Source organism: Lysobacter sp. GCM10012299 (genome assembly GCF_042649405.1).
Classification (GTDB): Bacteria; Pseudomonadota; Gammaproteobacteria; order Xanthomonadales; family Xanthomonadaceae; genus Lysobacter_J.
The window spans coordinates 222,144-443,692 of record NZ_JBHRZC010000001.1 but is presented as its reverse complement, the minus strand read 5'-3'; the positions used below and the strand labels follow the sequence as shown (position 1 = coordinate 443,692).

Here is a 221,549-nt window from a genome sequence, read left to right as displayed (position 1 = left end):
GCAACATGCCGGTCAGCGTGATCGACCGCGAAGGCAAGAAGCGCCAGGGCAAGGTCCTGCAGGTGCTGGGCTTCATGGGCCTGGAGCGCCTGGAGACCGAGGAAGCCGAGGCCGGTGACATCGTCGCCATCTCCGGCGTCGCCGACCTGTCGATCTCCGACACCGTCTGCGCCCTGGACTTCCCGGAAGCGCTGCCGGCGCTGACCGTCGACGAGCCGACCATCTCGATGACCTTCCAGGTCAACAACTCGCCGTTCGCCGGCAACAAGGAACTCAGCGGTGGCAAGTTCCTGACCAGCCGCCAGCTGCGCGAGCGCCTCGAGCGCGAGACGCTGCACAACGTCGCGCTGAAGGTCGAAGAAGGTTCCGACCCGGACAAGTTCCTGGTCTCCGGCCGTGGCGAGCTGCACCTGTCGGTGCTGATCGAGAACATGCGCCGCGAAGGCTTCGAGCTGGCCGTGTCGCGTCCGGAAGTGATCATCAAGGAAATCGACGGCCAGATGATGGAGCCGGTCGAGCAGCTGGTGGTCGACATCGAAGAGCAGCACCAGGGCGGCGTCATGGAAAAGCTGGGCATCCGCAAGGGCCAGCTGAAGAACATGGAGTCCGACGGCAAGGGTCGCGTGCGCCTTGATTACATGATCCCGGCCCGTGGCCTGATCGGTTTCCAGAACGAGTTCCGCACCCTGACCCAGGGCTCGGGCCTGCTGTTCCACGTGTTCGACCATTACGGTCCGAAGGAAACCGGCGCGATCGCCAAGCGCCAGAACGGCGTGATGATCGCCAATGCCGCCGGCACCACCCCGGCCTACTCGCTCGGACCGCTGGAAGAGCGCGGCCGCCTGTTCGCCGCCGAAGGCGACCAGGTGTACGAGGGCCAGCTGATCGGCATCCACTCCAAGGACAACGACCTCACGGTCAATGCCATCAAGCCCAAGCCGCTGACCAACATGCGCGCCTCGGGCAAGGACGACGCGATCAAGCTGACCCCGGCGATCAAGTACTCGCTGGAGCAGGCCCTGGACTTCATCGAGGACGACGAGCTGGTCGAAGTCACCCCGAAGGAAATCCGCCTGCGCAAGAAGTTCCTGACCGAGTCGGACCGCAAGCGCGCCTCGCGCGCTGCCTGAGCCACGTCGTAACCGTGCCGGGCTTCGCCTCGCCATGACCGACGCGCAGCACCACTACAACCCGGATCCGCACGCGCATCCGGGATTGCATGTGATCGCGATCTTCGAGGCCGCCAAGGGCCTGCTGGCATTGCTGGCAGCCAGCGGCCTCGAACTTCTCGGGCCGGCGCCCCTGCTGCGCTGGCTGCACGAGCTGATCGCCCGCTTCCAGCTCGACCCCAACGAAGGCGCCCTGGCCTGGTTGAACAAGGTCATCAACCCCGACGGCGTGCACCTGGCCGCCGCGGTGGTCCTGTTCTACGGCCTGCTGCGCATGCTCGAGGCCTGGGGCCTGTGGCGCGCCAAGGCGTGGGCCTCCTGGCTGGGCTGCATCAGCGCCGCGATCTACCTGCCGCTGGACGTCTACGCCGTGTACCACCACCCGGGCTGGACCTCGTGGGCGGTGCTGGCCGTCAACTTGATCGTCGTCGCAGTGCTGGCACGCGACCTCGTAAAGCGTCGCCAATAGGGCCTGACGGCGGTTCAGTTTCGCGTATGCTCGGCGACGGCCATCCGCGACCGGGGAATCGCAATGCGCTCTTTGCCTGTAACGAAGACGTTGTCCGTGGCGATGCTGATCGCCCTGTTGCCTGCCTGCCAGCGCGCCAACGCGCCTGACGCGGGCGCTGCCGCATCCAAACCAGCGGTCGCGGTGGCATCGGCAAATGCCGGTCCCGCGCCCGCTCGCTTCGCCTTCGCCGAGGTCGGCATTGCCGAGCTGCAGGCACGGATGGAACGCGGCGAACTCAGCAGCCATGCGCTGACCCAGGCCTATCTCGACCAGATCGCCGCCATCGACGATGCCGGCCCGCGACTCAACGCGGTGATCGAGACCAATCCTGACGCACTCAAGGAAGCCGACGCGCGCGATGCCGAGCGCAAGGCCGGTCGCATCCGTGGACCGCTGCACGGCGTGCCGATCCTGCTGAAGGACAACATCGACGCCACGCCGATGGTGAACTCCGCCGGCTCGCTCGCCCTGGCCTCCAACCATCCGCGCACCGACGCATTCCTGGTGGCACGCCTGCGCGAATCCGGGGCGGTGATCCTGGGCAAGACCAACCTCAGCGAATGGGCCAACTTCCGTTCCTCGCGCTCGAGCTCCGGCTGGAGCGCGCGCGGTGGACAGACGCGCAACCCGTACGCACTCGACCGCTCGCCGTGCGGCTCCAGCTCCGGCAGCGGCAGTGCCGTCGCCGCCAGCCTGGCCGCCGCCGCCATCGGCACCGAGACCGACGGCAGCATCATCTGCCCGTCCTCGGTCGCTGGCCTGGTCGGCATCAAGCCGACGGTCGGCCTCGTGAGCCGCAGCGGCATCATCCCGATCTCGCACAGCCAGGACACCGCTGGCCCGATGGCGCGCAGCGTCGCCGACGCGGCGGTGCTGCTGTCGGCGATGGTCGGCCGCGACGATGCCGACCAGGCCACCGCCGAAAGCACCGGCCGGGCGATGTTCGACTACCACGCCCGGCTCAATGCCGACGGCCTGCGCGGCGCGCGGATCGGCGTGCTGCGCAAGGCCATGGGCTACCACCCCGATGCCGACGCCGCACTCGAGCGCAGCATCGAGGCGATGCGCAAGGCCGGCGCCGAAGTCGTCGATGTCGAAATCGCCGGCGCGGGCAGCTGGAACGAACCGGAAATGGACGTGCTGCTGTACGAGTTCAAGCACGGTGTCGACGGCTACCTGTCGCGCAGCGGCGCGCAGGTGACTTCGCTGGCCGGCCTGATCGACTACAACCGCAAGAACGCCGGCAAGGAAATGCCCTACTTCGGCCAGGAGCTGTTCGAACGCGCACAGGCCAAGGGTGCGCTCGACGAGATCGGCTACATCGAGGCACGCAGCAAGGCCCGTCGCCTCGCTGGTGCCGAGGGCCTGGAAGCAACGCTGACGGCGAACAACCTCGACGCCGTGGTGGCACCCGCCACCGCGCCGGCATGGCTGATCGACCCGGTCAACGGCGACCACTTCCTCGGCGAAGGCTACGGCGTCGCCGCGGTCGCCGGCACGCCCAGCATCACCGTGCCGATGGGCGACAGCTTCGGCCTGCCGATCGGCATCATCTTCATGGGCCCGGCCTGGAGCGAACCGCGCCTGATCGAACTGGCGTATGCGTTCGAGCAGAAGACCAAGGCGCGCAAGCCGCCGAAGTTCCTGGCAACGGTGGCGCTGGGAACCAGCAAGGGCTGACAACTCGTCGTCCCGGCGAAAGCCGGGGCCCACCTTGAACTTGCCCGTCATTCCCGCGAAGGCGGGAATCCCACGTTGCCCGTCATTCCCGCGAAGGCGGGAATCCATGGACGTCGCACGCTTCGCAAGCGGAAAGGGCAAATGGATCCCGGCTTTCGCCGGGATGACGGTGACAAAACTGACAGGCTGCCGGCCTGGATCCCGGCGTACGTCGGGATGACGGTGAGGGCCTTCGCCCCTGCCCTTACGCCGGCGCCGCGATCTGCGCCTGCTTGCGCACGATCAGCATCGCGATCTCCAGCGCCTGCTCGTAGTTCAGGCGCGGATCCACCGTCGACAGGTACGCCCGCTCCAGATCGCTCTCGGTCAGCTCGCGCGCGCCACCCAGGCACTCGGTGACATCCTCGCCGGTGAGCTCCAGGTGCACGCCACCCAGGCGCGTGCCGGCCGCGGCGTGCAACTCGAACGACTGCTCCAGCTCGCTGCGGATGTTGCGGAAGCGACGCGTCTTGTAACCGTTGCTGGTGCTCTCGGTGTTGCCGTGCATCGGATCGCACACCCACAGCACGCGACGACCGTCGCGGCGCACCGCATCCAGCAGCGGCGGCAGCTTCTCGGCGATGCCGCTGGCACCCATGCGATGGATGAACGTCAGGCGGCCCGGCTCGTCTTCGGGGTTGAGCAGGTCGATCGTGCGCAGCAGCTGGTCCGGCGTCACCGACGGACCGACCTTCAGCGCGATCGGGTTGCGGATGCCGCGGAAGTATTCGGCGTGGGCGCCATCCACCGCAGCGGTGCGCATGCCGATCCACGGGTAGTGCGTGCTGAGGTTGAACCAGCCCCAGTGGCGCGGCACCTGCCGCGTCAGCGACTCTTCGTACGGCAGCAGCAACGCTTCGTGCGACGTGTAGAAGTCGACGCGGTTGAGGTTGTGCACCTCCGAGCCCGACAGCGTCTCCATGAAGCGCACCGCATCGCCGATCGCGGTGACCATGCGCCGGTATTCCTCGGCGAGCTCGGAATGGCCGACCCAGCTGAGGTTCCAGTATTCGGGGTGGTGCAGGTCGGCGAAACCGCCGTCGATCAGGGCGCGGACGAAATTCATCGTCATCGCCGAACGTGCATGCGCCTTGATCATCCGGCGCGGATCGGGCGCGCGCGCGGCGGCGGTGAATTCCGGAGCGTTGACCATGTCGCCGCGGTAGCTCGGCAGCGTCACTTCACCGATCGTCTCGGTGTCGGTCGAACGCGGCTTGGCGTACTGGCCGGCGAAACGGCCCACGCGCACCACCGGCTTGCGCATGCCGTGGACGAGCACCAGGCTCATCTGCAGCAGCACCTTGAGGCGGTTGGAAATCACGCCGGAGTTGCAGGCAGAGAAACTCTCGGCGCAATCACCACCCTGCAGCAGGAAGCGCTTGCCTTCCTGTGCCTCGGCCAGCTGCTGCTTGAGCGAGAGGATCTCCCACGACGTCACCAGCGGCGGCAGGTCGCGCAGTTCGGCCAGCGCCGACTCCAGTGCGGCCGCGTCCGGATACTGCGGCAACTGCATCGCAGTACGGTTGCGCCACGACTGCGGATTCCAGTCGGCGGGCAGGTTCACGGCACGGAGGTTGCGATCGGGGCTGGGCATGACACGGAATGCTGCAATGCGGCGAACCACTATGGGCGCTAGTCAGGCGCCCTGCAACCGTTACAGCGGCAACAGTGGACTCGCGGCGGCGGAACGCCGCGCCAAAGGCCTACCTGCGACGGAACGCCGCGTAGCCGGCCCAGATCGCCAGCAGCACGAACCAGACCAGGCTCCAGGTCGGCATCGACAGGCCGAGGAACGTCCAGTCGACATTGGCGCACTCGCCCGAGCCGGTCATCACCTTGCGGATCACGCCGGTGATCGGCATCGCATCGAGCATGTAGTCCAGGCCCGGACCGCACGACGGCACCTGGTCCGGCGGCAGGTGCTGCAGGCGAACGTGGTTGCCGGCGACCGCGATGCCGGCCAGCGCCGCCAGCAGCGCCGCGACACCGTAGCCACGACGACCGCCGGCACCCTTGGGCGCATGCAACGCACCGAGCAGGAACACCAGCCCCATCGCGAAGAACGCCACGCGCTGGAAGATGCACAGCGGGCACGGCTCGAGACCGTCGTGGAGCTGGAGGTAGAACGCGAAGCCCAACAGGCCGGCGCAGGCGAGGAAACCGATCAGGAACTGGATGCGGAACGAGCCGCGCAGGATGGCATTGGTCATGCCGCCAAGCTTAACGGCGATGCCTTTGCGCAACCAGTCGGCCTGGCGTATCGAGTACACCGCTCGTCGCAGCACTCCCCTGCCCAGACATCGTCATTCCCGCGAAGGCGGGAATCCGAGGACGTATCCCCCAAAAGCAAAAACCCCGGCACCAGGCCGGGGTTCTGCTAAACACTTTGCGCGCGGGAATTACTCCGCAGCGGCTTCCGGACGGTCGACCAGCTCGACGTAGGCCATCGGCGCATTGTCGCCAGCGCGGAAACCGCACTTGAGGATGCGCAGGTAGCCGCCCGGACGGGACTGGTAACGCGGGCCCAGGGTGGTGAACAGCGTGCCGACGGCTTCCTTGTCGCGCAGGCGCGAGAAGGCAAGGCGGCGATTGGCAACGCCATCAACCTTGGCCAGGGTGATGAGCGGCTCGGCAACGCGACGCAGCTCCTTGGCCTTGGGCAGGGTGGTGCGGATGAGGCCGTGCTTGATCAGCGAGGCCGCCATGTTGGTGAACATGGCATCGCGGTGTGCACTGGTGCGGCTGAACTTACGGCCGGCTTTCTGGTGGCGCATGGTCGTGATTCCTGATGAATGTTGATTCGTTGAACTTCGCTGTCGCCATCCAGGCGTTGACACAATGGACTGCGGGTGGCCCGAACCGACCCTCCGTGGCCGGCTTGCCGCGAGCCTTCAGGCTCGTCGGTTCACACTTCTTCAAAGCAAACTACTTGCAAGAACACAGGCCGCACCCGAAGGTGCGGCCTGTCTGGAACCGAGCGTTACGCTCAGCCCATCATGCCGTGCTGGGCGATGCCAGCGGGCGGCCAGTTTTCCAGCTTCATGCCGAGCGAAAGGCCGCGCTGGGCGAGGACTTCCTTGATCTCGGTGAGCGACTTCTTGCCGAGGTTCGGCGTCTTGAGCAGCTCCACTTCGGTCTTCTGGATCAGATCGCCGACGTAGTAGATGCTCTCGGCCTTGAGGCAGTTGGCCGAACGCACGGTGAGCTCGAGGTCATCGATCGGACGCAGCAGGATCGGGTCGATGCCGCTGGTGGCCGGCTTCGCCGCACCGCGATCGCGGTGGGTGAAGTCGCCGAACACCGACAGCTGGTCGGTGAGGATGTCGGCCGCGGTGCGGACGGCTTCCTCGGCGTCGATCGTGCCGTTGGTCTCGATGTCGAGGACCAGCTTGTCCAGGTCGGTGCGCTGCTCCACGCGGGCCGCTTCAACGGCATACGCGACGCGGCGGACCGGCGAGAAGCTGGCGTCCAGCATCAGGCGACCAATGGCGCGGGTTTCCTCGTCCGGGCGACGACGAGCGGCGGCCGGCTGGTAGCCGAAACCACGCTCGATCTTCAGACGCATGTTGAGCGCGGTGTCCTTGGTCAGGTGCGCGATCACATGCTCGGTGTTGAGGATCTCGACGTTGTGGTCGGTCTTGATGTCACCGGCGGTGACGATGCCGGGGCCCTGCTTGGCGAGCGACAGGGTCGCCGACTCGCCGGTGTGCATGCGGATGGCGACGTCCTTGAGGTTCAGCAGAACCTCGAGGACATCCTCCTGCAGGCCTTCGACCGTGGTGTACTCGTGCAGCACGCCATCGATCTCGACTTCCGTGATTGCGAAGCCCGGGATCGACGACAGCAGCACGCGGCGCAGCGCATTGCCGAGGGTGTGGCCATAGCCACGCTCCAGCGGCTCGATCACGACCTTGGCACGGTTGCCCGTAAGGCGTTCGATCTGGGGGCCGCGCGGGCGCAGCACCTGGTTTGCGGTAACCGTCATGTTGTGGCGTCTCCTGGATTACTTCGAGTACAGCTCGACGATCAGCGCTTCATTGATGTCTTGCGGCAGGTCAGCACGATCCGGAACAGCCTTGAACACACCCGCGAACTTCTTGCTGTCGACTTCAACCCACGACGGCGAGAGGTCCATCTGCTGCGCCACGGTCAGGGATTCCTGCACGCGGAGCTGCTTCTGGGCGCGTTCGGCCAGCGCGATCGCGTCGCCAGCCTTGACCTGGTACGAAGGCAGGTTGACCGACTTGCCGTTGACCGTGACGCCGCGGTGCGAAACCAGCTGGCGGGCGGCCGGACGCGTCACCGCAAAACCCATGCGGTAAACGACGTTGTCCAGGCGGGTCTCGAGGAGCTGCAGCAGGTTTTCACCCGTGTTGCCCTTCTTGGTCGAGGCCTTCTTGTAGTAGTTGCGGAACTGACGCTCCAGCAGACCGTAGATACGCTTGACCTTCTGCTTCTCGCGAAGCTGGGTGGCGTAATCGGACAGCTTGCCCTTGCGGGCGGTCGGGCCATGCTGGCCGGGCTTCTGCTCGAGCTTGCACTTGGAATCAAGTGCGCGAGCGGACGACTTCAAGCCGAGGTCGGCGCCTTCGCGACGAGCGAGCTTACAGGTGGGACCAATATAACGAGCCATTTTTCTTCAGCTCCTCAGACGCGACGCTTCTTCGGCGGACGGCACCCGTTGTGCGGGATAGGCGTCACGTCGATGATGTTCATGATCTTGTAACCGACGTTGTTCAGCGAACGAACGGCGGACTCACGGCCCGGACCCGGACCCTTGATGCGCACTTCCAGCGACTTCACGCCGTAGTCGAGCGCAGCACGGCCTGCCTTTTCGGCAGCCACCTGGGCGGCGAACGGGGTCGACTTGCGGGAACCGCGGAAACCCGCGCCGCCCGAGGTCGCCCACGAGAGCGCGTTGCCCTGGCGGTCGGTGATCGTGATGATGGTGTTGTTGAAAGAAGCGTGGACGTGGGCGATGCCGTCGGTGACGACGCGCTTGATCTTCTTCTTGGTTTTGGCAGCAGCCGGCTTAGCCATGGTCTGTGTCCCTTACTTCCTGATGGCCTTGCGCGGGCCCTTGCGGGTACGTGCATTGGTCCGGGTGCGCTGGCCGCGAAGCGGCAGGCCGCGACGGTGACGCAGGCCGCGGAAGCAGCCCAGGTCCATCAGACGCTTGATGGCGATGCCGATTTCGCGACGCAGGTCGCCCTCGACAACGTACTTGCCGACTTCGGCGCGCAGGCGCTCGACTTCCGGCTCGGAAAGGTCACGGATCTTGGTGGTGGCGGTGACGCCAGCCGAGACACAGACCTTCTTGGAACGGGTACGGCCGATGCCGTAAATGCTCTGGAGCCCAACCCAGACATGCTTCTGGGCAGGCAGATTGACGCCCGCAATACGCGCCATAACGCGATCTCCAACTGATTGGCGGCCAGGACGGATTAATCCCGGCGGAGTGAACTGGAAAGTATACTAAGGTCTCGGGTTAATAGGAAGCCCTACCGCGCCCGAAGGCGCAGCAAAGCCCGGCATGGGGAGTGTGCCCATGCTCCGGCGACGAATCTGGACTGGATGGGACCAGGCGGTGAGCTGCCCTGCCCCACCCCCGCGCGCTACTCTGGCGCGCGGAACGGTCCGGATTCACCCGCGCGCGAGACCGCCGCGCGAGCCGCCCTTCAAGTTCGCCTTCTTCAGCAGGCTCTCGTACTGATGCGACATCAGATGAGCCTGGATCTGGGCGATGAAATCCATGACAACCACGACCACGATCAGCAGCGAGGTGCCGCCGAAGTAGAACGAGGTGCCCAGTTCGGTACGCATGACCTCCGGGAGGAGGCACACGAGGACCAGGTAGATCGCGCCGGCCGCCGTCAGGCGGGTCAGCACGCCGTCAATATAGTCGGCGGTCGACTTGCCGGGACGGATGCCCGGGATCAACGCACCCGACTTCTTGAGATTATCGGCCGTTTCCTGCGAGTTGAACACCAGCGCGGTGTAGAAGAACGCAAAACCGACGATCAGGCCCGCATACAGGATCATGTGCAGCGGCTCGCCCGGGTTCAGCCACTGGCTGACGCGGTGGAGCGTCGAACCGGTGTTGCCCTGGCTGAACCAGTTCGCCGCCGTCGCCGGGAACATCACGATGCTCGAGGCGAAGATGGCCGGGATCACGCCCGACATGTTCAGCTTCAGGGGCAGGAACGAGGACTGGTTCTGGTAGGCGCTGCGACCGCCGCTGCGGCGGGCGTAGTTGACCGTGATCCGGCGCTGGCCGCGCTCGACGAACACCACGAAGTAGGTGAAGCCGATGACGATGGCCACGACCGCGATCGCGACCAGGGCGCTCATGTCGCCGTTGCGGATCTGCTCGAACATGCCGATGACGGCGGCGGGCAGGCCCGCGACGATGCCCGAGAAGATGATCAGCGAGACGCCGTTGCCGATACCCCGCTCCGTGACCTGCTCACCCAGCCACATCAGGAACATGGTGCCGGCGGTCAACGCGATCACCGCGGTCAGGATGAAGCCCGGACCCGGGTTGTAGACCACCGCGATGCCCTGGCTGGCGCCGCCGGCCTGCAAGGCCGTGGCGATACCCCAGGCCTGGAACACGGCCAGCGGGATCGCACCCATGCGCGACCACTGGTTGATCTTGCGACGGCCCGACTCGCCTTCCTTCTGGATGGCCTTCAGGCTGGGCACGATCTGCACCAGCAGCTGCACGATGATCGATGCCGAAATGTACGGCATGACATTGAGCGCGAACAGGCTGAAGCGATGCAGGGCACCACCGGAGAACATGTTGAACATGTCCACGATCGTGCCCTTCTGGGTCTCCATCAACTGGAGCATCGCCTCCGGATTGACGCCCGGCACCGGGATGTAGCAACCGATGCGGTAGACAATCAGGGCACCGACGACGAACAGCAGGCGCTGACGGAGCTCGGTGAACTTCCCGAGCCCGCCACCGATACCGGCAACTGCATTGCTACCGCTGCGCGCCATCTAGTCCTTACTCCCCGACCTTGCCGCCGACCGCTTCGATAGCGGCCTTGGCGCCGGCCGTAGCGGCCACGCCCTTGAGTACGAACTTCTTGGTGATCTCGCCCTTGTTGACGATCTTGGCCTGCTTGGCGGTGCTGGGCACCAGCTTGGCGGCCTTGAGCGCTGCGAAGTCGATCTCGCCGGCTTCCAGCTTGTCCAGCTGGTACAGCATCACTTCGGCGGTGTCCTTGAGCAGCTTCGAACGGAAGCCGATCTTGGGCAGGCGGCGCTGCATGGGCATCTGGCCGCCTTCGAAGCCAGCCTTGATCTTGCCCTTGCCGGAGCGTGCGAACGAGCCCTTGTGGCCGCGGCCGCAGGTCTTGCCCAGGCCCGAACCGATACCACGGCCGACGCGGGTGCGCTCCTGGCGGGCGCCTTCAGCGGGTTGCAGAGTGTTGAGACGCATGTCGATTACTCCTCGACCTTGACGAGGTAGTGCAGCTGATTGATCAGACCGCGAACCTGCGGGCTGTCCTTCAGTACACGCACATCGTTGAGCTTGTTCAGGCCCAGCGCACGCACCGACAGGCGGTGACGCGACTGGGTACCACGCAGACCCTTGACCAGGCGCACCGTGACGGTGCCGCCGGTGGTGGCTTCACTCTTAGCCATGGTTCAGTTCCTCCACCTTCTTGCCACGCTTGGCGGCAATCTTCGCCGGCGAGTGCATGTCGCCCAGGCCCTTGAGGGTGGCGCGAACGAGGTTGATGGGGTTACGCGAACCGACGGCCTTGGCCAGCACGTTCTTCACGCCCACCGCTTCCAGGACAGCGCGCATCGCGCCGCCGGCGATCACGCCGGTACCTTCGGAAGCCGGCTGCATGAACACGCGGGCTGCGCCGTGGCCGGCCTTGACCGAGTGCCACAGGGTGCCGTTGTTCAGGTCGACGTTGCTCATGCTCTTGCGGGCATATTCCATCGACTTCTGGATGGCGACCGGCACTTCGCGTGCCTTGCCGTAACCGAAACCGACCTTGCCGTTGCCGTCGCCCACCACCGTCAGTGCGGTGAAGGTGAACTGGCGACCGCCCTTGACGGTCTTGCTGACGCGGTTGACCGCGATCAGCTTCTCGATCATGCCATCGTCGATTTCTTCGCGGTTGCGGTCGCGATCACGACCCCGCGGTGCACGTTGTTCTTCTGCCATTTCGAATACTCGTTAGTTGAAGGATTTGCGGCGTGGCCGCTTATGGTTGTGATTTACAGCGGGTGTTTCGCCAGCCCGGAAACCCGAAGCCGCGCCCGACACAGACCCGTGTCGGCGGGGAAAGTTCTGGGTGGGGCCGAAGCCCCACCCATTCAAGCTTAGAACTGCAGGCCGCCTTCGCGAGCTGCATCGGCCAACGCCTTGATGCGGCCGTGGTAGCGGTAGCCCGAGCGGTCGAATGCGACCTTCTCGATACCGGCAGCCTTGGCCTTCTCGGCGATCGCGCGACCGACCTTGATGGCGGCGTCGGAGTTCTTGCCGTTCTTCAGGCCTTCCTTGACGTCGGCCTGGACGGTCGAAGCCGAAGCCAGGACCTTGGAGCCGTCGGCGGTGAAGACCTGGGCGTACAGGTGCTGACCGGTGCGCAGCACCGTCAGGCGCGGCACGCCGAGCTCGCGGATGTGCGAACGGGTGGACTTGGCGCGGCGCAGGCGAGCAATGTTCTTGTTCATTTCTATGTCTCCGAAAGCTGAAGGACCGATTAGGCCTTCTTGGCTTCCTTGCGGATGATGACTTCGCCGGCGTACTTGACGCCCTTGCCCTTGTACGGCTCCGGCGGACGGAAGCCGCGGATCTTGGCCGCAACTTCACCGACGCGCTGCTTGTCCGCGCCCTGGACCACGATCTCGGTCTGGGTCGGGGTGGCGATGGTGATGCCTTCCGGCGCCGGGAACAGGACCGGGTGCGAGAAACCGAGCGCCAGGCTCAGGTCCTTGCCCTGCATGGTGGCACGGTAGCCGACGCCGACCAGCTCGAGCTTGCGCTCGAAGCCTTCCGACACGCCCTTCACCAGGTTGGCGAGGATGGCGCGCAGGGTGCCGGTCAGCGGGATCAGCGCAGCGTCTTCGGTCGAGAACACGGCGTGGCCGTCTTCAACCTTGACCGTGATGGCGGCGGGCTTGGCGACCGACAGGGTGCCCTTCGGGCCCTTGGCGCTGATCGACTCAGCCTGGATGTTCAGCTCGACGCCCTTCGGGAGGGCAACCGGCTTCTTGGCAACTCGGGACATGTCTATTCCTCCCTTAGGCCACGAAGCACAGGACTTCACCGCCGACGCCCTGCTGGCGCGCCTGCGCATCGGTCATGATGCCCTTCGAGGTGGAGATGATGGCGATGCCGAGGCCGCCCAGGACCTTCGGCAGCTCCGACTTGCCGCGGTACTGGCGCAGGCCCGAACGGGAGAAGCGCTCAAGGCGCTCGATCACCGGCTTGCCCTCGTAGTACTTCAGCGAGATTTCGAGTTCGGACTTGCCAGCGCTGACCGGGGTCACGCGCGAGTCCAGGATGTAACCCTCGTCCTTGAGCACCTTGGCGATGGCCACCTTGATGTTGGACGACGGCATCTTCACCGTCTGCTTGCGAACAGCGGCCGCATTCTTGATGCGGACCAGCATGTCGGCGATGGGATCAGTCATGCTCATGATTAATTACCTATGAGTAGCACCGATATCCGCGGGATTGCGAATTCAGTTGTATGCCCGTGAGGGCGGCAAAACAGATCGAATCGGGAGAATCCCCCAAACGACCGGCACCCCGCCCTTCCGGCCGGAGTGCCTTGGAACGAGCGAGCCGGCAAGTCTAGCAGACTTGCCGGCGCGTTTTGTTACCAGCTGGCCTTGCGCAGACCCGGAACGTCGCCGTTCATGGTCGCCTTGCGCAGCATGTTGCGGCCGAGGCCGAACTTGCGGTAGACGCCACGCGGACGGCCCGAGAGCGCGCAACGGGTGCGCTGGCGGCTCGGCGAGGAGTCACGCGGCAGCTTCTGCAGCTTGACCACTGCATCCATCTTGTCCTCGTACGAGGCCGTCTGGCTGGAGATGATCTTCTTCAGTGCTTCGCGCTTGCTGCCGTGCTGCTTGGCAAGCTTGGCCCGCTTGATCTCGCGGTTGACCATGGAGGTCTTAGCCATTGTGTCAGTCCTATGGGATCAGTTACGGAACGGGAAGCGGAAGGCTTCCAGCAGTGCCTTGGCTTCGGCGTCGGTCTTCGCGGTCGTGGTGATCGCGATGTCCATGCCGCGCAGGGCGTCGACCTGGTCGAAGTCGATTTCCGGGAAGATGATCTGTTCCTTCACGCCCATGTTGTAGTTGCCACGGCCGTCGAACGAACGACCCGACACGCCGCGGAAGTCACGCACGCGGGGCAGCGAGATGTTGATCAGGCGGTCCAGGAACTCGAACATCTGGGCGCGGCGCAGGGTCACCTTGCAACCGATCGGCCAACCGTCGCGGATCTTGAACGAAGCCACCGACACGCGGGACTTGGTCACGATCGGCTTCTGGCCAGCGATCTTGGTCAGGTCGGCAACGGCGTTTTCCAGGATCTTCTTGTTGGTCGCGGCTTCGCCGACGCCCATGTTGATCGTGATCTTGGAAAGGCGCGGCACTTCCATCGGGTTCTTGTAACCGAACTTCTTGGTCAGCGACGGGACGACTTCGTCCTTGTAGAACTTTTCAAGCCGGGTGGTCATATCAGCATTCCTTAGGCGTCAACCGCCTCACCGCTGGAGCGGAACACACGCAGTTTGCGTCCATCCTCCAGCACCTTGAAACCGATGCGCTCGCCCTTGCCGGTGGCAGGGTTGAAAAGCATCACGTTGGAAATGTGGATCGGCGCTTCGCGCTCGACCACGCCGCCAGGCTGTCCAGCCTGCGGGTTCGGCTTGGTGTGGCGCTTGACGATGTTGATGTTCGACACGACGACCTTCTCGCCGAGTACGCGCACAACGTCGCCCTTCTTGCCCTTGTCCTTGCCGGCGGTGACGATCACCTGATCGCCCTTGCGGATACGGTTCATATAAATTCCTCCGCTCAGAGCACTTCAGGAGCGAGCGAGACGATCTTCATGAACTTCTCGGTACGCAGCTCGCGGGTCACAGGCCCGAAGATGCGGGTACCGATCGGTTCCTGCTTGTTGTTCAGGAGCACGGCGGCATTGCCGTCGAAGCGGATCAGCGAACCGTCCGGGCGACGAACGCCCTTGCGGGTGCGGACCACGACGGCGTCATAGACGTCGCCCTTCTTGACCTTGCCACGCGGGATCGCGTCCTTCACGGTGACCTTGATGATGTCGCCGATGCCGGCGTAACGGCGCTTGGAGCCGCCGAGCACCTTAATGCACATCACTTCCTTGGCACCGGAATTGTCGGCGACGTCGAGGTAGCTTTGCATCTGGATCATGGTTCAGCCTCCTCTTATTCGGCCGCGCGGCTGACGATTTCAACCACGCTCCAGTTCTTGGTCTTGGACATCGGAGCAATCTCCTTCACTCGCACGATATCGCCTTCCTTGCAGGCGTTATCGGCGTCATGGGCGTGGAGCTTGGTCGAGCGACGGATGTACTTGCCGTACAGCGCGTGCTTGACCTGGCGCTCGACGAGCACGGTGACGGTCTTGTCCATCTTGTTGCTGACGACCCGGCCTTCAACCGTGCGCAGCGCCTTGTCTGTATTGTTGTCGGTCATTGCAGGGTCCTTACTTCTTCTCGCCGAGCAGCATGTTGACGCGAGCGATCTCGCGGCGCACACGGCGTGCATCGTGGGTCTTGGCGAGCTGGCCAGTGGCCTTCTGCATGCGGAGGGCGAAGCCCTCCTTGTGCAGCTCGACCAGGTGGGCCTTCAGTTCGTCGGCCGACTTCTCGCGAAGTTGCTTGAGTTCCATTAGCGCACCGTCCGGGTAACGAAAGTGGTGGTCACCGAGAGCTTGGCGGCGGCCAGACGGAACGCTTCACGCGCAATGTCCTCGGCAACACCTTCGATCTCGTAAATCATGCGACCAGGCTGGATCTGTGCGACCCAGTACTCGACGTTGCCCTTACCGGAGCCCATTCGGACTTCGATCGGCTTCTTGGTGATCGGCTTGTCGGGGAACACGCGGATCCACATCTTGCCGCCACGCTTGACGTAACGGCTGATGGAACGACGTGCTGCCTCGATCTGGCGCGCGGTCAGCTGACCGTGCGCCGTTGCCTTAAGGCCGTATTCGCCGAAGCTGACGGCATTGCCGTTCCAGCTCAGGCCCTCATTGCGGCCCTTGTGTACCTTGCGGTACTTGGTTCGCTTGGGTTGCAACATGGCGGATTACCTCTGTTCGCGGGCCGAACGGCCCGGACGGTCGCTGCGATCACCGCGGTCACCACGGTCACCGCGATCGCTGCGCGGCGAGTCGTCCTGCTTTTCCTGGCCGACCTGGGAGAAATCGAAGATCTCGCCCTTGTAGACCCATACCTTGATGCCGATGATGCCGTACGTCGTCTTGGCTTCAGCGAAGCCATAGTCGATGTCGGCACGCAGCGTGTGAAGCGGAACGCGACCTTCGCGGTACCACTCCGAACGCGCGATCTCGGCGCCATTCAGACGGCCGGCGACGTTGACCTTGATGCCGAGGGCACCCAGGCGCATCGCGTTGCCGACAGCGCGCTTCATCGCGCGACGGAACATGATGCGGCGCTCCAGCTGCTGGGCGATCGACTCGGCGACCAGCTGCGCGTCGAGTTCCGGCTTGCGGACCTCGGTCACGTTGATGTGCGCCGGAACGCCCATCACCGTGCTCACTTCCTTGCGCAGCTTCTCGATGTCCTCACCACGCTTGCCGATCACCACGCCCGGACGGGCGGTGTGGATCGTCACGCGGGCGTTATTCGCCGGACGCTCGATGAAGATCTTGGAGATGCCGGCCTGGGCCAGCTTCTTGCGCAGCAGGTCGCGGACCTTCAGGTCCGCCGCCAGGAACTCGGCGTACTGCTTCTTGTTGGCAAACCACTTGGAATTCCAATCCTTGGAGATGCCAAGGCGGATGCCAGTCGGATGTACTTTATGACCCATTGTCTGACTCCGCCTTACTTGCCCGCGCCAACAACCACAGTGATGTGGCTGGTGCGCTTGAGGATGCGGGTGCCGCGGCCCTTTGCACGCGCCATGAAGCGCTTCAGTGCGGGACCTTCGTCAACCATGATGGTCTTGACCTTGAGCTCGTCGATGTCGGCGCCCTGGTTGTTCTCGGCATTGGCGATGGCGGACTCGACGACCTTGCGGATCATCTGGGCAGCCTTCTTGTCCGAGAACTTCAGCAGGTTGATGGCGCGCTCGGCCGAGAGACCACGAACCTGGTCAGCGACCAGACGGGCCTTCTGCGGGGAGATGCGCGCGGTGCGCAGGATGGCTTTCGCTTCCATGGTCATCTCCTTACTTGCCCGACTTCTTGTCGCCGCCGTGACCCTTGAAGGTACGGGTCAGGGCGAACTCGCCAAGCTTGTGGCCAACCATGTTCTCGTTGACGAGCACCGGAATATGGTTCTTGCCGTTGTGCACGGCGATGGTGAAACCCACCATCTCCGGCAGGATCATCGAACGACGCGACCAGGTCTTGATCGGCTTCTTGTTGTTACCCGCGGTCTCGACCTTCTTGATCAGATGGTGGTCGACGAACGGGCCTTTCTTCAGTGAACGTGCCATGGCCGATTAGCTCCTGCGATCGCGCACGATGAACTGCTGGGTGCGCTTGTTCTTGCGGGTCTTGTAACCCTTGGTCGGAACACCCCACGGGGTGACCGGGTGCGGGTTGCCCTGACCAGCCTTGGCCTCACCACCGCCGTGCGGATGGTCGACCGGGTTCATGGCCGCACCGCGAACGGTCGGACGGACGCCGCGCCAGCGCTTGGCGCCAGCCTTGCCCAGCTTCTCGAGGTTGTGCTCGTCGTTGCCGACTTCGCCGATGGTGGCGCGGCACTCGGCCGGCACCTTGCGCATTTCGCCGGAGCGAAGACGCAGCGTGGCGTAGCCCTGCTCGCGGGCGATCAGCTGCACGCCAGCGCCTGCGGCGCGGGCCAGCTGGGCGCCCTTGCCCGGCTTCATCTCGATGCAATGCACGGTGGAACCGACCGGGATGTTGGTCAGCGGCAGCGTGTTGCCGACCTTGATCGGGGCGTCACGGCCCGCGATCACCTGGTCACCGTCCTTCAGGCCCTTGGGGGCGATGATGTAACGGCGCTCACCGTCGACGTAGCACAGCAGCGCGATGTGAGCGGTGCGGTTCGGGTCGTATTCGATGCGCTCGACGCGCGCCGGAATGCCTTCCTTGTCGCGCTTGAAGTCGATGATGCGGTAATGCTGCTTGTGACCACCGCCGACGTGGCGGGTGGTGATCCGGCCGTGGTGGTTACGACCGCCGGTCTTGCCCTGCTTCTCGACGAGCGCCGCGTGCGGCGCGCCCTTGTGCAGGCCCGGGGTCACCACGCGAACCGCGCTGCGGCGGCCGGGGGAGGTGGGCTTGAAAGTCATCAATGCCATGGGTCTTTCCTCAGGCCTTGGCCATCACGTCGATCGACTGGCCTTCGGCCAGCGTCACGTACGCCTTGCGCCAGTCGCCGCGGCTGCCACTGCGGAACTTGAAGGACTTGTTCTTGCCCTTCACGTTGACCACGTTGACTGCCTCGACCTTGACTTCGAACAGCTTTTCCACGGCGACCTTGATGTCGGCCTTGGTAGCGTCCGTCGCGACTTCGAAGACGTATTGGTTGGAAACTTCCTGCAGACGTGCGGTCTTTTCGGACACGCGCGGCGCACGGATGATGTTGTAGAGCTTGGCCTCGTTCATGCCAGCCACTCCTCGATCTTCTTGACGGCGTCGGCGGTGACCACGACCGAATCGGCGCCGACGAGGCTGACCGGATCCAGGCCCTGGACGTCACGCACTTCGACGTACGGGAGGTTGCGGGCCGAGAGGTACAGGTTCTCGGAAGCATCCTCGGTGACGATCAGCGGACGCTTGCCGACTTCCAGGCCCTTGAGCTTGGCGATCAGGCCCTGCGTCTTCGGAGCGTCGAGGTCGAACGACTCGACGACCATGATGCGGCCCTGGCGGTTCAGCTCGGACAGGATCGCGGCCATCGCGGCGCGGTACATCTTGCGGTTGACCTTCTGCGCGAAGCTGCGCGGCTTGGCCGCGAAGGTCACGCCGCCGCCGACGAAGATCGGAGCCGTCAGCGCGCCATGACGCGCACCGCCGCCCTTCTGCTTCTTCGACTTCTTGGTGGTGCCGTTGACTTCCGAACGGGTCTTCTGCGCCTTGGTACCGGCACGACCGGCATTGCGGTAGGCAACGACCACCTGGTGGACCAGGTCTTCGCTGAATTCGCGGCCGAAGATCGCGTCGGAGACCGACAGCGTCTTGGTGCTGTTATTGATGGCGAGTTCCATCGTCATCTCTCCTTATGCCTTGCTCGAGGGACGCACGATGACGTCGCCGCCCGGCGCGCCCGGCACCGCACCCTTGATCGCGATCAGGCCACGCTCTGCGTCGACCTTGACCACTTCCAGGCGCTGCGTGCTCTGGGTAACCGCGCCCATGTGGCCGGCCATCTTCTTGCCCGGGAACACACGGCCCGGCGTCTGGCGCTGGCCGATGGAGCCCGGCGAGCGGTGCGACAGCGAGTTACCGTGCGTCGCGTCGCCCATGGTGAAGTTCCAGCGCTTGATCGTGCCCTGGAAGCCCTTGCCCTTGGTGACGCCCTGGACGTCGACCAGCTGGCCGGCTTCGAAGATGTCGGCCTTGATCTCGCCGCCGATTTCGAAACCGTTGATCTGGTCGTCTTCAACACGCAGTTCCCACAGGCCACGACCGGCTTCAACCTTCGCCTTGGCGAGGTGACCGGCTTCGGGCTTGTTGATGAGCGCAGCGCGGCGCACACCGACAGTCACCTGCACGGCGCTGTAGCCGTCGGTTTCCTGGGTCTTGATCTGGGTGATCCGGTTCGGGGTGGCCTCGATGAGGGTCACGGGAACCGACTTGCCGTCTTCAGTGAAGAAGCGGCTCATGCCGGCCTTGCGACCGACGATGCCCAACGAATATTTCTTCGCGGTCATGGTGGTGGCCTCAGGTCAGCTTGATCTGCACGTCAACGCCAGCCGCGAGCTCGAGCTTCATCAGCGCGTCCACGGTCTTGTCGTTGGGGTCAACGATGTCCAGCACGCGCTTGTGCGTGCGGGTCTCGTACTGGTCACGCGCATCCTTGTCGGCATGCGGCGAAACGAGGATGGTGTAGCGCTCGATCTTGGTCGGCAGCGGGATCGGGCCGCGCACTTGCGCGCCGGTCCGCTTGGCCGTTTCGACGATCTCGCTGGCCGAGCGGTCGATCAGGCGATGATCGTACGCTTTGAGCCGGATTCGGATCTTTTGGTCCGCCATGACGGAATTCCTTACGTTAAAAGAGCGACGGGCCGGCTTCTGGGTGTGCCGAACCCCTGGAATACGCAAACACCCCGGAGCTGCACCCTCGCTCCGGAGCTTCCCTGCCTCAAAAAACAAGGCAGACCGGTTTCCCGATCCGCCCAGACGGTGGAGTAGAACGCACGAAGCGCCCCGTTTAGCGTTCCTTGGAAGCCCGAGGGCCCAGAACGTACGGAGCGTTGCCGTGCGACATGTCCATGTCTGGCGAATACGAGGCGCGTCCTGCACCTCATTTCGCTGGTTGCGGGGCCTTCTTGAAGGAAGGTCCGCAGTGGTCGTGCATTCTAACCGGATATCCACAGGCTGTGCAAGCACGAACCGGGACACCGGGAAAAGGGGGCATCAGCCCCCCTCTCCCATCAAGCCTGGACCCCGGCTTCCGCCGGGGTGACGAGCTGACAAAACCGGGCGCGCTTGCGCGCGCCCGGGTCAATTCGTTACTTGATGATCTTCGCCACGACGCCGGCGCCGACGGTGCGGCCGCCTTCGCGGATTGCGAAGCGCAGGCCTTCGTCCATCGCGACCGGGTTGATCAGCGAGACGACCATCTTGATGTTGTCGCCCGGCATGACCATCTCGACGCCTTCCGGCAGGGTCACTGCGCCGGTGATGTCGGTCGTGCGGAAGTAGAACTGCGGACGGTAGCCCTTGAAGAACGGGGTGTGACGGCCGCCCTCGTCCTTCGACAGCACGTACACCTCGGCTTCGAACTCGGTGTGCGGGGTGATCGAACCCGGCTTGCACAGCACCTGGCCGCGCTCGACGTCGTCACGCTTGGTGCCGCGCAGCAGCAGACCGGCGTTGTCGCCTGCCTGGCCCTGGTCGAGCAGCTTGCGGAACATCTCGACGCCGGTGACGGTCGTCTTCTGGGTCGGACGGATACCGACGATTTCGATTTCGTCGCCGACCTTGATGATGCCGCGCTCGATACGGCCGGTCACCACGGTGCCGCGGCCCGAGATCGAGAACACGTCTTCCACCGGCATCAGGAACGCCTTGTCGACGTCACGCTGCGGTTCCGGGATGAAGGTGTCCAGCGCGTCGACCAGCTTCAGGATCGCCGGCACGCCGATCTCCGACTGGTCGCCTTCCAGCGCCAGGCGGGCCGAACCGTGGATGATCGGGGTGTCGTCGCCCGGGAAGTCGTACTTCGACAGCAGCTCACGGACTTCCATCTCGACCAGCTCGAGCAGCTCGGCGTCGTCGACCATGTCGGCCTTGTTCAGGAACACGACGATGTACGGCACGCCGACCTGGCGCGACAGCAGGATGTGCTCGCGCGTCTGCGGCATCGGGCCGTCAGCGGCCGAGCACACCAGGATCGCGCCGTCCATCTGCGCCGCACCCGTGATCATGTTCTTCACGTAGTCGGCGTGGCCCGGGCAGTCCACGTGTGCGTAGTGGCGGTTCGGGCTCTCGTACTCGACGTGTGCGGTCGAGATCGTGATGCCGCGAGCCTTCTCTTCCGGCGCCGCGTCGATCGCGTCGTACGCCTTGAACTCGCCACCGAAACGCTCCGCGCCCACCTTCGTCAGTGCCGCCGTCAGCGTCGTCTTGCCGTGGTCGACGTGACCGATCGTGCCCACGTTCACGTGCGGCTTGGTGCGCTCAAACTTACCCTTGGCCATGATTGTCTCTCTTTAAAGTTTATTGCTTGTTCTGTGGTAACGAGGCGCCGGCGAGGGCCGGCGCCACGGGGACTTCAATTAACCGCCCTTCTTCATCACCGCATCGGCGATGTTGTTCGGGGCTTCGGCGTAATGGTCGAATTCCATCGTGAACGTCGCGCGACCCTGGGTCAGCGAACGGATCGTGGTGGCGTAACCGAACATTTCACCCAGCGGCACCATCGCGTTGATGGTCTTGCCCGACGGCGTGTCGTCCTGGCCCTGGAGCAGGCCGCGACGACGGCTCAGGTCGCCCATCACGTCGCCGACATACTCTTCCGGCGTCACGACTTCGACCTTCATCATCGGCTCGAGCAGGACCGGATCGGCCTTGCGGAAGCCTTCCTTGAACGCCATCGACGAGGCGAGCTTGAACGCCATTTCCGACGAGTCGACGTCGTGGTAGGAACCGAACACGAGCTTGACCTTCACGCCCACGACCGGGAAGCCGGCCAGCGGACCGCTGGTGATCGTCTCGCGCAGGCCCTTCTCGACCGCCGGGATGAACTCCTTCGGAATCACGCCGCCGGTGATGTCGTTGACGAACAGGAAATCGTTCTCGACATCCTCGTTGGCGCGGTCGGCTTCGTTCATCGGCGACAGCTCGATGACGACGTGGCCGTACTGGCCCTTACCGCCCGACTGCTTGGCGTGCTTGTAGTCCGACTTGACGTCCGACTTGCGGATGGTCTCGCGGTACGCCACCTGCGGCTTGCCGACGTTGGCCTCGACATTGAACTCGCGACGCATGCGGTCGACGATGATGTCCAGGTGCAACTCGCCCATGCCGGCGATGATGGTCTGGCCCGACTCTTCGTCCGTGCGAACGCGGAACGAGGGATCTTCCTGCGCCAGACGGCCCAGGGCCATGCCCATCTTTTCCTGGTCGGACTTGGTCTTGGGTTCGACCGCCATCGAGATGACGGGCTCCGGGAAGACCATGCGCTCGAGGGTGATGACGTGGTCCTGCGCGCACAGCGTGTCGCCGGTGGTCACGTCCTTCAGGCCCACGGCTGCGGCGATGTCGCCGGCGCGGACTTCCTTGATCTCGTCACGCTGGTTGGCGTGCATCTGCAGGATGCGGCCCACGCGCTCCTTCTTCGACTTGACCGGGTTGTACACCTGGTCGCCGGAGTTGAGCACGCCCGAGTAGACGCGGAAGAAGGTCAGCGATCCGACGAACGGGTCGGTCATGATCTTGAAGGCAAGCGCGGAGAACGGCTCGGTGTCGAGCGCCTTGCGGGTGTCTTCCTTCTCGTCTTCGTCGATGCCCTGGACCGGCGGACGGTCGGCCGGCGACGGCAGCAGGTTGATCACGCCGTCGAGCATGGCCTGCACGCCCTTGTTCTTGAAGGCCGAACCGCAGAAGACAGGCACGATCTCAACGCGCAGGGTGCGCTCGCGCAGACCGGCAACGATCTCCACTTCGCTCAGCTCGCCTTCGTTGAGATACTTGTCCATCAGCTCTTCGGACGCTTCGGCGGCGGCTTCGATCATGAAGCTGCGCGCGGCCTCGGCCTTGGCCTGCAGGTCTGCCGGGATCTCGCGGTACTCGAACACGGTGCCCTGCGAGGCGACATCCCAGTGGATGGCCTTCATCTTGAGCAGGTCGACCACGCCCTCGAAGCCGTCTTCGGCGCCGATCGGCACCTGCATCGGCACGGCGTAGGCGCCCAGGCGCGAACGCAGCTGCTCGACGACCTTGTCGAAGTTGGCGCCGGTACGGTCCATCTTGTTGACGAAGGCCATGCGCGGCACGGAGTACTTGTTGGCCTGGCGCCACACGGTCTCGGACTGCGGCTGCACGCCACCGACGGCGCACAGCACGAACACCGCACCGTCGAGCACGCGCAGCGAACGCTCGACTTCGATGGTGAAGTCGACGTGGCCAGGGGTGTCGATGATGTTGAAGCGGTGCTCAGGCAGGGACTTGTCCATGCCCTTCCAGAACGCGGTCGTAGCGGCCGACGTGATGGTGATGCCGCGCTCCTGCTCCTGTTCCATCCAGTCCATCGTCGCGGCACCTTCGTGCACTTCGCCGATCTTGTGGCTGACACCGGTGTAGAACAGGATGCGTTCGGACGTGGTGGTCTTGCCGGCATCGATGTGGGCCATGATGCCGAAGTTGCGGTAACGCTCGATGGGAGTGGTGCGAGCCACGGGACCCTCTCGTAAGTTTTCGAATTCCAGATGGCCGGACGCCGCCTCAAAGGCGGCCTCCGGTTCGCATGGCGGCTTTCTCGCCGCCGCGGCAGCACATGTCGTGCTGCTGAGTGGGACGACCCCCTATATGGGGGCGTCCGGCTCAGATCACCAGCGGTAGTGGGCGAACGCCTTGTTCGCTTCCGCCATGCGGTGGGTTTCTTCGCGCTTCTTGATGGCGCCGCCGCGGCTTTCCGAGGCGTCGATCAGTTCGGCAGCCAGCTTGCGCGGCATGGTGTTCTCGCCGCGCTTGCGCGCCGACTCGATCAGCCAGCGCATGGCCAGCGCCATGCGGCGCGAGGCACGGACTTCGACCGGCACCTGGTAGGTGGCACCGCCGACGCGACGCGACTTCACTTCGACCGCAGGCGAAACGTTGCCCAGTGCCTTCTCGACGAGCTCGAGGGCATTGGGGTTCTTCTCGCTGATGACATCCATCGCGCCGTAGACGATCTTCTCGGCGACCGACTTCTTGCCGCTCTGCATGACCATGTTGATGAAACGGGCGATCGTCTCGCTGCCGTGCTTGGGGTCCGGCAGGACCGAACGCTGAGGGGTGGAACCTTTACGCGACATGGTGCGTACCTATTCTCGTGATTCTTGTACGGAGACCGGAACGGTCGTCCGGCTTAGGACTTCGGACGCTTGGCGCCGTACTTGGAGCGGCTCTGGCGACGCTTGGCGACACCGGCGGCATCGAGCGAGCCACGCACGGTGTGGTAGCGCACGCCCGGCAGGTCCTTGACGCGACCGCCGCGGATCAGCACGACCGAGTGCTCCTGAAGGTTGTGGCCTTCGCCGCCGATGTACGAGATGACCTCGTAGCCGTTGGTCAGGCGCACCTTGGCGACCTTGCGCAGAGCCGAGTTCGGCTTCTTCGGGGTCGTGGTGTACACGCGGGTGCAAACGCCACGACGCTGCGGGCAGTTCGCGAGCGCCGGCGAGGCACTCTTGTAGGTGGTCGCCTGCCGCGGCTTGCGGACCAGCTGATTGATCGTCGCCATCTGGAACTCTTTGAAGAAGGCCTGGATTGGCCTTTCGTGGAAAAACGAACGGCACGCCGGGGCAACCCGGCATACCGAGACGAAAAAGTATAGCCCGCGTCAGACGTTTCCGTCAACGCGAGCTAAACCGTGTGTTCCGCCCGGGCCGCCGTAGGCAGCCTGCGAGGTCGGAACTTCACTGCGATCCCGCCCATCCTGGGCCGAACACGAGGCGCATCCTGCATCCTCATTTCGTGATCTGGACGGCCCCACGAGGGGGCTGTCGGTATTTCCGTAATTGTAACCGGAGTTGGCCGCCCAAGCCAAGCCGGGGCAAGCCATTCCGGGGCGGGACCAGGGCGGGAAAACCCGCCCTGCCCCTCTTTGCTGCTTACGAGGCGCTCGAGTCGCCTTCGACCTCGGCCACTTCCGCGGCGACCGGCTCGATCGCCGAAGCGACCGGGGCCGACAGCGCTTCCATTTCCGAGTCGGTCAGGCCCGACGCGTTCTTGCGGCGCAGCGTGTGGTACGCCAGGCCGGTACCGGCCGGGATCAGGCGGCCGACGATCACGTTCTCCTTCAGGCCGCGCAGACCGTCACGGGTGCCGCGGACGGCCGCCTCGGTCAGGACGCGGGTGGTCTCCTGGAAGGAGGCCGCCGAGATGAACGACTCGGTCGCCAGCGAGGCCTTGGTGATGCCCAGCAGGACCGGCTCGTAGCCGGCAAGGATCTCGTTGCGACCGGCCAGGCGGGCGTTCTCTTCGATGAGACGCTGACGCTCGACCTGCTCGCCGTTGAGGAACTTGCTGTCGCCCTGGTCGGTGATCTCGACCTTGCGGAGCATCTGGCGAACGATCACCTCGATGTGCTTGTCGTTGATCTTCACGCCCTGCAGGCGGTAGACGTCCTGGATTTCCTTGGTCAGGTACACGGCCAGCGGCTCGACACCGAGCAGGCGCAGGATGTCCTGCGGGCTCGGCTCGCCGTCCACCACGGTCTCGCCCTTCTCCACGTGCTCGCCTTCGAACACGATGATCTGGCGGTACTTGGGGATCAGCTCTTCGTGCTCGTTGCCGTCGGTGTCCTTGATGATCAGGCGCTGCTTGCCCTTGGTGTCCTTACCGAAGGAGACGATGCCCGAACGCTCGGCCAGGACCGCCGGGTCCTTGGGCTTGCGCGCTTCGAACAGGTCGGCAACGCGCGGCAGACCGCCGGTGATGTCGCGGGTCTTGGACGCTTCCTGCGGGATCTTGGCGACCACGTCGCCCACGCCGACCGGCGCGCCGTCCTGCAGGTTGACGATCGAGCGCGGCGGCAGCAGGTACTGCGCCGGCAGGTCGGTACCCGGGATCGACAGGTCCTTGCCGTTCTTGTCGACGATGCGGACGATCGGACGCAGGTCCTTGCCCTGCGAGCCGCGACGCTTCGGATCGGTGATCTCGCGCGAGGCCAGGCCGGTCAGTTCGTCGGTCTTCTCGATCACGGTCACGCCATCGACGAAGTCGATGAAGCGAACGAAACCGGCGACTTCCGACACGATCGGGTGGTTATGCGGATCCCAGCTGGCCACGGTCTGGCCGGCCTTGATCGCAGCGCCGTCCTTGACGTTGACGGTGGCACCGTACGGCAGCTTGTAACGCTCGCGCTCACGGCCGTGGCCGTCGAGCACCGACAACTCGCCCGAACGCGACACCGCGACCAGGTGGCCGCCGGCGTGGTCGACGTGCTTGAGGTTGTTGAACTTGATGGTACCGGTGGTCTTGACCGTGACGTTGTCGATGGCGGCGGCACGCGAAGCGGCACCACCGATGTGGAACGTACGCATGGTCAGCTGCGTACCCGGCTCACCGATCGACTGCGCGGCGACAACGCCGACCGCTTCGCCGTGGTTGACCAGGTGGCCGCGACCGAGGTCGCGACCGTAGCAGTGCGAGCACACGCCGAAGGAGCTGCGGCAGGTGATCGTCGAACGGACCTTGATCGACTGGACGCTGGCGTCGTCGAGCTTCTGCACCCAACCCTCGTCGAGCAGGGTGTTGCGGGTGACGATCGGCTCTTCGTCGTTGCCCGGCAGGAACACGTCCTCGGCCACGACGCGACCCAGCACGCGGTCGCGCAGCGGCTCGACCACGTCGCCGCCTTCCACGATCGGGGTCATGGTCAGGCCTTCCAGCGTGCCGCAATCGTCCTCGGTGATCACCACGTCCTGCGCCACGTCGACGAGGCGACGGGTCAGGTAACCGGAGTTCGCCGTCTTCAGCGCGGTATCGGCCAGGCCCTTACGAGCACCGTGGGTCGAGATGAAGTACTGGAGGACGTTCAGGCCTTCGCGGAAGTTCGCGGTGATGGGCGTCTCGATGATCGAGCCGTCCGGCTTGGCCATCAGGCCGCGCATACCGGCGAGCTGTCGGATCTGGGCCTGCGAACCACGGGCGCCGGAGTCGGCCATGATGTAGATCGAGTTCATCGACTTCTGGTCGATGGTCTCGCCCTTGGCGTTGAGCACCTTCTCGGTGCCGATCGCGTCCATCATCGCCTTGGCCACGCGCTCGTTCGTGCGCGACCAGATGTCGACGACCTTGTTGTAGCGCTCGCCGGCGGTGACCAGGCCCGACTGGTACTGCTCCTGGATTTCCAGGACCTCGGCTTCCGCCTCGGCCAGGATGCCCTTCTTCTCGACCGGGATCAGCATGTCGTCGATGCCGATCGAGACGCCGGCGCGGGTCGCGTAGGCGAAGCCGGTGTACATCAGCTTGTCGGCGAACACGACCGTGTCCTTCAGGCCGAGCATGCGGTAGCAGGAGTTGATCAGTCGGCTGATGTTCTTCTTGGTCAGCTCGACGTTGGCCAGCGCGAACGGCAGGCCCTCCGGCAGGATCTCGCGCAGCAGGGCGCGACCCACGGTCGTGTCGACGATCGAGGTCTTCTGCTCGCTGGTGCCGTCCTCGTTCTTCACCGTCTCGGTGATGCGGACCTTGCACTTGGCGTGCAGCTGCACGACGCGGTTGTCGTAGGCGCGCTTGACTTCGGCGACGTTGGCGAACGCCATGCCCTCGCCTGCCTTGTTCTCAAGGCCGCGGGTCATGTAGTACAGGCCCAGCACGACGTCCTGCGACGGCACGATGATCGGCTCGCCGTTGGCCGGCGACAGGATGTTGTTGGACGCCATCATCAGCGCACGCGCTTCCAGCTGGGCTTCCAGCGAGAGCGGCACGTGGACGGCCATCTGGTCACCGTCGAAGTCGGCGTTGAACGCGGTGCAGACCAGCGGGTGCAGCTGGATCGCCTTGCCTTCGATCAGCACCGGCTCGAACGCCTGGATGCCCAGGCGGTGCAGCGTCGGTGCGCGGTTGAGCAGGACCGGATGCTCGCGGATCACCTCTTCGAGGATGTCCCACACCTCGGCCTCTTCGCGCTCGACGAGCTTCTTGGCGGCCTTGATGGTGGTGGCCAGGCCACGGCGCTGCAGCTTGGCGAAGATGAAGGGCTTGAACAGCTCGAGCGCCATCTTCTTCGGCAGGCCGCACTCGTGCAGGCGCAGCGTCGGGCCGACCACGATGACCGAACGGCCCGAGTAGTCGACGCGCTTGCCCAGCAGGTTCTGGCGGAAGCGACCCTGCTTGCCCTTGATCATGTCGGCGAGCGACTTGAGCGGGCGCTTGTTGGTGCCGGTGATGGCACGGCCGCGACGGCCGTTGTCCATCAGTGCGTCAACCGACTCCTGCAGCATGCGCTTCTCGTTGCGCACGATGATGTCGGGCGCATTGAGTTCGAGCAGGCGACGCAGGCGGTTGTTGCGGTTGATGACGCGGCGGTACAGGTCGTTGAGGTCGGAGGTCGCGAAGCGGCCGCCGTCCAGCGGAACCAGCGGACGCAGGTCCGGCGGCAGGACCGGCAGCACGGTCATGACCATCCACTCCGGGCGGTTGCCCGACTCGAGGAAGGCTTCGACCAGCTTGATGCGCTTGGTGAGGCGCTTGAGCTTGGTTTCGCTGTTGGTCGAGGAGATCTCTTCCTTCAGCTGGACCATCTCCGACTGCAGGTCGATCGTGCGCAGCAGCTCGTAGACGGCCTCGGCGCCCATGGCGGCCTCGAAGTCGTCGCCGTGCTCCTGGCGCGCCTGCAGGAACTGCTCTTCGGTCAGCAGGTTGCCGCGCTCGAGCGCGGTCAGGCCCGGCTCGGTGACGACGTACGCTTCGAAGTACAGGATGCGCTCGATGTCACGCAGGGTCATGTCCAGCATCAGGCCGATGCGCGAGGGCAGCGACTTGAGGAACCAGATGTGCGCGACCGGCGAGGCCAGGTCGATGTGGCCCATGCGCTCGCGACGGACCTTGGCCAGGGTGACCTCGGTGCCGCACTTCTCGCACACCACGCCGCGGTGCTTCATGCGCTTGTACTTGCCGCACAGGCACTCGTAGTCCTTGATCGGACCGAAGATGGCGGCGCAGAACAGGCCGTCACGCTCGGGCTTGAACGTGCGGTAGTTGATCGTTTCCGGCTTCTTCACTTCGCCGAACGACCACGAACGGATCAGGTCGGGCGAAGCCAGCGCGATCTTGATCGCATCGAAGTCGATGGTCTGTCGCTGCTGGTTGAACAGATTCAGAAGGTCTTTCATGGTTTTCTCCGGGAATCGGGAATAGAGATCGGGGAAGCGTCAGATCGGGCTTGTGGGCGGGAACCGGTCGCTTGCGCGGTGGCCGGTTCCCTTCCCTTTCGCCCTGAGTTTCCTCAGTTCTCTTCCAGCTCCATGTTGATCGCGAGCGAGCGGATTTCCTTCACAAGCACGTTGAAGGACTCCGGCATGCCGGCGACCATTTCGTACTCGCCGTCGACGATGTTCTTGTACATCTGGTTGCGGCCCTGCACGTCGTCGGACTTCACCGTCAGCATTTCCTGCAGGGTGTAGGCCGCGCCGTAGGCTTCCAGCGCCCAGACTTCCATCTCACCGAAGCGCTGGCCACCGAACTGCGCCTTGCCACCCAGCGGCTGCTGGGTGACGAGCGAGTACGGACCCGTGGAACGGGCGTGCATCTTGTCGTCGACCAGGTGGTTCAGCTTCAGCATGTGCATGTAGCCGACCGTGACCGGACGCTCGAACGACTCACCGGTGCGACCGTCGAACAGCATGGTCTGGCCGCTGGTGGGCAGGTCGGCGAGCTCGAGCATGCGCTTGATCTCCGACTCGGCGGCACCGTCGAACACCGGGGTTGCCATCGGCACGCCGTCGATCAGGTTCTTGGCGAGCGTCAGCAGCTCCTCGTCGCTGAACTGGGTCAGGTCGACGCGGTCACCGGCGATCTTGGTGTCGTGGTTGTAGATGTCGTCGAGGAACTGGCGCAGCTCGGAGACCTTCTGCTGTGCTTCCAGCATGCGCTGGATCTTCTGGCCCAGGCCCTTTGCGGCCCAGCCCAGGTGCACTTCGAGGATCTGGCCGATGTTCATACGCGACGGCACGCCCAGCGGGTTCAGGACGATGTCGACGGTCTGGCCGTCGGCCGCGTACGGCATGTCCTGCACCGGCACGATGGTCGACACGACACCCTTGTTGCCGTGGCGGCCGGCCATCTTGTCGCCCGGCTGGATGCGGCGCTTAACGGCGAGGAACACCTTCACCATCTTCAGCACGCCCGGTGCGAGGTCGTCGCCCTGGGTGATCTTGCCGCGCTTGTCGGCGAAGCGCTTCTCGAACTCGGCCTTGTGGACCTCGATCTGCTTCTGCGCGCGCTCGATGGCTTCAACTGCTTCCTCGTCCTTCATGCGCAGGGTGAACCAGTCCTTGCGGGACAGGCCTTCCAGCACCAGCGAGGTGACGGTGTCGCCCTTCTTCAGGCCACCGCCGCCATTGGCGACGCGACCGATCAGCTGGGTGCGCAGGCGGTCATAGATGGCCGCTTCGAGGATGCGGAACTGGTCGTCGAAGTCCTTCTTGACGCGACGGATCTCGTATTCCTCGATCTGGCGCGCGCGCTTGTCCTTCTCGATGCCGTCGCGGGTGAAGACCTGCACGTCGATGACGGTGCCGTCCATGCCCGGGGGAACGCGCAGCGAGCTGTCCTTAACGTCGGAGGCCTTCTCGCCGAAGATCGCGCGAAGCAGCTTCTCTTCCGGGGTCAGCTGCGACTCGCCCTTCGGCGTGACCTTGCCGACCAGGATGTCGCCGGCACGCACTTCGGCGCCGATGTAGACCACGCCCGACTCGTCGAGGCGGTTGAGGGCCTGCTCGGAGACGTTCGGGATGTCGGCGGAGATTTCCTCCGGTCCCAGCTTGGTGTCGCGGGCGACGCAGGTCAGCTCTTCGATGTGGATCGTGGTGTAGCGATCCTGCTCGACCACGCGCTCGGAGAGCAGGATCGAGTCCTCGAAGTTGTAGCCATTCCACGGCATGAACGCGACCAGCATGTTCTGGCCGAGCGCGAGCTCGCCGATGTCGGTCGACGGACCGTCCGCCAGCACGTCGCCGCGCGCAACCACGTCACCGACGTTCACCAGCGGGCGCTGGTTGATGCAGGTGTTCTGGTTGGAGCGGGTGTACTTGATCAGGGTGTAGATGTCGACGCCGGCATCGGTCTCGCCAACGATTTCCTTCTCGTTGACCTTGACCACGATGCGGCCTGCGTCGATCTGCTCGATCACGCCACCACGACGGGCATTGACGGTCACGCCCGAGTCACGCGCCACGGCGCGCTCGATGCCGGTACCGACCAGCGGCTTCTGCGCACGCAGCGTCGGCACGGCCTGGCGCTGCATGTTGGCGCCCATCAGTGCGCGGTTGGCGTCGTCGTGCTCGAGGAACGGCACCAGGGCCGCAGCGACCGACACGGTCTGCATCGGCGAGACGTCCATGAAGTGGATCTCGCTCGGCGGACGCAGCATCGACTCGCCCTGGAAGCGGCAAGCAACGAACTGGGCGGTGATGTTGTTGTCGTCGTCGGTCGGTGCATTGGCCTGGGCGATGACGTACTCGTTCTCTTCGATCGCCGACAGGTACTCGACGGCGTCGGTGACGCGGCCGTCGATGACCTTGCGGTACGGCGTCTCGAGGAAGCCGTAGCGGTTGGTGCGGGCGAACACGGCGAGCGAGTTGATCAGGCCGATGTTCGGGCCTTCCGGCGTCTCGATGGTGCAGACGCGGCCGTAGTGGGTCGGGTGCACGTCGCGGACTTCGAAGCCGGCGCGCTCACGGGTCAGGCCGCCCGGGCCGAGGGCCGAGACGCGACGCTTGTGGGTGACTTCCGACAGCGGGTTGTTCTGGTCCATGAACTGCGACAGCTGCGAGGAGCCGAAGAACTCCTTGATCGCGGCGGCCACCGGCTTGGCGTTGATCAGTTCCTGCGGGGTCAGGCCTTCGGACTCGGCCATCGACAGGCGCTCCTTGACCGCGCGCTCGACGCGGACCAGGCCGACGCGGAACACGTTCTCGGCCATTTCGCCGACCGAACGCACGCGACGGTTGCCCAGGTGGTCGATGTCGTCGACCGTGCCGCGACCGTTGCGGATCTCGGTCAGCACGCGGATCACGTCGAGGATGTCGGACGTGGCGCCGTTGGCGTTGCGCAGGCGCACCGACTCATCGTCCTTGCGCTCGGCAAAGTACTTGGCGTCGTAGAGCACCGAAGCGCCTTCGGTTTCCTTGCGGCCGAGGCGACGGTTGAACTTCATCCGGCCCACGGCCGACAGGTCGTAGCGCTCGAAGGTGAAGAACAGGTTGTGGAACAGGTTCTGCGCGGCGTCCTTGGTCGGCGGCTCGCCCGGACGCATCATGCGGTAGATCTCGACCAGCGCTTCCAGCTGCGTCTTCGACGGATCGATGCGCAGGGTGTTGGACAGGTACGCGCCGCGATCGAGGTCGTTCACCCACAGGGTGCCGACCGCGTCGATGCCGGCCTTGCGGAACGAGGCCAGCTGGTCTTCGTTGATCTCGTCGTTGGCCGTGGCCAGCAGCTCGCCGGTCTTGGAATCGACGACGTCGTGCGACAGGATGCGGCCGACCAGGTAGCTGTCCGGCACGGCCAGGGCGGCAATACCCGAGGCCTCCAGCTGCTTGACGTGGCGCGCGGTGATGCGCTTGCCGGCCTCGACGATGATCTTGTCGCCGTCGGCCAGGTCGAAGTCAAGCGTTTCACCACGCAGGCGCTCGGAGACCAGCTCCCACTGCACGCCCTCGGGCATGATGTGGAAGGTGTTGATCTCGAAGAACTCGCGCAGCATTTCTTCGTTGTTGTAGCCCAGTGCGCGCAGCAGCACGGTCACCGGCAGCTTGCGGCGACGGTCGATACGGGTGAACAGCGCATCCTTCGGGTCGAACTCGAAGTCGAGCCAGGAACCGCGGTAAGGAATGATGCGGGCGCTGTACAGCAGCTTGCCCGAGCTGTGGGTCTTGCCGCGGTCGTGGTCGAAGAACACGCCCGGGCTGCGGTGCAGCTGCGAGACGATGACGCGCTCGGTGCCGTTGACGATGAAGGTGCCGTTGTCGGTCATGAGCGGGATCTCGCCCATGTAGACCTCCTGCTCCTTCACGTACTTGATGGCCTTGGTCGACGACTCGCGGTCGTAGATCACCAGGCGCACGGTCACGCGCAGCGGGGCGCCGTAGGAGAGGCCGCGGTTACGGCACTCGCGCTCATCGAACGGCGGATCGCCCAGCTTGTAGCCGACGTATTCCAGCGCGGCGTTGCCGCTGTAGCTGGAGATCGGGAACACCGACTTCAGGGCCGCGTGCAGGCCGCGGTCGGCGCGCTTGGCCGGGTCGATGTTTTCCTGCAGGAACTCGCGGTACGAGTCGACCTGGATGGCCAGCAGGAAGGGAATTTCGAGGATGGATTTGCGCTTGCCGAAATCCTTGCGAATTCGCTTCTTTTCGGTGAACGAGTAGATGGCCTTGGAGGCCGTCGTCATGGAAGCTGTGGTCATGGTGAGCTACCGCCTCGGAGATTTTCGGTGGCTTGCCTGCGCGGCAAGCCGGGGGATCAAAATTGCCAGTGGGAAGTCGCTGGTATTGCCGGCACCAGCACGCCTTCTCCCGCTACTTCCGACTGTCAACTCGTTGGGTAACGCGTTGTTCCTGCCGCTCCCTGGAGGCACTCCTCCAGGAACGGCCAAAGGCCGGGGACTTTCGTCCCCAGCCTCAGGTGGTCGCCAATACTTCGCTCTTAACCAAGAGCCGGCGACACAAGTACTGAATTACTTCAGCTCGACCGATGCGCCGGCAGCCTCGAGGTCCTTCTTGAACTTCTCGGCTTCGTCCTTCGAGACGGCTTCCTTCACGGTCTGCGGAGCACCTTCGACGAGGTCCTTCGCTTCCTTCAGGCCCAGGCCGGTGATGGCGCGGACGGCCTTGATGACTTCGACCTTCTTCTCGCCGGCAGCCTTCAGGATGACGTTGAACTCGGTCTGCTCTTCGACGACGGCAGCGGCAACGGCCGGGCCAGCAGCGACGACCGGAGCGGCGGCGGAGACGCCGAACTTCTCTTCGATCGCCTTGACCAGCTCCATCACCTCGAGAAGGGTCTTCTCGGCAATGGCGTCGACGATCTGTTCGTTGGACAGGGACATGTTATTAACCTCTGGAAATTGATCTTACGAATCGATTTGTAAAGCGAGCTTCGAGGGGTTCCGGCTTACGCCGGTTCCGCCACTGCTTCGGCTTCGGCGTCGGCAACATCGCCACCGCCCTGCTTGTCGGCCACGGCCTTGACGGCGCGGGCGAACATCGTTGCCGGCTCGTTGAGGACGCGGGCCAGCATGGCCAGGGCCTGTTCGAGGGTCGGCAGCGAAGCGAGGACTTCGACGTGGCTGGCCGGATAAACCTGGCCACCCATCGCGACGACCTTGGCCTGCAGCTTGTCGTTACCCTTGGCGAATTCCTTGATCAGACGACCGGCAGCGCCGGGTTCTTCCATCGAGAACGCATACAGCAGCGGACCGGTGAGCACGTCTTTCGCGCACTCGTACTCGGTACCGACAACGGCGCGCGAAGCCAGGGTGTTCTTGACAACCTTCAAGAAAACGCCGGTTTCACGAGCCTTCTTGCGCATCGCGGTCATCTGACTGACCGTGGTGCCCGCGTACTCGACAGCAATCAAGGAGTGGGCCTTGGCGGCGACTTCTGCCAGCTCGGCTACTACTTCTTGCTTCTGGGACAGATTGAGAGCCATTGCACTCCTCCAAATGAACTCCGCTTACGGCTCCTGCCGCTTGCGGTCCTGGGCGATACCGTCCCTGGCATCGGGGATGCGCGAACATCCCGGTGGTGGCCACTCCAGAAAGATTTCCAGAAGGCACCATCTACGCAGGCCGACCCGAACGAGTCCGGATTAAGCAGCCCCGCTTCCACCGACGGCGATTCCCTGCCATGTCGAGCATCCATGCCCGTCGCCGGTAGGCGCTGACCGCACCTGCGGTCTTTGACGGCTATCGCTTCGGGTTTGCACCCTCGGCGATGCCCTCAAAATTTCGCCTCGTCATTCCCGCGCAGGCGGGAATCCAAGGACTTGGTTCTTGCTTCCGCGGACTGAGGCCGAAGCCTCACGTCCTTGGATCCCCGCCTTCGCGGGGATGACATTACTTGAGGGTCAGCGTGCCCTGGTCCACGGCGACGCCGGGGCCCATGGTGGTGCTGATCGAGATCTTCTGCAGGTACTGGCCCTTCGCGGACGACGGCTTGGCCTTGATCAGGTCGAGCAGCAGCGCGGTCAGGTTTTCCTTCAGCGAGGCGTCTTCGAACGAAGCCTTGCCGATGGTGCAGTGGATGATGCCGGCCTTGTCGGTGCGGTAACGCACCTGGCCGCCCTTGGCGTTCTTCACGGCTTCAGCCGGGTTCGGCGAAACGGTGCCGACCTTCGGGTTCGGCATCAGGCCACGCGGGCCGAGCACCTGGCCCAGCTTGCCGACGACGCGCATGGCGTCCGGGGTGGCGATGACGACGTCGTAGTTCAGGTCGCCGGCCATCATCTTCTCGGCCAGGTCGTCCATGCCCACGGCTTCGGCGCCAGCGGCGATGGCTTCGTCAGCCTTCGCACCGGCGGGGGCGAACACCGCCACGCGCACCGACTTGCCGGTACCTGCCGGCAGCACGGTCGAACCGCGAACCTGCTGGTCGGACTTCTTCGCGTCCACGCCCAGGCGCACGGCGACGTCGACGGACTCGACGAACTTGGCCTTGGTGGCGGTCTTCACGATCTTGAGTGCGTCGTCGATGGCGTAGGTCTTGCCCGGGACAACTGCGGCCTGGATGGCCTTTTCGCGCTTGGTCATTGCCATGTCTTAACCCTCCACCACCAGACCCATGCTGCGGGCCGAACCCGCAATCGTCTTCACCGCTGCATCCAGGTCGGCTGCCGTGAGGTCAGCTTCCTTCTGCTTGGCGATCGCTTCGAGCTGGGCGCGGGTGACCTTGCCCACCTTCTCGGTGTTCGGGCGCTTGGAGCCCGAGGCGACGCCGGCGGCCTTCTTCAGCAGCACCGAAGCCGGGGTCGACTTGGTGATGAAGGTGAAGGTACGGTCCGAGTACGCGGTGATGATGACCGGGGTCGGCAGACCCGGCTCAAGCTTGGAGGTCGCGGCGTTGAAGGCCTTGCAGAACTCCATGATGTTCAGGCCGCGCTGGCCCAGGGCCGGGCCGACGGGCGGCGACGGGTTGGCCTGGCCGGCCTTGACCTGCAACTTGATGTAACCGACTACTTTCTTAGCCATTTCTCTCTCTCCGGGTGCAAGCGCCTGGACTTCAGGCTCCCCATCGCGCCGGGAAAATCACGTGTCCCGACATCACGTTGTTAGCAAGTTGTTCTGCAGCACGCCAACGGCCGCCATGCGGCGGCCGGGGCTTCTGGATCGCGCTGAAAGCGGCGAGCCAGTAAGTATATCAGCTATTTAGCGCCGGATGCCAGACCCGGCGCCCGACCGGGTCAGGCCTTCTCGACCTGCCCGAATTCCAGCTCGACCGGGGTCGAGCGGCCGAAGATGAGCACGGCCACGCGCAGGCGGCTCTTCTCGTAGTTGATCTCTTCGACCACGCCGTTGAAGTCGTTGAACGGCCCGTCGATGACGCGGACCATCTCGCCCGGCTCGAACAGCACCTTGGGCTTGGGCTTCTCGACGCCTTCCTGCACGCGCTGCAGGATCATGTCGGCCTCGTGGTCGGCGATCGGCAGCGGGCGGTCGGCGGTGCCGCCGATGAAGCCCATCACCTTCGGGGTTTCCTTGACCAGGTGCCAGCTCTCGTTGTCCATGCGCGGGATGCCCGCTTCGTCATGGGTCGCGATCTGGACCAGGACATAGCCCGGGAAGAACTTGCGCTCGGAACGGCGCTTCTGGCCGGAGCGCATTTCCACGACTTCTTCGGTCGGGACCAGCACTTCGCCGAAACGCTCCTGCATGCCGTCGCGCACGATACGGTCACGCAGCGCCTGCGCCACGGACTTCTCGAAGCCCGAGTAGGCATGTACCACGTACCAACGCTTATGCACTTCGCTCATTTCTTCAGCGCCCCAGCAGGAACTTGACTGCGGCCTGGATCACCACGTCGAAACCGGCCAAGATCAGGCTCAGCACGGCGACGGCAATCATGACCACCCAGGTGGTGCGCATGGCTTCCTGGCGGGTCGGCCAGACAACCTTGCGCAGCTCGAAGCGCGATTCAGACAGGAATTCGCGGGTTTGCAGGCCCTTGGAGCTGGTCAGGAACACACCCGCACCCAGGACAAGGCCGCCAGCGACGGCCAGGGCGCGCAGCGCGCCGGCCCACTGGTCGAAATAGATGTAGGCGGCCACGCCCGCGGCGACCAGCAGCACGGCAAGTGCGTACTTGACGATGTCGCCGGCGGAGGAGGATCCGTGTTGTTCGACCTTGCTGTTCATCCGATCCATCGCGCGGCGGTGAGGCCACGTCTGTAGGTGGTACGACCCGACCACGGATGACCGGGGCTGTGCGGAAGCGCCCGCATGTAGTGGCACGCCAGGAGGGACTCGAACCCCCAACCTGCGGTTTTGGAGACCGCTGCTCTGCCAATTGAGCTACTGGCGTACATCGATAAAGCTTAACGGATTTGCCTGAAGCGGGTTGGACCCGGATTCAGCACCGAAGTTCAGACTCCCTTAGACGGCGACGGCGAGCCGTTGCCGACTCGCCGGGAAGTCCAACAACATCTACGGCAAAACTGACGTCCCTGGATCCCCGCCTTCGCGGGGATGACGAGCTGACAAAGCCGGGCGCGCTTGCGCGCGCCCGGGTCAATTCGTTACTTGATGATCTTCGCCACGACGCCGGCGCCGACGGTGCGGCCGCCTTCGCGGATTGCGAAGCGCAGGCCTTCGTCCATCGCGACCGGGTTGATCAGCGAGACGACCATCTTGATGTTGTCGCCCGGCATGACCATCTCGACGCCTTCCGGCAGGGTCACTGCGCCGGTGATGTCGGTCGTGCGGAAGTAGAACTGCGGACGGTAGCCCTTGAAGAACGGGGTGTGACGGCCGCCCTCGTCCTTCGACAGCACGTACACCTCGGCTTCGAACTCGGTGTGCGGGGTGATCGAACCCGGCTTGCACAGCACCTGGCCGCGCTCGACGTCGTCACGCTTGGTGCCGCGCAGCAGCAGACCGGCGTTGTCGCCTGCCTGGCCCTGGTCGAGCAGCTTGCGGAACATCTCGACGCCGGTGACGGTCGTCTTCTGGGTCGGACGGATACCGACGATTTCGATTTCGTCGCCGACCTTGATGATGCCGCGCTCGATACGGCCGGTCACCACGGTGCCGCGGCCCGAGATCGAGAACACGTCTTCCACCGGCATCAGGAACGCCTTGTCGACGTCACGCTGCGGTTCCGGGATGAAGGTGTCCAGCGCGTCGACCAGCTTCAGGATCGCCGGCACGCCGATCTCCGACTGGTCGCCTTCCAGCGCCAGGCGGGCCGAACCGTGGATGATCGGGGTGTCGTCGCCCGGGAAGTCGTACTTCGACAGCAGCTCACGGACTTCCATCTCGACCAGCTCGAGCAGCTCGGCGTCGTCGACCATGTCGGCCTTGTTCAGGAACACGACGATGTACGGCACGCCGACCTGGCGCGACAGCAGGATGTGCTCGCGCGTCTGCGGCATCGGGCCGTCAGCGGCCGAGCACACCAGGATCGCGCCGTCCATCTGCGCCGCACCCGTGATCATGTTCTTCACGTAGTCGGCGTGGCCCGGGCAGTCCACGTGTGCGTAGTGGCGGTTCGGGCTCTCGTACTCGACGTGTGCGGTCGAGATCGTGATGCCGCGAGCCTTCTCTTCCGGCGCCGCGTCGATCGCGTCGTACGCCTTGAACTCGCCACCGAAACGCTCCGCGCCCACCTTCGTCAGTGCCGCCGTCAGCGTCGTCTTGCCGTGGTCGACGTGACCGATCGTGCCCACGTTCACGTGCGGCTTGGTGCGCTCAAACTTACCCTTGGCCATGACAGTCGACTCTCGCTTGTAGGACGGAATTACGTTGGTGGATCGCTTGTAGTGGTGCTCACGAAAGGAATCGAACCTTCGACCTCCTCCTTACCAAGGAGGTGCTCTACCGACTGAGCTACGTGAGCAGATTGTGCCTAGCAGGTGGGACGTCGCGGCGTTCAATGGAGCGGGAGACGGGAATCGAACCCGCACCATCAGCTTGGAAGGCTGAGGTTCTACCGTTGAACTACTCCCGCGCCGGAACCTACCTGCTTGGGTACTGCGCCGATGGTTGGTAACGCCACCGGTTTGTTGCCTGGTACTGCTGGCCTTGCGACCTGCTGGCCTTGCGACCTTTCGACCACGTGAACTGGTGGAGGGAGGTGGATTCGAACCACCGAAGGCGTAAGCCAGCAGATTTACAGTCTGCCCCCGTTGGCCGCTTGGGTATCCCTCCATTCGACCACCCTCCGCAAATACGCTGCGAGGGGTGAAGAGCCAGCAATTTTGACGACGGTTGCGCGGCATGTCAACGGGGATTGAACGCGAAAGTGCGAACACGGCAATCGCCGTGCCATCGCCGCGCAGGCCAGGCGCTCAGCGCGCGCTGGCGGCCGGGGGCATCGCCAGGGCGTCGTCTGAATAGATCGCCACGTGTGGCACGCCGTCGGCGCCGATCCAGCCCCGGAACATGCCTTCGGTGTTGAACGGCATGGCCACGGCGCCGTCGGCGCCCAGCACGATCGCGCCGCCGTCGCCGCCCATGGCCGGGATTTCCTTGTTGATCACCGCCGCGCCGGCCTGCTGCGCCGATTCGTGCAGGTATTCCATGCGCGCGCAGATCTCCCGGGCCGCCGACACGCGGATGTAGTACTCACCCCAGCCGGTGCCCGACACCGCGCAATGCGCATTGGCGTAGGTGCCGGCGCCGATGATCGGCGAGTCGCCGACGCGGCCGTAGCGCTTGTTGGTCATGCCGCCGGTCGAGGTGCCTGCGGCCAGATACCCCTTGGAATCAAGGGCCAGCGCGCCGACGGTGCCGAAGTGCTTTGCTGTTTCCAGGTCGGTGGAGGCCTTCTTGGCCGCCTCCTCGCGCAGGGCCTTCTGCAGCTGCTGCCAGCGCTTCTCGGTGCGGAAATAGGACGGATCGACCAGCTCGATGCCCTGCTCCTCGGCAAAGGCCTCGGCGCCGTCGCCGACCATCATCACGTGCTCGGAATGCTCCATGACCGCCCGCGCCAGCAGGATCGGATTGCGCACCCGGTGGACGCCGGCCACGGCGCCGGCGGCCAGGGTCTTGCCGTCCATCAGGGAGGCGTCCAGCTCGTTCTTGCCGTCGTGGTTGAACACGGCGCCCTTGCCGGCGTTGAACTCGGGGTCGTCCTCCAGCACGGTGATGGCCGCGGTGACCGCGTCCAGCGCCGGCTTGCCGGCCACCAGCGCCTCATGGCCCTTGCGCAGGGCCCGCTCGAGCGCCGCGCGGGCCCGGGCCTCGCTTTCCGGGGTCATCCCGCTGCGCTCGACCCCTGCCCCGCCATGGATGACCAGGACGGTGCCGGTTTTCCCGGCTGCCATCGCGGCAGGAGCGGACAGACAGAGCGCCAGGACGGCGAACAGGCGATGTAAACGGATCATGGAAGAGCCTCGAAGGGTGTTTGCTGTGCAGGTGGTAACGCGAACGTTGGAAATGGTGGCCTAGCGCGCCAGGCCGGCGGGGCTGCCGGCGGCACCCGAGGGCGCGGCCTGGCAGACCTCGCGAGTATCAAGCTTGCCACCTGCAGATGACCTACCGGTTCGGCGGCGGGTGATTCGTTCGAACGAAGGGCAAAAATGAAAATGCCCCGCTTCGGCGGGGCATTTTCTTTGGTCCGACCGTTGAATCAGACGTTGAAGCGGAAATGCAGCACGTCGCCTTCCTGGACGCGGTATTCCTTGCCTTCCAGGCGCAGGCGACCGGCGTCGCGGGCACCGGATTCGCCCTTGTACTTGATGTAGTCGTCATACGCGATGGTTTCGGCGCGGATGAAACCCTTCTCGAAGTCGGTGTGGATCACCGCCGCGGCCTGCGGCGCGGTCGAGCCGGACTTCACCGTCCACGCGCGGACTTCCTTCACGCCGGCGGTGAAATAGGTCTGCAGGCCCAGCAGCTTGTAGGCAGCGCGGATGACGCGGTTCAGGCCCGGCTCGTCGAGACCGAGATCGGTCAGGAAGGCGTCGCGGTCGGCATCCTCGAGCTGGCTGAGCTCTTCCTCGATCGCCGCGCACACCGGCACCACCTCGGCGCCCTCGCCCACTGCGCGCTCGCGCACGGCGTCCAGGTGCGGGTTGTCGTGGAACCCGTCCTCGAGGACGTTGGCGACGTACATGACCGGCTTGAGGGTCAGCAGGAACAGGTCGCGCACCTGCAGGCGGTCGTCTTCCGACAGGCCCAGCGCGCGCGCCGGCTTGCCCGAATCGAGACCGGCGCGGACGCGGCCGAGCACTTCGACGCGGATCTTGGCGTCCTTGTCGCCGGTCTTGGCGGTGCGCTCGGCGCGCTGCAGCGCCTTCTCAACGGACTCCAGGTCGGCCAGGGCCAGCTCGGTATCGATGGTCTCGATATCGGCGATCGGGTCGACCTTGTTGTTGACGTGGATGACGTCCGGGTTCTCGAAGCAGCGCACCACGTGGGTGATCGCGTCGACCTCGCGGATGTGGGCGAGGAACTTGTTGCCCAGGCCTTCGCCGCTGGCGGCGCCGGCGACGAGGCCGGCGATGTCGACGAACTCGACCGCGGTCGGGATGCACTTCTGCGGCTTGACGATCTCCGACAGCGCGATCAGGCGCGGATCGGGCACCGGCACCACGCCGACATTGGGTTCGATCGTGCAGAACGGGAAGTTGGCCGCCGCAATGCCGGCCTTGGTCAGGGCATTGAAGAGGGTCGACTTGCCGACGTTAGGCAGGCCGACGATGCCGCATTTGATGCCCATGACGCTTTCTCGCTCTGTTGCAGTGCCGGCAGCGCCGACACCAGGAATGGGGGTGGAACTCAGGCCCGCGGCGTGTGCAGCCGCTTCATGGCCTCGTTGAAGTCGCCGCTGACTGCCAGCGGCAATACGTCCTGGGCATCGTCGATGGCGCGCAGGATCATCGCCTCGTCGGCGCTGCCGGGACGGCCGAGCACCCAGGAGGTGACGCGATCCTTGTGGCCGGGATGGCCGATGCCGATGCGCAGGCGGTGGTACTTGCCGTGGCCGAGCAGCTGGCTGATGTCGCGCAGGCCGTTCTGGCCGCCGTGGCCGCCGTCGAACTTGATGCGGGCGACGCCGGCATCGAGGTCGAGCTCATCGTGGCAGACGAGCATCTGTTCCGGTTCGATCTTCCAGTAGCGCAGGGCCGCGGTGACCGACTTGCCGGACAGGTTCATGAAAGTGGCCGGCTTGAGCAGCCAGACCGGCTGGCCGGCGATGTCGACCTTGCAGGTCTCGCCGAACAGCTTGGATTCCAGACCAAAGCGGCCGCCCAGGCGTGAAGCCAGGGCGTCCACAAACCAGAACCCGGCGTTGTGCCGGGTCCGGAGGTGTTCGGCGCCGGGATTTCCCAGGCCGACAATGAGGCGCAGACCAGCAGCCATCAGAGAATCTCACGCAGTGGCCTGCCCGCGATCGCGGGCAGGCGCACGGGACGTGATTACTTCTCGTCCTTCTTGGCGGCCTTGGTCGCCGGCACTTCGGCCGGGGTCTCGGCCGAGGCTTCTTCGGTTTCGACGCGACCGTGCTTGGCCATCACGACGGCGACGTCGTGTTCCTTGCCCAGCTTCAGTTCCGGCAGCTCGACGCCCTTGGGCAGCTTGATGTCCGACAGGTGCACCACGTCGCCGACGGCCAGCTTGGCCAGGTCGACTTCGATGAACTCCGGCAGGTCCTTCGGCAGGCAGCTGACGGTGACTTCGTTGAGCTCGTGGGTGATGACCACGTCGGCGGCCTTGCCGGCCGGCGAGGTTTCCTGGTTGAGGAAGTGCAGCGGCACGGCAGCCTTCAGCGCCTGGTTCAGGTCAACGCGCTGGAAGTCCAGGTGCATGATGATCTGCTTGAACGGATGGCGCTGCATGTCACGCAGCAGGACCGGCTCGGCCTTGCCGTCGATCTCGAGGGTCAGGATCGAGGAGTAGAACCACTCGTTCTGCTGGGCCAGCCAGGTCTTCTCGTGGTCGAGCTGGATGGGCTGCGGCGCGGCGTTGCCGCCGTAGACGATGGCCGGGATGCTGGCGGCATGACGAAGACGGCGGCTCGCACCCTTCCCTTCGACGCTGCGGCCAGTGGCCTTGAGGATGTGTTCAGACATTTGGATTACTCACTTTTACTGCAATGAACCCGTCTCGCGACGGGGATGAACGCTCACCCGCGACCAGGTGAGCGGCGTTGCGGCAACGACCGGAGCCGTCGCCGCGAATTCTTCAGTCGACTGGTTAGTCGACTGCTCTCAATCTACATACAACGAGCTGACCGATTCGCCGAAGGCAACGCGGCGGATCGTTTCAGCCAGCAGTTCGGCAACGCTGAGCTGGCGGATCTTGTTGCAGGCCCTGGCCGCGTCGGACAGGCGGATGGTGTCGGTCACCACCAGCTCGTCGAGCTGCGACTTGGTCACGTTGTCGATCGCCGCGCCCGACAGCACCGGATGGGTGCAGTAGGCGGCGACCTTGAGCGCACCGCGCTGCTTGAGGGCAGCGGCGGCGGCGCACAACGTACCGGCGGTGTCGACGATGTCGTCGACGAGAACGCAGGTCTTGCCTTCGACGTCACCGATGATGTTCATCACCGTCGACACGTTGGCGCGCGGGCGCCGCTTGTCGATGATCGCCAGGTCGGCGTCGTCGAGGCGCTTGGCGATCGCGCGGGCGCGGACCACGCCGCCCACGTCAGGCGAGACCACCACCATGTTGTCGGTGCCGTGCGCGCGCCAGATGTCGGCGAGCAGCAGCGGCGAGGCATACACGTTGTCGACCGGGATATCGAAGAAACCCTGGATCTGGTCGGCGTGCAGGTCCACCGTCAACACGCGATCGGTACCGACGGCGCTGAACATCTTGGCCGCCACCTTGGCCGTGATCGGCACGCGCGACGAGCGCGGGCGGCGATCCTGGCGGGCGTAGCCGAAGTACGGCACCACTGCGGTCACGCTGGCCACCGAGGCGCGCTTGAGCGCGTCCACCAGCACCAGCAGTTCCATGAAATTCTCGGCCGTGGGCGCGTTCGTCGGCTGAATGACGAACACTTCCTGGCGGCGCACGTTTTCTTCGATCTCGACCTGCACCTCGCCGTCCGAGAAACGGCTGACGAGTGCCTTGCCCAGGCGGATGCCCAGTTCCTTGCACACCGCGTCGGCGAGCGGGCGGTTGGCATTGCCGCTGAAAATCAGCAGGTTCCGATCGTTTTGCACAGTGCTCTCCGCTTCGCTCTGACCGTGGCGGTTAATCCGGGGGCGTCCACACCGCAAACGCCGGAGCGGGCCGCTATGAATTGGCAGGGGCGGTAGGATTCGAACCTACGGATGCCAGGATCAAAACCTGGTGCCTTGGGCCTCTTGGCGACGCCCCTGCATGAGGTACATGAGGTACATAAGGTCTTGGGGACTGCAGCCGGGAATGAGCCGGAGCCTGGCGGCTACTACTCTCTCCCCGCTCCTTCCCACCTGCTTCGCGCCTCCAGCAGCGGCGAGCGCGAGGCTCCCGTTGCCAGCCAGGCCCGAAGACCCTGCGGTAGTGCCACCAGAGCCGCCTCGGCGTCCTCGCGTGATGCGAATTCGACGAAACAGCCGCTGCCCGACCCGGTCAGGCGCGGCGAACCGATCTGCGAAAGTGCTGCAAACACCGCCTCTACGGCGGGTTCGCGCACACGCAATACCGGCTCGAACGCATTCCCGAGCGGCACACCCGAAACGAAGTCCGCTATTGTCGCGGGCGCGGCATCACGCGTCAATTCAGGGGCACGGAAAAGCGCTGCCGTGGGCGCATGAACGCCGGGGTCGGCGAGCACATACCAGGCCGGCGGCAGATCGATCGGGGCGAGCTGCTCGCCCACCCCTTCGGCCCAGGCGTTGCGGCCGCGCACGAACACCGGCACGTCGGCACCCAGTTGCAGCCCCAGGTCGGCCAGCCGGTCCTCGCCCAGAGCGGTCCCCCATAGCGCGTCGAGGGCCACCAGCACGGTCGCCGCATCGGACGAACCGCCGCCGAAGCCGCCACCGGATGGAATGCGTTTTTCGACGATGATGTCGGCACCATGCGAGGTGTTAGACGCCGATTGCAACAACTTCGCGGCTCGGACCGTCAGATCGTCGGCCTCGGCCACGCCGGGCGCGCTGGCGCCGTGGCGGCGGATCTGGCCGTCATCGCGGACCCGCACGCGGATCGAGTCGCCCCAGTCGAGCAGCCGGAAAACGGTCTGCAGGAGGTGGTAACCATCGTCTCGGCGGCCGGTGATACGCAGGAACAGGTTCAGCTTGGCCGGGGCCGGCCACAGCGACCAGCCGCTTCCGGCGCCCCCGTCATCCGTCCCCGGGCTCATTGCGGGCCGAGCGACCACTGATCGACGATCAGCCGAACCTTGGCCTGGCCGCGGGTAGCCACCAGCCGGGCCGGCATCACCGGGCCATCGGCGGCCGGCTGCCAGTCCTGGTATTCGATCAGCCAGCCGGCCTGCTGCAGGCGCGACGGCAGGTTGCCGGCGCCGTATTCGATCTTCGCCGGCCCGTACTCGGCGCTCGCCGCGCCGATGCCGCGCACCCAGTCTGCGAGGGCGCGCACGGGAACGTCCCAGCCAGTGGTGGCCTGCAACATGGATTCGACGTCCGCGCCCTCGCGCGGGCCGCCTTCGACACCTTCCAGGCGTGCACCGGTGGCGTCGCCACTCAGGCGCCAGCTCTGGCGGGTCACCGGCGCGCTGAGCGAGATGGAATAACCGCCCTTCGTCTCCTGCCAGTCGATGCGGCCGCTGCCACCCTGCTTGCCGTTGGAGACGGCGATGCGGCCGGTGAGGGTCCAGTCGTCGATCTCGCCGCGGCGCTGGTCGTTGGCCTGCGCCTGGACCGGGTCGACCGGCACGGACGGGGCGCGGGTCGGGCTCGACACGCAGCCGGCGAGCATGGCCATCGACAGGGCCGCTACACAGACAGAAATCCTCATGCGCCCGTCTTCTCCAGCGCGCGCAGCAGCGAGCGGTTGTCCGGGTCGAGCTTGCGCGACTGCTCGAAGTACTTGCGTGCCTCGTCCTTGCGACCGGTCACCCACAGCACTTCGGCCAGGTGCGCGGCGATCTCGGCGTCCTTCTGCAGGGTCAGGGCGCGGCGCAGCTCGACCAGCGCTTCCTCGTTGCGTCCGATGCGGTAGAGCACCCAGCCGTAGCTGTCGACGATCGCGGGATTGTCGGGTTCGGCGGTGCGGGCACGCTCGATCAGCTGCAATGCTTCCTGGTAGCGCGTGGTGCGGTCGGCCAGCGTGTAGCCCAGCGCGTTGAGCGCTGCGACATTGTCCGGCTCGGCGACGAGGATCTTCCGCAGGTCGGCCTCGGCCCGCGCGATGTCGTCGTGCCGCTCCCAGCTCAGGGCGCGGGCGTAGAGGATTTCCGGGTCGTCCGGGAACGCAGCGAGGCCGCGCGCATACACGTCCGACTCGCCCGGCTGGTCCTTGTCCTTCTCGCGCAATGCCGCCTCGAGAAGGTAGGCGTCGCGACGGGATTCGTCGTCGGCCGCGGCATCGGCCTGCAGCTCGCGCAGCAGCTTGTAGGCCTCGGCGTCGCGGTCGAGTTCGTGCAGCACATTGGCGCTGCGCAGGCGCGCGGCCCAGCGCTGTTCGCCACCGGGCACGCCGCGGTACCACTCCAGCGCTTCGTCGAAGCGATCGAGGAACTCGGCCATCTGGCCCAGCAGCAGGCGGCGCTGCGGATCGGGCTGCGCGGCGCCGGCGCGCAATTCGTCGTAAAGGCGCGTCAGCGACTGCTTGTCTTCGCTTTGCGCCAACAGCGCGGCGCGCAGGGCGTAGGTCTGGTCGTCCTGGGGGCCCTTGGCGAGCACGGCTTCGGCGGCCTGGTAATCACCCAACCGGTGGTATTCGTCGGCGATTGCACGGCGCAGGTCGCGGTCGTTGCCGGCCTGCTCGGACAGCGAGGCCAGCAGCTTGCGCGCCTCGTCTTCCTTGCCCGCTTCGCGCAGCTGGCTGGCACGCAGCAGGCCGACGCGGGCCTCGCCGGGGAAGCGCTCGACCACTTCGGCGACGATGCGCTCGACCAGCTCGGGCTGTTCCAGCCCCTGTGCCAGGCCACCGAAGGCCAGCCAGGCCGGGAGCTTGTTGGGAATCTTGCCGTCCTTGACCAGCCGCTCCAGCAAGCGCGCCGACTGCTTCGGATCGCGGGCGCCACCGCTGAGCACGCCCAGCGCCTGGCGCCAACCGCTGTCGCCCGGGGCGGTCAGCAACTGGGTCAGGTATTTGCGGGCAGCGCGCTCGTCACCGCGGCGGATGGCCAGGACCGCTTCGGCGGCGGCGAGGTTGAGGCCCTCGCCGCCCTGCTTGCGCCACAGGTCGAGCGCCTCGGCGGCGCGCTTGTCGTCCTTGGCGAGCAGGGCGATGCGGGTGGCGCGCTCGGCCAGGGCGACGTCGTCGGCGGCGCGGGCGGCGTCCAGGTAGGACTTGGCGGCCTCGTCCAGGCGCCCGGACTGCAGGGCGAACTCGCCGGCCAGCAGCGGCTCCAGCGAGGCGGCGGTGGGGTCGGCGACCGGGCCCGGTTTCGCGGCTTTCTCCGCGGCGGCCAGCGGTTGGGCGGCCAACAGGGCCGCGAGAATGAAACACTGCGTGCGCAAGGCAACGGGCATCGATCAAGCCTGCAGGTCAACCTGGAGGGGACGGGGCCGGTAGAATGTCGGCCTCCGCGGTAGCCAGCAGCTTATCGCAAGCACCTGAACGGAAGAGGCCCCAGTCGGCGCAGCCCGGCGCGTTTGAAATGAGTTTGTACGTACTAGGCATCAACCACCAGACCGCGCCGGTCAGCCTGCGCGAGCGCGTCGCGTTTTCCGCCGACAGCGTGCCGGCGGCGCTCGAAGCGCTGCGCGCGTTGCCGCAGGTCAGCGAGGTTGCCCTGCTGTCGACCTGCAACCGCACCGAGTTGTACGCGGTGGCCGACGACGACGGCCAGGCCCTGGCCGACTGGCTGGCCACCCACCCCGATGAGGTCGGCGACCTGCATGCCTACCTCTATCGCCATCGCGACGCCGATGCGGTGCGCCACCTGTTTCGTGTCGCCACCGGGCTGGATTCGCTGGTGCTCGGCGAGCCGCAGATCCTGGGCCAGGTGAAGGACGCCTGGGCCACGGCGCGCACGGCCGGCAGCCTCGGCAGCCAGCTCGACCGCCTGTTCCAGCACGCCTTCTCCACCGCCAAGCGCGCCCGCACCGATACCCGCATCGGCGCCAATCCGGTGTCGGTGGCGTCGGCGGCGGTGCGCCTGGCGCAGGAATCCTTCGCCCGCCTCGAGGACTCGACGGTGCTGCTGATCGGCGCCGGCGAAACCATCGAATTGGCCGCGCGCCATCTGGTGCAGGCGCGTGCGAAGCGCCTGCTGGTGGCCAATCGCACGCTGGCCCACGCGCAGGAACTGGCCACCCGCCACGGCGGCGTCGCCCTGCCGCTGAGCGAGCTGGACAAGCACCTGGGCGAGGCCGACGTGGTGATCTCGGCCACCGCCAGCCGCGATCCGATCCTGCGCAAGGCCAATGTCACCGCGGCGCTGGCGACTCGCCGGCACCGGCCGATGCTGCTGCTCGACCTGGCCGTGCCGCGCGACATCGCCGCGGACGTCGCCGAGCTGAAGGACGTGTTCCTGTACACCGTCGACGACCTGGAACGGGCGATCGAGGACAACCGCCGCAGTCGTCGCGAAGCGGCGACCGAAGCCGAGGCCATCGTCGAGTTGCAGGTGGAGCGCTTCACCGAAACGATCGCCGCCAGCACCCGCACCGCGCCGCTCAAGCGCCTGCGCGCGCATGGCGAAACCGCCAAGGCCGATGTGCTGGCCAGGGCGCAGCAGCAACTGGCCGCAGGCCAGGACCCGCAGGACGTGCTGAACTTCCTCGCCCACACGCTCACCAATCGGCTGCTGCACGCGCCGACGGTTGCATTGCGCGAGGCGGCACTGAGCGGGAACGTCGAACTGGCGCGGGCGGCAGAAAAGCTTTTCCCCGAAAGCGAACCCGGTGACGGCAAGGACGAGCAGCGCGAAGCCTAGCGACGGTCTCCGCCGCGGCACTGCCTGCTCCCTTCCACCACACCCGGTTCGTCCATGACCCCTACCCTGCGCCGCAAGCTCGAAGCCCTCGTCGAACGCCGCGAAGAACTCGAGCGGCTGTTGTCCGACCCGGGCGTCATCGGCGATGCCGACCGCTTCCGCAAGTTCTCGCGCGAGTTCTCCCAGCTCGAGCCGGTGGCGAATGCCTTGTCCGCGGAGGCGCAGGCCAAACGCGACCTGGCCGCTGCCGAGGGCATGCGCAGCGATCCGGAACTGGCCGAGCTGGCGGAAGAGGAAATCGCCGCCGCCAATACGCGCCTGCAGCAGCTCGAAATCGAACTGCTCGCCCACCTCGTGCCGAAGGACCCGCGCGACGACGGCGACATCTACCTGGAAGTCCGCGCCGGCACCGGTGGCGACGAAGCGGCGATCTTCGCCGGCGACCTGTTCCGCATGTATGCGCGCTATGCCGAGCGGCAAGGCTGGAAGGTCGAGATCGAATCCAGCAGCCCGGGCGAACACGGCGGCTTCAAGGAAGTCATCGCACGCGTGGAAGGACGCGGCGCGTACTCGCGTATGAAATTCGAATCGGGCACCCACCGCGTGCAGCGCGTGCCGGCGACCGAGTCGCAGGGACGCATCCATACCTCGGCGGCGACGGTGGCGATCATTGCGGTCGAGGCCGAAGGTGAGCCGATCGAGATCAACCCGGCCGACCTGAAGGTCGACACCTTCCGCTCCAGCGGTGCCGGCGGCCAGCACGTCAACAAGACCGAATCGGCGATCCGCATCACCCACGTGCCCAGTGGCGTGGTCGTCGAATGCCAGACCGAACGCAGCCAGCACGCCAACCGCGACAAGGCAATGAAGCGCCTGGTCGCGATCCTGGCCGAGGCGCAGGCGGCCAAGGCCGCCGCCGCGCAGGCCTCGCTGCGCAAGCTCCAGGTCGGCAGCGGCGACCGCAGCCAGCGCATCCGCACCTACAACTTCCCGCAGGGCCGCATCACCGACCACCGCGTCGAGGGGCTCACGCTCTACGACCTGCCCAACGTGATCGAGGGCAGCATGGACGAACTGCTCGGACGCCTGCAGCACGAACACCAGGCCGACGAACTGGCGCGACTGACGCACGACGCCTGAGGGCGGCGCCGGCTCCTGCGGGTTGTCTACAATCGACCCCACTTCGTGCCGAAGGATTCGCCATGCCCCTCGAGATCAAGCGCGCCACGCTCACCGACCTCGACCAGCTAGCACCGCTGTTCGACGCCTACCGCATGTTCTATGAGCAACCGCAGGATGCGGCACTGGCACGGCAGTTCCTGCACGAACGCATCGAACGCGACGAGTCCGTCATCCTGCTGGCCACCAATGACGGCACAGCGGTCGGCTTCACCCAGCTCTACCCCACGTTCTCGTCGGTGCGCGCCGCGCGCGTTTGGGTGCTCAACGATCTCTATGTCGACCGGGGCGCACGCCGGCAAGGTGTGGCGCAGGCGCTGCTGACCGCCGCGGCGATGTTCGCGCGCGATGACGGCGCGATCCGCCTCGAGCTGGAAACCACGCCCGACAACCGCAGCGCCCAGGCCCTGTACGAGTCTGGCGGCTGGCAGCTCTACGACGGCACGCTTCGCTACCACCTGGCCCTGGCCTGAGCCGTGCACAACGATCCGCGCATCGAATTGCGCCGTGCGCTCGAGCGCAATCCCGGCGATGCCTATGCCTGGATCATGCTGGCCGAGCATGAGCTAGACCGCGGCGATGCCGTCGCCGGCGGGATGGCCGCGCAGCGCGCACTCGCACTGCGGCCCGGCCACCCCGAAGCACTGGCGCGACTGGGGCGCGCGCAATGGCTGCAGGGCCAGCGCGGCGATGCCGTCGCCAGCCTGCGTGCCGCTGCGGCCCACGCACCCGACCATCCCGGCATCGCGGTCTGGCTGGGGCATGCCCTGGAGGACACCGGCGAAGCCGAGGCCGCGTCGCAGGCCTACGCGCGTGCGCACGCATTGGCTCCGGACGAACCGCAGCTGGCCGCCTACCTGCTGGCATGGCGACGCAAGCTGTGCGACTGGCGCGACCTCGACGCGCTTGCGCGGCAGGTCCGCGATGCGGTCAACAACGCGCGCGCATCGGTGGAACCGTTCGCCTTCCTCAGCGAAGACGCCAGCGCGCAGGAACAACTGCAATGCGCGCGACTGCGTGCGGCCGAAGTGGCCGCCAGCGTTCGCCCGCTGCCGCCACCGCCGCCGGTGCCGGTGGACGCACCGCTGCGCGTCGGATTCCTCTCGAACGGATTTGGCGCGCACCCGACAGGCTTGCTGACGGCGGCCATGTTCGAGCAGCTCAAGGCGCTGGGCGAACTGGAGATCCACCTGTTCGCGCTCAACCGCGACGACGGAAGCCCGATCCGGCAGCGCCTGCTGGCGGCCGCGCACACGCTGCATGACGTATCGATGCGCGCACACGCGCAGGTCGCCATGGCGATCCGCGCGGCCGGCATCGACGTGCTGTTCGACCTGCGCGGCTGGGGCGGTGGCGGCGCGCCGGAAGTACTGGCGATGCGTCCGGCCCCGGTGCAGGTGAACTGGCTGGCCTATCCGGGCACCTCGGGCGCGCCGTGGATCGACCACGTACTGGCCGATCGCTTCGTGCTTCCGGAAACAATGGCGAACGACTTCAGCGAAGCCGTCACCTGGCTGCCGCGCTGCTTCCAACCGTCCGACACCACCCGCGCGATCCTGCCGCCACCGTCGCGCGCGCAGTGCGGGCTGCCGGAACGTGGCGACTACGGCGAAGGCGTGGTGTTCTGCTGCTTCAACAACAGCTACAAGCTCAACCCGCGCAGCGTCATGCGCGCGTTGACGGTGCTGCGCGAAGTCCCCGGCAGCGTGCTGTGGCTGCTGTCCGGCCCGGGCCACGCCGACGAACGCCTGAAAGACGTCGCACGCATGCAGGGAATCGACCCGGCACGACTGGTGTTCATGCCCAAGCAACCGCATGCCGAATACATGGCGCGCCTGCAGCACGCCGACCTGTTCCTCGACACCGAACCCTACAACGCCCACACCACGGCATCGGACGCACTGTGGGCAGGATGCCCGGTGCTGACGCGACCGGGCGAGACGTTCGCGGCGCGCGTCGCCGGCAGCCTCAATCACCACCTGGGCATGACGGAGATGAATGTCGTCGACGATGCGGCGTTCGTGGCACGCGCGGTGTCGTTTGGAAGGGATCCGCACGCGCTGGCTGCGCTGAAGGACGAACTGGCGCGCCGGCGAAGCGAGAGCGGACTGTTTGACATGCGTGGATTTGCGCGTGACTTTGCCGTCGCGGTGCGTGGGATGGCTCGCCGCGCGTAGGAGCAACGTCCATGGGTTCCCGCCTTCGCGGGAATGACGGGTTGATACCGAAGACTGGGCAATGACACGGCGGAGCGTCGGCCGACGGGTCGGGGATTGATCCGCAGTGGGCCATGGATGGCCCACGCCCCGCCTTCGGACAGGATGTCCGACGAAGGGGCGGAGCAATCCCCGACCCGGCGGACGACGCCGCAACGAAGCAAGCACTCCCGCACCTGAGGCAACCACCGCCGTCACACAGCGGATCGGTTAGGCTCGCCGCCATGACTGCCCAACTTGACCTTATCCCCCTGAATCTTTGCGTGCTGACCGTATCGGACTCACGCACCCTCGCCGAAGACAGCTCCGGCGACTACCTCGTGCAATCGCTGACCGCCGACGGCCACCGCCTCGCCGACCGCAAACTGCTGCCCGACGACCGCTACCGCCTGCGCGCCGTCGTCTCGCAATGGATCGCCGACGACGACATCGACGGCATCCTCGTCACCGGCGGCACCGGCTTCACCGGCCGCGACTCCACCCCCGAAGCCCTGCTGCCACTGCTCGACAAACAGATGCCCGGCTTCGGCGAACTGTTCCGCGCCATCAGCTACGACGAGATCGGCACCTCCACCGTGCAATCGCGCGCCTTCGCCGGCCTCGCCAACGGCACCTTCGTCTTCGCCCTGCCCGGCTCCACCTCGGCCTGCCGCACCGCCTGGGAAAAGATCATCCGCAACCAGCTCGACGCGCGCACCAGGCCCTGCAACCTGGCCACCCTGCGCCCGCGCCTCAAGGAACGCTGACCCGCAACCCGATCGATGGGTTCAACCACCGGAGCCAGACCATGCCGTTGGACACCACCCTGCAACTGCTGGCCAGGGCCCGAGGCCTCAGCGCAGCCGACATCGCCACCGCCATACCCCGCGCCGGCGTCGCCACGGTGAGCGCTTGGCTGCGCGGCGACAAAATGCCCGGCAAGGAACAACTCGACGCCCTGGCACGCGCCTTCGGCGTACCGGCCGGCGCGCTGCTCGCCGAACTGGCCAGCACCCTCGACCCCGCCCGCACCCAGGGCGAACACGACCTGCTCAACGCCTATCGCGCCCTCACCACGCGCCAGCAAGGCGCACTGTTGGAAGTGGCGCGCGGCATGGCCGGCAGCGACAAAGCCAAACCACGTCGCAGGAGCAAGTGATGGGCGACCTCAAGCGCAAGGAATACGAAGCCCGGCTCGAGCCGCTGCAGATCGAACTGGCCAACATGGCGCGCTGGCTCAAGCACACGGGCCGTCGCCTGGTGGTGCTGTTCGAAGGCCGCGACACGGCCGGAAAGGGCGGCGCGATCAGCGCGATCGCTGAACACCTCAACCCGCGCCAGTGCCAGGTGGTCGCACTGCCCAAGCCGACCGAGCGCGAAAGCGCGCAGTGGTATTTCCAGCGCTACGTGCCCTACCTGCCCGCGGCCGGCGAAATCGCCCTGTTCGATCGCAGCTGGTACAACCGCGCGGGCGTCGAGCAGGTGATGGGGTTCGCCAAGGACGCACAGGTGAAGGCCTTCCTTCGGCAGACGCCGACGTTCGAAAAACTGCTGGTCGACGACGGTGTGCTGTTGTTCAAGTACTGGCTGTGCTGCGACCAGGACGAACAGGAACAGCGCTTCCTCGAGCGCCTCGACGACCCGCTCAAGCGCTGGAAGCTGTCGCCGATCGACTTCGAAGCGCGCAAGCGCTATGACGCTTACACGCAGGCGCGCGAAGCCATGCTCAAGGCCACCCACAGCAAGCATGCGCCGTGGACGCTGGTCGACTTCAACGATCAGAAGCGTGGACGGCTGACTTTGATCCGCGACCTGCTCGACCGGCTGCCGGATACGCATGTCGGCGAGGAGTCGATCGTGTTCGAGCCGTTGGCGGGGAAGGCGAAGAAGGAGCGGTTTGGGGTGATCAAGCCGATACGGTCGGTTAAGGGGTAGGCGGACGGCTCCCCGGGTGCGCTTTGCTTACCCGGGCTACTCCGGGCTACGCGATGGTGAAGGTTTCGCCGGCTTCGGTGTCGAGGGCGGGAAGGCGCTCGAGGTCGTCCACCTGCGCGGTGGCCGGGCCTTGCCGCAGCCATGCGGCGAGGCGGTCGAGCGCAATGTCGTCTCCGGCCGCGAGCACTTCCACGCGGCCGTCCGGCAGGTTCCTGGCGAATCCGCGCAGGCCCAGCGCCAGCGCCTGGTCGCGGGTCGAGGCGCGGAAGAACACGCCCTGCACGCGACCGCTGACGATGAAGCGCGCCGCGCTCATGACTTCTTCGCGGCGTCCGCAGGCTGCGCCTGCGGGCCACCGGCCTTGGCGATCGCCGCCTCGATGTCGTGCGCGGTGACCGGGCCGAGGAACTTGTCGGCGATCTTGCCGTCGGGACCGATCAGGAAGGTCATGGGCAGACCGCGCGGCGTCTCGAATGCCGCCGGCGGATTGAACGTGTCCACGATGGCGACCGGATACGACACCGGGTGCTTGGTCAGGAAGGCGCGCATGTCGGCCGGGGCAATTTCCTCGTACGCCAGGCCCAGCACTTCGACGTGCTCGCGCATGGCATCGAGCGCCGACAGCTCAGGCATTTCCTTCAGGCAGGGCTTGCACCACGTCGCCCAGAAATTGACCACGACCCACTTGCCGCGATGTTCGGCCAGGTCGTAAGGCTTGCCGTCGACGGTGGCGATCTTCAGTTCGGGCGTGTCGGACGGCGCCGCCGGCTTGGCTGGCTCAGCCGGTGCCGCCGGAGCAGCGGGCGCGGCCTCGGGCTTGGCCGGTGCCTGCGCTTCCGGCGCGGGCGCGGGCTTCTGGCAAGCGGCGAGCAGCAGCGTGGCCAGGACCGTCGCGGCGCAGGCCTTGGCATGGATGGAAACGTGCAGGCGGCTCGGCATCGGACTAGACCTCTTCGGAATGAATGGTGGAGGCGCGGCGCTTGAGCAGCTCGCGCAAGGGAATGCGTAGTTCGTCGAGCACCGAAATGGCGGAACGACCCAGCGCGTCGTCCCGGCACGGCAATATCGCCTCGGCGATCGGGATGCGCAGGTTGCAGGCTTCGTAGAGCTCGGCCAGCGTCAGTTCGTCGAGGTCGCGGGTGAGCAGCCACTCGCCGTCCTCGGCGCGGCGCACGACATTGATCTCGTCGAGCTGGGCCAGCATCTGCTGCACCAGCGCATCGGTGAGCATCGGCTCGAGCTGCTCGATGTCGACGATGTGCAGGCCGTTGCCTTTCCGGCGCGCCTCGTTGAAGCGCCCGAGCAGGCGCAGCAGGCCGTATATCTCGTGCCCCAGCGGCAGGCGCATGCTCGCCGGCTGGTAGCGGAACGCCGACATCGACGAGGCCAGCGACGCACCGAGCAGGATCGCCACCCAGCTCAGGTAGATCCACAGCAGGAAGATCGGCACGAATGCGAGCGTGCCGTAGATCTTCGAGTACGAACCGAAGTTGCCCAGGTACAGGCCGATGCCCCACTTCACGAACTCGAAGCCGAACGTGGCCAGCATCGCGCCGGCGATGGCGTGGCGCCACTGGATCGTGCGGTGCGGCACCACCCGGTAGATCGCGGCGAAGGCCAGCAGCTCGATGGCGATCGGCGTGAGGCGCAGCATCAGCTTCTGCAGGATGTGGCCGGCCTCGGTTTCGAACATCGACATGGCGAAGAACCGCGCCGAGATGGCCAGGCTTGCCGCGGCCATCAGCGCGCCCAGGGTCAGCACGGTCCAGTAGACCAGGAAGCGTCCCACCTTGGGCCGCCCGGACTTCACCCGCCAGATCCGGTTGAACGTCGCTTCCACGCCGTTGAGGGTGATCAGCAGCGACACCACCAGCGCGATCACGCCGGCCGCAGTGAGCTGGCCGGCGTTGGCCGAGAACTGCTTCAGGTAGGACTCCACCGAGCGGGCGGCGCTGGGGACGAAGTTGGAGAAGATGTAATCGCTGAGGCGATCGCTCCATTCGCCGAAGACGGGAAACGCCGACAGCACGCCGAACACCACCATCGACAGCGGCACCAGCGCGAACACGGTCGTGTACGACAGCGCGCCGGCGGCCTGGAACAGGTTGTCGTCGAGGAAGCGCTTGGCGAGGAAACGGAAGAACGTGCCCGCACGTGCGCGGTCTCGCGCGCGCTCGCTCCAGCGGTTCAAGGTGTTCAGTGGCTCCATCGGGCGGAGGGTAACCGATGCGCGGGGAGCGCGGGGTCACGGGGCAGCGGATGTGGGAGCCGCTCCACCGTGGTCCGTGCACTTCCTCTATCCTTCCCGCTTCACGGGATGCCCGCCTCACGAAGCAATGCGATGACCGAGATTCTGGTGCTCTATTACAGCCGCGGCGGTTCGGTGGCGCGCCTGGCCCGGCAGATCGCGCGCGGCATTGGCGAGGTCGAGGGCGTCTCCGCGCGCATCCGCACCGTGCCGCCGGTGGCGGCGGTGACGCAGACCGCGGCCCCGCCGGTGCCGGACGATGGCGCCCCGTATGTCGAGGCCCGCGACCTGGTCGAGTGCGCCGGCATCGCACTGGGCAGCCCCACCCGCTTCGGCAACATGGCCGCTCCGGTCAAGCATTGGTTCGACGGCCTTGGCGCCGAATGGGCCAGCGGCACGCTGGTCGACAAGCCCGCGGCGGTGTTCACCTCCACCGCGACGATGCATGGCGGCCAGGAATCGACTCTGCTGACGATGATGGTGCCGCTGCTGCACCACGGTTGCGTACTGGTCGGCATCCCGTACACCGAGCCGGCACTGACCAGCACGCGCAGCGGCGGCACGCCATACGGCGCCAGCCACGTCGCCGGCAGCAGCGACGATCCGCAACCGACGGACGAGGAAGCGCAGCTGGCGCGTGCGCTCGGCCGGCGCCTGGCGACGCTGGTCGCGAAGGTGGCGGCATGAACGCGCGGCAGGTGCTGGTCGCCGGACTGCTGGCGCTGGCGGCGTTGTTCGTGGCCTGGTTTGCACCACAGCCCTCGGCGCGGGTCGCGCTGGCGGTGTTCGCGCTGCCGCCGGTGCTGCTGGCGGCGGTGGCACTGCGGGGCAGCCGCAAGGCCGCCTTCTGGGCCGGCGTGTTCGCGCTGGGCTGGTTCAGCCATGGCGTGATGGTGGCCTGGTCGCGCCCGGGCGAGCGCGGCTATGCCATCGCCGAGATCGTGCTGGCGCTGGTGATCATCCTGGCCGGCAACCTGCCCGGGCTGCGGGCGCGGTTCGCGCGCAAGCGCTGACCGTATAATTCCGCCATCTCCCCCAGCGCGCGTACCAACGATGGATCAGCTCTGCATCGTCACCACCGGCGGCACGATCGACAAGATCTACTTCGACGACAAGTCGGACTACCAGATCGGCGAGCCGCAGATCGGCGGGATCCTGCGCGAGCTGGGCGTGGCCTTCCAGTTCAACGTGATCCCGATCCTGCGCAAGGATTCGCTGCACATCACCGCAGAAGACCGCCAGCTGATCCGCGCCACCATCGCCGCGCAGCCGGCGCGCCACGTGCTGATCACCCACGGCACCGACACCATGGTGGAAACCGCCAAGGTGCTGTCGAGCCTGGGCGACAAGGTGATCGTGCTGACCGGCGCGCTGAGCCCGGCGCGCTTCCGCGGTTCCGATGCCGAGTTCAACGTTGGCTGCGCGGTCGGCGCGGTGCAGTCGCTGCCGCCCGGCGTCTACATCGCCATGAACGGCCGCATCTGGGATCCGACCAAGGTGCGCAAGAACGTCGCGGCGAATCGCTTCGAAGCGAACTGATCGCCTAATTTCCTGGCCGCGGTGGCAATGGCGGGATGGCCACATCCAGCGCCGCCCTGGCGTTGAGTATCCCGGCCCCGATCGGCTTTGACTTTCGCGCCTTCGTGGCGGTAGCCGTGGCCTTGAGCAACGCCTCGACCTCGGCCGGCGACTTCGGTGTACGCGACACGGACTGGATCATCGCTGCCACGCCGCTTACGTGCGGCGCCGCCATTGAGGTCCCGCTGGCGTAGCCGTAGCTTTCGCCTTCGGGCACGGTCCTGCCGCTGTTGACGGTCGACAGGATGCCCATGCCAGGTGCTGCAATGTCGATGCCGGCCCCGTAGTTCGAGAAGTTCGCACGCCGGCCCCGCCGATGGGTAGCAGCGACTGCAATCACGTTCCTGCAGTTGGCCGGGGAGTGGTCGGCAACGTCCTGCGCGGCGTTGCCAGCGGCGACGACGACCGTCGTACCGCGTGCGACGGCGCCGTTGATGGCGGATTGGAATGTGGCGCTGCAGTTGCCACCAACACCGAGGCTGAGGTTGATGATTTCGGCCGGGTGGGCATTGGCTGGCACTCCCTTGACGGCGCCACCGGAGGCCCAGACGATCGCATCGGCAATGTCGGACCGGTAGCCGCCGCACGTGCCCAGCACCCGCACCGGGACGATCCACGCGCTGCCTGCAACACCCGCCACGCCCTTGGCGTTGCCGGTCACCGCGGCGATCGTGCCTGCGACATGCGTGCCATGCCAGCTGGAGTCCAGCGCCGGCATCCCTTCCTCGCACTGTCCCGCCTGTTCCCAGTCGCCCGGGTCGGAGGCATCGCCGTCGCGCCCGTCACCGTCATTGGCGACGCGGGTGCTACTGATGAAGTCGTAACCCGGACGCACGTTCTCATCGAGATCGCTGTGGCGGGTGATGCCGGTATCGATCACCGCCACCACGGTGCCGCTACCGTCATTGAGGCGCCAGGCCTTGTCGGCGTTGATTCCGTAGGCACCCCTGAGCCCCCACTGCATGCGCAAGCGCGGGTCATCGGCTTCCCAGGTCGGCCGGTACAGGCGATCGACTTCGACGTACTCCACGTCCGGGTCGCTGGCGATCTGCCGCATCAATGAAGCGGCCTCGGCCCGATCCAGCAAACGGCTCGCACCGACCAGTTCTGCGCCGGTGGCGATGCGCCGCACGTGAGTGAGGACCATGCGGTTGCCACGCCTGCGTCCCTGCGGTGGCACGGCGGAATGAAGCGAACGCGCCATGGCCGCCGGATCGGCCAGGGCGGCACTGCCATCCCGGTACTTGACGATGAAGCGGTCATAGCGACCGCTCGCCTCCATACCGGAAATATCGACGCGCGTGTGCTGTGCAGTCGCCGGCGAGGCGGTGACAGACAGCGCGACGGCAACGGCAGCGAACAGCGATCGCACACGGTTAGGACGTGGTGGTTGGAAAGACATCGTGGAAATCCCCTGGCTCGAACAGCGAAATGGACGAGCGGCCCCACACCGCTGGAGACGAATGTAGCGACGCAGGCCATTTCCCCAACACGGGGGATGCACGCGAACTTGCGCCGGGGATGTTGTGTGATGTGCGTCGGAAAAGAGGGCAACGTCCATGGGTTCCCGCCTTCGCGGGAACGACGGGCAAAAAAAGACGAAGACCGGGAATGCGGCCGGCACGCACAAAAAAGCGCCCCGGCAAGAACCGGGGCGCTTAAGTGTGCGCGCAACTGACTTCCATCAACTCAGAACGTGACGCTCCAGCTGTTGATGTAGCCGGTATCGCCGCCGGCGTTGTCGTTGACGCGCAGCTTCCACGTGCCGTTGAGCGGTTCGCTGGAGAGATTCAGCGTGACCGTCTTGTTGACGTTGTCGGCACTGCCGCCGGTGCGGTTGTGGATGTTGTAGAGCGAACCATCCGGCGCGACCAGGTCCACCTTCAGGTCGCCCTGGTAGGTGTGGACGATGGCGACCGTCACCGACGCGTTGCTCGGCGCGTTGCCGGTGCGGCCCGACACCGTGATCGGACTGTCGACGGTGGCGTTGTCGCTGATCGTGAAGTCCGCGGTGTTGCTGTAGGTCTGCGTACCGCCGCCACCGCCGGTGGTGTAGCTGCCGGTCAGCGACAGTCCCGAGTACGCCGCGTAGCCACGCACCAGCACGTAGTACTTGCCGGCCTGGGCGGTGGCGATGTTGCAGGTCTCGGCGTTGCTGCTGCCTTCGGACTTGCAGTCGAACGTGGTCGTGGTCGGCGCGCTGCCGAACTTCACGTACAGATCGGCATCACCCGTACCGCCGGTGGTGACGAACTTCAGGCCAGTGGCGCCGGCCGGCACGTCGAGCGAGTACAGCTTGTCGCTGCCGGCGGCACCGCTGACGCCGGTCACGGCGACGCCGTTGGTCAGCGGCGTGGCGGTCGGTGGCGGCGTGGTGCCGTTGGTGGCGTCGACCACGGCCTTGGCATTGAGGATGCCCGGACCGATCGGCTGCGACGGCGTCGACGGGAACGCGGTGACATTGCCCTTGATCAGCGCCTCGACCTGCGCCGGCGTCTTCGGCGTGGTCGCCACCGACTGGATCAACGCCACGACGCCGGCGACATGCGGGGTCGCCATCGAGGTGCCGTTGTAGGACGCGTACGTCTCGGCGCCCGGCGTGGTGGCACCGGCATTGAGCGTGGACAGGATGTTCGAACCCGGCGCGGCGATGTCGATCAGCGAGCCGTAGTTGGAGAAGCTCGAACGTGCACCGGTGCTGGTGATCGAGGCCACCGCGATGACGTTGTTGCAGTTCGCCGGCGAAGCGTTGGAGACGTTGGTGTTGTCGTTGCCGGCGGCGATGACCAGGGTGGTGCCGCGACCGACCGCGCCGTTGATCGCGGTCTGCGTGGTCGTACCGCAAGCGCCGCTGCCGCCGAGGCTGAGGTTGATCACTTCGGCCGGGTTGGCATTGGCCGGAACGCCGCTGACGGTGCCGCCGGACGCCCAGGTGATCGCATCGGCGATGTCGGAGTCGTAACCGCCGCAGGTGCCCAGTACGCGCACCGGGACGATCTTGGCGCCATAGGCAACGCCGGCAACGCCCTTGGCGTTGTTGGTCACCGCGGCGATCGTGCCGGCGACGTGGGTGCCGTGCCAGCTCGAGTTCTGCGCAGCGTGGGTGCCACCGCACTGGTTGGCGGTGACCCAGTCGCCCGGATCGCTCGGATCGCTGTCGCGGCCGTTGCCATCGTTCGACACCGAAGTGTCGATGATGAAGTCGTAGCCCGGCAGGATGTTGGCGCTGAGATCGCTGTGGCTGGTGATGCCGGTATCGAGCACGGCGACCACGGCACCGCTGCCGTTGGTGACGTCCCAGGCCTGGTTGGCCTTGATGCCGTAGGTGCCCGAGTAACCCCACTGCTCGCTGTAGCGCGTGTCATTGGGCGTCAGCAGCGGCTTGTTGATCTTGTCGACCTCGACGTACTCGACGCTCGGATCGGCCGCGATCTGGCGCATCAGCGTCTCGGCCTCGACGCGGTCGAGCTTGCGCGCGGCGCGCACGACATCGGCGCCCGTGGCGATGCGGCGGACGTGCGTCAGGCCGACGGCCTTGCCGGCCGAGCTGATCGCGCTGCGCATCGTCGCGGTGTTGGTCTGGGCGGCGCTGCCCTCCCGGTACTTGACGATGAAACGGTCGTTGCCGGCGTCGGACTGCAGGCCGGAGAGATTGATGCGCGCCTGCTGCGCCAGCGCCGGTGCGGCGAAGCTGGCGGAAATGGCGATCACGGTGGCTACGGAGAGTGCGTGCATGCGGATGCGACGCGAGTGACGATCGGACATCTGATGGAACCCCCAAAGGCAGGAAACTTCGTGATGGTCGCGTCCGGTCCATGGAAGCGGATCCCATCGCCGCGAATGCGTCGCAGCGAGATCACCACGCCGGGGCCGGGCACGTTCGGCGGTCCGCCACGTCGAGGTGGCGGCCGTTTGATGCCGGGTCCTGCGCCCCGAAGTTGCGGAAAACCGCGCGACGAGGCCGAGAGCAGCCCCCTCCGCTCTCAAACCAGCTCAACGCAGTGGCACATCGACCCCCTACCGTCAATCGAATGAACAGGATCGGCAAAGGACGCGAAATGAGAACGTCATCGCGTTCAGCTTTTCAGGCTGCGCGTTCAGGATCGCTGGTGGGTTGCCGGCAAGAGCCAACGTCCATGGATTCCCGCCTACGCGGGAATGACAGTCGCTGGGTTCCCGCCTACGCGGGAATGACGGGCAAAAGTCGAAGACCGGGCAATGACATGCCGAAGCGACGTTCGGCGGGTCGGGGATTGATCCGCAGCGGGACATGGATGTCCCGCGCCCCGCATTCGGACAGGATGTCCGACTAAGGGGCGGAGCAATCCCCGGCCCGCCGGACGGCGCCACACCGACGCCGACGCCTTGAAGGCACCTCAGAACATCCCGGTTTCGAGACGCGCCGCTTCCGACATCATGTTGCGGTTCCACGGCGGATCGAACACCAGGTCGACGTCAGCCTCGGCCACCGTCGGGATCATCTCGAGCTTGTCGCGCACGTCGGCGACGAGGATGTCGCCCATGCCGCAGGCCGGCGCGGTCAGCGTCATCCGCACTTCCACCCGACGCTTGCCGGGCTGCTCGGGATGCGCCTGGATGCTGGCCTCGTAGACCAGGCCCAGGTCGACCACGTTGATCGGAATCTCCGGATCGAAGCACGTGCGCAACTGGCGCCACACCAGTTGCTCGACCGCCTCGTCGTCGGCCCCTTCCGGCAGCTCCAATGGCTCCGGCGGCTCCTTGCCGATGGCATCGGCGTCCCGTCCCGCGACACGGAACAGATTGCCTTCGACGAACACGGTGTAGCTGCCGCCAAGGCCCTGGGTGATGTAGCCGATGCTGCCGGCAGGCAACGTCAACTGTTCTCCCTGGGGGACCATGACAACGGCGCAATCGCGCTCGAAACGGACGGGTTCGCTGCTGCGGGAATACATGCCGGATAGATTGGGGTGCCGCGACCCGGCACAAGGTCCGCGATTCTACCGTGTACGGCACCGCGTACGGCCGGAGGGCACGGCCTAATGGCATGGCCGCCCGGCTATGCTGTTGCATTGACCGTCCCCTGAGTTGTCGATGACCCCACCCTCCCCGCCTGCCCGCCGCGTCTCGTGGTTTTCGTGGTTGCTTTTGCTGCTGGGCGCCTGCGGGTTTGCCGCGGTGTGGGTGCTGCTGAGCCTGTACACCGGCCGCCAGAACGGCTGGATGGCCGTGCTGGGCGCGCTGGACATCGCCCTGATGCTGCGCCTGGGCGGCTGGCGCCCCGGGCCGAAGCGGCTGCTGGCGGGGGTACTCGCGACCGCCGCGGTAGTGATCGCCGCCAACTGGTTCATCACCGCCACCCAGCTCGGCGCGATGCTGGGATTCCCGCCGTGGGATTCGGCGATGCGACTGGGCGTGCACCATGCCTGGATCCTGGTGCAGCTGGCCAACGGGGTGGCTGACCTGGTCTGGATCGGGGTGGGACTGGTGGTGGCGGGGTGGCTTTCGCGGTGAGGGTCCCCGACCCGGGTGCGCTGCGCTTACCCGGGCTACGTCAGGGGGATTCGTCGAGGCAGGTGGCGAATACGGCTACGGCTTCGTTGATCTCGGCTACCGACAGGGCGCCGTAGCCGAGCAGAAGTCCGGCGCGGTCGGGCGGATCGAGGTAGTACGGGCGGATCGGATACAGGCCCAGTCCGAGGCTGCGCGCTCGCGCGATGAAGGCTTCGCCCTGCTCGGCGCTGCGGCCCTTGAGCCAGACCACCAGGTGCATGCCGGCGCGCGAGTCGTTGATCTGCAGTCGTCCCCGACTGCAACGCTGCAGGCCGTTGAGCAGCGCCGCGCGGCGTTCCTTCAATGTTTTCCAGGTGCGGCGCAGGTGGCGTTCGAAGCCACCGTCGACGATGAACCGCGCCAGCGCGGCCTGCTCGATGCCGCACGAGCCGAAGTCGTCCTGCCATTTGGCATTGACGTAGTCGCCGCGCAGGCCCGGCGGCACCACCAGGTAGCCCAGTCGCAGCGACGGGAACATCACCTTCGAGAACGTGCCGACATAGATCACGCGGGCGCTGTCGTCGAGCGAGCGCAAGGCCGCCAGCGGCCGCGCGTCGTAGCGGAACTCGCCGTCGTAATCGTCTTCGAGGATCCAGCTGCCGTGGCGCCGGGCGTAGTCGATCAACGCCAGCCGGCGCTGCAGCGACAGCACCGCGCCGCTGGGAAACTGATGCGACGGCGTCACGCACACCAGCTTCGGCGCCGGCACGGGCAGGTCGTCGCAGACCAGGCCCTGTCCGTCTACGCCGACGGTGCGCACCTTGGCGCCGTGGATCTGCAGGGCTTCGCGCATCGCCGAGTAGTGCGGCTCTTCCAGCACCACCTCGTCGCCCGGATCGAGCAGGACCCGTGCAGTCAGTGCGACGGCCTGCTGGGTGCCATGGACGATGACCACGTCTTCGGGCTGTGCCTGCACGCCGCGGCGGCGGCCGAGGTAGTCGCATACCGCCTCGCGCAGCGCCAGCAGCCCCTGCGAGGCCGGATAGGTCGGCGGGGTGTAGGCGGCGGCGTGCGCCAGCTCGCGTGCCCAGGCGCTGGTCAGCGCCGGATTGGTCAGCGGCACGCCGTACTGGAAGGCGTAGCGGACGCCCGGAACGGCGCGGCCCGGAATGCGCAGGTGGTCGTGGATGACGCGGGCGCGGCGGGCGAACTGCGACTGCGCCGGCAATGGCGCATCCACCGGATGCATCGGCCGCGCCGACTGCACCGGTGGCGTGACGTAACTGCCCGATCCGACCCGACCGTCGACGAAGCCTTCGGCGCGCAACTGGTCATAGGCGGCCAGCACCGTGTTGCGCGAAACGCCCAGTTCGCGCGCCAGCTGCCGGGTCGCGGGCAGCCGCGCGCCCTGGCTGACCCGCCCGGCGAACACGGCGCTCTTGAGGGCACGGGTCAGCTGCGCGTGCAGCGGACCGCTGCCGTCGAGTTGCAGGTGCATGACCGGCCTCCTGGAGGGGCATGGCGGATTGGCCCCATTGAAGCCCCGTGAATTGGACCTTGCCAGTGCCACTTTGCCACGGCTCCATAGGGCCAATCCCGTGCGAATGGACCCGACCACCATGAAAGCCCCCGCCCGCGACCACACTTCACCCACCGCCACCACCTGGGAACGCCCTGCTGCCTGGGCCTGGATCCTCCTCGGCGGCCTGACCGTCGGCGCCTTCGACCTGCTGTTCGCGATGCTGTGGTGGGCGCCGCTGGGCACCTCGCCGGTGCGCATCCCGCAGTCGGTCGCGGCCTGGCTGATCGGCCGCGATAACGCGTTCGCCGGCGGTGCCGCCACGGCCCTGTTCGGTGCAGCGGTGCACTTCTACCTGATGACCGCGATCGTCGCGATCTACCACGTTGCCAGCCGCAGCCGGCCATGGCTGCAGCAGCATCCGCTGCGCAACGGCATGCTGTATGGCGCGCTGTGCTACGTGCTGATCCACGTCATCGCCGTGCCGATGTTCTCGGCCGCGCCGCCGCGCCGGTTCCTGCTGGACTGGTCGGTCGCCTGCCTGCTCGCGCACATGCTGCTGGTGGGCGTGCCCTGCGCGTTGTTCGCGCGCAGGTGGCACAGCGCGGGCGACTAGCGCCCGCTTGATTGGCGTGCGCGGTCAGGGTCGGCGAAAGGAGCCTGCGAACTCGCCGTTCGCCAGTCGTTCCGGAGAGTTGCCCGCAGCATCCTGGGCGCGCATGTCCGCGCCTCCGGCACGAAGCGCCTCCAGCACCTCCTTGCGCCGGAACAGCGCCGCGTACATCGCGGCCGTCTGGCCGGCGTCATTGCGCTGATCCGGCGCACAGTCGGCGCGCAGCAGGCGCTGCGCTATCGCCAACTCACCCTTGAATATCGCGCCCATCAGCGCGGTATTGCCGCGGTTGTCCTGCGCACACGGGTCGGCGCCAGCGGCGAGCAACTGCTCGACCGCCGCCGCATGTCCGTGGTACGCGGCCAGGATCAACGCTGTGTAGCCCTTCTCGTCACGCACGTCGAGGTCGTAGCCGGCGCCGATGAACTCGGCCAGCATGGCCTGGTGGCCACTGCGCGCGGCATCGAAGTAGTAGCTCCGCAGCTGAGTGCGCACCTGCGCAGCCTGCGACGATTGCGTGTCGCCGACGTTGCCCTCTTGCGCGCAGACGCTGCCCGAAACAGCCAGCGCCAGGGCAAGACCCAGGAACCGCGGGAACGGGAAGGTTCGCACGGTCGCTCAGTCCTGTAACGCAGAGGCCAGTTCGCGGACGCGGGAGATATCGCCCTTGGCGACGCGACTGACGCCGGTGCCGTACTCCGGATCGGCCTTGTACAGGAAGGAGAGGATGATGTGCTTGCTCTCGTCGTCGGTGCCGGCCAGTGATTGGCCGAAGCTGCGAATGAGGTCCTTCTTCTCCTTTGCGCTGAAGGAGCGGTACAGGTCGCCGGCCTGCCTGAAGTTCTGCTCGCGCTGGATCTTCGCTTGCTGCGTGCTGCCGCTGAGCGGCAATTGGCTCAGGCGCGCGCTGGCGTCCTGGGGCCGTGGCTCCTGCCGGCTCGGCTCGTAGTTCACGCCGCTGGTGGTGCGCCCGAAGTTGCCGGACCCGTCCTGGTTGATGTTGTTGACGGCCATCTTCGGTCGATTGACCGGCAGTGCCAGCCCGCTCGCGCCAAGTCGATAGATCTGGGTGTCGGGATAGGCGAACAGCCGTCCCTGCAGCAAGCGATCCTCCGACGGCTCGATGCCCGGCACCAGGTTCGCCGGCGACAGTGCGACCTGCTCGGTTTCCTGGAACACGTTGTCGACGTTGCGGTTGAGCACCAGCTCGCCGACCTTCCGCTCCGGCACATCGGGCCAGACCTTGGTGGCATCGAGCGGGTCGAAGTCGAACTTGGCCAGGTCGGCCGGCGCCAGCACCTGGATCATCAGGTCCCAGCGCGGGTACTCGCCACGATTGATGGCCGACACCAGGTCGTTGGTGAGGTGGCTGTAGTCACGCCCCTGCACCTGCACGACCTGCTCCGGATCCAGGTTGCGGATGCCCTGCAGGGACTTCCAGCGGAACTTGACGTAACTCACTTCGCCGGCCGCATTGACCAGCTTGTAGGCGTGCACGCCGTTGCCGTCCATGAAACGGTAGCCGGCCGGGGTGCCGTCGTTGGAGTACAGCCGGGTCAACGTGTGGGTCGACTCGGGCACGTGCGAGAAGAAGTCGAAGCGGCGCGAGTCGTCGTCCAGGTTGGTGCGCGGATCGGGCTTGACCGAGTGCACCATGTCCGGGAACTTGATCGCGTCGCGGATGAAGAAGGTCGGGAAGTTGTTGCCGACCAGGTCCCAGTTGCCCTCGCCGGTGTAGAACTTGACGGCAAAGCCATGCGGGTCGCGCAGGGTCTCTGGCGAATGGATTCCGTGCGCAACCGAGGAGAATCGGACGAACACCGGCGTCTTCGCGCCGGGACGGAACACCTGGGCCTTGCTCAGCGCGGACAGGTCCTGCGTCGCCACGAACTCGCCATGGGCGCCGGTGCCGCGGGCGTGGACCACGCGCTCGGGAATCCGCTCACGGTCGAAGCGCTGCAGCTTCTGCACGAGTTGCACGTCCTGCAGCAGCGTCGGCCCCGTAGCTCCAGCCGTCTGCGAGTTCTGGTTGTCGCCAACCTTCGCGCCGTTGTCCAGTGTAAGCACCGGCTGTGCGCTGGCTGCCTGGATGAGGACCGCCTGCAACAGCAGCAGTGCGATGGTCGAGTGTCGTCCCTGTCTCATGAAGCGTCCTGACTCTGCTTGGAAGCCGGCAGCATTGACCAGTTTCGACACAAAAAGAAATCACTTCTTCGGATCGAAACCATTCCAATCGCCAATGACTGGGAAGTACTTCACGACGCACTTTTCACGTAGGAAACTTCAGCTACTTTTACTATTGACAGGGCTTTTCTGAGTCACACGCTCGAGTCTGTTGCGCCACTTTCCCCCTCATTTCCGATTGCCTTCACGTTCCGATCGGTCTCGCGCGGCACGAGCAAGGCACCCACTTCCTTCGACACGCTGCGCAGGTGCACGTCCGACTGCGGGAACGGCATCTCGATGCCGGCATCACGCAACGCGGCGTGGACACGCGTCATCAGGTCGCTGCGGATGTTCGTCCAGTTCTCGAAATCGTACGTCCAGGCGCGGATGGCGAAGTTCAGCGAGCTGGCGCCCAATCCGGTGAACAGCACCACCGGTGCCGGCGACTTCGCGACATGCGCGGTTCCGGTGGCGACCTTGGTCAGCAGCGCGATCACCTCCGACGGCTCCGAGCCGTAGCCCACGCCCACGTCGATGTCGACGCGCCGGCTCATGTCGAGCAGGGTCCAGTTGGTCAGCTTCTCCGACAGCAGCGTGCCGTTGGGCACCACCACGTCGGCGCCGTCGAAGGTCTTGATGGTGGTGGCGCGCATGCCGATCTCGCGGACGCGCCCAGCGGTGCCGGTGATCTCGACCACGTCGCCCGGCTGGATCGGCCGCTCGAACATCAGGATCAGGCCGGAGACGAAGTTGTTGACGACGTTCTGCAGGCCGAAGCCGATGCCGACGCCGAGGGCGCCGAACAGGAACGCGAGCTGGCTGACCTTGAAGCCCGCCGCGGCCAGCGCCACCACCAGGCCCACCAGCAGCAGCGCGTAGTAGCTCAGCGAGGCCACCGAATTGCCGACGCCGCGCGGCAGCGACATCTTCGGCAGCACCTGCTCCTGCAGCAGGAAGCGGACCGTGCGCGCGGCCCAGTAGGCGATGAACACCGACACCGCGAACACCAGGATGTGGCCCAGGCTGAGCGAGATCTCGCCGAGCTTGACCGTGTAGGTCAGTATCGATTCGACCACGCCGTAGATCGGCCGGAAGATGCGGAACCGGCTCATCGCGAACGCGATCCAGCCGACGACCGCGGCAAGCTTCAGCAGCTTGTTGATGGCCTCCAGGATAGGCGCGGCATGTTCGCGGGCCAGTCGGAACCGCGACGCACTGCGTCGCGCGATCATCAGTTGCAGCAGCGTGTTGAACACGTTGACGCTGGCGTACAGCACCAGGCCAAGGTAACCGCTGTCGATGACGCCGGCGGTCAGCATCTCCGCCAGCGAGACGTTGCCGACGATGTTCGACACCGCCGATGCAAACAGCAGCAGCGTCCCGCCCCAGGCGATCGCATGGATCAAGCGGGTGACCCGTGCCGCCGGGTCGGACTCGTGCAGGTGGCGACGTGCACGCCATAGCAGCCACAGCATCAGCAACATCGCCACGACGGTCAGGCCGAGGTAGTACCAGCGGTAGATCAGCGCGTTGGCGAGGAACAGGAAGCCCAGGCGCTCCAGCAGGTACAGGCCGGTGGCGACGAACGGCCACGGCCCGAGCAGGCGCTTGCTGCTGGGCGGCAGCAGTCGCAGCACCGGAACCAGCGCGATCAGCATCGCGACCTGGTGCGCCAGCAGCGGCGCATCGGGTTCGAACACCAGCACGCCGATCATCGACAACAGGATCCACGCCGACAGCGGGCGACGCAGGACGCGATCGGAGGCCTCGCTCTCCAGCCCGGTCGGTGCCCGCTTCCGTACCCGGAAGCTCAACCAGATCAGCAGCGGCAGCAACAGCAACTGCAGCCAGCGCAGGGCACGCTGGTTGCCCAGGTCGGCGGCACCGTACTGGGTGAGGAAGCGACTCTCGATCTGCAGCCCGGTGCGAATGGAGTCGAGTGCGGGTTCGGAGTCGCCCGGGGCGTTCTTGGCCGCCCACAGCGGCGGCGCATCCAGGCGCACCAGGCGACTGTCGATGTAATCGATGGCGCTGTTGACGGCCTTCTGGCCTGCCTCGATCCGCTCCTCCACGGCGTTGCCGCGACGGCCGAGTGCGATCTGCTTCTCGAGCGGCGCCGACAGCGCCTGCTCGGCCTGTTTCAGGTTGGCCACGACCGAGACAATCCGGTTGTCGAGCGCGTTGGCCAGGCTGCCGGCCTGCGCGGCGAGTCGGGTCGCCTCCCAGTCGGCGCGACGGCTGGAGATTTCAGCGGCATCGTCGGCGAAGGGCGCGCTGGCCTGGCGCAGGTCGTTCTGCCAGCGCGCGTACTGGCGCGCATCGAACTTCCAGTGCCGGTCCAGGCTCTCCAGCCGCATCACCGGCAGGGCGCGCAGATCGGTGGAGACGAAAAGCTTGGCTTTCTCGTTGACCGAGTTCTCGATGGCCGCCAGGCGCGGCGCCAGCTCGCCGGTGAGGTCGGCCGAACGTGCCCGCAGCATCACGTCCTGGGCAAAGCGCTCGTCGTCGTCGGCGCGGCTCGGGATGTCGGCAACCGGAATGGCCGCCGGGCCCTTGTCCTTGGCTTCGACCAGGGTCGGTGCGGTCTGCGCATGCACCGCCGGAAGGGCGGACATGGCCGACAGGCACAGGACGCAGGCAAGCAAAGCGGAAATACGCGACATCGTGGCTCCAGGCCATGTGGCTGCGGCAGAGCAAACCCCAGTGGCGCGGCATCGTCAACGCTTCATGCCGCCACGCATCGCACTTTCACGCCGCCATCACGGGGGGGGCGATCAGCCGGATCGTGATGCCCTCGCCTGGCCCGGCGTGATTCCGAAGCGCCGCTTGAACAGTCGCGTGAAGGCGTGCAGATCGACGAAACCGTGCTGGAACGCGATCCGGGCAATGTTCACCTGCGGCGGCGATTCGGCCAGCGCGGCGTGGCAGCGCTGCAGCCGAATCTCGCGCAGGCAGCCGAGCACCGTCAGCGATTGCGCAGAAAACAAGCGGTACAGCGATGTGCGGGAGCATCCCACCGCGGCGGCAACCTCGTCGACGGACAGGTCGTGGCGACGAAAATGCGTCTGCAGGTACTGCTGCGCCTTCGCCAGCAGGATGTCCTGGCCGCTCGCGCAATCGCCCGCGGCAGAAGCCGGCGCGCGCAGTGCCATGACCGTCAGGTCGACCATGCTCGACAGCATCCGTGCGCGCGCGTGCTCCGGCAGTTCGCCGCCGCGCGCAGCGAGCAGCCGCAGTTGTGCCTTGAGCGCGTTCGACAGGACCGGGTCGTCCACCGGGGTCACCGCCTCTCCGGTCCGGCAGTCGGCGCCGTCCGCCAGTGGCAGGTCGGCATGGCTTGGCAACTGCAGGCACAGGTCCGAATGTGCCGTCCATTCGGCGTCCTTGACCAGGCTGGTATCGAGCAGGAACAGGTCGCCCTGCCCGACCTCCTTCCATCCCGATCCGGCGCGGGCGCTGATTCGTGCCTTGCCCGACAGCAGGAAGACCAGGCGGATGCGTCCTTGCGCCGGCTTGAATGGCCGCACCCGCGCCGCCATCGCGCGGCTGTGCAGGAAGCGTGTGTCGCCGTCGCCCCAGGCGCTGTACTCGCCGACGAATCGGTTCGCAGCGTCGGCGTCGCCCTGCAGTAGCAGATCCCAGTTATAGCGCTCGCGGGAAACCTGGCGCCACTGGTCGAGTGTGAAGCGCCCGGACCCACCCGAATTGCTACCGCCTTGTGCCATCGAACTGCCGCGGACTCCCGTCGCCAGCACCGATTAGCGCAGTTCGTGGGCCGTGCCTGCTTGTCCCCACGCGCCATCGGTTTGCCATCACGCGACAATCATCGACGGATGCGTATCTGCCTCGCTGTTGCAACTGCTGTCGGTGCGCCGCGTTGACCGGACCCCTGATCCGCATCACTGCCCTCACCCAGTACCGCGAACTCGTTCGCGCGCTTGGCGGTGATCCCGAGGTGCTGCTGCGCCGGTTCAACATCGCGCCTGAACTGCTGGACGTGCATTACGCGATGGTGCCGATGCTGTCGCTGGTGCACCTGCTCGAACGGACCGCGTCGGAACTGGACTGCCCGGATTTCGGCCTGCGCCTGGCGCAACAGCAGGACTGGAACATCGTCGGTCCGGTGGCGCTGATCGCGCAGAACTCGCCCGATGTCGGCGCGGCGCTGGACGACTTCGCCCGATTCATTGGGTTCTACAGCGCCGGCACCATCTTCGAGCTCGACCGTACGACAGAACCGGATGCGCCGCGGCTGACCTACCAATTCGAGCTTGGCAGGCCTGCCGGGCCGAGCCGGCACACGGTGGAGCGCGCCCTCGGACTGATGCATCACGTCGTGGGAATGCTGCTGGATGATCGCGCCTTCCACGCCCGCACGGTGCTCTGTCGACACGATCCGGCACTGCCGCAGGTGCTCTATCGCAAGTACTTCGGAACCCGGGTGCTGTTCGGCCAGGAGACCAATGCCCTCGTCCTGACCCCTGCGCAGATCGCCCGCCCCATCGATCGCCACAACCGGATGATGCGGGCGTTCCTGGTCGACTTCATCAGCCGCGAGATGGACCAGCAACCGCGCAACGTGCGCGAACAGACCGTCGAATCGATCGATCGCCTGCTGCCGACCGGCCGCTGCTCGCTGCTCAGCGTGGCCGAGCAACTGGCAATGCATTCGCGCACCCTGCAACGGCAACTCGCCGACGACGGCCTGACATTCGAGGCATTGCTCGACTCGGTGCGCCGCGACCGCGCCCAGAACTACCTGGCCGAGCCGGCCATGCCGATGACCCAGATCGCCGGCCTGCTCGGTTTCCGCGAGCAGAGTTCGTTCAACCGGGCCTGCCGGCGCTGGTTCGGGCAGGCACCGCAGGCCCGGCGGCAGGCCCTGCTCGCGGCGGCACCTTGACCGCAGCGCACGGGGGGCATCTCATCGGCTCCAGTCCGGGAACCTTTCGCCTGCTACCGCGTCTGCGCAGTTGCAGCGCCCCCGATCAGGAGACATCGCGACCATGTCACCCGCCGGCACCCTGAGGTCGATCGACTACGCTTCGCTGGCCGACGGCGAGCTGGCGGCGCGCGTCCAGCGCGGCGACCGCGAGGCCTTCCGGCAGATCATGCAGCGCTGCAACCAGCGCGTGTTTCGCATGGCCCGCAGCGTGGTGGGCAACGATGCGGAAGCCGAGGACGTCGTCCAGGAAGCGTACCTGCACGCCTTCGAGCACATCGCGACGTTCCGCGGCGAATCCTCGCTGACCACCTGGCTGAGCCGGATCGTCCTCAACGGCGCCCAGAGCCGGCTGAGGCAGCGCCGGTCTCGTCTTGCGCGCCGAGACGGTGAAAACACGCCTGCATCGCGCCCGGCGCCTGCTGCGCGCGGCGTTGAACGACACCCTGGCGGCCTCGCTCACCGATGCGTTCCCGTTCCTGGGATCACGCTGCGAACGGATGACCGCGCGGGTCATGGCCACGTTCGAGGGCGCGCAATCGCCCGACCATCCACCCACCGACTGAAGAGGACCACCCCATGTTGAAAGCAGCCCTGATTATTTTTGCGATTGCCGCGATGGGCGGCCTGTTCCTCGCGTCGCACGTACTGCGTGGCCGACTGGCGCCCTGGGCGGTGTCCGTCCTGCACGCGTTGCTGGGGGCCACCGGACTGGTGCTGGTGATCATGGCCGTGGGCCAAGGCGGTGCACCGGCACTGGCGACAGCGGCCCTGGCCATCCTGGTGCTGGCAGCGCTCGGGGGGTTCTATCTCGCGTCGATCCACCTGCGCAACAGGGTCGCGCCCAAGGCGGTCGTGTTCGTGCACGCCGGCGTGGCCGTTACCGGCTTCGTGGTGCTGATCTGCGCCGCGCTCGGCCTGTGAATCATCCACTGCATCCGGCGCTGGTCCACTTTCCGGTGGATGGGCGGGAAACTGGTCTACGTGCATGGCATCGGCGTGCGACGCGGCTGACGCACGCTGCGGCCCATTCACCGACGCCCTGAAGAATTGGCTCCGTTGATCCGACGTCGAGTGGTTCTCCAATCCACTGTTTCAGGCCGATAGCGTGGTGCCATTGGCGCGTGGCAGCGCGCGCCGCACCAGCGAGACGGTCATGGCCCTGCGCTATCACGCACTTTCCGCTTCGGCACCCTTGCCGCCCCCGGGCGATGGGCAATGGCTCCAACTGATCGCAGGCGGCGACGAAGCCCTGCGTTTGCCGCGCGACTGGATCTCGCTGTTGCTGCCATTGCGCGGTGATCTGCAGCTGCAGAGCAGCGATTGCCAGTGGCTGCTTCGCAACGGCCAAGCGCAGCTGTGGTGCGCAGGACCACTTTCGGCGCAGGCCGCGCGAGGCTCGCTGTGGCTGTGCCTGGCCGGCCATCCCGACGCCTGGGCGCGGCACTTCGGCAATGCCCATGCGCTGCACGAACAACTGCCCTGGCAGCACTCGGCACCGCGCCTCCTGCGCCGGCAGCTGGTGCGCCTCGCACGCCGCCTCCGCGACGGCCAGTCCGCGGGCGCCGACTCACTGGCGGTCGTGCTGGGCGACCAGCAACTGGCCATTGCCGCGCGCCTGCCGCGCTGCCGCGGTCGCAACAAGCCGCACCGGCGCCAGACCCTGCTGCGCCTGCTGCACGTGCGCCACCTGGTGCGCTGCCATGTCGACGCCGATGACGAATCGGAATCAGCCATCGACCTGGCGTGGCTGGCCGAGCGCGCCCATTACTCATCCGGCCACCTGATCCGCATCCACCGCGAAGTCTTCGGCGAAACGCCATCGGAGTACGTGGCGCGGCTGCGCAGTGCGCGTGCCTGGCGGCTGGTACGGGAAACGGCGATGCCTGTCGGCGAGATCACGCAGGCGCTCGGATTCGAGAGCCAGAGCGCGTTCTGCCGCGCGTTCAAGCACACCTTCGGCATGACCGCGACGCAGGCGCGCCGGATCCCGGCCCATGCGTTCCAGATGCCTGTCGAGGCGACGCCATGCGCGGCCTGAACGACACGATCGACCCATCGGTGCAGCGCGCACTGACGTGGATGCTGCTTGGCGGCCTGTGCGCCGGCACGCTCGACATCCTGTTCGCCACCGGCTTCTGGGCCCTGCGCGGCGTGGCGCCACAGCGCATCCTGCAGAGCGTGGCCGCCGGCGTGCTCGGCAAGGCCAGCTTCAGCGGCGGCACTGCGAGCGCGATGCTGGGCCTGGGGCTGCACTACTTCATCGCCATCGCGATGGCCAGCGCGTACGCGATGGCGGCACGCGACGTCACCGCGCTGCTGCAACGCCCCTGGCGTTACGGCGCGCTGTACGGACTGGCGCTGTATGCGCTGATGAATTTCGTGGTCGTGCCGCTGTCGGCGGCGCCGCGCGCGGGCGCACCGCTGCCGCTGTGGACCGCGTCCAGCATCGTCGCCCACATCGTGCTCGTCGGCTGGCCGTGCGCCTGGTTCGCGCGCCGCGCCTGGCTGGGCGCCTGGGGATCGCCGCCGCTGGCGACGATGCTCGAACGCCCCGGCTGATCCCGCATCGCTTCACGCCTGGCGCGCATTGATGCTGGCGTCAGCGGAGACCGGACGCGCCCCGGTCCCGCCCCCAACGCAACGGAGACTGCAATGAACCCCATCGCACCCGGCCTGCTCGTCCTGCTCACCCTGGCCACCGCACCGGCTTACGCACACGGCAACAAGTGCAAGAAGGTCCACGCCGACCTCGTCGAAGTGTCGTCCACGGAAGGCTGCAATCCCGGCCTGGCCTCGTGCTTCCTCGGCGAAGTCGACGGCAACCACGGCCTGCGCGGCGTCACCCACTTCAACGGCGACGCCGGCGCCGCCGGCCCGGCAACCTCGCCCGGTTTCATTTCCTACAGCGGCCCGTTCGAGTACCGCCTCGAGAAGGGTTCGCTGACCATGCGCGAAACCGGCGTCACCACCTCAGGCCCAGCCCCGGGCGTGGTCACGGCGTACCAGAAGATCGTGTCCGGCACCGGTGAATTCGCGGGCGCCACCGGTTACGTATTCGTCAGTGGCCTGAAGGATGGCAACGGCATGATCGAAACGTTCATCAATGGCGAGATCTGTTTCCAGAAGTGATCGGCCAGAAACATTCCCTCACCCCAACCCTCTCCCGCTCGGGAGAGGGTTCCTTTTAGCGGGTCGGAGAGCAGCGTCCATGGATTCCCGCCTTCGCGGGAATGACGGCTTGAAGGCGAAGACCGTCAAGCGAGCTTAGTGGCCGCCGCCGTCCAACGCCTTCAACTCGCTCACCAGCGCGCTCGCCATCTCCGCACCATCGCCATAAAGCATGCGCGTATTGTCCTGGTAGAACAGCGCATTCTCGATGCCGGCGAATCCCGTACCCTTGCCGCGCTTGATGACGATCGTGTTCTTCGAATTGGTCACGTCCAGGATCGGCATGCCGTAGATCGGCGACGCCGGGTCCGTCTTGGCCACCGGATTGACCACGTCGTTCGCACCGATCACCAACGACACATCCGTGTTGGCGAACTCCGGATTGATATCGTCCATGTCCGCGATCAGATCGTACGGAACGCCCGCCTCGGCCAACAGCACGTTCATGTGGCCCGGCATGCGCCCCGCCACCGGATGGATCGCGAACTTCACCTTGACCCCGCGCTCCATCAACTTCTGGCTGAGCTCCCAGATCTTGTGCTGCGCCTGCGCCACCGCCATGCCGTAGCCCGGCACGATCACCACGCGCTCGGCGTACGCCATCATCGCCGCGACATCACCGGCCTCGATCGGCTTCTGCGTGCCGCTGATCTCCTGCGCCTGCCCGCCGCCACCGAAGCTCGAGAACAGCACGCCGTGGATCGGCCGGTTCATCGCCTTGGCCATCAGCTGCGTCAGCAAGGTACCGGCCGCACCGACCATGGTGCCGGCGATGATCAGCGCCTCGTTGCCAAGCACATAACCTTCGAACGCCACCGCCAGACCGGTCAGCGCGTTGTACAGCGAGATCACCACCGGCATGTCGGCGCCGCCGATCGGCAGCGTCATCAGCACGCCCAGCGACAGCGCCAGCACGAAGAACGCGATGATCACCGATGTGCTCAGCGTATGGACGGCGATGGCGCCCATGACGATCATCGCCACGAACACCGCCAGGTTGAACAACTGTTGCCCCGGGAACACCACGCGCTTGTCGAGCCGCCCATCGAGCTTGGCCCAGGCGATCACCGAACCCGACAACGACACCGCACCGATCGCCGCACCGACCACGGCCAGCACCAGCGAGGTCATCGACGGCGCCTTGCCCTCGCCGGAGAAGCGCAGCAACTCGACCGCACCGATCGCCGCCGCGGAGCCACCGCCCATGCCGTTGTAGAGCGCGACCATCTGCGGCATGTCGGTGATGGCGACCTTCTTGCCCGACACCCACGCCAGCCCCGTGCCGATGCCGAGCGCCAGCACGATCAGCGCCAGGTTGTGCAGGCCCGGCAGCAGGAATGTCGCCACCGTGGCGATGACCATGCCCAGGCCGGCCCAGCGGATGCCACTGCGCGCGGTGACCGGCGAGGCCATGCGCTGCAGGCCCAGCAGGAACAGGGTGGCAGCAACGAAGTAACTGGCGGCGGCGATCCAGGCGAACGTGTTCTGCATCGCGCCGCTCATGCCTTGCCTCCGCTGGCGCCCGGCTTGCGGCTGGCCTTGAACATTTCCAGCATGCGCTCGGTGACGACGTAGCCGCCGGCGGCGTTGCCGGCGCCCAGCAGCACGGCGACGAAGCCAATCGCCTTCTCCAGCGTCGTGTCGGCATGGCCGAGCACGACCATGGCGCCGATCAGGACGATGCCGTGGATGAAGTTGGAGCCGGACATCAGCGGCGTGTGCAGGATCACCGGCACCCGCGAGATGATCACGTGGCCGGCGATGGCCGCCAGCATGAAGATGTACAGCGCTACCAAACCGTCGCCCATCATCCCTACCCCATCTCGATGTCTCCCGCATCATAACCGTGGATGAACGCGGCGCCAGCGGCGGCGGCGGCTGTCAACCGGAGCGGCCGGCAGGCGTTGTCTCCCCCGAAGGACGGGCCAAGACGGTCCGCCAGACGGGAGAGACCGCAATGAGGCATGCAGCACTGAAACGCACGCTGTCGGCTGGACTCGCTATCACCCTGCTGCTCGCCACCGCCGCGGCATTCGCCGGCGACCGGGGTGACCGGGTCGAACGGCGCCTGGACCGCAAGGGCGACCGCATCGACGCCCGCCTGGACGCCCGCGGCAACCGCATCGACCAGCGCCTGGACCGCCGCGCCGCCTGGCAGGACGCGCTGGGCCACGACCGTCGCGCCGCCCGCCTCGACCGCAAGGGCGACCGCATCGAACAGCGCTTGGACCGCCGTGGCGACCTCGCCGATGCGCGCTGGGACCGCCGCGGCAATCGTTTCGACGCACGCTGGGACCGTTGGCATTAAGCCGGGCCCCGTATGCTGCGACGCGTGAGCCGCGAACCCGACGACGACGTGCTGGCCGACACCCCGGCGCAGGCACATGTGCGCGCCGCCTCCAGCGAGGAGGCGGTCGCGCGCTTGCCGGCGACGCTGGAGGAATTCCTCGCGGGCGTGGGCACGCGCGCGTTCCGTTTCGCCGAACTCGGCCTGCGCCAGCGCGACGACGCCCTCGATGCCGTGCAGGACGCGATGATGAAGATGCTGTCCTACCGCGACCGGCCCGCCGACGAATGGACGCCGCTGTTCTGGAGCATCCTGCGCAGCCGGATCGTGGACGTGCAGCGCCGCCGCACCTTCCGTTTGCGCTGGCTGATGCCGACACCGGCTTTCGACAAGGATGGGCGTGACGACAGCACCCTGGACTGGGCCGACGACGGCCCCGATCCGTCGCGCACGTTCGACGGCCGCGAGGCCTACGCAAAGTTGTCCGAGGCGATGGCGAAGCTGCCACGCCGCCAGCGCGAGGCCTTCAGCCTGCGCATCCTGGAAGAACTCGACGTCGCCACGACCGCGCAGGCGATGGGTTGCAGCGAAGGCGCGGTGAAGACACACCTGTCGCGAGCACGCGAAGCGTTGCAGCGACAACTGGAGGACTGGCGATGAGCCACGAGCAGAACGATCACGACTTCGACCAGGCCATGCGCCGGCTGCACGCGCAGGCGGTCGACCAGGTCTCGCCGGCGACTCGCGCGCGCTTGCGTGTCGCCCGCCAGACGGCGACCACGCCCGCGACAGCGCGCGAGCCTCGCCGCGGCTGGGTGCTGGCAACGAGCTTCGCCGCGGTGTCCGCGCTGGCGATCGGCATGCTGCTGCGACCGTCGCTGCAGGCCCCTGCGGTCACCTCGCCTGCGCCCACGGTGGCCGCGGCGAGCACCGCTGCCTACGACGCCGACACGGCCCTGGCCACGCTCGACGAAAACCCCGACCTCTACCTCTGGCTGGCCTCGAACGACGACGCCATGCCGGCATTGGACCCGTGACATGCGGAGCACCGACATGCGTACCGTTTCGCCCCTTTCCCGAATGACGCGCGTCGCCGCGGTGCTGGCGCTGCTGGTCGCCGCCTCGCCGGTATTCGCAGCCGATCCCCCGAAGGACGCGGCCACCGTACCGGCCAAGCCGCTGCCGACCTGGGAGCAGCTCACCCCGGCCCAGCGCGAACAACTCATCGCCCCCGTGCGCGAGCGCTGGAACAACCAGCCCGAGGAGCGCCAGCGCATGCTCGAGCGCGCCGAACGTTGGCAGGAGATGACACCCGAGCAGCGCAAGCAGGCCCGCCACGGCATGAAGCGCTGGGAGCACATGAGCCCGGAGCAGCGCGAGCAGATGCGGGCCCTGTACGCCAAGATGCGCGGCATGGACGAGTCGCAGCGCGCCGCACTCAAGGCGCAGTTCCGGGCGATGACGCCCGAACAACGCCGCGCCTGGGTGCAGGCCAATCCCGCCCCGCCCGAGAAGGACGGGCCGCCGCGACGCTGAGCCAGGCCGGGCCCGGAGTGCTGCCACAGTCGCCAACGGGCGCGCTCGTGCTCTAGGATGCAGCGATCAGGTTCTGGAGCAGGGCATGGCGGGCATCACCATTGGCGTTGCAAGCGAAACCGCAAACGGCGAACGCCGTGTCGCGCTGACACCGGAAACCTGCAAGAAACTCGTTGCCCGCGGTGCGCGGGTGCGCGTGCAGCGCGGCGCCGGTCGCGCGTCCAGTTTCGACGACCAGGCGTACGCCGATGCGGGCGCCGAACTGGCTGACGACGCTGCGTCGGCATGGAACGAGGCCGATGTCGTGCTGTGCGTGCAGCCGCCGGCTGCGCAGGCACTGAACTCGCTGCGCCAGGGCACGGTCCTGGTAGGACTGCTGGCACCGCAGGGCGATGCCGCCCGCGGCGAAGCCATCACCGCGCGCGGACTGCTCGCCTTTCCGCTGGAACGATTGCCGCGCACGACGCGTGCGCAGGCCATGGACGTACTCAGTTCGCAGGCCGGCATGGCCGGTTACAAGGCGGTGCTGATCTCCGCGCAGCTGGCACCGCGCTTCTTCCCGATGCTGACCACCGCCGCGGGCACGATCCGTCCCTCGAAGGTGCTGATCGTCGGCGCCGGCGTCGCCGGCTTGCAGGCCGTGGCGACGGCCAAGCGCCTGGGCGCGCAGGTCGAGGGATTCGACGTGCGCCCGGAGACGCGCGAGCAGATTGAATCGCTGGGCGGCAAGTTCCTCGACCTAGGCGTCAGTGCCGCCGGCGAAGGTGGCTACGCACGCGCCCTCACCGACGAGGAACGCGCCGAACAGCAGCGCCGCCTTGGCGAGCACCTCAAGGGCATCGACGTGATCGTCTGCACGGCGGCGGTCCCGGGCCGTCCGGCACCGAAGATCATCACCGCTGCGATGGTGGCCGGCATGAAGCCAGGCAGCGTGATCGTCGACCTCGCCGCCGAAACCGGCGGCAACTGCGAACTGACGCGTCCCGGAGAAACGATCGAGAGCAACGGCGTCACCGTCGCCGGCCCGCTCAACCTCGCCAGCAGCGGCGCGGTGCATGCCAGCGAGATGTACGCGCGCAACGTGCTCAACTTCGTCAGCCTGTTCGTGACCGAGGAGGCCTCACGCGAAGGCCGTCCTGCGATCGACTGGAACGACGAGTTGCTGGCGCGCACGGTGTGGCCGGAGCGCGCGGCGCCACAGGCGTAACCGTCGTCATCCCGGCGAACGCCGGGACCCATTTTGACTTTGCAGAGCCAACGTCCTTGGATCCCCGCCTTCGCGGGGATGACGGGGACACGTTGCTTGCCGCAGACCGTGCAACAAATCGCCAGAGCGTTGTCCGCAGGGGCGGGGATTGCGGAGCAGCGGGACATGGATGTCCCGCGTCCCGCGTAAAGACAGGATGTCGTCCGCGGGACGTAGCAATCCCCGCCCCTGCGGACAACGCCGCTCCGAAGCAGCGTCAACGTCAAGATGGATCCCGGCGTTCGCCGGGATGACGGTGAGGGGCCCGGCGTTCGCCGGGACGACGGGGTCAGCGCGCGACCGGTGCCCGGTCGAGGTGGCGGCGCACCTGTCGCATCGCTTCGTCAAAGGCAGTCCGCTCGGCACCGATCGTCAGGCGTCCTGCGGTGGCCAGCGCCGCCAGGTCCTCGGGCGAGGCCGCCAGCATGCGGATGCCGCGACGGTTGACCAGCAGGAAGCGCGACGTCAGCGGGCTGATCCAGGCGATCTTGGCCGCGACCGATTCGCCCTGCAGGTCGGTCAGGCGCACCCAGTCGCCCACTTCCAGCGAGCGCATGCGTTCGGCCAGGATCTGGTCGTGGGTCATCGTGTCGGTGCCGCCGGCGAGCCACAGCTTGCGCTCGTTCTCGCTGGCGTCGTCATCAGGCATGGTCAGCTGCGGCGGCGGACGGCGCCGGCGCGGCGTGTCCGGCGTCGCCAGCGCACGCACCAGTCCCGCCATGCCGTGCTGCGCGGCGCTGTCGTCGAGACCGGAACTGGCCAGGCATTCGACGATCGCCGGCTGCAGGGCCAGCAGCTGGTCGGCAAGCTCGCGGCCGCGGTTTTCTTCGGCCATCCGGTCGGCCATCAACAATGCGTCGCCCAGTGCGATCGCCTCGGCATGGCGGCGCGGGTCGGCACCATCGCGCAACAGCGTCTGCACGAGGTGGTGGCGCCACGGCATGGCCAGGAAATCGGCCACGGCCTGGGTCAGCTCCGGCTCGGCCAGGCGTTCGGTCAGGGCCACTTCGGCCTGCTCGCGCGCGGCACCCAGCCGCTCGCGGCCATAGGTGGCCTTGGCGGCGCGCTGCTCCTGCAATTCGATGCGGCGGCGCTGCTGCGACAGCAGTGCGTCGAGCTCGGCATGGGCCAGTTCGAATACCGCCAGGTCTTCGTTGTATTCGGCGACGATGCGCTGCGAGATCTCGGTGGCGCGATCGAGCAGTTCCCGGTCCTGCGCGGTCTCGGCGTCGTTGCCTTCGCAGGCTTCGGTGATCGCATCGAGCAGGCGGCGCGCCGGGTGCTCGCGCTTGACGAACACGCCGTTGTCGGTGAGCGCCACCTTGACGTAGGGCAGCACCAGCCTTGCATACAGGCGGCGGGCGCGGTCCTGCAACGCGTTGTGCTGGAACAGTGAATCGAACAGCAGCGCGACCAGGTCGATCGCGTCCTCTTCCTCGGAACTGAAGCAGGCCTGCGCCGGATCGAGGCCGAGGCGGCGCGCGCCGTCCTGCAGGTGGTCGCGGATGGTCTCGCCAAGGCGGCCCGACACGGCCAGCGCCCGCGCGAACGCGTCCGGCGGCTCGGCCTGCAGCAGCGAGGCAACACTGATGATTTCATCGACGCGCATTTCACGGCGCGGGCCGTTGGAACGAGCGGCAGCGGCGCCGAGCGCCGCGGCGGCCTCATCCTTGGGCAGGGATTCGCGCCAGGCGTGCAATTGGCTGCGCAGTTCGGCCAGCTCGCTGGCCATGGCGGCGATGTCCTGGTTGGACATGGGCGTGGACAGCGTCCGACCGAAATTGCCGGCTGCCGAGGCGTGCGCGAAGTTCGGCGCGCCACCGGGGACGCCGTAACCATCGCCGCTGCCCGGGAAGCCCGGCGCTGCGGCGTAACCGTCGCGTCGGGGCTCTTCACTGCGCGGGCGGGCGGTCGCCGCCGCCGGCGCGGCACTGCCGCCGTAACCGGAGGTGGCCAGGAGCGTGTTGACGCGCGCGTAGAGCTCGCCGAGCAGGCGCACCAGGTCCTGTTCGTAGTGACGGAACAGGCGCGCGCGCAGCGTGTCGGGGACCTGCGCTTCCAGGAAGGTCTGCGAGAACGCCGCGACCAGGCGGTCCGGACCGATCGGATTGACCCCCATCGGTACCCGCATCGATTCGGACAGGGTCAGCAGGCGGCTTTGCAGGGTATCGAGCGGACGGGCGAAGCGTGCCACCAGCGCCTCGTTCAGGCGGCCGCTGGCAAGCTCGTATTCCAGCTGCTGTTCGTCGACCAGCCGCAGCTGGACCTCGCCGCCGCTGCGGATGCGCAGCGCGCGGAAGTCATCGAAGCCCTGCGCGATCTGCTGGCGATACCGCATGACATGCGACGCCTGCTGCTGGCGCAGCATCCACAACGCCGCCTGCTCTTCGTAGAAACTGTTCTTGCCGTCGGTCTTGAGGGAAGCGAGCTTGAGCGCGTCCTCGATCGGACCGTACAGGGTGCCCGGCAGCCCGCCGAGCGCCTCAAGGGTCTGACGCTTGATCTCCTCAAGCATGCGCATCGGATCGGTACGCGTAGCTTGAGCGACGCCGTGCGGATAGCCGGACACTGCTTGTTCCCCTGTTGCGTGGACCGAACCTGCCGTGCACCGGCAGTTGGTAGGCGCATAGTGGCAAGATACGACCTCGCCTTGCAGGCCCACTTTGAGCAATTGTGACTGATGTCGCGAAACACACCTGACCCATCCCAGGGTTTCGACCCGGCCCTCGCCACCCTGGACGCCCGCCGCTCGGTGCCGCCGAAGCAGCTCGGCGAACCCGGCCCCGACGCGGACACATTGATGCGCCTGTTGCGCTCGGCCGTGCGCGTGCCCGATCACGGCAAGCGCGTGCCGTTCCGCTTCATCAGCTTCAGTGGCGATGCCCGCCATGCCTTCGGCGAACGCCTGGCGCAACGCAGCCGCGAGCGCGACCCGGAGGCCAGCGAGGCGGTGATCGAAAAGGATCGCACCCGGTTCTCGCATGCGCCTTTGGTGGTCGCCGTGATCGGACGACTGGGCCCGGACGAGAAGATTCCCGAGTCCGAACGCTTCTCCACGGCCTCCTGCGTCTGCTTCGCCCTGCTGCAGGCCGCGCAGGCATTGGGCTACGGCGCGATCTGGCTGACCGGTTGGCTGGCCTATGACGCGCAGGTCGCGCAGTGGCTGGGCCTGGACGAGCACGAGCGCGTGGTCGGCTTCGTCCATATCGGCACGCCGAAGCTGGACGCGCCCGAGCGCGAGCGCCCCGACCCGGCCGAACTGCTCAGCGCGTGGTCGCCGACATGAGCGCAACGCCCGCACCGGGAACGCTCTACCTCGTGGACGCCAGCATGTATGTCTTCCGTGCCTGGCACTCGATGCCCAACGAGTTCCACGACGCCGACGGCTGGCCGACCAATGCCGTGCATGGCTTCGCCCGCTTCCTGCTGGAGTTGTTTGACCGCGCACGCCCGCAGCACATCGCCATCGCCTTCGACGAAGCGCTGGACTCGTGTTTCCGCAACGAGCTGTACCCGGCCTACAAGGCCAACCGCGAGTCGGCGCCGGAAGAACTCAAGCGCCAGTTCGTGCATTGCAAGGCGTTGTGCAGCGCGCTCGGCCTGGCCGTGCTGTCGCATGGCCAGTACGAAGCCGACGACCTCATCGGCAGTGCCGTGCACGTGGCGCGCGGCAATGGCTTCCGCTCGGTCATTGTTTCCGCCGACAAGGACCTGTCGCAGTTGCTCGGCGACCACGACGAACAGTGGGACTTCGCCCGCGGCCAGCGCTGGAGCGCGGCCGGCGTGCCCGAACGCCATGGCGTGCAGGCGCGGCAGATCGCCGACTACCTGGCGCTGACCGGCGACGCCGTCGACAACATCCCCGGCGTGCCCGGCATCGGCGCCAAGACCGCGGCAGCATTGCTGGCCCACTTCGACACGCTCGACGCTCTGCTCGCCCGCGTCGAGGAAGTGCCGTACCTGCGCCTGCGCGGCGCCGCCAGCGCGGCCGCCAAGCTGCGCCAGCACCGCGAACAGGCGCTGCTGTGCCGCCAGTTGACCACCATCGCGCTGGACGCGCCGCTGGGCGACATCAACCTGCAGTTCGCACGCGGCAACGGCGACAGCGCCGGCCTGGGCGCGCTGTGCGAGGCGCTGCGCTTCGGTCCGATGACACGGCGACGGCTGTACCAGTCGGCCGGCCTGGACTTCGCGGCGTCACAGGCCACGGCATAGCATTCAGCAAAACACGACAGGCAGGTCATGAACGAACAGGCACAAGAACCGCTGGAGACCCTTTACGAAGGTCCGTGGCTGCGCATGCGCAGGCGCGGCCGCTGGGAGTACGTCGAGCGCACCAACGGCGATGGCATGGCGGTGATCGTGGTGGCGGTGACGCCGGATGAAAACGTGTTGTTCGTCGAGCAGTTCCGCGTGCCGCTGGGCGCGCGCACGATCGAGATGCCGGCAGGACTGGTCGGCGACGACCATGCCAGCGACACGCTCGAGGCGGCGGCCCGGCGCGAGCTGATCGAGGAAACCGGCTGGTCGGCGCAGCGCGTCGACGTGCTGCTGGTCGGCCCGACCTCGGCGGGCATGAGCAACGAGCGCATCGCCTTCGTCCGCGCACGCGGGCTGAGCAAGGTCGGCAGTGGCGGTGGCATCGACAACGAAGACATCACCGTGCACGAAGTCCCGCGCGCGCAGGCACCGGCATGGCTGATGCAGAAGCAGCGCGAGGGCTTCGAGCTGGACCTGAAGCTGTGGGCGGGGTTGTGGATGATCGAGCACAACCCCGACGGGACGGCGGCGACCTGACCACCGTTCGTCCTGAGCGTAGGCGCATCGCGCCGAAGTCGAAGGAAGCGTAGGCGCATCGCGCCGAAGTCGCAGGACCGACAAAGCCGCTGCGCCACCGCACCGGGCACCCTTCGACTTCGGCCTGCGGCCTACGCTCAGGGCGAACGGTGATCGGTGGCGCGGACACGCATCCGTCAGTCCCGCATCTCCTCCAGCTCCATCCCCTTGGTCTCGCGCACCGACGTCAGCACGAATACCAGCGAGCCCAGCGCGAACAGCGCGTACAGCCCATAGGCGAACGAAAGCCCGATTTCCGCCAGCGACGGGAAGCTGCTGGTGATCACGAAGTTGGCGATCCACTGCGCCGACGCGGCCACCGCCAGCGCGATCGCGCGGATGCGGTTGGGGAACATCTCGCCCAGCAGCACCCACACCATCGGGCCCCAGCTCAGGCCAAAGAACACCACGTAGGCATTCGCCGCGACCAACGCGACCATGCCCCACGGCTCGGGCAGGCTCAGCTCGGCGCCGCTGCCGGTCGCCTGCGAGAAGCACCACGCCATCAGCGCCAGCGTCACCGCCATGCCGGCCGAGCCAATCGTCAGCAGCGGCTTGCGCCCGATCCTGTCGACCAGCGCGATGGCGACCAGCGTCACCAGCACGTTCACCACCGACGTCACCACGGTGATCGTGAACGAGTCGGCCTCGCTGAAGCCCACCGAATGCCACAGCGTGGACGAGTAATAGAAGATCACGTTGATGCCGACGAACTGCTGGAACACCGACAGCGCGATGCCGATCCACACCACCGGCAGCAGGCCGGCGCGCGGGCCACGCAGGTCCTTCAGGGTGGGACGGTATTCCGAGCGCAGGCTGTCCTGGATGTCGGTGACCTTCTGGTCGAGCGCGGCCTCGCTGTTGAGGCCCAGCACCTGGCGCAAGACATCGCGCGCTTCACGCGGACGACCTCGCGCGACCAGGTGGCGCGGCGATTCCGGCACGCCCAGCACCAGCGCGCCGTAGATCAGCGCCGGCACCACCGCGACCAGGAACATCCAACGCCATGCCTCCAACCCGAACCACAGCTTTCCGGCAGCGCCGCCGGCCAGTCCCGCCAGCCAGGAATCGCTGAGCAGTGCCATGAAGATGCCGAGCACGATCGCCAGTTGTTGCAGCGAACCCAGGCGGCCGCGCACCGCCGCGGGCGACACCTCGGCGATGTAGGTCGGGGCAATGACCGATGCCACACCGACGCCGACACCGCCCATCACGCGCCAGAACATCAGGTCCAGCACGCCGAACACCAGCCCCGAGCCGAGCGCACTGACGGCCAGCAGCAGCGCCGCCACCTGCATCGTGCGCACGCGACCGAAGCGATCGGCCAACGGGCCTGCATACCACGCACCCAGGGCGGAGCCGAGCAGCGCGCAGGACACGGCGAAACCGGTCTGCGCCGCGCCGAGGCCGAAGCCACCGCGGATGGCATCGACGGCACCGTTGATGACCGCGGTGTCGAAACCGAACAGGAAGCCACCCAGTGCAGCGGCGGCGGATATCAATACGACCCGTGCTGTGACGTGTTGTTGCTCGGACTCGGCAATCGCGCTCATTCGTATCCCCCGGGCCGCCCGACGGCGGCATCCGGGCGATTCTGCGCGAGGAGGGGGCGGGCTGTCCTTGAATACGTATGCAGCCCGGGCCCCTCAGGCGAAACGGTCGGTTGCCGTCACCAGCGCATCCACGTTCTCGGCCTCGAACGCCGAATGCCCCGATGCCGGCGTGATCACCAGATCGCTCTTCGGCCAGGCCTTCTTCAGGTCCCACGCATTGGCGACCGGGCAGACCACGTCGTAGCGCCCGTGCACGATCACGCCGGGGATGTCGGCGATGCGGTGCGCGTCGCGCAGCAGCTGGTCATCGACCTCGAAGAACCCGCTGTTGACGAAGTAGTGGTTCTCGATGCGCGCAAACGCGAGTGCGAACTGCGGATCCTCGTGGCTGGCGGCGAAATCCGGATCGACGTGCAGGAAGCTCGTTGCGCCTTCCCACACACTCCAGGCCTTGGCCGCGCCCAGGCGCGTGGCCTCGTCGGACGACGTCAGTCGACGATGGAAGGCGCTGATCAGGTCGTGGCGCTCGACCACCGGGATCGCGGCGAGGTAGTGCTCCCACGCATCCGGGAACAGGCGCGAGGCGCCGTCCTGATAGAACCATTCCAGCTCCCACCGGCGCAGCATGAAGATGCCACGCAGCACCAGCTCGGTGACGCGCTGCCGATGTGCCTGCGCATAGGCCAGCGCCAGCGTCGAACCCCACGAACCACCGAACACCTGCCACTTGTCGATGCCAAGCTTGCCGCGCAGCTGCTCGATGTCGGCGACCAGGTTCCAGGTGGTGTTGTCGACGAGGTCGGCGTGCGGCGTCGAGCGGCCGCTGCCGCGCTGGTCGAACAGCACGATGCGGTACTTGGCCGGGTCGTGGAAGCGCCGCATCTTCGGGCTGCAACCCGCACCCGGACCACCGTGCAGCAGCACCACCGGCTTGCCATCGGGATTGCCGCACTGCTCGAAGTAGAGCGTGTGGCGGCCGTCGACCTGCAGGGTGCCGCTGTCGAAGGGTTCGATATCGGGATAGAGCGTGCGCATCGCGAGGCCTCACGTGGGGAGCTGCAATTCTAGGCCAGTTGACCGCGTAGCCCGGGTAAGCGCAGCGCACCCGGGATCAACGTGCCCACAACGCCTGGCCCCGGGTGCGCTTCGCTTACCCGGGCTACGGGTGGCGGCCGGAGGTTACGCGGTCGCGTGATTCCCAGTCCTGCGCGGTCTCGACGTTCTCGAAGCCTTGCGCCAGCATCAGCTCGCGCACGGCGGGGCCCTGGTCCCAACCGTGCTCCACCAGCAGCCAGCCGCCGGGTGAAAGACAGCCAGGTGCGTCGGCCACGATCCGGCGGATCGCATCGAGTCCATCGTGGCCGGACGCCAGCGCACCGCGCGGCTCGAACCGCAGGTCGCCCTGCTGCAGGTGGACATCGTCGTCGGCGATGTAGGGCGGATTGCTGGCGATCAGCTCGAAGCGCTCGCCGGCCAGCGGCGCCAGCCAGTCGCCATGGCGGAACCCGATGCGTGCCAGGCCGAGCATGCGCGCGTTCTCGCGCGCCACCGCCAGCGCCTGTTCGCTGACGTCCACCGCCACCACGTCCGCCAGCGGTCGCTCATGAGCCAGTGCCAGCGCGATCGCGCCGGTGCCCGTGCCGAGGTCGGCGATGCGCAGCGGCCGGCCGCCCGGCAGTCGCTCCAGCGCCAGTTCGACCAGGCGTTCGGTTTCCGGACGGGGAATGAGCGTCGCCGGCGTCACCTGCAGGTCGAAGCGCCAGAAGCCGCGCTGGCCCAGCAGGTAAGCCACCGGTTCGCCGGCCAGCCGGCGCGCCAGCAGGTGTTCAAAGGCATCCACGCGCGCCGGCTCCGGCACGTCCTCGCCATGGCTGTACAGCCAGGTCGCCGACACGCCCAGGGCGTGCCCCAGCAGGCGCTCGGCCTCGGCACGGGCTTCCTCGCCGGGCAGTCGCGCGGCGGCCGTGGCCAGCAGCTGGGCCACGCTGGCGCTGCCTGAAGGGCCGGCGGTCGGGATGGGCGATTTCATCATCGAGGCATTGTCGCGTGCGGGGCCCCGGCAGCGCGAGGCGCGCGCCTTGACGCTGGCGGAAACATCCGCACCTCAGGATGGATAAGCGCCGCCTATCCGCCAGACCTTCCATAGGCAACGCCTATTGAATCAATTCCATCAATCAACTTGATGGATTAACACGGTATCCCTACTCTTTCCCCATCGCTTCCACCCACCCCGCATAAGGAATCCCCTGATGTCGCTGATCAACACCCAAGTGCTTCCGTTCAAGGCCACTGCCTACAAGAACGGCGAGTTCGTCGAAGTCACCGACGCCACCCTGAAGGGCAAGTGGTCCGTGGTGTTCTTCTACCCGGCCGACTTCACCTTCGTCTGCCCGACCGAGCTGGGCGACCTGGCCGACAACTACGCCGAGTTCCAGAAGCTGGGCGTGGAGATCTACGGCGTGTCGACCGACACCCACTTCACCCACAAGGCCTGGCACGACACCTCCGACACGATCAAGAAGATCCAGTACCCGCTGATCGGCGACCCGACCGGCGTCATCACCCGCAACTTCGGCGTGATGATCGAAGAAGCCGGCCTGGCCGACCGCGGCACCTTCGTGATCGATCCGGACGGCAAGATCCAGATCGTCGAGATCAACGCCGGCGGCATCGGCCGTGACGCGTCCGAGCTGCTGCGCAAGGTCAAGGCTGCCCAGTACGTCGCCGCCCATCCGGGCGAGGTCTGCCCGGCCAAGTGGCACGAGGGCGAGAAGACCCTGAAGCCGTCGCTCGACCTGGTCGGCAAGATCTGAAGCCGTTCCGAATAGCCCCTCTCCCGCGTGCGGGAGAGGGGTTGGGGTGAGGGCCGCAGTGCCCTCCCCTGTCCGCCCCCGCGGACCCGGCCGGCCAGATGCCCGCCAGTTTTCCTTTTTTGGATGTCGCGACGTTCGGGCAGTTCTCCCTCCCTCCCCTGCCCGGGCGCTCGCGGCGTTCATCTCCGACAAAGCTGCCCCGAACACACGATGGAGCCGTCCCCCATGTTGGATGCCGATCTCAAGACCCAGTTGCAGGCGTACCTGGAGAAGGTCACGCAGCCGATCGAGCTGGTCGCTTCGCTCGACGACGGCGAAAAGTCGCGCGAGCTCGAAGCCCTGCTGCAGGACGTCGCCTCGCTGTCCGACCGGATTTCCTATGCGCGTCGCGATGACGATGCGCGCAAGCCCTCGTTCGCGATCAACCGCGTCGGCACCGATGTCGGTGTGCGCTTCGCGGGCATCCCGATGGGCCATGAATTCACCTCGCTGGTGCTGGCCCTGCTGCAGGTCGGCGGCCACCCGTCGAAGGCTGCGCCGGAGCTGCTCGAGCAGGTCCGCGACCTCGAAGGCGAGTACGTGTTCGAGACCTTCATGTCGCTCTCGTGCCAGAGCTGCCCGGACACGGTGCAGGCGCTGAACCTGATGAGCGTGATCAACCCCAACATCCGCCACGTCGCCATCGACGGCGCGCTCTACCAGGACGAGGTCGAGCAGCGCCAGGTGATGTCGGTGCCGACCGTGTTCCTCAACGGCCAGCCGTTCGACCAGGGCCGCATGACCATCGAACAGGTCCTGGCCAAGCTCGACACCGGCGCTTCGCAGCGCGATGCCGAGAAGATCAGCGCCAAGGAAGCCTTCGACGTGCTCGTCGTCGGCGGCGGTCCGGCCGGCGCGGCCGCGGCGATCTACGCCGCGCGCAAGGGCATCCGCACCGGCATCGCCGGCGAACGTTTCGGTGGCCAGGTGCTCGACACCATGGCGATCGAGAACTTCATCTCGGTGACCTACACCGAGGGCCCGAAGCTGGCCAGCGCGCTGGAACAGCACGTGCGCGAGTACGACGTCGACATCATGAACCTGCAGCGCGCGAGCAAGCTCATTCCGGCCAGCGAGCCGGGTGGGCTGATCGAAGTGCAGCTGGACAACGGCGCGTCGCTGAAGTCGCGCAGCGTGGTGCTGGCCACCGGCGCGCGCTGGCGGCAGATGAACGTGCCCGGCGAAGAGCAGTACCGCAACAAGGGCGTGGCCTACTGCCCGCATTGCGATGGTCCGCTGTTCAAGGGCAAGCGCGTGGCGGTGATCGGCGGCGGCAACTCCGGTGTCGAGGCCGCGATCGACCTGGCCGGCATCGTCAGCCACGTCACCCTGATCGAGTTCGACAACCAGCTGCGCGCCGACGATGTCCTGCAGCGCAAGCTGCGCAGCCTGGCCAACGTCACCGTGATCACCAGCGGCCAGACCACCGAAGTGCTCGGTGACGGCCAGAAGGTCAACGGCCTGGTCTACAAGGACCGCGTCGGCGGCGATTCGCATCGCGTCGAGCTGGAGGGCGTGTTCGTGCAGATCGGCCTGCTGCCCAACAGCGAATGGCTCAAGGGCACGGTGGCGCTGTCGCCGCGTGGCGAAATCGAGGTCGATGCATTTGGCCGCACGTCGGTACCGGGCGTGTTCGCCGCCGGCGACGTCACGACCGTGCCATACAAGCAGATCGTGATCGCGATGGGTGAAGGCTCGAAGGCGGCGTTGAGCGCGTTCGACCACCTGATCCGCACCAGCGCACCGGCGGAGACCGCCAGCGCGGTCGCCGCCTGAGCTGGAGAAAGCGTCATTCCCGCGAAGGCGGGAACCCAAGGACGTTGCTTACCGCTTGAGCAAAGGCAAGGTCCATGGATCCCCGCCTTCGCGGGGATGACGGTCCGAGTAGGGTCGAGGATTGATGTAGCCGTTGTAGATCAAAAGCTGTCCGTCGCTCTCAAGCCGCCGCTCTGCAAGACGTGATGGAGAAACACCCTTGAACCTGCGCGACCTCAAGTACCTGGTGGCCCTCGCCGATCACAAGCACTTCGGTCGCGCGGCCGCGGCCAGCTTCGTCAGCCAGCCGACGCTGTCGACGCAGATCAAGAAACTCGAGGACGAGCTCGGCGTCGCGCTCGTCGAGCGCGCGCCGCGCCGGGTGATGCTCACGCCGGTCGGGCGCGAGGTCGCCGAGCGCGCGCGCAAGGTCATCGCCGACGTCGACCAGATGGCAGAAATTGCACGGCGCAGTCAGGACCCCGAGGCCGGCACGGTCCGGCTGGGATTGTTCCCGACGTTGGGCCCGTATCTGCTGCCGCACGTGGTGGCGCCATTGCGCCAGCGCTTCCCGCGCCTGGAGCTGCTGCTGGTCGAAGAGAAGACCGACCAGATCCTGGCACGCCTGCGCGACGGCCGCCTCGATGCCGGACTGCTCGCATTGCCCATCCACGACGACCAGCTGCACGTGGAAGTCCTGTTCGATGAGCCATTCCTGCTGGCGGTGCCGCATCAGCACCCGATGGCCGACCAGGACACGCTCGACATCAACGACCTCGACAACCAGCACCTGCTGTTGCTCGAGGAAGGCCACTGCCTGCGCGACCAGGCGCTGGACGTGTGTCACATGGCCGGTGCCGGCGAACGCGACGGTTTCCGTGCCACCAGCCTGGAAACGCTGCGGCAGATGGTTGCCGCCGGTGTCGGCATCACCTTGCTGCCGATGCTGGCGGTGCAGCCGCCGGTGCCGGTCTCGTCCGACATCCACCTGTTGAGTTTCCGCGGCGAAGCGCCGCACCGGCAGATCGCCATGGTCTGGCGTCGCAGCTCGGCAATGGGCGACTTCCTGATGCAGCTCGCGGGCGAGTTCCGCAAGTTGCCGGCCTCGTTGCTGGTGCCGCCGAAGACGCAACCCGCGCAATCGCTGCCCGCGTGAGTCACTCCAGACCGGTCTGGCCCAGCCGATAGCGCGTGAGCACCGTGCCGACCGCAAGCATGGTCGCGATGAGCAGGGTCGACACCACGTGCACGCGCGGCTTGCTCGACAGCATGCACCCCACCATCAGCCCGATCCCCGCCAACTGCACCAGCCGGAACGGGATCAGCAGCGGCCGCAGGCCCATCAGCGGCTCGATGACGATGCCCCACGCGGCGGCCACGATCAGCATCCCGAAGAACACCTTGCGCGCGTCGTAATAGTGCTTGCGCACGTCGATGGTGCCGTCGATGAGTTCCGGCAGGAACGCGTGGCTGGCGATGCACAGCGTCGCCGGCCCGATCAGCACGAAGGCGAATTCGCCGTAGGTCCAGTCGCGCTCCGCCCGCATCGCCCAGAACGACCACCACATCTGGATGTGCAGCGCGATCAGCAAGGCGATCCAGACACTGTGCAGCCAATAGGGCGTGACCCGCCGGCGGATCTGCACCATGTTGCCGATGCCGGCAAACAGCTGGGTCATGCCCAGGCCCAGCACCAGCGACACCATCACCGACAGGTAATTGAATGCGTCCATCCGCCCTTACCGGCCCTGAGCCGCAGTCAGGCTACCGGCCGGGCGCGTGGGCGGCGTGAAATGACCGGCGCGGACTAGTAGCGAAGGAGCGCGTGCAGCGGGGTCGCACCCGGCCAGCGCGAACGCCCCTGCAAGGCTTCCAGCTCGATCAGCACGCTCGCGCCCACCAGCTCGGCGCCCAGTTTGAGCACCAGCTCCTGGGCCGCGGCCAGGGTGCCGCCGGTGGCCAGCACGTCGTCGACGATCAGGGTGCGTTCGCCCGGCCGCAGCGCGTCATTGCGCGCCTGCAGCCGGTCGCTGCCGTACTCGAGCTCGTAGGCGACCTCGACCAGCGGCGGCGGCAACTTGCCGGGCTTGCGCAGCGGCACGAAGCCGGCGTGCAGCTTCTGCGCCAGCGCCGCGCCGAAGATGAAGCCACGCGACTCGATCCCGCACACCGCCTGCACTTCACTGCCCTGCCAGGGTTCGGCGAGCGCATCGATGCAGCGGGCAAAGCCGCCGGCGTCGGCGAGCAGCGGGGTGACATCGCGGAACACCACGCCCGGCTTGGGGAAGTCGGCGACTTCGCGGATCAGGGAGTCGAAGTAGGACATGGCAGGGCCGAAGTGGGGGGCGGGAGACGATACCGTGACGGGACCCGGGTGCGGCCTTTGGCCTTACCCGGGCTACGGGGTGGTGACGCTAACCCGGGTGCGGCCTTTGGCCTTACCCGGGCTACGGTTGGTAGCCCGGGTAAGCGCAGCGCACCCGGGGTGCGCATCAGGCCGGCAGCAGCCCCGGCGGAAGATCGGATGCTTCTTTGCCCTCTTCCGGCGGCTGGTTCAGCGGCAACGCCGCCACAATCTCGCTGGCCTCGGGCCAGACCACATCCGGCACGCACACCAGGATCGTGCCGAACAGCGGCAACTCCCCCATCCCGCCCAGCAGCGCCTCGCCCTTGAGGAACACCGGAATCTCCTGGGCCTCCAGGGCATGGCGCACCAGGTGCGCATCGATCAGGTTGGCGGCTTCGTAGACGACTTTCATGGCGGGGGATCCACGGTGAGGCTGCGGATCAGGATACGCCCGGCCCGGGAAGCCGCGTACATGCGGCCCCGGCGCTCGCCGGGATGACGGGCTAAACTTCCCGGTCTTCCCCGCCCGTGCGATCCCGAATGTCCGCTACGCCCCACGCCAACGCCCCGACCGCCGCCCCGACCGCCGACGATTCCCTGGCATCCACCAAGCAGGACTTCATCCGGCAGATCGTTCGCGAGGACGTGGCCAGCGGCAAGCACCAGGCGATCAAGACCCGCTTCCCGCCCGAGCCCAACGGCTACCTGCACATCGGCCACGCCAAGGCGATCTGCCTGGACTTCGGCATCGCCCGCGAGTTCGGTGGCGAGTGCAACCTGCGGCTGGACGACACCAACCCGGTCAAGGAAGACCCGGAATACGTCCGCGCCATCCAGGAAGACGTGCGCTGGCTCGGTTTCGAGTGGCACGACCTGCGCCACGCCTCCGACTATTTCGAGGTCATCTACCGCGCCGCCGAGAAGCTGGTGCGCCAGGGCGACGCCTTCGTCTGCGACCTGTCGGCCGACGAAGTGCGCGCCTACCGCGGCACGCTGACCGAGCCGGGCCGCAACTCGCCGTACCGCGACCGCAGCGTCGAGGAGAACCTCGACCTGCTGCGCCGCATGCGCGCCGGTGAGTTCCCCGACGGCGCGCGCACGCTGCGCGCGAAGATCGACATGGCCGCCGGCAACATGAACCTGCGCGACCCGGCGCTGTACCGCATCAAGCACGTCGAGCACCAGAACACCGGCATGGACTGGCCGATCTACCCGATGTACGACTTCGCCCACTCGCTCAGCGACGCGGTCGAGGGCATCACCCATTCGCTGTGCACGCTGGAGTTCGAGGACCACCGCCCGCTCTACGACTGGTGCGTGGACAAGGTCGACCTGGCCAACTCGAAGGAGCTGGTGCAGCCGCTGCTCGACAGGGGCCTGCCGTTCGAGGCCAGCAAGCCGCGCCAGATCGAATTCTCGCGCCTGAACTTCAACTACCTGGTGATGAGCAAGCGCAAGCTGATGGCGCTGGTGCAGGCCGGGCTGGTGGACGGTTGGGACGACCCGCGCATGCCGACGCTGCAGGGCATCCGCCGCCGCGGCTACACGCCGTCGGCACTGCGCCTGATGGTCGACCGCGTCGGCATCAGCAAGCAGAACTCGCTGCTCGACATCTCCATCCTCGAAGGCGCGCTGCGCGACGACCTCGACGCCAGCGCACACCGGCGCATGGCGGTGATCGACCCGCTCAAGCTGGTGATCACCAACCTGGCGGCCGATCACGAGGAATCGCTGACATTCCCGAACCATCCCAAGGACGAGAACGCCGGCGTGCGCACGATGCCGTTCTCGAACGAGCTGTGGATCGAGCGCGAGGACTTCGAGGAAGTGCCGCCGAAGGGCTTCAAGCGCCTCACCACGGGCGGCGAAGTGCGCCTGCGCGGCGCCGGCATCTTCCGTTGCGATGAAGTGATCAAGGACGGCGACAAGGTCGTCGAGGTCCGCGGCGTGCTCGATCCCGAATCGCGCCCCGGCATGGCCGGCGCCGACCGCAAGATCAAGGGCACGATCCACTGGGTCAGCGCGCGCCACGCCGTCGCCGCCGAGGTCCGCCTGTACGACCGCCTCTTCAACGTCGCCGATCCGGACGACGACGAGGGCACCGGCAAGACGTACACCGACCACCTCAACCCGGACTCGCGCCGCACCGTCACCGGCTATGTCGAGCCGGCGGCCGCCGTCGCCACGCCGGAGCAGTCGTTCCAGTTCGAGCGCATCGGTTACTTCGTCGCCGACCGCCATGACCATCGCAGCGACGCACCGGTGTTCAACCGCAGCGTCACCCTGCGTGACACCTGGACCACGAAATCCTGAGGAGAAAGGCCATGCTTCGCCTGTCGACAATGGCGATCGCCGCCGTACTGCTGACGCTGTGCGCGTGCGCCGCACCGCCCTCTGATCCGACACAGGCGGCGACGCCGCAGCCCGCGGCAACGCCAGTGGCGCCCGCCGCGCCGGCAGCGCCCGCACCTGTTTCTGACCCCGCGCCTGCGAAGTCGGTGGCAGCGCCCGCGGCCATGAAAATCGACCGCACCTGCCGCAGCGACAACGACTGCGCCATCAAGAACGTCGGCAACTGCTGCGGCGAGATGCCGGCCTGCGTCAACGCCAACAGCCCGACCGATCCGCAGGGCGTCCAGGACGCCTGCGCCAAGAGCGGCCGCATGGGCGTGTGCGGATTCAAGCAGATCGAGAGCTGCCAGTGCGTGCAGGGCCAATGCGAGGGACGCGGTTCCGCGCTCGAGGCAGGCCCGGAGCAGGTGCGCTGATGCTGTATGCCCAGGTTCACCTGACCTTGCCGGCATGGGTGCACGAGTCCGTCGACACCGCGCTCGCCTACGTCGGCGATGACGCCAAGGTCGCACTGGCCATCGAGCTGTCACGCCGCAACATCGAAGCCAACAGTGGCGGCCCGTTCGGCGCGGCCGTGTTCGGCCCGGACGATCGCATCATCTCGATAGGTGTGAACCGCGTATTGCCGCACAGTTGTTCGCTGGCGCATGCCGAGACCATGGCCTACATGCTGGCGCAGCAGCGCACGCAGCGTGCGCGCCTCAACGAGGATGCGGACGGCCAGCGCATCGGCCCGATCACGCTGGCGACCTCGTCGCAGCCGTGCTGCCAATGCTATGGCGCCACCGTGTGGGCCGGCGTCGACCGCCTGCTGATCGGCGCGCGCAGCGACGACGTCGAGGAACTGACCGAGTTCGACGAAGGCCCGTTGCCGGCCGACTGGGCCGGCGAACTCGAGCGTCGCGGCATCCAGGTCGTGCGCGACATCCACCGCGATGACGCCCGTGCGGTCCTGCGCACGTACGGCGAACTCGGCGGCGAGCGCTACTGAGTGGCCATAGACACCCCCATCGCCGACGCCCTGCTGTGCTACTGCCGCCCGGGCTTCGAACCGGAAATGGCCGCGGAGCTGGGCGAACGCGCCGCGCTGGCGGGCCTGCACGGTTACGCACGCACGCAGCGCAACCAGGCCTACGTTGAATTCCTCGGCACCGATGCCGTTGCGCTGTCGCGGGCATTGCCCTACGACGAGCTGATCTTCGCCCGTCAGAAGCTGCTGCGGCTGGCCGACCTGCAGGGGCTCGACCCCAGCGATCGCATCACGCCGATCCTCGCCGCGCTTGAAGCGGCCTACCCCGACGGCAGGCCGTCGGCGTATGGCGATGTCTGGGTGGAGCATCCCGATTCGGATGAAGCCAAACCCCTGGCTGGCCTCGCACGCAGCTTCGGCAATGCGCTGCGGCCGGCATTGCGCAAGGCCGGCTGGCTGACGCGCATCGACGATCCGCGACGCCCTCGCCTCCACGTGATCTTCCTTGCCGGTGACCACGCCATGCTCGCGCAGGCGAGTCCGCGCGACGGTTCGCCGTGGCCGCTGGGCATCGCCCGCCTGCGCATGCACGCGGATGCACCTAGCCGCTCGGCGCTGAAGCTGGAAGAAGCACTGCTCACCCTGGTCCACGAGCACGAGCGCGAAAAACTGTTCCGCGACAACATGCGCGCCGCCGATCTCGGCGCCGCACCCGGCGGCTGGAGCTGGGTGATGATGCGCCAGGGCCTGCGCGTGATCTCGATCGACAACGGGCCGCTGCGTCCGGAACTGCTCGACAGCGGTCGCGTCGAGCACCTGCGCGCCGACGGTTTCCAGTGGCAGCCCAAGGGCCCGCTGGACTGGATGGTCTGCGACATGGTCGAACAGCCACGCCGCGTCGCCGAGCGCATGGCGACGTGGATCCGCGAAGGCTGGTGCAAGCACACGATCTTCAACCTGAAGCTGCCGATGAAGAAGCGCTGGGAAGAAACCCGCCTGTGCCTGGAGCTGTTCGAGCGGCAAGCGGAAAAACCGCTGACCATCCGCGCGCGCCAGCTCTACCACGACCGCGAGGAAATCACGGTCTTCGCCACGCCGCAGTGACGCGCTCCTGAATGACGCGCGTTTGCAAATGACGCGCCCGTCACCTGCGTGAACGCAGCACGGCGCCTCAACGCGGAATTTACTGGCCGTTGAGGATTGCAGGACTAGCGTCGCCCCTGTCTACAAGCACAGACGAGGGCAGACGATGAATTCCCAGCACATGTTCACTTCGAAGACCCTGGCCATGGCATTGCTGGTCGCCATGGCGTCGACCGGTACGGCGATGGCGCAGCGCACGCAGGGCGCACCGGCCACTTCCAAGATGCAGGCAGAAGCGGCAGCGAAGGTTGCCAGCGACAGCGCCGAAGCCGCGCGTCAAAGCGCCCAGGCCGCACGCGATGCCACCGCGACCGCGGCACCGGGTTATGCCCCTTCGGCATCGCAGTACGCCAGCGATGCGCAGGATGCCGCCAATCGTGCGGTCAACGCGGCACATGATGCGCACGGCGCGCAGGACGTGGCGGATTCCGGCGCCAATCCGGCGTCGGGCGCGGCCGAGGCGCGTGAAGCGGCAGCGACTGCCACCGGCGCGAGCCTGCAGGCGCAGCAGGCCGCCGATGCAACCACGCAGGCAGCGACGCCGCCGGCACCTGCCATGCCTGCTACGCCAGCCGTGCCTGCGGTCGGCGCCAGCGCGCAGCAGCAGGTCAACGTGACGTCGAGCCCGCCGGATTCGACGCTGTCGGCGAGGGTCGATTTCGATTCGCTCGATGCCGACCGCGACGGCAACCTCAGTCGCACCGAAGTCGGCACGAACACCACGCTGTCGAGCAACTTCGCCCGCATCGATGCCGACCACAACGGTCGCATCTCGCGCAAGGAACTTGCGGGCGGCATGTAAGCCAAAGCGCACGGGGGCGTGCTGCGAGCCACTCCTTCCAGGGACTGGAGGGAGTGGCGGGGTCATAACCCCGCGGCGTGGCGCCAGAACGCATGCGTCAGCAGCGGCAACCGCCCGACCATGCCCAGCAGCGGTCCGCGCAACAGCGTTGGCACCAGTGCATCGTTCGAGAACAGCCGGTTGATGCCGTCGAAGGCATACGCCGAGACCGCATTGGCGCTTCGCTGTTGACGCGCCCAGCGCGCCAGCCGTTGCGGCGAACCCGGATCGATGCCGCGCTCGTGCGCGTCCGCCACGACCGCGCGCAGCGTCGTCACGTCGCGCAGGCCCAGGTTCACGCCCTGCCCCGCCAGCGGATGCACTGCGTGGGCGGCATCGCCGATCACCGCCACGCGCCCGGTGGCCTGGCTTTGCGCGAGTTGCAGGCGCAGCGGGAAGGCAGCCCGCTTTGAAACATCAATCAGCGCCCCCAGGCGTCCGGCGAACGCCAGCTCGAGCTCGCGCAGGAACTGCGCCGGCTCAACCTCGAGCAGGCGCGCGGCTTCATCGTCCGGCAACGTCCACACGATCGAACTGGTGTGCTCGTCGCTGGCGAACGGCAGGAACGCCAGCGGTCCGGTCGGCAGGAAGCGCTGCCAGCAGGTCGCCTGGTGCGGCCGCTCGCTGCGCACGAAGGCGACGAGGCCGCGCTGCCCGTAATCCTGGCGCGGCGCCTCGATGCCAGCCAGTGCGCGCACCTTCGATTCGGCGCCATCGGCGGCCACCAGCAGCTTCGCCCGCAGCGAAAGTCCGCTGTGCAGGTGCACGGTGACGCCGTGTTCGTCCTGTTCGAACGCCGTCACCGAATCGGGGCAATGCAACTCCACGCCGGCCGCCGGCAACGCCGCCCACAGGCGATCGACCAGCAGGGCGTGTTCGACGATCCAGCCCAGTTCGCGGCGACCGAACGCATCGGCTTCGAAGGCCAGCTCGTCGCCACCGGCCGCATCCCATACCCGCATCGCGCGGTAGGGCTGCGCGCGCGATTCGCGCACGCCCGCCCAGGCACCCAGGTCGTCGAGCAGCGCGGCGTTGTCCGGGGCGAAGGCATACACGCGCAGATCGATCTCGTCCGAACCGGTGGCCAGCGCGCGCCATGCGGGCGGCTCGCGCGCTTCGACCAGCGCCACGCGCAGGCCGTCGCGGGCGAATGCCAGCGCCGCCGCTGCGCCAACCACGCCGGCGCCGACGACGATGACATCAAGGCCGGCGCCACCGCGAGCGCTTCCGCGGCGGCTCATCGCGCCATCTCCCGGCACAACGCCGGCACGTCGCCGCGGTATCCCATCGCACCGCCGACCAGGAACGACTGCGCCGAGGGCAAGCGGTCCACCGCGAACAGCCCGAGGCTGCGCAACGGCCGCAGCAATCGCGCCTCGTTGGAGCTCAACCGCGCCAACCCGTCGGAAAAGCCGGTCGTGCGCTGGCGATCCTCACGTCGCCGTTCGACGTACGCAGCCAGCAACCCGGTGGCGCCGACATCGGCGGCCGGGTCGGCGCGGCGGGCGCGTTCGATCAGTTCGGCCAGCGTCAGCGCATCGCGCAGGCCAAGGTTGAATCCCTGCGCGCCGATCGGATGGATGGTCTGCGCGGCATTGCCCACCAGCACCGCGCGCGCCGCCGTGGTGCGCTGCGCGAGCACGCGCACCGCCGCATGCGCACTGCGAGGACCGCAACCGAGGAAGCGTCCCGCTCGCCAGCCAAACGCGTCCTGCGCGCGCGCCAGGAAGCCGGCCTCGTCGAGGGCCGCGACTGCATCGGCGTGTTCGCGGGCGACCGCGTGGATGAGCCCATGGTGACGATCGCCCCGCGGCAACAAAGCGGTCGGGCCCTCGTCGCCCAGGCGCTCATACGCGGTCCCGTCCGGCGGCCGTGCCGTGCGCAGGCGGGTGACAAACAGGGTCTGCTGGTAATCGTGTTCTTCAATGCCGATGCCGAACGCATCACGCACTCCGCTGCGGGTGCCGTCGGCGGCCACCAGCAGCTGCGCCTTCAGCACGCGCTCGCTGTCGCCGTCGGCCACGCGCACGGCGACGGCCGCGTCATCGCCCGGCACCAGGCCGAGGAAACGCGCGGGGCGATACCGCGCCAGCCGCGGCAGTTCTGCCAGCCTCGCTTCCAGCGCTTCGCCGAAGTCGCGGGCGATGACAACGCGGCCAAACTCGCTGCGGCCATAGCGACGGGCATCGAGCACGCTGCGGCCGAAGTCACCACGGCGGCTGATGTGGATGCGTTCGATCGCGCCGGTCGGCGCGCGCAACTTCTGCAATACGCCCAGGGCCGACAGCGCATTGACCGTCGCCTCGGCAAAGCTGAGGTTGCGTTCGTCGAAGACGGCAGGCAGCGCACCGGACGGCGTGGCTTCGACCAGGCCGACATCGAGGCCGATGCGTTCGAGCGCGATCGCCAGGCTGGCACCGACCAGGCCGCCACCGACGATGAGGACGTCGTGAAGGCCGTGGCCCGACTGGCCGGCCTGACTGGCTGCGGGAGCAGGTCCGGGGACCGGGGAACTGGGGGGCAAAACAGTCATTGCGTTATGCTAGCGGTTCCTGAAGGCCGTTACCTTCCCAAAGAATCGACCACGATGAACCGTCCTGCCTCCGAGAAGTCTGCTCTCGAGAACCTCTTTGCCCCCGGCCCGCTGGTACTGGCCGGAATGATCGTGGTCGCCGCGCTGACCCGCCTGCTGCCGCACCCGCCGAACTTCTCGCCGGTCGAGGCCATGGCCCTGTTCGGTGGCGCCTACTTTGCGTCGAAGCGCTGGGCGTTCTTCGTGCCGCTGGCCGGCATGTTGATCTCCGACATCGCCCTGGCCGGCATCAACGGTGGCCTGTATTCGACCTGGTTCGGCAGCGCCGGCATCTGGGTCGTGTACCTGTGCGTGGCCCTGACCACGGCGCTCGGCCTGAACCTGCGCGGCCGCGTCAACGGCGCGCGCGTGCTCGGTTACTCGCTGGTCGGCTCGGTGCTGTTCTTCGTGGTCACCAACTTCGCCTCGTGGGCCTTCCAGGTGACGCCGACCTATCCGATGACCGCCGCCGGCCTCGGCGCGGCCTTCGTCGCCGGCATTCCGTTTTTCCAGTGGACGGTGCTGGGCACGCTGTTCTACGCCGCGCTGCTGTTCGGCGGCTTCGCCCTGCTGCGCCAGCGCGTACCGGCGCTGCGGATGCAGACGGTCTGATCTGCGAATTGCCTGACCCATGGGCAACCGCCTCAGCAAGATCTACACGCGTACCGGCGACGACGGTACGACCGGCCTTGGCGACGGCAGCCGCGTCGCCAAGGATTCGGCACGCGTGGCCGCCTACGGCACCGTCGACGAGGCCAACTCCTGCATCGGCCTGGTCCTGGCCGCGGACGTGCCCGACGACATCCGCGCGCTGCTGACCACCGTCCAGCACCAGATGTTCGACCTCGGCGGCGAGCTGTGCATTCCCGGCCACGCCGCGATCTTCGATGCCGACATCGACCGCCTCGAGCAGCAGCTCGACGCATTCAATGAACCACTGCCGCCGCTGAAGGATTTCATCCTGCCCGGCGGTGGCGAAGCGGGGGCGCGCTGCCACATCGCGCGCACCGTCGTGCGCCGCGCCGAACGCGAGACCGTGGCGCTGTCGCGGCTGGAGCCGGTGCGGCCCGAGGCGGTGCGTTACCTCAATCGCCTGTCCGACCTGCTGTTCGTGCTGGCGCGGGTGCTGGCACGGGCCAGCGGCCACGGCGAAGTGCTGTGGAACCACGAGCGCCGCAAGGCCTGAGTGCACTGCGGCGGAACGGCTGACATGCGCGTCTACAGCCATGTGGCCTGCACTCGCCATGATCCCGGTCCGGGCCACGCCGAGCGGCCTTTGCGCCTGGTCGCAGTGATCGAAGCGCTGCGCGAGAACTTCAGCGAACTGGACTGGCAGGACGCGCCGCGCGCCAGCCGCGGGCAACTGCTGCGCGTGCATGACGACGCCTTGCTGGCGCTGGTGCTGGACACCGTGGTCGATGGGCCGATGCCACTCGACCCCGACACCGTGCTCGCTCCCGGCTCCGCCGAAGCCGCGCTGCGCGCCGCAGGCGCCGGCATCGCCGCAGTCGACGCGGTCATGCATGGCGAAGTGAAGCGCGCGTTCTGCGCGGTGCGGCCGCCGGGCCACCACGCCACGCCGACGGTGGCGATGGGCTTCTGCCTGTTCAACAACATCGCGGTAGCGGCGGCGCATGCCTGCGAGAAGCACGGTTTGTCGCGCGTGGCCGTAGTCGATTTCGACGTGCACCACGGCAACGGCACGCAGGCGATCTTCGATACCGACCCGCGAGTGATGTACCTGAGCTCGCACCAGATGCCGCTGTATCCGGACACCGGCTACGCCAACGAGCGCGGCGTGGGCAACATCGTCAATGCGCCATTGCCGCCGGCCTGCGGCAGCGAGGGATTCCGTCGCGCCTGGCAGGAACAGCTGCTGCCGGCACTGGACTCGTTCCGCCCGCAGTTGCTCTTCATCTCGGCCGGCTTCGACGGCCACAAGCGCGATCCACTGGCGCAGCTGGAACTGGAAACCGAAGACTTCGCCTGGCTCACCCGCCAGCTGGTCGCGATCGCCGACCGCCATGGCAACGGCAGGATCGTGTCGATGCTCGAAGGCGGCTACGACCTGGCGGCGCTGCGCGAATGCAGCGTGGCGCACGTGGGCGAGCTGCTGGGCACGCCCTGATCCGGGGCGGTGACGGCCCGGGTCGGTCGTCCACCGCGCCTTGACGCGGAAATGAACAAGGATGTGGGCATGATGGCGCTCGCGTTGCCCGCTTGCAGTGGATGCGGCAAGCTAGCGACCCGTTTCCCCACGCCAAGCGACGGTTCCCGAGTGCGCCAATCCCTACGCCTGCTCCCGTTGTCGCTGTGCATCGCGCTGGCCCTGCCCGCGCACGCCGCCGACGGCGACGGAGAGGACTGGGGCCTGTGCCCGATCGTCGATGCGATACCGTCCTTCGACGACGCGCCCGCGCCGATGGGCAACCTGGCCACGCGCGGGCAGGAACCGACCGACATCGACGGCGGCCAGCTGGAGCGCTCGGCCAACGACCAGGACATCGTCGTCCAGGACAACGTCCGGCTCAATCGCGGCGACCAGTTCCTGGGCACCGACAAGCTCAGCTACAACGAAGAAACCGGCAAGTACGTGGCCGACGGCCATGTGCGCTACCAGGACTCGGGCATGCGCGTGACCGCCGCCCGCGCCGAAGGCGACCAGACCGCCGACAAGCACCGCATCGAGGACGTCCAGTACCAGCTGACCCAGCGTCGCGGCAACGGTGGCGCGCAGCGCATCGACCTCGATGGTGCCAAGGGCAGCATGGTCGAATCGACCTACTCCACCTGCGCCCCGGGCCAGCGCGCGTGGGAGCTGCGCGCGCACCGCATCGACATCGACACCGCCGAAGGCATGGGCGTTGCCCGCAACGCGACCATCCGCATCGGCAAGGTGCCGGTGATGTACGTGCCGTGGTTCATGTTCCCGGTCGACGAGCGTCGCCGCACCGGCCTGCTGTATCCGCAGATCTCGCTGTCGGGTCGCAACGGTTTCGACTGGAAACAGCCGGTCTACCTCAACCTTGCGCCCAACTACGACGCCACGCTCTATCCGCGCTACATGAGCGACCGTGGCAGCCTGCTCGGCGCCGAGTTCCGCTGGCTGTATCCGAACGGCCGCGGCGAGGTGTACGGCAACTGGATGCCGAAGGACAACCTGCCTGGCGACGAGCCGGATCGTTACCTCAACGACCTCAACGGCAACCCGATCCCGGGCGCCACGCTGCCGGAAGACAACCGTGGCCAGTTCGCGCTGACCGCCAGCCACAACCTCAACAGCACCTGGTACGCCAACACCAACCTGGGCTGGGTCAGCGACACGCATTACTTCGAGGACTTCAGCAGCAGCCTGTACGGCATCTCGAACTACTCGATCCGCAGCGACGCCGGTCTGTACGGACGCGGTCGTTACTGGGAAGCGCAGCTGATGGCCGACCACTACCAGCTGGCCGACTACACGCTGACCGATGCCAGCCTGGCCTTCGACCGCCTGCCCCGCGCCTACGTGCACTGGGCGCAGCCGGTGGTCGGCAACTGGCTGCAGGCAGGCGTGGACTCCGAACTGGTGCGCTTCGACCACACCGAGTTCCTCGGCGGCTCGCGCTTCGACGTCAAGCCTTTCATCGCCATGCCGCTGGAAGGCGCCAGCTGGTTCATCCGGCCCAAGCTGGCGTGGCGCTATACCACTTACCAGATGGACGGCAGCGCTGCCGAACGCCAGGCCGAATACGTCAGACGCTTCGGCGGCATCGCCCCCGACCTCAGCGACAGCAACGAAACCCGCAGCCTGCCGATCACCTCGGTCGATGCCGGCCTGTACTTCGACCGCAACACGAAGATCCGTGGCGACAGCTACCTCAACACCCTGGAACCGCGGATCTACTACCTGAACGTGCCCTACCGCGACCAGGCCGGCCTGGGCATCTACGACACCGGCGCGACCACGTTCAGCTGGGGCCAGCTGTTCCGCGACAACCGCTACACCGGCGCCGACCGCCAGGCCGACGCCAACCAGCTCACCGCCGCCCTGACCACGCGCCTGATCAGCGAGGACACCGGCCAGGAGCGCCTGGCGGCGAGCATCGGCCAGATCTTCTATTTCGACGACAGCCGGGTCACCCTGCCCAACGAAGCCCCGATCGAGCAGGGCAAGTCGGCGTGGATCGCCGACGCCAGCATCAGCCCGAGCGACCGCTGGACGATCGCGGGCACCTACATGTGGAACCCGAAGTACCGCGCCGAGGACATGACCAGCTTCCGGGCGCGCTACATCTTCGACAACAACGGCGTGGTCAATTTCGGCTACCGCTACCGCCGCAACGCCAGTTTCCGCCCGGGCATCGACCCGCCCGAGAGCCAGGACCTGCTGGAACAGGCGGACTTCTCGTTCCTGTACCCGATCAACCGCACCTGGAGCGTGGTTGGCCGTTACTACTACTCGATCCTCGACAAGAAGCAACTTGAGGCGATCGCCGGTGTCCAATGGGAAAGCTGCTGCCTGGCCGCACGCCTGGTCGGCCGCCGCTACCTGCGAAATCGCGATGGTGAACTGGATACCCGGATCATGTTCGAGTTTGAACTCAAGGGCCTTGGCTCGGCCGGGCAGAACGTAGAGCGCGCCCTGCGCCGTGGTATCCTCGGCTACAACCGCGATGACCTCTATCTCGTGCCGCCCAGCTCCGCGGAGCGCCTGAACAACGGCGGCGGCCAAGTCGAATCAACTCCCGACCCGACCCTATGAAGAAACTATTCGCGTCCGCCCTTGCCGTCGCGGTGCTCACCGGCACCCTGCCGCTGGCGACCGCCGCTGCCCAGGACCCTGCCAGCGCTACCACGAGCGGGATCCAGCCCATGGACGGCATCGCTGCCGTCGTCGACGAGGACGTGATCCTCAAGAGCGAGCTCGACCGTGCCGTGGCCAACATCCTCGGCCAGTACGCCGGCCGCGAGAACCAGCTGCCGCCGCGCGACGTGCTCGAGCGCCAGGTGCTCGAGCGCCTGGTCCTGGTCAAGCTGCAGGTGGCCCGCGCCGCCAGCACCGGCGTCCGCGTGACCGACCAGGAAGTCGACCAGACCATCGCCGGCATCGCCCAGCAGAACCGGGTCACGCCGGAGCAGCTGCGCCAGCAGCTGGCCCACGAAGGCACCTCCTACGCCGATTTCCGCAGCTCGATCCGCGATGAACTGCTGATCCAACGCCTGCGCCAGCGCTTCGCGCAGAGCCGCGTGACGGTCAGCGATTCGGAAATCGACGCCGCCATGGCCGCCCAGGCCAACAGCGGCAGCCAGTACCACCTGGCCCACATCCTCGTGCAGCTGCCGGAAGGCGCCACCGCCGAGCAGATCGCCGTCGCGCAGAAGAAGGTCGAGGGCGTCAAGGCCCTGATCGACAAGGGCGAGATGGACTTCGCCGCCGCCGCGGTGCGCTACTCCGACAGCCCCAACGCGCTGGAAGGCGGCGACCTGGGCTGGCGCAGCGTCGACGAAATCCCGCAGGCCTTCGCGACGCTGATGCGCAGCATGAAGGTCGGCGACATCACCGCACCGATCCGCGGCCCCAGCGGTTTCCAGCTGGTCAAGCTGGTCGAGACCCGCGACGCTTCGCAGGCCGCGCCGGCGATGGTCACGCAGTACCAGGCCCGCCACATCCTGGTGCGCGTCGACGACAAGACCGATGACGCCAAGGCCAAGGCCAAGGCCACCACCCTGCAGGCCCGTCTGGCCGGCGGTGCCGACTTCGCCGTGCTCGCGCAGGAAAGCTCCGACGATGCGAGCACGCGCAACAAGGGCGGCGAGCTGGGCTGGTTCACCCGTGACGAATTCGGTCCCGAGTTCGGTTCGGCGGTCGCCGGCCTGCAGCCGGGCCAGGTGTCCGCACCGGTCCGCACGCAGGCGGGCTGGCACGTGATCAAGCTCGAAGGCTCCCGCGAGACCGATGTAGGCGACCGCAATCGCCGCGCCCAGGTCCAGGAAACCATCGGCCGCCGCAAGCTCGAGGACGAGTGGAACCGCTACCTGCGCGAAATGCGCGGCGAAGCCTTCGTCGACGTCCGCGCCGGCAAGGGTGCCGAGCCCGCCGCCACCCCGGCCGCGGCTCCCGCCAACGGCACCTGAGCGACCGGCGATGAACCCTGTGCGGCTCGCGCTGGTGCCGGGCGAGCCGGCGGGTGTAGGACCGGAGCTGTGCGTACGCCTCGCACAGCGCCCACGTGATTACGCACTGACCGCCTTCGCCGACGCGCGCACCCTGCAGGCCGCGGCCGCGGCACTGGGCCTGCCGCTGCAACTGCGTCCCGCCGGGCATCCGGCAACGGCGCCCGGCGAACTGGCCCTGGTCGACCTTCCCAATACCGTCGTGCCGGCGTTCGGCCATCCCGATCCGCGCAACGCGCAGGCGGTGATCGATGGCCTGCTGCAGGCCGCGGAGGGCTGCCTGAAGGGCCATTTCGATGGCACCGTCACCGGCCCCGTCCACAAGGCGGTGATCAACGAGGGCGGCATTGCCTACAGCGGCACCACTGAATTGCTGGCGCAACAGGCCGGGCGCGACGTGGTGATGATGCTGGCCAACGACATCGTCCGCGTCGCACTCGTCACCACCCACCTGCCGCTGCGCGCGGTCGCCGATGCCATCACGACGCAGGCACTGACGCAGACGCTGCTGACCACGTACGCGGCGCTGCGCAACGATTTCGGCATCGCCGAGCCGGTGATCGCCGTGCTGGGCCTCAATCCGCATGCGGGTGAAGCCGGGCACCTCGGCCACGAGGAGCTGGACATCATCGAACCGGCCATCGCCGCGCTGCGCGCGCAGGGCCTGCAGCTGGTCGGCCCGTTGCCCGCGGACACGGCCTTCCTGCCGGCCAGGCTGCGCGGCTTCGACGCGGTGGTGGCGATGTACCACGACCAGGGTTTGCCGGTGCTGAAGTACAGCGGCTTCGAGCACGCGGTCAACCTCACCCTCGGCCTGCCCTACCCGCGCGTGGCGGTCGACCATGGCACGGCGCTGGAACTGGCCGGCCAGGGCGTGGCCGACCCGTCGAGCCTGTTCGCCGCCGCGGACACCTGTGCCCGCATCGCCCGCTTGCGCCGCAGTCCCTCACCCATTGCGACCACGCCTGCATGAGCATGCCGTCATGAGCACGCCGTTATGAGCACGCCGTTATGAGCACGCGCCACTTCACCGAGCCGGCAAAGAAGCATCTCGGCCAGCACTTCCTGCATGACCGCCGGATCATCGACATGATCGTGCAGGCCGTCGACCCGAAGCCGGGCGATCGCCTGGTCGAGATCGGCCCGGGCCAGGGCGCCATCACGTTCCCGCTGCTCGACCGCCATGGCGAGCTGACCGTGATCGAATTCGATCGCGACCTGATCTTCCCGCTGACCGAGGCCGCACGCGCGCACGGCACGCTGGAAGTGATCCACCGCGACGTGCTCACCGTGGACTTCAGTGCGGTCGCCGGCGAAGGCCAGATCCGCCTGGTCGGCAACCTGCCCTACAACCTGTCCTCGCCGATCCTGTTCCATGCGCTGGACCATGCCGCGGCGATCCGCGACATGGTGTTCATGCTGCAGAAGGAAGTCGTCGACCGCATGGCCGCCGGGCCCGGCAGCAAGGTCTATGGACGCCTGGGCGTGATGCTGCAGGCCTATTGCCACGTGACCCCGCTGTTCGACGTCCCGCCGGCCGCCTTCAGGCCGCCACCGAAGGTCGATTCGGCGGTGGTGCGGCTGGTGCCGCGCGCACCGGAAACGATTGGCGTGGCCGATCCGGCCATGTTCACCGCGGTCGTGCGCGATGCCTTCGGGCAACGTCGAAAGACCCTGCGCAATGCACTGTCGAAGCTGTGCGATGCGGCCGCGATCGAGGCGGTCGGCGTGCGCCCGGACGCACGCGCGGAGCAGATCGAAGTGGCCGACTTCGTGCGCCTTGCCAATTCGCTGGCTGCCGAGGCCGCAGGACCGGGGCACGCGTAACGGCGCGCGCGAGCGGGAATCCCGGGCGATGAACGCCCGTGCACACAACGTTGACCAATTTTCGACGCCTCGCCCTACACTGTAGGGATGGAACGCAGTACCGATTACGCCGTCGACGTCTCCGTCGCCACCCGTTACCTCGATGACCAGTCCGAGCCTGGCCAGGACCGCTATGTCTTTGCCTACACGATCAGCATCCGCAATGCCGGCCGCGTGCCCGCACGCCTGCTGAGCCGTCGCTGGCTGATCACCGACAGCAACGGCAAGGTCCAGGAAGTCGAGGGCGAGGGCGTGGTCGGCGAGCAGCCGTACCTGCGGCCCGGCGACGATTTCGAATACACCTCCGGGGCCGTGCTGGAAACCAGCCACGGCATGATGGAAGGCAGCTACCACATGCTCGCCGACGATGGCACGCGGTTCGATGCGCCGATTCCGGCCTTCAGCCTGTCCGTGCCGCGAACGTTGCACTGACCGGGCCCATCAGCACATGACCACCTGGGCCATCGGCGATCTGCAAGGCTGCTACGACGCGACCCAGCGCCTGCTGGAGAAGATCGCCTTCGATCCCGCGCGCGACCAGCTGTGGTTCTGCGGCGACCTGGTCAACCGCGGCGGCCAGTCGCTGGAAACCCTGCGCCTGGTGCATTCGCTGCGTGCCAGCAGCGTGGTCGTGCTGGGCAACCATGACCTGTCGCTGCTGGCGATCGGCGAACGGCGCGAAGACGAACAGCGCAAGGTCAACCCGGACCTGCAGCGCATCGTGCTGGCCGAGGACCGCGACGAACTGCTGACGTGGCTGCGCATGCAGAAGCTCGTCCACGCCGACCGCAAGCTGGGCTGGATGATGGTGCACGCGGCGCTGGCACCGCAGTGGTCGACGCAGATGGCCGAGCGCTTCGCCCGCGAGATCGAGGAGCGCCTGCACGGCGACCAGTTCCGCCGGCTGCTCAAGAACATGTACGGCGACAAGCCGGCCTGGCATCCCAAGCTGGCCGGCGTCGAGCGCCATCGCGCGATCATCAACGTGTTCACGCGCCTGCGTTACTGCACGCCGCGCGGCCGCATCTCGTTCGAGGACAAGGGCAGCCCCGGCACGCAGCCGGCCGGCCTGTATCCCTGGTACGAAGTGCCCGGGCGCGTGGAGCGCGACCTCAAGATCGTCTGCGGCCACTGGTCGACGCTGGGCTTGTTCATCGGCCACGGCGTCCATGCGATCGACACCGGCGCCGTCTGGGGCGGCAAGCTCACCGCGTTGCAGCTCGACACCGACGAGTTGCGGCTGGTCCAGGTCGCTGGCCGTGACGTTCCGGCGACACCGCCGCGCCCGCGCCCGCCGTACCACCCGGATGATCGCAATCGGCAGCGCCAGCAACGCCAGCAGCAGGGCGGGCAGCCGCGCCAGGGCCAGCAACGCGGCCAGGGCAACGGCGGCCAGGGAAAGCCGCGCCAGACCGAAACCGCTGCGCCGGCACCGCCGGTGGAAACCGACCAGGACTGAGCCGGCGCGCCTATCCAGGCGCGGCTGCTTCAGATTCGCATGTAGTCGACGAACTCGAAAGCGAAGGCGTGCTTTGCATCCGCCTCATGCCGTTCGCGCGCCGCGACGCGCCACTGCGCCACGTCGATGGCCGGGAAGAATGCATCGGCATCGTCGACCACGGTGTCGACCAGGGTCAGGTGCATCTGCGTGGCCTGCGCCAGGCATTGCGCATAGACCTCGCCTCCGCCGATCACGCACAGCTCCGGCGCAGCGGCGGCGCGCGCGATGCGCATCGCCTCATCCAGCGACGCCACCGCCTGCATGCCGTCGAACGGCACCTGCCCCGAGCGCGTCAGCACCAGGTTGAGCCGGCCCGGCAGCGCGCGCCCCAGTGACTGCGCGGTCTTGCGCCCCATCAGCACCGGCTTGCCCAGCGTCAGCGCCTTGAAGCGCTTGAGGTCGTCGGGCAGGCGCCACGGCAGGTCGTTGTCGCGACCGATGCCGCGATTGCGGTCGTGCGCAGCGACCAGGACCAGTTGCAGCGGGACAGGCGGCATCAGACCGCGACCGGCGCCTTGATCGCCGGCAACGGGTCGTAGTGCTCGATCGCGATGTCGTCGTAGTGGAATCCGAAGATGTCGCGCACGTCCGGGTTGAGCCGCAGCGTCGGCAGCGCGCGCGGCGTGCGCGAGAGCTGCTCGCGCGCCTGTTCGAAATGGTTCGAGTACAGGTGCGCGTCGCCCAGCGTGTGCACGAAATCGCCCACGCCCAGGCCGCACACCTGCGCGACCATGTGCGTCAGCAGCGCATAGCTGGCGATGTTGAACGGCACGCCGAGGAAGATGTCGCCGCTGCGCTGGTACAGCTGGCAGCTGAGCTTGCCGTTGGCGACGTAGAACTGGAACATCGTGTGGCACGGCATCAACGCCATGCGCGGCAGGTCGGCGACATTCCATGCCGAGACGATCAGGCGGCGCGAATCAGGATTGCGCTTGATCTCCTCGACCACCCAGCGGATCTGGTCGATCTCGATGCCGTCGGCACCGGCCCAGCGACGCCACTGCTTGCCGTAGACCGGGCCCAGTTCGCCATCGGCATCGGCCCACTCGTCCCAGATGCTGACCTTGTTGTCCTTCAGGTAGGCGATGTTGGTCTCGCCCTGCAGGAACCACAGCAGCTCGTGCACGATCGAGCGCAGGTGCAGCTTCTTGGTGGTGACCAGCGGAAAGCCTTCGGCCAGGTCGAAGCGCATCTGCCATCCGAACACGCTGCGCGTGCCGGTACCGGTGCGGTCGGCCTTGTCGCTGCCGTGGTCGAGGACATGGCGCAGCAGGTCGAGGTATTGCTTCATCTCGTCACTCCCTTCTGTTGCCGGATCAGGCAGCGCTCGGCGGCACGGCCAGCGGCTGCGGCTGCAGCGTCGGCTGGCGGCGCGACCACCACAGCCAGAACAGGCCCAGCGCGATCAGCGGCAGGCTCAGCACCTGCCCCATCGTCAGCCAGCCGAAGGCGAGGTAGCCGATCTGCTCATCGGGCACGCGGACGAACTCGATCAGGAAGCGGAAGCAGCCGTACAGCAGCGCGAACAGGCCCGACACCGCATAACGCGGGCGCGGCGTGCGCGAGAACCACCACAGCGCCAGGAACATCACCAGGCCTTCGAGCATCGCCTGGTACAGCTGCGAGGGATGGCGCGCAAAGCGCTCCAGTGCGCCGCTGGCGAACTGGTCGTGGATCTGCTCCAGCGTCCAGTCCTTGAATTCCGGCGCGCGCGGAAACACCACGCCCCATCCGGCATCGGTGAACTTGCCCCACAACTCGCCGCCGATGTAGTTGCCCAGGCGGCCGAAGCCCAGGCCCGGCGGCACCAGCGGCGCAACGAAATCGATGGTGTCGAACAGGTGCAGGCCATGCCGGCGCGACCACCACCAGGCCGCGGCGACCACGCCGAGCAGGCCACCGTGGAAGCTCATGCCGCCTTCCCAGATGCGCAGCAGCATCAGCGGATCCTGCAGCAGTGCCGGGAAGGAATAGAAGAAGACGTAGCCCAGGCGGCCGCCCAGCACGACGCCGAGCATCGCGTAGAACAGCAGGTCGCCATAGGCCTGTTCGCCGACACCGGGCAGGCGGCCGGCGCGGATGCGGCTGCGGCCCAGCCACCAGGCGGCGGCGAAGCCCAGCAGGTACATGATTCCGTACCAGTGCACCTGGAGCGGGCCGAGATGGAATGCGATCGGATCGATCTGGTGCAGGACGATCATGCGGCGGTTCGGCTCCGGCTTTGATGGGGCGTGGCAGCGTGGTGCCTATTGTGCCCTCTCCGTCGCCCTAGAGGATGTACGGCAGGTCCGGCAGTTCGTTGCGGTCGTGTTGCCCTTCACCGCGCGGGAAATGCTCGACCAGCAGGGCCGACAACGCGTCGATGCCGGCCATCACCCCGGCCTCGGCCTCGCCCGTGCGCATCCGCCCCTCGATCAGCTGGCACACACCGCGCCACTGCTCGGCGCTGACGCGCCCCTCGAAGCCGCGGTCAGCCACTATCTCGATGCGATGGTCGGCCAGCAGCAGGTACAGCAGGACGCCGTTGTTGGCCTCGGTGTCCCACACGCGCAGCCGGGCGAATACTTCTGCGGCCTGCTCGCGCGCCTCCACGCCCGACATGACCTGGCGCGGATGCAGGCTCGGGTCGACGGCGAAACAGATCTCGCCGGTGTGTTCCAGCTCGCTGTCGGCGATCGCCTTGGCGATGCGCTGCAGGCTCTCGCCCGGAAACAGGCGCTTGGCAGACGGCGGAAACAGGTGTTTGAACAGCCGCATGTCACCAGCTCCCGGAGGCGCCACCGCCCCCGCTCATGCCACCGCCCCCGCCCCAGCCGCCACCGCCGCCGAAGCCCCCACCACCACCGAATCCGCCACCGCCACCACCCCAGCCACCGAAGCCGCCATAGCCGCGGTCACGCGCGTAGCGTCCCGACGGCAGGCTGGCCAGGCCCATGAAGAAACCGATCGCCGCACCGATGCCGCCGACCACGAACATCGACGAGATCAGCCAGGCGATGCCGCCGGCCGCGCCGGCGCCAATCACGCCACGCAGCAGCGAAGGCGCGCGGCCGAAGATGCCGCGCGCGACCTGGGCGACGATGAAGGCGACGAACAGCGCGAACAGCCAGCCGCTGCCGCCATTGCCGCGCCCGCCTGAGCGGTGCTCGGCCATCGGCGCCGGCAAGGGCTCGCCATCGATCAGCTTGACCAGCGCGCCAGTGGCGTCGGTGATGCCACCGGCATAGTCGCCGGCACGGAATTTCGGCACCAGGTATTCCTGGATCACGCGCGCGGACGTGGCATCGGGGATCGCACCTTCCAGGCCGTAGCCGACCTCGATGCGCACGCGCCGGTCGTCCTTGGCGACCACCAGCAGCACGCCATCGTCGACGCCCTTGCGCCCCACCTTCCACTGGTCGAACGCACGCACCGCGTACTGGGCAATGTCCTCGGGCATGGTCGTCGGCACCACCAGCACCTGCAGCTGGCTGCCCTTGCGTTTCTGCAATGCCAGCGCCTGCGCCTCGAGCTGCTGGCGCGTGGTGGCGTCGATCGTGCCGGTCGTATCGATCACCGGCGAAGTCATCGCCGGGATCGCCGCCAGCTGCTGCGCCTGCACCGGCACGAACGCGAGCAGCAACGCGGCCGCGAAGATCGCGACCGACGCCCTGATGCGCCCCCAGTTCACGGCAATGCTCCGCTACGCCTCACGCCAGGCTCAGCCGTTGGCCGGTGCCGGCTGCTGCTGCGGTTGCTGCTGCGGTTGCTGCTGTTGTGGCTGCTGCGCCGGCTCGCCGAATTCGACCTTCGGCGCTTCCTGGATCTGCGCCTCGTTCTCGACCGTGAAGTTCGGCTTGGGCTTGTAGCCGAACATCATCGCGGTGAGGTTGGTCGGGAACTGGCGGATGTAGGTGTTGTAGTCCTGCACCGTGCCGATGTAACGCTGGCGCTCGACGGTGATGCGGTTCTCGGTGCCTTCCAGCTGCGCCTGCAGTTGCAGGAAGTTCTGGTCGGCCTTGAGCTGCGGATAGTTCTCGCTGACCACCAGCAGGCGGTTTAGCGCACCCTGCAGTTCACCCTGCGCCTGCTGGAACTGCGCCAGCGACGCCGGATCGTCCGCGTTGACATTGATGCTGCCGACCTTCGCGCGCGCGTTCGTGACCTGGGTCAGCACCTGCTGCTCATGGCTGGCATAGCCCTTCACGGTCGCGACGAGGTTGGGCACCAGGTCGGCGCGGCGCTTGTAGACATTGAGCACCTGCGACCAGGCGGCCTTCACCGACTCATCCTTGGCCTGGATGGTGTTGTAGCCGCAGCCGCTGAGCATCGCGGCCATAAGGACCAGCACGAACGCTTGGACAAACCGGGTCATGACGCGCGACTCCTTCCGTGACGATGGCCGGCATTGCAGCATCTACGGGGGCGGCATGCAAACCGGACGCGGAAATAACGAACGCGTAACCAGACGGCCCAAGCGACGTCCATGGATTCCCGCCTTCGCGGGAATGACGGTCAAAGGAGCAACGACACTGGGTCCCCGCCTGCGCGGGGATGACGGCAAAAGCCGAAGACCGGGCAATGAATTGCCGAAGCGTCGTCCGACGGGTCGGGGATTGCGGAGCAGCGGGACATGGATGTCCCGCGTCCCGCGTAAAGACAGGATGTCGTCCGCGGGGCGGAGCAATCCCCGGCCCGGCGGACGACGCCCCACCGCAGCCGACTACCTGCATCACGCCAGCAGAAGCGTTACTCCGGTTGCAGTCGACGCTGCGCGCGCCGCTTCGCCCAGAGGTTCAGGCACTCGACCAGCGCCGAGAAGCCCATGGCGCCGTAGATGTACCCCTTCGGGATATGCATCTCGAAACCGTCGGCAATCAGATACACACCGACCAGCACGATGAACGCCAGCGCCAGCATCTTGATGGTCGGATTGTGGTCGATGAAATTGCCCAGCGGCTTGGACGCCAGCAGCATCACACCGACCGCCAGCAGGATCGCCGCCACCATCACCGGCGTGTGGTTGGCCATGCCGACCGCAGCGATGACCGAGTCCAGCGAGAACACGATGTCGATGACCGCGATCTGCGCGATGACCCCCATGAACGACGCCACCGGCTTGGTGTGGATGTCCTCCGCCTCGCCCTCGCCTACGACCAGGTCCTTGATCTCCATCGTGCCCTTCACCAGCAGGAAGGCACCGCCGAGGATCAACACCAGGTCGCGCACCGAAATGCCCTGGCCAAAGACCGAGAACAGGTCCGAGGTCAGCCCGGCCAGCCAGGCCAGCGTCAACAACAGCGCGATACGCGTGATGCACGCCACCGCAATGCCGAACTTGCGCGCCTTCTCGCGCTGCGTGTAAGGCAGCTTGCTGACCGCGATCGAAATGAAGACGAGGTTGTCGATACCGAGCACGATCTCGATGGCGCTCAAGGTAACGAGGGTGATCCACACCTGCGGATCGGTCAGCAGCTCAACAATCACTTGCGGTTTCCTGCACTAGGGCTTTTGGGATTCTTGTCTTGGATGCGGGCGGCGAACGTCCGGTTCATGCCGGGCCGGTCACCACAGGCGGGGCACGACGATCGCACCCCAGATCAGCACCACGTTCATCATCAGCACGAACACCGCCGCCGAACCCATGTCCTTGGCCCGGCCGGCCAGCTCGTGGAACTCGGGACCGTACCGCTCGATCACCGCCTCCACCGCCGAGTTGAGCAACTCGATGCTCAGCACCAGCAGCATCGAACCAATCAGCAGCACGCGCTCCACTGCGGTCTGCCCCAGCCACCAGCCCAGCGGCGCCAGCACCACGAACAGGTACACCTCGAGGCGGAACGACGACTCGTGCAGCCACGCCGCGCGCAGCCCCTGCATCGACCACCTGGCAGCCTTCAATACCCGCGCCGGGCCGCGCGGCATGTGCCCGAATTCATCAGCCATGTCGGTTGCTCAGGTTGCCGGACGGAAAACAACGACCGGCGCACCCGCGCCACCCTGACGGCACTCCGGCGGCTCGCACAAGTGCTGGGACTGCTCGAAGATCGACATGGAAGGATGTCAGGAAAGGGTGTCTGGAAGGGATGTGAAGACGCGACCGGGGGCCGCGGCAGGGGGCCGATTTTGCCACAAGCCCCGCGCCCCTGCCCCGCAGCCGCATGAACGGCCCGCCGGCGCGCCCGGCGTAGCGTGTTTTTCGCGTGCCGTTAGCGTGCGGCGCCCTAGGCTGATCCGCTCTGCCCGTCCGGAGGTACACGCCATGTCCCGCTGCGCTCTGCTGGCACGGCTAGAGGCCAAACCCGGCATGGAAGACCAGCTCGAACAGTTCCTTCGCAGCGCCCTGCCGCTGGCGGAAGCCGAACCGGCGACCCGCACCTGGTTCGCCCTGCGCTTCGGCCCGAGCAGTTTCGGCATCTACGACACCTTCGACAGCGAGGCCGGCCGCCAGGCGCACCTGGACGGGCCGATCGCAGCCGCGCTGATGGCGCGCGCCGACGAGCTGCTGTCGCAGCCGCCGCAGATCGACCGCGTCGACCTGCTGGCCAGCAAGCTGCCGCACTGACTCCTGGTCGTCATCCCGGCGTACGCCGGGATCCATCTTGATCGTCGCAACTGCCAAATGGGTCCCGGCGTACGCCGGGATGACGGGCCCGGCCCTACTGCTGCCGCAGCGCCTCGATCGGATCCAGCTGCGACGCCTTGCGCGCCGGGTAATAGCCGAAGAACAGCCCGGTCATGATCGAGAAGCTCGCCGCCAGCGCGATCACCTGGCCGTTCAACGCCACCGGCAGCGATCCGAACTTGCCGACCAGCAATGCCCCGACGATGCCGATCGCGATCCCCAGCGCGCCGCCGATCAGCGAGATCAGCATCGCCTCGGCGAGGAACTGCCGGCGCACGTCCGACGGCCCCGCGCCGACCGCCATGCGCAGGCCGATCTCGCGGATGCGCTCGGTCACCGACACCAGCATGATGTTCATGATGCCGATGCCGCCGACGATCAGCGAGATCGTCGCCACCGCGCCCAGCAGCAGCGACATCAGCCGCGTCGTCGCCGTGCGCGTGGCGACGATCTCGGAAATGTTGCGCACGTTGAAGTCGTCATCGTCGCCGGGCTTGATGCGGTGGCGCTGGCGCAGCAACGCCTCCACTTCGCCCTGGGCGTAGCTGAGGTCCTTGGCATCGGCCACGGTCAGCGCGATCTGCGTGACCGCACCGGCGGGCAGGCCCATCGCACCCATCAGACGGCGACGCGCGGTCTGCAGCGGCACCATCACCACGTCGTCCTGGTCCTGGCCAAAACCGCCCTGGCCCTTGGGCTTGAGCGTGGCGACCACGGTGAACGGCACGCGTCCCAGGCGGATGGTCTGGCCGACGCCGCTGTCGTCACCGAACAGCGTGCGCCGCACCGTCTCGCCGAGGATCACCACCTTGCCGGCGCTGGTGTAGTCCTGCGCGTCGAAGCCGTCGCCGTTGTCGATGACCCAGCCATTGATGTCGAAGAAGTCCGGCTGCACGCCCTGCCAGCTGGTCGATGCGTTGTTCTCCGCGTACACCACCTGGGTGCTGCCGCGCAGAGCGCCTGCCACGAACTGCACTTCCGGGATCTCGCTGCGGATCGCCTCGACGTCGCCCTCGTTGAGGGTGAAGAAGCTCGACGCACTCATGCGCGCACCGCCGCCGCCCGGGCCGCGACCGGCACCGGAGCTGATGTCCAGGCGCTGCGAACCCAGGCCCGACACCATCTTGTCGATCTCGGCCTGGGTGCCCTGCCCCACCGACACCATCACGATCACGGCGGCAATGCCGATGATCACGCCCAGCGAAGTCAGCGCACTGCGCATCCAGTTGCCGCGCAATGCATAAATGGCGGTGCGCAGGATGTCGGAGAAGTTCATGCCGCGCCCTCCTGCGGATGCAGCTCGCCATCGCGCATGACGTAGATGCGGTCGGCATGGGCGGCGACTTCGGCGTCGTGTGTGATCAGCACCACGGTGTGGTTGTCGTCGCGCAGGCGCTTGAACAACGCCAGGATCTCCTCGCCGGTCTTGCTGTCGAGCGCGCCGGTGGGTTCGTCGGCGAGCAGGATCGGCGGTTGGTTGATCAGCGCGCGCGCGATCGCCACGCGCTGCTGCTGGCCACCGGACAGCTCACTGGGGCGATGGCCGACGCGTTCGCCCAACCCGACCGAGACCAGCACCTGGCGGGCGCGCTCCAGGCGCTCGTGCGGCGGCACCTGTGCGTAGCCCAGCGGCATCGCGACGTTCTCCAGCGCGCTCATCCGCGGCAGCAGGTTGAAGCCCTGGAAGACAAAACCAATCTTGTCGCGGCGCAGGATCGCCAGCTCCTCGGGATCGAGCGTCGAGACGTCGACACCGTCGCAGTGATAGCTGCCGGCCGTGGGCGTGTCGAGGCAGCCGATCAGGTTCATCAGCGTCGACTTGCCCGAACCCGAGGGGCCCATGATCGCGACGAACTCGCCGCGATCGATGCGCAGGTCGACATCGCGCAGGGCATGCACCTCGGCCTCGGTGTGCGCCGAATAGGTCTTGCACAGGCCACGGGTGAGGATCACCGCCGGCGCAGGGTCGGCCGGAATGGCGGCAGCGGTGCTCATTGCTGCGCACGCTCGCCGGTGACGATCAGGTCGCCCTGCTTGAGGCCGCCGCCCGACACCTCGGTGCTGCTGCCGTCGCTGGCGCCGATGCGCACCATCAGCATTTCCGGCTTGCCGGCGGTCAGGCGGTACAGCGGCGCGCGCATGGCATTGAGCAGCGCCGACAGGGCACCGTCCCACTTAGCCTTCTGCGCGTCGTCGAGGCCACTGCGGAATTCGGCGAAGTCCTCGCGGAAGCGGTCGGCCATGCGCTGGCGCATCTGCGCCTGCATGTTGCCCGCGCCGCTGCCGGCGCCGACCACGACCGGGCCACCGCCGCCGGGACCACGGCCGCCGCCACCGCCACCGAACAGGCGATTGCCGCCACCGGCCTGCGCTGCCTGCGCCTGGCGCGCGGCCTGGCGCTCGCGCACCGACGCCACGGCGGCATCGAACGCCGCCTGTTGCGAGGCATTGAGGCCGAGCGTGGCCGCCGTGCGGGTGAGGTCATCGATGACACCGCTGCCGCCGCCCTGGCGGCCCGCCTGCGGCGCCGCGGCCGTGGCACCGGCAGCGTCATCGGCGGGCTTGAAGCGCAGCGCCGCGTTGGACACCTTCAGCACATTGTCGCGGCGGCTGACTTCGATCTCGGCATTGACGGTCAGGCCCGGCAGCAGCGTGCCGTCGCTGTTGTCGACGGTGACCACGACCGGATAGGTGACGACGTTATTGGTCGTTGTCGCCGACAGGCGCACCTGTTCGACGGTGCCGCGGAACTGGCGATCGGGGAAGGCGTCGACCGTGAACGACACGCCCTGGCCGGTGCGGACCTGGCCGATGTCGGCTTCGTCGACGGCCAGTTCGATCTTCATCTTCGCCAGGTCCTCGGCGATCTTGAACAGCTCCGGTGCCTGCAGGCTCGCCGCCACGGTCTGGCCGGGCTCGATACTGCGCGTCAGCACGACGCCGTCGACCGGCGAGCGGATCACGGTGCGGTCGAGATTGACCTGGGTGGTTTCGGTGGCCGCGGCCTGCTGCTGGATCGACGCCTGCGCCGCATTGACCTGCGCGCGCGCCTGGTCGAGCGCGGCCCGGGCGAGGTCGACATCGCTGCGCGCGACGAGTTGGCGCGCGCCGAGGTCGGCCTTGCGGCGGTAATCGAGTTCGGCATTGACCAGCGACGCCTGCGCCTGCGACAGCGCCGCGCGCGCATTGGCGATCTGCGCATTGCCCTGGGCGATCTGCGCCTGGTAGGTCTTGGGGTCGATGCGGGCGATCACCTGCCCGCGCTTGACCTGGTCGTTGAAGTCGACCAGCACGTCGGTCACCTGGCCGGAGATCTGGCTGCCGACGGTGACGGTGGATATCGCGCTGAGCGTGCCGGTGGAGGAGATGGCGACGCGGATGTCGCCGCGCTCGACCGGCGCGGTGCGATACGCGCCGGTGGCGGCTTCGGCATCACGCTTGTGGACGTACCAGTAGCCACCGCCCGCGAGCGCGAGCACGACGGCAGCGGCGATGCCGCGACGGATCCATACGTTTGGCTTGCGGGACGGCGGCTGGACGGACTTGCGGGCTGCGCTCATTTGGCTCGATTCGTGGGTTATGCCGGCACCAACGCCTGGAGCGGCGTTGCGTTGACAACATCAGGGCGCAATGGTTCAGAACGCTGTCATCACGCCCGCTGTCATCAAGTTACTGGAACCGGATCACCGCTGTCGTGCCCAGCCCCGGCTCGCTGGCCAGGCTCACCGGCCACCCGAACCGCTCGCCGAGCCGGCGCACGATCGACAGGCCCATGCCTTTGCCGTCGCTTTCGGCAAACTCGGCACGGAAGAACGGATCGAAGGCCTTGGCCAGCACCTCCGGCGACATGCCGATGCCGCTGTCGCGGATCACCACGCGATCTGGCATCACCCGCACTTCGATCTGGCCGCTGCCGGTGAAGCGCACCGCGTTGCTCAGCAGGTTGCCGACCATCACCCGCAGCACGTGCGGCGGCGCGACCAGGCGCGGACCGCCCTCGTCCTGGAACAGCAGCTCCACGGGCCGCCCGGCCAGCATCGGCCGGATCCGCTCGACTTCGCTGGCGACGATGTCGCGCACTTCGAACTCCTCGCTCTGAGGCGCCACGTCGGCTTCGCGGGCAAGGATCAGGAACGCTTCGATCACCGACTCCATGTCGCGGCCGGCCTGCTGCACGCGCGCCAGCGAACGCTGCGCGCGCGGGCTGGTCTCCGGATCGGCCAGCATCAGGTCTGTGGCGACGCGGATGACGGTCAACGGCGTGCGCAGTTCATGGCTGGCATCGCGGGTGAAGTTGCGTTCGCGGCGGACGAAATCGCCGACGCGCTCGGACAGCCCGGTCAGCGCCTTCGACAGTTTGCGCACTTCGTCGCTGGCGTCGGCCGGCAATCGCGCCGGCGCGATCGCGCTGGCGTCGGGGTCGCGCGGATCCCAATGCGCAACCTGGTTCGCCAGCCAGCTCACCGGCGTGACCAGTCGCTTGGAGGTGCGGTAGGTCAGCCAGATCAGCACGCCGCTGGTGAGCAGCGACAGCAGCAGCGAGACCAGCCCGGTCATCAGCACCGACTGGTCGGCCATCCACGCCGAGAACACCAGGTACAGCGTGCCCTGCGGACGACGGTCGACATAGACCAGGCTGCGGCTGTCGGGCAGCCGCTGCACGCCCGGGCCCAGCCCCTGCAGCTCGGCCGGCAGGTTCGGACTGGCCACGCCCGGGATCACCACGTAGCCCGACATCGTCGAGCTGCTCGGCAAGCGGTGGTTGTGATCGGCCGCGTAGGCTTTCCAGAAGGCCTGCGCTTCCTGCCGCACGCGCTGCTCGATGACTTCCTGGCGCACGATCACGCCGGCGAGCAGGATGCCCACCGTGATCACGATGCTGCCGATCAAGGCCTGCGTTATGAACGCAAACTTGATCTTGCGCGGAAGTCCGTGCCGCATGGCGCTGCCGCGTTACTCGGGCGGCTGCGAGATGTCGGCGACGCGGTAGCCGGCACTTTGCACCGTATGCAGCAACTGCTTGTCGAACGGCTTGTCGATGGTCTTGCGCAGGTTGTACAGATGGCTGCGCAAGGTGTCCGAATCGGGAAGGCCGTTGCCCCAGATCTCGCGTTCGATCTCCTGGCGGCTGACCACGCGCGGCGATTCGCGCATGAGGATGGTCAGCAGGCGCAGGCCGATCGGCGAGAGTTGCAGTTCGCTGCCGCCACGCGTCACCCGCAGGCTGGCCGGATCGAGCACGAGGTCGGCCACCTTGAGGACCTCGCCACCGACCTGTCGACGTTCGCGCCGGATCAACGCCCGCAGGCGCGCTTCCAGTTCCTGGATCGCGAACGGCTTGGTCAGGTAGTCGTCGGCACCCGCCCCCAGTCCGGTGAGCTTCTCGTCGAGCGTGTCGCGCGCCGTCAGCATCAGCACCGGCGTCGACTTGCGCGCTTCCTCGCGCAGCTTCTTGCACAACTCCACGCCGTCCATGCGTGGCAACATGAGGTCCAGTACGACCACGTCATAATTGTTTTCGGTCGCCAGACGGTAGCCATCAAGGCCGTCGCTGGCATAGTCCACCTCGAAGCCACGGCCCTCCAGATACTCGCCGACCATCTCCGAGATGTTGCGGTTGTCCTCCACGATCAGGACCAGACCGCCGTCCCTTGTGCCGGTACCCTGCATGCAAACCCCTCCAACCCTTCAGCTTTGTGAAGGCTGCCTTTGCGAGTGTGGATGTTTCGTGAAGGTCCTGTGCTTAAGCTGAACAAAGTCCCTATGGCGAAATTTTCCCATGCCCGTTGAACGCCTCTACCCGATCCTGCTCCTGCTGGGATCCAACCTGTTCATGACCTTTGCCTGGTACGGGCACCTGAAGTACAAGTCCACCCCGTTGATCATGGCGATCATGGTCAGCTGGGGCATCGCCTTCTTCGAGTACTGCCTGATGGTCCCCGCCAACCGCCTTGGCAGCGCCGTCTACTCGGCGCCCCAGCTCAAGGGCATGCAGGAAGTGATCACCCTGCTGGTGTTCGCCGGCTTCTCCGCCTGGTACCTGGGCGAGCCGCTCAAGTGGAACCACTGGGCCGGATTCGCGCTGATCGCCGTGGCGGCCTGGCTGATTTTCCTCGACTGATGCTCCGCGACCTCGTGCCTCAGAACGGGATCTTGCCGCTGAGGATGTCCTTGAACATCACCCAGTCGCCGACGAACGAATAGAACGGGTGCCGGAACGTGGCCGGGCGATTCTTCTCGAAGAAGAAGTGCCCGACCCAGGCGAAACCGTAGCCGCACACCAGTGCGGCCAGCAGCAGCCAACCGTTGCGTTCGACGATGGCCAGCACGAGCAGCGCCAGCACCCCGCAGCTGCCGATGAAATGCAGGCGCCGGCTGGTGCGATGGCTGTGCTCGCTCAGGTAGTACGGATAGAACTCGCGGAAGCTGGCAAAACGCGGCACGTTGTTCCTCCCAATGTCCCTATGTGGACCGCATCGCGGCTACCCCGAGCGCGGCCGGTCCGGGGCTGATCGTGCACCTGCGTCGGCGGTGGAGCAAGCGGCGCGCTTGCCGGCGACTCCCGTTTTGGGACGATTCTGATGGTCTGCGCGCGGGCCATGCGGACAATGGCGCCCGGACCAAACGTCCAGATATTTCCTAGTGGCGCCGCTGCCGCGCCTCCTTCGTTCAAGACGCCGCTCCTGGTCTTCGTCGTCCGGCCAGTGTGGTTGCGTGCGCGCCATTGGAAGGTGCCAGCCCCGGACTTCCTGCATGCTGCATCGCCGACCTCGCCCGCTTCCTTCATTCGCACGTTCCAGCGTCCGCCAGCTCCGCTCGGGATGGCGGTCCAGCCTGCACCTGGCCGGCGCCGCGGTGGTGATCGCGCTGGCGGCGCAGGACAGCCCCGCTGCATCGCACCTGCCGGTGATGCTGGCGGACGCCGGCACCATCGTGGTGGCCCTGCCGCAGCCCGGGCCGATCCCGCAGGAATCCAGCGATGCCTTCGCGTCCGCGCCGTTGCACGACGACTCGATGCGCCTGCCGCTCGATGCAATCCGGGTGACCTCGGACTTCGGGATGCGCGTCCATCCACTGCGCCGGCGCTCGGCCTTCCACAACGGCATCGACTTTGCCGCGCCTCCCGGCACGGCGGTGCACGCGTCGGCCGACGGGGTCGTCGCGCGGGCGGCTTTCAGCAAGGACTACGGCAACCTGATCCTGATCGACCACGGCAACGGCTGCAGCACGCTCTACGCGCACAACAAGCAATTGCTGGTGCACACCGGCGAGCCGATCCTGGCCGGCCAGCCGATCGCGCTGGTGGGATCGACCGGTCGTTCGTCCGGCCCGCACCTGCACTTCGAGGTCCGCCATGACGGCGTGCGCGTGGATCCGCGCGACTACCTTGCAGGACTGTGACGAACCGGCGCTGCGTGCACCGTCAGGACTTTTCCGCCGCCTTTGCACGGTCCCAATAGCGGTCCTGCGCCTCCAGCGATTGGCCGGCCAGTCCGGTGCCATCGGCTTGCGCCATGGCCTCCATCGCGCGGAAGCGACGCTCGAATTTCAGGTTGGCCCGGCGCATCGCGGCACCGACGTCGACCTGTGCATGGCGCGCCAGGTTGGCGCAGACGAACAGCACATCGCCGATCTCGTCCTCGAGCCGGTCGCGTGCGGCGGCATCCTCCGGGTCGGCATCGAGCGCGGCGAATTCGGCGCGCACTTCCTCGATCTCTTCGTGCAGCTTGGCGATCACCGGCGTGACGTCGGGCCAGTCGAAGCCGACCCGCGCGGCGCGCTTCTGCAGCTTCACTGCGCGCTGCCATTCCGGCAGGCCACGGGCGATGCCGGCGAGCGCGGAACGGTCTTCCTGGCCGCTGTCCTCGCGTTCGCGGCGCTTGTGTTCTTCCCACGCGACCGTCTGTGCCTCGGCGTCCTCGACTGCGGCGTCGGCAAACACATGCGGATGCCTGCGCACCATCTTGTCGCTGATCGCGGCGACCACGTCGGCGAATTCGAACGCACCCTGCTCCTGCGCCATGCGCGCATGGAACACCACCTGCAGCAGCAGGTCACCCAGCTCGTCCTTGAGGTCGTCCAGGTCGCCTCGGTCGATGGCGTCGGCCACTTCGTAGGCTTCCTCGATCGTGTACGGCGCGATGCTGGCGAAATCCTGCTGCACGTCCCACGGGCAACCCGTTTGCGGGTCGCGCAGGCGCGCCATGATGTCGAGCAGACGGTCGATGCTGGACATCGCGGTCATTCCCCCAGCCATTGCCGCCACGGCAGCGCGGGATCGCCCAGGGCGATGAAGTCGCCGTTGAGGATGGCTTCGCGCTGGTTGTAGCGGAACGGGCGCCCCTGCGGATCGAGCACCACGCCGCCTGCGCCTTCGAGCACGCACTGGCCCGCGGCAGTGTCCCACTCGCTGGTGGGACCGAAGCGCGGATAGACGTCGAGCCGGCCGTCGGCGAGGGAGCAGAACTTCAACGACGATCCCAGCCCGAGCGGCTCGACCGGGCCCATGCGGGCGATGAATGCCTCGGTTCGGGTGTCGCGGTGCGAACGGCTCGCCGCGACGCGCAGCGGCGACGTGGCCGGTGCACGCGTGCGCACCGCTTGCTCATGGCTGCCTTCGCGGCGGAAGGCCCCGAGCGTGGCGCCGCCGTGCCAGAGCACGCCGGTCACCGGCGCCTGCACCACGCCGAACACGGCCACGCCGTCTTCGATCAGGGCGATGTTGACGGTGAACTCGCCGTTGCGCTTGACGAACTCGCGGGTGCCGTCGAGCGGATCGACCATCCACGAGCGCTGCCACTGCCGGCGCTGTGCGCTCGACACTTCGTGCGCGGATTCCTCCGACAGCACCGGGATGTCCGGCGTCAGCCGCGCCAGGCCGTCGACGATGCAGCGGTGCGCGGCCAGGTCGGCCGCGGTCAGCGGCGAATCGTCGTCCTTGTGCTGCACGGCGAAATCGCTGTCGTAGATGCCCAGGATCGCGGCGGCGGCATCGTGCGCCAGCGCGATCACGCCTTCGCGCAGCTCAAGGGGGATCATGTCTGGTGCGTCCTCAGCCACTCGCGGGCGATGAAAAGGGCGGCGATGCTGCGGCCTTCGGAGAAGTCCTCGCGCAGGATCAGCTGGTGCAGGTCGTCGAGCTTCCACGGCACCACTTCGAGCTCTTCGGGCTCGTCGCCTGGCAGCCGTTCCGGATACAGGTCGCGCGCCAGCACCAGGTGCGCCTGGTGGCTCATGTAGGTCGGCGCCAAGGTCAGCGAGCGCAACACCTGCAGCGAGCGCGCGCCGTAGCCGGCCTCCTCCTTGAGTTCGCGGTCGGCGGCCTGCTCCGGGGTCTCGCCGGCATCGATCCGGCCCTTGACCAGGCCCAGCTCGTAGCGGTGCATGCCGGCGGCGTATTCGCGCACCAGCAGCACGGTGTCGTCATCGAGCAAGGGCACCACCACCACGGCGCCGTGGCCGCGTCCGTGCAGGCGCTCGTAGTTGCGGCGCTCGCCGTTGGCGAATTCGAGATCGAGGCGTTCGAGCCGGTACGGCCCGGCGTCATGCTCGGTGATGCTGTGGATGGTGGGCAGCCGACGGCTCATGGCCTGGTTCCATGGCAGGCCCCGGCCGCTGCGCTGCACCGCGCGCCGCCAGGCAGGATAATGGTGGGATGCAGAAGAACACTCACGATCCGCAGATGCTAGCAGAGGCCGGTGTCCGGGCAGGTGGCGAAGCTGACGCCGAGCGCTGGCGCGCCCGCGACCTGGCGGTGCTGTGGCACCCGTGCACGCAGATGCGCGAGCACCCCGGCACCCTGCCGCTGTTGCCGATCGAACGCGGCGAAGGCGCCTGGCTGGTGGGCCGCGACGGCCGCCGCTATCTGGACGCGATCAGCAGCTGGTGGACCAACCTGTTCGGCCATGCCGAGCCACGCATCGCCGCTGCCATCGCGCAGCAGGCGATGACGCTCGAGCACGTGATCCTGGCCGGGTGCTCGCACGCGCCCGCGGTCGAGCTGGCCGAACGCCTGCTCGCCATCGCGCCACGCGAGGCCGGCCGTGAACCGCTGAGCAAGGTCTTCTACGCCGACAACGGTTCGGCCGGCGTCGAGGTCGCGCTGAAGATGGCCTTCCACTGGTTCCGCAATCGCGGCATCGACGGCCGCACCAAGTTCATCGCGATCGACAACGGCTACCACGGCGAGACGCTGGGCGCGCTCGCTGTCGGCGACATCCCGCTGTATCGGCGCGTCTATGCGCCGCTGCTGGCGGAAGCGCTGTTCGCTCCGTCGCCCGATGCCTACCTGTGCGAACCCGGCGAGACCCCGGCCGATCGCGCGCGCGGCGCCGCGAACGAACTGCGCAAACTGCTCGAACGCCATGGCAACGAAGTCTGCGCCCTGATCCTCGAGCCGCGCGTGCAGTGCGCCGGCGGCATGCGCATGCACGACCCGCTGTACCTGAAGCTGGTGCGCGAGCTGTGCGATGCGCACGGCGTGTTCCTGATCTGCGACGAGATCGCCGTCGGCTTCGGTCGCACCGGCACGCTGTTCGCCAGCGAGCAAAGCGGCGTGCAGCCGGACCTGCTGTGCCTGTCCAAGGGCCTGACCGGCGGCGCACTGCCGCTGGCGGCCGTGCTGGCAACGCAGGCCATCTACGACGGTTTCCTCGACGACTCGCGCGAGAAGGCCTTCCTGCACTCGCACAGTTACACCGGCAACCCGCTGGCATGCGCCGCGGCGCTGGCCAGCCTCGACATCTTCGCCAGCGACGACATCCTCGACCGCAATGGCGACACCGCCGCGCGCATGGCCACGCTGGCGGCGCCGCTGGCGGCGCATCGCCACGTCGCCGATGTCCGCCAGGCGGGCATGATCGTCGCCTTCGAGCTGACGCCCGACGGTGACCGCCGCGCCAGCTTCGATCCTGCGCTGCGGGTTGGTTTGCGCGCCTATCGGGCGGCGCTCGATCGCGGCGTGCTGCTGCGTCCGCTTGGCGATGTGCTGTACTGGCTGCCGCCCTACTGCGTCGACGAGGAAGCCCTGCAGCTGCTCGCCGACACCACCCGTGCCGCCATCGACGAGGCCACCGCATGCGCCTGACCCGCGTCCACGTCGACCAGCCGCTGGCGGCCGGCCGCGAAGTCGTCCTGCCCGAAAGTGCGGCCGCCCACCTGGGTCGCGTGCTGCGCCTGGGCGTGGGCGATGCCTGCGTGCTGTTCAACGGCGACGGCCACGACTACGCGGCCCGAATCGTCGCCCTGGGCAAACGCGAACTGCGGGTGGCGGTCGATGCCGCCAGCCCGGTGCTGCGCGAATCGCCGCTACGGCTGGTGCTGCTGCAGGGCGTTGCACGCGGCGAGAAGATGGACCTGATCCTGCAGAAGGCGACCGAACTGGGCGCCGCCGCGTTCCATCCGCTGTGGTCGCAGCGCAGCGAGGTCAAGCTGGACGAAACGCGCGCGGAGAAGCGCCTGGCGCACTGGCGCAGCGTGGTGTCGTCGGCGTGCGAGCAGAGCGGGCGCGCCGCGGTGCCGGCCGTGACCGCGCCGGTGACGCTGCAGGCGACACTGGCGGCCCTGCCCGTCGGCGGCCTGCGCCTGATCCTCGATCCGGAAGGCGACCTGGCGTTCTCCAGCCTGTCCGTGGACCTGGCTGAACCGGTGTACCTGGCGATCGGCCCCGAGGGCGGCTGGTCGCCGCTGGATCGCGAACAATTGCGCGCGGCTGGCTTCCTGGGATTGCGCCTGGGGCCACGCATCCTGCGCACCGAGAGTGCGGGACTGGCGGCGATTGCGGCGTTGCAGGCGCGGTTCGGGGACCTGCAGTAGCGGACGGAATGAGGGCCTGGATCCCGGCGTTCGCCGGGATGACGGTGGATCAGATCTTGAAATGGATCCGGCGCGCATCGAGCACGCGCACCACTGCCCACCACACCGCCACGAACGAGACGGCATACGCCAGCGATGGCACGTACGGGCCCCATCGCGGCGTCATCCAGTCGGCGAACCCGACCCGATACAAGGGTTCCAGCCAACCGGCCGCGACCAGCGCATACAGCATGAAGGCCGAACCCGCGTAGGCCGCGATCGCGTTGACGCCGAACGCCCGCCCCAGCGCGGGCAGGCGTTTGCGGTCAACCAGCCAGTGCGCGATCGCCAGCACCCAGCAGGCGATGCCGCCGGTCCAGAGGACGTACGACGACGTCCACAGATTCTTGTTGAACGGCTGCCACCACGACCACGCCAGCCCCAGCGCCATCGCGATCGCTCCTGCCAGCCACAACGCGCGCAGATCCCCGCGCCGCAACCAGTCGCCGGCGCGCACGCCCAGCAGCGTCGTCGCCAGCGCGCCGAGCGTGCTGACCAGTCCTTCCGGGTCGTGGCCACGGCCCGTCGCCGGATCCAGTTGATACACGTGCACGCCGAGCAGCGCATGGTCGATGCGACTGGCGAGGTTGACGAAGGGTTCGAGGCTGCCGCCACTGGCGACCAGCGCGCCATAACCGACCAGCAGCGCGGCCAGCACGAACCACTGCGTGCGCGGTCGCGCGCATAGGGCGAGCACGCCCGCGGCGGCGAAGCAGAGACCGATCCGCTGCAGCACGCCCATCACCCGGTAGTGCGGCAGATCGAACGCCCACAGCGCACAAAGATGCAGCAACAGGCCGAGGCCGATGATGCGAGCGCCGCGCACCAGCACGGTCCGCGCAAGGGCGCCTGCCGCGTCGCCGCGTTCCAGGCGCGGCATCAGCGCCAGCGCGATCGACACGCCGACGATGAACAGGAACATCGGGAAAATCAGGTCGGTCGGCGTGCAGCCATGCCAGTGGGCGTGGAGCAGCGGGGCGTAGACGTGGCCCCAGTCGCCCGGGTTGTTGACCAGCAGCATCGCCGCGACGGTGATGCCGCGCAGGGCATCGACCGAGGCGTAACGTGCCTGACGGTCCGGCGCCGCCGGTGCTTGGCTCAAGCCGCCTGCACCAGCACCGCGCTGACCTGCGCTTCAATCGATTCCAGGTCGGGCAGGAAAGCCGCGTCTTCGTTGAGCAGCACGCGTGCCTGCACGCCATTGGGCAATTCGTTGGTGTCGTCGACGACGACGAGCGTGTCGCGGGACACCGTCACCAGGCGCGGGAAGCCCTGCGTCAGCATGGCGAAGTAAGGCGCGCGCGGATTGCCACCCAGTGCGCGCAGCACCACCACCTTGCTGCCCAGTCCACCGCGCTCGTCGGCAAGGCCAGCCAGTCGCGCGAACGCCACCAGCGGCAACTGCCAGCCGCGCCAGCGGATGCGGCCCAGCAGCCAGTCCGGTACGTCGGCCACGGCATCGGGCTCGGCGTAGGACAGCACCTCGGCAATCGTCGCGTTGGGCAGCAGCAGGCGGCCGCCAGCGACCTGGATGAGCACGCCCCGGATGTCGTTTTCGACGGCCGGTACGGCTGCGGCGTGCTTGGAATGGTTTCGATTCGGCATCTTCAGGGTCCTGTCTGCCCGCTCAGTTCCAACGTGCGATCAGACGTCCGGCAAGTTCGACCGGCTGTCCGGATGCGCCGCCGCGTGCGATGAGTGCGGCCGAGGCCGCCGCGTCGTAGCAACCATCCGGCGCCTGTCCGGCGACCAATGCGCCAGCCCAGGAGTGGTTCATCGCGACATCGACGCGGGTCGGATCACTGCCGCTGAGCAGCAGCACCGCCGAGTCCGCCGACGGCAGCGACGAAATGACGTCGCCGTCGCCTTCGATGAAGCGGATGCCCGACTCGTTCACGGCGATCGCGATCTCGGCGGGCAGGATGTAGATCGAGCCGGCCATGGCCAGCAGGCCCGGCTCGGCGAGCCTCACCTGCAGCGGCGTGGCGCGCTGCATCTGCGCGACGAGGCGATCGTAGCGGCCACCGTCGAGGCGCTGTTGCACCAGGACCGGGCGCGGGAAGCTTTCCGGCAGTGCGCCCAGCAACTGACGCACGGCGTCCGGGCCGCCGATACCGGCGAGCACCAGCACGGCGCCGTTGTTGTGCACGGTCTGGCGGTCTTCGACCAGTTCGAGCGCGGAGATGCGGGTTTCGAGGTCGCCCAGGTCGCGCTGGAAGCGGTTGTTGCTGGCCTTGCTGTCGGTGCTGGCGGTGGTGCCGGCGTTGTCTTCGGCGAACGACCAGTCCGGCGCCAGCGGTGCGGCCACGGCGGCGGCAGGCGGCGCCACCGGCGCGACATCGTCAACGGCGATATCGGGCAAGCGGCTGGCTTCGAACAACAGCACCGGCTCGGCCGGCGCGCGTCGTTCGCTGGAAATTTCGGGCACGACTTCGTCGAGCAGCTCGACCACGACCGGTGCGGCCGCAGGCGCCATCTCGTAATCGAAACTGGACTCGAACGGCTCGATCACCAGCGCGGCGTCATCGGTCGAGACCATGCCCGGCTCGTCCAGCAGCGGCATCTCGATGGCGTCCAGCGCCTGCATCTCCATCAGCGGCGGTGCGCTGGTGGTGGCGAGCGCCGGCTCGTAGTGGAGCTCGGCAGCGACCGGGTCGAACGGGCTCAGTGCTGCCGTGTCGACGGCTGCGATCTGGACCGGGGCAACGTCTGCGACGGCTGCTTCGAGGGCAGGTGCTTCGAGGGCAGGTGCTTCGGGCACAGGTGCTTCGGGCATGGCCGGCGCAACAGCAGCCGCGACCGCGACCGGCGCGGAAGCCTGCACCGGCACGGCGAAATCACCGGCGCCGAATTCGCCCTCGCCTTCCGGCTCGTGGCCCGGCGGCAACACGTTGCCATGGCCCTGCAGCTTGGCCGCCAGGTGGCGGGTCCAACGCGCCAGGTCCCAACCTTCGCGAGACGCGGCGAGTGCCGCTTCCTCGTAGATCACTTCGACCGCGGGATCGGCGAGCACCGGATCGAAGCGTTCGATGACGTCTTCGGTGACCGCATCCAGCGCAACCACGATCACTTGCGGTGCGGCCAGTCCGAGCGCGGACAGGTCGAGCGTGGTCGGATCGGCTTCCAGCACCAGCTGTGCGCCGGCTTCGGAGAGCGCCGAGCGCAGGCGTTCGCACGCCGCGCCCGGTCGCGCCAGCAGTACCGCGCGACGCGAAGACTCACTCATGGCCGCGAGATGCCCCCTGCGCATTGATCCCGAGCAGTTCGTACACGTTGCGGATCAGTTCCGGCTCCTGGTACGGCTTGCCGAGGTAGCGCTCAACACCAATTTCGAACGCGCGCTGGCGGTGCTTGTCGCCGGTACGCGAGGTGATCATCACGATCGGCACGCCACGCAGGCGCGAATCGCCCTTCATGGCCGTGGCCAGCTCGTAACCGTCCATGCGCGGCATTTCGATGTCGAGCAGCATCAGGTCCGGCACGCGGTCGGCCATGCGCTCCAGGGCATCGATGCCGTCCTTCGCAGTGAGGACTTCGAAGTTGTGGCGTTCCAGCACGCGGCCGGTGACCTTGCGCATCGTCACCGAGTCGTCGACCACCATCACCAGCGGCACGCGGCGCTGTTCCACCGGCGCGGCAACGACCGGCACGTGATCGCGCGGCAGCAGCATCTGGCGGCGCACCAGCGGGGCGACGTCGAGGATCACGACCACGCGGCCGTCACCCATGATGGTCGCGCCGAAGATACCCGGCACCGAAGCGACCTGCGGACCGACGGCCTTCACCACGATTTCGCGGTTGCCGACGACCTGGTCGACGCAGACCGCGGCGCGCAGGTCACCGGAGCGGATCAGCAGCAGCGGCATCTGCAGGTGGCCTTCGGCCTTGGCAGTACCGTGGCCGACCAGCGCACCGAGGTCGTGGACCGTGTAGTCCTCGCCGCCGTAGCGATAGGTTGCATCGGCCATGTCGAGGCGGTCGCGGGCGATGCGGCCGACGCCGCGGACCGAGGCGATCGGCACGGCGAAGGTGGTCTCGCCGATGCGGACGAACACGGCCTGGGTGACCGCGAGCGTCTGCGGCAGGCGCAGGGTGAAGTTGACGCCCTTGCCCGGGACCGAATGGATGTCGAGCGTGCCGCCGAGCTGGCGCACTTCGCTGGCGACCACGTCCATGCCCACGCCGCGGCCGGACAGGCGGCTGACGGCATCGGCGGTGGAGAAGCCCGGTTCCAGGATCAGTGCATCGAGGGCGGCGTCGGACAGCACCGCGTCGGCGCGGACCAGGCCACGCTCTTCGCCACGGCGGCGGATCGCGGCGCGGTCGAGGCCGGCACCGTCGTCGCCGACTTCCAGCACCACTTCCGAAGCTTCGCGGCGGACCGCGATGCGGATCGTGCCCTCTTCCGGCTTGTGTGCCTTGCGGCGCTTGTCCGGCGTTTCCAGGCCGTGCGCGACGGCGTTGCGCAGCAGGTGTTCCAGCGGCGCGGTCATGCGCTCGAGCACGTTGCGGTCGAGTTCGCCCTGGGTGCCGTCGAGCTTGAGCTGGACGTTCTTGCCCAGTTCGCCCGAGGCCTGGCGGACGACGCGGCGCAGGCGCGGCAGCAGGCCGTCGAACGGCACCATGCGCGTGCGCATGAGGCCTTCCTGCAGTTCCGAGCTCACGCGCGACTGCTGCAGCAGCAGCGTTTCGTACTGACGGGTCAGGTCGTCGAGCGTGGTCTGCAGGCTGGTCTGGTCAGCGGCCGACTCGGCCAGTGCGCGCGACAGCTGCTGCAGGTTGGAGAAGCGGTCGAGCTCGAGCGGATCGAACGCCTGCTCGGCCAGGTCGCCTTCGCGCTGGTAGCGGGCGACGATCTGCGCTTCGGTTTCGATTTCCAGTCGACGCAGCTGGTCACGCATACGCGTGTTGGTCGCTGCCATTTCCGCGATGGCGCCGCGGAACGCACCGAGCTGCTGTTCCAGTCGGGCGCGGTAGATCGCGACCTCACCGGCGTAGTTGACGAGGCGATCGAGCAGGTCGGCGCGGATGCGCACCTGCTCCTGCGGAGCGCGCACGCCGATCTCGTCGTCGTCCGTGGCCGGCGTATCGCTGATCGGTGCCGACAGCGGCTTGAGCTCGACGTGCTGCGGTGCTTCCACCACGGCCGGGGCCGCCTTGGCCACTTCGTCCTGCACGACCGGCACGTAGGCCTGGCCGCGGGCACGTGCGTCGAACTGCGCGATCAGCGCGTCCGGCATGGCGATCGCGCGGCGCTCGCCAACGCGGGTGACCATGGCATGGAGGCGGTCGAAACCGTGCTCGAGCAGCGGCACGCCATCGCGGCCAAGCTCGCAGCGCTGTTCGGCGACGGCTTCCAGCAGCGATTCCATGGCGTGGCCGAGTTCGCCCACGGCCATGATGCCGGCCATGCGCGCGCCACCCTTGATGGTGTGCAGGTCGCGCTGCAGGCCCACCACCGGCTCGCGATCGCCCGGCGCCTGGCGCAGCTGCGCCAGCAGGCCGTCGGAATGGTCGAGCAGGTCGCTGGCTTCCTCGACGAAGATGTCGACCAGCTCCGGATCCAGGCCGGTCAGGTCGAGCGCTTCGTCCGGATCGTCGCTGGCGGCCAGTGCGTGCGCGATCAGCGCGGCGACGGCCGGCTCCTGCGCATCGTCGGCCGCGTCGGCGCGGCTCACATCGGCATGGCCCACGTCGGCGTGCGTGGCGGCGGCGTGCGATTCGTGTGCGACCGGTTCGTCGTCGCCCGAATCGCCCGCGGACTCGTTGGCACCCGGTGCGCCGGCGTCGGCAAATGCCGTCAGGCCCACCGAGGCGGTCGCTTCGATGGCAGCGATCTGCTGCTCGCGTGCAACACGCTCGGCCTCGGCGTACTCGGTTTCGAGGCGGGCGTACTCGCGCTCCTCCTCGGCCAGGCGCTCGGCTTCGAGGCGTTCTGCTTCGAGGCGTTCTGCTTCGAGGCGTGCAGCTTCGGCGCGTTCGGCTTCTGCGCGTTCGGCTTCTGCGCGTTCGGCTTCGGCGCGTTCGGCTTCGGCGCGTTCGGCTTCAGCGCGCTCGGCCTCGAGACGCTCGGCCTCAAGGCGCTCTGCTTCGAGATGCTCTGCTTCGAGGCGTTCGGCTTCGAGACGGTCGTCCTCAATGCGTTCTGCTTCGAGGCGCTCGGTCTCAATGCGTTCCGCTTCAAGGCGCTCGGCTTCGAGGCGTTGCGCTTCGAGACGCTCGGCTTCGAGGCGTTCGGTTTCAAGGCGTGCGGCTTCGAGAAGCTCGGCCTCGCGGCGCTCTGCCTCGACGCGCGCGGCTTCCTGGCGCTCGGCGTCCAGACGCGCTTCCTGCTCGCGCTGAAGCGCGGCCAGGCGTTCGACTTCGGTCTGGTCGAGGGCGAAGCGCTCGGCTTCCACGCGCTCGACGTCGACGATCTCGACGTTGGCCTGCTCGATGGCCAGGCGTTCGGCTTCGATGCGGCTTGCTTCGGCCAGCTCGGCTTCCACGCGGGCAGCGTGTGCTTCGTCGCCGAAATCCGGACCGACACCGGACGCCAGGTCCGTGTACTCGCTCAGGTCGATCGCCGAGAGCGTGGCTTCGTCGCCGTCGTCCATGGCGAAGCTGACGTCGATCGGCTCGACGCTCATCGGCATCGACTGGCGCGCATCCGGCAAGCCATCACGCAGCGCACGCATGCGCGCGGCCAGGCCTTCGAACGCGGGCACGCGCGGCGACGGGGTCTTCAGCGTGGCCAGGGTGCGACGGATCGCATCGGCCACTTCGGCCATCGCCGCGACGCCCTCGACGCTGGCCGGCGTGGCCGACGCCAGCAGGCGCTTGACGTAGATCTCGGTCGGACCGGTGATCTCGGTGATCACCGGCACTTCGGTCATCGCGAAAGCGCCGTTGAGCGTGTGGAACGAACGCTGCAGGCCGTCGTCGACCAGGCGCGGGGCGTGGTTGGCGGCTGCCAGCCACTGCTCGATGGTGACCAGGTGGCCACTGACCTCGGCGTCGAGGATCTCCAGAAGCACCGCGTCGACCGACGCGGGCGTGCCGGGTGCGATCTCGGCGACGGGCGCGGGGATGGCTTCTTCGAACGTTTCCTCGATGGCGAGGACCGGTTCGACTTCGTCTTCCACCGCAAGCATGTCGAGGTTGACCGCTTCCAGCGTGAGCTCTTCGGCCACCACCGGTTCGGCAACCGCTGCGCTCGCGGCCGGGGCCGGCGTGTACAGCGTCTCGTCGCCTTCGGCGAGGCGGTCGGCATGCGACTCCATCCCGGCCAGATCGGCCGTGATCACACCTTCATTGCGCAGCGCCGCATGCAGCTGCGGCAGCGCGGTGTAGGCGTGGCCGACCAGGCCCATCACCGCCGGGCTGGCAGGACGGGTGCCGTCGAGCACGCGGTTGAGCAGGTTTTCGATCTTCCAGCTGAACTCGCCCAGGGTCTTGGCGCCGACGAGGCGGCCACTGCCCTTGAGGGTGTGGAACACGCGGCGGATCGGACGCAGGCGTTCGCTGTCGTCAGGGGCCTCGTGCCAGACCGGCAGCAGGTCGCCAAGGTGACGGATCTCTTCGTCGAGCTCCTCGAGGAACACCTCGCGGATCTCGTCGTCGATGTCGTCGCTGTGCTCGAAACCGCCGGCGGCGATGGCCTGTGCCGTGGTCGCGACCGGTGCCGGCGCCTGTGCAGCGGGTGCAGCCGCGGGGGCTGCCGGTGCCGGTGCGATGGACTCGTTGTTCGACGCCCGGGCGTTCGACGCCTGGTGGTTCGACGCCGTGTCGGCCGGCGCGGACATCGTGACCGTGCCCAGCGTGATCGTGTCGGACAGTTCGAAGTCCGGGACGTTGGCCAGCTCTTCGCGCGTGATCGGCGAGCTCGGCGCCATCGTCGCGGCGATGTCGAATTCCGGCAGCGGCCAGTAGCGCAGCGATTCCAGGCTCTGGCGGGTGATGTCGAGGATGTTGTTGCGGTTCGGGCGCTGCTCGCGCAGGGCCTCGAGGTAGTACTCCAGGCTCGCCAGCGCGTCGGCCAGGGTGTCGAGCTGCTGGCCGTTGGGCACGCGCTTGCGGCCGATCAGCTCGACCTCGGTGTAGCGCTTGACGCCAGTGAGGTAGTCGGCCGGCTGCGACAGTTCGAGCATGCGCAGCGCGCCGCCGACTTCGTCCAGCACGCGCGGGACTTCGGCCAGTTCGGCGTGGTCCCAGTTGGTTTCGACGAAGGCGACGAAAGCCTGGCGGGCGTCGCCGAAGTTGGCGATGGCTTCCCGCACGACCACGTCGAGGACCTTGCGGGCTTCACCGGCCAGCAGGTCGTCGTCGGCCTGCTCGTCGGGCAGGCCCAGGCGCGAAACCTGGTCGTCCAGCGAGGCATCGACATAGAGCAGTGCGCCGGCGACGTCGAGCAACGCGCCCTCGTCGGCCGGACGGCGTCCGCTGACGATCTCGTGCATCGCATCGCGCTGCTGCAGCACCACGGTGCGGGCAACGCCCAGGCCCATCATGCCGAGCGTGTCGCTGACGCGGCTGAGCGCGTCCACCTGCGGCAGCAGGTTGGCGACATCGGTCTGGCCGGTGCGCAGGTGCAGGTCGAGCGCGTCCTTGACGCGCAGCAGGTCTTCCTTGATCGCCGCGGCGACGGTATCGAGCAGCGCGCGGTTGCGGCCGCTGAGGCTGCCGCGGGCGTGTTCGAGTTCCGACTCGCTGGGCAGGTGCGAAGCGAGTTCGAAGGTGTGGCGCAGGTCGTCCAGCGCCGGATGGCGGCCGTCGCTGTGGGCGACGTGGTAGAGCAACTGGCGGGTCGGCTCGGCGGCCGGCTCAGTGCGCGGCGCGGCAAAGCCATCGTCGGCCAGCATCAGGCGCGCTTCGCGCTCGACGCCACCGAAGGCCTGGCGCAGCGCGCGCGTGGCCGGCAGGGCGCCGTCACGCAGGGCGCCGGCGACCGAAGAGGCCACCCACAACATGCGACGCACCGGCTCCAGCACGACTTCGGCCAGCAGGCCGTCAACCGCGCCGGCCAGCTTGTCCGGATGCGCCGGGTTGCCGTCTTCCGGCCAGGTGGCCAGGGCATCGCGCAGCGCGGCCAGGTGGCCGGACGAGTTGTGCGACGGAGCGCTGCGCGGGGCCGGCGAACCGGCCACGTTGGCCGGCAGCGGACGATCGAGATCGGGCGCGAACAGCACGCTCTCGTTCAGTCCCGCCTCGCCGCGCGTGGCGCGCAACTCGTTGAGCAGCGGCAGCAACACGATCGGAATATCGCGGTGGCCGCCCTGCAGGCGTTCCAGGTAATCGGGCAGCAGGACCACGCCGCGCATCAGCGCCGCGCAGGCCTCGTCGCGATCAGCGACCTTGCCCTGCTGCAACGCCAGTGCCAGGCGTTCCATTTCCTCGGCGACCATCGCCGGCGCGTACAGCTCGACCATGCGCAGCGTGCCGTGCACCTGGTGCAGCTGGTCGGCGCAGTGGCGCATGCGCGTGGTGTCGGCAGGATTCTCGGCATAGGCCTCGATTTCCTGCTGCGCCAGGCGCAGGGTCTCGTCAAGCTCCGGCTTGATCCAGCCCAGCGTGGTCGTATCGATTGCTTCGCGCATTACCGTCATCGTTCACCCCACGCAGCGGTGAACCGGCGCGTTCCGTGGCCCATGCCCTCGGGCATGCTCATGTCGAGCATGCGCCGGTGGCCACATTTGAACCTGTTCATCGACCTCGTCCTTGTCAGGCCGGCAGCTTGAAGTCGGCAACGGAGCGACGCAGGTCGGCTGCCAGTTGCGCGAGGTTTCCAATCGACGCCGCCGTCTGGTTCGCACCCTGCGAGGTCTGCGCGGTAATCGACTGGATGGTGTTCATCGTCGCGGTGATGTTCGATGCAGCGCTGGACTGCTGCTGCGCGGCGGTCGAGATGCCCTGAATGAGGTTGGACAAGTCGGACGACACCTTTTCGATCTCGCCCAGCGCGGTACCCGCGTCCTCGGCCAGTCGTGCACCGGCGACCACTTCCGACGTCGTCTGCTCCATCGAGCTGACGGCTTCGTTGGTGTCGGACTGAATCGTCTGGACCAGCGTTTCGATTCGCTTGGTCGCGTTCGATGCGCGTTCTGCCAGTCGCTGCACTTCGTCGGCCACGACCGCGAAGCCGCGGCCCGCTTCACCGGCCGAGGCCGCCTGAATTGCCGCGTTAAGCGCCAGGATGTTGGTCTGCTCGGAGATGTCGTTGATCAGTTCCACGATCGAGCCGATTTCCTGCGAGCTTTCACCCAGTCGCTTGATTCGCTTCGAGGTTTCCTGGATCTGGTCGCGGATCGAGTCCATGCCGGCGATCGTCTGGCGCACCACGCCCGCACCCTTGGTCGCGATCTGCACCGAGCGCTGTGCCACGTCGGCCGATTCGGCGGAGTTGCGCGACACCTGGTTGATCGAGGCCGCGATTTCACTGATACGGCTGGAAGCGGAGTTGATTTCCTGCGCCTGGTGCTCTGCGGCCTCGGCCAGGTGCATGGCGGTGGCCTGCGTTTCCTGGGCGCTGGCGGCAACCTGCACCGAGGTGTCGGTAATCGTCTGCACCAGGCTGCGCAGCTGTTCGACGGCGAAGTTGATCGAGTCGGCGATGGCGCCGGTCATGTCCTCGGTGACGGTGGCCTTTACGGTCAGGTCGCCTTCTGCGAGCGAACCCATCTCGTCCAGCAGGCGCATGATCGCCTCCTGGTTACGGTCGTTGAGTTCCTTGGTGGTCAGGTAGCGCTTCTTCTGCTGGCTGTTGAGCGAGAACACCAGGAAGACGATCGCGAGCAGCGCGGCGCCACCGGAGAGGATCGAGATCCACAGGTTGCCGGCGATGCTGGTGTCCTTCAGCGAACCGAAGGCGGTGAAGGCGCGGAACAGGTTCTGGCTGTCGGCCAGCAGCTTGTTGGAGCCGCCGGTGATCGCTTCGGCTGCCGCCTGTGCGCGGAACAGGTTCTGCGAGCTGGACAGGATGGCGTCCAGGTCCTTCTTCATTTCCAGCCACAGCGTCTCGGCCTGGGCCAGCGCTGCCAGTGCGTTCTGGTTGCCCAGCGGGGTCACGCCGAAGGCGGCGTCGCCCTTGCGCAGGCCGGTCAGGACGTTGCCGAACACGGCGGCGTCGCGGCCCAGTGCCTCACCCGCCAGCGCGGCGCCACTGCCACCGGCGCGGATCTGGGTGATGCGTTCGTTCATCTTGCCCGACAGCACCACCTGGCGCAGGGCGATGTAGACCTGCGAGGACGGCGAGCCGGAGGCCGACATCGCGCGCACCAGCTCGTCCAGTCGCGCCTGCAGCTGCGGCACGCGGCTGGTGAAGCTGTCGGCGTTGCCAGCCAGGGCCAGCACCGCGGTTTCGCTCGAGATCACCTGGTCGGCGCTCTTGCCGAGCGGGCCCCAGGTGTCGGCGACGGTCTTGATGGGACCTGCGACGCCGGCGGTGTCGCCGAAGTTGGTGTTGAGCTGCTCCACGTCCTGGACGATCTGGGCGCGGGTTTCCTTGAACGCGGTGAAGGCCGCGGCGTCACCGCTGACCGCCTCCGAGCCCTGCACGGCCAGCTTCTGCGAGTTCACCTGCAGATCCGAGGCCGAGGAGCTGGCGCCACCGAGTCGGGCCGCCTTCCACGTCGCATAGCCCGTGTTGAGGCCGAAGATGAGCACCGATATGCCCAGCACGACCAGCCAGGTGTTGACGCCAAGGCTACGGCCCTTGCCGGCAGCGCTATCAATCGCAGTGACACTCATGATTCAACCTCGGTATTGTTGCTGCTGGAGCGGTGCTCGGACCGCGACATGTCAGTGCGCGGCATTTCAGAGGCCGCTTGGCGGAACTCGGGCGTGCGGGCCAGCCTGTCCAGGCTGAAAATGCCCCACGTGTGGTTGTCGAGGCGGTAGGCGCGCTCGATGAAATGGCTGTAGCGGCCGGTGGCCAGTGCGGCGTCGGAGCCTTCCTCGGCGACCGGCTCGGCTTCGACCTCGACCAGCTGCTGGTCCTGGAAGCTTCGCTGACCGTAGAGCTCGTCGATCAGCACGGCAACGTCGCCGCCGGGCTGGCGCACCAGCAAAATGCGCTGGCTTTCATGCAGCACGGTGCGCTGGCCTTCCAGGAACTGCTTGAGGTCCACGATCGGCAAAAGGCTGCCACGGACGTTGGCCAGGCCGAGCAGCCAGGGCTGTGCGCCGGGCACCGGGGTGACCTGCGGCAGCGGGAGGATTTCCAGCACCTCGCCGAAGCCGGAGGCCAGGCGACGGTCACCAATGCGGTAACCGACGCCGCGCCACAGGCCCGGCGCGTCGAGCTGCTCGGGCAAGCCGACCACGTGCGCCAGGCTGCGGCGCTCGTAGTCGACCAGCACATCGAACGGCGAATGCAACATCTAGTCAGGCACCCAGCAAGGCGTTGATACGGGCGATCAGTTCGTCTTCGCGCGGCGGCTTGACGATGTAGTCGCGTGCACCCTGGCGCATGCCCCAGGCCTTGTCGGTGTCCATGCCCTTGGTGCTGACGATGAGCACCGGGATGGTGCTGGTGTCGGCGTCACGCGAGAGGGCACGGGTGGCCTGGAAGCCGTTCATGCCCGGGAGCACGACGTCCATCATCACCAGGTCGGGCTTCTCGCGCTTGCAGGTTTCAATGCCGTCTTCGGCATTGCCCGAGGCCAGCACCTGGTGGCCATTGCGCTCAAGAAGCTGGGTGAGGACCGCCGTATCGGTCGGCGAATCCTCGATAAGAAGAATACGTGCCATTTGTTGCCTTACCCCCCGGTCAGGCGTTTACGTGCGTTCGGATCGCGTCGAGCAGTTCTTCGCGGGTGAATGGTTTGGTGAGGTACTGCTCGGAGCCGACGATGCGCCCGCGCGCCTTGTCGAACAGGCCGTCCTTCGATGACAGCATGATGACCGGCGTGCCCTTGAACAGATGGTTGTTCTTGATCAGGGCGCAGGTCTGATAGCCGTCCAGGCGCGGCATCATGATGTCCACGAAGATGATTTGCGGCTGCTGGTCGGCGATTTTCGCCAACGCCTCGAAGCCGTCGGTGGCGGTGACCACCTCGCAGCCTTCTCGTTTCAACAGCGTTTCGGCGGTTCGGCGGATGGTCTTGGAATCGTCGATCACCATGACCTTCAGACCGCCGAGGCTGCCGTTGCGGACCTCGTCTAGCATTTTTGGATTTCCCCCGTGCGAATGCCGCGCGTCTGCGGGCACTTCGCCAGCTGTCTTTATTCCAAGCCTCGCCGATGCTGTCAAGCAAACTTTTCAGCGGGCATGCTGAACGCGCCACGGGCCCGGTCAAGCCGGGAACCGCTTCCGGATCGAACAGCAGGGGGTCGGGGGACCGGCCGGCAGGGCGACTTTCGGGCACGCCCGATGCGTATACCCCAGTTCCCCTCCCCTGCCGACGACCTTTTTGCCGAGCCGCGACGTACGTACCAGTCCGGATGGGCAGCCGGGCACCTGTCGGCACGTTGCCGGCCTGGTGACCGGCAAGGCTGGCCGGAGGCCGGGACCTGCCTGCTACCATCTGGCGCATTCTTCCTCGCAGTGCCGCCATGCCGCTCGACATCGTCGTCGTGATGGACCCCATCGGGTCGATCAAGATCGCCAAGGACTCGACCTTCGCCATGCTGCTGGAAGCGCAGCGCCGCGGCCATCGACTGCATTACGTGCAACCCGGCGGGCTGTCCGTGCGCGACGGTACGGCGCTGGCAAAGGTCGCCCCGCTGCGGGTGCGCGATGACAAGGCCGGCTGGTTTGAGCTGGGCGACTGGAGCACCCTCGCCTTCGGCCCGGGCCAGGTCGTGCTGATGCGCAAGGACCCGCCGGTCGACAACGAATACATCCACGACACCCAGGTGCTCGGCCTGGCCCAGCTGGCCGGCGCGATGGTCGTCAACGACCCGCAGGGCCTGCGCGACTACAACGAGAAACTGGCCGCGCTGCTGTTCCCGCAGTGCTGTCCGCCGACGCTGGTGAGCCGCGACAACGCCGCGCTCAAGGCCTTCGTCGGCGAGCACGGCGAGGCCGTGCTCAAGCCGCTCGACGGCATGGGCGGGCGCTCGATCTTCCGCGCGCGCGCGGGCGAGGCCAACCTCAACGTGATCCTGGAAACGCTCACCCAGGGCGGCCAAAGCCTGGCCATGGCGCAGCGCTACCTGCCGCAGATCAGCGAAGGCGACAAGCGCATCCTGCTGGTCGACGGCGTGCCGGTGGACTACTGCCTGGCGCGCATTCCGCAGGGCGACGAGTTCCGCGGCAACCTTGCCGCCGGCGGCCGCGGCGAAGGCCGTCCGCTGAGCGATCGCGACCGCTGGATCGCGGCCGAAGTCGGCCCGGAGATGAAGCGACGCGGCATGCTGTTCGTCGGCCTTGACGTGATCGGCGACTACCTCACCGAGGTCAATGTCACCAGCCCGACCTGCATCCGCGAACTCGATGCGCAGTACGGCCTCAACATAGCCGGGCTGATGTTCGACGCGATCGAGGCCCGCCTGGCCGCATGAGCGCTGTCGTCGCACCGCATAGCTACGCCGATGCCGACAACGGCCGCGTCAGCGCCACCTTCGTGCTGTCGCTGCTGGTCCACGGCATCCTCCTGCTCGGCCTGGGCTGGACGCTGGAAAACGCCGCACCGGTGATGCCGACCCTCGACGTGATCCTGACCCAGACCACGTCGGCGTTGACGCCGAAGCAGGCCGACTTCCTCGCCCAGGCCAACAACCAGGGCGGCGGCGAGCATGACAAGAGCACGCGCCCGCGCGAGGCGCAGTCCGGCCCGCTGCCGCAGGCCACCACCGGCCTGGCGCCGCGCACGCTGCGCGCGCAGTCGCCGGCACCGCAACCTGCACCGCAGGCGCGCGTGGTCACCAGCACCCGCGGCGCGACCACCACGGCGACGGCGCGGTCGACGCCCGCGCCGAGCGAGCGCCCCTTGCCGCAGGGGCAGGAAAAGATCGAACACGACATGGAGATGGCGCGCCTGGCCGCCGAGATCCACATGCGCTCGGAGCGTTACGCCAAGCGCCCGACGCGCAAGTTCGTCTCGGCCAGCACGCAGGAATACACCTGGGCCGGCTACCTGCGCGAATGGGTCGACCGCGTCGAGCGCGTCGGCAATCTCAACTACCCCGACGAAGCCCGCCGCCGCCATCTGGCCGGCCAGGTGGTGATCAGCGTGGCGATCCGCCGCGACGGTTCGGTCGAGCGCGCGGACATCGTGAAATCCAGTGGCGTACCGCTGCTCGACGGGTCGGCACTGCGCATCGCGAAACTCGCCGAGCCCTACCCGCCGCTGCCCAGGACCGAGGAAAACCCGGACATCCTGCACGTCACGCGGACGTGGAACTTCCTGCCGGGCGGCACGCTGGTCGACGAGTAAGACTCACTTCGGCAGTCAGCGCGAATCGCGCAGCGCCTGCTGCTCGCGGATCGTCAACGCCACGTTGTTGCGCAGATACGCCGGTTCGACCCGCTCCGGCGCAACCGCTTCGCCGCGCGCGAACGCATGTGCGGCCAGGCGCGCGACGTCGGCGGCATGCGGCAGTTGCGTCGCATCGAAGGCGACCATGCGATCGCCGAGGCGTTGCGCCAACGCGCCATCGGCGGCACCGAAACCGGTGCCGACACCAAACCATCCGGCGGCTGGCGAGTCCAGCAGCTCGACCTGATCGGGCGCGCGCACGGACTCCGGCGACAGCGCATGTGCGTCGCCGTCGCGAAGCTCGAACGCGGCCGAGTACACCTCGCCCATGCGCGCATCGATCGCGGCAAGCACGTGGCGACTGGCACCCGCGTGCGGCAGCAGTTCCGCGCGCATCGCCAGCACGGCAAGCGTCGACACCGGCACCACCGGCCGGTCGAGTGCCATGGCAATGCCCTGCACCACCGCGATCGCCAGGCGCACGCCGGTGAAGGCACCGGGTCCGCGCCCGACCGCGATGGCATCGAGCTGGGAACGGGCGATGCCTGCCTGTGCCAGCAGCTCATCGGCCCACGGCAGCGCCAGCTCGGCATGGCGACGCGGCGCCAGCTCGAACCGCTCGTGCACCTGCCCGTCGATCAACAGGGCGACGGAAAGGGCTTCGGTGGCGGTTTCGAAAGCGAGCAGGTTCATTGCGTCGGGGGCGGGAGGCAGGCCAACAGCATAACGTCGATCGCGTGAGCGGCCCTTACGCGTCCCCGCTGCCCAGCCCCAGCCCGGCCTCGACCAGATCCAGCTCTGCGGCAGGGTCCGGCGGGAAGAACGCGGCGACATCCTCCACGTGCCGCGTCTTCGGCAGCGGTGGCAGCGAGTTGAGGAAGACGCTGCCGTAGGTCTTGCTGGTCAGGCGTGGGTCGCACAGCACGAGCACGCCGCGATCGTGTTCGTTGCGGATCAGCCGGCCGGCGCCCTGCTTGAGCGCGATCACCGCCTGCGGCAGCTGTTCGTCGCGGAACGGGTTGCCGCCGTTGCGGCGGATCGCATCGAGTCGCGCCTCGAACACCGGATCGTCGGGCGCGGCGAACGGCAGCTTGTCGATCACGACCACGCTGAGCGCATCACCGGCGACGTCGACACCTTCGCGGAAACTGGCCGCGCCCAGCAGGACGCCGTTGCCGGACGCACGGAAGCGTTCGAGCAGCACCGGTCGTGGCGCCTCGCCCTGCACGAACAGCGGCCAAGGCCCGCCTTTGAGCAGTTCTGCCGCCTCGCGCAAGGCGCGATGCGAGGCGAACAGCACGAACGCGCGCCCGCGCGAGGCCTCCAGCACCGGCCGGATCTTCTCGACCATGCTTTCGTTGTAGTTGCGTACCGTCGGATCAGGCAGCCCGCGCGGCAGGTAGCACAGCGCCTGCTTTTCCCAGTCGAACGGACTGGGCACCAGCAGCGTCTGCGGCGGATCATCGCCCTTGAGGTACAGGCCGAGCTTGATCGCGTAATGCTCGAAGCGGCCGCCGACGGCGAGCGTGGCCGACGTGAACACCCACGCCGCATGCGACTGCGCGCGGTGTTGCGCGAGCGGGCCGGCGACGTCGAGCGGCGTGCGGCTGAGTCGGAATCCGCGCGCGGTCAGCTCGTACCAGAGCACGCTGCCATCGTCGCGTTTCTTTTTCGCGGCCCTGGCCTTCGCGGTGGCGTCGTCGTCCTGCGTGTCGTCAGCGGCGGCGTCGACCTGGGCAAAGTCCTCGGCGAACTCGTCGTCTTCCTTTGGCTCCGCGTCGCCGGAGTCGTCCCGCCAGCGTTGCAGCCGCCCTTCGAACTCCACCGCGCGCGCCGCGCAGGCATCGAAGCCCGGCGATGCCGGCGCCAGCGGCTGCAGCACGCCGTGCAGGTGCCGCAACGCATCGGCGAGGGCATCGAAAGCCTCCTCGACCGCCGGCTCCTCGGCCGCACGCCGGCGCGTGCCGCGCACCGGCAGCTCGTCCATCGCCGCGCGCAGCGATCGCACGCACTGCTCCAGCGCACGCGCCGGTTCCTGCACGGCGGCCAGCGCCGAAGGCACCTGCTTGCATTCGGTCAGGGCATCCCGCGCCAGCTCTACCAGCGGCCGCGCGCTCAGCGCCTCGCCGAAGAACTGCGCGGCCAGCTCCGGCAACTGGTGGGCCTCGTCGACCACGAACGTCTGCGCGCCGGGCAGGATCTCGCCGAAACCTTCCTGCTTGAGCGCCAGGTCGGCCAGCAGCAGGTGGTGGTTGACCACCACCAGGTCGGCCGCCTGCGCGCGCTGCCGCGCCTGCACGACGAAGCAGTCGGCGAAGAACGGGCATTCGCTGCCCAGGCAGTTTTCCGCGCTGCTGGTGACCATCGGCAGCAGCGGCGAGTCTTCCGGCAGTGCGTCGAGCTCGGCCAGGTCGCCCATGCGCGTGCGCCCGGACCAGGCGACGATGCGCTGGAACTGCGCGGCCAATTCGCGAGTGGCGAAGCGTGGCTCGCCCTGCGCCTGGCGCATGCGGTAATGGCACAGGTAGTTGGCGCGGCCCTTGAGCAGCGCGGTCTTCAGGCCGATGCCGAGGGCATCGCGCACGCGCGGCAGGTCGCGGTGGTAGAGCTGGTCCTGCAGCGCGCGCGTGCCGGTGGAGACGATGGTCTTCTTGCCCGACAACAATGCCGGCACGAGATAGGCAAACGTCTTGCCGGTGCCCGTGCCCGCTTCGGCCAGCAGCGTGCCGCGGCTGTCGACGGCATCGGCGATCGCCGCCGCCAGGTCCTGCTGGGCGACGCGGGTGGTGAAGGCCGGGATGTTGCGCGAGAGTTCGCCGCCGTCGGCCAGGGCCGCGCGACTCGCCTCGCTGAGGCGGTTAGTCATTCCGGCATTGTCGCCGCATTTCAGTAGCGCGGCGGTGCCGCGACGGTGCAGGCATCGCGCTCGCGGCGGGCATCGGTGGCGCTGGGGTTGCCCGGGACGTCCACCGGCAGCGCCCGCGCCCTGGCCTCGCGCACCTGCGCGATCGTTTCCCAGTGGCGCCGGCACAGCGGTCCGACCTTTGAACCGCCATCGAGGCCCTTGCGGGCGAAACGCTCGGCGTCATCGAGACGATCGTTCAGGAGTGCGGATTCCGCGCGCTCCTGCAGCAGCGCCGGGTCGTCGGGCGTGATCTCCAGCGCGTGGTCCAGCGCCGCGGCGGCCTGCGGGTACTGGCCAGCCCGCTCCAGTCGCTCGGCTTCCTTGCGCAGGTCCTCGACCTGCGAATCGCGCAACGGCTGCACGTCGAGTTCGGTACTGGCGGCGCCACCGGCGGCGCGAACGGCGCGAACCGCAGCGGGCGCGTCGAACATGGGCTCTGCCAGCGGCGGCGGCGTGGTGCTGCAGGCCGCCAGCAGCAAAGCTGCCAGCATTGCGGCCTGCGACTTCAACATCCTCACTGTTGATTCTCCTGCTGCTGCGGCGGCGCCTCCGCGGCCTGCTCGGCCGGTTTCTCCTCATCCTTGCGGCCGAAACCGAACCATTCGCGCCAACCGCCCTGCCCTTCCTCGGCCACCGGTTCCGGTGCCGGGCACGGCGCGTACGACGGGGCGAAGCCGGCGACATAAGCGAATCGACGCGCACCCACGCACTCGGGATCGGTGGTGTTGCTGGCGATGGTCCACTGCCAGTCGATGCCCTTGTCGCCGACCTTCAGCGGCGCGCTGGGCAGGCGCGAGAAGATCGCCGACCACACCCGCATCGCACCGGTGGCGCCGTACAGGCCGGTGGTCTGGTTCTGGTCGTTGCCGACCCAGATCACCGCCAGGTGGTCGCCGGTCCAGCCGGCGAACCAGCTGTCGCGGCCGTCGTTGCTGGTGCCGGTCTTGCCCGCGGGCGAAAGGCGGCCGAGGCCATCGCGGACCAGCTGCGTGCCGGTGCCGTTCGAGACAGCCTGCTGCAGGGCAATGGTGATCAGGCGCGCGGCAATGGCGTCGCCTTCCTGCGCCGGCGCCGGGTCCTTGTCGTAACGATTGAGCGCGCGGCCGTTGGCGTCGAGCACGCCGCGCACCGCGTGCAGCGGCTGGATTTCGCCGCCGGAGGCGAGGAACTGGTACAGCTGCGCCATCGCGTACGGGCTCTGGTCGACCGCGCCGAGGATCAACGCCGGATTGGGCTCGGTCTCGATGCCGGCGAGGGTCTTGATCAGGCTGGCGATGCGCTCGGGCGCGACCTGCATGCCCACGCGAACGGTGGCCTGGTTGTAGGACATGGCCAGCGCATCGATCAGGCGGACGGTGCCGTGGCTGCGGCCGTCGGAGTTGCCCGGGTTCCAGTTTTTCTTCTTGCCCAGCGCGACCGTGACCGGCGAGTCGTCGACCCAGCTGGCCAGCGAGTACTTGCCCGGCTGCGCCAGCGCCAGCAGGTACACGAACGGCTTGAGCAGCGAACCGACCGGGCGCTGCGCTTCGATCGCGCGGTTGAAGCCGTGCTCGGCCACGCTGCGGCTGCCGACGACGGCGACGACTTCGCCGTTGTGGACGTCGGTCACCACCAGGCCGGTCTGCAGCGGCGGCCGGCGCTTGTTGTCCAGACTCTTGAGCGTGCGTGCGACCGCACCTTCGGCCATTGCCTGCGCCGAAGGCGACATGCCGCTCATCACGGCCAGCCCGGCGCCAGCGAGTGCATCGGCCGGGTAGTCGCGCGCCAGCTGGCGGCGAACCAGGTCGACATAGGCCGGGAACCGGTTGGCGGCGACGCTGCCCGGGTCCTTGGTCACGCCCAGTGGCGCCTTCAGCGCACGCTGGTACTCGGCGTCGTCGATCAGCTTCGTCTCGTGCATCTCGCCGAGGACGAAGTTGCGGCGCTCCAGCGCGCGCTCGGGATTGCGCCGCGGATCGTAGTAGGACGGCCCGCGCACGATGCCGATGAGCAGCGCGATCTGCTCGGTGCTCAGGTCGGACAGGTCGCGGCCGAACCAGAACTCGGCGCCGGCGGCGACGCCGTGGATGGCCTGCGCGCCGCGCTGGCCCAGGTAGACCTGGTTGAAGTACGCCTCGAGGATCGTGCCCTTGTCGTAACGGGCCTCGATCAGGATCGCGTAGAGGATTTCCTTGCCCTTGCGGGTCAGGGTCTGCTCGCGGCCGATGCCGAGCAGGCCGCTGCGGGCGAGCTGCTGGGTCAGCGTACTCGCACCCTGTTTTGCGCGACCGGCGGCGACGTTCTTGAAGGCCGCGCGGATCATGCCGGTCAGGTCGATGCCGTGATGGCTGTTGAAGTCGCGGTCCTCGACCGCCTGCAGGCCGGTGACGAGCAGCTCGGGCACTTCCTTCAGGCGCACCAGGCGGCGCTCTTCCTGCTTCTGGCCGTAAAGCGTGGCGATGCGCGCGGGGTCGAGGCGGACGGTCTTGAGCTCGCGCTTCTTCTCGGCGTCGCGCACCGAGGCGACCCGACTGCCGGACAGCACGACTTCGAGCCGTCGCGCCGGCACTGCGCCGTCGACGTCGTTGAAACCGCGGCTGGAAATCAGCCAGCGGCCGCCGGTTCGCGAGTAGCTGCCCGGGCGCACGCCGTCGCCGGAGTGGTAGGCAGCGGCGTCGAGCTCGGTCTTGAGGGTGGTCGCGTCCAGGGTCAGGCCCGGGGCCAGTTCCAGCGGCCGCGCATAGACCCGGGTCGGGATCTGCCAGCGCAGCTGGCCGAAGCGTTCGCTGACTTCGTGGTTCAGGTACAGCGTGTAGGGGATGAGGAAGCCAAGGCCCAGGCCCACTGCGGCCAGCAGCCAGGTGACCAGGCGTCGCCGCCACTGCGGGGACTGGCTGTCGTCGGCGGTTTCGTCTTCGTCGTAATCGATTTGGGCCACGGCATGGGACAATGTTGGGGCTGCGCCCTCGTGGCCGCGAGTCTATCGCAGCCGGCCCGCCGCCCCGCGCGGACGGGGCAGCGGCAAAGTCTGCGTTAAGGAATCTTCAGAATGACGAGAGTTCGATGGGCCTGAGCTGGACCGAGGTGCGGTTTCTATACGACCGGGGAACCGGACTGTTCCGTCGGGGCTTGACCAGCCTGCGAACGCGCGGCGTGCGTGCCTCCTGGGAACGGGTCCTGAAGCAGTTCTACCGGGTGCCCGACACCCAGTTGCTGGCCCTGTACCTGCCGCAGCAGGAGCCCTTCGCCCATTTTTCGGTGCCGTTCTCGGCAACGCCGCGGGCGAGCATCGTCATTCCCGTCTACAACCAGTTCGAGCACACCCTCGCCTGCCTGAGGGCCGTTGCCGCGTACCCGCCCGAGGCGAGCATCGAGATCATCGTCGTCGATGATGGCTCCTCCGATGCCACCGAATCGTCGCTGGTCCAGGTCGACGGCTTGCGCTATCACCGTCGCCGCCAGAACGGCGGGTTCATCGCCGCCTGCAACGACGGCGCATCGCAGGCCACGGGCGAGTACCTGGTGTTCCTCAACAACGACACGATTCCCCAGCCGGGCTGGCTCGACGTGTTGCTGTCGACGTTCGAAGAGCAGCCGGGCACCGGCCTTGCCGGCTCGCAACTGCTCTACCCGGATGGTCGCCTGCAGGAATCGGGCGGCATCGTCCGCAACGACGGGCGCGCCGACAACCTCGGTCGCCTGCGCTCGGCTCTGGAGCCTGAATTCAGCTATGTGCGGCGGGTCGACTATTGCTCCGGTGCCGCGATCGCGATCCATCGCGACCTGTTCGCGCAGTTCGGCGGGTTCGACACCCATTACTCCCCCGCCTACTACGAAGACACCGACCTGGGCATGAAGGTGACCGCGGCCGGACTGCGCGCGATCTGCCAGACCGGTTCCAGGGTGGTCCACCTCGAGGGCATCACCTCGGGCACCGATATCCGCCGCGGCATCAAGCGCCACCAGGTTCGCAACCAGGAACTGTTCCAGCAGCGCTGGGCCTCGCGCCTGCAGGCCCATCCCGACCACGAGCAGCCCAGCGTGCGGGCCACCGACCGCCACTACACGCGCGTGGTGCTGGTCATCGATGCATTGACCCCGCAACCGGATCGCGACTCGGGCTCGCTGCGGCTGTTCAACCTGATGCGGCTGCTGAAGGAAGAAGGCGCGCACGTGGTGTTCCTGCCCGCCAACCGCGCCCATGACGGCCGCTACACCGAAGCACTGCAGCAGCTGGGCGTCGAGGTCTGGTATGCCCCGTTCGCCAAGCGGCCGCATGCCTGGCTGCGCGACCACGGCGCGCGTTTCGATACCGTGCTGGTCTGCCGCCACTACGTCCTGCGCGAATGGCTGCCGCTGCTGCGCAAGTTCGCGCCGCAGGCAAAGCTGGTGTTCGACACGGTCGACCTGCATTACCTGCGTGAGCGTCGTGGCGCGGAGCTGACCTCCGACCAGACACTGATGCGAGCGTCCGAGCGCACCCGTGCGCTGGAACTGGACATGATCGCGCGCAGCGACGCGACCCTGGTGGTCAGCGAGGTCGAGCGCAGCCTGCTGGCGCAGGACGCTCCCGCCGCGCAGGTCGACATCCTCTCCAACCTGCACCACGTCCAGGGACGCGGCCTGCCGTTCGAACAACGGCGCGACCTGGTGTTCGTCGGCGGGTTTCGCCATCCGCCGAACGTCGATGCGGCGCGCTGGTTCGTCACCGAGGTGTTTCCGCTGGTGCACGCGCAGGAACCGCAGATCGTGTTCCACTGCATCGGCAGCGACACACCGGCCGAGATCGAGGCACTGGCATCGCAGCCGGGCGTGCGCGTGCATGGCCACGTGCCGGACCTCTCGCCGTACATGGACGGCGCCCGCATCTGCGTGGCTCCGTTGCGTTACGGCGCCGGCGTCAAGGGCAAGGTCAACCTGAGCATGGCCCATGGCCAGCCGGTGGTGGCCACCGCTTGCGCGGTCGAAGGCATGCACCTGCGCAATGGCGAGGACGTGCTCGTCGCAGACGATGCCGCCGGTTTTGCCGAGGCCGTGCTGCGGTTGTATCGCGACGAGGCGTTGTGGCAACGACTGGCCGACAACGGCCTGGCCAACGTCGAGCGGCATTTCTCGCTCGATGCCGGGCGTGAAGTGGTGCGGCGGGTGCTGCTCGGCGCCACGGCCTGATCCATCAGCCGCAGCGGCGTGCCCGCTCCTGCAGAGCGGTCAATTGGCGGCTGAAGCGCGACGCAGCCGATCGGCGAATTCGCCAAGGCCGCTGGCCTGCGGATCCAGCTCGCGCGCCGCGACCAGTGCCGCCTGCGCGGCACTGAGTTCACCTGCGCCCAAGCGCTCGTCGCCCACCGCGATCCAGCGCTGGGCCAGGCGCCGGCGTGCATCGCGCACCGCCGCGCCATCGCCTTCGAGCACGGCGCGCGCATCGAGGCATTCGCGCGCGCGACTGAGCCGATTGCCACGCAACTCCGCTTCAAAGCAACGCTGCGCCGCGGGCAGCAGGCGCTGCATGGCCGAGCGAACCTTGGGATCCTGCGGCGCCATCGACTGCGCCGCACGCAACTTGTCGAACGCACTGTCGCCGGGCGGCGTCAGCAGGTTGCCACGCGATTCGGCCTGGGCGGCATCGGCCAACAGCTGGTCGAGGCGGCGCTGGCGTTCGGCCGTCGGGAGCTTGTGCCCGTAACGCTGCTGCGACTGCCGGGCCTGGACCAGGCGCTGCTGGGCGGCGGCGACACCCGGCGCCTGGGGATCGACGCGTCGCGCCTCGGCCAGCTCCTTCTCGGCTTCATCGAACCGGAAATCCCCGGCGTGGCGCTGGCTGCGTGCGGCATAGGCGTTGGCGACCGCGGCGACGCCGCGCTGCGCGCGCTCGTCGTCGGGAAGCGTCGCCAGTACCGCGCGGTAACCCTCCAGCGCCTGCACCAGACTGCCGCGACGCAGCTCGGCATCGGCGCTGCCGCGTCGCTGCTCTGCAGCGCGGTTGAGTGCGGACAGTGCATCGGGAAGATCGACGTGGCCCGGATCGGCCGCCTGCACGCGACGCATCCGCGCCGAGGCATCCGCAAGATCGCCACGTGCGAGCGACGTTTGCGCCTGTTGCAGCAGGTCGGCGAGGACGTCTTCGCGGCCTTCTAGCGCATCGGTGCGGTTCGGCTCCAGCGCCAGCACGCGCTGGTACAGCGGCAACGCGGCGTTGTCGCCGCCGTCGAGCAGCCCGGCCTTGCGCGCGGCCGCGGCCTGGGCGAGCAGTTTGTCGACGCCGGAATCGCCGGCCTCGCGCTCGCGTACGCGCTGCTCCAGCGCGTCGACGCGGGCGCGCGGAACCGCCAGCTCACGTGCCAGCGCGATCATGCGATGGGCTTGCGGGTAATCGCGCTGGTCCAGCGCGCGCTGCGCCTGCGCCAGCGCCTGCTGGCCGACCCGGGCCATGCCCTGGCGCGCTTCGCTGCGGTCCGGATCCAGCGCGAGCGCGGCGGCGTACAGCTCGCGTGCACCGCGTCCATCCGCGGATGTCAGTCGGCCCTGCTGCAGGGCAAGGGATGCATCGGCCTGGAGTTGCTGCGCGCGCGTATCGGGCCACAACCAGTTCGACAGCGGCTGGCGCAGGAGCAGCAACAACAGGCCAATCGAGATGACGGCCATGACCCCGATGCCCCAGCCACGCCAGCGCATGCCACGCGCGGTGCGGTCGGCCCAGCGGCCGCTTTCGCGGTCATCATCGTCCCATTGCCAGTCGCCCCAGCGCGGCGATTGCGGCTCCACGCGGTCGCCACGCCCCGGCGGAACAGCGCTTTCCGCGCCGCCGAGGCTGGCATTTCCCGGTTCATCTGGCGGTACTGATGTCACGCGCCAAGCATAGCGTCATGGCGGTGAGGGGGCGGCAACGGCTGCACCTGCCGTTCAGCGACGCTGCGCGTGCTCCACGCCCGGCAGCGATGCCAGCTTGCCCAGCAAGGTCGACAGCTGGCCGTAGTCGCCCACGCGCACTCGCAGGCGCAGCCGCACGCGGGCACCGTTGCGCTCGACGTCGCTGCTGATGCTCAGCACGTGCGCGTTGCCCTGGGCGATCAGGTTGGTGACTTCCTTCAGCAGCCATTTGCGGTCGAGCGCGAGCACCTCGACGTCGACCTCGTAACCGCTGCCCGCGCGTCCCCATTCCACCGGCAGCACGCGCTGCGGCTGCGACGCTGCCAGGCGCTGGAAGGCGGTGCAGTCGGGCCGGTGCACGGTGACGCCGCGACCGCGGGTGAGGTAACCCACGATCGGTTCGCCCGGCAACGGCTGGCAGCAGCGCGCCAGTTGCACCAGCAGGTTGCCGACGCCCTCGACGGTGAAGTCGGTGGTCCTGCGCGGGACCCGCCGCGGCGGCGTTGGCGTGGTGACGGTGCTGGCGGGCGCGGCCGCGGCAGCAGCGGCTGCGGACGCGGCGCGTTCGTGCTCGAGCAGTGCGCGACCGACCTGGTGCGGGCCGATGTCGCCCAGTGCCACCTGCACATAGACCTCGCCATCGGTGGCCAGGTTGAACTTCTCGCGGGCCGGGGCGAGGTCGGCGCCGAGCAGGCCGAGGCGACGCAGTTCCTTGTCGAGCAGTTCCTTGCCGGCAGTTTCGTTGCGGGCACGGTCGAGCTTGTGGAACCACGCCCGCACCTTGTCGCGCGAACGGCTGCTGGCGAGGAAGCCGTTGGACGCGATCAGCCAGTCACGGCGTGGCTCGCCGGTCTTGGCGGTCATGATCTCGACGCGATCACCGGTGCGCAGCTTGTGGTCGAGCGGGACGATGCGTCCGTCGACCTTGGCGCCGCGGCAGCGATGTCCGACTTCCGTGTGAACGTGGTAGGCGAAATCCAGCGGCGTCGCGCCGGTGGGCAGGTCGATGACCTCGCCCTTGGGCGTCAGCACGTAGATGCGATCCTCGACCAGTTCGGTGTCGAATTCGCCCGACAGCGAGCCCTCCTCGCGCCCGCCTTCGGCGGAGGCTTCGAGCAGGCGCCGCATCCAGGCGATCTTGCGGTCGAAGGCGGCGTCGGCGCTGTGGCTGCCGACTTCCTTGTACTTCCAGTGCGCCGCCACGCCGAGCTCGGCCTGGCGATGCATGTCGTGCGTGCGGATCTGCACTTCCAGGGTCTTGCCTTCCGGCCCGACCACGGCGGTGTGCAGTGAACGGTAATCGTTGCGCTTGGGCCGCGCGATGTAATCGTCGAACTCGCTCGGGATCGGCGCCCAGGTCGCATGGACCACGCCGAGCGCGGCATAGCAGTCGGCCAGGCTGTCGACCAGCACCCGCACCGCGCGCAGGTCGTAGAGCTCGCCGATCGGCACGTTCTTGCGCTGCATCTTTTTCCAGATGCTGTAGATGTGCTTGGGCCGGCCGGCGATCTCGGCGGCGACGCCCTGTGCCGCCATCGCCTCGCGCAGGGTGCCCTTGACCTGTTCGATGTAGCGTTCGCGGTCGGTGCGCTTCTCGTCGAGCAGGCGCGCGATCTGCTGGTAGGTCTGCGGTTCCAGGTAGCGGAAGGCCAGGTCCTCCAGCTCCCACTTGAGCTGCCAGATGCCCAGCCGGTTGGCCAGCGGCGCATGGATGTCGCGCGTGAGCAGGGCCAGTTCGCGGCGCTGCTGTTCCGGCAGCGGCTCGGCATGGCGCATGCGCGCCAGCTGGCGCGCCAGCAGGATCGGCACCACGCGCAGGTCGCGGACGATGGCGAGCAGCAGGCGGCGCAGGCCTTCATTGCCGGCCTGTCCGTGGCGCTCGGCATGCAGTGCCCAGACCTGCGCGGCCGCGCGCTGGCCTTCGATCAGGGGGGCAACCGCGGGGAAGTCGCGCTCGACCGGGCCCAGCGCGGCGCGCCAGCCCGGATAGGTGTGCAGGATCGCCGCCGCGGCGGTGTCGCCGTCGGCACCGAGCAGCACCAGTGCCTCGAGCATGCTCGCCACGACCGCCGGCGGGTCGTCCGCATCGGCCTCGGCGCCGGCCACCGTCGCCGCCTTCTCCATCGCCTTGCGCAGTGGCGCGACGATGCCGGCGGCGACCGGATGCGCCAGCACGGCGGCAAGCTGTGGGGACTCAGTGGACATGGCGGGGGACGTTGCGTGGAACGGAGCGGGTCGACAGGGACGGCGCGGTCTACACTAGCGGGCAACCGTCTGGAGGAACAGCGCATGCGTTCGACCCACCCCCGCCTGGCCGCGCTTCGCCTGCTGGCACTGGCCGCCCTGCTGCCGTTTGCCGGCGCCACGTTCGCGCAACAGAAGATCGAACAGCAGATGACCTACGAGCAGTTCAAGGCCGCCGGCCTGGACCGCCTGAGCCCCGAGCAGCTGGCCAACCTCAATGCCTGGCTCAACGGCAAGCTCGAGGTCGAGACTGCCAAGGCCGCCGAGACCGCCAAGCAGAGCGGCGGAGACGATCGCCGCGGCCTGATCGTGGCTTCATCGCGCGACCCGGTCGATGGCACCATCACCAGCACGTTCACCGGCTTCGGCAAGGGTCGCAGCTACACGCTCGACAACGGCCAGGTGTGGCAGCAGATCGACGATGTGTCGCTCACGGGCGTGAAGAACGCCAATCCGAAGGTCAAGATCACGCCCAGCGCGATTGGCTCTGCCTGGTACCTGTCGGTCGAGGGTTTCAACGCCCGCGCGAAGGTTCAGCGCGTCAAGTAAGGCGACCATCAAAGGAGTCGTTCATGCGTCTGTTGCTCGCCTGCATTGCCGTTGCCGTTGCCGTATCGATTTCGTCCGCGCCTGCGCTCGCGGCACGGGATTACGTCGCGCTGGAGCAGCGCCTGAACGCCGAGCAGATGCGCGCCACCGGGCTGGACACGCTGTCGCCGGAGCAGCTGGCCCTGCTCAACCGCCTGCTCAGCCAGGACCAGGGTGCGCTGGTGGAGGCCGCGGTGGCCGAGCGCGCCGCCGACGATGTCGGCCGGCGCGAGAAGCGCCCCGCCACCGCCCCGGTGACGGCGAGCGTGCAAGGCGAAGTGCGGGCGTGGTCGCGCGGCGACACGGTGCTGCTCGACAACGGCCAGCGTTGGCGCGTGATCGAAGGCAACCTCTATCTCGGCAAACCGGCCACCAACCCGAAGATCACCATCACGCCGGGTTTCATGGGCGCCTGGTACCTGCAGATGGACGGGCAGACGCCGCGCCTGAAGGTGCAGCGCGCCGACTGAGCGGTGTTGCTCTAGCGCCGCAGCTGCGCCAGCCGCTGCGCCAGTTTCTTCGGTGACACACCGCCGCGGGCACCCAGTTCCTGCGCGAACAGCGACACCCGCAGTTCCTCCAGGTCCCAGCGCAGCGCCTGCCATTCGGGCTGGTCGCCTGCGCCTTCGTCGACGGCTTTGGCCAACGCGTCGGCGAACGGTCTGATCTCCAGCATGCGCGCCTGGTCGCGGACCGGATCGCGCAGCGCGCGTTCGCCGCGCAGCGCCAATGCCTTCAGGTAGCGCGGGTACTCGCGCAGCGCCTGTGCGGGAACGTTGCGCAGGAAGCCCGGGGGCGTCAGCGCCGCCAGGTGCGCGCGCATGTCGTCGAGGTTCCCGCTGGCCCAACCCATCAGCGGCGATTCGAGTTTCGCGCGTGCTTCGGCCACCGCGCCGAGGATGGTCTCGGCCTGGCGCAGGCGCTCCATGGCGTCGGCGAACAGCTGCTTCGCGATTGCGTCGCGATGTGCGGCGAATGCGCCGGCGTCGCGGATATCCGCACCGGCGTCTTCGGCGGCCAACGAAGCGAACGCGCCGTCAACGAGGTCCAGGCGCAGACGGTCACCTTCCTTCAATCCATCGCTGCGCGGCGCGGCCGACTCGATCGCCGCGTACAGCAGCCCGGTCTTGGGCGTGACGGGGAGTTGCTTGCGCGCCTGCTTGAGCTTGTCGGCCAGCGCGATCGCCAGCAGCCTGCGCACACCGCGCGGGTGTTCGCGTCGCGCGACCTCGGCTTCGGCATGCACGCGCAGCGACACGCTGTCGCCATCGTCGTGCAACGCGGGATAGGCGGGAACGCCGCCGGCACCGGTGACCGACGCCGGGATCGGCGTTTCAGGGAATGTCGTGAGGCCCTGCCGCGCCAATCCGTCGGCGGCACGCGCCGCAAACGCCGCTGCGGCACGCTCGCCGAAGCGGCGGCGCAGATCGTCGAGGTCACGCGATTCTGCCAGCACGATGCGACGCTCGCCCTTGCCATCACCCTCGAGCAGTTGCAGGTTCATGCGCAGGTGCGGCTCCAGCGCCCCTTCGTCGAAGTCGAGCGCGGCAACGGCAACGCCGCCGAGCCTCGACAGGAAGCGCGCCAGTTCGCCGGTGATGCTGTCGGCGCTGGCCTGCGGGTGGGCCTCGAAGAACGCGCGGGCGAAATCCGGCGCCGGCACGAAGTTCCGGCGCAAGGTCTTGGGCAATGTCTTGATCAGCGCCGCCGCCTTGTCGGCGACGAAGCCCGGCGCCAGCCACGACAGCCGTACCGGATCGAGCGCATTGAGCAGGTGCAGCGGCACGGCCAGGGTCATGCCGTCGTCGCTGGCACCCGGCTCGAAGCGGTACTTCACCGCCAGCCGCGCATTGCCCAGCGCAAGGTACGGCGGGAAGCGCTGCGCATCGCTTTCGTCGACCACCATCAGGTCGGCCAGCGACCATTCCAGCGCCGCCTTCTCCGCCGGTGGCAACTTGCCATACCAGGCATCCAGCGCCTGCGCGTTGTGCACCTGCGGCGGCAGCCGGTCCAGGTACCACTGCGCCATCCACTCTTCTTCGACGACCAGCCCGCTGCGGCGCTGCTTGGCTTCTTCGTCGCGGGCCTTGGCCAGCGTCGCCAGGTTGCGCGGCAGGAAGGCACTGCGGGTGTTGATCTCGCCGGTGACCAGTGCGTCGCGGGCGAAGATGACGCGGCTCTCCTCCGGGAACAACGCGCCGTAATGCACCGGCCGCTTCGGCGCCAGCACCAGGCCGAACAGGCTGATCTGCTCGCTGCCGACCACGCGACCCTGCGAGCGCGCCCAGCGCGGGTCGTGCTGGCGTCGCGCCAGCAGGTGCGGCAGTTCGGCGATGGCCCAGTCCGGCTCGATCGCGGCGTTGGTCAGCGACCAGACGCGCTCGGTGTCCAGCAGCGTCGCCGACAGCACCCACGGCGGCGGCTTCTTCGCCAGTGGCGAGCCCGGGAACAACTGGAACTTGCGTCCGCGCGGGCCGTCGTACTGGCCGCGCTCGCTGCGGAAGCCGATCTGCGTCGGCAGGCCCGCCAGCAGCGCGCGATGCAGCTTCGCATACGCGGCCTGGTCGAACACCTCGTGGCGCGGCTCGCTGTTCCAGTCCAGCTCGTCGCCCATCAACTTGAGCTGGCGGTGCAGCTCGCGCCACTCGCGCATGCGCAGGAAGCCGACGAAGTGCTTCTCGCACCAGCCACGCAATTTCGACTGGGTGAGTTCTTCGTGGGCCGACTGGTAGGCCTCCCACAACTTGAGGATGCCGACGAACTCCGACTTGGGGTCGGCGAACTGCGCATGGGCGTTGTCGGCGGCGGCGCGCTGGTCGGCCGGGCGCTCGCGCGGGTCCTGGATGCCCAGGAACGAGGCGATCACCAGCATCTCGCGCAGCACGCCGTGCTGGTTGGCGGCGACCAGCATGCGCGCCAGCTTGACGTCGACCGGCAGGCGCGACATCAGCTTGCCGGTGGGCGTGAGCTTGCGTGACTCGTCGACCGCGCCCAGCTCGGCCAGCTGCTGCCAGCCGTCGGCGACCGCGCGCGGGTCCGGCGGCTCGAGGAACGGGAAGTCCTCGATGTTGCCCAGCCCCAGCGACAGCATCCGCAGGATCACGCCAGCCAGCGCGGCACGGCGGATTTCCGGATCGGTGTAGCGCGCCCGCGACAGGAAGTCGGCTTCGGAATACAGGCGGTAGCAGGTGCCCTCGCTGATGCGTCCGCAGCGGCCCTTGCGCTGGTCGGCGCTGGCCTGGCTGATCGGCTCGATGTGCAGGCGGTCGAGCTTTCCGCGCGGGCTGTAGCGCTTGACGCGGGCCAGGCCGGGATCAACCACGTAGCGGATGCGCGGCACCGTCAGCGAGGTTTCGGCAACGTTCGTCGCCAGTACGATGCGGCGCTTGGGGCCGGGATTGAAGACGCGGTCCTGGTCGCGCACCGACAGCCGCGCGTACAGCGGCAGCACTTCGGTTTCGCGGTACTTGCGCCGTTCCAGCGCCTGGTGGGCGTCGCGGATCTCGCGCTCGCCGGACAGGAAGATGAGCACGTCGCCGCGCGGATCCTCGCGGGTGATTTCATCGCAGGCGGCGACGATGCCGTCGTTGACGCTGCGGTCGCGACTGCCCCCGTCACGCCCCTGCTCGCCGTCGTCCTCGCCCTCGCCGAGCGGGCGGTAGCACACCGAGACCGGATAACCACGGCCTTCGACATTGACCACCGGCGCATCGCCGAAATGCTGGGCGAAGCGCTCGGTGTCGATGGTCGCCGAGGTGACGATGACCTTCAGGTCCGAACGACGCTGCAGCAACTGCTTGAGGTAGCCGAGCAGGAAGTCGATGTTGAGGCTGCGTTCGTGCGCCTCGTCGATGAGGATGGTGTCGTAGCGCGACAGCCAGCGATCGGACTGGATCTCGGCCAGGAGGATGCCGTCGGTCATGAACTTGACCGCGGTCTGCTCGCCGACATTTTCGGTGAAGCGCACCTGGTAACCGACCGCGCCACCGACCTGGGTCTTCAGCTCCTCGGCCACGCGCCGGGCCACCGCGCGCGCGGCGATGCGGCGTGGCTGGGTGCAGCCGATCATGCCGGCGGCGCCACGGCCGGCGGCCAGGCACAGCTTCGGCAACTGCGTGGTCTTGCCCGAGCCGGTCTCGCCGGCGATCACGATGACCTGGTGCTTGCGGATCAGTTCGACGATGCGATCGGCTTCGGCCGCGATCGGCAAGGACGGGTCGACCGGCGCCTGCGGCAGCGCCGCGGCCCTTGCCTGGCGTTGCGCGACCGATGCACTCAGGGCCTGGGCGAAGGCCTCGCGTGCACGCTCGTCCGCCGGCTTCCCGCTCCAGCGCGACCACAACCCCTGCAGTCGCCCACGGTCACGGCTCAGCGCGCCATCGATGGCACGCCGGGCCTGGCGTAACGTGTTACTGACATCGGGCTGTCTAGACTGCGCCGGGTCCATTGATTTCATCGATCAGACTGCAAGCCAAAAACCATTTCAAATTGCGATCGGCGGCGTCTATTGTCGCCCGCAAACCTCAGCGTAGGGAGAAAAACAGTGGCTAAACAGAAAAGCGCCAAGTCCAAGTCCCCGGCCAAGACCCCGGCCACGGGGGTGGCCAGCTCCTCGGCCATCGATATCGGGATCAGCGGCGGCGATCGCAAGAAGATTGCAGAGGGCCTGTCGCGCTTCCTTTCCGACAGCTTCACGCTGTACCTGAAGACTCACAATTTCCACTGGAACATCACCGGGCCGATGTTCAACAGCCTGCACCTGATGTTCGAGGGCCAGTACACGGAGCAGTGGAACGCGCTGGACGAAACCGCCGAGCGCATCCGCGCCCTGGGCTTCAATGCCCCCGGTTCGTACGCCGAGTTCATCCGCCTCAGCTCGATTCCCGAGGAGCCGGGCCTGACCGAGTCGCTGGACTGGCGCGAGATGGTCCGTCAGCTCACCGTCGGCAACGAGGCCGTGGCCCGCACCGCGCGCAAGGTGCTCAAGCTGGCCGATGACGCCGGTGACGATCCGACGGTCGACCTGATGACCCAGCGCCTGCAGACCCACGAGAAGTACGCCTGGATGCTGCGCTCGCTGCTCGAGTGACCCCTCCTGGCCCCTCTTCCGCTCGCGGAAGAGGGGTTTCCCGACTGGTCGCCTTCCCGCGCCGGCTAAACTAGGCGCATGTCCGACCCCGCACTCGATCTGCTCCGCCGCATCTTCGGCCACCCTGCTTTCCGCGGCGAACAGGCGCAGATCGTCGAACACGTCAGCAGCGGCGGCGATGCCCTGGTGCTGATGCCCACCGGCGGCGGCAAATCCCTGTGCTACCAGCTCCCGGCCCTGCTGCGCGACGGCTGCGGCCTGGTCGTCTCGCCGCTGATCGCGCTGATGCAGGACCAGGTCGAGGCGCTGCGCCAGCTCGGCGTGCGCGCGGCCTACCTGAACTCCACGCTGGATGCGGCCACCGCCGCCGACGTCGAACGCCAGCTGCTGGCCGGCGAGCTCGACCTGCTCTACGTCGCCCCGGAGCGCCTGCTCACCGGCCGCTTCCTGTCGCTGCTCGAGCGCGCGCGGATCGGCCTGTTCGCCATCGACGAGGCGCACTGCGTTTCGCAATGGGGCCACGACTTCCGCCCGGAGTACCGCCAGCTGACGGTGCTGCACGAGCGCTGGCCTGACATCCCGCGCATCGCCCTGACCGCCACCGCCGACGCGCCGACCCGCCGCGAGATCGCCGAGCGCCTGGCGCTGGAAGACGCGCGCCAGTTCGTCAGCTCCTTCGACCGCCCCAATCTTCGCTACCGCGTCGTCCACAAGGACGGCGCCGGCGTGCGCCAGCTGCTGGACTTCCTGGCCGGCCATCGCGGCGAGAGCGGCATCGTCTATGCCTTCTCGCGCAAGCGCGTGGAGAGCGTCGCCGAGCAGCTGCAGGCCGCCGGCATCAAGGCCCTGCCCTACCACGCCGGCATGGACGCACAGGTGCGCGCCGGCAACCAGCGCCGGTTCCTGCAGGAAGACGGCGTGGTGATGGTGGCGACGATTGCGTTCGGCATGGGCATCGACAAGCCCGACGTTCGCTTCGTTGCCCACGTCGACCTGCCCAAGTCGATCGAGGGCTACTACCAGGAAACCGGCCGCGCCGGCCGCGACGGCGAACCGGCCGAACTGTGGCTGAGCTACGGCCTGGGCGACATGGTCAACCTGCGCACGATGATCCAGCAGGGAGAGGCCGGCGAGGATCGCAAGCGCCTGGAGCTGGGCAAGCTCGATGCCCTGCTCGGCTACTGCGAATCCACCCAGTGCCGCCGCCAGGCGCTGCTGGGCTGGTTCGGCGAACCGCACCCGGGTGCCTGCGGCAACTGCGACAACTGCCTGGAACCGCCGAGCAGCTGGGACGGTACGCAGGCCGCGCGCAAGGCGCTGTCGTGCGTGTACCGCACCGGCCAGCGTTTCGGCGCCGGCCACGTCATCGACGTGCTGCGCGGCGCCGATACCGAGAAGGTGCGGCAATGGGGCCACGAACGCGTGAGCACCTTCGCGATCGGCAACGACCTCGACGAGCGCCAGTGGCGCGGCGTGTTCCGCCAGCTGGTCGCCAACGGCCTGCTCGAAGCCGACGTCGAGCACCACGGCGCCCTGCGCCTGACCGCGGCCAGCGGCCCGGTGCTGCGCGGCGAGCGCGAACTGCGCTTCCGCCACGAGGCGCCCAAGCCGGCACGCGGACGCAAGTCGCGCGGCGCGACCACGCTGCAGATGATCGAACTGGACGTCGATTCGCAGCTGCGCTTCGACGCGCTGCGCCACTGGCGTGCCGCGACCGCGCGCGAGCAGAACGTCCCGGCCTACGTGATCTTCCACGACAGCACGTTGCGTGCGATCGCCGAAGCCGCGCCCGACGACCTGGACGAACTCGGACGCATCCCCGGCATCGGCGCGAGCAAGCTCGACCGGTACGGCGAGGCCGTACTGCAACACCTGTTCGACAGCGCGCCCTGACGACAACGTCGGCCAGACGCGCGCCGGCGTATAAACGCAGCAGATCCCTGCCCGGAGCAACCATGGCCGAATCGTCAATCATTGGCGGCTGCCTGTGCGGCGCGGTGCGATACCGCTCGACGGGCGCACCGCGGGCCCTCTCGCTCTGTCATTGCCGCAGCTGCCGCAGGGCCAGCGGCGCGCCGTCGGTGGCCTGGGCGGTCTTCGCTTCCGAGCACTTCGCATTCACTACAGGCCAACCGGTCGCGTTCAATTCGTCACCCGGCGTGGAGCGCACCTTCTGTGGCCGCTGCGGGACACCACTGACCTGGCAGCGTGGAACGGAAGCCGACACCATCGACGTTACCACCGCCTCCCTCGACTCGCCCGACGACTTCGCACCGACGAAGGAAATCTGGATCGAGCACGCCATCGCCTGGGAAGCATTGAACCCGGCAACCGAGCACTATCCACGCAGCAGTGTCGGCGCCTGACTGCCCAGGAGGCACCATGCCCACCGAAACCATTTACCAGGGCGGCTGCCTGTGCGGCGCCGTCCGCTACCGCGCCAGCGCCGAACCGCTGCGAGGCGTGATCTGCCACTGCCAGGCCTGCCGCCGCCATTCCGGCGCACCGGCGCTGGCCTTCGTCCACTTCCCCATCGAATCGTTCCAGTGGACCGGCGCGCAGCCGAGCTGGTTCCGTTCGTCACAGTTCGCGCAGCGCGCGTTCTGCGCAACGTGCGGAAGCACGCTGGGCATGCGCGAAGAAGTCCTGGCAGAGCGCGTGCAAGTTTCGGTTGGAAGCCTCGACGAGCCGGAGCGCGTGCGCATCGACGACCACGTGTGGACACAATCGCGTGTGCCCTGGTTCGATACGCGCGACGCGTTGCCGCGCTTCGCCACCAGCAGCAATGCCGTGCCGAGCCTGGCCGAGCAGCCACCCGAATCGTAGCTCTCCACGCCCGACGACGTGCGTGCGGGCGTGGAAACCGGACTTCAACCTTTGAGGCCGCGGTGTGCGACACCGCCCAGCACGCCGCCGACGATCGGTGCCAGCCAGAACAGCCACAACTGCCCCATCGCGCCGCTGCCGGCGAACAACGCCATGCCGGTCGAACGCGCGGGGTTCACCGAGGTGTTGGTCACCGGGATGCTGATGAGGTGGATCAGCGTGAGCGCCAGGCCAATCGCGATCGGTGCGAAACCAGCTGGCGCCTTGCGGTCGGTCGCGCCGAGGATCACGACCAGGAACATCGCCGTCAGCACCACTTCGCACAACAGCGCCGCGGCCATGTCGTAACCACCCGGCGACAGCTCGCCGTAGCCGTTGCTGGCGAATGCGCCCGGTGCGGTGAGGTCGATCACCAGCTGGGTGCTGCCGGTGGCGATCTGATGGATGATCCAGCCGGCGGCGATCGCGCCGAGTACCTGCGCCACGACGTAGGGAAGAACGTCCGACGCCGGGAAGCGGCCACCGGCGAACAGGCCGATGCTGACGGCCGGATTGAAATGGCCGCCCGAGATATGGCCCAGCGCGTACGCACCCGTCAGCACCGTCAGGCCGAATGCCAGCGACACGCCCAGCAAGCCGATGCCGAGCGGATTGCCGTCGCCACCGAAGTTGGCCGCGAGCACCGCGCTGCCGCAACCGCCAAGGACGAGCCAGAACGTGCCGATGAACTCGGCCGACAATCGCTTGATCATGCATTTTCTCCTTGGCGCGTGCGCCACTTTGGTGTTGGTTCGCAGGCACGGGCCGCGACCTGCGAGGACAGGCGCGACAGCGTAGGTAGCGACCCCTGCCCGGTTCCATCAGGCGCGTCTCAATGCACCGGGCAGCGTCAGCTTTCGTTCACTGGCGCCGCCGATTCGTGTGATTGGCTTGAGCCTCGTCTTATGTGATCGAACAAGCGCGATCGCGAGAATGCCGCCGACGCGCCACGGCCGGCGCGCCACGACCGTCGCAAACAGGGCACGCATGAGCACGAAGATGTACAAGCTGTCGGTGGCCACGCTGGTGCTGCTCGCCGCGTTGGCGATGCTCCTGGCCGGCAGCTTCGGCAACCGCACCCGCCAGTGCCTGGAGGACCCCAGCCCGGGCGACCTTTACATGGCGCGCATCGACGCATTGCGCGGAACCAGGACCGAGGTGCCTGTCTACGGCGTGATGCGCGTCGAAGAGGTTTATCCCGACCGGATCATGGCGCACCCGGCCACGCACAGTTCGGCGAGCAAGCGGCGCGCCTATCGCGACCTGGAGAAGGCCATCGCCGACGAGATCGCGTACGACATGTCCAGGAGCATCGAGATTGCCCGGGACGACCTGCTCGGCCTGCACGCGCGCGGCATCATCGTGGTGGCCAAGGACCCCGGGGCCTGACCTGCGGGGGCCCGGGTCGGCGGCCCTTGTCGATTGCCTTCGCCCTGGTTCGTCTCACTGGTGACCACCCAGGAGATCCCCGGCATGAACGGCGCCCCATCCGCAGCCTCCCAGCCCATGGACCGCAACTGGTCGCTCGTTGCCGCCGGCGCGGTGCTCGGCTGCGTGGCGATCGGCACGATCTTCTCGCTGGCGGTGCTGCTGGCGCCGATGGGCGCCGCGACCGGCTGGTCGCGCGCCGGCCTCTCCAGCGCCATGACCCTGGCCTTCGTCAGCGGCGCCTTCGGCAGCTTTGGCTGGGGCATGCTCAGCGACCGCTTCGGGCCAAGGATGGTGGTCCTGGCGGGATCGCTGCTGCTGGGACTGTCGTGCGTACTGGCCAGCCGCGCCAACAGCCTGCTGCAGTTCCAGCTCGCTTATGGCGTGCTGCTGGGATTGGCGACGTCCAGCTTCTTCGCCCCGGTGATTGCCGCCACGGCGGCGTCCTTCGACCGGCATCGCAACATGGCCATCTCGCTGGTCTCGGCCGGTGTGGGCGTGGCGCCGATGACGATGTCGCCGCTGGTGGCGTGGCTGATCAGCCACTACGACTGGCGCGAGACATTGCTGATCGTCGGCGTGCTGGCATGGGTGCTGACGCTTCCGGCGGTATGGTTCATCCGGGCCGCACCCGAAGCGACGGCCGACGACGTCAGCGCACCATCGCGGCAGATGAGTGCCGGGCAGGCGTTGAGGTCGCGGCCTTTCATCGTGCTGGCGCTGGCCTTCTTCGCCTGCTGCGCGGCGCATTCCGGGCCTATCTTCCACACCGTCAGCTACGCGATTGGGTGCGGCCTGAGCGTCACCACCGCGGTCACCATCTACAGCATGGAAGGTGCGGCCGGACTTGGCGGCCGGCTGCTGTGCGGCGCACTGGCCGACCGCGTCGGCGCCAAGCCGGTGCTGGTGGTTGGCCTGCTGATCCAGGCATTCGCCGCCGTGACTTATCTCAGGGTCAACCAGGTCGACGGCTTCTACGCCGTGGCAATCGTCTTCGGCATGGCCTACGGCGGCACGATGCCGCTGTATGCCTCGTTGGCGCGCGATGCGTTCAGCCCTGGCATCCTCGGCACCGTGCTGGGTGCGATGAACATGCTCTCCAGCCTCGGCATGGCGTCGGGCCCGCTGATCGGCGGCTGGCTGTTCGACCGCTTCGGCAGCTACACCTGGCTGTATGTCGGCTCGATGGCGGTTGGCCTGGCGGCAGCGGCGATCGCGATGCTGTTCCCGACGAGCGCCGCAGAACGCCTCAAGCCGGCCACCGCCTGAACGCGGTGCCGGGAGGCGTTGACAGGTAATACCGATCGGTATATTTTTGCCGCCATGAACAAGGCGCAAAGAACCCGCAACCTGATCGTCGAGAAGACCGCACCGGTCTTCAACGTCAAAGGCTATGCCGCCACCTCCCTGGCCGACATGGAAGCGGCCACCGGGCTGACCAAGGGCAGCATCTACGGCAACTTCGCCAACAAGGAAGAAGTGGCCTTGGCGGCGTTCGAACACAACTGGGCGCAGGCACAGGCCGCGGTTCGCGCGCACATGGACCGTCACGCTTCGAACAAGGACAGGCTGCTGGCCATCGCCGGCGCCTACACCAGGCTGCCCAGCGACTTTCCCGAGGGCGGCTGTCCGCTCCTCAACACGGCCATCGAAGCCGACGACACCCACCCTGCCCTCAGGGAGAAAGCCAAGGCGGCGTTCCTGGGCTGGAAGAAGCACCTCGTCGCGGTGATCGAGGCCGGCATCGCCGCCGGCGAATTCCGCAAGGACGTCGATGCGGAGCAGACGGCGGTAACGCTGATCGCCACGATCGAAGGTTCCATCATGCTTTCCCGCCTGACCGGCAACGGCAAGTACAGCAAGCTGGTCATGACCTCAGTGGAAAGCGCCGTACTCGCCCTGACCTGATTTTTTTCGCCCCCGAATATACCGCTCGGTATTTACTTAACGGACCACGCCATGAACACCCACGTCAAACGCACGCACCTGAAGCGCAGGATCGCCTTCGCCCTTTCGATGGGCATTGTCACCACGGGAATCATCTCCTTCGCCCTTCTCGCCCTCAATCTCGGGTTCACCGAGGACTTCGCCCTGACCTGGCTGCGCTCGTGGGGCACCGGCTACCTGATCGTCATTCCCGCGATCCTGCTGATCGGCCCTCGCCTGCAGGCGCAGGTCGATCGGCTGATCCAGTAACGCCGTGGCGAGGAACTAACAGTGTCCACGTCATCCTTGAAGAACCTGCTCGGGAGCATCGTCATGACCGGTACCCTCCTTGCATCCGGCTGCGCCCACGACCCTGGCAAGCATGAGCGGAAAGCAGACATCGGATTCGTCGAAATCGACAAGGACATGTCACTGCGCAGCATGGTCGTGCACAACACGGACAAAAAGGGAACGGTGCTCCTGCTGCACGGCTTCCCCGAAACCGTGTACGCCTGGAAGGACATCGCCATCACCCTGGGTGACGACTACGAAGTGCATGCCTTCGACTGGCCGGGCTACGGGCTTTCGTCGCGGCCCGCGGCCGACCGGTTCGGCTATGCCCCCAGCGACTATGCGCGGGTGCTCAGGCAGTACATCGACAAGGCGGGCATCGACCGCTCGAACCTGACGATCTACGCAACCGACATCGGCGCATTGCCCGCACTGCTGCTGGCGCTCGAACAGCCTGACATCGCGCGGACGATCATCGTTGGCGACTTCGCGCCGTTCGACCGGCCGCAATACATGTACGAGAGCCTGCAGAACCTCAAGGGTGGCCCGGCGGCAGGCCCGACCCGTGCCTACATGAACGACCATCGCGACGAGATCCTGGCCAACACCTTCTACCGGGGGCTGCCCGATGACGCGCGTTACGCGATCTCGCCGGAGTTCCGCGACGACATGGCGCGCGGATGGAGCCAGGGCGACATGACCTCGGTGGATGCCTTCGCCCACTACTACTCCCACTTCACGCGGGACCAGCAATACCTCGAAGCAAATCTTGCCCGCCTGAAAACCCCGGTCAAGGTGGTCTGGGGCGAAAAGGACCTCTACATCAACCAGGCCATGGCGGTGGAGTTCAGCGAGAAGGCAAACGTCGAGCTCACCACCCTGCCCGGCATCGGCCACTACCCGCACCTGCAGGATCGCGAACGGACGATCGAAGAGATTCGTGCATCGTTCCGGTGAATGGCCAGCCGCTCAGCCGAGGCCTTCGATGATGCGGACATCGCGCTCGGCGGCGCCTACCAGCGTGACGAGTGACGCCTGATAGTCGGCGCTCTCGTACGCCGTTATCGCCGACTGCAGGCTGTCGAATTCCACGACCACCAACCGCGACGACGCGCCTTGTTCATAGGCCCTCGCGGGCACGCCACCTGCGAGGATGCGACCACCGTGGGCGAGGATCGCCTCGGTGCCGGGTGCGATGTAGCGCTCCACGGCCGCGGGGTCCGTGATCGATTTCCATGCGATGACCCAGTAACCCTTCTTCACCTGTTGCCTCCTGGGGCGGCCTGGTCGCCGCCCCTTGCTGTGAGCACCTGGCGACCGGATGGCCGCCAGACATTTGGACGTCTACTTCAGTGACCGGCGCTCTGGCCACCATCGACGTGCAGGATCTCACCCGTCACGAACGTGGCCGCGTCGAGATAGAGCACCGCCTGCACGACATCGCCGATGTCGCCCATGCGACCTACCGGGTGCAGTGCCGACAGCCACTCATGGGTTTCCTGCGCATGCATCGGCGTCTTGATCACGCCGGGCGAGACGGCGTTCACGCGGACACCGCGCTTGGCGTACTCGATCGCAAGCGACTTGGTCGCCGCGTTGAGGCCGCCCTTGGTCAGCGAAGCGAGCACCGACGGCACGCCGTCGATGGCGTGGTCGACCAGGCTGGTCGTGATCGTGACCACGTGGCCCGAGCCCTGCTTCTCCATCTCGGCGGCGGCGAGCTGGGTGATGTTGAAGAATCCGCCGACATTGACCGCGATGGCACTCGCGTAATCGTCCTGGGTGTACTGGGTGAACGGCTTGGCGTTGAAGATGCCGGCATTGTTGACCAGCGTGTCGATGCGACCGAACTTTGCCAGGCCTTCGCGGACGATGCGCTCGGCGACGTCGCGGTCGGCGATGTCGCCCGCGACCGTCAGGATGTCCGGGTCGTTCGACGGCTTGATGTTGCGGGAGTTGGCGATGACCCGGTAGCCGCGGTCGCGAAACGCCTGGACGACGCCAGCGCCGATGCCTTGCGATGCGCCGGTGACGATGGCGACCTTGTTTGAAGTGCTCATGATGTTTGTACTCTTGGATGTGAGGGAGGATCGGAGCCGGAAAACGCTTGGCTACCGACGAGCCTCAATCTAGGAGCAGGGATACGGTTTGCGAATCGCCGCCCCCCGGCAGACACCCTTCCGCGGAGCGCAACAATCGCTTCGGCGCTACGAGGACAACCGGGCGAAACTGGCACGCAGGCGCGGCAGGGCGAAGTCGACGAACGCCCGCACTTTCGGCACGGCAAGGCGGCCGTACGGCGACACCAGGTGCACCGGCAACGGCGCCGGTTCGGAATCCTCGAGCACGACCTGCAACTCGCCCCGGTCAATTTCCGGCGCTACGTGATACGACAGCAGGCGAACCACACCGTGGCCTTCCACGGCCGATGCGATGGCAGCACGCACGTTGTTGACCACCAGCCGCGGCGAGAAGGAAACGGAGCGGGCGATGGACGACCCTTCCTGCGGCGGGAAGCTCCACGCATCCAGCCCCATGTGGGCCATGGCGATGACCTGGTGCCTGGCAAGGTCTGCGGGCTCCGTGATGCGGGGATGGGTCGAGAGGTAGCGCGGCGATGCCACCACGACGCGACGCGCCTCACCGACGCGCTGGGCCACCAGGGTGGAGTCGGCCAGGTGCGAAATGCGCAATGCCAGGTCCATGCCTTCGTCGATGAGGTTGACCGGCCTTTCCAGCAAGTGCATCCGGACATTGACCGTCGGGTACTCGTCGATGAAGGCATCGACGACCGGGCGCAGTAGTTCCACGCCGACGAACACGGTCGAGGTGATCGTGAGCGTCCCGCGCGGGACCGAGCGTTCACCCGCCGCCTGGCGGTCGGCCTCTTCCAGGTCGGCGAGCACCCTGCGACATGCAGCGGCATAGCGCTCGCCGGCTTCGCTGAGCTTGATCGAGCGGGTCGTCCGATGCAGCAGCGGGACACCCACATGCGCTTCCAGCGCGGCGACGGCGCGGCTGACCGCGGCGGGCGAGCGGCCCGTCCTGCGACTGGCACCGGCCAGGCTGCCTTCGTCCAATGCCGCAATGAAGATCTTCATTGCTTCGATGCGATCCATGTGCGCGAACGCTCGATGGGAGCCGGGGGCATCGTACCGCGCCGGGCGGCCACGGCCCATTCCGCCGCGGGCGAATTTACGCGCTGCTGGACCGGCTGCGTCGCGTCGACGCCAGGAACACCGAGTTCGTATTGCTGGATCCGGGCCATGATGCGAACGCCAGTGGTGAACTCGACGCGCGCTCGACCCCGCGGAAGTGCTCACTCGCATCCGCGCACAGGCCGCCGATGTTCATGCCGTCAATCCGGCACAGGTGCGTGTCCGCGACTTGAGCCGGCTGGATTGAATGCGTCACTTAGGTGTTGACCTAAGTATCTGCCGGTGGTAGAAACGCGTTGTCAGGTCGGATGACCCAGCCAATCGGGTGCTGAAATGGTGCAATCCGCAGTGGCGGACGATGTCTTCTATGCCTTGTCCAATGCCACCCGACGCAAGGTCCTGGAGCAGCTGTGCCTCGGGCCCGCCACGGTCTCCCAGCTGGCGGAACCGTTCGACATGGCATTGCCCTCGTTCGTCCAGCACCTCTCGGTGCTCGAACGCAGTCGCCTGGTGAAGTCGAAGAAACAGGGCCGGGTACGCACGTACGAGCTTGCACCCGAGCGCTTCAAGGTCGCCGAAGGCTGGCTGACCGAGCGCCGCAGCGCGTGGGAATCCCGACTTGACCGGTTCGACGAGTACGTCAAACAACTCAAGCAGAAGGAGTCGAAGTCATGAGCAGGCACTTCGCGGTCAATCCGAAAACCGATTTCGTGATCGAGCGGTTCATCGATGCTCCGGCGCACCTGGTCTGGGAAGCGTTGACCAGGCCGGAGCACGTCAAGCAGTGGTACATGCCGAAGGCTTGGGGCGCGGTTTACACCTGCGAGATGGATGTGCGCCCGGGCGGCAAGTTCAGCCTCACCACGGCAGTCGACCAGGAGGTTCCGCACCTGGGCTGCTTCCTCGACGTGGTCCCGATGGAAAGGCTCGCCTGGACGTCCATGCTGTTCCCCGGCTACCGGCCGGCGGTGTTCGATGACATTCCGATCACGGCCATCGTCACGATGGAAGCCGAGGGGACCGGAACCCGCTACGTCTTCACGGCGCTGCACCGGGATGAAGCCGACTTCGAGGAAAACAAGGCGTCCGGCTGGGCGCAAGGAACCGAGATCGCGGTCGATCAGTTCGTGGCGCACGTAACAGCGTTGCGCTGACCCAAGGCAGTCCCTGTTGACGGAGCTGAAGCATTCGGACAATTCTGGTCGCATCCGGGAGATCAAGCCGCATTCAGGGTGCCTGACCCAGCGACTATTGGAGAAGCCTTGAGTTGCACGATGCTCGCAAGCAATAGGACGCCCGATGGCCATTACCGATCTGTCCCACGCCCGCGCCGATAGCTTTCGCAAGAGTTTCGATGGCCGTCGCCTCAATACTTACCGCGGCCTCCCCATCTATGCGGCACGAGAACTGCACCCGGCCGCGCATCGCCTGCTGGAAGAAAGCGTTGGGCCGGGAGGCCGCGTACTCGATGTTGGCGCCGGTGCCGGGGCGATGTCGCTGCGGTTGGGTGACGCAGGTTACGAGATGACGGCCACGGACTTGTTCCGCGCAAGTTTCCGGGCGCCGGGAATCCCGTTCGTCCAGGCAGATCTGAACACGACCTTTGCCTGTCACCTGCCTGGTCCATTTGACGCTGTCGTGGCACTGGAGATCATCGAGCACCTGGAGAATCCCCGCCACGTGCTGCGCCAGCTGCGCGCCCTGCTGCCAAAAGGCGGCCAACTCGTGCTGTCCACGCCCAACATCTCCAATCCCGTGTCGCAAGCGCTCTTCCTGCGGCGTGGCCAGTATCAGTGGTTCTCCGACAACGACTATCACGAGCAGGGCCATATCACTCCGCTCAGTCCATGGACACTCGTCAAGGCGCTGGAAGAATCGGGCTTCGTCGTGCGCCAGGAACTGGGCGTCGGCAACCCGTTCGCACGATCGAGGAAGCTGGGCCTGTCAGTACGCGTCCTGTCGTGCGCGTTTGCATTGATCAACGGGCTGCCACGCAGCCGTCGCGGCGAGGTCTGGCTGGTCAGGGCCGAGGCGATCTGATCGATGGTGGGCCGTGATGGATTCGAACCATCGACCAGCGGATTAAAAGTCCGATGCTCTACCGACTGAGCTAACGGCCCACTTGGAACTTTTCCTGCGCTCGCGGTGGTTGCGGGCGCTGCACCCGGCCTTGCGCCGGGGCGTGCATTCTAGCGCACGGCGCCGTCGCGATGCAGTGTGCGGCGGCGTCCGTCGTTCATACGTAACGCGTCGGGTCGGGGACGCCGGCCGCGACGAACCCTTCCGCACGCAGGCGGCACGCGTCGCAATGGCCGCAGGCGCGGCCCTGGTCGTCGGCCTTGTAGCAGGAGACGGTCTCGGCGAAATCCACGCCCAGGCGCATGCCCTCGCGGACGATGTCGGCCTTGCTCAGGAACTGCAGCGGCGCGTGCACGCGCAAGCCGGCGCCTTCCACGCCCGCCTTGGTGGCGAGGTTGGCCAGGTTCTGGAATGCGGCGATGAACTCCGGTCGGCAATCCGGGTAGCCGGAGTAGTCGACGGCGTTGACGCCGCAGAAGATGTCGGCCGCGCCCAGCACTTCGGCCCAGCCCAGCGCGACCGACAGCATGATCGTGTTGCGCGCGGGCACGTAGGTCACCGGGATCGCATCCTTGGCCGCGGCCTGGCCGATGGCGTGGCCATCGTCATCGGTGGGCACCGAGATGGTTTCGTCGGTGAGCGCCGAGCCGCCGATGCTGCGTAGGTCGACGTTGACGGTCTTGTGCGCGACCGCGCCGAGCGATTTCGACACGCGGTCGGCGGCATCGAGTTCGGACGTGTGGCGCTGGCCGTAGCGCACGCTCAGCGCATGCACGGCGAAGCCCTGCTCGCGCGCGATCGCGATGACCACGGCGGAGTCCATCCCGCCCGATACCAGGACAACAGCGTTCTTCATCTGCTTGGTTTCCACTGTGGGCGCTGCGAGCACTACGCTCAGCGGCCCGGTTCGTCGTTCCACAGGATCTTGTGCAACTGCAGCTGGAACCGCACCGGCAGCTTGTCGGCGACGATCCAGTCGGCCAGGTCACTGGGCTTGATCTGGCTGAAGCTGGGCGAGAACAGTACATCGCAGACCGCGGTGAGGTCGTGTTCGGCAACCACGCCCTTGGCCCAGTCGTAGTCCTCGCGCGAACAGATCACGAACTTGACCTGGTCGTGCGGGGTCAGCAGCGGCAGGTTCGACCACAGGTTGCGGTGGACCTCCATCGATCCAGGAGTCTTGATGTCGACGATGCGCGAGACGCGGGTGTCGACCAGGCTGATGTCGATCGCGCCGGAGGTCTCCAGCGATACCTCGTAACCGGCGTCGCACAGTCGCTGCAGCAGGCCGATGCAGCGCTTCTGCGAGAGCGGTTCGCCGCCGGTGACGCAGACATGGCGGGCGCCGTGGCGGGCAACCTCGGCCAGGATGTCGTCGATCTGGTGCCATTCGCCGCCGTGGAAGGCGTAGGCGGTGTCGCAATACTGGCAGCGCAGCGGGCAGCCGGTCAGGCGCACGAAGACGGTCGGCCAGCCGATGGCGCGGGCTTCGCCCTGCAGGGACAGGAAAATCTCGGTGATCCGCAGCCGGTCCGGCGACGCTGCGGCCGCTTCGGCGGGGAGTGCGTTCATTGCTGCGATTTTAAAGGATCTTGCCGGCCGGTACCCGGCCTTTCAGGCTGTTTCAGCGCAGGCGGCCGAGCTGGATCGCGTTGAGGCGGTCGCTGGCGGTGCGGGCGGCATCGGAGCCGGGGTATTTCGTCGAAACCGCGGCCAGGGTGCGCTCGGCGGCTTCGACCTGCTTGAGCCCGAACTGCGACAGGCCGACCTTGAGCATCGCGCCCGGGGCCTTGTCGTGGGTCGGGTAACGGTCCAGCAGGGCCTGGAACTGGATCTGCGCCAGCTCGTAATTCTGGGTGACGTAGTAGCTCTCACCGAGCCAGTACAGCGCATTGGGCGCGTAAACGCCCTGCGGGTAGGTCTCGACGAAGGACTGGAACAGGCGCGAGGACTGGACGTAGTCGCCGCTCTTGAGCGCGCTGAAGGCGGCGTCGTAGGCCGCGCGTTCGTCGGCGCCCTGGGCCAGCGAACCCTTGTCGCCGTAGACCGCCGGCGGGCGGTCCTTGGCCGATGCGGACGGCACCGCGGGCTTGGTCGACTTGGCCGGTGCCGCTGCCGGTGCCGGGGTGCCGGTCGCCGGAGGCGTGACCGCGCCGCTCTCGAGCCGGTTGATGCGACCGTCGAGGTCGAGGTACTGGGCCTTGCCGCTTTCGAGCAGCTGGCTGTTCTGCTGCTGCAGTTCTTCGATCTGCGAACGCAGTGCCTGCACTTCGCTGCGCAGCTGGCTGACCTGGTTGAGCAGGTCGACATTGCCCTGGTTGTTGGCGGCCTGCTGCTCGAGCACGGCCACGCGGTCAGCCAGGCTGGCCCGCTGCGCGACAGCGGGCGCGGCGACCACGAGGGTCGCCGCGAACGCCATGGCAAGTAACGTCTTGCGCATCATCGCCGGATATTACTTGGCGGTGTACACGATCTCGACGCGACGGTTCTTGGCCCAGCAATCTTCGTTCGAGTCGGTGCAGACCGGACGCTCTTCGCCGTAGCTGGTGACCGTGATCTGGCTGCCCGAGCCGCCATTGGCCTGGACGGCCGACGACACGGCGTTGCCGCGGCGCTCGCCGAGGCCGAGGTTGTACTCGCGGCTGCCGCGCTCGTCGGCATTGCCTTCCAGCGTCATGCGGGCCGACGGACGGTCACGCAGGTACTTGGCGTGGCAACCGACGATGGCCTGGAACTCCGGACGCAGGCTGTCCTGGTCGAAATCGAAGTACACCACGCGCTGGCGCAGGCAAGCGTCGGTGTCCAGATCGTTCGGGCCGTAGACGCCCGAGGTGACCGGAGCTTCGGCAGCCGGAGCGGTGGTCGGCGTTTCGGCCGGCGGCGGGGTTTCCTTGACCTTCTTGGAGCAGGCCACGGCCGCGGTGCAGAGCACGGCGGTGAGCAGGATGCGAGCGGTGTTGTTCATGGTTTTCCTCGTCATTCGAGCAGGGACAGATACGGGGCAAGCGGAAGTGAAACAAGAACGAATGCAGCTTCGCCGGTCCGGCGGCTTACTCCGAAAGGAGCACTCCGACAGGATCAGCGAGGCAAGCGGAATGGCCCCCAAGCCGGCTCACGCACGTCCCCATCCGCAAGCACCAGGCGCTGGCGCACCCGGGCATCGGACGAAACGGCATAGAGCACGCCCCGGCGGCCCTCGCGCGCAGCATAAAGGATCATCGCGCCATTCGGGGCAAAGCTGGGCGACTCGTCCAGGGAACCGGGCGAAAGTGTGCTCCAGCGCGCAGACCCGAGGGTGCTGTCCATCATGGCAATCCGGTAGACATTGCCGGCGCCCTGGGCGGTGGCGATCTTCTTGCCGTCGGCCGAAATGCTGGCACTGGCGTTGTAGCTGCCCTGGAAGGTGACGCGGGTTGCGCTGCCGCCGCTGGACGGAACCGAGTAGATCTGCGGGCGGCCGCCGCGGTCGGAGGTGAAGTAGATGGTGCCGCCGTCGGCGCTCCAGCTCGGCTCGGTGTCGATGCTGAAATGGTTGGTCAGCTGGGTCAGCGCCTTGCTGCCCAGGTCCATCACGTAGATCTCCGGGTTGCCGCTGCGCGACAGGGTCAGCGCCAGGCGACGGCCGTCGGGCGAGAACGACGGGGCGCCGTTGATGCCGCGGAACTTGGCGATGAGTTCACGGCTGCCCGAGGTGATGTTCTGGATGTAGATCGAGGAGTTGCCGCCCTCGAAGCTGACATAGGCCAGGCGGCCACCGTCCGGGCTCCACGACGGCGACAGCAGCGGCTCGGGCGAGCGCACCACGGTCTGCGGGTTGAAGCCGTCGGAGTCGGCGACCATCAGCGCGTACTGGGCGCCCTTGCCGGTGCCGGTCGCGGTGACATAGGCGATGCGGGTGAAGAACGCGCCGCGGATGCCGGTGATCTTTTCGTAGACCGCGTCGGCGACCTGGTGGGCCACATCGCGCATCGCATTGGCACGGGCCGTCAGGGCGAAGCCGAGCAGGCGCTGCTGCTTGGCCACGTCGAACAGCTCGTACTCAAGGCGGTAGCTGCCGGCGCCGGCGTCGAGGACGCGGCCGACGACGATGAAGTCCTGGTTCAACGCGCGCCAGGTCGGGTAGTTGATCTCCCCGCCCTTGGTCGGCTTCTCGATGATGTCCTTGTCCGGCAGCGGCCGGAACTGCCCGGAGCGCGCGAGGTCGGCGCTGACCACCTGGGCGAGGTCGGTCTCCGGGGCGGTCCCGCTGCCCTGGTAGGGCATCGGCACCACCGTGATCGGGAGGGCAGCGGCATTGCCGCCGACGATGTCGATCTCAAGCCCCTGCTGGGCGAAAGCGGCGACGGGAAGCAGCAGGGCGAGCAGCGAGGCAAGCCAGGCGACGGATCGGTTCATCGGTGCTCCAGTGGTGCGGACGTCATATCAACTTGGCAATTGTTAACAGGCGCGGGGTGAACGTGGGCTCAAGCCTCAGCGATCCTGCGCGGTGAATTTCAGCGTCAGATCGCGGGCGAACACCTTCTCGAAGCCGGCGTACGGCAGGGGCTGCGCCTTGCGCACGGCCGCCTCGATGGAACGACGACCCTGCTCATCGTAGGCGCACGGCTCCGACACTTCCGCGCTCATCACCTGCCCGCCCGGCAACTGCCGGATCAGCAGCGTGCAGCGCGAACCGACCGGCACGGTTTCCGGGCGGGTCCACTTGCTCAGGATCGCCTCCTGCAAGGCCGCCGCATAGCGCGCCTGCAGGCCGGTGTCGGTACCGGCATTGCCCGGCGGCGGGCTGGCATCGCTGGCGCCTGCCGATTCGGCCGGCGACGGGCGCGAGCGGACGTCGGCAATCTGGCGCAGGCGCTGCTCGGCCAGGTCGGCCTCGCGCGCCGCGGCGACGCGCTTGCGACGGATCTCGGCCAGCTTCTGCTCGCGTTCCTGGTCCTGCTGCTCGGCCAGGCGGCGCTGCTTCTCGACCTGCTCCTGGCGCTTCTGCTCGGTCAGGTCCACCTGGTCCTGCTTGCGCTTGGCTTCCTGGACCTTGTCCTCTTCGGCAGCGATGGGCGTGGGCTGGTCGACGACCGCTTCCTGGTTTTCGTTGTCCGGAACCGGAATGAAGTCCTGCGGCTGCGGCTGCGGCGTGGCGACGGAATCTTCCGGCCGTGGTTCCGGCAACGGTTGCGGCAGCGGTGCGGCTTCTTCCGGTTCCGGCTTCGGCAGTTCGACCGGCTTGGGGCGCTTGAGCAACGTGCGTTGCATCGCCGGCGACAAGGCGTCGGCGTCGATCAGCTCTGCAGTCACCGGTGAGCCTGCCGCCGACACCGGTGCGGTTGACCGGGTCCACAGCAGTCCGACGAACATCAGCGCAAACAGCAGGGCGTGCAGCCCCACCGCCTGCCAGATCGCCCGCGCGGTGTCGGCGCGCGACTCCCGCATCAGCGACCCGCCTGGCTCTTGGCCTGATCCGGTTGACTCATCAGTCCGACCTTTTTCACGTTCGCGCTCTGCAGCAGCACCAGCGCGTCCATGACCCGCTGGTAATTGGCCTTTGCGTCACCGGCGACGAACACGGCGACGTCCGGGTTCTGCGCGACGATGGCCGACACCTTGGCGCTCAACGCCTCGGCGGTGACCGCCTCGTTGCTGCCTGCCTTCAGGGCGAGGAAGTAATGACCCTCGGGATCGACGCTGACGACGACCGGGTCCTTCTTTTCCTGGATCGACTTGGCATTGGATTGCGGCAGGTCGATGTCGACGCCGAGATTCAACAGCGGTGCGGTGACCATGAAGATGATCAGCAGCACCAGCATCACGTCGATATAGGGAACGACGTTGATCTCGGCTTTGAGCTTGCGCTTGCGATGGCGGCGCGCGGTGATACCGGCCATGGCCTTCCTCTCGTTTCGTTCGGTCCAGAAGACCGGTTAGTTCACGACCCAATGGGGGCCGGGAAAGGTCCGCACGAGTCGTGCGGGACGTTGCGAGGGAATCGCATCAGGTCTCGTCGAGGTTCGCCTGGCGCTGCAGGATCGAGGAGAACTCTTCGGAGAACGCGTCGTAGCGCACCGACATGCGTTCGACCTTGGTCGCGTAGCGGTTGTAGGCCCACACCGCCGGGATCGCCGCGAACAGGCCCATCGCCGTGGCGATCAGCGCCTCGGAGATGCCGGGAGCGACCGTGGCGATGGTCGCTTCCTTCATGTTGGCCAGGCCTTGGAACGAAATCATGATGCCCCACACCGTGCCGAACAGGCCGACATACGGGCTGATCGAACCGACGTTGGCGAGGAATTCCAGGTTGTGCTCGAGGCCGTCGATCTCGCGCGAGCCGGTGGCGCGCATGGCGCGCTGGGCGCCTTCGAGCTGCATGCGACTGTCGGCGCCGCGGCGCTGGCGCAGGCGGCCGAACTCGCGGAAGCCGGCTTCGAAGATCGCTTCCAGCCCACCGATCTCGCGGTTGCGCTCGGTGGTGCCGGCGTAAAGTTTGGACAGCTCGGCGCCGGACCAGAAACGCTCTTCGAACTGGTCGGCTTCGCGCGCGGCGCGGTCGAGCACGCGCTTCTTGCGGAAGATGATCACCCACGAGGCGATCGAACCGAACAGCAGCAACAGCATGACCAGCTGCACCGGGATGCTGGCGTGCAGCACCAGTTGCAGCAGGTTGAGGCTGTTGGTGTCGGCGGCGCCCGTCGACAGCGCCTGCACCGCTGTGTTGGCGGCATTGGCGGCCTCTTCCGGCAGGGGCTCCACCGCGGTGGCCTGCAGTGCTGTCAACAATGGGGTCATGCCTGGTTCTCCGTGCCCGTCACGCGGGACTGTTTGCCACTTGGGGGACTGCGATCGATGAAACGGGTGAAACGTGGATCGGGGTTAACGCGGGTTGAAGCAGTGGTCAACGCGCCGGTTGCTCGAGCGCCTTGAGCTGGTCGTGCAGCGGCTGCGGGATCGGACGCGGGCGGAATCCGTCCGCATCCAGCGCTGCCACCCGCACCTGCGCGGTCAGCAGCAGGTCGCCACCGCGGACGATCGACTGGGTGAACACGGCGCTGGCGCGGCGGCATTCCCGCAACCCCACCGACACCGCCAGTGCATCGTCCAGCCGGGCCGGCTTGAGGAAATCCAGCTGCATGGCGCGCACGGCGAACACCAGCCCATGCTCGATCCGCAAAAACTCCTGGCCATACCCCTGCGCACGCATCCACTCGGTCCGCGCGCGTTCGAGGAACGCCAGGTACTGGGCGTGGTAGACCACGCCGCCAGCGTCCGTATCTTCCCAGTAGACCCGTGTCGGCCAACTGAACGCCACATCAACCGTCACTTCCGGCCTCCTCGAAAAGCCCGCCGTTGCTGGCTTTCGGCCTCAGGCCAATGTGGCGGTAGGCCTTGGGCGTGGCCATCCGGCCGCGCGCGGTGCGGATGAGATAGCCCTGCTGGATCAGGTACGGCTCGATGACGTCTTCGAGCGTGCCGCGCTCCTCGCTCAGCGCCGCGGCCAGCGATTCGACGCCGACCGGGCCGCCGTCGAAGGATTCGATGATGATCTTGAGCATGCGCCGGTCGAGCTCGTCGAAGCCCTCCGGGTCGACCTTGAGCATGGCCATCGCCGCATCGGCGACATCGCGGGTGATGTCGCCACCGGCGCGGACCTGGGCGAAGTCGCGCACGCGTCGCAGCAGGCGGTTGGCGATGCGCGGCGTGCCGCGCGAACGGCGGGCGATTTCGGCCGCGCCTTCCGGCTCGCAGGCGATGCCGAGGATCTGCGCCGAGCGGCGCACGATCCGGGTGAGTTCCTCGGCGCTGTAGAACTCCAGGCGCTGGACGATGCCGAAACGGTCGCGCAGCGGCGCGGTCAGCAGGCCGGCGCGGGTGGTCGCGCCGATCAGGGTGAAGGGCGGCAGGTCGAGCTTGATCGAACGGGCCGCGGGGCCCTCGCCGATCATGATGTCGATCTGGTAGTCCTCCATCGCCGGGTAGAGGACTTCCTCGATCGCCGGCGAGAGGCGGTGGATCTCGTCGACGAACAGCACGTCGTGCGGCTGCAGGTTGGTCAGCAGCGCGGCCAGGTCGCCGGCCTTCTCGATCACCGGGCCGGAGGTCTGGCGCAGGCCGACGCCGAGCTCGTTGGCGATGACGTGGCTGAGCGTGGTCTTGCCCAGGCCGGGCGGGCCGAAGATCAGGACATGGTCGAGGGCTTCGCCGCGTGCCTTGGCGGCCTCGATATAGATCTTCATCTGCTCGCGCACCGGCGCCTGGCCGAGGTATTCGTCCAGCCGCTTGGGCCGGATCGACGCCTCGATGGCCTCGTCCTCGCGGGTGGCGCCGGAAGCGATGATGCGGGAGTCATTCATGCCCGTATGTTCGCATCCCCGTCATCCCGGCGCACGCCGGGATCCATCTTGACGTTGCCTGGACGTCCACGCTCCCTCGACTTCGGAGCGGCGTTGTCCGCAGGGCGGGGGAGTGCTCCGTCCCGCAGACGACATCCTGTCTTTATGCGGGACGCGGGACATCCATGTCCCGCTGCTCCGCACTCCCCCGCCCTGCGGCCAACGCTCTGGCGATTCGTTGCCAGGTCTTCGGGGAGACTGGTGCAACGGCAAAGTCAAAATGGGTCCCGGCGTTCGCCAGGATGACGGTGACGGAGCGGAAGGACCATGGGCCTGAATCCCGGCGTTTGCCGGGTCGACGGTGAGTCATGCACGTCATTCCCGCGCAGGCGGAAAACCGGGGTGAAAACCGGGGTCAGATCTCGACCTGCGCCCCCAGCTCCACCAGGCGGTTGCCCGGGATGCGGAAGAAGCCCGTGGCCGGGGCGGCGTTGCGGTGCATGAAGGCGAACAGGCGGTCGCGCCAGATCGGCATGCCGCGATGGCGGCTGGCCACCACGGTCTCGCGGCTGGCGAAGTACGTCGTGTCCATCGGGTCGAAGTAGGTGCCACCGGCGTCGCACGAGCGCATCAGCGCCAGCGGCACGTCGGGCACTTCCATGAAGCCGAAGCGGATCAGCACGCGGTAGAAGTCGTCGCCGATGGCCTGGATCTTCAGGCGCTTGTCGCGCGGCGCGTAGGGGACGTTGAGCGTCTCCACCGTCAGGAACACGTTGCGCTCGTGCAGCACCTTGTTGTGCTTGAGGTTGTGCAGCAGCGCGTGCGGCACCACGCCCTTGTCGGCGGTCATGAAGATCGCCGTGCCCGGCACGCGTACCGGCGGCGCCAGCATCAGGCCGGGCAGGAAACTGTCGAGCGAGATGCCTTCCTTGCGCACCTCGTCATGCAGCAGCTCGCGGCCACGACGCCACGTGCGCAGCAGCGTGAACACGACCAGGCCCAGCAGCAGCGGGAACCAGGCGCCGTCGAAGAACTTGGCGCCGTTGGCGATGACGAAACCGACGTCGACCACGAAGAACAGCAGGCACAGCGGCAGCACCCAGGTGCGCCAGCGCGGCCACAGCGCGCGCGCGACCAGCGCCAGCAGCAGGGTGTCGATCAGCATGGTCGCCGACACCGAGATGCCGTAGGCCGTGGCCAGTGCGGTCGAGCTGCGGAACATCAGCACCACCGCCAGCACCGCGATCATCAGCAGCCAGTTGATGTACGGCACGTAGATCTGGCCGATCGTCGACTGCGAGGTGTGCTTGACCTGCATGCGCGGGATGTAGCCCAGCTGCATGGCCTGGCGCGCGACCGAATAGGCACCGGTGATGACCGCCTGCGAGGCGATCACCGCGGCCATCGTCGCCAGCACGATCATCGGGTACAGCGCCCACGCCGGCACGGCCTCGAAGAACGGGTTCTTGACCGCGTCCGGGTGGCCGAGCACGAAGGCGCCCTGCCCCAGGTAGTTCAGCATCAGGCACGGCAGTACCAGGATGTACCAGGCGTAGCGGATCGGGCGCGGACCGAAGTGGCCCATGTCGGCGTACAGCGCCTCGCCGCCGGTCACGGCCAGCACCACCACGCCCAGGATCAGCACCGAGTGCGAGCCGTGCTCCATGAAGAAGCGCGCGCCCCACATCGGGTTCAGCGCCTTGAGCACTTCGGGCGCGTCGACGATGTTGTGGAGGCCGATCGCCGCCAGCGCCAGGAACCAGACCGTGGTGATCGGCCCGAAGATCCGGCCGACCTTCTCGGTGCCGAAGCGCTGGGCGAAGAACACCATCACCAGGATGACCACGGCAATGGGCACGATGAACCGGTGCAGCCCCGGAGCGGCGACTTCCAGGCCCTCGACCGCGCCGAGCACGGTGATGGCGGGGGTGATCACGCTGTCGCCGAAGAACAGCGAGGCGCCGAAAATACCGAGGATGCCGATGATGTAGGCCGAGCGGGAACCCTTGGGCAGGGTGCGCTGGGCCAGCGTCATCAGCGCCATGATGCCGCCCTCGCCCTCGTTGTCGGCGCGCATGATGATGGTCACGTACTTCAATGTCACCGTGATCATCAGCGCCCAGAACACCAGCGACAGGATGCCCAGCACCGTGTCGTGGTTACCGACCAGGCCGAAGTGCGGCGAGAACGCCTCCTTCAGCGTGTACAGCGGGCTGGTACCGATGTCGCCGAAGACGACGCCGATCGCACCGATGACAAGGCCGCCCAGCCCCTGTTTGCCATGGCTCTGGTGCGCGCCATTGGCGGAGGTTGAATGGGGAACGGAAGAGGACATTGAGTTGGTTGCTCGGGGCGGCGGGGCCGCCGTGGCGTCAACGGAGCGCGGACTTTAGCGCTTTGCGGATGATGGTGGCGGCGTCGTCGCCGGCGGCCGTGGCCTCGCGCGCCATGCGCACGGCCTCGGCCGGCTTGTAGCCCAGCTGCTGCAGGGCGATGACGGCTTCGCTCTGGGGGTCGGCGGCGGCGCCGTTGCCGGTCAGGGTCACGCCGGCACCGGCCAGGTCGGCGGCGCGGTCGCGCAGCTCCACCACCATGCGCTCGGCGGTCTTCTTGCCGATGCCCGGGATGCGGGTCAGCGCGGTGATGTCGCCGGACTGGACCAGGCGCGCGAATTCGTCGACCGAGGTGCCCGACAGCACCGCCAGGGCGATCTTGGCGCCGATGCCCGAGACCCGCTGCACGTCGCGGAACAGGCGGCGCTCGCCCTCGCGCAGGAAGCCGTACAGCGAGACGCTGTCTTCCTTCTGCGCGTAGTGGGTGAACAGCGCGACTTCCCGGCCGAGGTCGGGCAGGTCGTAGAAGGTGCTCATCGGCGCCTCGAGCTCGTAGCCGACGCCGTTCACGTCCACCACCAGCCACGGCGGCTGCTTGTGGACGAGGATGCCTTTCAGACGACCGATCATGCGCCGCGTCTCCGCAACAGGTGGGTGGCCACGCCGGTGCGCGCCGCCGTCGCGCTCATGTGCGCGTGGGTCAGCGCGACCGCCAGTGCATCGGCGGCGTCGGCCTGCAATCTGGTGTCCGGCAGGTTCAGCAGCAATCGCACCATGTGCTGGACCTGGTCCTTCTCGGCCGCGCCGCGACCGACCAGCGACTGCTTGATCACGCGCGGCGCGTACTCGCTGATCGGAATGCGCCGGCGCACCACCGTCGCCAATGCCGCGCCGCGGGCGTGGCCAAGCTTGAGCGCCGAGGTCGCCGACTTGGCCATGAACACGGTCTCGATCGCCACCTGCTGCGGCTGCCACTCGTCCAGCAGCGCCTCCAACCCCTCGCACAGCAGCCCGAGCCGCGACGGGAAGTCCTCGGCTTCAAGCAGGACCAGCGCGCGCGCATGCACGAAGGTGCAGCGGCCGTCGGTGGCGACGTCAATGACGCCTACACCGGTGCGCTGGGAACCGGGGTCAATCCCGAGGATTCTGATCACGTGGCCAGCTTACGCCGTCAGGCGTAGGCATCCTCGCCGAGTTCGGCATTGGAGTAGACGCTCTGGACATCGTCCATGTCTTCGAGCCAGCGCAGCAGCTTGACCACCTGCTGCCCGGTCTCGCCGCTGACGGCGATGTCGTTGTCGGCGCGCATCGTCACTTCGGCGATGTCGGCCTTGAGGCCGCCGGCTTCCATGGCGGCCTTTACGGTCGCGAATGCATCCGGCGTGGTGACGACGTCGATCGCGCCGTCGTCGTAGACGACCACGTCGTCGGCGCCGGCATCGATCGCCAGCTCGGTGACCTGGTCTTCGCTGGCACCGGCGGCGAACGACAGCACGCCGACCTTCCTGAACATGAAGGACACCGAGCCGTCGGTGCCGAGGTTGCCGCCGAACTTGCCGAAGGCATGGCGCACGTCGGCGACGGTGCGGACCTTGTTGTCGGTCAGGCAGTCGACGATGACGGCGACGCCGCCGGGGGCATAGCCCTCGTAGCGGATCTCTTCGTAGACCACGCCTTCGAGTTCGCCGGTGGCCTTCTTGATGGCGCGCTCGATCACGTCCTTGGACATGTTCACCGACAGGCCCTTGTCGACGGCCGCGCGCAGGCGCGGATTGCCCGACGGGTCGCCGCCACCGGAGCGGGCGGCGACGCCGATCTCACGAATGATCTTGGTGAAGATCTTGCCGCGCTGCGCGTCCACCGCGTTCTTGCGGGCCTCGATCGAGGGACCTCTACCCATGAACTTGTTCCAGGCTGTTGCTTTGGCGAAGCGGCGATTTTACTCGATTGGGCGGTGCGTGCCGCTCGTCGCAGTTCGCCGGCTCAGGAGGCGAAGCGGCCATTGCGCAGGAAGGCGGCGACCAGCCCGGCGACCTGGCGGGAATAGACCAGGCCGGTGTGGCTGCTGTCGACCACGGTGTGGTCGGCCAGGCCGGCAAGCCGGGTTTCGGCGACCGACACGGTGCCGTCGTTCTCTTCCTGGAAGCGACCGAAGTACTTGCCCAGCCCCAGCGAGGTGCGGCCGGCGACCATCCCGACTTCGGCCTTGCCCGACCACGGCGCGCAGCCCTGGCGCAGCAGCGACGCGCTGCGGCCCAGTGTCGGCGCGGTCCAGGCGTAGCCGGCCAGCCCGCTGGCGGCGGCGCTGCCGCACAGCGGCGAGCCCAGGCAGACGACGCGCTCGACCGGTACCGAGGGGTGGCGCTCCAGCGTGGTCAGCGAGACCAGCCCGCCGAGGCTGTGGGCCACCACATGAGCCGGCGCCCGCTGCAGGTGCTCGGCCAGGCGCGGGATCGCCGCGTCCGGACCGCCGGCGACGGTGGCATAGCCGAAGAACTCGGGGGCAAAGCCGGCCTCGCGCAGCCGCTGGGCCAGCCAGTGCATCGACAGGCGGGGCATCCAGAGGCCGTGGAGGAGGATGACGCGGTTGGTGGGCATGGGGACCTTGATGGAGGTCGTTTGCCTTAAAGCAACTGCAAGAGCCCCCCTCTTCCGCCCTTCGGGCACCTTCTCCCACGAGGGGAGAAGGAACCACGCTTTGCCCTCTCCCCTTGTGGGAGAGGGACAGGCCGCGAATGCGGCCAGGGAGAGGGGTCGCTACGCAGACCGGCGCAGGATGTATTCGTGGTCGCGGGTACCGCCGACGATGAAGTCGTAGTCCCCCACCCGCTCGAACCCGTAACGCGCGTAGAACCGCTGCGCCCCCAGGTTCTCGCTCCAGACACCGATCCACAGCGTCCGCGGACCGTCGCGCAGCAGCCATTCCTGCGCGGTCTCGAACAGCCGCGCACCCCAGCCGCCGTTCTGGTGCTCGCCCAGCACGTACAGGCGCTTGAGCTCGCCGTCGCCAGCGGCCACCTCGGCATGCGGCAAGCCGCAGGGGCCCGCCGCCGCGTGGCCGACGGCCCTGCCCTCCACTTCCAGCAGCCACACCGCGTAGTCGGGATGGCCAAGGATCACCTTCTGCTTGTCGACCGCATAGCTGTCGTGCAGGAAGAACTGCAGGTCGGCCTCCGGGTACTGGTGCCCGAAGGTCTCGGTGAAGGTCTGCGCGGCCAGGGCCGACACGGTTTCCGCGTCGGCCACGGTGGCACGGCGAATGATCGCCACGGTCAGGCTTCCTCTTCGTCCTCTTCCTCTTCCTCGTCGGACTCCTCGTCTTCCTCGGCGTCCTCGTCTTCTTCCTCGTAGTCCTCGTCGCCGAAGTCCTCACCGTCCCAACGGAACTGGCCGTCGGCAACGAAAGTCATCGACAGCTGCCCAGCGGCAGTGCGCGTGCGCACCAGCCAACCGCCGAACACCTGCGCGCGCTCGGTCACCAGCCCGGCACCGGCGGCCGAACCGGCATCGACCAGCGCTTCCCACTCCAACTCCAGCGCCTGCTCCACTTCAACTTCCGACATTGCGATTACTTCCCTTCTTTCTTCGGACGAACTTGAATGTGCACTTCCGCCAGCTGCGCGTCCGGCACCGGCGACGGCGCGCCGGTCATCAGGCACTGCGCGGTCGTGGTCTTCGGGAACGCGATGACGTCACGGATCGACTCGGTGCCGGCCATCAGCGCGGCGATGCGGTCGATGCCGAAGGCGATGCCACCGTGCGGCGGCGCGCCGTACTTGAGCGCGTCGAGCAGGAAGCCGAACTTGCCTTCGGCCTCTTCCGCGCCGATGCCGAGCAGCTCGAACACCGCCGACTGCATCGCCGAGTTGTGGATGCGGATCGAACCGCCGCCGATCTCGTTGCCGTTGAGCACCATGTCGTAGCCGCGCGACACCGCCGTCTTCGCATTCGCGCGCAGGTCGGAGATCGAGTCGACCGCCGGTGCGGTGAACGGGTGATGCAGGGCGACGTAGCGGTTCTCTTCCTCGTCCCACTCGAACATCGGGAAGTCGGTCACCCACAGCGGCGCCCAGGTGTCGGCGACCATGCCCAGGTCCTTGCCCAGCTTCAGGCGCAGCGCGCCCATGAAATCGCTGGCCGACTTGTACGTGGCGGCACCGAAGAAGATCGCATCGCCGGTCTGCGCGCCGGTGGCGGACAGGATCGCCGCCAGCGTGGCGTCGTCGAGGAACTTGGCGATGGGTGAGTTGACGCCTTCACGGCCCTTGCCGGCGTCCTCCACCTTCATCCACGCCAGGCCCTTGGCGCCGTGCTTGGCCGCGTGCGCGCCGTAGTCGTCGATCTGCTTGCGGCTGAGCGTCGCCGCGCCCGGAACGCGTAGCGCGACCACGCGGCCGTCTTCGTGGTTGGCCCAGTCGGTGAAGACCTTGAACTCGCAGTTCTTCACCAGCTCGGCGATGTCGGTGAACTCCATCGCGATGCGCAGGTCCGGCTTGTCCGAACCGTAGCGACGCATCGCCTCGGCGTAGGTCATGCGCGGGAACTGCGCAACCAGCTCGACGCCCATCACTTCGCGGAACACCGAACGGATCATTTCCTCGGTGAGGTCCTGCACGTCGCGCTCGGACACCCACGCGAACTCCATGTCGAGCTGGGTGAACTCGAGCTGGCGGTCGGCACGCAGGGCCTCGTCGCGGAAGCAGCGCGCGATCTGGTAGTACCGGTCGAAGCCGGCCATCATCAGGATCTGCTTGAACAGCTGCGGCGACTGCGGCAACGCGTAGAACTCGCCGTGGTGCATGCGCGCCGGCACCAGGAAGTCGCGCGCGCCTTCCGGCGTGGCCTTGGTCAGGATCGGCGTTTCGATGTCCTGGAAGCCGCGCTCGTCGAGGTAGCGACGCAGGGCCTGCACCAGCTTGATGCGGGTGCGCATCTTGCGCTGCATCTCCGGGGTGCGCAGGTCGAGGTAGCGGTACTGCAGGCGGATGTCCTCGCCCGGGTTCTCGTGCGCGTGGAACGGCAGCGGCTCGGCCTTGTTGAGCAGCTCGATCTTCGTCGCGACGATTTCGACCTGGCCGGTGCGGATCTTGGCGTTGACCGATTCGCGCTTGCGCACCACGCCGGTGATGCGCAGGCAGTCTTCGTAGCCCACCTGGGCCGCCGCCGCGATCACCGCGGCATTGACCTCGCCCGCACCCAGCGCCGGATCCTGGGTCGGCTCGGCCACGATCTGGACGATGCCTTCGTGGTCGCGCAGGTCGATGAAGCACAGGCCGCCGAGGTTACGGGCAACGTCGGCCCAGCCGCACAAAGTGACGGTCTGTCCGATCAGGGCCTCATCGATGAGGCCGCAAAAATGGGTACGCATGGGGGCTCCGGGTTACTTGGCTCCGGCCCAAGGCCGGACAACACGTCATTTTAACGGCAGCGGCGGGTTACTTGCCCGCGGATCGCAGCGGACATGGCCGTCGTGGCCATTTCGCCCCCGGAGGTTGCATGAATCACCCGACCATGCGCTGGCTGCTGGTGCTGTGCCTGGCGCTGCTGGCCCTCCCGATGCCTGCCCAGCAACGCCTCCATGCGCCCGAAGACCTGCGCAGCCTGTCCTACGAGGACCAGGTCCGGGTCATCAGCATGGAGTACGAAGACCAGTCCCACGGCCACCGGATCCCGGACGACCAGCTGCAGTTCTACCTCGACCAGGTCAACCGCTCGGACTGGCGTTTCAGCCAGATCAAGGCCGACATCGCCCAGTCGCTGGGAAATACCCTGCCGCCCCCGCCGGACGGACCGGCTGGCCAGAGCGTGACCTGCGAAAGCTTCAACCACCAGCCGCGCATCTGCCGCGTGCCCTGGCAGGGTCCGTCGCGCCTGCTGCGGGAATCCACGGGCAGCCAGCCGTGCATCGAAGGCCAGACCTGGCAATCGCAGAATGGCCAGGTCTACGTGGGCCGCGACTGCCGGGCAGAGTTCGTCGCCCTTGGCGCCATGCAGCCGACCGAGCCGATGCCGAGCACGCCATTGGTGGTGTGCAGCAGCGTCGACACCCGCCCCAAGGCCTGCCAGTGGCCGGGAACCCGCACGCCGCGGTTGCTGCAGCAGCTGTCCAGCCAACCCTGCGTGCAGGGCCGTACCTGGGGCTTCACCGGCAGCGCGGTCTGGGTGAGCCAGGGCTGCAGCGCGCGCTTTGGCTACTGACACTACGTCCACGCGCGTGCGCCTATAGAAGATGCCATCGAGGAGCCAGGCGCCATGGCGACAGCGACCAAGCGGACGTTCCGTTTTCTGGGCCTGGCCTGGCTGTTGGCCCCTGCGCTTGCGACACACTCGGCCGCCCTGCCATCCGGTGCCACGCTGTCTGCCAGCGCCAGTGCAGAGATGCGGGTCGGCCTGACCCTGGTGGATGCCAATCCTGCGCAATCCGTGTCCCTGCCCGATCCGGCGACCCTGCCCTACCCGGCCTCGAAGCATGCGGTCATGTGCCGTAGCGACGGCCGGAGCTATCGGGAATGCCGGACGCCGTTCCACGGGCCGGTAGAACTGTCGCGCGAGATAAACGGCACCCGCTGCGTCGAGCACCGGAACTGGGGCTGGCGCGAGGGTGCCGTCTGGGTCGGATCGGGCTGCGACGCGGTGTTTGTGCGTAGCAACCCCACCTAGACGGCGGACCCCGGGGACTGCTCAGCTTTTGCTGGGCGGGGCCGGGTCGGCCTTCTTCTCGACTTTCTTCTCGGCGGGCTTGCTCTCGGCCGGCTTGCTGTCGCCTCCGCCCGAGGAGGACGAGCCCTCGCCGGCGAGGTTGCGCTTCTTGTCGCCGTCCTTCTTGAAGTCGGTCTCGTACCAGCCGCCGCCGGCAAGGCGGAACTGCGGCGCGGTCAGCTGGCGGCGCACGTGCGGCTCGCCGCAGACCGGGCACTGCGTGGGGTCGGCCTCAGACAGCTTCTGCAGGCGGTCAAAGGCGTGGCCGCAGGCGGCGCACTCGAAGGCATAGATCGGCATGTCACGACGCATCACGAAGACAGGCCGGCATTCTGGAGGCAACGGCGGGCTTTTCAAGCATCCGATCGCCGCGAGGCGCGCTGGGCGGCCTCGCCGGGCGGGTGAGTGGCCTCGCCCGCGGTGTCCGGCGCAAGCCGGCAGGTCATACACTCCGCGTCCCCACTCCCGAGGCGCGCCATGGACCCGTTGCGTATCTACCGGATCGATGCGTTCACCACCCAGCAGGGCCAGGGCAATCCTGCAGGCGTGGTCACCCATGCCACCGGCTTGGACGATGCCGGCATGCTGGCCATCGCGCATCGGCTCGGGCACTCCGAAACGGCGTTCGTGCTGCCGCCGAACGGCGACGATCACGATCTCCACATCCGCTATTTCACGCCGACGACGGAAGTGCCCGTGTGCGGCCATGCCACCGTCGGCGCACATTTTGCCCTGGCGCTCGAAGGTGCCGCGCCAGGTGTGCGCCGGCAACTGACGGGGGCCGGCGTGCAGACGGTGACGACCGCGCGCACGGATGATGGCTCCATCGCCGTACGCATCCAACAGAATCCGCCGACGTTTGCACCGCCCTTGTCGTCGGAGCTGGTGCAGGAAGTCGCCGGCGCGATTGGCCTGGATGTCGACGAGCTCGATTCACGCGGTCCGGTGCAGTTCGTCAGCACCGGTCACGGCAAGCTGCTGATCCCGATCAAGCGCCTTCAGTGCCTGCGCGAGCTGAAGCCGGACATGGCCCGCCTTGCGCAGCTCGAGACGCATGTCGGCAGCAAGGGTTACTTCGTTTTCACCCTGGACACCGATGCCAGTTGTGATGCCTACACGCACGGTCGAATGTTCGCGCCAGGGATCGGCGTGGATGAAGATCCCGTCACCGGCAACGCCAACGGGCCGCTCGGTGCGTATCTGGTTCGTCACCGGTTGATAGCGTTCGACAGCGATGAGGTGCGCTTCCGCGGACGCCAGCAGACCGGTGCGGGACGTGGCGGTTTCGTCGACGTCAGCGTGCAGGTCGACTCGGGCGAGCCGGTGGGCGTTGCGATCGAGGGGCAGGCGGTGCTGGGCGAGCGCGTGCAGTAAGGCAGATCAAAGCCCCCCCTCTTCCGCCCTTCGGGCACCTTCTCCCGCAAGGGGAGAAGGAAACTCAAGACCCTCTCCCCTTGTGGGAGAGGGACAGGCCGCGAACGCGGCCAGGGAGAGGGGACGGGGCTCAGCCGCCCTCGTACAACCGCAGCAGCGCCTCTTCCGCCTTCGCCAGCTCCGCCGCCACCTGCTCGCGACGCTTGGCCAGTTCGGCCGCATCGGTGCCGCCGCCGGCGTACTGGTCCGGATCGGCCAGGTCCATGTCGAGCGTGTGCAGCTTGGATTCCAGCTCGGCCACGCGCGCTTCGGCCTGCGCGAGCTTGTGGGCGTTGGCCTTGGGTGCCTTGGCGGCCGGCTTGGCCGCCGGCACCGGCGCCGCTGCGGCCGCAGCCACCTTGGCCGGCACCTTGCCGTCGTTGCTGCTGTCGCGCGTGCGCAGCCAAACTGCGTAGGCATCGAGATCGCCGTCGAACGGTTGCGCAACACCGTCGGCGACGCGCCAGAACGTGTCGCAGACCAGGCCGATCAGGTGGCGGTCATGGCTGACCATCACGATCGCGCCTTCGAAGATGCTCAGCGCTTCGGCCAGGGCCTCACGCATGTCGAGGTCGAGGTGGTTGGTCGGTTCGTCGAGCAGCAGCACGTTCGGCTTGCGCCAGGCGATCAGCGCCAGCGCAAGACGTGCACGTTCGCCACCGGAGAACACATCGACCTTCTCGAACGCGCGATCGCCAGGGAAGTTCCACTTGCCGAGGAAGTCGCGCAACTGCTGCGTGGCCACGCCAGGGGCGATGTCGGCCAGATGGTCGATCGCGGTGGTGCCTTCGCGCAGCGACTCCACCGTGTGCTGGGCGAAGTAGCCGATGCGCAGGTCGGGATGGCCGCCGCGCTCGCCGCTGAGCAGCGGCAATTCGCCGACCAGCGACTTCACCAGCGTCGACTTGCCGGCACCATTGGGGCCGAGCAGCGCGACGCGGTCGCCGGCTTCGAGGATGAAGCCGATCTGGTGCAGCACGGTGTGGTCGCCATAGCCGCAATCGGCATGCGTCACGCGCAGCAGCGCGTGCGGCAGCTTCGCCGGCGCCGGGAATTCGATCCGCAGCGCGCGCTCCACGCGCACCGCCTCGGTGTCGGCCATCTTCGCCAGGCGCTTGACCCGCGACTGCGCCTGCTTGGCCTTGGCCGCGCTGGCGCTGAAGCGGTCGATGAAGCTCTGCAGGTGGGCGCGCTCGGCCTGCACCTTTTCGTGGGTGATCTGCTGCAGGCGCAGGTGTTCGGCGCGCTGGCGCTCGAAGGCGGTGTAGTCGCCGGTGTAGAGCTTGCCCTTGCCGTCGTGCAGATGCAGCGTGTGGGTGGTGATCTCGTCGAGGAACTCGCGGTCGTGCGAGATCAGCAGCAGCGTGCCCGGGTACTTGAGCAGCCACTGTTCCAGCCACAACACCGCGTCGAGGTCGAGGTGGTTGGTCGGTTCGTCGAGCAGCAGCAGGTCCGACGGCGTCATCAGCGCGCGCGCCAGGTTCAGGCGCACGCGCCAGCCGCCGGAGAATTCCTTGACCGCGCGCTCGTGCGTGTCGGGCGAGAAGCCCAGGCCGTGCAGCAGCTTGCCGGCGCGCGCGGTGGCGTCGTAGCCGTTGAGTTCTTCCAGGCGGTGATGCGCTTCGGCGACGGCTTCCCAGTCCTCGCGCTCGACCGCTTCGCGCTCGGCGACGATCGCCGCGTGCACCAGGGCATCGCCGGACAACACGAAATCGAGCGCCGGTTCGTCGAGCGCCGGGGTTTCCTGGGCAACGCTGGCGATGCGGACGCGGGTGGGTACGTCGATATCGCCCTTGTCGGCTTCGACATGGCCCTGGATCGCGGCGAACAACGACGACTTGCCGGTGCCGTTGCGGCCGATCACGCCCACGCGCCAGCCGGCATGCAGGGCCAGGTCGACGTTGGACAACAGCAGGCGCTCGCCCCGGCGGAGGGCGAAATTACGGAAGGAAATCACGGGGGGACCAGAAGGAGGCTCGAAACCCCACTAGTCTAGCGGTTTGCCAGCCCTGACCCACGTTCCTGACCCGCGATTGACATGCCTTGGCGCAATCTGGCGACCGGCCCCGCCCGCGCGGGACACGGGTTGCATCACCGGACTCGGGCCCACATCCTGAACGGCAGACCGCAAACGGGCTCTCAACACACGGATACTCGATGCACCATACGTCCCTGATCGCAATCCTCGTGGCCGGCTTCGTGCTGGCGTTCATCTTTGGCTCGCTGGCGCAACGCCTGCGGCTGTCGCCTCTGGTGGGCTATCTGTTGGCCGGCGTGATCGCCGGACCGTTCACGCCTGGATTCGTCGGGGATCAGACCTTGGCGCCGCAGTTGGCCGAGATCGGCGTGATCCTGCTGATGTTCGGCGTCGGCCTGCACTTCTCGATGCGCGACCTGATGGCGGTCAAGGCGATCGCCCTGCCCGGCGCGGTCGCGCAGATCACCCTGGCGACGGTGCTCGGCTGGGGCCTGGCGCGTTTCCTGGGCTGGTCGCACGGCGCCGGCATCGTATTCGGCCTGTCGCTGTCGGTCGCCAGCACCGTGGTGCTGCTGCGCGCACTGGAAGAACGGCGCCTGGTGGAAACCGGGCGCGGCCGCATCGCGGTGGGCTGGCTGATCGTCGAGGACCTGGCGATGGTGCTCGCACTGGTGCTGCTGCCCGCGCTGGCGGGCGTGCTCAAGGGCGAAGCCGGCGATGCGGTGCAGGTGTGGACGGCGCTGTTCAAGACGTTTGCCAAGGTCGGCGCGTTCGTCGCGGTGATGCTGATCGTCGGTCGCCGCGTGATCCCGTGGATCCTCGAGCGCGTGGCCGGCACCGGCTCGCGCGAGTTGTTCACGCTGTGCGTGCTGGCGATCGCGCTGGGCGTGGCGTTCGGTTCGGCGGCGATGTTCGGCGTGTCGTTCGCACTGGGCGCGTTCTTCGCCGGCATGCTGCTCAACGAATCGGAGTTCAGCCACCAGGCCGCGACCGAAACCCTGCCGCTGCGCGATGCCTTCGCGGTGCTGTTCTTCGTCTCGGTCGGCATGCTGTTCGATCCGATGATCCTGCTGCAGCGTCCGATGGAGGTGTTCGCGACCTTCCTGATCATCGTCATCGGCAAGTCGCTGGCGGCCTATGCCATCGTCCGGGCGTTCGGCAAACCCAACTCGACCGCATTGCTGATCTCGGCCAGCCTGGCGCAGATCGGCGAGTTCTCCTTCATCCTCGCCGGCCTCGGGCTGCAGCTGGAAATCCTGCCCAGCGAAGGCCAGGACCTGGTGCTGGCGGGCGCGCTGCTGTCGATCATCGTCAATCCGCTGCTGTTCGCCTGGCTCGACCGACGCGAAGCGCGCGAGGCCGCCAACCGCGCACCGGAACCGGAAGAGCACATCTCGCCGCCGATCCGCCCGGGCCTGAGCAACCACGTGATCGAGATCGGCTACGGCCGCGTCGGCAGCGAACTGACCCGCCTGCTGACCGAGCGTGGCGTCGAGATCGTCGTCATCGACGACGAGGAAGACCTGGTCAACAAGGCGCGCGCGGCCGGCCTGCCGGCGATCCGCGGCAATGCCGCCAACGAGCGCGTCTTGCGCGAAGCCGCACCGGAGCGCGCGACCATGGTGATGGTGGCGATCCCCAACGCGCTGGAGGCCGGCGAGATCATCGCCAAGCTGCGCGAAATGAATCCGGCGCTGACGATCGTGGCGCGCGCGCACAGCGACACCGAGGTCAAGCACCTGCTCGAACACGGCGCCGATGCGGCTGTACTGGCCGAGCGCGAACTGGCCCACAGCCTGGCCGAGATGGTGATGGCGACGCCGCAGTATCGCGGCGAGCGCCACCTGCCGCCTGCCGCGCCTGCCTGAGGGCTGCAACGGCAGCGCGGTGGCCGACGCGCCCGCTGTATTGCGTAGCCCCATACAACGGATGCCGTGGCACCGCGGTTGATGGGCGAAATCGGCATGAACAGGCTTTGCACGGGAATCGTCGCGCCGTTGCTGGTTCTCTTGCTTGCTTGCCTGCCATCGCTGGCCAGTGCGCAATGCGGTCTGGTGGCGCATACCGTCATCGAAACCAGCGTCCACAGCAGCCTGCCCACGCTGTCGACCCGCGCCGGATGGCGCCTGGGCGACGTGATCGCCATCCTGCCCGCCGGATCCGAGATCCACGTCTGCCAGACGCGCAAGGTCGGGCAGTTCGGCATCGGCACGCGCACGTGGCTGCGCGTGCAGTTCGATGGCGGCATCAGCGGCTGGGCGTATCTGGGCGCGACCGACATGTCGCCGCCACACACCGCCTTCGGCGGCTTCTCAGTCATCTCGCAAGCGATCGCGGGCGACCGGCCCGCGGCGTCAGGCAGCGCTGACGGCCTGCCCTGGCACGGTGGTGGCTGGATCCTGATGCTGTCGGCCGCGTTCGTCGTGCTCGGCATCGCCATGCGCCAAGCCTTCGAAGGCAAGCACCATCGCCTGCACGTCGAAGCCTGCAAGCGGGCGCTGATGATCGGACCACTGGCCATCGTGGTCGTGCTGCTGATCGGCGACTTCACCCTCAATGGCGAGATGGCGACGCTGGTGTGCCTGCTGATCGCATTCCAGAGCGGGTATTTCTGGCAGGTCCTGCTGGGACACAGGCCCTCACCCCTGCCCCTCTCCCGCATGCGGGAGAGGGGTTCGATCTTCAGGCCTTCACGAAGGTCAGCTGTCCACCCGCGGCATCCACCTTCACGGTATCGCCGCTGACGAATTCGCCGGCGAGGATTTTCTGCGCCAGCGGATTCTCGAGCTGCTGCTGGATGGCACGCTTGAGCGGCCTTGCGCCGTAAACCGGATCGAAGCCGACGTTGCCCAGCAGGTTCAGCGCGTTGTCGGTCAGCTCCAGCCCCAGCCCGCGCTCGCCCATGCGCTTCTCCAGGCCGCCGATCTGGAAGCGCGCGATCTGGCGGATCTGCGCCTTGTCGAGCGGATGGAACACGACGATGTCGTCGAGCCGGTTGATGAACTCCGGGCGGAAGTGCGCCTGCACCACGCCCATCACCGCCGCCTTCATCTGCGTGTAGGCCTCGGCCGAGCCGTCGCCTGCAAGTTCCTGGATCTGGTGCGAGCCCAGGTTGCTGGTCATCACGATCACCGTGTTGCGGAAATCCACCGTGCGGCCCTGGCCGTCGGTGAGGCGACCGTCGTCGAGCACCTGCAGCAGGATGTTGAACACGTCCGGGTGCGCCTTCTCGACCTCGTCGAGCAGGATCACGCTGTAGGGACGGCGACGCACGGCCTCGGTCAGATAGCCGCCTTCTTCATAGCCGACGTAACCCGGAGGCGCGCCGACCAGGCGGCTGACCGAGTGCTTCTCCATGAACTCGCTCATGTCGATGCGCACCATCGCATCGGTGGAGTCGAACAGGAATTCGGCCAGCGCCTTGCACAGCTCGGTCTTGCCCACGCCGGTCGGGCCCAGGAACAGGAACGAACCACTGGGACGGTTCGGATCCGACAGGCCCGCGCGCGAACGCCGCACCGCGTCGGACACGACCTTGATCGCCTCGTCCTGGCCGACCACGCGCGTGTGCAGGTGCTCTTCCATGCGCAGCAGCTTCTCGCGCTCGCCTTCGAGCATCTTCGCCACCGGGATGCCGGTCCAGCGCGAAACCACCTGGGCGATCTCCTCGGCGGTGACCTTGTCCTGCAGCAGCGTGAAGCCCTTGGTCTCGGCTTCCTGAGCGGCCTTGAGCTGCTTCTCGAGCTCCGGCAAGCGGCCGTACTGGATCTCGCTCATCGCGGTGAAATCCTGGCGGCGCTGCGCGGCCTCGAGGTCGAGCTTGGCCTGCTCGATCTGCTCCTTGATGCGGGTGGCGCCCTGCAGCATGGCCTTCTCGGCCTTCCACACTTCTTCCAGGTCGTTGAACTCGCGCTCGAGCCTGCCGATCTCTTCCTCGAGGTCGGACAGGCGCTTTTTCGACTCGGCGTCCTTCTCCTTCTTCAGCGCCTCGCGCTGGATCTTGAGTTGGATCAGACGGCGCTCCTTGCGGTCGAGCTCCTCGGGCTTGGAGTCGATCTCCATGCGGATGCGCGAGGCCGCCTCGTCCATCAGGTCGATGGCCTTGTCCGGCAGCTGGCGGTCGCTGATGTAGCGGTGCGACAGCGTCGCCGCGGCGACGATCGCCGGATCGGTGATCTCGACACCGTGATGCACCGCGTAGCGCTCCTTGAGGCCACGCAGGATGGCGATGGTGTCCTCGACGGTCGGTTCGCCAACGAACACCTTCTGGAAGCGGCGTTCGAGCGCAGCGTCCTTCTCGATGAACTGGCGGTACTCGTTGAGCGTGGTCGCGCCGATGCAGTGCAGCTCGCCGCGGGCCAGCGCGGGCTTGAGCATGTTGCCCGCGTCCATCGCGCCCTCGGCCTTGCCGGCGCCGACCATGGTGTGCAGTTCGTCGATGAAGAGGATGATCTGGCCTTCGTTCTTCGACAGGTCGTTGAGCACGGCCTTCAACCGCTCCTCGAACTCGCCGCGGAACTTGGCGCCGGCGATCAGCGCGCCCATGTCGAGGCTGAGCACGCGCTTGCCGCGCAGGCCCTCCGGCACTTCGCCATTGATGATGCGCTGGGCCAGCCCTTCCACGATCGCGGTCTTGCCCACGCCTGGTTCGCCGATCAGCACCGGGTTGTTCTTGGTCCGGCGCTGCAGCACCTGCACCGTGCGGCGGATCTCCTCATCGCGGCCGATCACCGGGTCGAGCTTGCCGCTCTCGGCGCGGGCGGTGAGGTCGATCGTGTACTTCTCCAGCGCCTGGCGCTGGTCCTCGGCATTTTCCGATTGCACGGTCTCGCCTCCACGCAGTTTTTCGATGGCCGCTTCGAGCTTGGGTTTGTTCGCACCGGCCGCCTTGAGCGCGCGACCGGCTTCGCCGCCGTCATCGAGCGCGGCCAGCAGCAGCAGTTCGCTGGCGATGAAGGCATCGCCGCGCTGCTGGGCCAGCTTGTCGGTGACGTTGAGCAGCCGCGCCAGGTCGTTGCCGACACTGATGTTGCCGGCCTGGCCGCTGACCTTGGGCAGCTTCTCCAGCGCCTCGCCGAGGCGTTCGCGCAGCAGCGGCACGTTGACGCCGGCCTGCGCCAGCAGCGGTCGCGTGCTGCCGCCGCTCTGGTCAAGCAAGGCCGTCAGCAGATGCACGGGTTCGATCACGCTGTGGTCGCGCCCGACCGCCAGCGATTGCGCGTCGGCCAGCGCCTGCTGGAAACGCGATGTCAGTTTGTCCATTCGCATGGAAGGGTTTCCCTCTCGATATCTGGGCAGCCGCATCGATCTGCGCGGCCGCAATGCCCATCAGATGCGGTCCGATCAGGCTTGATTCAAGCGTGTGGCGGCGCGTCCACCTGATGCTTACATGCGCTTGTTCACAATGGCGTGTATGAGTTCCCGGCACCCCCACCTGCCGCTCCCTCCGGCGGTCGCGCCCGACTGGGCCCTGTTCCTCGACGTCGACGGCACCCTGCTCGATTTCGCCGACGCTCCCGGTGACGTCACGGTCGAACCCGGCCTGATCGACACCCTGGCGATCCTGCACGGCCGCCTCGACGGCGCGCTGGCGCTCGTCAGCGGCCGCAACCTGGCCCAGCTCGATCAGCTGTTCGCGCCGCTGCACCTTCCCGCCGTCGGCCTGCATGGGCTGGAACGGCGCGACGACGGCCACGTCCGCCAGCTTCCTCGCGCGCCGGCACTCGATGGCGTGCTCGCCTCGGCGCGGGCGCTGGCCGCCAAGTACGCCGGCGCCCGCATCGAGGACAAGGGCGTTGGCTTGGCACTGCACTGGCGTGGCGCCCCGGCCGCCGAAGAGCCCCTGCACGAATTCGCCACCTCTGCACTGATCGACCTGCCTGGGTATCACCTGCAACCGGGCAATCGCGTCATCGAGTTGCGTCCCGATGGTGCCAACAAGGGTGCCGCGGTGCTCGACCTGCTGGCATTGCCGCCATTCCACGGTCGCCGGCCGGTGTTCGTCGGCGACGACCTCACCGACGAACATGGCTTCTGCGCGGTGAACTGCCACGGCGGATACGGCGTGCTGGTCGGCGCGCGCCAGCCCAGCGCCGCGCGCTACGGGTTGCACGACCCGGCCGCGGTGCGCGCGTGGCTGGACGACTCCATTGCCTGACATCCATTCCCACACCGGAGCAGGAATGACTTCAGTTTCAGACCTCCAGACCAGCCTCGACCTGGGCATCATCGGCAACGGCAGCATCGCCGCCCTCATCGACGCCCGCGCCCGCATCGTCTGGGGCTGCGTTCCCGCATTCGACGGCGACCCCACTTTCTGCGCCCTGCTGTCGCCGCGGCAGCACGAGGGCGGCGACTACGCGATCGAACTGGAGGATTTCGCCTCTTCCGAGCAGGAGTACCTGATCAACACCGCGGTGATCCGCACCGTCCTGCGCGACACCAAGGGCGGCGCCATCGAGATCATCGACTTCGCCCCGCGCTGGCACCAGAACGAGCGCTTCTATCGACCGGTGATGCTGCTGCGCCATGTCCGCCCGTTGGCAGGCCTGCCGCGCATCCGCATCCGCCTGCGTCCGCTCGCCGACTACGGCGCCAGCAAGCCCGAAACCACCTGGGGCAGCAACCATATCCGCTACCTGATCCCCGACTTCACGCTGCGACTGACCAGCGACGTGCCGGTGCGCCTGATCCGCGACAGCCTGCCGTTCGTGCTCGATCGCGACCTGCACCTGGTGCTGGGCCCCGATGAAACGCTGACGCAACCGGTGGCGACCTTCGTCCGCCAGTCGGAGGAAAAGACCATCGCCTACTGGCGCGACTGGGTGCGCTACCTGTCGATCCCGCTGGAATGGCAGGACCCGGTGATCCGCAGCGCGATCACGTTGAAGCTGTGTCAGTACGAGGAAACCGGCGCGATCGTGGCGGCGATGACCACCTCGATCCCGGAGGCGGCCAACACGGTGCGCAACTGGGACTACCGCTACTGCTGGCTGCGCGATTCGGCGTTCGTGGTCCGCGCGCTCAACCGACTCGGCGCCACGCGCAGCATGGAGGATTACCTGCGCTACGTCGCCAACGTCGCGTCCAACGACGGTGCCCTGCAACCGCTGTATGGCATCGGCTTCGAGCGCGAACTGGCCGAGTCGGAAGTGACGTCACTGGCCGGCTATCGCGGCATGGGACCGGTGCGCCGCGGCAACCTGGCGTGGCTGCAGGCGCAGCACGATGTCTACGGCAGCGTCGTGCTCGCGGCGACGCAGTTGTTCTTCGACCAGCGCCTGACGCGCGTGGGCGATGCCGCCATCTTCGCCCGCATCGAACCGCTGGGCGAGCTGGCCTACAAACTGCACGACCAGCCCGATGCGGGGCTGTGGGAGTTCCGCGGGCGCGCCGAAGTGCATACCTACTCCAGCGTGATGTGCTGGGCCGCGTGTGATCGCCTGGCCAGGATCGCGGTGCACCTGAACCTGGCGCCGCAATGCAAGTTCTGGCGCGAGCGCGCCGACGAGATGCATGCGCGCATCACCGAGCACGCCTACAACTCCGAGCTGGGCCATTTCGTCGAAGCCCTCGACGGCAACCGCCTGGATGCGTCACTGCTGCTGTTGGCCGACCTGGGCTTCATCAAAGCCGACGATCCGCGCTTCGTCCGCACGGTGGAGGCGATCGGCAAGGGACTGCGGCGCGGTGACGCGTTGTTCCGCTATGTCGCACCGGACGACTTCGGCTCGCCCGAAACCAGCTTCACGATCTGCACGTTCTGGTACATCGACGCGTTGGCGTCGATCGGCCGGTACGAGGAAGCGCGTTCGCTGTTCGAGCGGATCCTGGCGCGGCGCAACCCGCTCGGCCTGCTGTCGGAGGACCTGGAGTTCGGCGGTGGCGAGGCCTGGGGAAATTTCCCGCAGACGTACTCGCATGTCGGCCTGATCAATGCGGCAATGCGCCTGTCGAGGCCCTGGCAGGACGCGGCATGACGGGATCCGTTTGATGAGCCGGCTGGTCGTGGTCTCCAACCGTGTCGCCCTGCCCGGCGTGGACAGCGCCGGCGGTCTCGCCGTCGCCCTGCAGGCCGCGCTGGAAGAGACCGGCGGCCTCTGGTTCGGCTGGAGCGGCAAGATCGACGCCGAGCAGTCGGGCAAGACCCACGAAGTCGAGCGCGGCAACATCCGCTACGTCACCGTCGACCTGTCCAGGCGCGACCACGACGACTACTACAACGGCTTCGCCAACCGTACGTTGTGGCCGCTGCTGCATTTCCGCGTCGACCTGGTCGACTACAGCCGCGCCACGTACGCCGCCTATCGCCGGGTCAACGCACTGTTCGCCGAGAAGCTGGCGCCACTGCTGCGCGACGACGACCTGGTCTGGGTGCACGACTACCACCTGATCCCGATGGCCAAGCTCCTGCGCGAGCTGGGCGTGCGCTGCCGGCTGGGATTCTTCCTGCACGTGCCGATGCCCTCGTCGGACCTGCTGGCGGCGCTGCCGCAGCACCAGCGCCTGTTCGAGGGGCTGTCGTCGTACGACCTGATCGGCTTCCAGACCGGACGCGACCTGGAACGCTTCCAGGACTACGTGCGCCTGTTCGGCCGCGGCCGCGTGATCGAGAACGGCATCCTCGAAACCGAGCACGGACGCCGCCTGCGCGCCGGCGCGTTCCCGATCAGCATCGACACCGGGCACATCGCCAGCCAGGCCGCGGTCGCAGTGAACAAGCCGGGAGTACGACGGCTGGCGGCGAGCCTGTCAGGGCGGGCGCTGGCGATAGGCGTGGACCGGCTGGATTACTCCAAGGGCCTGCCAGAGCGCTTCCGCGCCTTCGGCTGCTTCCTCAAGCGCTACCCCGAGCACCGCGGCCGGCTGACCTACCTGCAGATCGCGCCGGTATCCCGCGGCGAGGTGGTCGAGTACCAGCAACTGCGCAGCGAACTGGAGCAGCTGGCCGGACACATCAACGGCGCCCACGCCGAGCCGGACTGGACGCCGGTGCGCTACGTCAATCGCAACTACCCGCACCCGTCACTGACCGGCTTCTACCGCATCGCCCGGGTCGGCCTGGTCACGCCGTTGCGCGATGGCATGAACCTGGTCGCCAAGGAATTCGTCGCCGCGCAGAACCCCGAGGATCCGGGCGTGCTGGTGCTGTCGACCTTCGCCGGTGCCGCGCGTGAACTCGACACCGCGCTGCTGGTGAACCCCTATGACCTCGACGGCGTCGCCGATGCCATCGCTGCCGCGGTTGCGATGCCGCTGCACGAGCGGCGCGAGCGATGGCAGTCGATGATGACCCTGCTGAAGGCACACGATGTCACCGCATGGCGACGCAGCTACTTGAATGCGCTCGCGAATGGATAAATCTCCGGGGCGGCCATTCTGAAGCCAATCGGGCCGAGGGGCCCGATTGACTTGATGTCACATGTCAGGGGCGTTGCGCTGGCGCATGCTCGAATGGCGGCTTGAATCGTGGCCTGGACTTTTCGGGCCTCGATCCACTGGCCGGGCACAGAAGGACTTCACCCGTGACTGGATCGATCGCAATGCAGGCCACGTGGTCAGGTCGCACCCAGTGCGGCACGTTCTCGTTGGCGTCCTGCTCAATCAAGATCCAATCGATCCCGTTCTGGTGATCTGGGCCATCCTGAGCCATGCCCGAAGTCGACATGACGGCGAAGGCCAACGGCACTACCTTGGAGAACCAGTCCCGAAGTACAGAGTCGCTTTTCACGTGATGTCCTTGAGAAGGGTGTGGATATGCAGCCTCGCAGCTGAGGCGCCCCTTGTCTGAAGGCATTCCACACCGCACTTCCCAGCGAACCGCTTGATTGAACGTAGGCTGCAGCTGGCGCGGTCAGTACTCCTGGACTCGCGCCGTCGGCTGCAATATCTCCACCCAGTAGCCGTCCGGATCCTTGATGAAGGCGATGTCCTTCATCCGTCCGTCGGTCAGGCGTTTCTGGAAGGCCACGCCGAGCTGCTCGAAGCGCTCGCAGGCCGCTTCGACATCCGGCACCGACACGCAGATGTGGCCGAAGCCGCGCGGCTCGCTGTTGCCGTCGTGGTAGGCGAAGCCGGCATCGTCTTCCGTGCCGTGGTTGTGGGTCAGTTCGAGCACACCGCGCTGGCTCAGCAGCCATTGCCCGCGTGCCGGCTCCTCGGCCGGGATCTGCGCCGGGTCATCCACCAGCACCAGGAAGTACAGGCTGAACTTCGCTTCGGCGAAATCGCGCCGGCGCACCAGCGTGAAGCCGAGCACGCGCGTGTAGAAATCCAGCGAGCGGGCGATGTCCTTGACGCGCAGCATCGTGTGGTTGAACACGAACTGCCGGGTGGCCGCGTCGCGCGCGGCGCTGACGCCGGGAATGGCATTGAGCTCGTCTTGCAGGGACATCGTCGTACTCGTTTCGGGGGATGCTCGAATTGTAAGCGCTCAGTGCACGGCGTCCTGCTGACTCTCCGCGGGCACCGCATCGCGCTGCAGCGACAGCAGCGCCAGCAGCGCGGCCAGCGCCACGTAGGCCCCGGCGAACTGCCACGACAGCACGCGCGGCAAGCCTTCGAGCGTCCACGGCCAGTAGATGCCGCCTTGCGGATGCACGGAGTGGATCAGGCCGAACAGGGTCAGCGCCGCGCCCGCCAGCAGGAATGCACTGGCACGCAGCAGGCGCCCGTCGACCATCGCCGCAACGGCCGACGTCCAGATCATCGCGGTGATGATGAAGCCGTTGCCCAGGGTGATGATCACCGCCATCTCCGGCAATCCGTGGCCATCGCTGGTCGTCATCAGGCGGGCGAAGTTCTCCGGCGCGATCCATGTCGGATTGCCGACCTTGATCGCCAGCATGTATGCTACCGACGGCAGGAAGCCCAGCACCATCGCCGTCGCGTGTCGTTTGGGCGTGGCCTGGAACGCCTGCGTGGTGATGTCCAGCGCGACGTAGACGATGATCGGCGCCAGCACCGCCAGTGGCAGCCACTGCACCAGACCGGAGACGAGGCCGAGCATGCCGCCCAGGCCGATGAACAACCCCGTCAGCAACGTGTAGCCGGTGCGCGCGCCCATGTGCTTGTATGCGGGCTGGCCGATGTAGGGCGTGGTCTGCGCGACGCCGCCGCAGAAGCCGGCGACCAGGGTCGAGAACGCTTCGGCCAGCAGGATGTCGCGGGTGCGATAGTCGTCGCCGGCGGCGCGCGCGCTTTCGCTGACGTTGATGCCGCCGACCACCATCAGCAACCCGAACGGCAGCAGCAGCGGCAGGTACGGCACCGTCGCCGGCAACCCTTCGAGGAAGCCCAGCGTCGGCCACGGCAACACCAGGCGCAACGGCGTCGGCTCAGGCCAGTGGAAACCCGGCGCCAGGCCGGCCGCACCGAGCGAGTAGTACAGGACGGTGCCGAACACGAAGGCCACGAACACGCCCGGCAAGCGCACCGGCAGGCGACCCTTGGCGATCAGCACGTACAGCAGCAGACCGAGCGTGACGAACCCGACCACCGGCGAACGCAGCGCCTCCACCAGCGGCAGGAAGCCCATCAGCACCAGTGCGATGCCGGCGATCGAACCGAGCAGGCCCGCGCGCGGAATCAAACGCGTGACCGCGTCTCCGGCGAACGACAGGACGAACTTGAGCACGCCCATCACCACCAGCGAGGCCATGCCCAGCTGCCAGGTGGCGATCGCGGCGGCCTGCTCGTCCATGCCCTGCTGCTTGAAGGCGACGAAGGCCGGCCCCAGGACCAGCAGTGCCATGCCGATGCTGGTCGGCGCATCCAGGCCGAGCGGCATCGCGGTGACGTCGTCGCGGCCGGTGCGTGCCGCCAGCCGGCGCCCCATCACCGTGTAGATCAGGTTGCCCACCAGCACGCCGAACGCGGTGCCCGGGAACATCCGCGCGAACACGACCTCGGCAGGGAAGCCGAAGATCCCGATCAGCGCGGCGGCGATGAAACCCAGGATCGAGAGGTTGTCGACGACCAGGCCAAAGAAACCATTGAGGTCGCCTGCGACGAACCAGCGGCGGGGAGTGGCGTGTGGGGTGGCCAAGGCATTGGCTCCAGTAGAGATCGGGGCATCGTAGCCGAGCGACCGGCCAGGCTGGCATGAGCTTTCGTTCTTACGCACCAACTCATCGCGTCACCCGTTCGTCCTGAGCGCAGCGCAGCGAAGTCGAAGGGCCGCCTGCAGTGCCGCACGATCCTTCGACTTCGGCCTTCGGCCTACGCCCAGGACGAACGGTGACGGGTGGCCACGGTCTGGTCACTTCAGAACGAAACCTCCACCGCCTGCCGCGCCCACAGCACCGATTCGTGCCCGCTCGCGCGTTTCCACGCCAGCCGGATCGCCTTGATGTCGTTGCGGCGCCCGGCACTGTCTTCGTGCAACACCACCAGCACCTTGCAGCGCTGGCGCACCAGCCGGCCCTGGTCCTTGAATCGCCACTGCCCGTAACCGTCGAGCACGGTGAGCCCATCGGGGAAGCGCGGCGTGACCTCGCGATCGAGGAATTCGCGCCACTTGCCTTCATCGACGGTGTCGCTGCCATCCTCGTTGCCGACGGCAAAGTAGAGCTCGCTGCGGACCCAGCCCGCGGCCTGCGCCGGACGCGCGGCGTCGCCCTGCATCGCCGCGGTGGTGCCCTTGTTCTCCAACGTCGAACAGCCCGGCAGCAGCAGCGCCGCGGCGACCATCGTCGTGCACAGGAGACGAGCGCTCATGGCAGGAACCGCGACGCCTGTTGCGGCGTTGGCACCAGGCATTGCGCATGGCGACCAAACCAGCGGTAGCGATTGCGCGCGACATGGCGGTAGAGCGGATCACGGACGAATCGGGGTATCAGGCGCACTGCGGCGGCCGTCCGCCAGGCGCCGCCCAGGCCCTGAAGCACGCGCACGATCGCGTCCGTATCGGTCCAGGCGCGATCACCATCGACCAGCAGGAACGACACCGGATCGTCCGGGTCCAGACCGTGGGTCGCCAGCAGCTCGCGACCGCTAACGGTCTGCATGGCGGCGAAGCGATAGCGCCCGTCGCGATCGTGCCGCAACAGGAAATCGACCCAGCCGTTGCACAGCACGCAGACGCCGTCGAAGACGATGACCGCGCCGCGGTCCAGTCGTCCGGCTTGCGCGGCTTCAATCGACATCCAGCCATCCCCGGTAGTGCACCACCAGGCCCACCCACGGCAGCCTGGCGGCAACGTCGAAACGGTAGCGGTGATCGCGCTCGTATTCGCGCGCCGTCACGCCGGCGAACCAGCGCAGCGGCAACGGCAGGCCGAGCGCGCTGACCCTGGCGACGTGCCAGACCACCGCGGCGCCGGCGCCCGGCAGCTGCTCGACATCGAGGCGAAATGCGAAGCGCAGCAGGCCCAGGCGTTCGCGCAGCAGCGCATCGTGCGCCCACAGGCGCGAACGCATCGCCTTGCCGGCGAACACGCGCGCCCAGCGCTCGCCCTTCGCGTCGGCATCGATCTCGACCTTGATCGTGCCGCGCCCCGGCGCCGGCAGGCGCGCGGCCCAGGCACACAATTGCGACACCATGCCGTCGCCGCGGTCGACTTCGACCTTGCCGTGGTAACGCCTGCAACCGCTGCGGTCGTGCAGCGCGCGCAACGTCGGCGGCAGCTGGTCGAACCGCGCCGCGAGAAGTTGTCGGTACAACGACGGCGACGCGACTGTGTTCATCGTCCTGGCTCGATCCAGATCAGGGAGGCCATGCGCCCACCGCGCTGGTCGCGGCGATGGGAGAAGAAGCGGTCCGGTTCGGCGATCGTAGACAGGCCGCCGCCGTGGATCCGGCTGGCGTCGATGCCCACGGCCTCGAGCCGGCGACGCGCCAGTGCATACAGGTCCACCCGCCAGTGGTGCGGGCGGGTGCTGACGAAGGCACTGCCGGCGCTCCAGTCGCGGGAGACGAAGGCGTCGTACACCTCTTCACCGATCTCGTAATGCTGCGGGCCGGCCGCGGGGCCGAACCAGGCGTGCAGCCGCTGCGGCTGCGACCGCATGGCGGCCACGGTGTTCTCGAGGACGCCTGCGGCCAGTCCTCGCCAGCCCGCATGCGCCGCGCCGACTTCGCTGCCGTCGTCGGCGCAGAACAGCACCGGCATGCAGTCGGCGGTAAGGATGGCCAGGACGGTGCCGGGGGTCGAAGTGACCGAGGCGTCTGCTTCGGGTTCGCCGTCCGCATCGCCTGCCTGATCGAAGCGAAGCACTTCGACCCCATGCACTTGGCGCAGCCAGCACGGCTCGGACGGCAACCGCGCCGCCTCGCGCAGCAATGCGCGATTGCGCAGCACCGCTTCGGCCTCGTCGCCCGCGCGCAGGCCCAGGTTCAGATGATCGAACGGTGCCGTCGACACCCCCAGCCCGTGCCGCAACGTGGTGAAGGCCCGCACCGATGCCGGCAGCGGCCATTGCGCTTCCAGCCAGGGGGCCGGCACGCTCAGCGCTCCCGCTCGGCGGCGGCCGCGGTGTCGTCGTGCAGTGCCTTGACCAGCGCGCGCAGGTCGTCGGGCACCGGCGCGGTGCAGCGCACGGGCTCGCCGGTCACCGGATGCGCGAACTCGAGTGTCTCGGCATGAAGCGCCTGGCGCTTGAAACCGCGCAGCGTGGCGATCAGTTCCTCGGTCGCGCCCTTGGGCAGCTTCAGCGGGCCGCCGTACAACGGGTCGCCGACGATGGGGTGCTTGAGGTGCGCCATGTGCACGCGGATCTGATGGGTGCGGCCGGTTTCCAGGCGGCACTCCAGCAGCGTGTGCGCGCGGAACCGCTCGCGCAGGCGGAAGTGCGTGACCGCGTCGCGACCGTCCTCGCGCACGGCCATGCGGATGCGGTCGCGCGGGTGGCGGTCGATCGGCGCGTCGGCGGTACCGCCCGACACCAGCGAACCCAGCACCACGGCCAGGTACTGGCGATGGACCTCGCGCGAGGACAGCTGCTCGATCAGCGCGGTATGCGCCGGCAGGGTCCGCGCGACCACCATGACGCCGGACGTGTCCTTGTCGAGGCGATGGACGATGCCGGCCCTGGGCAGGGTGTTGAGCGATGCGTCCCGGTGCAGCAGGGCGTTGACCAGGGTCCCGGCCGGATTGCCGGCGCCGGGGTGGACCACCAGTCCGGCCGGCTTGTTGATGACGATGACGTGCTCGTCCTCGAACAGCACGTCCAGGGCGATGTCCTCAGGCTCCGAATGGGTCTGGACCTCGAGGGCGGCATTGAGGGTGACCGCCTCGCCGCCGCGGACCGGATCGCGCGGGCGGACCTCGCGGCCGTCCAGGCGGGCGTCGCCGGACTTGATCCACGCCGCCAGGCGGGAACGCGAGAAATCAGGGAAAAGCTCGGCCAGGACCGCATCGAAGCGGCGCCCGGCGGCGCTGTCCGGGACGGTGGCATGCAGGGGCGTGGCGGGGATGGTCATCGGAGGGGAAGGATTCAGGGCTGCCGCGCAGGGGCTGCTATTATCCGACCTTCGTACCTTCGGCGCCCGTGTATCTGCCATGACCCTACGCTCTGCCCCTTCGCGCCTGCTGGCGCTGCTGCTGATCGTCGCTTTTGCTGGAGTGGGCTGTAGCAAGTTCAAGGACAAGGACGCCGACGAAGGCGTTCCGGTCGAGCAGCTCTACGAGAAAGCCCACAAGTCGATGACCAACGGCAACTGGTCGGCGGCAGAGACCACGTTCAAGCGCCTGGTCGCCCAGTACCCGTACGGCCCCTACACCGAGCAGGCGCTGGTGGAGACGGCCTACGCCCAGTACAAGTCGGGCAAGCACGATGACGCGATCAGCAGCATCGACCGCTTCATCCGCACCTACCCGACGCACAAGAACATCGCGTACATGTACTACCTGCGCGGTCTGTCGAACTCCAGCCGCGACACGGTCTTCCTGCAGCAGGTCTGGACGCTCGACGCCAGCCGCCGCGACCTGGCCACCCCGCTGCAGGCGTTCAACGACTTCTCGATCGTCGCCGACCGCTACCCGAACAGCCGCTACGCCGAGGATGCGCGCAACCGCATGCGCGGCCTGCGCGACATGTTCGCCCGCCACGAGCTCGACACGGCCCTGTACTACCTGCGTCGCACCGCCTATGTCGGCGCGATCGACCGGGCCAAGTACCTGCTCGAGACGTACCCGCAAAGCCAGTACCAGAACGACGCCGTCGCCACGCTGGCCGCGGCCTACGAAGGCCTGGGCAACCAGGCGCTGGCCGCCGACGCCAAGCGCGTGCTGCAGCAGAACCAGCCGGACCACCCGTACCTGACCGGCAAGTGGCCGGACTACCCGAGCAACCTGCGCAAGCTCAACCCGTTCGCGGGCGAGAAGTCGGCGCTGGACAACGACTGATCGGGCCGACGGTGCTGCAATCGAAAACGCCGCCTCCGGGCGGCGTTTTTGTTTGCTTGCTCGTCATTCCCGCGAAGGCGGGAACCCATGGACGTTGCCGCGTCTATCCCTTGTACCCGTTGCTGATCGGATAGCGCCGCTCGCGTCCGAACGCACGCCGCGACACCTTCGGCCCGGGTGCGGACTGGTGCCGCTTCCATTCGCTGATCCGGACGAGGCGCAATACACGCTCGACCGTGGCCGCATCGAACCCGGCCGCGACGATCTCGTCGTACGACTGTTCCTGGTCGACGTAACGCAGCAGGATCGCGTCGAGCACGTCGTAGGGCGGCAGTGAGTCCTGGTCCTTCTGGTTCTCGCGCAGTTCGGCCGACGGCGGACGGTCGATCACCGCCTGCGGGATCACGCGATCGCCGACCGTATTGCGCCAGCGCGCCAGCGCGAACACTTCCGACTTGTACAGGTCCTTCAACGGCGCGTAGCCGCCGCACATGTCGCCGTAGATCGTCGCGTAACCGACCGCGTACTCGCTCTTGTTGCCGGTGGTCAGCAGCAGCCCACCGAACTTGTTGCTCATCGCCATCAGCAGCGCACCGCGGGTGCGCGACTGCAGGTTCTCTTCGGTGGTGTCGACCGGGCGATCGCCGAAGTGCTCGGCCAGCGCATCGAGGTACCCCTGGAACGGCTTCTCGATCGGCAGGGTGAGCAGGCGCACGCCCTGCGTCTGGCACTGCTCTTCCGCCAGGTCGTTGGACAGGTCGGCGGTGTAGCGCGACGGCATGCGCACCGCGGTGACGTTCTCGGCACCGATCGCATCGACCGCGATGGCCAGTACCAGCGACGAATCGATGCCGCCCGACAGGCCCAGCCAGACCTTCTCGAATCCGTTCTTGCGGCAATAGTCGCGGGTGCCGCGCACGACCGCGCGCCATGCCAGCGCATCGCGGCTTTCGTCGCCGTCCTCCATCCACTCCACCGCATTGAAGCGGCGCGAATCGGGATCGAAATCCACCACCAGCCACTGGTCGGTGAACGCCGCGGCGGCCGGGTGCACGGTGCCGTCGCCATCGGCGACAACCGAGCCGCCGTCGAACACCAGCGCGTCCTGGCCACCGACGACATTGAGGTAGACCAGGCCGACGCCGGTTTCCTGCACGCGCTGCGCCAGCAGGTGGTCGCGCTCGGCATGCTTGTCGCGCTCGAACGGCGAGGCATTGGGCACCAGCACCAGCTCCGCGCCAGCGGCGACCGTGCTGGCCAGCGGCTCGGGGAACCACAGGTCCTCGCAGATGATCAGCCCGACCTGGACACCGTCGACATCGAACACGCAGTCCTCGCGGTCCGGATCGACATCGAAGTAACGGCGCTCGTCGAAGACCGCGTAATTGGGCAGCTCGCGCTTGCGGTAGGTGTGCGACACGTGGCCGTCGCGCAGCACGCTGGCGGCGTTGTAGACCACGCTTCCTGCCGCCTGCGGCCAGCCGACGACGGCGACGATGCCCTGCGTGGACGACGCGACGCGGTGGATGGCCGCTTCGCAATCCGCGAGGAAACCCGGACGCAGCAACAGGTCTTCCGGCGGGTAGCCGCTCAGCGCCAGTTCGGGGAACAGCACCACGTCGGCGCCGTACTCATCGCGCGCCTGCACGATCATCTGCGCAATGCGTTCGGCGTTCTGGTGAACCGCGCCGACCGGAAAGTCGAACTGGGCCAGGGCGATGCGAAGCGGATTGGACATCGAGGTGCCACCTGCTCTAGGGCCCCTCTCCTGCAAGTGGGAGAGGGCCTCGTCTTATTGCCCCTCTCCCGCTTGCGGGAGAGGGGTTGGGGTGAGGGCAAACCGCGAGGCTAGCGCGTCATGGATCACTGCAAGCACCGCACCGGTCTGCTTCAGGGCTTCATTGTTCCAGAATCTGAGGACGAGGTAGCCCTCGGCCTCGAGAAACGCTGTTCTGATCGAGTCCCCAGACGGCTCGACGTGCTGCCCGCCGTCCAGTTCGACGACAAGGCGAGCTTCAAGGCAGGCGAAGTCAGCGATATAGGGTCCGATCGGGTGGTGGCGACGGAACTTGCAGCCCATCAAAGCCCGGTTCCGCAGGTGATACCACAAGCGGTGCTCGGTATCGGTCATGTCTCGCCGCAGTTGACGGGCGAACTGGCGCTTCTGTCTCGAGCGCATCCTTGCGCATCCTGTCGGGAGATGGGGTCAGAGTGGCGGCGCGACCATTTCGGCGGTATCGGAAAAGTGGTCTCTGTCGGACGGCCCTCACCCCAACCCCTCTCCCGCACGCGGGAGAGGGGCTCAAAAGAAAAAGGCCACCCGGAGGTGGCCTCTTTCACAACATCGGCAACCGGCGAATTACTTCGCCAGGCGCTTGGCGATCGCGGCGCCGAGGTCGCCCGGCGACTTCACCGTGGTGACGCCGGCCTTTTCCATCGCCGCGAACTTGCCTTCGGCCGTGCCCTGGCCGCCCGAGGCAATCGCACCGGCGTGGCCCATGCGCTTGCCCTTCGGAGCCGAAGCACCGGCGATGAAGCCGACGACCGGCTTGGTCACGTGCTTGGCGATGAACTCGGCCGCTTCTTCCTCGGCCGAACCACCGATCTCGCCGACCATGATGATGCCTTCGGTCTGCGGGTCTTCCTGGAACAGCTTCAGCGCGTCGATGAAGTTGGTGCCGTTGATCGGGTCGCCGCCGATGCCGATGCAGGTCGACTGGCCCAGGCCCACGTCGGTGGTCTGCTTGACCGCTTCATAGGTCAGCGTGCCCGAACGCGAGACGATGCCGATCTTGCCCGGCATGTGGATGTGGCCCGGCATGATGCCGATCTTGCACTCGCCCGGGGTGATGACGCCCGGGCAGTTGGGGCCGACCAGCACGACGTCCTCGAAACCCTTGAGGGTGTTCTTGACGCGCAGCATGTCGAGCACCGGGATGCCTTCGGTGATGCAGACGATGACCTTGATGCCGGCATCGGCCGCTTCCAGGATCGCGTCGGCCGCGAACGGCGGCGGCACGTAGATGACCGAAGCATCGGCGCCGGTCGCGTTGACCGCGTCGCGCACGGTGTTGAAGACCGGCAGGCCCAGGTGCTGCGTGCCGCCCTTGCCCGGGGTCACGCCACCGACGACCTTGGTGCCGTAATCGAGCATCTGCTCGGCGTGGAAGGTGCCCTGCGAGCCGGTGAAGCCCTGGACGATCACCTTGGTGTTCTTGTTGATCAAAACGGACATGTCTGTGGCCCCTTACTTGCCAGCGACGGCGGCAACCGCCTTCTTCGCGCCATCGTTGATGTCGTCGGCCGGGGTAATGGCCAGACCCGAGTTCTTCAGAATTTCCTTGCCGGCTTCGACGTTGGTGCCTTCCAGGCGCACGATCACCGGCACCTTGACGTCGACTTCCTTGACCGCGGCAATGATGCCTTCGGCAATCATGTCGCAGCGGACGATGCCACCGAAGATGTTGACGAAGATCGCCTTGACCTTGTCAGACGACAGGATCAGCTTGAACGCTTCGGTCACGCGTTCCTTGGTGGCGCCGCCGCCGACGTCGAGGAAGTTGGCCGGCGAACCGCCGTTGAGCGAGATCACGTCCATGGTCGCCATCGCCAGGCCGGCGCCGTTGACCATGCAGCCGATGTTGCCGTCCATGGTGACGTAGTTGAGGTCATGCTGGCTGGCCAGCACCTCGGTCTCGTCTTCCTGGCGGATGTCGCGCATCGCGGCCAGGTCCTTGTGGCGGAACGTGGCGTTGTCGTCGCTGTTGATCTTGCCGTCGAGCACGGCGAGGTCACCGTTGGTGAGGATGGCCAGCGGGTTGAGTTCAACCAGCGCCAGGTCCTTCTCGTTGAACAGCTTGAACAGGCCCAGCATGATCTTGGTCAGCTGGCCGACCTGCTTGGCGTTCAGGCCCAGGGCGAAGCCGAGCTCGCGGCACTCGTAGGGCTGCAGGCCCTGCACGTAGTTCACGTGCAGCGTCTTGATCGCGTCCGGGTTTTCCTCGGCGACCTTCTCGATCTCGACGCCACCCTCGGCGGAGGCGATGAAGGTGATCGTCTGGGTCGAACGGTCGACCAGCACCGACAGGTACAGCTCGTTGGCGATGTCGGTGCCCTCGGAGATCAGCACCGAGTCGATCGGCAGGGCGACGCCAGCGGACTGGTAGGTCTCCATCTTCGTGCCGAGCATGGCCTGGGCGTACTGCTTGACCTCGTCATACGACTTGGCGAGCTTGACGCCGCCGGCCTTGCCGCGGCCACCGGCGTGGATCTGCGCCTTGACCACCCACAGGTCGCCAGGGATGGCCTTGGCCGCCGCGACGGCCTCGTCAGGGGTGCGCGCAACGCGCCCGGCCGGAACAGCGATGCCGTAGTCGGCAAACAGCTGCTTTGCCTGATATTCGTGAAAATTCATGCGTCACCGAGGGGAGTGAAAAGAATCCCCGCGGTCCGGCACGGCCGAGCGCGAGGGGGCCGTATTGTCGCCGATCGGCGCGGTTCGGGCAAAACATGCCCTTCTCCCCGGCGGCAGGCGGCCAAGCGGGGCCGCTAACCGCCACATCTGGCAACAATGTCCCGGCGCCCCCCATACTCGCGGCCATCACCCACCCCCCACCCGGACCGCCGCTTGCCGCTAGCCCTCGCCCCGATCGATGCCGCCGATGCCGATCGCGCGCTGCGCCGCGAGCTCTATTTCTTCACCCTGTACCGGCTGCTCGAAGCGGCCTTGCTGGTGTTCTTTCTGTTCGGACCGGCCACCGACCTGGTCGAGCCGCTGCGGCATGCCCTGGGCGCGCGGTCCGTGGCGCTGGCCTACCTCTTCATTGCCGCACTGCTTTTTGCGTTCGGCAAGCGCGGCGAACTGCGCAGCCAGACCCTCACCGGTATTGCCGCAGACCTGTTCTTCGGCCTGATGGCCATCCACACCATGCCCATGGCGGGCACCGGCATCGCCTTGATGCTGTTGTTCAACGTCGGCGCGGCCGCATTGCTGCTGCCACCGCGCTATGGCCTGGGCGCCGCCGTGGTGGCGGTGCTGGGCCTGTTCGGCGAGTACGCCTGGAGCACGCTGGACCCGATGTTCGCGCGCCGCACGCTGGCCGAACCGATGATGTTCGGCATCGGTTACATGGCCATCGCCACGCTCACCAGCATCCTCGGCCGGCAGATGCGCGACAGCTATGACCTGGCCGAGCGCCGCGGCGCCGAAGCGGCGCACCTGGGCGAGATCAACGAGCTCATCATCCGCCGCCTGCGCACCGGCGTGCTGCTGGTGGACCGCGGCGACTGCATCCGCCTGGCCAACGAAGCGGCGATGCTGCTGCTCGGCGACGCCGGCGAGAGCACCGACCTGCACGGGCGACGCAGCCTGGCCGTGGCCGCGCCGGAACTGGCGCGCCGCCTCCAGCGCTGGCGCAACGACGGCAGCAATGTCGACAGCCCGGTGCAACTGGCGCCGGACCTGCCCGAAGTGGTGCCGCGCTTCACCCGCCTGCTCGCCGGCAGCGACCAGGTGCTGATTTTCCTCGACGACACCTCGCTGCTGTCCCGCCACGCCGAGTCGATGACCCTGGCCACGCTGGGACGCTTCTCGGCGAGCCTGGCCCACGAGATCCGCAACCCGCTGGCCGCGATCAACTACGCCGTGCAGTTGCTGGAAGAGTCCGACGACATCCCGACCGCCGAACGGCGCCTGCTCGAAATCATCCGCCAGCAGGGCGTACGCATGAACGGCATCGTAGAAAACGTGCTCGGCATGGCCCGGCGCGAACCGGCCAAGCCGGAGCACGTCGAGCTGGTCGGTTTCGCGCGCATGTTCGTCGAGGAGTACCTGGAGAGCCACCCGCTCGACCACGACACCCTTCGCACCAGCGGCAAGGCCGCGCGCCTGCCGGTGATGATCGACCCGCGCCAGCTGCACCAGGTCCTGACCGTGCTGGTGCACAACGCGCTGACCTACGGGCGGATGCCGGGCGAACCGGCGCGGGTGTCGGTCCATGTCTTCGCCGACGAGGCCGGCACGCCCTCGATCGACGTGCTCGACCGTGGTCCCGGCATTCCGGAGTCGGTGGCGTCACGGCTGTTCCGTCCGTTCTTCACCACCTCCAGCCACGGCACCGGCCTGGGCCTCTATATCGCCCGCGAACTCTGCCGGGCCAACCAGGCGACCCTGGACTACGTGGCGATGCCCGGCGGCGGCGGTTGCTTCCGGATCAGGCTGGTCGGCAGCCACACCTTGTTGTCTGCCTGATTCTTGTCTGCCTGACCGCATGGGACGGCCGGGCAACCGGTCCAACCGTTCCGCGCCTCGTGCCCTGACTGAACGCGCGCAGTTCCGCTTGGCTCTTCACACAGCCTTAAGTTATCGTGGCGCACGGAGGGGACGATGGCCGAAACACGTAGTGCACTGGTGGTCGACGACGAGCGCGATATTCGCGAGCTGCTTGTCATGACATTGGGGAGGATGGGATTGCGTTGCGATACCGCCTCCACCATCGGGGAGGCACGCAGCCAGCTGTCCCGCAATCGCTATGACCTCTGCTTGACCGACATGCGCCTGCCGGACGGCTCGGGCATGGACCTGGTCGCCGAGATCAGCCAGAAGCACCCCGAGACCCCGGTCGCCATGATCACCGCCTTCGGCAATGTCGAAGCCGCGGTCGAGGCGCTGAAGGCCGGTGCGTTCGACTTCGTCGCCAAGCCCGTCGACCTGGCGGTGCTGCGCGACCTGGTGCGCCACGCCCTGGACCTGCACGAGGCCCGCCGCAGCGCGCCGCCGGCCGACGCCGTCGCCGCCCGCCTGTACGGCCAGTCGCCGGCCATGACCACCCTGCGCCAGACCATCGGCAAGGTCGCGCGCAGCCAGGCGCCTGTCTATATCGTCGGCGAGTCGGGCGTGGGCAAGGAGCTCGTCGCCCGCACCATCCACGCCGAAGGCGGTCGCGCCGGCGGCCCGTTCGTTCCGGTCAATTGCGGTGCGATCCCGGCCGAGTTGATGGAAAGCGAGTTCTTCGGACACAAGAAGGGCAGCTTCACCGGCGCCCACGCCGACAAGCCCGGCCTGTTCCAGAGCGCCGACGGCGGCACGCTGTTCCTGGACGAGATCGCCGAGCTGCCGCTGTCGATGCAGGTCAAGCTGCTGCGCGCGATCCAGGAAAAGTCGATCCGCCCGGTCGGCGCCAACAGCGAAGTGCCGGTCGACGTGCGCATCCTCTCGGCCACGCACAAGGACCTGGCCGCGCTGGTCGCCGACGGCCGCTTCCGCCAGGACCTGTATTACCGCATCAACGTGATCGAACTGCGCGTGCCGCCGCTGCGCGAGCGCCAGGACGACCTGTCCGGCCTGGTGGCGATGGTGCTCAAGCGCCTGGCCACGGCGCAGTCGCGCCCGGTGCCCGCGATCAGCGACGACGCGCTGGCCGTGCTACGCAGCTATTCCTTCCCGGGCAACGTGCGCGAACTGGAGAACATCCTCGAGCGCGCACTGGCCCTGGCCGAAGACGAAATCCTGACCGCCGACGACCTGCGCCTGCCGCAGGCCGCGCAGGCGCAATCGCAGTCGCAGAGCCCGGTCTTCCCGGGTGCCAGCCCTGCGGTGACCACGTCGCCGACGTCACCGGCCCCGATTGCCGTACCGGGCCAGCCGATGATGGCCATCGACCCGCGCACGCTCAATCCGCGTGACACCGCCAGCAGCCCGCTCCCCTCCTATATAGAGGAGATCGAGCGCGCAGCGATCCAGCAGGCGTTGCAGGAAAACCGCTACAACAAGACACGCACTGCGGCGGCACTGGGCATTACCTTCCGGGCGTTGCGGTACAAGCTGAAGAAGCTCGGGATCGACTGATCCCTCGAGCGCCCTCGCGGCACGTTCGCCAGCACAACGCGCAGTGAACAATCCCTGCGCAATCGCTTGTCGTCCCGCCGCGCCTGCGATAAAAAACCGACGCACCGCACACACATCGGCAGCAAGTGCCCTTGGCAGTCGTTCGGCAACCGATCGGGTCCAAACCCGCCCCAGCGCCCCTCGGGCCGGCTCGCTGACGCCCAGCGTCACAGCATCGAAGAAACTGACAAATTGCGTCACCGCCCCCCCGGCGGCTTCTGACATTTTGCGTGAACGCATACCCAGATTGGCAATGACAGCGGGCAAAACCACCCTTGGCACGCCTTATGCGTGTATTTTCAGCGCACGTGCCGTGAGCACGGCTGCCCGAGGATCGGAAGGCCCGACCCAATGGCACGTGAAGTAAAAAAACACTCCTAGGGGAAACACATGAAGAACAACCAGCAAGGCTTCACCCTGATCGAACTGATGATCGTCGTTGCGATCATCGCCATCCTGGCCGCAATCGCGCTGCCGGCTTACCAGGACTACGTGGCCCGCTCGCAGGCTACCGCTGGCCTGGCCGACATCCGTGGCGGCGTGACCGCGTTCGAAGAGTACATCCAGCGTGGTAGCGGCGCCGCCGTGACGCGTGCCAACATCGGCCTGAAGGGCACCACCACCCGCTGCGCCATCGCGGTGAACGCCGGCAACAACGGCACCATCGTGTGCACCATGACCGGCAACCCGGCCGTCCAGGGCAAGACCATCACCCTGACCCGCACCAGCGCCGACGGTTCGTGGGCTTGCTCGAGCAACATCACCCTGCAGAAGCACAAGCCGTCGGGCTGCAGCTGATCAGGTCTGATCGTTTAAGAAAAAACCCCGGCGCCATGCCGGGGTTTTTTTTGATGGACGCGTAACTGATGAGTGTCCGTACACTCGAAGCTTGATTGGCACGCGACTTGCGTCTTGGTTTGGCGGGTCTGTTTCTTCCAGGGGGAAAGAAATGCACGCTTCGCGCGGTTTCACACTGATCGAACTGATGATTGTGGTGGCGATCATCGCCATTCTCGCGGCCATCGCGATCCCGGCTTACCAGGACTACACCATCCGCAGCCAGGTCACC

General features: G+C 67.4%; 219 protein-coding genes, 6 tRNA genes and 5 pseudogenes (2 of these 230 cut by a window edge). 82 read left to right on the top strand and 148 right to left on the bottom strand.

Features of this window, described 5'->3' with window-relative positions; genetic code table 11:
* The 3 genes from typA to ACFOPO_RS02250 all read left to right on the top strand — a co-directional run.
* On the top strand, positions 1-1,130 hold the 3' portion of the coding sequence (gene typA / locus ACFOPO_RS02260; protein ID WP_200606482.1) for a translational GTPase TypA. 700 nt of this gene lie to the left of the window's left edge; the window shows 1,130 of its 1,830 coding nt (coding positions 701-1,830); the start codon falls outside the window, past its left edge; the stop codon is at positions 1,128-1,130.
* A gap of 34 nt (positions 1,131-1,164) precedes the next feature.
* Positions 1,165-1,638: a DUF2127 domain-containing protein gene (locus ACFOPO_RS02255; protein WP_386700415.1), complete on the top strand. Its 474-nt coding sequence runs from the start codon at positions 1,165-1,167 to the stop codon at positions 1,636-1,638.
* Between the two features lie 63 nt (positions 1,639-1,701).
* The gene (locus ACFOPO_RS02250; RefSeq protein ID WP_386700413.1) at positions 1,702-3,360 is read left to right on the top strand and encodes an amidase; all 1,659 of its coding nucleotides are present in this window, start codon (positions 1,702-1,704) and stop codon (positions 3,358-3,360) included.
* A gap of 244 nt (positions 3,361-3,604) precedes the next feature.
* On the opposite strand, the gene ACFOPO_RS02245 is transcribed toward ACFOPO_RS02250, so the two are convergent.
* From ACFOPO_RS02245 to ACFOPO_RS01975, 55 genes are all read right to left on the bottom strand, one after another.
* Positions 3,605-4,993, bottom strand: coding sequence for a class II 3-deoxy-7-phosphoheptulonate synthase (locus ACFOPO_RS02245; protein ID WP_386700411.1), 1,389 nt, complete (start codon positions 4,991-4,993; stop codon positions 3,605-3,607).
* Between the two features lie 109 nt (positions 4,994-5,102).
* Positions 5,103-5,609, bottom strand: coding sequence for a disulfide bond formation protein B (locus ACFOPO_RS02240; protein ID WP_386700409.1), 507 nt, complete (start codon positions 5,607-5,609; stop codon positions 5,103-5,105).
* 189 nt (positions 5,610-5,798) lie between these two features.
* Positions 5,799-6,173: a 50S ribosomal protein L17 gene (rplQ, locus tag ACFOPO_RS02235; RefSeq protein WP_200606488.1), complete on the bottom strand. Its 375-nt coding sequence runs from the start codon at positions 6,171-6,173 to the stop codon at positions 5,799-5,801.
* 212 nt (positions 6,174-6,385) lie between these two features.
* Positions 6,386-7,384 carry a DNA-directed RNA polymerase subunit alpha gene (locus tag ACFOPO_RS02230; protein WP_158733575.1) on the bottom strand — a complete coding sequence of 333 codons (999 nt, stop codon included), beginning with the start codon at positions 7,382-7,384 and terminating at the stop codon, positions 6,386-6,388.
* Between the two features lie 18 nt (positions 7,385-7,402).
* Positions 7,403-8,032, bottom strand: a complete 630-nt coding sequence (gene rpsD, locus ACFOPO_RS02225; RefSeq protein WP_200606492.1) for a 30S ribosomal protein S4 — start codon at positions 8,030-8,032, stop codon at positions 7,403-7,405.
* A gap of 14 nt (positions 8,033-8,046) precedes the next feature.
* Positions 8,047-8,439 carry a 30S ribosomal protein S11 gene (rpsK, locus tag ACFOPO_RS02220; RefSeq protein WP_055902370.1) on the bottom strand — a complete coding sequence of 131 codons (393 nt, stop codon included), beginning with the start codon at positions 8,437-8,439 and terminating at the stop codon, positions 8,047-8,049.
* 12 nt (positions 8,440-8,451) lie between these two features.
* Positions 8,452-8,808: a 30S ribosomal protein S13 gene (gene rpsM / locus ACFOPO_RS02215; RefSeq protein ID WP_200606494.1), complete on the bottom strand. Its 357-nt coding sequence runs from the start codon at positions 8,806-8,808 to the stop codon at positions 8,452-8,454.
* A gap of 234 nt (positions 8,809-9,042) precedes the next feature.
* Entirely contained in the window at positions 9,043-10,407 is a 1,365-nt protein-coding gene (gene secY, locus ACFOPO_RS02210; protein WP_386700405.1) for a preprotein translocase subunit SecY, read from the bottom strand.
* Positions 10,408-10,414: 7 nt separating this feature from the next.
* Complete coding sequence (rplO, locus tag ACFOPO_RS02205) at positions 10,415-10,858, bottom strand: 50S ribosomal protein L15 (protein ID WP_386701245.1); 444 nt, start codon at positions 10,856-10,858, stop codon at positions 10,415-10,417.
* The gene (rpmD, locus tag ACFOPO_RS02200) at positions 10,858-11,058 is read right to left on the bottom strand and encodes a 50S ribosomal protein L30 (protein ID WP_386700403.1); all 201 of its coding nucleotides are present in this window, start codon (positions 11,056-11,058) and stop codon (positions 10,858-10,860) included. The genes rplO and rpmD overlap by 1 nt, the downstream gene beginning before the upstream one ends.
* Positions 11,051-11,593 (bottom strand): 30S ribosomal protein S5, encoded by a 543-nt coding sequence (gene rpsE / locus ACFOPO_RS02195; protein ID WP_137835399.1) that lies wholly within the window; start codon positions 11,591-11,593, stop codon positions 11,051-11,053. The genes rpmD and rpsE overlap by 8 nt, the downstream gene beginning before the upstream one ends.
* Before the next feature lie 158 nt (positions 11,594-11,751).
* On the bottom strand, positions 11,752-12,111 hold the full coding sequence (gene rplR / locus ACFOPO_RS02190; protein WP_200608413.1) for a 50S ribosomal protein L18: 360 nt from the start codon (positions 12,109-12,111) through the stop codon (positions 11,752-11,754).
* A gap of 23 nt (positions 12,112-12,134) precedes the next feature.
* Entirely contained in the window at positions 12,135-12,662 is a 528-nt protein-coding gene (gene rplF, locus ACFOPO_RS02185) for a 50S ribosomal protein L6 (RefSeq protein ID WP_386700401.1), read from the bottom strand.
* 13 nt (positions 12,663-12,675) lie between these two features.
* Positions 12,676-13,074, bottom strand: coding sequence for a 30S ribosomal protein S8 (gene rpsH / locus ACFOPO_RS02180; RefSeq protein WP_386700399.1), 399 nt, complete (start codon positions 13,072-13,074; stop codon positions 12,676-12,678).
* Positions 13,075-13,256: 182 nt separating this feature from the next.
* Positions 13,257-13,562: a 30S ribosomal protein S14 gene (rpsN, locus tag ACFOPO_RS02175; protein ID WP_241918680.1), complete on the bottom strand. Its 306-nt coding sequence runs from the start codon at positions 13,560-13,562 to the stop codon at positions 13,257-13,259.
* 18 nt (positions 13,563-13,580) lie between these two features.
* Positions 13,581-14,123 (bottom strand): 50S ribosomal protein L5, encoded by a 543-nt coding sequence (gene rplE / locus ACFOPO_RS02170; protein WP_200606500.1) that lies wholly within the window; start codon positions 14,121-14,123, stop codon positions 13,581-13,583.
* 11 nt (positions 14,124-14,134) lie between these two features.
* Positions 14,135-14,449, bottom strand: coding sequence for a 50S ribosomal protein L24 (rplX, locus tag ACFOPO_RS02165; protein ID WP_158733586.1), 315 nt, complete (start codon positions 14,447-14,449; stop codon positions 14,135-14,137).
* 14 nt (positions 14,450-14,463) lie between these two features.
* Positions 14,464-14,832, bottom strand: a complete 369-nt coding sequence (gene rplN / locus ACFOPO_RS02160; protein ID WP_056136003.1) for a 50S ribosomal protein L14 — start codon at positions 14,830-14,832, stop codon at positions 14,464-14,466.
* A 14-nt stretch (positions 14,833-14,846) separates the two neighbouring features.
* The gene (gene rpsQ, locus ACFOPO_RS02155) at positions 14,847-15,116 is read right to left on the bottom strand and encodes a 30S ribosomal protein S17 (protein WP_158733587.1); all 270 of its coding nucleotides are present in this window, start codon (positions 15,114-15,116) and stop codon (positions 14,847-14,849) included.
* A gap of 10 nt (positions 15,117-15,126) precedes the next feature.
* Entirely contained in the window at positions 15,127-15,312 is a 186-nt protein-coding gene (gene rpmC, locus ACFOPO_RS02150) for a 50S ribosomal protein L29 (RefSeq protein WP_057948548.1), read from the bottom strand.
* On the bottom strand, positions 15,312-15,725 hold the full coding sequence (rplP, locus tag ACFOPO_RS02145; protein WP_386700394.1) for a 50S ribosomal protein L16: 414 nt from the start codon (positions 15,723-15,725) through the stop codon (positions 15,312-15,314). The genes rpmC and rplP overlap by 1 nt, the downstream gene beginning before the upstream one ends.
* A gap of 6 nt (positions 15,726-15,731) precedes the next feature.
* Positions 15,732-16,475: a 30S ribosomal protein S3 gene (rpsC, locus tag ACFOPO_RS02140; RefSeq protein WP_200606501.1), complete on the bottom strand. Its 744-nt coding sequence runs from the start codon at positions 16,473-16,475 to the stop codon at positions 15,732-15,734.
* 14 nt (positions 16,476-16,489) lie between these two features.
* Positions 16,490-16,825 carry a 50S ribosomal protein L22 gene (rplV, locus tag ACFOPO_RS02135; protein WP_158733590.1) on the bottom strand — a complete coding sequence of 112 codons (336 nt, stop codon included), beginning with the start codon at positions 16,823-16,825 and terminating at the stop codon, positions 16,490-16,492.
* Between the two features lie 10 nt (positions 16,826-16,835).
* Positions 16,836-17,105, bottom strand: a complete 270-nt coding sequence (rpsS, locus tag ACFOPO_RS02130; RefSeq protein ID WP_200606502.1) for a 30S ribosomal protein S19 — start codon at positions 17,103-17,105, stop codon at positions 16,836-16,838.
* A gap of 6 nt (positions 17,106-17,111) precedes the next feature.
* Positions 17,112-17,939: a 50S ribosomal protein L2 gene (rplB, locus tag ACFOPO_RS02125; protein WP_200606503.1), complete on the bottom strand. Its 828-nt coding sequence runs from the start codon at positions 17,937-17,939 to the stop codon at positions 17,112-17,114.
* 10 nt (positions 17,940-17,949) lie between these two features.
* Positions 17,950-18,246 (bottom strand): 50S ribosomal protein L23, encoded by a 297-nt coding sequence (gene rplW, locus ACFOPO_RS02120; RefSeq protein WP_158733593.1) that lies wholly within the window; start codon positions 18,244-18,246, stop codon positions 17,950-17,952.
* Complete coding sequence (gene rplD / locus ACFOPO_RS02115; protein WP_386700390.1) at positions 18,243-18,848, bottom strand: 50S ribosomal protein L4; 606 nt, start codon at positions 18,846-18,848, stop codon at positions 18,243-18,245. Before rplD ends, rplW begins: the two co-directional genes overlap by 4 nt.
* Before the next feature lie 12 nt (positions 18,849-18,860).
* Positions 18,861-19,514: a 50S ribosomal protein L3 gene (gene rplC / locus ACFOPO_RS02110; RefSeq protein ID WP_200606506.1), complete on the bottom strand. Its 654-nt coding sequence runs from the start codon at positions 19,512-19,514 to the stop codon at positions 18,861-18,863.
* Between the two features lie 10 nt (positions 19,515-19,524).
* Complete coding sequence (gene rpsJ / locus ACFOPO_RS02105; protein ID WP_014161383.1) at positions 19,525-19,836, bottom strand: 30S ribosomal protein S10; 312 nt, start codon at positions 19,834-19,836, stop codon at positions 19,525-19,527.
* Between the two features lie 479 nt (positions 19,837-20,315).
* Positions 20,316-21,506, bottom strand: coding sequence for an elongation factor Tu (gene tuf / locus ACFOPO_RS02100; protein WP_200606508.1), 1,191 nt, complete (start codon positions 21,504-21,506; stop codon positions 20,316-20,318).
* A 78-nt stretch (positions 21,507-21,584) separates the two neighbouring features.
* Positions 21,585-23,705: an elongation factor G gene (gene fusA, locus ACFOPO_RS02095; protein WP_386700387.1), complete on the bottom strand. Its 2,121-nt coding sequence runs from the start codon at positions 23,703-23,705 to the stop codon at positions 21,585-21,587.
* Between the two features lie 150 nt (positions 23,706-23,855).
* On the bottom strand, positions 23,856-24,323 hold the full coding sequence (gene rpsG / locus ACFOPO_RS02090) for a 30S ribosomal protein S7 (RefSeq protein ID WP_200606512.1): 468 nt from the start codon (positions 24,321-24,323) through the stop codon (positions 23,856-23,858).
* A gap of 53 nt (positions 24,324-24,376) precedes the next feature.
* Positions 24,377-24,751, bottom strand: coding sequence for a 30S ribosomal protein S12 (rpsL, locus tag ACFOPO_RS02085; protein ID WP_036115437.1), 375 nt, complete (start codon positions 24,749-24,751; stop codon positions 24,377-24,379).
* A gap of 370 nt (positions 24,752-25,121) precedes the next feature.
* Positions 25,122-29,351, bottom strand: coding sequence for a DNA-directed RNA polymerase subunit beta' (gene rpoC / locus ACFOPO_RS02080; protein ID WP_386700384.1), 4,230 nt, complete (start codon positions 29,349-29,351; stop codon positions 25,122-25,124).
* A gap of 113 nt (positions 29,352-29,464) precedes the next feature.
* Positions 29,465-33,631 (bottom strand): DNA-directed RNA polymerase subunit beta, encoded by a 4,167-nt coding sequence (rpoB, locus tag ACFOPO_RS02075; protein ID WP_386701242.1) that lies wholly within the window; start codon positions 33,629-33,631, stop codon positions 29,465-29,467.
* Positions 33,632-33,916: 285 nt separating this feature from the next.
* Positions 33,917-34,288, bottom strand: coding sequence for a 50S ribosomal protein L7/L12 (gene rplL / locus ACFOPO_RS02070; RefSeq protein ID WP_386700382.1), 372 nt, complete (start codon positions 34,286-34,288; stop codon positions 33,917-33,919).
* A 65-nt stretch (positions 34,289-34,353) separates the two neighbouring features.
* Positions 34,354-34,890 (bottom strand): 50S ribosomal protein L10, encoded by a 537-nt coding sequence (gene rplJ, locus ACFOPO_RS02065; RefSeq protein ID WP_158733601.1) that lies wholly within the window; start codon positions 34,888-34,890, stop codon positions 34,354-34,356.
* Between the two features lie 406 nt (positions 34,891-35,296).
* Positions 35,297-35,995: a 50S ribosomal protein L1 gene (gene rplA / locus ACFOPO_RS02060; protein ID WP_158733602.1), complete on the bottom strand. Its 699-nt coding sequence runs from the start codon at positions 35,993-35,995 to the stop codon at positions 35,297-35,299.
* Between the two features lie 3 nt (positions 35,996-35,998).
* A complete protein-coding gene (rplK, locus tag ACFOPO_RS02055) occupies positions 35,999-36,427 on the bottom strand; it encodes a 50S ribosomal protein L11 (protein WP_158733603.1) in 429 nt (142 codons plus the stop codon).
* A 212-nt stretch (positions 36,428-36,639) separates the two neighbouring features.
* The gene (gene nusG / locus ACFOPO_RS02050; RefSeq protein WP_200606520.1) at positions 36,640-37,209 is read right to left on the bottom strand and encodes a transcription termination/antitermination protein NusG; all 570 of its coding nucleotides are present in this window, start codon (positions 37,207-37,209) and stop codon (positions 36,640-36,642) included.
* Positions 37,210-37,213: 4 nt separating this feature from the next.
* Positions 37,214-37,591 (bottom strand): preprotein translocase subunit SecE, encoded by a 378-nt coding sequence (gene secE / locus ACFOPO_RS02045; RefSeq protein WP_158733605.1) that lies wholly within the window; start codon positions 37,589-37,591, stop codon positions 37,214-37,216.
* A gap of 90 nt (positions 37,592-37,681) precedes the next feature.
* Positions 37,682-37,757: transfer RNA gene (locus ACFOPO_RS02040), tRNA-Trp, on the bottom strand.
* Between the two features lie 214 nt (positions 37,758-37,971).
* Positions 37,972-39,162 carry an elongation factor Tu gene (gene tuf / locus ACFOPO_RS02035; RefSeq protein WP_200606508.1) on the bottom strand — a complete coding sequence of 397 codons (1,191 nt, stop codon included), beginning with the start codon at positions 39,160-39,162 and terminating at the stop codon, positions 37,972-37,974.
* 52 nt (positions 39,163-39,214) lie between these two features.
* Positions 39,215-39,290 (bottom strand) — tRNA-Thr (locus ACFOPO_RS02030).
* Positions 39,291-39,327: 37 nt separating this feature from the next.
* Positions 39,328-39,401, bottom strand: a tRNA-Gly gene (locus ACFOPO_RS02025).
* A 114-nt stretch (positions 39,402-39,515) separates the two neighbouring features.
* A tRNA-Tyr gene (locus ACFOPO_RS02020) sits at positions 39,516-39,601 on the bottom strand.
* Positions 39,602-39,741: 140 nt separating this feature from the next.
* Positions 39,742-40,779, bottom strand: a complete 1,038-nt coding sequence (locus tag ACFOPO_RS02015; protein ID WP_386700377.1) for an isoaspartyl peptidase/L-asparaginase family protein — start codon at positions 40,777-40,779, stop codon at positions 39,742-39,744.
* A gap of 245 nt (positions 40,780-41,024) precedes the next feature.
* Complete coding sequence (gene ychF / locus ACFOPO_RS02010) at positions 41,025-42,116, bottom strand: redox-regulated ATPase YchF (protein ID WP_200606521.1); 1,092 nt, start codon at positions 42,114-42,116, stop codon at positions 41,025-41,027.
* 59 nt (positions 42,117-42,175) lie between these two features.
* Positions 42,176-42,760 (bottom strand): aminoacyl-tRNA hydrolase, encoded by a 585-nt coding sequence (gene pth, locus ACFOPO_RS02005; RefSeq protein ID WP_386700375.1) that lies wholly within the window; start codon positions 42,758-42,760, stop codon positions 42,176-42,178.
* A 56-nt stretch (positions 42,761-42,816) separates the two neighbouring features.
* Complete coding sequence (locus ACFOPO_RS02000) at positions 42,817-43,470, bottom strand: 50S ribosomal protein L25/general stress protein Ctc (RefSeq protein ID WP_386700373.1); 654 nt, start codon at positions 43,468-43,470, stop codon at positions 42,817-42,819.
* 138 nt (positions 43,471-43,608) lie between these two features.
* Positions 43,609-44,568, bottom strand: coding sequence for a ribose-phosphate diphosphokinase (locus ACFOPO_RS01995; RefSeq protein WP_386700371.1), 960 nt, complete (start codon positions 44,566-44,568; stop codon positions 43,609-43,611).
* A gap of 81 nt (positions 44,569-44,649) precedes the next feature.
* Positions 44,650-44,726, bottom strand: a tRNA-Gln gene (locus tag ACFOPO_RS01990).
* A gap of 69 nt (positions 44,727-44,795) precedes the next feature.
* Positions 44,796-45,695: a 4-(cytidine 5'-diphospho)-2-C-methyl-D-erythritol kinase gene (gene ispE, locus ACFOPO_RS01985; RefSeq protein WP_386700369.1), complete on the bottom strand. Its 900-nt coding sequence runs from the start codon at positions 45,693-45,695 to the stop codon at positions 44,796-44,798.
* Positions 45,692-46,312 carry a lipoprotein insertase outer membrane protein LolB gene (gene lolB / locus ACFOPO_RS01980; RefSeq protein ID WP_386700367.1) on the bottom strand — a complete coding sequence of 207 codons (621 nt, stop codon included), beginning with the start codon at positions 46,310-46,312 and terminating at the stop codon, positions 45,692-45,694. The genes ispE and lolB overlap by 4 nt, the downstream gene beginning before the upstream one ends.
* Positions 46,309-47,994 carry a tetratricopeptide repeat protein gene (locus tag ACFOPO_RS01975; RefSeq protein WP_386700365.1) on the bottom strand — a complete coding sequence of 562 codons (1,686 nt, stop codon included), beginning with the start codon at positions 47,992-47,994 and terminating at the stop codon, positions 46,309-46,311. Before ACFOPO_RS01975 ends, lolB begins: the two co-directional genes overlap by 4 nt.
* Before the next feature lie 128 nt (positions 47,995-48,122).
* Between ACFOPO_RS01975 and hemA the strand changes: the two genes are divergently transcribed.
* From hemA to ppk2, 7 genes are all read left to right on the top strand, one after another.
* A complete protein-coding gene (gene hemA, locus ACFOPO_RS01970; protein WP_386700363.1) occupies positions 48,123-49,403 on the top strand; it encodes a glutamyl-tRNA reductase in 1,281 nt (426 codons plus the stop codon).
* Between the two features lie 54 nt (positions 49,404-49,457).
* Complete coding sequence (gene prfA / locus ACFOPO_RS01965) at positions 49,458-50,543, top strand: peptide chain release factor 1 (RefSeq protein ID WP_386700361.1); 1,086 nt, start codon at positions 49,458-49,460, stop codon at positions 50,541-50,543.
* 62 nt (positions 50,544-50,605) lie between these two features.
* Entirely contained in the window at positions 50,606-51,055 is a 450-nt protein-coding gene (locus ACFOPO_RS01960; RefSeq protein ID WP_386700359.1) for a GNAT family N-acetyltransferase, read from the top strand.
* 3 nt (positions 51,056-51,058) lie between these two features.
* A complete protein-coding gene (locus ACFOPO_RS01955; RefSeq protein WP_386700357.1) occupies positions 51,059-52,759 on the top strand; it encodes a tetratricopeptide repeat protein in 1,701 nt (566 codons plus the stop codon).
* Between the two features lie 263 nt (positions 52,760-53,022).
* Entirely contained in the window at positions 53,023-53,544 is a 522-nt protein-coding gene (gene moaB, locus ACFOPO_RS01950) for a molybdenum cofactor biosynthesis protein B (protein WP_386700355.1), read from the top strand.
* A gap of 41 nt (positions 53,545-53,585) precedes the next feature.
* Positions 53,586-53,936, top strand: a complete 351-nt coding sequence (locus ACFOPO_RS01945; protein WP_386700353.1) for a helix-turn-helix domain-containing protein — start codon at positions 53,586-53,588, stop codon at positions 53,934-53,936.
* Entirely contained in the window at positions 53,936-54,712 is a 777-nt protein-coding gene (gene ppk2 / locus ACFOPO_RS01940; RefSeq protein ID WP_386700351.1) for a polyphosphate kinase 2, read from the top strand. The genes ACFOPO_RS01945 and ppk2 overlap by 1 nt, the downstream gene beginning before the upstream one ends.
* A gap of 46 nt (positions 54,713-54,758) precedes the next feature.
* On the opposite strand, the gene ACFOPO_RS01935 is transcribed toward ppk2, so the two are convergent.
* The 3 genes from ACFOPO_RS01935 to ACFOPO_RS01925 are packed head-to-tail and all read right to left on the bottom strand — an operon-like array spanning position 54,759 to position 56,921.
* Positions 54,759-55,028: an acylphosphatase gene (locus ACFOPO_RS01935; RefSeq protein ID WP_386700349.1), complete on the bottom strand. Its 270-nt coding sequence runs from the start codon at positions 55,026-55,028 to the stop codon at positions 54,759-54,761.
* Positions 55,025-55,651 carry a TlpA family protein disulfide reductase gene (locus ACFOPO_RS01930; RefSeq protein ID WP_386700347.1) on the bottom strand — a complete coding sequence of 209 codons (627 nt, stop codon included), beginning with the start codon at positions 55,649-55,651 and terminating at the stop codon, positions 55,025-55,027. The genes ACFOPO_RS01935 and ACFOPO_RS01930 overlap by 4 nt, the downstream gene beginning before the upstream one ends.
* Positions 55,652-55,655: 4 nt before the next feature.
* Complete coding sequence (locus ACFOPO_RS01925) at positions 55,656-56,921, bottom strand: YihY family inner membrane protein (RefSeq protein ID WP_386700345.1); 1,266 nt, start codon at positions 56,919-56,921, stop codon at positions 55,656-55,658.
* Positions 56,922-57,053: 132 nt separating this feature from the next.
* Between ACFOPO_RS01925 and wrbA the strand changes: the two genes are divergently transcribed.
* From wrbA to ACFOPO_RS01910, 3 genes are read left to right on the top strand one after another with little or no spacing between them, the layout of a single operon-like run.
* On the top strand, positions 57,054-57,647 hold the full coding sequence (gene wrbA, locus ACFOPO_RS01920) for an NAD(P)H:quinone oxidoreductase (RefSeq protein ID WP_386700343.1): 594 nt from the start codon (positions 57,054-57,056) through the stop codon (positions 57,645-57,647).
* Positions 57,644-57,973, top strand: a complete 330-nt coding sequence (locus ACFOPO_RS01915) for a DUF2069 domain-containing protein (RefSeq protein ID WP_386700341.1) — start codon at positions 57,644-57,646, stop codon at positions 57,971-57,973. Before wrbA ends, ACFOPO_RS01915 begins: the two co-directional genes overlap by 4 nt.
* Positions 57,974-58,013: 40 nt before the next feature.
* Positions 58,014-58,499 carry an asparaginase domain-containing protein gene (locus ACFOPO_RS01910; RefSeq protein WP_386700339.1) on the top strand — a complete coding sequence of 162 codons (486 nt, stop codon included), beginning with the start codon at positions 58,014-58,016 and terminating at the stop codon, positions 58,497-58,499.
* A gap of 4 nt (positions 58,500-58,503) precedes the next feature.
* Here the strand turns inward: ACFOPO_RS01910 and ACFOPO_RS01905 are convergent, their stop codons facing one another.
* The 4 genes and pseudogenes from ACFOPO_RS01905 to sufT form a co-directional block, all read right to left on the bottom strand.
* Positions 58,504-60,099, bottom strand: a complete 1,596-nt coding sequence (locus ACFOPO_RS01905; RefSeq protein WP_386700337.1) for a S8 family peptidase — start codon at positions 60,097-60,099, stop codon at positions 58,504-58,506.
* Positions 60,100-60,227: 128 nt separating this feature from the next.
* Positions 60,228-60,458: pseudogene (locus tag ACFOPO_RS01900) on the bottom strand (proprotein convertase P-domain-containing protein); the annotation flags it as partial.
* Between the two features lie 132 nt (positions 60,459-60,590).
* A pseudogene (locus ACFOPO_RS01895) lies at positions 60,591-62,303 on the bottom strand (S8 family peptidase); the annotation flags it as partial.
* Between the two features lie 611 nt (positions 62,304-62,914).
* Positions 62,915-63,472 (bottom strand): putative Fe-S cluster assembly protein SufT, encoded by a 558-nt coding sequence (gene sufT / locus ACFOPO_RS01890; RefSeq protein WP_386700335.1) that lies wholly within the window; start codon positions 63,470-63,472, stop codon positions 62,915-62,917.
* A 139-nt stretch (positions 63,473-63,611) separates the two neighbouring features.
* Between sufT and ACFOPO_RS01885 the strand changes: the two genes are divergently transcribed.
* On the top strand, positions 63,612-64,031 hold the full coding sequence (locus ACFOPO_RS01885; protein WP_386700332.1) for a hypothetical protein: 420 nt from the start codon (positions 63,612-63,614) through the stop codon (positions 64,029-64,031).
* Positions 64,032-64,071: 40 nt separating this feature from the next.
* On the opposite strand, the gene ACFOPO_RS01880 is transcribed toward ACFOPO_RS01885, so the two are convergent.
* Positions 64,072-65,508: a PLP-dependent aminotransferase family protein gene (locus ACFOPO_RS01880; protein WP_386700330.1), complete on the bottom strand. Its 1,437-nt coding sequence runs from the start codon at positions 65,506-65,508 to the stop codon at positions 64,072-64,074.
* A gap of 121 nt (positions 65,509-65,629) precedes the next feature.
* On the opposite strand from ACFOPO_RS01880, the gene ACFOPO_RS01875 reads away from it, so the two are divergent.
* The gene (locus tag ACFOPO_RS01875) at positions 65,630-66,145 is read left to right on the top strand and encodes a hypothetical protein (RefSeq protein WP_386700329.1); all 516 of its coding nucleotides are present in this window, start codon (positions 65,630-65,632) and stop codon (positions 66,143-66,145) included.
* Positions 66,146-66,169: 24 nt separating this feature from the next.
* Here the strand turns inward: ACFOPO_RS01875 and ACFOPO_RS01870 are convergent, their stop codons facing one another.
* The 4 genes from ACFOPO_RS01870 to ACFOPO_RS01855 all read right to left on the bottom strand — a co-directional run bounded on the left by ACFOPO_RS01870 (position 66,170) and on the right by ACFOPO_RS01855 (position 72,033).
* Positions 66,170-66,754, bottom strand: coding sequence for an ankyrin repeat domain-containing protein (locus ACFOPO_RS01870; RefSeq protein WP_386700327.1), 585 nt, complete (start codon positions 66,752-66,754; stop codon positions 66,170-66,172).
* Between the two features lie 6 nt (positions 66,755-66,760).
* Positions 66,761-68,287, bottom strand: coding sequence for a catalase (locus tag ACFOPO_RS01865; RefSeq protein WP_386700324.1), 1,527 nt, complete (start codon positions 68,285-68,287; stop codon positions 66,761-66,763).
* 173 nt (positions 68,288-68,460) lie between these two features.
* A complete protein-coding gene (locus ACFOPO_RS01860; RefSeq protein WP_386700322.1) occupies positions 68,461-70,971 on the bottom strand; it encodes a mechanosensitive ion channel domain-containing protein in 2,511 nt (836 codons plus the stop codon).
* A 111-nt stretch (positions 70,972-71,082) separates the two neighbouring features.
* On the bottom strand, positions 71,083-72,033 hold the full coding sequence (locus ACFOPO_RS01855) for an AraC family transcriptional regulator (protein WP_386700320.1): 951 nt from the start codon (positions 72,031-72,033) through the stop codon (positions 71,083-71,085).
* Positions 72,034-72,185: 152 nt separating this feature from the next.
* Here ACFOPO_RS01855 and ACFOPO_RS01850 point away from each other — a divergent pair, with 152 nt between their 5' ends.
* The 6 genes from ACFOPO_RS01850 to ACFOPO_RS01825 all read left to right on the top strand — a co-directional run bounded on the left by ACFOPO_RS01850 (position 72,186) and on the right by ACFOPO_RS01825 (position 76,382).
* Positions 72,186-73,211, top strand: coding sequence for an AraC family transcriptional regulator (locus ACFOPO_RS01850; protein ID WP_386700318.1), 1,026 nt, complete (start codon positions 72,186-72,188; stop codon positions 73,209-73,211).
* A 103-nt stretch (positions 73,212-73,314) separates the two neighbouring features.
* Positions 73,315-73,836 (top strand): sigma-70 family RNA polymerase sigma factor, encoded by a 522-nt coding sequence (locus ACFOPO_RS01845; RefSeq protein WP_386700315.1) that lies wholly within the window; start codon positions 73,315-73,317, stop codon positions 73,834-73,836.
* A complete protein-coding gene (locus ACFOPO_RS01840; protein ID WP_386700313.1) occupies positions 73,830-74,174 on the top strand; it encodes a hypothetical protein in 345 nt (114 codons plus the stop codon). Before ACFOPO_RS01845 ends, ACFOPO_RS01840 begins: the two co-directional genes overlap by 7 nt.
* Positions 74,175-74,406: 232 nt before the next feature.
* Positions 74,407-75,291, top strand: a complete 885-nt coding sequence (locus ACFOPO_RS01835) for a helix-turn-helix transcriptional regulator (protein WP_386700311.1) — start codon at positions 74,407-74,409, stop codon at positions 75,289-75,291.
* Positions 75,279-75,812 carry a hypothetical protein gene (locus ACFOPO_RS01830; protein WP_386700309.1) on the top strand — a complete coding sequence of 178 codons (534 nt, stop codon included), beginning with the start codon at positions 75,279-75,281 and terminating at the stop codon, positions 75,810-75,812. The genes ACFOPO_RS01835 and ACFOPO_RS01830 overlap by 13 nt, the downstream gene beginning before the upstream one ends.
* Before the next feature lie 93 nt (positions 75,813-75,905).
* Positions 75,906-76,382, top strand: a complete 477-nt coding sequence (locus ACFOPO_RS01825) for a hypothetical protein (RefSeq protein WP_386700307.1) — start codon at positions 75,906-75,908, stop codon at positions 76,380-76,382.
* Between the two features lie 135 nt (positions 76,383-76,517).
* Here ACFOPO_RS01825 and ACFOPO_RS01820 read toward each other — a convergent pair whose 3' ends face one another.
* Both ACFOPO_RS01820 and ACFOPO_RS01815 read right to left on the bottom strand, forming a co-directional pair.
* Positions 76,518-77,924, bottom strand: coding sequence for an NAD(P)(+) transhydrogenase (Re/Si-specific) subunit beta (locus ACFOPO_RS01820; RefSeq protein ID WP_386700305.1), 1,407 nt, complete (start codon positions 77,922-77,924; stop codon positions 76,518-76,520).
* A complete protein-coding gene (locus ACFOPO_RS01815) occupies positions 77,921-78,229 on the bottom strand; it encodes an NAD(P) transhydrogenase subunit alpha (protein WP_386700303.1) in 309 nt (102 codons plus the stop codon). The genes ACFOPO_RS01820 and ACFOPO_RS01815 overlap by 4 nt, the downstream gene beginning before the upstream one ends.
* Positions 78,230-78,378: 149 nt before the next feature.
* Between ACFOPO_RS01815 and ACFOPO_RS01810 the strand changes: the two genes are divergently transcribed.
* The 5 genes from ACFOPO_RS01810 to ACFOPO_RS01790 all read left to right on the top strand — a co-directional run bounded on the left by ACFOPO_RS01810 (position 78,379) and on the right by ACFOPO_RS01790 (position 81,451).
* Positions 78,379-78,729 (top strand): hypothetical protein, encoded by a 351-nt coding sequence (locus ACFOPO_RS01810; RefSeq protein WP_386700301.1) that lies wholly within the window; start codon positions 78,379-78,381, stop codon positions 78,727-78,729.
* A gap of 48 nt (positions 78,730-78,777) precedes the next feature.
* Complete coding sequence (locus ACFOPO_RS01805; RefSeq protein ID WP_386701240.1) at positions 78,778-79,368, top strand: RNA polymerase sigma factor; 591 nt, start codon at positions 78,778-78,780, stop codon at positions 79,366-79,368.
* Complete coding sequence (locus tag ACFOPO_RS01800) at positions 79,365-79,745, top strand: hypothetical protein (RefSeq protein ID WP_386700299.1); 381 nt, start codon at positions 79,365-79,367, stop codon at positions 79,743-79,745. The genes ACFOPO_RS01805 and ACFOPO_RS01800 overlap by 4 nt, the downstream gene beginning before the upstream one ends.
* 16 nt (positions 79,746-79,761) lie before the next feature.
* Complete coding sequence (locus ACFOPO_RS01795; protein WP_386700297.1) at positions 79,762-80,244, top strand: DUF3106 domain-containing protein; 483 nt, start codon at positions 79,762-79,764, stop codon at positions 80,242-80,244.
* 85 nt (positions 80,245-80,329) lie between these two features.
* Entirely contained in the window at positions 80,330-81,451 is a 1,122-nt protein-coding gene (locus ACFOPO_RS01790) for an NAD(P) transhydrogenase subunit alpha (protein WP_386700295.1), read from the top strand.
* A 328-nt stretch (positions 81,452-81,779) separates the two neighbouring features.
* Here ACFOPO_RS01790 and ACFOPO_RS01785 read toward each other — a convergent pair whose 3' ends face one another.
* On the bottom strand, positions 81,780-84,011 hold the full coding sequence (locus ACFOPO_RS01785) for a DUF1631 family protein (protein ID WP_386700293.1): 2,232 nt from the start codon (positions 84,009-84,011) through the stop codon (positions 81,780-81,782).
* A gap of 159 nt (positions 84,012-84,170) precedes the next feature.
* Here ACFOPO_RS01785 and ACFOPO_RS01780 point away from each other — a divergent pair, with 159 nt between their 5' ends.
* From ACFOPO_RS01780 to ACFOPO_RS01770, 3 genes are read left to right on the top strand one after another with little or no spacing between them, the layout of a single operon-like run.
* Entirely contained in the window at positions 84,171-84,776 is a 606-nt protein-coding gene (locus tag ACFOPO_RS01780) for a nitroreductase (RefSeq protein ID WP_386700291.1), read from the top strand.
* On the top strand, positions 84,773-85,705 hold the full coding sequence (locus ACFOPO_RS01775; protein WP_386700289.1) for a 5'-3' exonuclease H3TH domain-containing protein: 933 nt from the start codon (positions 84,773-84,775) through the stop codon (positions 85,703-85,705). Before ACFOPO_RS01780 ends, ACFOPO_RS01775 begins: the two co-directional genes overlap by 4 nt.
* A 27-nt stretch (positions 85,706-85,732) precedes the next feature.
* Positions 85,733-86,287, top strand: coding sequence for an NUDIX hydrolase (locus ACFOPO_RS01770; RefSeq protein ID WP_386700288.1), 555 nt, complete (start codon positions 85,733-85,735; stop codon positions 86,285-86,287).
* A gap of 176 nt (positions 86,288-86,463) precedes the next feature.
* Here ACFOPO_RS01770 and ACFOPO_RS01765 read toward each other — a convergent pair whose 3' ends face one another.
* From ACFOPO_RS01765 to prmC, 3 genes are all read right to left on the bottom strand, one after another.
* Complete coding sequence (locus ACFOPO_RS01765) at positions 86,464-87,879, bottom strand: sugar porter family MFS transporter (RefSeq protein WP_386700286.1); 1,416 nt, start codon at positions 87,877-87,879, stop codon at positions 86,464-86,466.
* Positions 87,880-87,972: 93 nt separating this feature from the next.
* Entirely contained in the window at positions 87,973-88,914 is a 942-nt protein-coding gene (gene pip, locus ACFOPO_RS01760; protein WP_386700284.1) for a prolyl aminopeptidase, read from the bottom strand.
* A 124-nt stretch (positions 88,915-89,038) separates the two neighbouring features.
* On the bottom strand, positions 89,039-89,911 hold the full coding sequence (gene prmC / locus ACFOPO_RS01755) for a peptide chain release factor N(5)-glutamine methyltransferase (RefSeq protein ID WP_386700282.1): 873 nt from the start codon (positions 89,909-89,911) through the stop codon (positions 89,039-89,041).
* A 217-nt stretch (positions 89,912-90,128) separates the two neighbouring features.
* Between prmC and ahpC the strand changes: the two genes are divergently transcribed.
* The 3 genes from ahpC to ACFOPO_RS01740 all read left to right on the top strand — a co-directional run bounded on the left by ahpC (position 90,129) and on the right by ACFOPO_RS01740 (position 93,642).
* Entirely contained in the window at positions 90,129-90,692 is a 564-nt protein-coding gene (gene ahpC, locus ACFOPO_RS01750; RefSeq protein ID WP_386700280.1) for an alkyl hydroperoxide reductase subunit C, read from the top strand.
* 225 nt (positions 90,693-90,917) lie between these two features.
* Entirely contained in the window at positions 90,918-92,507 is a 1,590-nt protein-coding gene (gene ahpF, locus ACFOPO_RS01745) for an alkyl hydroperoxide reductase subunit F (protein WP_386700278.1), read from the top strand.
* A 199-nt stretch (positions 92,508-92,706) separates the two neighbouring features.
* Positions 92,707-93,642, top strand: coding sequence for a LysR substrate-binding domain-containing protein (locus ACFOPO_RS01740; protein WP_386700276.1), 936 nt, complete (start codon positions 92,707-92,709; stop codon positions 93,640-93,642).
* Between the two features lies 1 nt (position 93,643).
* On the opposite strand, the gene ACFOPO_RS01735 is transcribed toward ACFOPO_RS01740, so the two are convergent.
* The 3 genes from ACFOPO_RS01735 to ACFOPO_RS01725 form a co-directional block, all read right to left on the bottom strand.
* Positions 93,644-94,219 (bottom strand): hypothetical protein, encoded by a 576-nt coding sequence (locus ACFOPO_RS01735; protein ID WP_386700274.1) that lies wholly within the window; start codon positions 94,217-94,219, stop codon positions 93,644-93,646.
* A 74-nt stretch (positions 94,220-94,293) separates the two neighbouring features.
* On the bottom strand, positions 94,294-94,812 hold the full coding sequence (locus ACFOPO_RS01730) for an adenine phosphoribosyltransferase (protein WP_386700273.1): 519 nt from the start codon (positions 94,810-94,812) through the stop codon (positions 94,294-94,296).
* Positions 94,813-94,978: 166 nt separating this feature from the next.
* Entirely contained in the window at positions 94,979-95,245 is a 267-nt protein-coding gene (locus ACFOPO_RS01725; RefSeq protein ID WP_386700272.1) for a DUF2007 domain-containing protein, read from the bottom strand.
* A gap of 128 nt (positions 95,246-95,373) precedes the next feature.
* On the opposite strand from ACFOPO_RS01725, the gene ACFOPO_RS01720 reads away from it, so the two are divergent.
* The 5 genes from ACFOPO_RS01720 (at position 95,374) to ACFOPO_RS01700 (ending at position 100,100) form a co-directional block, all read left to right on the top strand.
* Entirely contained in the window at positions 95,374-97,146 is a 1,773-nt protein-coding gene (locus ACFOPO_RS01720; RefSeq protein ID WP_386700271.1) for a glutamine--tRNA ligase/YqeY domain fusion protein, read from the top strand.
* A gap of 203 nt (positions 97,147-97,349) precedes the next feature.
* Complete coding sequence (locus ACFOPO_RS01715) at positions 97,350-97,601, top strand: hypothetical protein (protein ID WP_386700269.1); 252 nt, start codon at positions 97,350-97,352, stop codon at positions 97,599-97,601.
* Positions 97,601-98,176, top strand: a complete 576-nt coding sequence (locus ACFOPO_RS01710) for a nucleoside deaminase (RefSeq protein WP_386700267.1) — start codon at positions 97,601-97,603, stop codon at positions 98,174-98,176. The genes ACFOPO_RS01715 and ACFOPO_RS01710 overlap by 1 nt, the downstream gene beginning before the upstream one ends.
* Positions 98,177-98,206: 30 nt before the next feature.
* Positions 98,207-99,259 carry a 23S rRNA (cytidine(2498)-2'-O)-methyltransferase RlmM gene (gene rlmM / locus ACFOPO_RS01705; RefSeq protein ID WP_386701238.1) on the top strand — a complete coding sequence of 351 codons (1,053 nt, stop codon included), beginning with the start codon at positions 98,207-98,209 and terminating at the stop codon, positions 99,257-99,259.
* A gap of 145 nt (positions 99,260-99,404) precedes the next feature.
* Positions 99,405-100,100: a hypothetical protein gene (locus tag ACFOPO_RS01700; protein ID WP_386700266.1), complete on the top strand. Its 696-nt coding sequence runs from the start codon at positions 99,405-99,407 to the stop codon at positions 100,098-100,100.
* Between the two features lie 62 nt (positions 100,101-100,162).
* On the opposite strand, the gene ACFOPO_RS01695 is transcribed toward ACFOPO_RS01700, so the two are convergent.
* Together ACFOPO_RS01695 and ubiH are read right to left on the bottom strand one after the other, a co-directional pair.
* Positions 100,163-101,380: an FAD-dependent oxidoreductase gene (locus ACFOPO_RS01695; protein WP_386700264.1), complete on the bottom strand. Its 1,218-nt coding sequence runs from the start codon at positions 101,378-101,380 to the stop codon at positions 100,163-100,165.
* Positions 101,377-102,672, bottom strand: a complete 1,296-nt coding sequence (gene ubiH / locus ACFOPO_RS01690; RefSeq protein WP_386700262.1) for a 2-octaprenyl-6-methoxyphenyl hydroxylase — start codon at positions 102,670-102,672, stop codon at positions 101,377-101,379. The genes ACFOPO_RS01695 and ubiH overlap by 4 nt, the downstream gene beginning before the upstream one ends.
* A 54-nt stretch (positions 102,673-102,726) precedes the next feature.
* On the opposite strand from ubiH, the gene ACFOPO_RS01685 reads away from it, so the two are divergent.
* The 9 genes from ACFOPO_RS01685 to ACFOPO_RS01645 all read left to right on the top strand — a co-directional run bounded on the left by ACFOPO_RS01685 (position 102,727) and on the right by ACFOPO_RS01645 (position 112,192).
* Positions 102,727-103,323 carry a DUF6580 family putative transport protein gene (locus ACFOPO_RS01685; RefSeq protein WP_386700260.1) on the top strand — a complete coding sequence of 199 codons (597 nt, stop codon included), beginning with the start codon at positions 102,727-102,729 and terminating at the stop codon, positions 103,321-103,323.
* A gap of 19 nt (positions 103,324-103,342) precedes the next feature.
* On the top strand, positions 103,343-103,897 hold the full coding sequence (locus ACFOPO_RS01680; protein ID WP_386700258.1) for a cob(I)yrinic acid a,c-diamide adenosyltransferase: 555 nt from the start codon (positions 103,343-103,345) through the stop codon (positions 103,895-103,897).
* A gap of 24 nt (positions 103,898-103,921) precedes the next feature.
* Positions 103,922-104,839, top strand: a complete 918-nt coding sequence (locus ACFOPO_RS01675; protein WP_386700256.1) for a histone deacetylase family protein — start codon at positions 103,922-103,924, stop codon at positions 104,837-104,839.
* A gap of 150 nt (positions 104,840-104,989) precedes the next feature.
* On the top strand, positions 104,990-107,455 hold the full coding sequence (gene lptD, locus ACFOPO_RS01670; RefSeq protein ID WP_386700254.1) for an LPS assembly protein LptD: 2,466 nt from the start codon (positions 104,990-104,992) through the stop codon (positions 107,453-107,455).
* Positions 107,452-108,828, top strand: coding sequence for a peptidylprolyl isomerase (locus ACFOPO_RS01665; protein WP_386700252.1), 1,377 nt, complete (start codon positions 107,452-107,454; stop codon positions 108,826-108,828). The genes lptD and ACFOPO_RS01665 overlap by 4 nt, the downstream gene beginning before the upstream one ends.
* 10 nt (positions 108,829-108,838) lie before the next feature.
* Positions 108,839-109,840 carry a 4-hydroxythreonine-4-phosphate dehydrogenase PdxA gene (gene pdxA / locus ACFOPO_RS01660; RefSeq protein WP_386700250.1) on the top strand — a complete coding sequence of 334 codons (1,002 nt, stop codon included), beginning with the start codon at positions 108,839-108,841 and terminating at the stop codon, positions 109,838-109,840.
* A 38-nt stretch (positions 109,841-109,878) separates the two neighbouring features.
* On the top strand, positions 109,879-110,694 hold the full coding sequence (gene rsmA / locus ACFOPO_RS01655) for a 16S rRNA (adenine(1518)-N(6)/adenine(1519)-N(6))-dimethyltransferase RsmA (RefSeq protein ID WP_386700248.1): 816 nt from the start codon (positions 109,879-109,881) through the stop codon (positions 110,692-110,694).
* A gap of 87 nt (positions 110,695-110,781) precedes the next feature.
* On the top strand, positions 110,782-111,165 hold the full coding sequence (apaG, locus tag ACFOPO_RS01650; RefSeq protein ID WP_386700246.1) for a Co2+/Mg2+ efflux protein ApaG: 384 nt from the start codon (positions 110,782-110,784) through the stop codon (positions 111,163-111,165).
* 16 nt (positions 111,166-111,181) lie between these two features.
* Positions 111,182-112,192: a symmetrical bis(5'-nucleosyl)-tetraphosphatase gene (locus ACFOPO_RS01645; RefSeq protein WP_386700243.1), complete on the top strand. Its 1,011-nt coding sequence runs from the start codon at positions 111,182-111,184 to the stop codon at positions 112,190-112,192.
* Between the two features lie 29 nt (positions 112,193-112,221).
* On the opposite strand, the gene ACFOPO_RS01640 is transcribed toward ACFOPO_RS01645, so the two are convergent.
* The 8 genes from ACFOPO_RS01640 to ACFOPO_RS01605 all read right to left on the bottom strand — a co-directional run bounded on the left by ACFOPO_RS01640 (position 112,222) and on the right by ACFOPO_RS01605 (position 118,159).
* Complete coding sequence (locus ACFOPO_RS01640; RefSeq protein ID WP_386701236.1) at positions 112,222-112,716, bottom strand: dihydrofolate reductase; 495 nt, start codon at positions 112,714-112,716, stop codon at positions 112,222-112,224.
* 14 nt (positions 112,717-112,730) lie between these two features.
* Positions 112,731-113,525: a thymidylate synthase gene (locus ACFOPO_RS01635; protein ID WP_200606612.1), complete on the bottom strand. Its 795-nt coding sequence runs from the start codon at positions 113,523-113,525 to the stop codon at positions 112,731-112,733.
* Between the two features lie 25 nt (positions 113,526-113,550).
* A complete protein-coding gene (lgt, locus tag ACFOPO_RS01630; protein WP_386700241.1) occupies positions 113,551-114,435 on the bottom strand; it encodes a prolipoprotein diacylglyceryl transferase in 885 nt (294 codons plus the stop codon).
* Positions 114,436-114,502: 67 nt separating this feature from the next.
* A complete protein-coding gene (locus ACFOPO_RS01625) occupies positions 114,503-114,991 on the bottom strand; it encodes a TPM domain-containing protein (protein WP_386700239.1) in 489 nt (162 codons plus the stop codon).
* Position 114,992: 1 nt separating this feature from the next.
* On the bottom strand, positions 114,993-115,802 hold the full coding sequence (locus ACFOPO_RS01620) for a TPM domain-containing protein (protein ID WP_386701234.1): 810 nt from the start codon (positions 115,800-115,802) through the stop codon (positions 114,993-114,995).
* A gap of 132 nt (positions 115,803-115,934) precedes the next feature.
* Positions 115,935-116,588, bottom strand: coding sequence for a LemA family protein (locus tag ACFOPO_RS01615; protein ID WP_386700237.1), 654 nt, complete (start codon positions 116,586-116,588; stop codon positions 115,935-115,937).
* A gap of 374 nt (positions 116,589-116,962) precedes the next feature.
* Positions 116,963-117,700 carry a TerC family protein gene (locus ACFOPO_RS01610; RefSeq protein ID WP_386700235.1) on the bottom strand — a complete coding sequence of 246 codons (738 nt, stop codon included), beginning with the start codon at positions 117,698-117,700 and terminating at the stop codon, positions 116,963-116,965.
* Positions 117,701-117,778: 78 nt separating this feature from the next.
* Complete coding sequence (locus tag ACFOPO_RS01605) at positions 117,779-118,159, bottom strand: diacylglycerol kinase (RefSeq protein ID WP_386700233.1); 381 nt, start codon at positions 118,157-118,159, stop codon at positions 117,779-117,781.
* A gap of 316 nt (positions 118,160-118,475) precedes the next feature.
* On the opposite strand from ACFOPO_RS01605, the gene ACFOPO_RS01600 reads away from it, so the two are divergent.
* Positions 118,476-118,778 carry a putative quinol monooxygenase gene (locus ACFOPO_RS01600; RefSeq protein WP_386700230.1) on the top strand — a complete coding sequence of 101 codons (303 nt, stop codon included), beginning with the start codon at positions 118,476-118,478 and terminating at the stop codon, positions 118,776-118,778.
* Between the two features lie 94 nt (positions 118,779-118,872).
* Here ACFOPO_RS01600 and ACFOPO_RS01595 read toward each other — a convergent pair whose 3' ends face one another.
* The 5 genes from ACFOPO_RS01595 to ACFOPO_RS01575 all read right to left on the bottom strand — a co-directional run bounded on the left by ACFOPO_RS01595 (position 118,873) and on the right by ACFOPO_RS01575 (position 124,508).
* Positions 118,873-120,114, bottom strand: coding sequence for an ABC transporter permease (locus tag ACFOPO_RS01595; protein WP_386700227.1), 1,242 nt, complete (start codon positions 120,112-120,114; stop codon positions 118,873-118,875).
* Positions 120,111-120,833, bottom strand: coding sequence for an ABC transporter ATP-binding protein (locus tag ACFOPO_RS01590; RefSeq protein WP_386700225.1), 723 nt, complete (start codon positions 120,831-120,833; stop codon positions 120,111-120,113). The genes ACFOPO_RS01595 and ACFOPO_RS01590 overlap by 4 nt, the downstream gene beginning before the upstream one ends.
* Positions 120,830-122,398 (bottom strand): efflux RND transporter periplasmic adaptor subunit, encoded by a 1,569-nt coding sequence (locus ACFOPO_RS01585; RefSeq protein WP_386700223.1) that lies wholly within the window; start codon positions 122,396-122,398, stop codon positions 120,830-120,832. The genes ACFOPO_RS01590 and ACFOPO_RS01585 overlap by 4 nt, the downstream gene beginning before the upstream one ends.
* A gap of 109 nt (positions 122,399-122,507) precedes the next feature.
* The gene (locus ACFOPO_RS01580) at positions 122,508-123,779 is read right to left on the bottom strand and encodes a sensor histidine kinase (RefSeq protein WP_386700221.1); all 1,272 of its coding nucleotides are present in this window, start codon (positions 123,777-123,779) and stop codon (positions 122,508-122,510) included.
* A gap of 12 nt (positions 123,780-123,791) precedes the next feature.
* Entirely contained in the window at positions 123,792-124,508 is a 717-nt protein-coding gene (locus ACFOPO_RS01575) for a response regulator transcription factor (protein WP_158733290.1), read from the bottom strand.
* Between the two features lie 109 nt (positions 124,509-124,617).
* On the opposite strand from ACFOPO_RS01575, the gene ACFOPO_RS01570 reads away from it, so the two are divergent.
* Positions 124,618-124,959 (top strand): DMT family protein, encoded by a 342-nt coding sequence (locus ACFOPO_RS01570; protein ID WP_386700219.1) that lies wholly within the window; start codon positions 124,618-124,620, stop codon positions 124,957-124,959.
* A 19-nt stretch (positions 124,960-124,978) separates the two neighbouring features.
* Here the strand turns inward: ACFOPO_RS01570 and ACFOPO_RS01565 are convergent, their stop codons facing one another.
* Positions 124,979-125,281, bottom strand: a complete 303-nt coding sequence (locus ACFOPO_RS01565) for an Mpo1-like protein (protein WP_386700217.1) — start codon at positions 125,279-125,281, stop codon at positions 124,979-124,981.
* Between the two features lie 310 nt (positions 125,282-125,591).
* Between ACFOPO_RS01565 and ACFOPO_RS01560 the strand changes: the two genes are divergently transcribed.
* A complete protein-coding gene (locus ACFOPO_RS01560; RefSeq protein ID WP_386700215.1) occupies positions 125,592-126,239 on the top strand; it encodes a M23 family metallopeptidase in 648 nt (215 codons plus the stop codon).
* 22 nt (positions 126,240-126,261) lie between these two features.
* On the opposite strand, the gene mazG is transcribed toward ACFOPO_RS01560, so the two are convergent.
* From mazG to nudE, 3 genes are read right to left on the bottom strand one after another with little or no spacing between them, the layout of a single operon-like run.
* Positions 126,262-127,083, bottom strand: coding sequence for a nucleoside triphosphate pyrophosphohydrolase (mazG, locus tag ACFOPO_RS01555; protein ID WP_386700213.1), 822 nt, complete (start codon positions 127,081-127,083; stop codon positions 126,262-126,264).
* On the bottom strand, positions 127,080-127,877 hold the full coding sequence (cysQ, locus tag ACFOPO_RS01550; protein WP_386700211.1) for a 3'(2'),5'-bisphosphate nucleotidase CysQ: 798 nt from the start codon (positions 127,875-127,877) through the stop codon (positions 127,080-127,082). The genes mazG and cysQ overlap by 4 nt, the downstream gene beginning before the upstream one ends.
* On the bottom strand, positions 127,874-128,425 hold the full coding sequence (gene nudE, locus ACFOPO_RS01545; protein ID WP_386700209.1) for an ADP compounds hydrolase NudE: 552 nt from the start codon (positions 128,423-128,425) through the stop codon (positions 127,874-127,876). Before nudE ends, cysQ begins: the two co-directional genes overlap by 4 nt.
* Positions 128,426-128,520: 95 nt before the next feature.
* On the opposite strand from nudE, the gene bioA reads away from it, so the two are divergent.
* Entirely contained in the window at positions 128,521-129,924 is a 1,404-nt protein-coding gene (gene bioA / locus ACFOPO_RS01540; RefSeq protein WP_386701232.1) for an adenosylmethionine--8-amino-7-oxononanoate transaminase, read from the top strand.
* Positions 129,915-130,652 (top strand): 16S rRNA (uracil(1498)-N(3))-methyltransferase, encoded by a 738-nt coding sequence (locus tag ACFOPO_RS01535; RefSeq protein ID WP_386700208.1) that lies wholly within the window; start codon positions 129,915-129,917, stop codon positions 130,650-130,652. Before bioA ends, ACFOPO_RS01535 begins: the two co-directional genes overlap by 10 nt.
* A gap of 49 nt (positions 130,653-130,701) precedes the next feature.
* Here ACFOPO_RS01535 and ACFOPO_RS01530 read toward each other — a convergent pair whose 3' ends face one another.
* The 4 genes and pseudogenes from ACFOPO_RS01530 to ACFOPO_RS01515 all read right to left on the bottom strand — a co-directional run.
* Positions 130,702-131,793, bottom strand: coding sequence for an acyltransferase family protein (locus ACFOPO_RS01530; protein WP_386700206.1), 1,092 nt, complete (start codon positions 131,791-131,793; stop codon positions 130,702-130,704).
* Positions 131,790-132,296, bottom strand: coding sequence for a chemotaxis protein CheW (locus tag ACFOPO_RS01525; RefSeq protein WP_386700204.1), 507 nt, complete (start codon positions 132,294-132,296; stop codon positions 131,790-131,792). The genes ACFOPO_RS01530 and ACFOPO_RS01525 overlap by 4 nt, the downstream gene beginning before the upstream one ends.
* A 22-nt stretch (positions 132,297-132,318) precedes the next feature.
* Positions 132,319-133,917 (bottom strand): chemotaxis protein CheB, encoded by a 1,599-nt coding sequence (locus ACFOPO_RS01520; protein WP_386700201.1) that lies wholly within the window; start codon positions 133,915-133,917, stop codon positions 132,319-132,321.
* Positions 133,910-136,189 (bottom strand): annotated as a pseudogene (locus ACFOPO_RS01515) (response regulator); the annotation flags it as partial. The pseudogene ACFOPO_RS01515 and the gene ACFOPO_RS01520, both read right to left, overlap by 8 nt.
* Before the next feature lie 296 nt (positions 136,190-136,485).
* Here ACFOPO_RS01515 and ACFOPO_RS01510 point away from each other — a divergent pair.
* Positions 136,486-137,298, top strand: coding sequence for a pentapeptide repeat-containing protein (locus ACFOPO_RS01510; protein WP_386701230.1), 813 nt, complete (start codon positions 136,486-136,488; stop codon positions 137,296-137,298).
* A 700-nt stretch (positions 137,299-137,998) separates the two neighbouring features.
* Here the strand turns inward: ACFOPO_RS01510 and ACFOPO_RS01505 are convergent.
* The 5 genes and pseudogenes from ACFOPO_RS01505 to pilG all read right to left on the bottom strand — a co-directional run.
* Positions 137,999-140,266: pseudogene (locus ACFOPO_RS01505) on the bottom strand (Hpt domain-containing protein); the annotation flags it as partial.
* A gap of 124 nt (positions 140,267-140,390) precedes the next feature.
* The gene (locus tag ACFOPO_RS01500; RefSeq protein ID WP_386700199.1) at positions 140,391-142,415 is read right to left on the bottom strand and encodes a methyl-accepting chemotaxis protein; all 2,025 of its coding nucleotides are present in this window, start codon (positions 142,413-142,415) and stop codon (positions 140,391-140,393) included.
* A 68-nt stretch (positions 142,416-142,483) separates the two neighbouring features.
* Positions 142,484-143,044: pseudogene (locus tag ACFOPO_RS01495) on the bottom strand (chemotaxis protein CheW); the annotation flags it as partial.
* Positions 143,045-143,051: 7 nt separating this feature from the next.
* Positions 143,052-143,417 carry a PleD family two-component system response regulator gene (locus tag ACFOPO_RS01490; protein WP_115843696.1) on the bottom strand — a complete coding sequence of 122 codons (366 nt, stop codon included), beginning with the start codon at positions 143,415-143,417 and terminating at the stop codon, positions 143,052-143,054.
* Positions 143,418-143,436: 19 nt separating this feature from the next.
* Entirely contained in the window at positions 143,437-143,835 is a 399-nt protein-coding gene (gene pilG / locus ACFOPO_RS01485; RefSeq protein WP_115843698.1) for a twitching motility response regulator PilG, read from the bottom strand.
* A gap of 386 nt (positions 143,836-144,221) precedes the next feature.
* On the opposite strand from pilG, the gene gshB reads away from it, so the two are divergent.
* Both gshB and ACFOPO_RS01475 read left to right on the top strand, forming a co-directional pair.
* Positions 144,222-145,172 carry a glutathione synthase gene (gene gshB, locus ACFOPO_RS01480; RefSeq protein ID WP_386700197.1) on the top strand — a complete coding sequence of 317 codons (951 nt, stop codon included), beginning with the start codon at positions 144,222-144,224 and terminating at the stop codon, positions 145,170-145,172.
* The gene (locus ACFOPO_RS01475; protein ID WP_386700195.1) at positions 145,169-146,047 is read left to right on the top strand and encodes an energy transducer TonB; all 879 of its coding nucleotides are present in this window, start codon (positions 145,169-145,171) and stop codon (positions 146,045-146,047) included. The genes gshB and ACFOPO_RS01475 overlap by 4 nt, the downstream gene beginning before the upstream one ends.
* A 15-nt stretch (positions 146,048-146,062) precedes the next feature.
* On the opposite strand, the gene tsaB is transcribed toward ACFOPO_RS01475, so the two are convergent.
* Genes tsaB through mrcB form a run of 4 tightly spaced genes read right to left on the bottom strand, consistent with a single transcriptional unit; the run spans position 146,063 to position 151,911 of the window.
* Positions 146,063-146,782 carry a tRNA (adenosine(37)-N6)-threonylcarbamoyltransferase complex dimerization subunit type 1 TsaB gene (tsaB, locus tag ACFOPO_RS01470; RefSeq protein WP_386700192.1) on the bottom strand — a complete coding sequence of 240 codons (720 nt, stop codon included), beginning with the start codon at positions 146,780-146,782 and terminating at the stop codon, positions 146,063-146,065.
* A 55-nt stretch (positions 146,783-146,837) separates the two neighbouring features.
* Positions 146,838-148,955: an ATP-dependent DNA helicase gene (locus tag ACFOPO_RS01465; RefSeq protein ID WP_386700191.1), complete on the bottom strand. Its 2,118-nt coding sequence runs from the start codon at positions 148,953-148,955 to the stop codon at positions 146,838-146,840.
* A 20-nt stretch (positions 148,956-148,975) separates the two neighbouring features.
* Positions 148,976-149,485 carry a hypothetical protein gene (locus ACFOPO_RS01460; RefSeq protein WP_386700189.1) on the bottom strand — a complete coding sequence of 170 codons (510 nt, stop codon included), beginning with the start codon at positions 149,483-149,485 and terminating at the stop codon, positions 148,976-148,978.
* Positions 149,486-149,508: 23 nt separating this feature from the next.
* Entirely contained in the window at positions 149,509-151,911 is a 2,403-nt protein-coding gene (mrcB, locus tag ACFOPO_RS01455; protein ID WP_386700186.1) for a penicillin-binding protein 1B, read from the bottom strand.
* Positions 151,912-152,036: 125 nt separating this feature from the next.
* Here mrcB and ACFOPO_RS01450 point away from each other — a divergent pair, with 125 nt between their 5' ends.
* Positions 152,037-154,142: a glycosyltransferase gene (locus ACFOPO_RS01450; RefSeq protein WP_386700184.1), complete on the top strand. Its 2,106-nt coding sequence runs from the start codon at positions 152,037-152,039 to the stop codon at positions 154,140-154,142.
* 39 nt (positions 154,143-154,181) lie between these two features.
* On the opposite strand, the gene ACFOPO_RS01445 is transcribed toward ACFOPO_RS01450, so the two are convergent.
* Positions 154,182-155,735, bottom strand: a complete 1,554-nt coding sequence (locus ACFOPO_RS01445) for a hypothetical protein (RefSeq protein ID WP_386700182.1) — start codon at positions 155,733-155,735, stop codon at positions 154,182-154,184.
* A 138-nt stretch (positions 155,736-155,873) separates the two neighbouring features.
* Positions 155,874-158,045: a RelA/SpoT family protein gene (locus ACFOPO_RS01440; protein WP_386700180.1), complete on the bottom strand. Its 2,172-nt coding sequence runs from the start codon at positions 158,043-158,045 to the stop codon at positions 155,874-155,876.
* 84 nt (positions 158,046-158,129) lie between these two features.
* On the opposite strand from ACFOPO_RS01440, the gene ACFOPO_RS01435 reads away from it, so the two are divergent.
* Together ACFOPO_RS01435 and ACFOPO_RS01430 are read left to right on the top strand one after the other, a co-directional pair.
* Positions 158,130-158,633 (top strand): hypothetical protein, encoded by a 504-nt coding sequence (locus ACFOPO_RS01435; protein WP_386700179.1) that lies wholly within the window; start codon positions 158,130-158,132, stop codon positions 158,631-158,633.
* 23 nt (positions 158,634-158,656) lie between these two features.
* Positions 158,657-159,142, top strand: a complete 486-nt coding sequence (locus ACFOPO_RS01430; protein WP_386700177.1) for a hypothetical protein — start codon at positions 158,657-158,659, stop codon at positions 159,140-159,142.
* An 11-nt stretch (positions 159,143-159,153) separates the two neighbouring features.
* Here the strand turns inward: ACFOPO_RS01430 and hrpA are convergent, their stop codons facing one another.
* Positions 159,154-163,119: an ATP-dependent RNA helicase HrpA gene (hrpA, locus tag ACFOPO_RS01425; RefSeq protein ID WP_386701227.1), complete on the bottom strand. Its 3,966-nt coding sequence runs from the start codon at positions 163,117-163,119 to the stop codon at positions 159,154-159,156.
* 96 nt (positions 163,120-163,215) lie between these two features.
* Here hrpA and ACFOPO_RS01420 point away from each other — a divergent pair, with 96 nt between their 5' ends.
* The 4 genes from ACFOPO_RS01420 to ACFOPO_RS01405 all read left to right on the top strand — a co-directional run bounded on the left by ACFOPO_RS01420 (position 163,216) and on the right by ACFOPO_RS01405 (position 166,587).
* Complete coding sequence (locus tag ACFOPO_RS01420) at positions 163,216-163,761, top strand: Dps family protein (protein WP_386700175.1); 546 nt, start codon at positions 163,216-163,218, stop codon at positions 163,759-163,761.
* A 78-nt stretch (positions 163,762-163,839) separates the two neighbouring features.
* Positions 163,840-165,654 carry a DNA helicase RecQ gene (recQ, locus tag ACFOPO_RS01415; RefSeq protein WP_386700174.1) on the top strand — a complete coding sequence of 605 codons (1,815 nt, stop codon included), beginning with the start codon at positions 163,840-163,842 and terminating at the stop codon, positions 165,652-165,654.
* Positions 165,655-165,716: 62 nt separating this feature from the next.
* Positions 165,717-166,127 (top strand): GFA family protein, encoded by a 411-nt coding sequence (locus ACFOPO_RS01410; protein ID WP_386700172.1) that lies wholly within the window; start codon positions 165,717-165,719, stop codon positions 166,125-166,127.
* 16 nt (positions 166,128-166,143) lie between these two features.
* The gene (locus tag ACFOPO_RS01405) at positions 166,144-166,587 is read left to right on the top strand and encodes a GFA family protein (protein WP_386700170.1); all 444 of its coding nucleotides are present in this window, start codon (positions 166,144-166,146) and stop codon (positions 166,585-166,587) included.
* 44 nt (positions 166,588-166,631) lie between these two features.
* Here ACFOPO_RS01405 and aqpZ read toward each other — a convergent pair whose 3' ends face one another.
* Positions 166,632-167,339 (bottom strand): aquaporin Z, encoded by a 708-nt coding sequence (gene aqpZ / locus ACFOPO_RS01400; RefSeq protein ID WP_386700168.1) that lies wholly within the window; start codon positions 167,337-167,339, stop codon positions 166,632-166,634.
* 274 nt (positions 167,340-167,613) lie between these two features.
* Between aqpZ and ACFOPO_RS01395 the strand changes: the two genes are divergently transcribed.
* The 5 genes from ACFOPO_RS01395 to ACFOPO_RS01375 all read left to right on the top strand — a co-directional run bounded on the left by ACFOPO_RS01395 (position 167,614) and on the right by ACFOPO_RS01375 (position 171,228).
* Positions 167,614-168,015, top strand: coding sequence for a hypothetical protein (locus tag ACFOPO_RS01395; RefSeq protein ID WP_386700166.1), 402 nt, complete (start codon positions 167,614-167,616; stop codon positions 168,013-168,015).
* An 84-nt stretch (positions 168,016-168,099) separates the two neighbouring features.
* Entirely contained in the window at positions 168,100-169,323 is a 1,224-nt protein-coding gene (locus ACFOPO_RS01390; protein WP_386700164.1) for an MFS transporter, read from the top strand.
* 54 nt (positions 169,324-169,377) lie between these two features.
* Positions 169,378-169,962 (top strand): TetR/AcrR family transcriptional regulator, encoded by a 585-nt coding sequence (locus ACFOPO_RS01385; protein WP_386700162.1) that lies wholly within the window; start codon positions 169,378-169,380, stop codon positions 169,960-169,962.
* A 51-nt stretch (positions 169,963-170,013) separates the two neighbouring features.
* Positions 170,014-170,250, top strand: a complete 237-nt coding sequence (locus tag ACFOPO_RS01380; RefSeq protein ID WP_386700160.1) for a DUF2798 domain-containing protein — start codon at positions 170,014-170,016, stop codon at positions 170,248-170,250.
* A 63-nt stretch (positions 170,251-170,313) separates the two neighbouring features.
* Positions 170,314-171,228: an alpha/beta fold hydrolase gene (locus ACFOPO_RS01375; protein WP_386700158.1), complete on the top strand. Its 915-nt coding sequence runs from the start codon at positions 170,314-170,316 to the stop codon at positions 171,226-171,228.
* A 12-nt stretch (positions 171,229-171,240) separates the two neighbouring features.
* Here ACFOPO_RS01375 and ACFOPO_RS01370 read toward each other — a convergent pair whose 3' ends face one another.
* The 3 genes from ACFOPO_RS01370 to ACFOPO_RS01360 all read right to left on the bottom strand — a co-directional run bounded on the left by ACFOPO_RS01370 (position 171,241) and on the right by ACFOPO_RS01360 (position 173,390).
* The gene (locus tag ACFOPO_RS01370; RefSeq protein WP_386700156.1) at positions 171,241-171,534 is read right to left on the bottom strand and encodes a DUF1330 domain-containing protein; all 294 of its coding nucleotides are present in this window, start codon (positions 171,532-171,534) and stop codon (positions 171,241-171,243) included.
* Positions 171,535-171,620: 86 nt separating this feature from the next.
* Positions 171,621-172,331, bottom strand: coding sequence for an SDR family NAD(P)-dependent oxidoreductase (locus ACFOPO_RS01365; protein WP_386700154.1), 711 nt, complete (start codon positions 172,329-172,331; stop codon positions 171,621-171,623).
* Positions 172,332-172,478: 147 nt separating this feature from the next.
* The gene (locus tag ACFOPO_RS01360) at positions 172,479-173,390 is read right to left on the bottom strand and encodes a LysR family transcriptional regulator (protein ID WP_386700152.1); all 912 of its coding nucleotides are present in this window, start codon (positions 173,388-173,390) and stop codon (positions 172,479-172,481) included.
* 372 nt (positions 173,391-173,762) lie between these two features.
* Here ACFOPO_RS01360 and ACFOPO_RS01355 point away from each other — a divergent pair, with 372 nt between their 5' ends.
* From ACFOPO_RS01355 to ACFOPO_RS01345, 3 genes are all read left to right on the top strand, one after another.
* Complete coding sequence (locus ACFOPO_RS01355) at positions 173,763-174,104, top strand: ArsR/SmtB family transcription factor (RefSeq protein WP_386700150.1); 342 nt, start codon at positions 173,763-173,765, stop codon at positions 174,102-174,104.
* Positions 174,101-174,583 (top strand): SRPBCC domain-containing protein, encoded by a 483-nt coding sequence (locus ACFOPO_RS01350; RefSeq protein ID WP_386700149.1) that lies wholly within the window; start codon positions 174,101-174,103, stop codon positions 174,581-174,583. The genes ACFOPO_RS01355 and ACFOPO_RS01350 overlap by 4 nt, the downstream gene beginning before the upstream one ends.
* Before the next feature lie 145 nt (positions 174,584-174,728).
* Entirely contained in the window at positions 174,729-175,469 is a 741-nt protein-coding gene (locus ACFOPO_RS01345) for a class I SAM-dependent methyltransferase (protein ID WP_386700147.1), read from the top strand.
* 4 nt (positions 175,470-175,473) lie between these two features.
* On the opposite strand, the gene ACFOPO_RS01340 is transcribed toward ACFOPO_RS01345, so the two are convergent.
* From ACFOPO_RS01340 to aspS, 19 genes are all read right to left on the bottom strand, one after another.
* Positions 175,474-175,549, bottom strand: a tRNA-Lys gene (locus tag ACFOPO_RS01340).
* Positions 175,550-175,665: 116 nt separating this feature from the next.
* Complete coding sequence (gene queC, locus ACFOPO_RS01335) at positions 175,666-176,364, bottom strand: 7-cyano-7-deazaguanine synthase QueC (protein ID WP_386700145.1); 699 nt, start codon at positions 176,362-176,364, stop codon at positions 175,666-175,668.
* A gap of 38 nt (positions 176,365-176,402) precedes the next feature.
* Entirely contained in the window at positions 176,403-177,080 is a 678-nt protein-coding gene (gene queE, locus ACFOPO_RS01330; RefSeq protein ID WP_386700143.1) for a 7-carboxy-7-deazaguanine synthase QueE, read from the bottom strand.
* A 52-nt stretch (positions 177,081-177,132) separates the two neighbouring features.
* A complete protein-coding gene (ybgF, locus tag ACFOPO_RS01325) occupies positions 177,133-177,948 on the bottom strand; it encodes a tol-pal system protein YbgF (protein WP_386701225.1) in 816 nt (271 codons plus the stop codon).
* Positions 177,949-177,960: 12 nt separating this feature from the next.
* A complete protein-coding gene (gene pal, locus ACFOPO_RS01320; RefSeq protein ID WP_386700142.1) occupies positions 177,961-178,473 on the bottom strand; it encodes a peptidoglycan-associated lipoprotein Pal in 513 nt (170 codons plus the stop codon).
* A 113-nt stretch (positions 178,474-178,586) separates the two neighbouring features.
* Positions 178,587-179,903: a Tol-Pal system beta propeller repeat protein TolB gene (gene tolB, locus ACFOPO_RS01315; RefSeq protein ID WP_386700140.1), complete on the bottom strand. Its 1,317-nt coding sequence runs from the start codon at positions 179,901-179,903 to the stop codon at positions 178,587-178,589.
* Between the two features lie 75 nt (positions 179,904-179,978).
* Positions 179,979-180,935: a cell envelope integrity protein TolA gene (locus tag ACFOPO_RS01310; RefSeq protein WP_386700138.1), complete on the bottom strand. Its 957-nt coding sequence runs from the start codon at positions 180,933-180,935 to the stop codon at positions 179,979-179,981.
* Positions 180,935-181,387 (bottom strand): protein TolR, encoded by a 453-nt coding sequence (gene tolR, locus ACFOPO_RS01305; RefSeq protein WP_386700136.1) that lies wholly within the window; start codon positions 181,385-181,387, stop codon positions 180,935-180,937. Before tolR ends, ACFOPO_RS01310 begins: the two co-directional genes overlap by 1 nt.
* A 106-nt stretch (positions 181,388-181,493) precedes the next feature.
* Positions 181,494-182,285: a protein TolQ gene (tolQ, locus tag ACFOPO_RS01300; RefSeq protein ID WP_386700134.1), complete on the bottom strand. Its 792-nt coding sequence runs from the start codon at positions 182,283-182,285 to the stop codon at positions 181,494-181,496.
* Positions 182,286-182,391: 106 nt separating this feature from the next.
* Positions 182,392-182,817 carry a tol-pal system-associated acyl-CoA thioesterase gene (gene ybgC / locus ACFOPO_RS01295; RefSeq protein WP_386700132.1) on the bottom strand — a complete coding sequence of 142 codons (426 nt, stop codon included), beginning with the start codon at positions 182,815-182,817 and terminating at the stop codon, positions 182,392-182,394.
* A complete protein-coding gene (ruvB, locus tag ACFOPO_RS01290) occupies positions 182,807-183,847 on the bottom strand; it encodes a Holliday junction branch migration DNA helicase RuvB (protein ID WP_386700130.1) in 1,041 nt (346 codons plus the stop codon). Before ruvB ends, ybgC begins: the two co-directional genes overlap by 11 nt.
* A 394-nt stretch (positions 183,848-184,241) precedes the next feature.
* Positions 184,242-186,161, bottom strand: coding sequence for a potassium transporter Kup (locus ACFOPO_RS01285; protein WP_386700128.1), 1,920 nt, complete (start codon positions 186,159-186,161; stop codon positions 184,242-184,244).
* Between the two features lie 37 nt (positions 186,162-186,198).
* A complete protein-coding gene (gene ruvA, locus ACFOPO_RS01280; RefSeq protein WP_386700126.1) occupies positions 186,199-186,789 on the bottom strand; it encodes a Holliday junction branch migration protein RuvA in 591 nt (196 codons plus the stop codon).
* Positions 186,786-187,313, bottom strand: coding sequence for a crossover junction endodeoxyribonuclease RuvC (ruvC, locus tag ACFOPO_RS01275; protein WP_386700124.1), 528 nt, complete (start codon positions 187,311-187,313; stop codon positions 186,786-186,788). The genes ruvA and ruvC overlap by 4 nt, the downstream gene beginning before the upstream one ends.
* A 17-nt stretch (positions 187,314-187,330) precedes the next feature.
* Positions 187,331-188,059, bottom strand: coding sequence for a YebC/PmpR family DNA-binding transcriptional regulator (locus ACFOPO_RS01270; RefSeq protein WP_386700122.1), 729 nt, complete (start codon positions 188,057-188,059; stop codon positions 187,331-187,333).
* 83 nt (positions 188,060-188,142) lie between these two features.
* Entirely contained in the window at positions 188,143-188,757 is a 615-nt protein-coding gene (locus ACFOPO_RS01265; protein ID WP_386700119.1) for an esterase/lipase family protein, read from the bottom strand.
* A gap of 159 nt (positions 188,758-188,916) precedes the next feature.
* Positions 188,917-189,429, bottom strand: a complete 513-nt coding sequence (locus tag ACFOPO_RS01260) for a GNAT family N-acetyltransferase (RefSeq protein ID WP_386700117.1) — start codon at positions 189,427-189,429, stop codon at positions 188,917-188,919.
* 2 nt (positions 189,430-189,431) lie between these two features.
* A complete protein-coding gene (locus ACFOPO_RS01255; protein WP_386700116.1) occupies positions 189,432-189,722 on the bottom strand; it encodes a DNA primase in 291 nt (96 codons plus the stop codon).
* Between the two features lie 5 nt (positions 189,723-189,727).
* Positions 189,728-191,527 (bottom strand): aspartate--tRNA ligase, encoded by a 1,800-nt coding sequence (gene aspS, locus ACFOPO_RS01250; protein ID WP_386700114.1) that lies wholly within the window; start codon positions 191,525-191,527, stop codon positions 189,728-189,730.
* 128 nt (positions 191,528-191,655) lie between these two features.
* Here aspS and ACFOPO_RS01245 point away from each other — a divergent pair, with 128 nt between their 5' ends.
* Both ACFOPO_RS01245 and ACFOPO_RS01240 read left to right on the top strand, forming a co-directional pair.
* The gene (locus ACFOPO_RS01245) at positions 191,656-192,357 is read left to right on the top strand and encodes a DUF3011 domain-containing protein (RefSeq protein WP_386700112.1); all 702 of its coding nucleotides are present in this window, start codon (positions 191,656-191,658) and stop codon (positions 192,355-192,357) included.
* A gap of 54 nt (positions 192,358-192,411) precedes the next feature.
* A complete protein-coding gene (locus ACFOPO_RS01240) occupies positions 192,412-192,819 on the top strand; it encodes a DUF3011 domain-containing protein (protein ID WP_386700110.1) in 408 nt (135 codons plus the stop codon).
* Between the two features lie 21 nt (positions 192,820-192,840).
* Here ACFOPO_RS01240 and ACFOPO_RS01235 read toward each other — a convergent pair whose 3' ends face one another.
* Positions 192,841-193,158 carry an FmdB family zinc ribbon protein gene (locus ACFOPO_RS01235; protein WP_386700109.1) on the bottom strand — a complete coding sequence of 106 codons (318 nt, stop codon included), beginning with the start codon at positions 193,156-193,158 and terminating at the stop codon, positions 192,841-192,843.
* Positions 193,159-193,335: 177 nt separating this feature from the next.
* On the opposite strand from ACFOPO_RS01235, the gene ACFOPO_RS01230 reads away from it, so the two are divergent.
* Positions 193,336-194,232: a PhzF family phenazine biosynthesis isomerase gene (locus tag ACFOPO_RS01230; RefSeq protein ID WP_386700107.1), complete on the top strand. Its 897-nt coding sequence runs from the start codon at positions 193,336-193,338 to the stop codon at positions 194,230-194,232.
* A 130-nt stretch (positions 194,233-194,362) separates the two neighbouring features.
* Here the strand turns inward: ACFOPO_RS01230 and ACFOPO_RS01225 are convergent, their stop codons facing one another.
* A complete protein-coding gene (locus ACFOPO_RS01225) occupies positions 194,363-196,228 on the bottom strand; it encodes an ABC-F family ATP-binding cassette domain-containing protein (protein ID WP_386700105.1) in 1,866 nt (621 codons plus the stop codon).
* 200 nt (positions 196,229-196,428) lie between these two features.
* Here ACFOPO_RS01225 and ybaL point away from each other — a divergent pair, with 200 nt between their 5' ends.
* Entirely contained in the window at positions 196,429-198,117 is a 1,689-nt protein-coding gene (gene ybaL, locus ACFOPO_RS01220) for a YbaL family putative K(+) efflux transporter (protein ID WP_386700103.1), read from the top strand.
* An 81-nt stretch (positions 198,118-198,198) separates the two neighbouring features.
* On the top strand, positions 198,199-198,993 hold the full coding sequence (locus tag ACFOPO_RS01215) for a hypothetical protein (RefSeq protein WP_386700101.1): 795 nt from the start codon (positions 198,199-198,201) through the stop codon (positions 198,991-198,993).
* Here ACFOPO_RS01215 and clpB read toward each other — a convergent pair.
* The gene (gene clpB, locus ACFOPO_RS01210; RefSeq protein WP_386700099.1) at positions 198,932-201,517 is read right to left on the bottom strand and encodes an ATP-dependent chaperone ClpB; all 2,586 of its coding nucleotides are present in this window, start codon (positions 201,515-201,517) and stop codon (positions 198,932-198,934) included. The genes ACFOPO_RS01215 and clpB overlap by 62 nt on opposite strands.
* Before the next feature lie 145 nt (positions 201,518-201,662).
* Between clpB and otsB the strand changes: the two genes are divergently transcribed.
* Genes otsB through otsA form a run of 3 tightly spaced genes read left to right on the top strand, consistent with a single transcriptional unit; the run spans position 201,663 to position 205,609 of the window.
* The gene (otsB, locus tag ACFOPO_RS01205) at positions 201,663-202,406 is read left to right on the top strand and encodes a trehalose-phosphatase (RefSeq protein ID WP_386700097.1); all 744 of its coding nucleotides are present in this window, start codon (positions 201,663-201,665) and stop codon (positions 202,404-202,406) included.
* Positions 202,407-202,431: 25 nt separating this feature from the next.
* Positions 202,432-204,228 (top strand): glycoside hydrolase family 15 protein, encoded by a 1,797-nt coding sequence (locus tag ACFOPO_RS01200; RefSeq protein WP_386700095.1) that lies wholly within the window; start codon positions 202,432-202,434, stop codon positions 204,226-204,228.
* Between the two features lie 13 nt (positions 204,229-204,241).
* Positions 204,242-205,609, top strand: coding sequence for an alpha,alpha-trehalose-phosphate synthase (UDP-forming) (otsA, locus tag ACFOPO_RS01195; RefSeq protein ID WP_386700093.1), 1,368 nt, complete (start codon positions 204,242-204,244; stop codon positions 205,607-205,609).
* Between the two features lie 493 nt (positions 205,610-206,102).
* On the opposite strand, the gene gloA is transcribed toward otsA, so the two are convergent.
* From gloA to rluD, 7 genes are all read right to left on the bottom strand, one after another.
* Entirely contained in the window at positions 206,103-206,642 is a 540-nt protein-coding gene (gene gloA, locus ACFOPO_RS01190; RefSeq protein ID WP_386700091.1) for a lactoylglutathione lyase, read from the bottom strand.
* 39 nt (positions 206,643-206,681) lie between these two features.
* Positions 206,682-208,295: a hypothetical protein gene (locus ACFOPO_RS01185; protein ID WP_386700089.1), complete on the bottom strand. Its 1,614-nt coding sequence runs from the start codon at positions 208,293-208,295 to the stop codon at positions 206,682-206,684.
* 218 nt (positions 208,296-208,513) lie between these two features.
* Positions 208,514-208,966, bottom strand: coding sequence for a DUF3574 domain-containing protein (locus tag ACFOPO_RS01180; RefSeq protein ID WP_386700088.1), 453 nt, complete (start codon positions 208,964-208,966; stop codon positions 208,514-208,516).
* Entirely contained in the window at positions 208,963-209,394 is a 432-nt protein-coding gene (locus ACFOPO_RS01175; protein ID WP_386700086.1) for a thiol-disulfide oxidoreductase DCC family protein, read from the bottom strand. The genes ACFOPO_RS01180 and ACFOPO_RS01175 overlap by 4 nt, the downstream gene beginning before the upstream one ends.
* A complete protein-coding gene (locus ACFOPO_RS01170; protein WP_386700084.1) occupies positions 209,384-209,935 on the bottom strand; it encodes a DUF4166 domain-containing protein in 552 nt (183 codons plus the stop codon). The genes ACFOPO_RS01175 and ACFOPO_RS01170 overlap by 11 nt, the downstream gene beginning before the upstream one ends.
* Entirely contained in the window at positions 209,932-210,699 is a 768-nt protein-coding gene (gene pgeF, locus ACFOPO_RS01165; protein WP_386701223.1) for a peptidoglycan editing factor PgeF, read from the bottom strand. Before pgeF ends, ACFOPO_RS01170 begins: the two co-directional genes overlap by 4 nt.
* Entirely contained in the window at positions 210,696-211,670 is a 975-nt protein-coding gene (rluD, locus tag ACFOPO_RS01160; protein WP_386700083.1) for a 23S rRNA pseudouridine(1911/1915/1917) synthase RluD, read from the bottom strand. Before rluD ends, pgeF begins: the two co-directional genes overlap by 4 nt.
* A 79-nt stretch (positions 211,671-211,749) precedes the next feature.
* On the opposite strand from rluD, the gene ACFOPO_RS01155 reads away from it, so the two are divergent.
* Entirely contained in the window at positions 211,750-212,595 is an 846-nt protein-coding gene (locus ACFOPO_RS01155) for an outer membrane protein assembly factor BamD (protein WP_386700081.1), read from the top strand.
* A 103-nt stretch (positions 212,596-212,698) separates the two neighbouring features.
* Here the strand turns inward: ACFOPO_RS01155 and ACFOPO_RS01150 are convergent, their stop codons facing one another.
* The 4 genes from ACFOPO_RS01150 to sucC form a co-directional block, all read right to left on the bottom strand.
* Positions 212,699-214,333, bottom strand: coding sequence for an NAD+ synthase (locus tag ACFOPO_RS01150; RefSeq protein ID WP_386700079.1), 1,635 nt, complete (start codon positions 214,331-214,333; stop codon positions 212,699-212,701).
* A gap of 54 nt (positions 214,334-214,387) precedes the next feature.
* Positions 214,388-214,774 carry an endonuclease domain-containing protein gene (locus ACFOPO_RS01145; protein WP_386700077.1) on the bottom strand — a complete coding sequence of 129 codons (387 nt, stop codon included), beginning with the start codon at positions 214,772-214,774 and terminating at the stop codon, positions 214,388-214,390.
* A gap of 180 nt (positions 214,775-214,954) precedes the next feature.
* Positions 214,955-215,830 (bottom strand): succinate--CoA ligase subunit alpha, encoded by an 876-nt coding sequence (gene sucD, locus ACFOPO_RS01140; RefSeq protein WP_386700075.1) that lies wholly within the window; start codon positions 215,828-215,830, stop codon positions 214,955-214,957.
* Between the two features lie 12 nt (positions 215,831-215,842).
* Positions 215,843-217,009, bottom strand: a complete 1,167-nt coding sequence (gene sucC / locus ACFOPO_RS01135) for an ADP-forming succinate--CoA ligase subunit beta (protein WP_200606749.1) — start codon at positions 217,007-217,009, stop codon at positions 215,843-215,845.
* A 213-nt stretch (positions 217,010-217,222) separates the two neighbouring features.
* Between sucC and ACFOPO_RS01130 the strand changes: the two genes are divergently transcribed.
* The 4 genes from ACFOPO_RS01130 to ACFOPO_RS01115 form a co-directional block, all read left to right on the top strand.
* A complete protein-coding gene (locus ACFOPO_RS01130) occupies positions 217,223-218,845 on the top strand; it encodes a sensor histidine kinase (protein WP_386700073.1) in 1,623 nt (540 codons plus the stop codon).
* A 135-nt stretch (positions 218,846-218,980) separates the two neighbouring features.
* Entirely contained in the window at positions 218,981-220,441 is a 1,461-nt protein-coding gene (locus tag ACFOPO_RS01125) for a sigma-54-dependent transcriptional regulator (RefSeq protein ID WP_386700071.1), read from the top strand.
* Positions 220,442-220,870: 429 nt separating this feature from the next.
* Entirely contained in the window at positions 220,871-221,278 is a 408-nt protein-coding gene (locus tag ACFOPO_RS01120) for a pilin (protein ID WP_386700069.1), read from the top strand.
* A gap of 151 nt (positions 221,279-221,429) precedes the next feature.
* Positions 221,430-221,549 carry the beginning of a pilin gene (locus ACFOPO_RS01115; protein WP_386700068.1) on the top strand. 291 nt of this gene lie beyond the right edge of the window, so the window shows 120 of its 411 coding nt (coding positions 1-120); its start codon is at positions 221,430-221,432; its stop codon lies beyond the right edge, outside the window.

Excerpts from the sequence above, each read along its gene's own strand:
- ACFOPO_RS02255 (WP_386700415.1), top strand. The coding sequence starts at position 1,165 with ATGACCGACGCGCAGCACCACTACAACCCGGATCCGCACGCGCATCCG.
- ACFOPO_RS02250 (WP_386700413.1), top strand. The coding sequence starts at position 1,702 with ATGCGCTCTTTGCCTGTAACGAAGACGTTGTCCGTGGCGATGCTGATC.
- ACFOPO_RS02245 (WP_386700411.1), bottom strand. The coding sequence starts at position 4,993 with ATGCCCAGCCCCGATCGCAACCTCCGTGCCGTGAACCTGCCCGCCGAC.
- ACFOPO_RS02240 (WP_386700409.1), bottom strand. The coding sequence starts at position 5,609 with ATGACCAATGCCATCCTGCGCGGCTCGTTCCGCATCCAGTTCCTGATC.
- rplQ (WP_200606488.1), bottom strand. The coding sequence starts at position 6,173 with ATGCGCCACCAGAAAGCCGGCCGTAAGTTCAGCCGCACCAGTGCACAC.
- ACFOPO_RS02230 (WP_158733575.1), bottom strand. The coding sequence starts at position 7,384 with ATGACGGTTACCGCAAACCAGGTGCTGCGCCCGCGCGGCCCCCAGATC.
- rpsD (WP_200606492.1), bottom strand. The coding sequence starts at position 8,032 with ATGGCTCGTTATATTGGTCCCACCTGTAAGCTCGCTCGTCGCGAAGGC.
- rpsK (WP_055902370.1), bottom strand. The coding sequence starts at position 8,439 with ATGGCTAAGCCGGCTGCTGCCAAAACCAAGAAGAAGATCAAGCGCGTC.
- rpsM (WP_200606494.1), bottom strand. The coding sequence starts at position 8,808 with ATGGCGCGTATTGCGGGCGTCAATCTGCCTGCCCAGAAGCATGTCTGG.
- secY (WP_386700405.1), bottom strand. The coding sequence starts at position 10,407 with ATGGCGCGCAGCGGTAGCAATGCAGTTGCCGGTATCGGTGGCGGGCTC.
- rpmD (WP_386700403.1), bottom strand. The coding sequence starts at position 11,058 with ATGGCTAAGAGTGAAGCCACCACCGGCGGCACCGTCACGGTGCGCCTG.
- rpsE (WP_137835399.1), bottom strand. The coding sequence starts at position 11,593 with ATGGCAGAAGAACAACGTGCACCGCGGGGTCGTGATCGCGACCGCAAC.
- rplF (WP_386700401.1), bottom strand. The coding sequence starts at position 12,662 with ATGTCCCGAGTTGCCAAGAAGCCGGTTGCCCTCCCGAAGGGCGTCGAG.
- rpsH (WP_386700399.1), bottom strand. The coding sequence starts at position 13,074 with ATGAGCATGACTGATCCCATCGCCGACATGCTGGTCCGCATCAAGAAT.
- rpsN (WP_241918680.1), bottom strand. The coding sequence starts at position 13,562 with ATGGCTAAGACCTCCATGGTCAACCGCGAGATCAAGCGGGCCAAGCTT.
- rplE (WP_200606500.1), bottom strand. The coding sequence starts at position 14,123 with ATGACCACCCGGCTTGAAAAGTTCTACAAGGACGAAGTCGTCCCGTCG.
- rplX (WP_158733586.1), bottom strand. The coding sequence starts at position 14,449 with ATGAACCGTATCCGCAAGGGCGATCAGGTGATCGTCACCGCCGGCAAG.
- rplN (WP_056136003.1), bottom strand. The coding sequence starts at position 14,832 with ATGATCCAGATGCAAAGCTACCTCGACGTCGCCGACAATTCCGGTGCC.
- rpsQ (WP_158733587.1), bottom strand. The coding sequence starts at position 15,116 with ATGACCGACAACAATACAGACAAGGCGCTGCGCACGGTTGAAGGCCGG.
- rpmC (WP_057948548.1), bottom strand. The coding sequence starts at position 15,312 with ATGGAACTCAAGCAACTTCGCGAGAAGTCGGCCGACGAACTGAAGGCC.
- rplP (WP_386700394.1), bottom strand. The coding sequence starts at position 15,725 with ATGTTGCAACCCAAGCGAACCAAGTACCGCAAGGTACACAAGGGCCGC.
- rpsC (WP_200606501.1), bottom strand. The coding sequence starts at position 16,475 with ATGGGTCATAAAGTACATCCGACTGGCATCCGCCTTGGCATCTCCAAG.
- rplV (WP_158733590.1), bottom strand. The coding sequence starts at position 16,825 with ATGGAAGCGAAAGCCATCCTGCGCACCGCGCGCATCTCCCCGCAGAAG.
- rpsS (WP_200606502.1), bottom strand. The coding sequence starts at position 17,105 with ATGGCACGTTCACTGAAGAAAGGCCCGTTCGTCGACCACCATCTGATC.
- rplB (WP_200606503.1), bottom strand. The coding sequence starts at position 17,939 with ATGGCATTGATGACTTTCAAGCCCACCTCCCCCGGCCGCCGCAGCGCG.
- rplW (WP_158733593.1), bottom strand. The coding sequence starts at position 18,246 with ATGAACGAGGCCAAGCTCTACAACATCATCCGTGCGCCGCGCGTGTCC.
- rplD (WP_386700390.1), bottom strand. The coding sequence starts at position 18,848 with ATGGAACTCGCCATCAATAACAGCACCAAGACGCTGTCGGTCTCCGAC.
- rplC (WP_200606506.1), bottom strand. The coding sequence starts at position 19,514 with ATGACCGCGAAGAAATATTCGTTGGGCATCGTCGGTCGCAAGGCCGGC.
- rpsJ (WP_014161383.1), bottom strand. The coding sequence starts at position 19,836 with ATGGCGGACCAAAAGATCCGAATCCGGCTCAAAGCGTACGATCATCGC.
- tuf (WP_200606508.1), bottom strand. The coding sequence starts at position 21,506 with ATGGCCAAGGGTAAGTTTGAGCGCACCAAGCCGCACGTGAACGTGGGC.
- rpsG (WP_200606512.1), bottom strand. The coding sequence starts at position 24,323 with ATGTCGCGTAAAGGTTCCACCCCTCAGCGTTCGGTCCTGCCGGACCCC.
- rpsL (WP_036115437.1), bottom strand. The coding sequence starts at position 24,751 with ATGGCGACGATCAATCAGCTGGTCCGCAAGCCGCGGCAGGCGACCACC.
- rpoC (WP_386700384.1), bottom strand. The coding sequence starts at position 29,351 with ATGAAAGACCTTCTGAATCTGTTCAACCAGCAGCGACAGACCATCGAC.
- rpoB (WP_386701242.1), bottom strand. The coding sequence starts at position 33,631 with ATGACGACGGCCTCCAAGGCCATCTACTCGTTCACCGAAAAGAAGCGA.
- rplL (WP_386700382.1), bottom strand. The coding sequence starts at position 34,288 with ATGTCCCTGTCCAACGAACAGATCGTCGACGCCATTGCCGAGAAGACC.
- rplJ (WP_158733601.1), bottom strand. The coding sequence starts at position 34,890 with ATGGCTCTCAATCTGTCCCAGAAGCAAGAAGTAGTAGCCGAGCTGGCA.
- rplA (WP_158733602.1), bottom strand. The coding sequence starts at position 35,995 with ATGGCAATGACCAAGCGCGAAAAGGCCATCCAGGCCGCAGTTGTCCCG.
- rplK (WP_158733603.1), bottom strand. The coding sequence starts at position 36,427 with ATGGCTAAGAAAGTAGTCGGTTACATCAAGTTGCAGGTCAAGGCCGGC.
- nusG (WP_200606520.1), bottom strand. The coding sequence starts at position 37,209 with ATGAGCGAAGTGCATAAGCGTTGGTACGTGGTACATGCCTACTCGGGC.
- secE (WP_158733605.1), bottom strand. The coding sequence starts at position 37,591 with ATGAACAGCAAGGTCGAACAACACGGATCCTCCTCCGCCGGCGACATC.
- tuf (WP_200606508.1), bottom strand. The coding sequence starts at position 39,162 with ATGGCCAAGGGTAAGTTTGAGCGCACCAAGCCGCACGTGAACGTGGGC.
- ACFOPO_RS02015 (WP_386700377.1), bottom strand. The coding sequence starts at position 40,779 with ATGATCCGTTTACATCGCCTGTTCGCCGTCCTGGCGCTCTGTCTGTCC.
- ychF (WP_200606521.1), bottom strand. The coding sequence starts at position 42,116 with ATGGGCATCAAATGCGGCATCGTCGGCCTGCCTAACGTCGGCAAGTCG.
- pth (WP_386700375.1), bottom strand. The coding sequence starts at position 42,760 with ATGGCTGCTGGTCTGCGCCTCATTGTCGGCCTGGGAAATCCCGGCGCC.
- ACFOPO_RS02000 (WP_386700373.1), bottom strand. The coding sequence starts at position 43,470 with ATGTCTGAACACATCCTCAAGGCCACTGGCCGCAGCGTCGAAGGGAAG.
- ispE (WP_386700369.1), bottom strand. The coding sequence starts at position 45,695 with ATGAGCCCGGGGACGGATGACGGGGGCGCCGGAAGCGGCTGGTCGCTG.
- lolB (WP_386700367.1), bottom strand. The coding sequence starts at position 46,312 with ATGAGGATTTCTGTCTGTGTAGCGGCCCTGTCGATGGCCATGCTCGCC.
- ACFOPO_RS01975 (WP_386700365.1), bottom strand. The coding sequence starts at position 47,994 with ATGCCCGTTGCCTTGCGCACGCAGTGTTTCATTCTCGCGGCCCTGTTG.
- hemA (WP_386700363.1), top strand. The coding sequence starts at position 48,123 with ATGAGTTTGTACGTACTAGGCATCAACCACCAGACCGCGCCGGTCAGC.
- prfA (WP_386700361.1), top strand. The coding sequence starts at position 49,458 with ATGACCCCTACCCTGCGCCGCAAGCTCGAAGCCCTCGTCGAACGCCGC.
- ACFOPO_RS01960 (WP_386700359.1), top strand. The coding sequence starts at position 50,606 with ATGCCCCTCGAGATCAAGCGCGCCACGCTCACCGACCTCGACCAGCTA.
- moaB (WP_386700355.1), top strand. The coding sequence starts at position 53,023 with ATGACTGCCCAACTTGACCTTATCCCCCTGAATCTTTGCGTGCTGACC.
- ACFOPO_RS01945 (WP_386700353.1), top strand. The coding sequence starts at position 53,586 with ATGCCGTTGGACACCACCCTGCAACTGCTGGCCAGGGCCCGAGGCCTC.
- ppk2 (WP_386700351.1), top strand. The coding sequence starts at position 53,936 with ATGGGCGACCTCAAGCGCAAGGAATACGAAGCCCGGCTCGAGCCGCTG.
- ACFOPO_RS01935 (WP_386700349.1), bottom strand. The coding sequence starts at position 55,028 with ATGAGCGCGGCGCGCTTCATCGTCAGCGGTCGCGTGCAGGGCGTGTTC.
- ACFOPO_RS01930 (WP_386700347.1), bottom strand. The coding sequence starts at position 55,651 with ATGCCGAGCCGCCTGCACGTTTCCATCCATGCCAAGGCCTGCGCCGCG.
- ACFOPO_RS01925 (WP_386700345.1), bottom strand. The coding sequence starts at position 56,921 with ATGGAGCCACTGAACACCTTGAACCGCTGGAGCGAGCGCGCGCGAGAC.
- wrbA (WP_386700343.1), top strand. The coding sequence starts at position 57,054 with ATGACCGAGATTCTGGTGCTCTATTACAGCCGCGGCGGTTCGGTGGCG.
- ACFOPO_RS01915 (WP_386700341.1), top strand. The coding sequence starts at position 57,644 with ATGAACGCGCGGCAGGTGCTGGTCGCCGGACTGCTGGCGCTGGCGGCG.
- ACFOPO_RS01910 (WP_386700339.1), top strand. The coding sequence starts at position 58,014 with ATGGATCAGCTCTGCATCGTCACCACCGGCGGCACGATCGACAAGATC.
- ACFOPO_RS01905 (WP_386700337.1), bottom strand. The coding sequence starts at position 60,099 with ATGGACGTTGCCCTCTTTTCCGACGCACATCACACAACATCCCCGGCG.
- sufT (WP_386700335.1), bottom strand. The coding sequence starts at position 63,472 with ATGTATTCCCGCAGCAGCGAACCCGTCCGTTTCGAGCGCGATTGCGCC.
- ACFOPO_RS01885 (WP_386700332.1), top strand. The coding sequence starts at position 63,612 with ATGACCCCACCCTCCCCGCCTGCCCGCCGCGTCTCGTGGTTTTCGTGG.
- ACFOPO_RS01880 (WP_386700330.1), bottom strand. The coding sequence starts at position 65,508 with ATGCACCTGCAACTCGACGGCAGCGGTCCGCTGCACGCGCAGCTGACC.
- ACFOPO_RS01875 (WP_386700329.1), top strand. The coding sequence starts at position 65,630 with ATGAAAGCCCCCGCCCGCGACCACACTTCACCCACCGCCACCACCTGG.
- ACFOPO_RS01865 (WP_386700324.1), bottom strand. The coding sequence starts at position 68,287 with ATGAGACAGGGACGACACTCGACCATCGCACTGCTGCTGTTGCAGGCG.
- ACFOPO_RS01860 (WP_386700322.1), bottom strand. The coding sequence starts at position 70,971 with ATGTCGCGTATTTCCGCTTTGCTTGCCTGCGTCCTGTGCCTGTCGGCC.
- ACFOPO_RS01855 (WP_386700320.1), bottom strand. The coding sequence starts at position 72,033 with ATGGCACAAGGCGGTAGCAATTCGGGTGGGTCCGGGCGCTTCACACTC.
- ACFOPO_RS01845 (WP_386700315.1), top strand. The coding sequence starts at position 73,315 with ATGTCACCCGCCGGCACCCTGAGGTCGATCGACTACGCTTCGCTGGCC.
- ACFOPO_RS01840 (WP_386700313.1), top strand. The coding sequence starts at position 73,830 with ATGTTGAAAGCAGCCCTGATTATTTTTGCGATTGCCGCGATGGGCGGC.
- ACFOPO_RS01835 (WP_386700311.1), top strand. The coding sequence starts at position 74,407 with ATGGCCCTGCGCTATCACGCACTTTCCGCTTCGGCACCCTTGCCGCCC.
- ACFOPO_RS01830 (WP_386700309.1), top strand. The coding sequence starts at position 75,279 with ATGCGCGGCCTGAACGACACGATCGACCCATCGGTGCAGCGCGCACTG.
- ACFOPO_RS01825 (WP_386700307.1), top strand. The coding sequence starts at position 75,906 with ATGAACCCCATCGCACCCGGCCTGCTCGTCCTGCTCACCCTGGCCACC.
- ACFOPO_RS01820 (WP_386700305.1), bottom strand. The coding sequence starts at position 77,924 with ATGAGCGGCGCGATGCAGAACACGTTCGCCTGGATCGCCGCCGCCAGT.
- ACFOPO_RS01815 (WP_386700303.1), bottom strand. The coding sequence starts at position 78,229 with ATGGGCGACGGTTTGGTAGCGCTGTACATCTTCATGCTGGCGGCCATC.
- ACFOPO_RS01810 (WP_386700301.1), top strand. The coding sequence starts at position 78,379 with ATGAGGCATGCAGCACTGAAACGCACGCTGTCGGCTGGACTCGCTATC.
- ACFOPO_RS01800 (WP_386700299.1), top strand. The coding sequence starts at position 79,365 with ATGAGCCACGAGCAGAACGATCACGACTTCGACCAGGCCATGCGCCGG.
- ACFOPO_RS01795 (WP_386700297.1), top strand. The coding sequence starts at position 79,762 with ATGCGTACCGTTTCGCCCCTTTCCCGAATGACGCGCGTCGCCGCGGTG.
- ACFOPO_RS01790 (WP_386700295.1), top strand. The coding sequence starts at position 80,330 with ATGGCGGGCATCACCATTGGCGTTGCAAGCGAAACCGCAAACGGCGAA.
- ACFOPO_RS01785 (WP_386700293.1), bottom strand. The coding sequence starts at position 84,011 with ATGCGCATGCTTGAGGAGATCAAGCGTCAGACCCTTGAGGCGCTCGGC.
- ACFOPO_RS01780 (WP_386700291.1), top strand. The coding sequence starts at position 84,171 with ATGTCGCGAAACACACCTGACCCATCCCAGGGTTTCGACCCGGCCCTC.
- ACFOPO_RS01775 (WP_386700289.1), top strand. The coding sequence starts at position 84,773 with ATGAGCGCAACGCCCGCACCGGGAACGCTCTACCTCGTGGACGCCAGC.
- ACFOPO_RS01770 (WP_386700288.1), top strand. The coding sequence starts at position 85,733 with ATGAACGAACAGGCACAAGAACCGCTGGAGACCCTTTACGAAGGTCCG.
- ACFOPO_RS01765 (WP_386700286.1), bottom strand. The coding sequence starts at position 87,879 with ATGAGCGCGATTGCCGAGTCCGAGCAACAACACGTCACAGCACGGGTC.
- pip (WP_386700284.1), bottom strand. The coding sequence starts at position 88,914 with ATGCGCACGCTCTATCCCGATATCGAACCCTTCGACAGCGGCACCCTG.
- prmC (WP_386700282.1), bottom strand. The coding sequence starts at position 89,911 with ATGATGAAATCGCCCATCCCGACCGCCGGCCCTTCAGGCAGCGCCAGC.
- ahpC (WP_386700280.1), top strand. The coding sequence starts at position 90,129 with ATGTCGCTGATCAACACCCAAGTGCTTCCGTTCAAGGCCACTGCCTAC.
- ahpF (WP_386700278.1), top strand. The coding sequence starts at position 90,918 with ATGTTGGATGCCGATCTCAAGACCCAGTTGCAGGCGTACCTGGAGAAG.
- ACFOPO_RS01735 (WP_386700274.1), bottom strand. The coding sequence starts at position 94,219 with ATGGACGCATTCAATTACCTGTCGGTGATGGTGTCGCTGGTGCTGGGC.
- ACFOPO_RS01730 (WP_386700273.1), bottom strand. The coding sequence starts at position 94,812 with ATGTCCTACTTCGACTCCCTGATCCGCGAAGTCGCCGACTTCCCCAAG.
- ACFOPO_RS01725 (WP_386700272.1), bottom strand. The coding sequence starts at position 95,245 with ATGAAAGTCGTCTACGAAGCCGCCAACCTGATCGATGCGCACCTGGTG.
- ACFOPO_RS01720 (WP_386700271.1), top strand. The coding sequence starts at position 95,374 with ATGTCCGCTACGCCCCACGCCAACGCCCCGACCGCCGCCCCGACCGCC.
- ACFOPO_RS01715 (WP_386700269.1), top strand. The coding sequence starts at position 97,350 with ATGAAAATCGACCGCACCTGCCGCAGCGACAACGACTGCGCCATCAAG.
- ACFOPO_RS01710 (WP_386700267.1), top strand. The coding sequence starts at position 97,601 with ATGCTGTATGCCCAGGTTCACCTGACCTTGCCGGCATGGGTGCACGAG.
- ACFOPO_RS01700 (WP_386700266.1), top strand. The coding sequence starts at position 99,405 with ATGAATTCCCAGCACATGTTCACTTCGAAGACCCTGGCCATGGCATTG.
- ACFOPO_RS01695 (WP_386700264.1), bottom strand. The coding sequence starts at position 101,380 with ATGAGCCGCCGCGGAAGCGCTCGCGGTGGCGCCGGCCTTGATGTCATC.
- ubiH (WP_386700262.1), bottom strand. The coding sequence starts at position 102,672 with ATGACTGTTTTGCCCCCCAGTTCCCCGGTCCCCGGACCTGCTCCCGCA.
- ACFOPO_RS01685 (WP_386700260.1), top strand. The coding sequence starts at position 102,727 with ATGAACCGTCCTGCCTCCGAGAAGTCTGCTCTCGAGAACCTCTTTGCC.
- ACFOPO_RS01680 (WP_386700258.1), top strand. The coding sequence starts at position 103,343 with ATGGGCAACCGCCTCAGCAAGATCTACACGCGTACCGGCGACGACGGT.
- ACFOPO_RS01675 (WP_386700256.1), top strand. The coding sequence starts at position 103,922 with ATGCGCGTCTACAGCCATGTGGCCTGCACTCGCCATGATCCCGGTCCG.
- ACFOPO_RS01665 (WP_386700252.1), top strand. The coding sequence starts at position 107,452 with ATGAAGAAACTATTCGCGTCCGCCCTTGCCGTCGCGGTGCTCACCGGC.
- pdxA (WP_386700250.1), top strand. The coding sequence starts at position 108,839 with ATGAACCCTGTGCGGCTCGCGCTGGTGCCGGGCGAGCCGGCGGGTGTA.
- rsmA (WP_386700248.1), top strand. The coding sequence starts at position 109,879 with ATGAGCACGCGCCACTTCACCGAGCCGGCAAAGAAGCATCTCGGCCAG.
- apaG (WP_386700246.1), top strand. The coding sequence starts at position 110,782 with ATGGAACGCAGTACCGATTACGCCGTCGACGTCTCCGTCGCCACCCGT.
- ACFOPO_RS01645 (WP_386700243.1), top strand. The coding sequence starts at position 111,182 with ATGACCACCTGGGCCATCGGCGATCTGCAAGGCTGCTACGACGCGACC.
- ACFOPO_RS01635 (WP_200606612.1), bottom strand. The coding sequence starts at position 113,525 with ATGAAGCAATACCTCGACCTGCTGCGCCATGTCCTCGACCACGGCAGC.
- lgt (WP_386700241.1), bottom strand. The coding sequence starts at position 114,435 with ATGATCGTCCTGCACCAGATCGATCCGATCGCATTCCATCTCGGCCCG.
- ACFOPO_RS01625 (WP_386700239.1), bottom strand. The coding sequence starts at position 114,991 with ATGCGGCTGTTCAAACACCTGTTTCCGCCGTCTGCCAAGCGCCTGTTT.
- ACFOPO_RS01620 (WP_386701234.1), bottom strand. The coding sequence starts at position 115,802 with ATGACTTCGCCGGTGATCGATACGACCGGCACGATCGACGCCACCACG.
- ACFOPO_RS01615 (WP_386700237.1), bottom strand. The coding sequence starts at position 116,588 with ATGACCCGGTTTGTCCAAGCGTTCGTGCTGGTCCTTATGGCCGCGATG.
- ACFOPO_RS01605 (WP_386700233.1), bottom strand. The coding sequence starts at position 118,159 with ATGGCTGATGAATTCGGGCACATGCCGCGCGGCCCGGCGCGGGTATTG.
- ACFOPO_RS01600 (WP_386700230.1), top strand. The coding sequence starts at position 118,476 with ATGTCCCGCTGCGCTCTGCTGGCACGGCTAGAGGCCAAACCCGGCATG.
- ACFOPO_RS01595 (WP_386700227.1), bottom strand. The coding sequence starts at position 120,114 with ATGAACTTCTCCGACATCCTGCGCACCGCCATTTATGCATTGCGCGGC.
- ACFOPO_RS01590 (WP_386700225.1), bottom strand. The coding sequence starts at position 120,833 with ATGAGCACCGCTGCCGCCATTCCGGCCGACCCTGCGCCGGCGGTGATC.
- ACFOPO_RS01585 (WP_386700223.1), bottom strand. The coding sequence starts at position 122,398 with ATGAGCGCAGCCCGCAAGTCCGTCCAGCCGCCGTCCCGCAAGCCAAAC.
- ACFOPO_RS01580 (WP_386700221.1), bottom strand. The coding sequence starts at position 123,779 with ATGCGGCACGGACTTCCGCGCAAGATCAAGTTTGCGTTCATAACGCAG.
- ACFOPO_RS01575 (WP_158733290.1), bottom strand. The coding sequence starts at position 124,508 with ATGCAGGGTACCGGCACAAGGGACGGCGGTCTGGTCCTGATCGTGGAG.
- ACFOPO_RS01570 (WP_386700219.1), top strand. The coding sequence starts at position 124,618 with ATGCCCGTTGAACGCCTCTACCCGATCCTGCTCCTGCTGGGATCCAAC.
- ACFOPO_RS01560 (WP_386700215.1), top strand. The coding sequence starts at position 125,592 with ATGCTGCATCGCCGACCTCGCCCGCTTCCTTCATTCGCACGTTCCAGC.
- mazG (WP_386700213.1), bottom strand. The coding sequence starts at position 127,083 with ATGACCGCGATGTCCAGCATCGACCGTCTGCTCGACATCATGGCGCGC.
- cysQ (WP_386700211.1), bottom strand. The coding sequence starts at position 127,877 with ATGATCCCCCTTGAGCTGCGCGAAGGCGTGATCGCGCTGGCGCACGAT.
- nudE (WP_386700209.1), bottom strand. The coding sequence starts at position 128,425 with ATGAGCCGTCGGCTGCCCACCATCCACAGCATCACCGAGCATGACGCC.
- bioA (WP_386701232.1), top strand. The coding sequence starts at position 128,521 with ATGCTAGCAGAGGCCGGTGTCCGGGCAGGTGGCGAAGCTGACGCCGAG.
- ACFOPO_RS01535 (WP_386700208.1), top strand. The coding sequence starts at position 129,915 with ATGCGCCTGACCCGCGTCCACGTCGACCAGCCGCTGGCGGCCGGCCGC.
- ACFOPO_RS01525 (WP_386700204.1), bottom strand. The coding sequence starts at position 132,296 with ATGCCGAATCGAAACCATTCCAAGCACGCCGCAGCCGTACCGGCCGTC.
- ACFOPO_RS01520 (WP_386700201.1), bottom strand. The coding sequence starts at position 133,917 with ATGAGTGAGTCTTCGCGTCGCGCGGTACTGCTGGCGCGACCGGGCGCG.
- ACFOPO_RS01510 (WP_386701230.1), top strand. The coding sequence starts at position 136,486 with ATGCCGTCAGGCCCACCGAGGCGGTCGCTTCGATGGCAGCGATCTGCT.
- ACFOPO_RS01500 (WP_386700199.1), bottom strand. The coding sequence starts at position 142,415 with ATGAGTGTCACTGCGATTGATAGCGCTGCCGGCAAGGGCCGTAGCCTT.
- ACFOPO_RS01490 (WP_115843696.1), bottom strand. The coding sequence starts at position 143,417 with ATGGCACGTATTCTTCTTATCGAGGATTCGCCGACCGATACGGCGGTC.
- pilG (WP_115843698.1), bottom strand. The coding sequence starts at position 143,835 with ATGCTAGACGAGGTCCGCAACGGCAGCCTCGGCGGTCTGAAGGTCATG.
- gshB (WP_386700197.1), top strand. The coding sequence starts at position 144,222 with ATGCCGCTCGACATCGTCGTCGTGATGGACCCCATCGGGTCGATCAAG.
- ACFOPO_RS01475 (WP_386700195.1), top strand. The coding sequence starts at position 145,169 with ATGAGCGCTGTCGTCGCACCGCATAGCTACGCCGATGCCGACAACGGC.
- tsaB (WP_386700192.1), bottom strand. The coding sequence starts at position 146,782 with ATGAACCTGCTCGCTTTCGAAACCGCCACCGAAGCCCTTTCCGTCGCC.
- ACFOPO_RS01465 (WP_386700191.1), bottom strand. The coding sequence starts at position 148,955 with ATGACTAACCGCCTCAGCGAGGCGAGTCGCGCGGCCCTGGCCGACGGC.
- ACFOPO_RS01460 (WP_386700189.1), bottom strand. The coding sequence starts at position 149,485 with ATGCTGGCAGCTTTGCTGCTGGCGGCCTGCAGCACCACGCCGCCGCCG.
- ACFOPO_RS01450 (WP_386700184.1), top strand. The coding sequence starts at position 152,037 with ATGGGCCTGAGCTGGACCGAGGTGCGGTTTCTATACGACCGGGGAACC.
- ACFOPO_RS01440 (WP_386700180.1), bottom strand. The coding sequence starts at position 158,045 with ATGTCCACTGAGTCCCCACAGCTTGCCGCCGTGCTGGCGCATCCGGTC.
- ACFOPO_RS01435 (WP_386700179.1), top strand. The coding sequence starts at position 158,130 with ATGCGTTCGACCCACCCCCGCCTGGCCGCGCTTCGCCTGCTGGCACTG.
- ACFOPO_RS01430 (WP_386700177.1), top strand. The coding sequence starts at position 158,657 with ATGCGTCTGTTGCTCGCCTGCATTGCCGTTGCCGTTGCCGTATCGATT.
- hrpA (WP_386701227.1), bottom strand. The coding sequence starts at position 163,119 with ATGGACCCGGCGCAGTCTAGACAGCCCGATGTCAGTAACACGTTACGC.
- recQ (WP_386700174.1), top strand. The coding sequence starts at position 163,840 with ATGTCCGACCCCGCACTCGATCTGCTCCGCCGCATCTTCGGCCACCCT.
- ACFOPO_RS01410 (WP_386700172.1), top strand. The coding sequence starts at position 165,717 with ATGGCCGAATCGTCAATCATTGGCGGCTGCCTGTGCGGCGCGGTGCGA.
- ACFOPO_RS01405 (WP_386700170.1), top strand. The coding sequence starts at position 166,144 with ATGCCCACCGAAACCATTTACCAGGGCGGCTGCCTGTGCGGCGCCGTC.
- aqpZ (WP_386700168.1), bottom strand. The coding sequence starts at position 167,339 with ATGATCAAGCGATTGTCGGCCGAGTTCATCGGCACGTTCTGGCTCGTC.
- ACFOPO_RS01395 (WP_386700166.1), top strand. The coding sequence starts at position 167,614 with ATGAGCACGAAGATGTACAAGCTGTCGGTGGCCACGCTGGTGCTGCTC.
- ACFOPO_RS01390 (WP_386700164.1), top strand. The coding sequence starts at position 168,100 with ATGAACGGCGCCCCATCCGCAGCCTCCCAGCCCATGGACCGCAACTGG.
- ACFOPO_RS01385 (WP_386700162.1), top strand. The coding sequence starts at position 169,378 with ATGAACAAGGCGCAAAGAACCCGCAACCTGATCGTCGAGAAGACCGCA.
- ACFOPO_RS01380 (WP_386700160.1), top strand. The coding sequence starts at position 170,014 with ATGAACACCCACGTCAAACGCACGCACCTGAAGCGCAGGATCGCCTTC.
- ACFOPO_RS01375 (WP_386700158.1), top strand. The coding sequence starts at position 170,314 with ATGACCGGTACCCTCCTTGCATCCGGCTGCGCCCACGACCCTGGCAAG.
- ACFOPO_RS01365 (WP_386700154.1), bottom strand. The coding sequence starts at position 172,331 with ATGAGCACTTCAAACAAGGTCGCCATCGTCACCGGCGCATCGCAAGGC.
- ACFOPO_RS01360 (WP_386700152.1), bottom strand. The coding sequence starts at position 173,390 with ATGGATCGCATCGAAGCAATGAAGATCTTCATTGCGGCATTGGACGAA.
- ACFOPO_RS01355 (WP_386700150.1), top strand. The coding sequence starts at position 173,763 with ATGGTGCAATCCGCAGTGGCGGACGATGTCTTCTATGCCTTGTCCAAT.
- ACFOPO_RS01350 (WP_386700149.1), top strand. The coding sequence starts at position 174,101 with ATGAGCAGGCACTTCGCGGTCAATCCGAAAACCGATTTCGTGATCGAG.
- ACFOPO_RS01345 (WP_386700147.1), top strand. The coding sequence starts at position 174,729 with ATGGCCATTACCGATCTGTCCCACGCCCGCGCCGATAGCTTTCGCAAG.
- queC (WP_386700145.1), bottom strand. The coding sequence starts at position 176,364 with ATGAAGAACGCTGTTGTCCTGGTATCGGGCGGGATGGACTCCGCCGTG.
- queE (WP_386700143.1), bottom strand. The coding sequence starts at position 177,080 with ATGAACGCACTCCCCGCCGAAGCGGCCGCAGCGTCGCCGGACCGGCTG.
- ybgF (WP_386701225.1), bottom strand. The coding sequence starts at position 177,948 with ATGCGCAAGACGTTACTTGCCATGGCGTTCGCGGCGACCCTCGTGGTC.
- pal (WP_386700142.1), bottom strand. The coding sequence starts at position 178,473 with ATGAACAACACCGCTCGCATCCTGCTCACCGCCGTGCTCTGCACCGCG.
- tolB (WP_386700140.1), bottom strand. The coding sequence starts at position 179,903 with ATGAACCGATCCGTCGCCTGGCTTGCCTCGCTGCTCGCCCTGCTGCTT.
- ACFOPO_RS01310 (WP_386700138.1), bottom strand. The coding sequence starts at position 180,935 with ATGCGGGAGTCGCGCGCCGACACCGCGCGGGCGATCTGGCAGGCGGTG.
- tolR (WP_386700136.1), bottom strand. The coding sequence starts at position 181,387 with ATGGCCGGTATCACCGCGCGCCGCCATCGCAAGCGCAAGCTCAAAGCC.
- tolQ (WP_386700134.1), bottom strand. The coding sequence starts at position 182,285 with ATGACCCCATTGTTGACAGCACTGCAGGCCACCGCGGTGGAGCCCCTG.
- ruvB (WP_386700130.1), bottom strand. The coding sequence starts at position 183,847 with ATGAATGACTCCCGCATCATCGCTTCCGGCGCCACCCGCGAGGACGAG.
- ACFOPO_RS01285 (WP_386700128.1), bottom strand. The coding sequence starts at position 186,161 with ATGTCCTCTTCCGTTCCCCATTCAACCTCCGCCAATGGCGCGCACCAG.
- ruvA (WP_386700126.1), bottom strand. The coding sequence starts at position 186,789 with ATGATCGGTCGTCTGAAAGGCATCCTCGTCCACAAGCAGCCGCCGTGG.
- ACFOPO_RS01270 (WP_386700122.1), bottom strand. The coding sequence starts at position 188,059 with ATGGGTAGAGGTCCCTCGATCGAGGCCCGCAAGAACGCGGTGGACGCG.
- ACFOPO_RS01265 (WP_386700119.1), bottom strand. The coding sequence starts at position 188,757 with ATGCCCACCAACCGCGTCATCCTCCTCCACGGCCTCTGGATGCCCCGC.
- ACFOPO_RS01255 (WP_386700116.1), bottom strand. The coding sequence starts at position 189,722 with ATGTCGGAAGTTGAAGTGGAGCAGGCGCTGGAGTTGGAGTGGGAAGCG.
- aspS (WP_386700114.1), bottom strand. The coding sequence starts at position 191,527 with ATGCGTACCCATTTTTGCGGCCTCATCGATGAGGCCCTGATCGGACAG.
- ACFOPO_RS01245 (WP_386700112.1), top strand. The coding sequence starts at position 191,656 with ATGAATCACCCGACCATGCGCTGGCTGCTGGTGCTGTGCCTGGCGCTG.
- ACFOPO_RS01240 (WP_386700110.1), top strand. The coding sequence starts at position 192,412 with ATGGCGACAGCGACCAAGCGGACGTTCCGTTTTCTGGGCCTGGCCTGG.
- ACFOPO_RS01235 (WP_386700109.1), bottom strand. The coding sequence starts at position 193,158 with ATGCCGATCTATGCCTTCGAGTGCGCCGCCTGCGGCCACGCCTTTGAC.
- ACFOPO_RS01230 (WP_386700107.1), top strand. The coding sequence starts at position 193,336 with ATGGACCCGTTGCGTATCTACCGGATCGATGCGTTCACCACCCAGCAG.
- ybaL (WP_386700103.1), top strand. The coding sequence starts at position 196,429 with ATGCACCATACGTCCCTGATCGCAATCCTCGTGGCCGGCTTCGTGCTG.
- ACFOPO_RS01215 (WP_386700101.1), top strand. The coding sequence starts at position 198,199 with ATGGGCGAAATCGGCATGAACAGGCTTTGCACGGGAATCGTCGCGCCG.
- clpB (WP_386700099.1), bottom strand. The coding sequence starts at position 201,517 with ATGCGAATGGACAAACTGACATCGCGTTTCCAGCAGGCGCTGGCCGAC.
- otsB (WP_386700097.1), top strand. The coding sequence starts at position 201,663 with ATGAGTTCCCGGCACCCCCACCTGCCGCTCCCTCCGGCGGTCGCGCCC.
- ACFOPO_RS01200 (WP_386700095.1), top strand. The coding sequence starts at position 202,432 with ATGACTTCAGTTTCAGACCTCCAGACCAGCCTCGACCTGGGCATCATC.
- otsA (WP_386700093.1), top strand. The coding sequence starts at position 204,242 with ATGAGCCGGCTGGTCGTGGTCTCCAACCGTGTCGCCCTGCCCGGCGTG.
- gloA (WP_386700091.1), bottom strand. The coding sequence starts at position 206,642 with ATGTCCCTGCAAGACGAGCTCAATGCCATTCCCGGCGTCAGCGCCGCG.
- ACFOPO_RS01180 (WP_386700088.1), bottom strand. The coding sequence starts at position 208,966 with ATGAGCGCTCGTCTCCTGTGCACGACGATGGTCGCCGCGGCGCTGCTG.
- ACFOPO_RS01175 (WP_386700086.1), bottom strand. The coding sequence starts at position 209,394 with ATGTCGATTGAAGCCGCGCAAGCCGGACGACTGGACCGCGGCGCGGTC.
- ACFOPO_RS01170 (WP_386700084.1), bottom strand. The coding sequence starts at position 209,935 with ATGAACACAGTCGCGTCGCCGTCGTTGTACCGACAACTTCTCGCGGCG.
- rluD (WP_386700083.1), bottom strand. The coding sequence starts at position 211,670 with ATGACCATCCCCGCCACGCCCCTGCATGCCACCGTCCCGGACAGCGCC.
- ACFOPO_RS01155 (WP_386700081.1), top strand. The coding sequence starts at position 211,750 with ATGACCCTACGCTCTGCCCCTTCGCGCCTGCTGGCGCTGCTGCTGATC.
- ACFOPO_RS01150 (WP_386700079.1), bottom strand. The coding sequence starts at position 214,333 with ATGTCCAATCCGCTTCGCATCGCCCTGGCCCAGTTCGACTTTCCGGTC.
- ACFOPO_RS01145 (WP_386700077.1), bottom strand. The coding sequence starts at position 214,774 with ATGCGCTCGAGACAGAAGCGCCAGTTCGCCCGTCAACTGCGGCGAGAC.
- sucD (WP_386700075.1), bottom strand. The coding sequence starts at position 215,830 with ATGTCCGTTTTGATCAACAAGAACACCAAGGTGATCGTCCAGGGCTTC.
- sucC (WP_200606749.1), bottom strand. The coding sequence starts at position 217,009 with ATGAATTTTCACGAATATCAGGCAAAGCAGCTGTTTGCCGACTACGGC.
- ACFOPO_RS01125 (WP_386700071.1), top strand. The coding sequence starts at position 218,981 with ATGGCCGAAACACGTAGTGCACTGGTGGTCGACGACGAGCGCGATATT.
- ACFOPO_RS01120 (WP_386700069.1), top strand. The coding sequence starts at position 220,871 with ATGAAGAACAACCAGCAAGGCTTCACCCTGATCGAACTGATGATCGTC.